This is a genomic window from Bacillus sp. FSL H7-0578 (genome assembly GCF_038630855.1).
In the GTDB taxonomy this organism is placed as follows: domain Bacteria; phylum Bacillota; class Bacilli; order Bacillales; family Bacillaceae; genus Bacillus; species Bacillus safensis.
Genome location: NZ_CP152045.1, coordinates 3,224,880 through 3,455,565, shown reverse-complemented (window position 1 = coordinate 3,455,565; position 230,686 = coordinate 3,224,880). Strand labels below are relative to the sequence as shown.

The window sequence follows — 230,686 nt, the reverse complement described above, 5'->3', positions numbered from 1 at the left end:
GCCAGTCCATGAAAAAATCGTCATGGATTTACGTCTGCCTCGCGTTCTCATAGGTTTCATCGTCGGGGCCTGTCTCGCAGCATCAGGGGCCATTTTACAAGGAGTCGTCCGAAATCCACTCGCTGACCCCGGGATCATCGGTGTGACTGCCGGTGGTGGGTTAGCTGCTGTACTCAGCATGATTGTGTTTCCTCAATTCACATATCTGCTTCCAGCGGCTGCATTCCTGGGCGCTTTATTAGCGGCACTTGTTGTGTATATTTTGTCGTTCGATCAAGGGGTTTCGCCACTGAAATTGATTCTGGCGGGTGTGGCAGTCAATGCCCTGCTTGGTGCGGTCATGAATGGATTTATGGTGCTTTATAGTGAGCGTGTGCAGGCTGTTCTGCCTTTTTTATCAGGAGGATTAAATGGACGGAGCTGGCATCACCTGAGCTTTGTGTCACCCTATGCGATTGCTGGATTGTGTCTTTGTTTTTTTGCGATCAAGCCGGCAAATCTTCTTTTGCTTGGTGATGATTCAGCACAGCTGCTCGGCCTTAGAGTCGAGCGAACCCGATTTTTCTTAATTGCACTGGCGGCGCTTTTGGCGGGTGCAGCTGTAAGCGTGAGCGGTTTAATTGGATTTGTCGGTCTTGTCGTCCCTCATTTTATCCGCCTTTTAATTGGAGATGACTACCGGTACCTGCTGCCGATCTCAATGCTTGGCGGCGGCGTACTTGTGGTTTTTGCTGATACAGCAGCACGGGTATGGTTTACACCGGTTGAACTGCCTGTTGGTATTCTGCTTGCCTGTATTGGTGCACCTTTCTTCCTCTATTTATTAAAAAAGAAAGGGAGGGGTTAAGTTGGATGTGATTGCGATGGATGACGTGAGCCTCAGTCAAGGAGGCTTTCGATTGTCGTCTATTTCAGCAGCTGTGCCTAAAGGAAGTGTAACAGGAATTATTGGACCGAATGGGTCAGGGAAGTCGACGTTTATTAAAGCGGCCGCACGCCTTACGTCGATTGAAAGCGGCATGATTTATATTCACGATATCCCGCAAAAAGAAATGACAGCACAGGAGATTGCACAAGAAATCGCCGTTCTGATGCAGACGAGAACGGCCATCCCATCAATGACAGTACGTGAGCTGGTTGCACTTGGACGCAGTCCGCATCGTTCGATCTGGAAAAAGAGCTCGAAGACAGATCAGGAAGCGATAGAGTGGGCGCTTGATGTGACAAATAGCCGCGTGAATGAAAACAGGATGCTGCATACATTGTCAGGCGGAGAAAGGCAGAAGGCGTATATTGCCATGGCACTGGCTCAGAAGACAGAGACGATTATTTTGGATGAGCCTACCACTTACTTAGATATTGCACATCAGCTTGATTTACTAGAGCTGCTCAAACAGCTGAATGAAACGCATGGGATCACCATTTTAATGGTTCTTCATGACCTGCAGCAGGCAGCAAAATATTGTGATCGCCTGATTGCAATGAAGCGTGGTCAGGTTTACCAAATAGGGACACCAAAGGAAGTATTAACAGAAAACTTTTTCAAAGAGGTCTTTGGGATTCAGGCAGAGGTTCACCTAGATGGAGAGCATCCGCTCATTATCCCAATCGCTTCGATCCAACAACAAAAGGGAGATGAATCAAACATGATCATTGTAAACAACCAGGTTAGAGTAGAAAAAGGCAGTGCAGACCACCTCGTCAAGCGTTTTAACAAGCAGGGACAAGTAGAATTCATGGAAGGATTTTTAGGTATGGAAGTCTGGGTCACACAGCAGACAACCGATTACGATGAAGTGACCATTCATACCCGCTGGAATCGAAAAGAAGACTTTGTGAACTGGACAAAGTCTCAGGCATTTGGAGATGCACACGCTCATGGAAAAGCGAAACCTGAAGGTCTATTAAAAAACAAAATTACGTACTATGAAGTCCAAGTGACAAGACCTGCTTTACAGAAAAAAGCTTAAAATAGAAACAAAGCGCTGCGGCTCACATGCAGCGCTATTTTTTTTGCGGTTGTTTATTTTCCGTCACATATTCTTGACAAAGTATTCAAACAACTGACACAATACTATCCAAATTTTAGGTAAAATTTACTTTATTTTTGAAGCGTATGGGTGTAAAGTACAGGTATAAATAACTAACCGAATGAAAATCAAGAGTAAAATTTCACCGAGTGAACCATTTCAAATGGACTTTTATTTGTGAAACATTGAACAAATGGTGAATATTTTGTGAAGTGGTGAGCATGAATCGTTCGGCATGTGAAAGTAAGGGAGGATGTAAGGCTGTGAGTGAGCTGTTTTTAGCAAGATTTCAATTTGCTTCAACGACATTATTTCATTTTATTTTTGTTCCTATGTCAATAGGTTTGGTGTTTATCGTCGCATTGATGCAGACCCTTTATGTCGTCAAGAAAAAAGACATCTATAAAAAGATGGCGAAGTTTTGGGGTCACCTGTTCTTACTTAACTTTGCAGTAGGTGTGGTAACAGGGATTCTGCAGGAATTCCAGTTTGGGATGAACTGGTCAGATTATTCAAGGTTTGTCGGTGATGTCTTTGGTGCACCGCTTGCCATTGAAGCACTTTTGGCCTTTTTCCTTGAATCTACATTTATTGGACTTTGGATATTCGGCTGGGATCGTCTGCCGAAGAAGATTCATTTATTGTGCATTTGGCTTGTTTCCCTTGGTACGATCTTTTCGGCATTTTGGATTTTACTCGCTAACTCATTTATGCAGGAGCCAGTTGGATTTGCCATTAAAAATGGCCGTGCAGAAATGAATGATTTTGGCGCTCTTGTGACGAACCCGCAGCTTTGGGTTGAGTTTCCGCACGTTCTATTTGGTGCACTGGCAACAGGAGCTTTCTTTATTGCAGGAGTTAGTGCCTATAAAATGATCAAAAAACAAGAAATCGCCTTTTTCAAAAAGTCATTCCAGATTGCGATGGTCCTCGCTTTAATTTCTGGTTTAGGTGTGGCGTTCTCTGGACATGATCAAGCGAAGCACTTAATGAAATCACAGCCAATGAAGATGGCAGCAAGTGAAGCCCTTTGGAAGGATAGTGGAGATCCAGCAGCTTGGACACTATTTGCCAACATTGACACAAATAAAAAAGAAAACTCTGCGGAGATCAATATTCCGTTTGCTTTAAGTTATTTGGCGTATCAGAAGTTCAGTGGAGATGTTCCAGGCATGCTGACACTTCAAAAAGAATATGAAGCCAAGTTTGGTCCTGGAGACTACATTCCGCCAGTGAAAACAACATTCTGGAGCTTTAGAATCATGGTCGGTGCTGGCATGCTGATGATTTTTGCTAGTATGATTGGCTTATATTTGAGCTTTAGAAAGAAACTAGAAACGAACAAATGGTTTTTACGCTTCATGGTAGGGATGATCGCGTTTCCGTTTATTGCGAACTCAGCCGGCTGGATCATGACTGAAATTGGGCGTCAGCCGTGGACTGTCTTTGGTATGATGACGACAGCTCAATCGATTTCACCGAACGTATCGTATGGCATGCTGTTATTCTCAGTCATTAGCTTTACGGTGATGTATCTGATTCTTGCCATTTTGCTTGCCTACTTATTCATTCGAGAAATTAAAAAAGGTGCACATTCTGAAGAGGATACAGATCAAAAGGATGAAACGGACCTGTCTACAGATCCATTTGATGGAGGCGCATATCATGGCATATCTTAACGAGATTTGGTTTATTCTTGTCGCAGTATTGTTTGTTGGATTTTTCTTCTTAGAAGGATTTGATTTTGGTGTCGGGATGTCCATGCAGCTGCTTGGAAAGGACGCGCACGAGCGCCGAATTTTAATCAATACGATTGGTCCTTTCTGGGATGCGAATGAGGTCTGGCTGATTACAGCTGGCGGCGCTATTTTCGCTGCATTTCCTCACTGGTATGCCACGATGTTCAGCGGATACTATATTCCGTTTGCGGTTCTCCTCTTAGCGCTCATTGGGCGCGGAGTCGCCTTTGAATTCCGAGGGAAGGTTGAGAAAGCCTCTTGGATTAAGGCGTGGGACTGGGTGATCTTCTTTGGCAGTCTGCTTCCGCCGTTTTTGCTCGGTGTGTTATTCACGAGTATTTTACGCGGGATGCCAATTGATCAAGACATGAACATGTACGCTGGTTTTACGGACTTTGTTAATCTTTACTCAGTGATCGGCGGGTTAGCTGTGACGGTTCTTTGTCTGCTGCATGGCTTGATTTTCGTCACACTTCGTACAGAGGGTGACTTAAGAGATCGTGCAAGAAAACTGGGCCAGCGTGTCCTGCTCATTGCCCTCCCTGTTCTTGTTATATTTGTCGGTGTGTCCATCATTGAAACAGACATTTATACCGTACGCCCGATCATCACCATTCCGTTAACTGTGCTGATTGTGGTTTGTTATGTAGCTGCCCTTGTTTTGATGAGAAAAGAACGTGATGGCTGGACATTCTTATTCACAGGCGCAGGCATCATGGTGACGGTGTCCATGCTGTTCACTGCATTGTTCCCGCGCGTCATGATTAGTTCAATCAGTCATTCATTTGATCTCACAATTCAAAACGCTGCATCTGGATCTTATTCACTGACGGTCATGACGATTGTTGCTGTTTCTTTGCTGCCCTTTGTGCTTGGGTATCAAATTTGGAGCTATTACGTCTTCCGTAAACGTGTAAGCGGTAAGGAGCCAATGACCTACTAATGGATAAACGTTTGCTTCAATTAAAAGGAATGAGAGGGCTTCTTGCCCTCTTAGGTATTGTGTCACTCATCCAAGGAGCAAGTATTATTTTCCAAGCACAGTGGCTGGCACATGCCATTACAACGCTGTTTGACGGGAAAAGCCTCTCGCAGGCAACGCCTTATGTCATGCTGTTTCTTGCTGCCTTTGTTGTGCGGCACGGTCTCACCTTGATTCGGGAGAAGGTCATGTTTACCTACTCTTCCCGAATTGGAGCAGACGTCAGAAAGCAGCTGTTAGACCAACTCTTTCGATTAGGGCCTGCCTTCGCAAAGAAAAAAGGGACAGGAAAGCTTGTCACATTAGCAATGGAAGGAATTGCTCAATACCGTCAGTATTTACAGCTGTTTTTGCCGAAAATGGTGAACATGGCAGTGATTCCGGCGATGGTCCTTATCTATGTGTGGACATTAGATGAAACATCAGCCGTCATTTTAATTGTGACGCTGCCAATTTTAATTATTTTTATGATTTTGCTAGGCCTTGTTGCTCAGCGTAAAGCGGCCAAACAATGGAGATCGTATGAGAAATTATCCAATCATTTTACTGACTCTCTCCGGGGCCTTGAGACGCTTCGTTACTTAGGTATCAGCAAAAAACACTCCCGTCATATTGCGGAGGTGTCAAAGCGATATCGAAAAGCGACCATGAGTACACTGAAGGTCGCCTTTCTGTCATCGTTTGCCCTCGATTTCTTTTCCATGCTATCAATTGCAACCGTCGCTGTTTTTCTTGGCTTACGTTTAATTGAAGGAGAGCTTCTGTTATTGCCGGCTTTGACGGCGCTTATGCTGGCGCCGGAGTATTTTCTGCCGGTACGTGAAGTGGGAAATGATTATCATGCGACGTTAAATGGAAAAGAAGCGAATGAAGCCATGCAGGTCATTTTAGAAGAAAAAGGCTTCCGCGCTCAGGAGACAAAATCTGTGCAGCTGAATAAGTGGGATGAACAATCTGTGCTCACGCTGCAGGATGTTTGTGTTCAGCATGACGAACATGCCCCTTATTCCATTCAGGATGTAGATCTCACTGTCAAAGGGAAGAAAAAAATCGGCATCATTGGTGCCAGTGGTTCAGGGAAATCGACGTTAACCGATGTCCTCGGCGGCTTTGTTGAGCCGTCTTCGGGTCAAATCACGCTAAACGGCCAGCCGCTTGGTCATTTACAGATGAAGGAATGGCAAAAGGAAGTTGTCTATATGCCGCAGCACCCCTATTTATTTCACATGACATTAAGAGAAAACATTCGTTTTTATGAACCAAATGCAACAGAGGAAGAAGTGGAAAGAGCGGTGCATGAAGCTGGCTTATCTCAGCTGGTTACGCAGCTGCCAAACGGATTGGACGAAGTCATTGGAGAACAGGGAAGAGAGCTAAGCGGAGGACAGGCGCAAAGAATTGCGCTTGCTCGAACTGTGCTGGGCCAGCGGTCCATTATGCTGTTAGATGAACCAACGGCGCATCTCGATATTGAAACAGAGTATGAACTGAAGAAAACAATGCTTCCACTGTTTGAACATAAACTTGTGTTCTTAGCGACACACAGACTCCATTGGATGCCGGACATGGATGAAATCATTGTCATGGATCAAGGAACCGTCGCAGAAATGGGGACACATGAATCATTAATGCAAAGAAAAGGCGTGTATTATCAATTGGTACAGGAGCAAATGGGGGCGGTCACACATGGTCAGTAAAGGCTGGTTTATACCTTATATCAAGGAGAATCAAAAGCTGTTTGCCTTGGTTTTATTTTTAGGAGCCATTGCGGTATTCTCTGCTTCTATGCTGATGTACACGTCGGGATTTCTCATTTCAAAGGCTGCGACAAGACCTGAGAATATACTCATGGTCTACGTCCCAATTGTGGCTGTACGTACCTTTGGTATTTCGCGCTCTGCTGCCCGCTACGCAGAAAGGCTGGCAAGCCATCAGCTCATTTTGACAATGATTGAAAAAATGCGTGTACGCCTCTATGACATGGCTGAACGAAGTGCCAAACAGACTAAGCTTGGGACAGGTGAAATGCTTGGTCTCTTGTCAGATGATGTGGAGAGATTGCAGGATGCCTATTTAAAAACCATCTTTCCATCCATCGGTGCACTGCTTTTATATGCCGCATCCATTGGAGCACTTGGCCTTTTCTCATGGCCTTTTGCTGGACTGATGCTGCTTTATATGGCACTTCTCGTATTCGTTTTCCCATACGTCACAGTGCTTGTGAACCGGGCAAGACAAATTCAAATGAAAAAAGGCAGAAATGAACTGTACAGCCATTTAACAGATGCAGTCATGGGCGTTAGTGACTGGCTGTTCAGCGGCAGGCAGAAAGATTTTGTGGATGGATATGAACAAAAAGAAGCGCAGCTGTTAGCGCTTGAAGCAGCGAAACACCGATTTATCCGCGTGCGTCAATTTTTGGCACAGCTCTTGATTGGAGGGGCTGTCGTGCTTGTTGTGTATTGGAGCGGCTCGGTCGTTCAGTCAGGATCCATGTCACACACACTGATTGCAGCCTTTGTACTTGTGCTGTTTCCATTAACAGAAGCCTTTCTTCCGCTGTCAGATGCGGCAGGTGATATTCCCGTCTATCAGCATGCTGTCAGCAGATTACATCATTATGAAAAGCAGTCATATGAAGGAGAAGCTGAGAGCAAGGCAGTGGATCAATCAGCCCTTTCTCACGATGAAGCTGTCTGTTTTGATCAAGTGTCCTTTCGGTATGACACGCATCAATATGTCCTTCAAGACCTGTCCTTTTCTCTGAAGCAAGGGGAATCACTCGCGCTTTTAGGAAAAAGCGGTGCAGGAAAATCGACCATTTTGAAATTGTTAGAAGGGGCAGTTGTTCCAAATCAAGGGACTGTCAGCATTCAAGGAAAACCGGTTCAAAGCATTCAAGAGAAGGTGTCTGCCTATGTATCTGTGCTGAATCAACAGCCATATTTATTCGATACGTCTGTTTTAAACAATATTCGTTTAGGATCTCCAGAGGCAACAGAAGAGCAGGTAAAAGAAGCAGCTAGACAAGTGCAGCTGCATGATGACATCGAGTCTTTGCCAGAAGGTTATCACACAGGTGTTCAGGAGACAGGGGTTCGATTTTCAGGTGGAGAAAGACAGCGTATGGCGTTAGCTCGAATTTTGCTTCAGGACACGCCGGTTGTTGTATTAGATGAACCCACCGTCGGGCTTGATCCACGGAAAGAGCGTGAATTGCTTGAAACCATCTTCCGTGTGTTAAAAGGGAAAACAGTTATTTGGATCACCCATCATCTGACTGGCTGTGAGGCGTGTGACCGCATCATGTTTATTGAAGACGGACGCATTGAGATGCAGGGTCAGCATCAGGAGTTACTAAAAGAAAACAAGCGTTATCAAAAGCTGTATGAAATGGATCGCCCGTTTTCTACAATATAAATGGATGAAATGACAAAAACGTTCGGACAGGAAATCTCTGCCCGAACGTTTTGTGGTTTAAGGGTTTACTTTACCAACACCTGCATTTGATATCACTTCTGATTTCACATTGTTCACGTTAAGCAAAGAGTAGTTATAAGGAGGGTTATACGTACCTGTTGAAGACGTTGGCAGACTGCCTGTGCTGTTAATATACGAGTTGTTGATGACATGCCATGTACCAACTTGACGGCTGTCCCAGCTTCCAATGGCATTTGTGGTGTTTTCAAATACGTTGTGTTCAATTCTCATTTTCGCGCCCATACGTGAGTTAATCGCTGTTGTGAGGATGTTTTTATAATAGTTGTTATAGACATGTCCTTCCCCGAAGCGCATAGACGGTACACGAGAGTTTAGGTTTTCAAAGCGGTTGTTGTGGAACGTAATTTTTCGATTGTAGTTATCGTTATCGGAGCTGCCCATGAGCATTGTTTTCCAGCTGTCATGTACATAGTTCCACGAGAAGGTAATGTAGTCAGAGTCATTTTTTACATCAAATAAACCATCGTAATCATCCTTCCCGGAATTCAATGTGTTGTACAATTCATTATGATCGACCCATATGTTTTTAGAACCGCCTTCGATCCCGATGGCATCCTTGTCACCGATTTTGCTGTGGTGGATTTTCAAGTTGCGGATGATGATGTTATTGGCACGCCATACTTTAATGCCAATTCCATTCAATTCGCCGTTCGTCCCTTTACCGACGATCGAGACATTATTTGTATCTTTCACATCGATTTTATTGGCTGATGTATTAGAAGGGGTAATGGTCCCGTCTACAACAATTTTTAATTTTTCGTTTGTTCCTTTATTTTTGAGGGCAGCCAATAGTTCATTTCCAGTTTTGACTGTGACGGTTTTACCGCCTTCACCGCCTGTTGTGCCGCCATTTAATGTGGAGAAGCCTTGTTGATTAAAGTTGGCCATAATAGAAGGGCTTTCTGGATATTTGGCTGCTGCCTTTGCCTCCCCGTTTGGTGCAAATAATGAAGTGACGAGACCAACAGCTAATACACCGGCTAACATTGGAATTTTTCTTTTCAAACTCAACATCTCCATTCTATTTTATTTTAATGAAAACGTTTCCAAAATAAGCTGTGATTCAACCACTCCTCCTTCCTTCACAAGCATTGCTTCTTTCGGAATGTAGGATGAGCATAGCATGCAAAAAGGTATCATCGGCTAAGGATAGGCGCAGCGTATTCCATGATTTTCTAGGAAGCTAAGCCAATGATTATTTCATTTTCATCTTCATGAGATAAGGACCATTGTCGATAGGTATGAGGATGACATCTTGATTATGGAGAGGAGGCTCTCCGTTTGGTAGAAAATCAAGATGATTATAAACGCATCATTTTGTTAGAGAAGAAGGAATGCCATAATCATTACATAAGAAAAAATTGGATATAAAACAAGAATCATAGAAGGAATGCTAAAAAATAAGGTCTAATTTAAACGATATTGTCATCCGTGTCGTCTTATGAGTAAGAGAAGAAAAGGAAGGAGGGGCGTGCTTGGAGCAGACAGAAGAGACATTATTGATTCAGCGGGCAAAACAGGGAGATGATGCCGCGTTTACAGCCCTTTATCGGCATCATTATTCCTTTCTTTACCGATATATGTTGAAGCTGACCCTTCAACAAGAGCTGGCAGAGGAAATCATGCAAGAAACGATGCTGAAAGCGTATATGAAACTTTCTTCATTTAGAGGAGATGCCTTATTTTCAACCTGGCTTATTTCGATTGCATCTAGGCAATTTTTAGATCACCAGAAGAAAAGAAAACGTGAACAAATGAGAGAAGGAAAAGCAAATCAGGAAGCCATACGCCGCTTTAAATGGGACGTTCAGCAAAAGGGGAACACATGGCATGACATGTGGGATGCTTTAAATGAATTAAAGGCTGAGGAGAGAGCACCGATTATTCTGCACTATTATTATGGATTTACCTACCCAGAAATGGCTTCAATGCTTGGAATGAGAGAAGGCACTGTGAAATCGAGGGTTCATCATGGATTAAAGAAAATTCGAAAGGAGTGGGATTTATGAAGGAAGATCGTTTGACCGAACGTTTAAAAGAAGAGCTGCAGCAGCTAGACGAACAAATTGAAGTGGAAAAGCCAAGTGAGCAGGCTGTCATGATGATGCTGAAACAGGCGAAGGAAAAAGAGAAAAGGCGTTTTAAACAAGAAGTGCTGGCATACGTTTTGATCAGTTTGACCATTCTAGCACTCTTTGCAGCTGCCATTACCCATTTGCCTATCATCTTCATTCTTCTCCAAATAGTGAGCGTCCCCATCTGCTTTGTTGTTGGCTACAAGGAATATCAACATATCAAAGGAGGGTCCTCCGTATGAGTCAGTCGGAAATGATCATCTTATTGTGCGTCTTGCCGTTATTGTTTGCACAGGGCTTTCTTTTATTTATAGATGCAAAGAAAAGAGGGCGTTACAAGTGGTTTTGGGGCATTGTCGGTCTCATTAACTTTCCATCGTCTTCTATTTTATATTGGCTTTGTGTCGTGTTACCTGATCGAAAAAGAGGCGGGAAGCCGCCCCGAAAAGATTGAGTGCATCCGATCAAACTTTTGACCCTTTTTTCAATGGAAAACCAGCTAGAAATTCATCATGATTCATGTATTTGTCAAAGAAAACGGGACGAGAAATATCCGCTCGTTCGTTTCTAGCACATTAGTCATTCCTTGAGCGCTTATTTTTAAAAACAATCGCTGCGGCTGCTTGATCTATCTCAATTCGGCATCATTTTCATCTGTTATCAATATTGATCAGATTTTACAATTGGTGTTAAATTAATCTCAATATGCGTTAGAAAATCTAACAATTAAATGTGTGGAGATATCTACAAGGAGGCAGATGCGACATGTTGACCTTAGATCGAGCAGCACAAACAGCACAAAGCTACATCCACCGTGTGTTAGAAGAGGTGGAAAAACGAAATCCCGGCGAGGAGGAGTTCCAGCAAGCCGTAAAAGAAATTCTGGAATCACTCGTCCCAGTTTTTGCGAAGCATCCAGAGTATGAAAAACAAGGCATTTTAGAACGGCTCATTGAGCCTGAGCGGCTTGTGGTATTTCGAGTGCCATGGGTAGACGATGAGGGCAAAGTACAAGTCAATCGAGGGTTTAGGGTTCAATTCAATAGTGCCATCGGTCCTTATAAAGGAGGCATTCGTTTCCATCCAACCGTCAATGCAAGCATTATCAAGTTTTTAGGGTTTGAACAAATCTTTAAAAACGCACTGACTGGTATGCCGATTGGCGGAGGGAAAGGCGGATCGGATTTTGATCCTAAAGGGAAGTCTGATGGAGAAATCATGCGTTTCGTTCAAAGCTTTATGAGTGAACTCGGCCGATATATTGGACCTGATCAAGATGTGCCAGCAGGTGATATTGGTGTAGGAGCACGCGAGATTGGCTATATGTTCGGACAGTACAAGAAAATGCGCGGTGCTTATGAAGCGGGTGTACTCACGGGGAAAAGCCCTGGATTCGGAGGCAGCTTAGCGAGAAAAGAGGCGACAGGCTACGGACTGGTGTACTTTATGGAGGAAATGCTGAAAGCACATGGGCTCCAATTTGAAGGACGTTCTGTTGTTGTGTCGGGCTCAGGAAATGTGTCTATCTATGCAATGGAAAAGGTAATCGAATTAGGCGGTAAGGTTGTGGCTTGCAGTGATTCAAGCGGAGCGATTTATGATCCTCAAGGGATTTCACTTGAGACGATCAAACAGCTCAAGGAAGTCGAGAATCAGCGGATTGGGGCATACATAGACATTCACCCGCATGCTGAATTAATTGAAGATTGCGAACAAATTTGGTCCGTTCCTTGTGATATTGCGCTGCCATGTGCAACACAAAATGAAATATCGGAGGCGCATGCACAGCAGCTTGTGGCAAATGGTGTCATCGCTGTAGGAGAAGGAGCCAATATGCCATCCACTCTTAAGGCGATCAAAGTATTTGAAGAGAATCGTATTTTGTTTGCGCCGGCAAAAGCGGCGAATGCTGGCGGTGTAGGTGTATCAGCATTGGAAATGGCACAAAACAGTGCAAGAATATCTTGGACATTTGAAGAAGTAGATGCTCAGCTGAAACAAATGATGCAGTCTATTTATCGTCAGTGTACAGAGACAGCAGACGAATATGGACACTCAGGAAACATCATGGTTGGAGCAAATATTGCAGGATTTCGTAAGGTGGCAGATGCCATGATCGCACAAGGCGTGATTTAACTCCTGCTCTCCCGCACCTGTTTATTTCATGACAAGATGGGGAATCGTCCTTTAAGAATGACAATAAGGAGGCGCGGGAGAAATGAAAAAATGGCTGAAACAAATTGTCAAATGGGCACCTGTGATTTATCCAGTGGTGAGAAAAATATATAAAGAGCGAAAAGCATCTAAACGTCGTAACGTATCAGCCGGATAATCCGGCTTTTTTTTTATGCAAACATACAGAGCCTGTGTTGTAAGAAAAAAATAATAGAATCGAATGATCTATTTTCTCCCTCTCTCCGTTAAGTACATAACAAACGGAAAGAGGAGGAAATAAAAGATGAACATGAAGAAAGCAATGTTAACCATTCCACTGAGCGCAGCGTTATTATTCCCAGCGGCTCATATCGCAAGTGCACACGAAGGACATATGCATGGGGAGGCGAAGAAGACGTCTTCGTCACAAGAGGTGTCAAATAAAGCCGCAGATCTTCGAGCAGCACTAGATCAGCTGTTTTCAGAGCATGCCTATTTAGCAGTGATCACAATGCAAAAAGGAATTGACGGCAGTAAAGACTTCGATCAAGCAGCGGCGGCTTTAAATGACAACACGAATGACTTATCAGATGCAATTGCCTCTGTATATGGAAAAAAAGCAGGCAAACAATTCAAGGACATTTGGTCAAGTCATATCGGCTACTTTGTTGACTATGTACAAGCCGCAGCGAAAAAAGATAATGCAGGTAAAAAGAAAGCGATGAAGCAGCTTGATCAATATCGAATGAAACAAGCCGATATGCTCGATCAAGCAACAGACGGCAGACTGAAAGCAAGTGAGCTTGAAGAAGGCTTGAAGATGCATGTGAATGAACTGCTTAAAGCGTTTGACAGCTATACTGAAAAGGATTTTGATACGACCTATGAAACGGTTAGAAAATCCATTCATCATATGTTTGAGGTAGGAAAAGGCGTGTCATGGGCCATCACAGATCAATTTCCTGGGAAATTTGATCAAAAGTCAGTGGATACACCAGCAGCGGATCTTCGTGAAGATTTAAACTACTTGTTCTCAGAGCATTTGGCACTCGCGGTAGTTGCCATGCAAAAAGGAAATGATGGCAGTAAGGACTTTAAACAGGCAGCAGCGGCTTTAAATGAAAACACAAATGATTTATCTGCTGCGATTGCATCTGTTTATGGTAAGGATGCAGGCAAACAATTCAAAGACATTTGGTCAAGCCATATCGGCTATTTAGTTGATTATGTCAAAGCGGATGCATCAGGGAATCAACAAGCAAAAGAAAAGGCTGTCAAAGATTTAGATGCGTATCGAATGAAGCAAGCGAAATTCCTAGATCAAGCGACAGATGGACGTTTAAAGGCAGCTGATTTAGAGGCTGGTTTGAAAACACATATTGATGAGCTGATCAAAACATATACGTCTTACCATAATGGCGAATATGATCAGCTTTATCCGACAGTGAGAGAGGCTTATGGTCATATGTTCATGGTTGGTCAGGATGTCGCAGCAGCGATTGTTGATCAGCATCCTGAGCTGTTCAAATCCAATATGCCTAATGAAATGCCGAAAACAGGTATGGGAGGCACAGCCGGTCCTTTAGGCATGTCCTATGAAGCATTTGCGGGTATGATCGCAAGTTTAATTCTAGCAGGCAGTGCATTTTTCCTCATTCGCCGTAAGGCATCAAATTCTAACTCATAAAGACAGATGGGAACGTGCACAATCGTGCCGTTCCTTTCTTCAAAAGGAGGCCGGCTTAGATGAAGAATTGGCTGCTCAGTATTCTTTCGCTTCTCATCATCACAGGCTGTTCATCACCGTCAATGGATGAATCGTCATCCTCAAAAAACATATCCGCTTCTAAGGAAATGACTACACATCAAGCTGAGAAACAGAACCACTCACACGATACATTAAAAGACGAGCCGTCTGGCATTGTACCAGCTGAAATCGCCATTCCCGCTATTGATGTCAAAGCAAAAGTGGAGAAAACATCTTTATCAAATGATGGCAGTATGGGTGTTCCTCAGGATACAGACAACACCGCTTGGTTTGAAGATGGTCCAAAGCCGGGAGATAAAGGGAATGCCGTCATGAATGGCCATGTAGATAATAAATGGGGGCCATCGGTTTTTTATCGATTAAAGGAGCTAAAAAAGGGAGACAAGGTGGTCGTCACGTCCTCATCAGGAAAAAAGCGAAGCTTTGAAGTCATAAAAGTAAGAAGCTATCCGCGTGAAGAGAAGCCCAATGCGTTTTTTGGATACGCCTTTACACGGAATCTCAATTTAATCACTTGTACAGGGACCTTTGATCATGCAGCAGGTACGCATGAAAAAAGATTGGTTGTCTTTACCGAGCTGATCTCTTCATAAAGAAGGCGGATACACGAAGGTGTACGCCTTTTTTTCGTGGTTTTCGCAAGTATCTTTCAAAAAGATTCATAGGACATTAGATATGGTTAGTTGTATAAATAGGGGCATTTGTCATATAAATGAGTTGGCAATTTTTATTTCTTTTCAGTAGAATATGAGTAATGAAGAGAACTGCAAGCGGATACAACCTGTCCAGACAAGGCAGATTCTCCATCCCTACATAAGGAGGCCGATCTGATGCTGAGTAAAAGACTGGCGCACATCTTAAGTCAGCTCATGGCAGCTGAGACCCCGCTCACCAGCGCTGCACTTTCTGCCAGTTTACAAGTGACAAGCCGCACCATTCGTACAGACATAAAGGAACTGAACGACCGCCTTGCCCCTTACCTAGCGGCTGTAACAGCTGTTAGAGGAGCTGGTTATGAGCTGCTGATCAACGATGAGAATGCCTTTCGCCGTTTTATGAAGGAGGAGGTCGAGCAGGAAGAGCCGCTTGCTGTGCTGCCAGAGGAGCGTGTTCGGTTTATTTTAAAAAGGCTTCTTTTGGCAGAATCCTATGTGAAGCTGGAGGATTTACAGGAGCAGCTGTTTATTAGTAAATCAACGATGAGCAACGATGTGAAATCGGTCAAACGTAAGCTGGAGCCCTTTGATCTGAAGCTGGAAGCGAAGCCTAGCAAAGGCTGCCGAATCAAGGGATCAGAGATGAAAATCCGTTATTGTATGTCAGAATATTTATTCAATGAACGTCGTTCTTATCAAACGATGCTGAACACAGCTGTTACTATTTTGCCAAAGCATGAACTCGAATTGATTCAGAAAACAATGATCAATTATATCAATGAGGAAGGTATGAATCTATCAGACATTTGCATGAATAATTTAATCGTTCATGTCGCCATTGCCTGCAAACGAATTAGACACGGAAACTATGTATCTGTTCTTCCAGAGGAAATCAGCGAAATTCCGCGGGCAAAGGAATATAAGGTCGCTAAAAAAATGGTGGAGCGTCTTGAAGGGTTGCTGGATGTCTCATTTCCACAAGAGGAAATTGTCTATATCACCATTCATTTGCTAGGAACAGCCAAAATGGTACAGTCCTTTTCCTCGAACGGTCAAAAACAAATTGTAGATGATGAAACGAGCCGGCTTGTACAGCTCATGCTGAAGGCCATTGATCAAAAACTGCAGCTTGATTTAGCCGGTGATACGGAACTAATGATTGGACTCAGTCTGCACTTAAAGCCTGCCATCAACCGATGTAAATATGGAATGAACTTAAGAAATCCGATGCTTGATGAAATAAAAGCGGGGTATCCCCTTGCTTTTGAAGCGGGGATTATCGCCAGCAGGGTCCTTGAAGAAGAGGAAGAGCTGAGTATTCATGAGAACGAAATCGGATATATGGCGCTTCACTTTGGTGCGGCTTTAGAGCGGAGGAAAATGGAGATCCCGCCGAAGCGGTGTCTTATTGTCTGTGCGTCTGGTGCAGGGAGTGCAAGGCTGCTGCAGGATCGTTTGCGGTCACAATTTGGATCAAAGCTGACCATTTTAGGAACAGCAGAGCTATATTCGCTGCCGCATGTCTCTTTGCATGCCCTGGATTTGATTATTACAACGATCCCAATTCATATGGATTTACCGGTTCCAGTCATTCAAGTGAACACCATATTGGGAGGCAGTGATTTTTTAAAAATTGAAGAAGCTCTGACGAGTGAAACAAGGGTGACATTGGCCTCTCAATATATGAAAAAGGAATTGGTTTTTACAAAACGCGCCTTTCAAACAAAGGAAGAGGTCATCACCTTTTTAACGCAAAAAGTCATCGATATGGGCTTAGCGCCAGCTGAACTCACACCATCTGTCATGGAAAGAGAAGAGGCTGCCCCAACCTCTTTCGGACATTATACAGCGATTCCGCACCCGATGACGCCGCTGACAGATGAGACGTTTTGGGCGATATGTACATTAGAAAAACCAATCATTTGGGGAGAGAAAAAGGTTCAATTTGTCTGCCTGCTTTGTGTCGAAAAAGAGAATGCCAAAGATTTAAAAGGCATGTACCGCCTGCTGGGAGAGCTTGTGCATAATGTGAAATTCATTCAGCATCTGATCGCCTGTGATACATTTGAAGACATGCTTGATATCATGTATAAAAAGGTTCCTTCGTACAAGAACTAACTGTGTGATATTAACTTTTTCCGCTTCCTAAAGGAAAAAGTATGGGTGTTTATGAAAGCGGTTTCATAATATGATGAAAGTGTAAAGAATAGCTTCACACTTTGAAAAGGGGGCGTTTACACATGAACATCTTATTGGTTTGCGCAGCAGGTATGTCCACAAGCTTACTTGTCACAAAAATGGAGAAAAGCGCACAAGAACAAGGAAAAGAATATCGTATTTGGGCAGTATCAGGAGATTCTGCGAAAAATCATATTGATCAAGCCGATGTGCTTTTATTAGGACCTCAGGTTCGATATTTATTACCACAAATGAAAAAGCTCGGAGAAGAAAAAGGAATCCCAGTAGACGTGATTAATACTGTGCATTATGGCGTTTGTAATGGCGCTGAGGTTTTAAAATCTGCTGAACAGTTAGTGAACGGATAAAGGGGGCGGAGGGGATGAATGGATTCAACCGATTTCTAGAAGAGAAGGTCATGCCGTTTGCAGGGAAGATTGCCGCTCAAAGACATTTACAAGCATTGCGTGACGGAATTGTTTTAACGATGCCTCTCATTATTGTCGGTTCACTGTTTCTCATTTTAGCCAACCTTCCGATTCCAGGATACAGCGATTTTATGGCAAGTATCTTCGGAGCAGAATGGGCCACGAAACTATCCTATCCTGTTAATGCAACCTTTGACATTATGGCACTTGTTGCGACCTTCGGGATTGCTTACAGGCTTGCTGAAAAGTATGCCGTTGATGCGCTATCATCTGGTGCGATCGCTGTTGCGGCTTTCCTTTTGGCTACACCATATCAAGTACCTTTCACACCTGAAGGCTCAACAGAAGCTATCCTAGTAGGCGGGGGAATTCCTGTCACACTGATGGGCAGTAAAGGTTTATTCGTTGCCATGATTATTGCCATGCTTTCAACCGAAATTTACCGCTTCATTGTACAGCGGAACATTGTTATCAAAATGCCTGATGGTGTACCGCCAGCAGTCAGTAAATCGTTTATTGCACTTATTCCAGGTTTTGTGGTCATCACCCTGATCTGGGTCGCTAGACTTGTGATTGAGATGACACCTTTTGAGAGTATTCATAATATCATCACGGTCTTAATTGGCACACCGCTATCGATTCTTGGTGGCAGCTTAGGCGGCAGTATTGTTGCGATGGGTGTGCAAATGCTCCTCTGGGCATGTGGTATTCACGGAGCAACCATTGTCGGCGGCGTCATGGGGCCAATTTGGCTCGGTGCAATGGATGAGAACCGTCTTGCATTCCAAGCAGGAGAAGTACTGCCGAATATTTTCACAGCGCAGTTCTTTGAAATCTTCATCAACGTCGGCGGAAGCGGAGCAACGCTTGCTTTGGTGCTGACCATGATCTTACGTGCCAGAAGTAAACAAATGAAACAGCTTGGCCGCCTTGCCATTGGGCCAGCCATCTTTAACATCAACGAACCAATCATTTTTGGAATGCCGATTGTCATGAACCCAATGCTCCTCATTCCGTTTATCCTTACGCCAATCATGATGATCATCACCACATATATCGGAATGAGTACAGGGCTTGTGGCAAAACCAGCCGGGATCGCTGTCCCATGGACCATGCCGCCAATCATTTCAGGCTATCTCGCCACAGGAGGCAAAATCTCTGGTGCTGTCATGCAGCTGATTAACCTTGCGCTGTCATTTGCTCTATACTACCCATTCTTTAGAATGTGGGATAAGCAGAAATTGAAAGAAGAAAGTGAGCTAGAAACAAAAGCATCAACTGATGAAAATGTCGTCAGCATGTAATAGAGGGAACAAGGGGGATGCAGCCGATGGAAATGGAACAAATTGTGTTTCAACTCATCCTGCACGGCGGAAATGGCAGAAGCTCCGCGATGGAGGCCATTACATGTGCAAAACAAGGAAACTTTGATGAGGCGAAGCAAAAATTGCAGGACGCACAAGACGCGTTAAATGAGGCGCATCACGCACAGACAGAGCTGATCCAAGGAGAAATCAGGGGCGAAAAGACGGAAATTAGTCTCTTAATGATTCATGCGCAGGATCATCTCATGAACGCAATGACCGTCAAGGAGCTCGCAGCAGAAATCATCGAGCTCCATGAAAAAATGAAGCAACTCGGAGGTGTCAATTCATGAAAGAAGGAATCAAAATTGTCACAATAGGCGGTGGATCGAGCTATACGCCTGAGCTCGTCGAAGGGTTTATTAAACGATATCAAGAATTGCCTGTAAAAGAATTATGGCTTGTGGATATTGAAGCGGGTCAGGAAAAGTTAAACATCGTAGGCGCTCTGGCGAAACGTATGGTTGAAAAAGCAGGTCTGCCGATTGAGGTACACCTGACTCTTGATCGCCGGGAGGCCTTGAAGGACGCAGATTTTGTGACGACACAATTTCGTGTAGGACTGCTGGAAGCACGGGCAAAGGATGAGAGAATACCGCTTAAATACGGCGTCATCGGTCAGGAAACGAACGGACCAGGCGGTTTATTTAAAGGCCTTCGGACCATCCCAGTCATTCTAGACATTGTGAAGGATATGGAAGAGCTTTGCCCAGACGCATGGCTTGTGAACTTTACAAATCCAGCCGGCATGGTCACAGAAGCTGTTTTACGCTACACGAATCTAAAAAAAGTGGTCGGTCTATGCAATGTGCCGATTGGGATCAAAATGGGGATTGCCAAAGCGCTTGATGTGGACGTTGAACGCATCGAGGTACAGTTTGCCGGTCTCAATCACATGGTCTATGGATTAGACGTATATTTAGACGGGGTCAGCATTATGGATCAAGTGCTTGATGAACTAGGAAATCCAAACAGCCAGTGGTCCATGAAAAACATTGAAGCGAAAAACTGGGAGCCTTCTTTTGTGAAAGGATTAGGGGTCATCCCATGTCCGTATCACCGCTATTACTATAAAACGAAAGATATGCTGGAAGAAGAGCAAAAGGCGGCTCAAGAGAAAGGAACACGAGCAGAGGTTGTGCAGCAGGTCGAGCAGGAATTATTTGAGCTTTATAAAGATCCTGATTTGTCGATTAAACCACCACAGCTCGAAAAAAGAGGCGGGGCCTATTACAGCGATGCGGCCTGTAACTTAATCAGCTCCATCTATAATGATAAGCACGACATTCAACCAGTCAATACAGTGAACAGAGGGGCGATTGCCAGCATTCCGGCTGAATCAGCGGTTGAAGTAAACTGTATCATTACGAAGGACGGACCAAAACCAATCGCGATAGGTGATCTGCCTGTAGCTGTAAGAGGACTCGTTCAACAAATCAAATCATTCGAGCGTGTGGCAGCAGAAGCGGCTGTGACTGGAGATTACGAGACGGCTCTTGTGGCGATGACCATCAACCCGCTCGTCCCATCTGACGACATTGCAAAGCAAATTTTAGACGAAATGCTCGAAGCGCATCGTGAGCATTTACCGCAATTCTTCAAATCAGTCAATGCTTAACACATAATGGCCCCTTTAATGGGGTCATTTTTTTGATTGCCCCATATGGAAACTGGAGAAAGAAGTGTATGATTAGAAAAAACAGCATGTATGGCTTCAAAGAAAGGACTGTTGGAATATGGTTGCAATTGGTTTAATGTTTTACGGATTTGTCGTACAGCCTGTCATGAGTTATGGTACAGTGATCTTGTTTTTGTATGGCCTTATTGCTTCATTTGTTGGCCTCATTCGGCATAAGGAATATGTGTGGACCTATGTTCTCCGCCTGCTCGTTTGTTTTACCATTCCCGTGACCAATCTGTTGATGTATTTTGCAACGATTGGAGGAGATGCAAGAAAATTTGATTTCCAGCCAATGCCGCTTGTTTATTATCTTGTCTTTATCCTAGAAATCATGATCATCTTTTTGCCAGAGATCTTTTTACTGATCGAAAAAAAGCGGAGCATCAAAAGGAAACAGTGGATATACGCAGGGGCGATTGTTGGGGTATCGGTCTTGTTTTGGTGCACGATTTGATGGGAAGAGACGGGTCAACTAAGTCTATTTCGCTTTTGTTTCTGTAACTTCTTTCGTCGGACCTTTACAAAAGAGATGGAAAGGGCAAGGATAGAGATTCCAAGAGCCTTAAATAAAAACCGGGTGAGGAAAGGTGAATCGTCGAAACCAGTGGCGACGATCATCGATCCGATGCAGATTCCAAAGAATGCTAGTAGATAAGTAAAAAACATACCATCACTCCCCTTATTCATGTGTATTTCCCATTATAAGGGATAAAAGAGAGGTAAATAAACAAAAAAGAACCCTTCATGATTGAAAGGTTCTTTTTATATGCTATGCTTGCTTGACGACTGAGTCAACTTCAACTGTCCAGCCAAAGATGTCTGGCTGTGTCCCTTTTTGGATGCCAGTAATGGCTTCGTACAATTTCTTCGATACTTCGCCTGTTTGACCATTTTGGATCACATATGGCTGATCATGATAAATTAATTCCCCGACAGGAGAGATCACGGCTGCCGTTCCAGTTCCGAAAATTTCTTCAAGCTCGCCAGATTGATGTGCTTCAATTAACTCATCAATTGAAATTTTGCGCTCTGTTACTGGAATTCCCCAATGCTTTAACAGTTCAAGCACAGAGTTGCGTGTGATGCCTTCTAAAATGCTGCCGTTCAATTCAGGCGTCACGATTTCGCCATTGATTTTAAAGAAGATATTCATGCTGCCGACTTCTTCAATGTATTTTTTCTCGACCCCATCAAGCCAAAGAACCTGTGAAAATCCTTTCGTTTCAGCAACCTGCTGTGCTTTAAGGCTTGAGGCATAGTTTCCAGCTGTTTTGGCATTTCCTGTTCCACCCTTAACGGCACGGACAAACTCATTTTCAACTGCAATTTTAACCGGATGAATGCCTTCTTTATAGTATGATCCCACAGGAGATAAGATAATGAGCAGCTTATACGTGCTAGACGGTGCAACGCCTAAATACGGCTCAGTGGAAATAATGAATGGACGAATATACAAGGAAGTTCCCTCTGCATCAGGTACCCAATCCTTATCAATACGAATGAGTTCATTTAAGCCCTCTAATACTGTTTCTGTATCAATTTGCGGAATACACAGGCGGTCATTGGATCTGTTTAAGCGTTCCATGTTTTTTTCCGGACGGAATAAGAGAATTTTTTGATCCTCAGAAACATAAGCTTTCAAGCCTTCAAAAACAGATTGACCATAATGGTAGACCATCGACGCTGGGTCCATTGGAATGGCTTGATAAGGGATAATTCTTGGATCGTACCAGCCTTTATCAACTGAATAATCCATCACAAACATGTGATCTGTGAAGATTTTTCCGAATTCAAGTTGATCAGATTGAGGTTTTGGTTTTTTTGTTGAACTAAGTTCAACGCGGATGGGTTGTTTTGGCATTGTAAATCTCCTTGCTGTTTGATTATTTGAAAATTCTAATAATATGAAATAATTATGATTCTATTCTATACCTTCACAAAATATTAGCAATAGGTTTTCTGTAATTCAGACAAGAAAAATCTGTTAAAGCGCTTTCCTTCTCTCTGCTGTCAGTTTGGCTCATGTCACCCCTTTTAAAAAAAGAAATAAAATCCAAATGCGTTATTAACTGATTAATCTGACAATTTAAAAACGAATGGTTTTCCTGTAAGATATTCTTTCAACCATACACCTTTTGACTAGTACATTGCAAGGGACATCGTCATATTTTAATCCTCTTTTTTTTAACCGATAAAGGAAGGAGAGAAGGGAAAGGAGCAAACAACAAGATGAAACGAGCGTTACCAGGCATTTTACTCATTTTATTCATGACCGTCATCAGCTTTGGCTGTCAAGCGATGACAGATGAGGCTGGCGCTAAGCAAAGCACAGCCTATTACGTAGCGGTAAACGGAAGCGACAAAAACCCGGGAACAAAGCAAAAACCTTTCCGTACGCTGAAAAAAGCGGCAAGTATGGCGAAGGCTGGGGCAACCATTTACATGAGAGGCGGTACATACAAAGAAAAATTGATTGTCCGCCATTCAGGAACAAAGAAAGCACCCGTTGTCTTTCAAGCTTACGGAAAAGAAAAACCTGTGATTAGCGGGGCTTCCCTTAAAGGAAATCAAGCCGATGGAGGTCTTGTCACGATCGATCAAAAGAGCTACATCACCCTCAAAGGCCTGACTGTAGGACACCTTAAGACGAATAAAGAAGATTTGACACCAGTTGGTATTTTCATCAAAGGGAGCGGCAAAGGCGTCAAACTGCTTAATAACCGAGTGTATGATATTCAGACGAAACATGAAAATGGAAATGCACATGGAATTGCTGTCTATGGGACAAAAGCTCCAGCAGCGATTGAAGACATTGAAATCAAAGGAAATACCGTTGAAAAATTAAAGCTGGGCTTCAGTGAAGCGCTTGTGCTAAATGGGAACGTGAAAAAGTTCCGTGTGACACATAATACGGTCCGGCACACTGATAATATTGGCATTGATTTAATTGGATTTGAGAACGTGGCACCCTCTAAAAAGTATGATCAAGTCAGAAACGGTGTCGTCTCAAGAAACAAAGTATATGAGATTACGAGTGCAGGGAACCCAGCCTATGGCAGCGACATTTCTGCTGGCGGAATTTATGTCGATGGCGGAAAAGACATTGTGATCGATCATAACATCTCACATCACAATGACTTAGGGATTGAAGTCACAAGCGAACATAAAGGAAAAATGGCGGACCGCATCCGCATCGAACACAATCAAGTGTATTTGAACCGCTATACAGGCATTTCTATTGGCGGCTATGATAAGAAGCGGGGCGGTACAACCAATACGACGATTTCACATAATACTTTGTACAAAAATGACACAGCCGGCCTAGAAGGCGGTCAATTGCTGATGCAGTATCAAGCAGTGAACAATCGAATCACGAATAATATTATGACCGCTAGTGCCTCGCATTATTTAGTCGTGAATCTTTATCCAGTGAACCAAAAGAATACCTTCCAGAAGAACGTTTATGATGACCGCAAAGGTGCAAAAGCATCACAGTGGGTATGGCACGGGAAATGGCTGGAAGGCTACAAAACGTATCTCTCTAAAAGCGGTCAAGATAAAGGATCAGCACATCTGAACCCGCAATTTGTGAATGAGAAAAAATATGATTTCCGTCTGAAGAAATCATCACCTGCGAAGAAAATCATCGGAAGCTGATGATATTTTAGAAATTTTCAAAAAAGTCATTGACATTGATGTGACATCACATTAAAGTAAAGAAGACATTTCAACGAAAACAAATTTCATAACGGATCTCTTATCAAGAGAGGCAGAGGGACTGGCCCTATGACGCCCGGCAACCGTTTCTATTTTAGAAATTGGTGCTAATTCCTGCAAAGCTGTTACAGCTTTGACAGATAAGAGAGGAAGACTTCCCGATACATGTTTCATGCAACGGTGATCAAGCCTCTCTTTCCAAGAGAGGCTTTTTTTCGTCTCTTTTTTCAAATCAAATGCCTGTTTTACAGGCGTATTTCCACTTTTTTACCTAGTTTTCCGATGTGAAAAATCAAAACAACTTGAGGAGGAACAGCAATGAAGCGTAAGCATTTTACATCATGTCTTGTCTTATTAACGGCATTAACCATCCTATTAACAGGCTGCGGCACTGGATCAAGTGCAGGCTCAAAGGCAAATACGAAAGAAAAAGTCTCTTTTGACAATGTACCGAAGCGATTTGCAAAGGGACAGGGAGCAAAAATTAAAGTCATCCGCAAAATTGGAGGAGACGATCATACAGCTCAATTTTTAGCTGGAACCAAGGCAGAAGGTGAAGCACTCGGCTTTACGGTAGATGTCTACACCGCAAATGGAGATACAGCGAAGTTCCATGATGCCATCTCTCAGGCGCTTGAAGAAAATTATGACGGTTTTATCATCTCTCACGGGGACGACGAGGCGACAGTCGCTGATGTGAAAAAGATCACAGCGAAAGGCATTCCAGTTGTAGCATTTGATTCGAATCCTAAGCTGAAGGACATCAAAGGGGTCACAGTGACGTCTCAAGATGATGAGCAATTAGCGAAAAAATCATTAGATGCGCTCGTGTCTGATTTTAAAGGAAAAGCAAATATTGCGTACCTCTGGGTAGATGGATTCCCGCCAATGGTGAGACGAAATAAGGTCTATCAAGAAACGCTTAAACAACATTCAGGAATCAAGGAGCTTGACCGCTTTGGTATTGCCTCCTCTGATACGTCTGTTCAAACGCAAAATGCAGTAGCAGCCATGCTGAATAAGTATCCAAAGGGCAAGCTGGACGCTATTTTTGCCACATGGGATGCCTTTGCCATTGGGGCAGCAAGAGCGTTAAAGGAAGCAGGAAGAACAGAAGTGAAGATTTATGGGATTGATGTATCAAATGCGGATCTTCAAGAAATGACGGCGAAGGACAGTCCGTGGAAGTATACAGCAGCGGTTGATCCGAAGCTCATCGGCGCAGTCGACGTGAGGATTCTTGCGAAGAAAATAGCTGGTGAGAAAACACCGTCTTCCTATGACCTTGAGGCCTCTCTCATCTCGCAAAAGCAGCTTCAACAAGCAGGAAAAGCTATTAACATGGTCAATCTTGCAGACGAGGTGAAGGGATTCGGTTCATCGACTGCTTTTGAGGAAGATTGGATGAAGACCTTGAAGAAGCATTATACAAAATAAGCGACGTGCACTCTCTTTCCATAGAGGGTGTTTCGTTTTTCAGATGATATCAAGAGAAGGAGGACACCTATGACAGCGCCGCTTGTTCGTATGAAGAATATTTCAATTGAATTCCCAGGGGTCAAAGCGTTAGATCAAGTGAATTTCACATTAAAAAAAGGGACGGTCCATGCACTGATTGGAGCAAATGGTGCTGGGAAGTCAACGTTAATGAAGGTTCTTTCTGGCGCTCATTCCCACTTCGACGGGACCATCTACATCAATGGCCAGGCGGCATCCATTCAAACCCCAAAGGATGCATCCTCATATGGTGTGCAGACGGTCCACCAAGAAGTGGATACGGCGCTTGTTCCCTACTTAAGTGTTGGTGAGAATATGATGATGCATGAGATTGAGAAAAAAACATTTGTCAGCTGGAAAGAGCTGCATCGCAAGGCGGCTCAACTATTAAAAGAAATGGACATCGACATCTCCACAAAACGACTTGTCAGCGATCTGACCCTTGCCGAAAAACAGTTGGTGCTCATTGCCAAGGCTGTTTCCATTAAATGCAGCATTTTAATCTTAGATGAACCAACGGCTCCGCTTAGTCATGCAGAAACAAGTAAATTATTCTCAATGATTGATCGGTTGAAACAGAATGGGACGGGGATCGTGTTTATTTCTCACCGCATGCCTGAAATTTTCACCATCTGTGATGAATTGACTATGATGCGAAATGGAACGGATGTCGCAGCTCACCTTGTCAAAGACACAAATCCGCAGCAGGTCATTGAAGAAATGCTAGGCGCACCATTAGAGGAGCAATTCCCGTCTCGCAGGCCACTGAAAGATGCACCTATTGTGCTTGAAGTGAAAGAGCTAAACGATCAACATAAATTAAACAACATTCACTTTTATGTCAAAAAAGGAGAAATTCTCGGGATCGCAGGACTTGTCGGTGCTGGTAAAACAGAATTGTGCAAAGCCCTTTTCGGTGCCTCAGAAAAAAAGACGGGGACCGTGCAGCTTCATGGTCAAACCATCCGCATCACATCGCCTCATCAAGCGGTGAGAGCTGGAATGGCTCTTGTGCCGGAAGAGCGGAGAAAAGAAGGGATTCTGACCGAAGAGAGCGTGGGGTGGAACTTAACGGCTGCAAGTCTTCACTCATTTTCACGGATATTCAGCTTCTTACATCGTTCGAAGGAAAAGCAGGGAGCAGGCGACATCGTCAAACGGCTTGGTGTCAAAACGCCGTCGCTTGAAGCGAAGGTGAAGCACCTATCTGGTGGAAATCAGCAGAAGGTTGCTATCGGAAAATGGCTGCTGGCTGAGGCAGATGTGTATCTCTTTGATGAACCAACCAAAGGTGTAGACGTTGGAGCGAAAAAAGATATTTTCACTTTGATTGCAGAGCTTGCCGCCCGCGGAAAATCTGTGATTTATGCGTCGAGTGAGCTGTCAGAGATTGCAGGTATCGCTGACCGAGTATACGTGTTATATGATGGCAGCATTACCCGGGAAATGACCGCACCGACGACTGAAGAGGAGCTTTTATATCATTCAACAGGAGGACAATCATGAGCGAACAACAAATTTCAGCCCCTGTGCAGCAAATTAAAAAACAGCGGCCATCCTTTCATCTGTTTGATTTCTTTTATCGATATGGCACAATCTTAACCATTGTCGTGTTGATTGTAATATTTGCGGCAGCGAATCCAGCGTTTTTGCAATCAGGAAATATCATCAATATTCTACGGTCTATCTCAATTGTGACCATCATTGCGGTGGGCTTAACCATCTCATTGGCAGTAAACGGCTTTGATTTATCAGTTGGATCAGTCGCTACGCTATCAAATGCGATTGTCATTTCTATGTTCGTATGGTTCTCGCAAAACCCACTGATTGCAATCCTCTCTGCACTAGCGGCTTCTATCATTGTTGGTTTGCTAAATGCATGGATGATCGTCAAAATGAAAATTCCAGATATGCTCATGACATTAGCCATGATGTTTATCATTCAAGGGCTGGCTCAAACGTATACGAAAGGGGCGACCATTTCTGAAAATATGGTGCTTCCCGATGGCACGTTCTCAACGGGAACGATTCCTGCCTTTTTCAGCAAAATTGGACAGGTGCCATATATCATTCTTATTATGGCTGCCATTGTACTCTTTGCGCATGTTTTCATGACCTACACAAAGCACGGCCGATTCATGTACATCATCGGTGGGAATAAGGAAGCGGCTCGTTTGTCTGGCATACATGTGAACAAATACAAAATTGCGGCCTATCTGCTTTCTGCGTTATTTGCAGCGATCGGCGGTATCGTGCTGGCATCAAGGGTCATGACAGCAGAAATTAATGCGGGTGCACCATATTTAATGGATGGAGTAGCGGCTGCTTTTATCGGCTTTTCCGTCATGGGAGCAGGTAAGCCAAACGCATTTGGCACTTTTATCGGGGCTGTACTCATCGGTATTTTACAAAATGGGCTTGTGATGATGTCTGTCCCTTATTATGCAATGGATATTGTGAAAGGCTCTGTGCTGGCCCTTGCACTGGCGCTGACATATTACAAACAACGAGGCTAACTGCGTATTTTTTAAAACCATTCGAGTCCTCTCTCCGTCTAGTAAACGGAAAGCGGTGCAGCTGCCGTTTCCCAAAAGGAGATGACAAAAAGAAAATGAATATGTCAGCAACTCATGTAGAAGATTTGAAAAATGTCATGGAAGACTGGAAAAATGAACTATTAGTATATAAATTTGCGTTAGATGAAATGGATACAAAGTTTTCAATTATCAGCCAGGAGTATAATTTAATCCATGGACACAACCCAATAGAGCATACAAAATCACGAATTAAATCCTTTGAAAGCATAGTGAATAAACTAGCAAGAAAAGGATGCGACATCACGACACAATGTGCCAAGGAGCATATCCATGATATCGCAGGTGTCCGCATCATCTGTTCTTTTATTCAAGATATCTATAACATTATGGATGTATTGAGGCAAAGAGAGGATTTAAAGATCCTTGAAGTGAAGGACTACATTCAACATCCAAAACCAAATGGCTACAGAAGCCTTCATTTAATTGTTGAGATACCTGTCTACTTAACAAATCGTGTGGAGCATGTGAAGGTTGAGATTCAGGTGCGGACCATTGCGATGGATTTTTGGGCGAGTCTAGAGCATAAAATCTATTATAAACTGCAAAACGATGTTCCTCATCAGCTGACTGATGAACTGAAGGAAGCCGCAGATATTGCCCATTACTTAGATGAAAAAATGCAGAATATTAAACGAGAAATTGATTAGCACATCAAAAAGCAGCTGTTTTGATCACAGCTGCTTTTTTTCATATTATGGATTGGTTCCACGGTCTCTCTTTTGAATAATATCTTGAGATTGTGCAGATTGGCTGTCTTTTTGAATGGAAGTACCAACAGAAACACCTGTTATCAAGAGGGTTAAAATCGCACTTGTGATGAGCCATTTCTTCATCATACATCACTCCATTTTCTTAACAAGTTTTCAAGGACAACGCCTTGTTTTTAAAATAAGAGGATTCTTCATGAAGCCCAAGATCTGTTAAGTAAGCTGCTGCATCCTGACAAACAGCTTCAAGGTCAACAAGGAAATTCATTGTTTCTAATTGATCGCAATAAGCCTTGATTTGCTCAATCATGTTGTCTGGCTGAATCATAAGTGTTTCTAAAATGGATAATTTAAGTGAAATGTTTCGTTGTTTTAAATTTTCTGCTTTTTGAAGTGAAAGCTGTACATAATAGTGGAACAAACCTGGCTTTTTCAGCTTAAAAAGTGCTTTTGTATAGGCGTACATGGCAAGTAAATAGCCGCCTGGAGAAGAAGTTTCGAATGATTCTATCATTAAAGCCTTTTCTAGGAGCGGCACAGCTTCACTGTATTCATTTCTTAGACTTTTAATAAAGGCTGCATTGCAATAGGCATGTCCAAGTAAATCTGGATCTTCCATCTGTTCTAGTGAATGAATCACTTCTTCGAACAGCGATTCTGCCTCATCATATTTCGACTGATCCGCATAATTCAAAGCAAGCATCATTTGACAGCTGATTGATTTTTTCACATAACATGGATCTGCGTCGTAAATAGATGAAGCCATCTTTAAGTGGTGGATGGAGAGAAGCGTGGACCTAATATTATAGTAAAGACACCCAGTTTTATAATGAAATTCGGCTTTTTCAATGTCATCGTGCACGAGATCTAATTTATCCTCGGCCAATTTTAAATGGTGAAATGCCGTATCCTGATTGCCTCTGCGCATTTCATACATCCCTTTAAAGAAATAGAAATAATAGCTGAGCATATCATCCGTACGGATGGCATTTTCATCAACAAAAAGACTATGATCTAATGAAGCTGTATCTTCTATTAGATCTTTAAAACGGTACTCTAGCAGTTGATAGTAAAGTAAGACGTCTTGATTTTCTTCCATTCGATCAAACGCTTGAAGAATGTCTTCTTTTAACTGAATGGCACCTTGTATCTCTCTTTTTTTCATCATGACATACCAATCATTGAGCATATTCGCTACATCAACGGACGACAAAACACCTGCTTCTGCCAATTCTTATCCTCCTTTCTTCATCTATCAATATCCGTTCTTCTGAATCAACTTCCCATATTCCAGTATCTTCTTATATTTTAAGCTCTCTCGTACAGTTTGTAAAACATGTTTTTTGATGTAAATTCAACCAATAGTGAAAGAAATAGAGAGACATCGCTCTTTTGTATACGCTTACATTTTTTTAGGTAAAAAGAGGGTTTTGGGAAAAATATATTACAATATCAATATAGAGAGGAAGCAAGTTGTTGAGTTTGCTTTCGTATGCAAGGAAGAAACATCATTTATCAAGGCGCTGCCTCGTTTTTTTGTGAGATTATCTCACATCATAATTGTGGATGACTCTTCTTTTAGAATAAAATGAGTTATTCGCAAAAAAGTAAAATTTAAAGAGACTATTGATCTAGAATTGTATGGATCTTTGGTATTGATAAAAAATATCACACACTATAGCTTTAGCGTGGTATAGTATTATTGTTATTGCGAATATTTAGACAAAACTGACAATGGGGGTCGTGTTTTATGAAGAAATCGATGTTATTGATCATGGGACTAATTGTTGTGCTTGTCATGGCAGCCTGTGGATCAAAATCGGACAGTGGTTCGGGAGAAGGCAAAGGCACATATAAAATCGGGATAGATACAACTTATCCGCCATTTGAATTTGAAAAGGGCGGTAATTATGAAGGGATAGACGTTGATTTAATTAATGCAATCGCGAAAGACCAAGGTTTCAAAGTGAAGCTTGAAGCCATGGACTTCTCAGGTATCATTCCAGCGATGCAGGCAGGACAGCTTGATGTTGGAATGGGCGGGATGAGTATTACAGATGAGCGTAAGAAGAAAGTAGATTTCTCAGATCCTTACTTCGACGCTGGACTGACAGTTGTTGTGAAAAAGGACAGCAGCATCAAATCTATTAATGATTTAAAGGGGAAAAAGCTAGCTGTTAAAAACGGAACGACTGGTGCCAAGTTCGCAGCTGATAACGCTGATAAATATGGGTATGAAGTCGTTCAATTTAATGACAGCCCATCTATGTTCCAGGAAGTATCAAACGGAAATGCAGATGCCTTAATTGAGGATTATCCTGTCATTACGTATGCGATCGCACAACAAGATTTAAAATTGAAAACAGTTGGAGACCGCTTGAATGGAGACCAGTATGGTATCTCTGTCATGAAGGGGAAAAACCAAGACCTATTGAAGAAGATCAATAAAGGCCTTGAGAACCTAAAGAAAAACGGTGAATATGACAAAATTATTGATAAATATTTGAAGTCATAACACAAGCGAGGCGCGCTCCGAGCGCGCTTTCTTTATGTGTCAGCCGTATGTGAATTAGGGAGGGAGAAACATGGATACTATTATTAATGCATTTCCGTATTTAATGGATGGTTTGCAAACCACTTTATATATCTTTGTTGTTGCCATCATTTTAGGGTTTATCATCGGTTTAATTGTGGCATTATTCCGTCTGTCACCATTTAAAATCTTAAATTTCATCGCACTCGTCTTTGTGAATGCCATTCGAGGCACACCATTTATCGTACAGCTATTCTTCATTTATTTTGGTTTGAATACACTTGAATTCATTTCGCTTGATCGAGTGCCCGCAGGGATTATTACAGTAGCGATTAATGCAGGGGCTTATTTCTCAGAAATTATTCGTGCAGGGATTCAGTCTATTGATAAAGGACAAACAGAAGCTGCGCGCTCTTTAGGCTTTACAGGGGGGCAAAACATGCGCTTTATCGTCCTACCGCAGGCATTCCGCCGCATGCTCCCAGCGATTACAAACCAGGCCATCATCAGCTTGAAGGATACATCTCTCTTATCTATTATCGGAATTGCCGATATTATGCAGCGAGGACAAGTTCAAGCATCGGCTACATTTGATCCTTTGAATGTCTGGCTCATTGTCGGTGTCATTTATTTCGTGATCATTTATTTACTTTCTCTACTGGCTAGCTACGCAGAAAGGAGATTTGATATCAAATGAGTATGATTACGGTGAAAAACTTAAAGAAATCCTTTGGCGATCACGAAGTGTTAAAGGATATTAATGCAGTCATCGAGGAAAAGGAAGTCGTGTGTGTCATAGGTCCTTCTGGATCAGGGAAAAGCACGTTTCTAAGATGCCTCAATAAATTAGAAGATATCACGGCTGGAGAAGTCGTTGTCCACGGGCACACGATTACAGACCCAAAGGTGAATATCAATAAAGTAAGGCAAGAAGTAGGCATGGTGTTTCAGCACTTTAATTTATTCCCTCATAAAACCGTTTTAGAAAATATTACGATTGCACCGATAAAAGTAAAAGGCATCGAGAAGAAGGCAGCAGTCGAAAAAGCGTTAGACTTGCTTGAAAAAGTCGGCTTAAAAGACAAAGCTCAAAGCTATCCTAACCAATTATCTGGTGGACAAAAGCAGCGTGTAGCCATTGCAAGAGCGTTGGCAATGGATCCGAAAGTACTATTATTCGATGAGCCGACATCAGCTCTTGATCCTGAGGTCGTAGGGGATGTATTAGCTGTAATGAAACAATTAGCTGTCGAAGGTATGACAATGATTGTGGTCACACATGAAATGGGCTTTGCAAGAGAGGTAGGAGACCGTGTCATCTTTATGGATGGCGGCTATATTGTCGAGGAAGACAAACCAGAAGCTCTTTTTGGGAACCCGCAGCATGAGCGTACAAAATCATTTCTTAGTAAAGTGTTATAAAAAAGAGTAAGGGCATGTATATGCCCTTACTCTTTTCTTTATGAATAAATGGGAGAGATTTAGCGGCCCCATTTCCTAGGAAATATTAGCGCTGGAAGAATTCGATCCATTCTTGGTCTGGTCCTCTGAAAAAGAAGTAGCAATATCCATTTGGTAATGTCGTAATTTCTTCATCAATTAATTCAATTTGCAGCTTTTGAATACGATTGAATTCAGCATGAATATTGTCTGTTGTGAAAGCGAGATGATGGACCTTCCCTTCAGATGGCAGGTCACTGCTGTAGCCTTGGATGAGCTCAATTTCCGTTTCGGTTTCATCTTTAAAACCGAGAAAGGCAAGCTCAATCACTCCATTTGTATGAGTGATGCGGTCCTTTAATTTCATGCCCACCACTTTTTCATAAAAATCAATCGACTGATCAATATTCGAAACCATAATACCTGTATGATCTAAGCGTAATGTCGTCAAACGAAGTGCCTCCTCTATGTCATGTTGATAATTTTCTCCTCATCTTATCATAATAGAAGTAACGTATACATTCATATGGTAGGATAGAGAGAGTCAATTTAGGATAAGGATGACACAAATGAAAAAAATCTCATTAAAACAAACATTTGCGGAACAAGTGAAAAAGGGATATCCGCTCATTTCCAAAGATGCAGTATCGCATGTGAACGGTGTACGGGAAGGCGAGCTCATTGAATGGGTGGATGAGCGGGGCACTTTTTTAGGAAAAGGGTATTATGGTGTACAAAATAAAGGTATCGGCTGGGTCCTAACCTTTGATGCGAACGAAAAAATAGATCAAGCTTTTTTTGTCTCTAGGCTTGAGCAGGCAGCGAAAAGCAGAACGCATTTATTTCGTGATGCACAGACGACTGCTTTCCGTGTGTTGAACGGAGAGGGTGATGGAATTGGCGGCGTCACGATTGATTATTATGACGGATTCTACCTCATCCAATGGTATAGCGAAGGAGTCTATACATTAAAGGAATATGTATTGGCTGCACTTGAGCACGTATATCCAGACTATAAAGGCATTTATGAAAAGAAACGATTTGATACATCTGGACAGTATATAGAAGATGATGATTTTGTGAAGGGAGAGAAAGGTGAATTTCCTCTCGTCGTGAAAGAAAACGGCATGAACGTGGCGGTTTACTTAAATGATGGCGCGATGACGGGTATCTTCCTTGATCAGCGTCATGTGAGAAAAGCGATCCGAGATCGTTATGCAAAAGGAAAGACTGTGCTCAATACATTTTCTTACACAGGTGCTTTCTCAGTGGCAGCTGCGCTTGGCGGAGCGAGCCGTACGACAAGTGTGGATGTTGCAAACCGCAGCTTGAAAAAAACATCTGAGCAGTTTGAAGTCAATGGTATTGATGTGGACGGGCAGGATATCAAAGTCATGGATGTCTTTAAATATTTTCCGTTTGCAGCGAAAAAAGGCTGGACCTATGATCTCGTCATCTTAGACCCGCCTTCCTTTGCACGAACGAAAAAGCACACATTCAGTGCGGCGAAGGATTATAAGAAGCTATTAAAAGAAGCCATCCAAATTACAGCTGAGAACGGCGTCATTGTGGCATCAACGAATAGCAGTGCATTTGGCATGAAGAAATTTAAAGGGTTTATTGCGCAGGCTTTTAAAGAAGCAGGGCAAACCTATCGGATACTTGAAGAATATACCCTTCCTGAGGATTTCCGTACAACGAAGAATTATCCTGAAGGGAACTATTTAAAGGTTGTCTTCATACAAGCATAAGAAAAAGCCATTTTCCAATAAGGGAAATGGCTTTTTTTATAAGGCAAACGACATAAGGATAGGCGCTGCACATAATGTAATAATGGCTGAAATAATCATCGATACACTTGAGATCGTTCCTGAGACGGAGCTCATTTCAAAAGCCTTCGATGTTCCTGCCCCGTGTGCACCCGTTCCAAGCAGGACGCCCATGGCAATGTCATTATCGATGCGGAAGTAACGGATCACCATTGGACCGATAATCGATCCAAACAGTGCGGTTAAAATGACAAACACGGCCGTAACGGACGGCATGCCGCCGATCATCTCTGACACACTCATCGCTACAGGTGTTGTAACCGATCTTGGGACAAGGCTCTCAATAAGGCCTGTGTCCAGATGAAACAACTTGGCGATAAAAGCCGTTGATAAGATCGCAATGACAGAGCCGCAAGCCACATTCAAAATAATTTCCACTGCATGCTTCTTCAGGATATGAAAATACTTATATAAAGGAATGGCAAAAGCAACAGTCGCAGGCTGCAGCATATTCGTGAGCCATTTCCCTCCTTGATTGTAAGCATCGTAAGGAATGTTGACGATTAACAGCAAGACGACAAGGACAAGCGGAGTGACAAGTAATGGTGAGACATAGACCTTCGGATGCCGTTTGTACACCGCTTTTGATCCGAGATATAAAAGAACTGTTAAAATCAGAAATAGTCCGCCAACTAACATAGTTTTTTCCGCTCCTTTCGTTTTGCAATCATTTGCGTCATGATACCAGTTGAGAGCATGACCACAAACGTACTAATTAAGACGACAAGGACAATACTTGTGCCAGATTGAGAAAGCAGTTTTCCATAATCAATGACACCAACTGCTGATGGAATAAAGAAAAGCAGCAGTTCTCCGAGCAGCCATACGGCGCCAAGTTCTATCCATTTTAATTGAATGATCTTAAAATGAAGTAATAAGAAAATGACAAGAATGCCTAAGATCGTGCCCGGAATTCTTAAATGCAAAAAGGCCGCCAGCACATTCATGAATTTCGCAAAAATAAACAAGACCATAATCTGAAGGGCAGCAATCAGCGGCGTTTTGAGCAATTTCACTTTCTGTTCACTCCTTTTTCTATATATATTGTTCAGTGTTTCACAAAAACATGACAACGTTCCAATTGATGAGCTTACTTTAAAGTGTACAGCACGTTCAGTTATAGGTAAAATACATATATCGAATAGTAATTATTCCTTTTGTCTATAGGAAGGATGAAGCATGTGGACATCAGACATTTAACATATTTTTTAGAAGTGGCAAGGTTAAAGAGCTTCACGAAAGCATCGCAGTCTCTTTACGTATCGCAGCCGACCATTTCTAAGATGGTCAAAAACCTGGAGGATGAGCTGGGGGTGCAGTTGTTTTACCGGAATGGCCGGCAGGTTGAAATGACAGATGCTGGCCAAACCATGTATACACAGGCGAGTGAAATTACACAGTCATTTCAGAATTTAACGAGCGAATTAAATGATTTAATGAATGTGAAAAAAGGGCATATTCGGATCGGACTGCCGCCGATGATTGGGTCAAGTTTCTTCCCGAATGTCATGGGGGAATTCCGCCAGCAATATCCAGATGTCACATTTCAATTGGTCGAGCACGGCTCCATTAAAGTAGAGGAAGGGGTCGAGGATGGGTCGCTTGATATTGGTGTCATTGTTCTGCCTGCAAATGATAAAATTTTTCATACGTACACCATTATTAAAGAGAACATGAAGCTCGTGACGCATCCATCCCATCCGATGGCTGGTCGTGAGGAAGTACATTTAGCTGATTTAAGGGAAGAGTCTTTTATTTTCTTTAGAGAAGATTTTGTTCTGCACAGCCGGATTTTGAATGAATGTATGAATGCGGGATTTCGGCCAAATGTCATTTATGAAACGTCTCAGTGGGATTTCATTAGTGAAATGGTAGCTGAAAACTTAGGGATTGGACTTCTGCCAGAACGAATCTGCCGTGATCTTGATCCCGAAAAGGTAAAGGTCATTTCCCTAAACCCGTCGATCCCGTGGCATTTAGGTGTCATTTGGCGAAAGGACCGCTATTTGTCGTTTGCGGCAAGAGAATGGTTAAAGCATACGAAATCCTACGTGTGGGATGCAGAGTAAAAGGGAGGACGATACGGATGAAAACAAGCTGCGCGTCTCATTTATTGGAGAAGGTTCGAGAAAAAAATCCACTCGTTCATAATATCACCAATCAAGTTGTGACGAATTTTACAGCGAATGGACTGCTTGCTTTAGGTGCTTCGCCAGTCATGGCAAACGCCAAAGAAGAAGTGGCTGAAATGGCGCAATTAGCGGATGCACTAGTGCTGAATATTGGCACATTGACTAAGGAAACGGTTGAAGCGATGATACTCGCTGGACAAGCCGCCAATGAAAAAGGTGTACCTGTTTTGTTAGATCCTGTCGGCGTCGGTGCGACAACGCTTCGAACGAATGCTGCTAAACAGCTGTTAGAGAAAGTGAAAATCACCGTTGTCAGAGGAAACGCTGCCGAAGTGGCTCATTTACTTGGAGTGGATGGCTGGGAGTCAAAAGGCGTTGATGCGAAAGCGGCGAATGGAGATGTATCGGCATTAGCCAAACAAGCGTCTATTGCACTTCAGACAATAGTGGTGATCACAGGAAAAGTCGATGTGGTGTCAGATGGAGATGAGGTGCTGTCCATTCATAATGGACATGAATGGCTCACGAAGGTGACGGGAACTGGCTGTTTGCTGACGTCTGTCATCGGAGCATTTTGTGCAGCGGGTGAACAGCCGCTTCATGCGTCGGCAGCTGCATTGATGTTTTATGGTGTCGCCGCTGAAAGGGCAGCTCTGCACGCAATGGATAAAGGACCGGGAACCTTTCAAATGGAATTGTTAAACGCACTATCACACACAACCGGAGATGATGTGCTGACGTTAGGGAAAATAGGAGGAATTTCACATGACAAAGGCTGATCAACAGCAAATCAAACAGCAATTATCGGTTTATTTTATTTTGGGCACAGCGAATACAACGAGGCAGCCGCTTGATATTGTGAAAGAGGCCATTCAAGGCGGAATCACCATGTTTCAATTTCGTGAAAAGGGTGAAAAAGCCTTGCAGGGTGAAGAGAAGAAACAATTGGCTCGCCAAATTCAAGCGCTTTGCCAAGAAGCAAATGTTCCTTTTATTGTGAATGATGATGTACAGCTAGCGATTGATCTAGATGCAGATGGCGTTCATGTTGGACAGGAAGACACAAATGCAAAAGACGTCAGAGAAAGGATCGGGAATAAAATATTAGGCGTATCGACGCATAACCTAGATGAAGTAAAACAAGCCATGAAGGACGGAGCAGATTATGTCGGGATGGGCCCAGTCTATCCAACGGAAACGAAAAAGGATACACGCAGTGTCCAAGGTGTGTCTTTGATCACTGAAGTCCGCCGTCATGGCCTTCAAATTCCGATTGTAGGTATCGGAGGGATCACATACGACAACGCAGCACCAGTGATACAAGCTGGGGCAGACGGTATAAGCATCATTAGTGCTATTAGCCAGAGCGCCGATCCTAAAAAAGCAGCAGAAGAGCTGAAATCACTTGTTGCAGCAGAAAAAGCATCTCTTTAATCTGAAGGAGACATGGATTAAATCAATTCATGTCTTTTCTTATGCCGGGTAAATTAGACAGGAGCTATACAATTGTGTACAATCATATAGTTCGATTATTTTCGAAATGACAGGTAAATAAAGGAGAATGAACATGGAAGTGCTCGATACGTATTTTCGCCGATACGATGAAGCAGGAAAAGGGCAGGAGCAGATGGATGAATTGCTGGCATTGTTTTCTGACGATGTCATGATTGTCTTAAATGGCGCCCAAAAGCCTGGGATCCAAGCGTTCACACAATTTTTGAAAACATTTTTCCACGTACATGATGACATTAAGCATATGTGGGATGGGTGGAATAAAAGAGAAGATGGAAAGTATGAAACAAACTGGGCCGTTTGCGGAAAGCTTTCAGATGGCCGTGTCTATACAGCAGAAGGAATTGATATCGCAGAGCTGGACGACCAAGGGAAGATCGTTTATTTAGAAAACGTTCCGAAAAACCCAGAGTTATTCCAGCGCTATTAAAAAGCCGGCTGAGCAGCCGGCTTTTCCTTATGAATCAGTATCCATATGCATGCCTGTATGTGCCTTTACTTGAATTTCCGTAAAGGTGTCTTCATCTGCTTTTTCAGAAGAGAATATCGTGCCTAAGTATGCGGCAAGGAATCCGAGTGGAATCGAGATAATCCCAGGGTTCGACAGCGGGATGAGCGGCTCTCCTGTGAAGATGGCTGCTCCTGACGGGTCCCAGACGCTTGGGCTGAGCGAGACGATGACCAGTGCGCTCAGAAGGCCTGTTAAGCTTCCTGCGATGGCACCTGTAGAGTTAAATCGTTTCCAAAAAACAGTGAAGATAATCAAAGGCAAATTCGCACTTGCCGCCACTGCGAAGGCAAGAGACACAAGAAAAGCGACGTTTAAGGACTGGGCAAATAATGCAAGAACGATAGAGAGGATCGCCACGCCGATGGAAGCAAAGCGTGCCGCCTTCACCTGCTCCCGCTCACTCGCTTTTCCTTTGCGGATAATTTGACTATAAAAATCATGCGCAAAGGCAGACGCGGCGGATAGGACGAGACCCGTTACCACCGCCAAAATAGTCGCAAAGGCAATAGCGGAAACAAAGGCAAATAACAAATCTCCTCCAAGAGCTTGGGCGAGCAGTGGAGCGGCCATATTTCCTGCTGCATCTGCAGCCGTGATCGCTTCTGTTCCCACAAAGGCAGCCGCACCGAAGCCAAGGAAAACCGTCATTAAATAAAAGATCCCGATGATCCACGTAGCGGATAGAACAGATTTACGCGCAGAAATGGCATCTTTGACCGTATAAAACCGGATCAAAATGTGCGGCAAACCTGCTGTCCCAAGCACTAAGGCAAGGTTCAAAGATAGTGTCTCTAAAGGCACATCATATTTATTTCCCGGGTGAAGAAATGCCCCACCGAGCGGGGTCGCTGTTTTCATCTGTTCAAACATCTTCAGCAGACTAAAATCAAACTTTGCAAACACAAGCAGAGAAATAATGAGCGTCCCAAGCATGAGAAGCACAGCCTTTGTGATCTGTACCCAGCTGGTCGCAATCATGCCGCCAAACACGACATAAATGGTCATCAGGACACCCACGATCAGTACCGCAATCCAGTAATCAATGCCAAGAAGCAGTTTGATTAATGCACCTGCCCCAACAAGCTGTGCAATCATATAAAAAGTAGAGACTGTAATGGTATTAAAGGCGGCAACCCCTCGAATGGCAGGGCGCTTAAACCGTGCAGCGATCATATCGGCCATCGTATATTTCCCCAGATTTCTAAGCGGTTCAGCCACAACGTAAAGAACGACAAGGTACGCTACTAGAAAACCAATGCTATAGAAAAAGCCGTCAAATCCGTTTAACGCGATCATTCCGGCAATCCCTAAAAATGATGCAGCAGACATATAGTCTCCAGCAATGGCAAGGCCGTTTTGAAACCCAGTTAGACCTCCGCCTGCTGTGTAAAAATCACTCGCATTGCTAGTTTTTTTCGCAGCAAAATATGTGATGACCAATGTGAGCCCTACGATCGCAACGAACAAAATAAAAGCGGTCATGCTCATTCGTCATCACCTCTTGATTCAGTTTTTAAAGCGCTTACAATATTGTCGAACTTAGCTGCTTTTTTCGCATAAAGTCCACATAAAACCCAGGTCATGACAAATTGTGTGAGGGCGAATAACCAAGCCCATGAGATCGCGCCAATTGCCGGCGTGTTCAAAAAGGTGAAGTAGGATGTAGCAACCGGAAGTGAAAAGTAAAAGAGAAAAAAGAAAATCGTCATCGGTACGATAAATCTGCGTTTTTCCTCAAGAAGTTTTCGGAAATCCTCTGAAGCGGCAACCTTCTTATAATGAACTTTTTTGTCTGCCATTGTTTCCTCCTTTGTACGAATTAGGGACAAGGTACTCCAATGCATATGAGACGATCTGGCTGTTTATGACAGTATATCATAAAAAAGGCACCCGAAAAGGGTGCTGAGCCTGATCAAAACATGACTTTATCTTGAGGTATTGTGTTAAGTCGAGAAGGGGCAAAAATTCTATTAGACGAAATAGCATCTTTGGAAGAGTGAAATCTAGAAAGGTGACTGACCGTCTTGTAGATGCAAGACGGCATTTTTTGGTAATATATAATAAAATTGTTTAGGTAATTAATGGGTTGATCCTGTTGTTGTAGGGGGAAGGCAATGGTTAAGACAATCTCAAGAAATGACCCGTGTTTCTGTGGTAGCGGGAAGAAATATAAAAAGTGTCATAGTGACATTCATCCTGAATCAAGAGCTGCTCGGCTTATCCAGACATACAGAAAGTACGAACGAAAAATAGAAGATTATCAAAAATCAACAGGTAATATTCCTCCATGTCAAAAGGGGTGTTATAACTGCTGCTATGAGGATTTTTCTATAACTGAAATTGAGAAATTGAGTTTGAATTTATTATGCGTGAGTTGAAGACTTGAAGCAAAGATCGAGTAGAAAAAATATATGATACTGTTTTAGATCAGTGTGAAACAATTAAAAATGAACGACCTGACACCTGGAGAAAATTTAGAGGTATATGTCTCGAAAGACGTTGGCACAATACTTGTTGAACAATTGAAATAGCTTTATAAAAAGGGTTGTTTTACGAGGAGAAGAATGAGAGGGCTCACCGATCGTCTGCACGCTGCAACACTTTCTATACGCTTACCACTATTAATGCAGAACCAAAATATTTTCAGGAATTTCAAAAATTTTGTGTTGAAGTCTTATATTAAAAGTAAGCAGGCTCTTACTGGAGCCTGCTTTTTTTATTTATTGTTGCTTAACAGTAATTTTTAAGGTATTTTTACAGTATATGCTAAGTCGACAAACATAATATTTACGCCTACATCAACTTTCTTATATTTGTTTTTAACTGCCCATGCAACCGCACCAGAAGTTCCAGCAGTAATAGCCGCGGCGGCTCCGGCACCCCATGGTCCAGCAGCAGCAATTTTGCTTGTGTACCAACCGATATATCCGGCTGCAAATCCACCTGCTACTATGGCGTTCATGCTTCTAACTTTCGGTCCTAATTTGAGGTGTAGACCTACAAAACCATAAGCCTGCATGTCACCTTTTTTCTCATTCTCTTCAAAGCTAAATTCTTCTGATTTCATAGAAGTCATTAGTTGACTGTCGTGTTCTGAAATTCCCATTTCCATAAGGGTTTCTTTATCAGCTGTAAAATGAGTATTTCCATCCTTATCTAATTCGAAGTAATTAGATAGTTTCTCTGCTAATTCCAATTGTTTTTTATCTACACTGACTGGAGGGGTCTCATTATTACCTTGACTGGCATGACTAATCATTGGAGAAGAGAAACCAAATGTAATAGTAAGCACACATAACATTACTAGAAATTTTTTAAACATACGTACCACTCCTATTTGTTTTTTGGGGTAACGCATACATGATATTTCCTTCTATTGGGGTGGAATACTTAGAGGTTAAGGAGAGTAATAAAATGTATTTATTCTTATTCACTTTGATTTATTGTGTAATCACACACATTTTTAATTTGTCCTATGAGTTTTCTTTTGGGGTGTATTTTATAGGTCTAGGTTTGATCAAAGGACTTTCCAGCGGGGAAATTAAAGACATCTTTAATTTCAAAAAGACAAGGGACGTGTTCAAAGAAAACAGATTTATAGATTCTTTGATGGAATTGTTTTCTTTGATAATAGTGTTTATTAATGCATACATAATTGATTATGAACCATTCTCTCCCTTTGAGTTTGTTTATACTTTTTTCTTGATTGTAATTCTATACAGATTCCTATTTTGGGGAATCATAAGAGAGTCAAAAAAATGGTTGCATAATGAGGCATAGGAGTCATGGACTTATAAGAATCACTCACTTTCTTTGATATATTTTCATGCTACCATTTATTTCTTGATAATTGGTAATTTGATGGAAAGTTTCTTTTTGGGTTGCGGTGACCGCAATATAGGTTCTTTTATTTGGGAGGAGAATTTATGATGACTGTAATACCAGTATTGATGATGTTAATTGGTGCCTCTTATTTCGCTGTTTATATGATAAAACGTAAGAATAATAAAGAAAAAGAGATGGGTTAAAAAGTTGTTTTTGCCGTTGTTTTCTTTTTACTGAGTGTCCCATTCATCAATATGGTCATCACTGGATAATAAAGAACAGGCTAAAGAGCCTGTTTTTTTGTTTCTTAAAAAACATAGCGCCTATTTCAAACCACCAAGAGCGTTCATATTCGTTTCTAAGCACCTTTATTTATGCTCGGGTATTTCCATAGTGTGATGCTTCAAGAACGCTTATATGGGATTTAAATGCGTTAACTGCTGCGATAGCATCTAAAGATTGATATGTCTTGTGTCCTACTTGCTTACAAAGTGTTTGCGTCATGCCGAAAATTTTACATATTAATGTAAAAATAGGATTTTATTAGGAATTATTGTGCTAACATTTATTAAAAATTGGTTTTCTAGGGGGGATTGTAGATGGCGTCTATACCGTCTCCAGTTGTAGCGATCAAGATAAATGAATGGTATAAGCATATAAAAAGATTCAATGTTAAAGAGGCCCAGATGCTAAGGGAAGAGATTAGAAAAGATATAGATGTCATGGAAGAAGATGAACAGGCGGTTCTTTATTTTCAGCTGATGGAGTTCCGTCACCAATTGATGACAGACTATGTGCAGCCTTCTAAAGAACCACTTGAAAAATCTGATTACTTGAAAGCTGTAGAAGGACAAGGAAAGAAGATGTCAGCCATTCTTGAATACTATTTTAATTTTTTTCAAGGAATGTATGAATTCAAAAATGGTAAGTTTATTAGAGCTATTGTGTTCTATAAGCGCGCGGAAAAGCGCCTGGAGCAAGTAGGGGATGAGTTAGAAAGAGCGGAATTTTACTACAAATTATCAGAAGTGTTTTATCACATGAAACAGACACACGTGTCTATGTATTACGTTGGTCTTTCTTATGATACCTATAAGGCACATAAGAGCAATTCACTTTATATGATTCGAGAAATTAATTGTCTAACTGTTATGGCAGGTAATTTCATTGATTTTGAATGCAGAGAAAAGGCGCTTCCTCATTTATTGTCAGCTTTAGAAAGATCTAAGGCAATTTCTAATAAGCCAATGATTGTGAAGTCATTATTTAATATTGGTTGTTGTTATAAAGGATTAGGTGATTTTAATAGGGCACTAGCTTATTTTAATCAGGTTATTCTTGAAGGAGAGCCTATTCATGCTACAGAGTTGCTTTTGGTTTATTATGAATTATCTTTATTTCATTTGAGTCAAAAGGAATTTATTGAGGGAGAAAGATTTTTCAAAAGAGGCTTGGAAGAAGCGAAGAATAGAAAAAATGATCTGTTTTTATCGTTGCTGATGGTATTGGAAAATTTATTTTTAAAAACAGCAAACCTAAGTGAGGTCTTGAGCTCGTTGGAAAAATTAGAGAACGAGAGGGGTTATCCATACATAGAAGACCTAGCGCTCGAAGCGGCTCGGTACTATAATGAGAATGGGCGTATGGATGAATCTGTAAAAATGTACGAAAAAGTGATGTACGCCCGAAAACAAATCCAAAGGGGCGACTGTTCATATGAATTTTAAAACGGTTCTTACTGGTTTTTTGAGTGCTTCAGCATTGCTAGGTGTGATCTCATTATCATCTGTCGATTTTGATGTGAATTCAAGAAATGCTACTTCTCCAGAATCAACTGATCTGACAGTAAGAAATGCTACAGGCAGTAGCGTTACTACTCAAGATTTCCCTCTTATAACTTTATCTCAACATGATAACGATTTTGCTGTGAGGAATGGAACCCGTTCTAGTGTAAATCCGGATATTCGTTTTGGAACACGTGATTCTAGATTATCTACTTGATGAATCAAACAGACCTTTAGGGTCTGTCAGGCTGTCGAGAAAATCTCGACAGCTTTATTTTCCCGGAAAGGTTATCGGTTCTACAAATCAGATCCGAAAGCATGTGCTCCGTGTCCTTTTCTTGAAAGCTGCACAAGATCTTAAAAGCACCAAAAGACCCATTCTCACCTAACATCATGACGTGGAAAATAAAAAAGAATGTAGAAAAACATGAGTTTCTCTACATTCTGGGCACCCGAAAAGGGTGCTTTCTATCGATAATTTGCAAGAAATGTTTGTCTCGCTTTTTCATATGTTTCCGCATCAAAATGATCTCCGCATTTATGAATACACCAAGGCTCTTCTTGTCTTGCAATCCCAACTTCATAGCCCTTCTGAGTGAATTCAAAGGACTGCGAAACATCATAAAAATGAAAGCCATCAAAGAGATCCTCACGCCACTTCACATCATACTGCGTCGCCATGAAAAGACCATCAATGGCCGCAGCTTTGATATAATCTTGCGCTTCGGGCTGCTGACGGCCTCTTTCAAACGAAAGCAGCTGATAGGTGTCGTGACGATATTCAATGACTTTTCCCCTGCAATCAGAACTCTCCCACCAAATTCCATTGTCAGGCACGCTTTCTGCTCCAATCACTCCAACCATGCCAAGTGATGGATTTTGTAAAAAAAGCGGGATGAGTTCAAGCAGCATATGCTGTTTGACAATCAAGGTATCCTGATGAAGATAAATTTTAAACTGAGCTGGATGAGTGATGGCTTCATTGTATGCAGAGGTCATACTTGATGCATGTCTGATTGGTAAGACCTCCACATGGTATCCATGAGGAGCCGGAAGTGAAGCGAGCTGCCGGAAGCAAGCCTGAAACATCGATTCATCATTCACACATAAAACAAACAGGATGGTGGGATTACTCATTGAATGGAACCGCCTCGACCACATATTGATAGGCTGTAGCAGACTTGTGGAAATCAGAACGAATGCCGTGTTTCATGAGTAATTCATGTAGATCATTCAACACGCTTGCATAGGAAGGATGCTGTACGCGAATGGCCTCGAATTCGCGAATGCGAAAACCCGCTGAATGAAAGAGTGCATGAATTTCGTGAAGGGTGAAGAAACGTAAATGTGTTTGATCCATTAACCCTGCATCTGTATAAGTAAATCTGCCGGCTAGTAATTCTAAAACCGTTGAAATGTGGCCGATATTTGGAATAGATGACAGGATGGCACCCTCTTTTTTAAGGAAGGGTTTCACCTTTTTTAAAACGGCCCAAGGGTCCAATAAATGCTCGAGGACGTCTCCGAAAATCATGCAGTCAAATTGTTCATGTTGATAAGGGAGAGCCAGTTGTTCAATATTTCCGCAGAGAACATGATCCAGCTCTTGTTCCGCCTCTTTTGCTGCATCTTCAAATGACTCAATGCCATAAATGGTCCGGCCCTTTTGTTTCAGGACTTTTCCAAGCTTGCCTGTGCCGCATCCGATATCCAACAAAGACGTCCATTCCGCGCGGATACGGCTGACGATGACCGGGTTTACCCCATGATAATACTGATCCTTTTTTTGGTGATAATACGAAAGGGAATCTGAACTCACGCTCTACCCACCTTTCTGCTTTCTCGTTGTTTTCATGCTTAATATATGGGTGGACAGCTTGGTTTTATAACGAGAGAAGGACAATTTTCATGAATGGCGGCTAAAAAGGAATCATATAAAGAACAGGAAACGGACTGTCCTCCTAATATAGAAAGACAGAACCCCATTGAGTGGAAGGGATTGGTATGGAGAGGTGTTCAATTATTGTAGCGTATCGTCATGAAAGGATTTTCAAAAGGTCAATTGACAGGTCAGAACTTATAGCCAAAGCAGTCTGAAAGACAAAGGATAACGGCGTTGATTTACGGTTTGTTTATCATCTTCTGATCACCGTTGGATGTTAAAAAAGCTTGTATTTCTTCGATGCCTAGTCCAATTTTTTTCGCTTCCTGAATCAAATAAACCCACTCTTCGTCAACTCTTCTTTTCACTTGCGTATCCATAATATCCTCCAGTTCAATAAGACATATTCACTGCAACCAATGACTTGAACAAACCGTCTAGTAACTGTACGTGTGGTTGAAAACAGCGCAAAATAAATTTTGTCGAAAAATGATGACATTTAACCTATTTTGTAAAATCTATCACCTACCACGTCCCTAAAAAAATGACTAAAAAACCCATAAATATTGAAATCTTACTTCTAATAATAAACAATTGTAAAGTCAGTTGAAAGATTATAAATTAAAATAATGATAAAGACCTAAAACATTTGACTCATATAAACCAATTGCGTTGACATTTGCCATCGAGTAGAACAAATTTCATCTTTTCAGGACATACATATTGTTCGTTTGGGAAGTTCTTCTCAAGATGGTATTCTAAAAGAAACAGAAACCACCAAGAAGGAATGAAGAAAGACATGTATAGCCTTTTTCAAAAGTATCAAGAAGTTGTCATGTATCTTGTGATGGGTGTGTGTACAACCATTGTCAATATCGTCAGCTTCTATTTATTCGTTGAGATGTTTTCCATGGATTACAAAACAGCTACGGTTGTTTCATGGGTATTTGCTGTTCTCTTTGCTTATATCACCAATAAGAAGTATGTCTTCAAGCAAAAGGCTCGTGACACAAAAAGCCTCATGCGTGAGCTTTCTTCATTTTTTAGTGTCCGTCTCATGTCTCTAGGTGTAGATCTGGGGCTGATGATTTTATTTGTGAGCCAAATGGCGCTCAATGAAACCGTCGCAAAAATTCTCGTCAACTTTGTGATTGTGGTGGTCAATTATGTCGCCAGTAAGTGGTTCGTCTTCAAGAAAACAAAAGAAGATGCGATTTAACACATAAAAAAGATAGGTGATGTGAAATGAGCAGCAGGCCAGACGACTTATATGATGCCATATATCAACAAACAGAAAAGCAGCATGAACAAGTGCTGAGGCTAGTCAAAGAAATGACCGCACATCCAGAAGCGTTTTCGGAACAAGAAAAGGAAAAGATCAACCGAATGGACATTGCGCTTCAAACGGCAACGGACATTTTAGAAAACTTAATGACCCCTGATACGCAAATGACGATTGTTTTAAAACAAGGAAGAATTCATGTTGATCTGTCAAAATCGTAAAAGAAGCAGCCAATGATGAAGCGGCTGCTTTTTATTATGCATCGCTTGTTTCCCGCAGTTGCTTTGGAGACATGCCGATTTTCTTTCGAAAGACTTTATTCAAGTAATTCGCATTTCGGTAGCCGCACTGTATGGCGATTTCTTCAATTGAGTATTTCGTTGTTTTTAATAATGTTTCCGCCTTCTCTAACCGGATATTGGTTAAGTAGTGAATAGGTGTGAAGCCAGTAGCCTTTTTGAATTCCCTCGTAAAATGACTTTTGGATAAACGTGCCGCAGCTGCCATATCGTCTGGGCCAATTTCCTCGTGAAAATGATGGCTGGCAAATAAGGCCGCTTGGACGATGGGCTCAGGCCATTTTTCCATTTGTCCCTCAAGCTTTGGCAAATATGAATACAGTTCCATGACAAATTGATAAGCAAGGCTAGACCCCTCAAATGGATTGGTAATCCGTCTTTCACTGGCTTCATCATAAATTTTCTTCAGCAGGCGGATCGGCTTGGAATGAGGATGAAAACGCATGACCTGCTTTCCTTGATCTATAAATTGGTCAAAGCAAAGATCACAGGCTTCCCCATAAAGCGTCAAATAGAGAAATTCCCAATGCTCACTGTCCTCTGGAAAATAATATTGATAGGCACTTGGACTTTTCACAAGAAAGGCCTGCCCCGGCAAGACTTTGAACCGCTTCTGTCCGATTTCAATCATGCCGTGTCCAGACAGTGTGAGCTGAAAGATGCACTTGCCCTGATCCTTCCGCTCCACGCCATTCCAGCTGTATAACGAAGATGATTGAACCTCCCAGCCAACAGACCATATTTGTGCCGGCAATGTAACATCAGAATGGTGAAAACGAAATGCAAATGCTTCCTTCTTCAAATTGGAAAACCTCCTTCACAGCAAAAAACAACCTTTTTCTATTTTGAATCATGTTACACCTCATATCACATCGTACCATTCACAGCAAAAAAAGGGTATTTTTTAACGATTTTTTTACCATTGAACTTACGCAGTTCAGGCAACTAAAATAAGAGTATCAGATGAGAAGAGGGGAATGGATATGATCGATATGTTACGCACGGCATTTCACCAGCAATTTGGGGATAAAGAAGAAGAACTTCGCTATTTTTTTGCCCCGGGAAGAGTGAACTTGATTGGTGAACATACAGATTACAATGGAGGTCATGTATTCCCTTGTGCGCTCACTCTCGGTACATATGCAGCATGTGCAAAGCGGTCAGATGGCCGCGTGAGAATGTATTCTTTGAACTTTGATGGCGATGGTGTGAAAGAATTCGACCTTTTTGAAATCGCTTACTTGGAGTCGGACGGCTGGGCAAATTATCCGAAGGGCGTGTTCCATCAGTTTATCGAAGCAGGAATGAAGATAGAAGAAGGCTTTGACATAGTATACGGCGGCAATATTCCCAATGGTGCAGGCTTGTCTTCCTCTGCCTCCATCGAGCTTGTCACCGCTGTCTTTATCAATGAATGGCATTCATTCGGCGTTACAAATGCCCGTCTTGCCCTCCTTTCGCAGCGTGCAGAAAATGAATTTATTGGCGTCAATTGCGGCATCATGGATCAGTTTTCAATCGCTCTTGGAAAAGAAGATCACGCCATCTTGCTCAATTGCGATACCCTTGATTTTGAATACAGTCCGTTTCGGCAAGAGGGGCTGGCGCTTGTCATTGCCAATACAAACAAAAAGCGGACACTGGCAGACTCCAAATACAATGAACGCCGGTCAGAGTGTCAATCAGCTTTAAACGATTTACGAGAAGAAATCGACCTTGCCCACTTATGTGAGCTCACGGCAGATGAATTTGCCGAACATGCCCATTTGATTCAGGATGAAACATGCCGCAAACGTGCAAGACACGTGGTGACAGAAAACGAGCGGACCATAAAAGCAGTCAAATTTCTGAAAGATGATAAAATGGAAGAAATAGGTGCGCTTATGAAGGCTTCTCATCTCTCTTTAAAGAATGATTATGAAGTGACTGGATTTGAACTAGATACACTGGCAGAAGCCGCTTGGCTCCATCCTGGAACGATAGGCTCTCGTATGACGGGCGCGGGTTTCGGCGGCTGTACGATCAGTATTGTGAAAGAAAAGCAGCTGGCATCATTTATAAAAGAAACGGGTGCGATTTATCAAGAGAAGACGGGCATTCAAGCCTCTTTTTACACAGCTGGAATTGGAGGCGGCGCAAGAGAACTCACGAAGGAGGAAGTGTAATGACAATTTTAGTGTGCGGGGGAGCAGGGTACATTGGCAGCCATGCGGTAGCGGCTCTTTTAGCGAAAGGTCAACAAGTGGTGGTAGTGGATAATTTGCAGACAGGGCACAAAGAAGCTGTTTTGGAGGGAGCTGTTTTAGAAGAGGGAGATTTACGAGATCAAGATTTTTTAAGACAGGTTTTCAAAACGCATCAAATAGAAGCGGTGATGCACTTTGCCGCAGATTCACTTGTCGGCGAGAGTGTAACAGACCCGCTAAAGTACTATGACAACAACGTTGGAGGAGCAATAGCCTTACTTCAGGTGATGAATGAATTTGATGTGAAACACATCGTTTTCTCTTCAACCGCTGCCACATATGGTGAACCAAAGCGAGTGCCGATCGTTGAAACGGATGAGACGAATCCAACCAATCCTTATGGAGAAACGAAACTAGCGATTGAAAAAATGCTGAAGTGGTCTGAGCAGGCATATGGAATAGAATACGTCGTGCTTCGCTACTTTAATGTAGCTGGCGCTCATACAGAAGGACTTGTCGGAGAGGATCATCAGCCTGAGACACATCTCATTCCGATTATTCTGCAAGTGGCTTTAGGAAAACGAGATCAGATCATGATTTACGGTGATGATTATGAGACAGAGGATGGCACGTGTATTAGGGATTACATTCATGTCATGGATTTAGTAGACGCGCACATCTTAGCTGTTGATCGTCTGCGCGCTGGAAAAGGAAGTGCAACATACAACTTAGGGAATGGCACTGGTTTCTCCGTGAAGCAGGTAGTAGATGCTGTTAGAAACGTTACGGGGCATGCGATCCCAGCACAGGTCGCTGACAGACGCGCGGGAGATCCAGCAAAGCTGATTGCTTCTTCTGAAAAAGCGCTGCAAGAATTAGGGTGGACACCTCAATATGCTGACCTTCACACCATCATTCAAAGTGCGTGGGATTGGTTTCAGAAGCATCCAGACGGCTACCAAAGTAAATAACGCATAACAGGCAGGCAAGAGAGGGGACAGAGAGAATGGCGGTTGATATTTTTGGAAAACTGGAACAGCTGATTCAATACGGGATCAATCAAGAGCTGATCACACGACTAGATATCGATTATACGAGAAATCGGCTGCTTGAGGTGCTTGGGCTGGATGAAGCTGAGCCAAGAACAGTCTCAGGGGAGGCGGAGCTTGAAGACATCTTAATGCCGATGCTGGATTGGGCAGTTGAGACTGGCCTTATCCCTGAGGGGACGGATACGTATCGCGATTTACTAGATGCGAAAATCATGGGATGCTTGGTGGCGCCTCCAAGTGTCATCTGCGCAAAGTTTGAAGAGAAGCGCCAGCATGAAGGGCCAGAGGCTGCTACAAGCTGGTTCTATGAAATGCAGCAGCACGCACACTATATTCATACAGGCAGAATCGCCAAAAATGTGCAGTGGTTTACACCAACAGATGATGGCGTGCTGGAGATCACAATCAATCTATCAAAACCGGAAAAGGACCCAAAAGCAATCGCTGAAGTCAAAAAGCTTAGTCAAAAACAATATCCTCTTTGTCTCCTTTGTAAAGAAAACGTTGGGTTTGGGGGGCGCATCAACCATCCAGCGAGACAGAATCACCGGATCATTCCTGTGACACTCACAGATGAATCTTGGTTTCTACAATTTTCACCTTATGTGTATTACAACGAGCACTGCATTGTGTTCAAAGGCGAACATGAGCCGATGAGCATCACCAAAAAGACCTTTGAACGATTGCTTTCTTTCATATATATATACCCGCACTATTTCATCGGATCGAACGCCGACCTTCCGATTGTCGGGGGCAGTATATTAAGTCATGACCATTTTCAGGGCGGTGCGCATGAATTTCCGATGGCGAAAGCGGAGGTGGAAGAGGTCTTTTCTCTGAATGCCTTTCCGAATGTGAGGGCTGGCATTGTGAAATGGCCGATGTCTGTCATCCGCCTTCGAAGCAGCGACCGGCAGAAGCTTGCAGACGCAGCAGACTTTATCTTAAACGAGTGGAAAATGTATTCAGATGAAGAAGTGGAGCTGCTAGCTCATACAGGAGAGACGCCGCATAATACCATTACACCAATTGCACGCCGCCATGGAGATGACTATGAATTAGATCTAGTGCTGCGCAATAATCGTACAAACAAGCGGCACCCGGATGGAATTTTCCACCCGCACGAAGAAGTCCATCATATTAAAAAAGAGAATATCGGATTAATTGAAGTGATGGGTCTTGCAGTTCTTCCTGGTAGATTAGCAGAGGAATTAAGTCAATTAAAAGAAGCGCTGTTATCCAAAAACCCCCTTGAAGAAATCAAAGCCCGCCCTGCTATCAAGAAACACGAAACATGGGCAAAGCGTCTGCTTGAAGAGAATACCTTTACAGAGGACAACACAGAAGCCATTTTACAAAAAGAAGTCGGTATGATTTTTTCTCGTATTCTCTCACAGGCGGGTGTGTTTAAAAGAACCGAGCAAGGGAAAACAGCTTTTAAACGTTTCATTCATACACTCATATAGGCAGGTGATTAGATGATTGAACAAGTAAGAACATTAATGGAAGAAAAACAGCTCGACGGTGTCTTGATTCAAAAGCGTAATAACTTCTCCTGGCTGACAGGAGGGAGAAGAAATCACATCGTGTTAAATACACCAGAGGGCGTGTGCAAGCTGCTTGTGTTAAAAGACGACATCGTCCTCATAGTGAATCAAATGGAAGAAAAGCGGATCATTGAAGAAGAGATGGCGTATATCGATCACCCCTTTCAAGTGGTGACGATGGATTGGTTTGAGGATGATACGGCACACATTCAAACACTCACAAAAGACAAACGGATCGGGTCAGACATTCAAATGGATGGATTCGAATGGATCGAGCCGGATTTGTCGCAAGTGCGATCCATTCTTTCCGTATCACAGCTCCGCCAATATGAAACGCTTTGTCATGAAACAGCGGTCATTGTAGAGAGTGTTTGTAAAGAAATCGTTCCAGGACAGACGGAGCACGAAATCGCTTCGCTTGCGGCTCAAAAAGCGATCGCGCAGGGAATGACGATTGAAGTGCTGCTTGTAGCAACAGATGACCGGATTCATCAATACCGTCATCCAATTCCGACAGACAAAAAACTTCAAAAGCATGCGCTTGTTGTTCTTTGCGCTGAACGGCATGGACTCGTGGCGAATGTCACAAGGTCTGTTTACTTCGGTCAGCTTCCAAAGGAGCTTGAAGAGAACAAAGAGCGGCTTGCAAGAATTGACACGGTCATGAATGCTGCCACGCGCCCTGGTAAGACATTGGGAGATGTATTGAAAGCAGGTATTGCTCAGTATGAAAAAGAGGGCTTCCCTGATAGCTGGAAAAAGCTTCATCAAGGGGGAAAAACGGGCTTTGTATCTAGAGAAATCATTGCAGTACCCTCATCGAAGGAAGAAATTCAGCTGCATCAAGTCTTTACTTGGAATCCTTCATTGCCTGGATTGAAATCAGAGGATACGATGGTCGTAGAGAAAGAGGGGAACCGCTTTTTAACCTATACAGGCAAGTGGACATACATTGATGTTGAACATGAAGGGGACATCTATAGACGCCCTGATATTTTAGTGAGAGAGGAATAAATGCAGAGTGCCGGCGCTGAGCCGGTTTTTTGCTGGAAGTCATTTAGCGGGATTCCACATATTCATCATAATTGCCAATTCTTAACGCGCATAGTCAGAGGATCGATACTTTCTTTTCTTGTTAACTTGCGTTAAAATAAGTAAGGTTTTTGTTAAATGTGGGGATACCTATTTTGAAATTGTTTACCTAGATAAAATTTCATTAAGTTAAATTGAAATTTGACCAAACTTTTTTATTGTGGTAAACCTAAATTTGACAAAGTTCTTGATTGTTTGTCCTTTGCCTTCAACTCTCAACTTTTCAAAATCCTAGAAATTTATTGTGTGTGCAATAATATAAATTTATGTCGAATTTATGACATTTTAAAAGAAATCTGTTGAAAAATAAATGAACTTTTGAAAAAAGGGAAGCTAACTCTAACAGATTTTGATAGCATTACAAAGGGAAGAAAAGTTTTCGAAGGCAGATGGCTTTTCACAATTATTCAGCAATTTATACATTATTTAAGGAAGGATGGTGATCTTCTTGTTCAGAGCCATTAAACCTATGCTTTTATTAGCGATGCTCGTGAGTGTTTTTGTATTAGGAGGTTGCAGCAATATCGCTGTTTTAGATCCTAAAGGACCAGTCGCAGCACAACAAAAAGACTTAATCCTTTTATCTATCGGATTCATGCTCTTTATCGTTGGTGCGGTATTTGTACTGTTTACCATCATTTTGGTTAAATACCGTGAGCGTAAGGACGTTGGAAACGCCTCTTATAACCCAGAAATACACGGGAATACGCTTCTAGAAGTTGTCTGGACAGTGATCCCAATATTAATCGTTGCTGCTCTTTCGATTCCAACTGTAAAAACAATTTACTCTTTGGAAGAGGCACCTCAAGCAACAAGCCATAAAGATCCACTTGTCGTTTATGCGACAGCTGTTGATTGGAAATGGATCTTTAGCTATCCAGAGGAAAATATTGAGACAGTGAACTACTTAAACATTCCAAAAGATCAGCCGGTTTTATTCAAAATCACTTCCGCTGATACAATGGCATCACTATGGATTCCTCAGCTAGGCGGGGAGAAGTATGCGATGGCTGGAATGGAAATGGAACAATATCTTCAAGCTGATGAAGTAGGCACATACCAAGGAAGAAACGCCAACTTCACAGGCGAGGGCTTTGCTCAGCAAAAATTCAAAGTCAATGCGATGACGCAGTCTGACTATGATAAATGGGTAAACAAAACGAAGAAAGAAGCACCGAAGTTAACGAAGAAAACGTATGACTACTTGATGCTTCCTGATGCTGCAGATGTGCAGACATTCTCATCAACACATTTATCCTTTGCGAAGCATGGAGAGGATTCTGAATACGCACTCCAAGCACGCAAACGTTTAGGTTATCAAGCAGTTTCTCCGCATTCCAAGACAGATCCTTTCGAGAATGTGAAGAACTATAAAAGAAAATTAGAAACAGAATAAACTGACTAAGGAAAGGAGGAGGCCGTTATGCATTTAAAATGGGATGAGTTTTTTGTAACTGGAGACCCATTAATTCTTGGTGCGCAAATTTCTATCGCTCTTACCTCCATTGCCATCGTGTTTGTTTTAACCTACTTTAAAAAGTGGAAATGGCTCTGGAAAGAATGGCTGACATCAGTTGATCATAAAAAGCTTGGAATCATGTATATCCTTGCTGCTGTGATTATGTTCTTCCGCGGTGGGGTAGACGGACTGATGATGCGCGCGCAGCTGGCGCTTCCTAATAATACGTTTTTAGATTCAAACCACTATAATGAAATCTTTACAACGCATGGTACGATCATGATTCTATTCATGGCGATGCCATTTTTAATTGGTTTAATCAACGTCGTTGTTCCTCTTCAAATTGGTGCACGTGACGTTGCATTCCCTTATTTGAACAACCTTAGCTTCTGGACATTTATGGTCGGAGCAATGCTGTTCAACATTTCCTTCGTTATTGGAGGATCACCAAGTGCAGGCTGGACGAGTTACATGCCGCTCGCCGGAAATGATTTCTCACCAGGACCTGGACAGAACTACTACTTGCTCGGGCTCCAAATTGCAGGTATTGGTACACTTATGACAGGTATTAACTTCATGGTGACCATCTTAAAAATGCGTACAAAAGGTATGACACTTATGCGTATGCCAATGTTTACATGGACAACATTGATTACGTCTGTCATCATCGTGTTTGCATTCCCTGTACTAACAGTTGCTTTAGCACTTATGACATTTGATCGTTTATTCGGTTCTGCATTCTTTACACTCGAAGCAGGCGGTATGCCGATGCTTTGGGCGAACCTTTTCTGGATTTGGGGACATCCTGAGGTATATATTGTTATCCTGCCGGCTTTCGGTATTTTCTCAGAAATTTTTGCGACGTTCTCAAGAAAGCAGTTGTTTGGTTACAAAGCGATGGTTGTATCAATTGTGGCAATCTCTGTTCTTAGTTTCCTTGTGTGGGTTCACCACTTCTTTACAATGGGGAACAGTGCAGCGGTTAACTCATTCTTCTCGATTACAACAATGGCGATTTCTGTACCAACAGGTGTGAAAATCTTTAACTGGCTCTTTACGATGTATCGAGGCCGTATCAGCTTTACATCACCAATGCTTTGGGCACTTGGTTTCATCCCGAACTTCGTAATCGGTGGTGTAACTGGGGTTATGCTTGCGATGGCAGCTGCGGATTACCAGTACCATAACACGTACTTCCTTGTATCCCACTTCCACTATGTATTAATCGCAGGTACTGTATTTGCTTGTTTTGCTGGTCTTGTTTTCTGGTATCCAAAAATGTTTGGTTACAAGTTAAACGAAAGAATCGGCAAATGGTTCTTCTGGGTATTCATGATCGGATTTAACATCTGTTTCTTCCCGCAGTACTTCCTAGGACTACAAGGAATGCCAAGACGTATCTATACGTATGGACCAGAAGATGGCTGGACTGCACTAAACTTTATTTCAACAATTGGTGCATTTATGATGGGTATCGGATTCATCATCCTTTGCTACAACATTTACTACAGCTGGAGACATTCAAAACGTGAAGTGTCTGGAGACAGCTGGGGAGAAGGACGTACACTTGACTGGGCGACATCTTCTGCAATTCCGCCGCATTATAACTTTGCAGCACTTCCAGAAGTGACAACACCAGATGCATTCCATCATTGGAAGCAAAACAATGTGGACGTTCATCCTGAAAAAGAATTCAAGAAAATTCACATGCCGCACAATTCAGGCAGACCGCTGATCATGTCTGCATTCTTTGGACTTGGTGCATTCGGTCTTGTATTTGAATGGTACTGGATTGGCGTTATTGGCTTAATCGGTGTATTCGCAACGATGATTTTACGTTCATTTGAATATGACGATGGCTACTATATTCCTGTTGAAGAAGTCATTGAAACAGAGAAAAAGAATAAGGAGGCGCAGAAGTAATGGGACATAATGATAGCAGCTATGCAAATGCACCGCTTGAATATCGCTCTGAAACCGGACGTTTAAACATCCTTGGTTTCTGGATATTCCTTGGCGCGGAAATCGTGTTATTCTCAACACTTTTTGCGACCTACTTTGTTCTACATGGCAGAACAGCTGGCGGCGTTTTACCAGCTGAGCTGTTTGATATGAAGCTTGTATTGATCATGACATTCCTGCTATTGGTTAGTTCATTTACATGTGGGATTGCTGTTCATGAAATGCGTCGTGGAAGTACAAAAGGGGTTGTCATATGGACGATTCTCACACTGCTTCTAGGTGCAGGCTTCGTTGGATTTGAGCTTTTCGAGTTCTTCCATTATGTACATGAAGGTGCGAGCATCCATACAAGTGCGTATTGGTCTGCATTCTTTGTACTTTTAGGAACTCACGGATTACACGTATCGATCGGTATCTTCTGGATTACCGGGATCTTGTTCCAAATTAAAAAGCGTGGATTAACTCCACAAACAGCAGCGAAGATTTTCATCTCAAGTCTATACTGGCATTTCCTTGATGTTGTATGGATTTTCATCTTCACAGCTGTTTACTTGATCGGATTAGGGGGGCTTTTGTGATATGGCTGGAAAAACACATTCCTCAGCAGAGCACGAACACTTCCCTTGGAAACACGTAGTTGGCTTTATCCTATCCATTGTGCTGACAGTCTTAGCATTCTGGATTGCGATTGGAGCTGAAATTGGCAGTTCCGCAAAACTATGGATTATCTTTGGTTTTGCGTTCATTCAAGCATTCTTGCAGCTGTTCATGTTTATGCACATGACAGAGAGTGAAAACGGAACTGTTCAAGTCGGAAATACTTTGTTTGGTCTGTTCTGTGCGATTATCTTCGTCATCGGATCTGTTTGGATCTTTGCGGCTCACTACAGCCACGGAGAGAACAGTAAAGACGGTTATTCACCGTCTGCGCCAAAGCAGTCTGAGCATTCAGAGAAATAATAAAAAAACCACTCATCTCTTGAAGGTGAGTGGTTTTTATCATGATGGTGATAACGCTTCCAATAGTTGGGCGATATCTATCTGCTGCTGAATCTTTTGCGAATGAATGGAAGTCCGTAGATGAGGAACGCTGCAATGTGAGCCAAAATCACGTTAATGGCAAAGAATGCGATCATGAAGGTATGTCCTGCTGGAGATAAACTGCTTGTCATGTAAAGACCAAAGAAAATCCACATAATCATAATGGGTGGAATAGATGCTAATGCAATCTTTCTGTTTTCCAGCCATAAAAACAGGGGTGTAGCCGTTGCTATACATAGGTACGCAAAGAACATATCCATCGTATCCAACTCCTTTGTAAGTTGATGTTCAAATCAAATGAGAGGTCAGGATGCAATTGTGTCTGTTTTTAGGAGATATTGTGAACATTTTGTTACAAGTATTATACCACAATTGACTTTGAAGTAAACGTAATAATTGGAAAATGGGCCTTATTCCATACAAAATGGTTTTATTCCTCAGTGCAGCTTATCTCATCTGATGTTTACTTGTCATATCGCCACATAGGTCATTGAATTTTCCCCTTAAAATCTGTAAAATAAACTTTTTAAAGGACTTGAGATCGATTGAATGAAAAGTGTATAGAGGGATTTTTTCCTATTGTTAGGATGAAAAGTATTTCATTTTTTGAAAATTGAATGGAACCTTTCGGATGTATCTTCCGTCATATTTAGGGTGAGTTGATTTTGTGAAAATTTCAATCTAATATAAATAAGGGCTTTTATGTTTTGTAATAAGGGTGGTTAGTTCATGAACAAGCAGAATACATCTCCTTACTATCAAGGAGATTTGATTTTTATATTTTTAGCCTTCTTTGCCATCAGTGTCATTGCGATTTATGCTGCGGGTCAATTTGGGCAGTACGGATCTAATGCATGGACCAGACAGATTATTTACTACATGGTCGGAGTTATATGTATTGTTGCCATAAATTACTTTGATTTGGAGCAATTAGAGAAGCTAAGTCTCTATATTTTTATAGGCGGCATACTGCTGTTACTTTTTCTGAAGGTTGCTCCTGCACAAATCGGAGGTCATGATTTTGCTCCAATCAAAAATGGTGCAAAAAGCTGGTTTGTGTTACCTGGAATAGGGACATTTCAGCCTTCAGAGTTCATGAAAATTGGCTTGATTATGATGCTTGCATCTGTCATTGGAAAGTCTACTCCTAGAGGAAAGCGGACATTAGAGGATGATATTTTCCTTCTATTAAAAATTGCCGGGGTGGCAGCTGTACCAGTTGGACTGATCTTCTTGCAGGATGCAGGGACTGCGGCTGTTTGTATGTTTATTGTTGTGGTGATGGTGTTTTTATCAGGGATCAATTGGAAACTGATCTCTCTCATCGGTTCAGTGGTTGTGCTTTTAGTTGCTTCTGTTTTAGCTGTGATTATCTTATTCCCTGATTTTGCGAAAACAATAGGCATCCAGCAGTACCAGATCAACCGGATTACCGCTTGGCTGCCTGATAGTTCTTCAACAGCCAACCAAGCACAGACGCAGGATGCATCTGGATCTGATAAATATCAAGTAGAGCAGGCGATTATGGCCATTGGTGCAGGGCAAATTTTTGGGAATGGCATTAAAAACTTGAAGGTCTACGTTCCTGAAGCACAAACGGATATGATTTTCTCCATTATAGGTGAAGCCTTTGGCTTTATCGGCTGTGCGTTTGTTGTGATCATGTTCTTCTTCTTGATTTACCGGCTTGTTGTACTGATTGACCGTATCCATCCTTATAGCCGATTTGCGTCATTCTTCTGCGTAGGATATACAGCATTGATTGTAATCCATACGTTCCAGAACATTGGCATGAACATAGGCGTGATGCCTGTAACAGGGATTCCACTCTTATTTATCAGCTTTGGAGGAAGCTCTGTCTTGTCCGTTCTCATTGGATTCGGGATCGCCTATAACGCAAGCGTTCAATTAACGAAATATCAAAGTTATTTATTTAAATAAAACGGGTAAGGGCAGTCTAAGTATAGGCTGTCTTTTTTTATGCGAGTTTTCATTTTTGAAAAGCCCTATGTCTTTGCCTTATGATAGAAGAAGTGAAGGAGGTCTTCGAATTGAACAAAACGATAGAAACCATATTAAATCATCGATCCATCCGTTCGTTTACAGACGAACGTTTGTCAGAAGAAGAGGTGCTGACACTGATTAAAAGTGCACAGGCTGCTTCGACATCAAGCTATGTACAGGCGTATAGTATTATTGGGGTGACAGATCAGGAGAAGAAGGCCAAGCTTGCTGAACTGGCTGGGAATCAGCCTTACGTTGAGAAGAATGGGCATTTCTTTGTCTTCTGTGCAGACTTGAAACGCCATGATCATATTGCAAAAAGAGCAGGGAAGAATCATCAGGAGGCGTTTGAGAACACGGAAGCCTTTCTCATTAGCGTCATCGATGCGGCATTGGCTGCACAAAATGTCAGTGTTGCTGCAGAATCAATGGGACTTGGGATCTGCTATATTGGCGGACTGCGTAATCAGCTGAGAGAAGTCTCTGAAGTGCTTGAAACGCCATCTTATGTGCTGCCGTTATTCGGTCTGGCTGTTGGCCATCCAGCTAATCAGTCGTCACAAAAGGAACGGCTGCCTGTTGAACTCATCTATCATGAAAATTCATATCAGCAAGATGAAGCGCATGTGGATCGTTATTTAAAAGAATACGACGATCGTATTTCGGCATATTATGAAGAACGAACAAATGGCGATAGAAAAGATACTTGGTCTGAGCAGATGCTGAGAGGCTTTAGTCAGCCAAAGCGTGCCTTCCTTGGAGAATTTGTGAAAGAGAAGGGCTTTAATCGAAAATAAATAAGACATCCCCCTTTCCATTTAAGAGAGGGGGATTTCTGTAAGAGGTGCAGCATAATGAAATTAAGTATACTGGATCAATCTCCTTTGATAGGAGGCGCTACGCCTGCTGAAGCACTGAAGCAGACGGTTGAACTGGCGAAGCAAGCGGAGAAGTGGGGCTATCACCGTTTTTGGGTATCAGAGCATCATTTTTCAAACCGGCTTGCAGGATCGAGTCCAGAGGTGCTTCTCGGCCATTTATCAGCCGTTACGTCGCATATACGCATTGGTTCTGGCGGCGTTATGCTCCCGCACTACAGTGCCTATAAAGTAGCAGAGAACTTCAGGGTCCTCGAAGCGCTGGCTCCTGGCAGAATTGATCTTGGGATTGGACGTGCCCCTGGTGGTATGCCTATTTCCTCCATTGCCCTTCATCATGGTGAGCGAAAGCGTCTAGGCGACCAGTATCCTGAGCAGGTAGAGGAATTGAAGGTCTATTTACATGATCTAGCGGATGAATTTTACCCGCTGCCTCATTTGACTGCTTCTCCGAAGGTAGAGACCGCGCCAGAAGTATGGATGCTTGGTTCTTCTGGAGGGAGTGCAAGGCTTGCGGCGAAAGCAGGTGCAGGCTACACGTTTGCGCTTTTTATTAATGGTGAAGGCGGAGAAGACTCTGTGGAGCAATATATCAACCGATTTGAACCTTCAGTATTCGGTGAAAAGCCGCGTGTCAGTCTGGCAGTCTTTGTTTTATGTGCCGAAACAGAGGAGCAGGCAGAAAAACTGGCTGTCAGCTTAGATTTATCTTTACTTGCCAATGAACAAGGGCTGAATCTTGAAGGCTTTCCTTCATATGAAGAGGCACAGTCGTATTCCTACAGTCCATATGAACAAAAACGAGTGGCTGCTAATCGTCAAAGGATGGTCGTTGGAACGCCAGCATCTGTGAAAGAGCAGCTGACCGCACTCGCGAAGGCTTATCGGACAGATGAATTGATCGCTGTGACCATCACACATCACATGCAAGACCGGCTCACATCGTATCGTTTATTAAAAGAAGCCTTTGATGCATAACGTATGTATATTTATCGCCTGCGGAGCCAGTACAAGGGGAAAAGGAGTATCATGGTGAGGAAGAAGGCGGCTGACACGAGCAGGCTGAGCGGGTAGATACAGGAAGTATAAACAGACAGCTCGCATGCTTGATGAAAAGGACGAGGCTGCTTCGTGTGTAAAAAGGTTAGAAAATAAACCAAGGTGATCGTCAGAAAAAAAGCAGTAAAAAAAGAAACGATCCATAGCAATATCAACCATATATGATCGAAAAGCCTTGATGAGCTTATCCGCTCATACAAGGCTTTTCTTGTGATTCACATTTATTCAGGGTAAATTTCGAAAGCTTCCTTCGTTTGTACGGTATCTGATTTTCCTTTCAAGCTTCCATACGCAAGCATTGTATACTCACCAGCTTCAAGCTTCTGGCCTTGATTGATTGTGCCATTCCATTTTACGCGGTGTTCTCCTTTATCAACATGTTGATAAACACCAGCTTCACCTAAATACTCTCCATCGGTCGAGTAGACAAGGAATGCAAGGTTCTCAGCACCGCCAGGCAGGTAGCTGCTAATGACATAGCTTCCAGCACGATTGTCCGGCTCTACGGAAACAGAAGTGACGCGCGGATAATCAGGCTCTTTCACAATCAATAAAGTAGGGATTTCTGTGATCTTTCTGCCATTTTCGCGAAGGGTTATGCTGCCTTGGTACGTCCCTTTTTTGGTTTTTCCGTAATTCACCTGTATTGCGGAAGTAAAGGATCCAGTGGAATTCCCTTTGACGGTGATTTTTTTCGTTCCGTTTGTACTAATGCCGCTGCCATTGAATTTGTAATCAATGGTATACGTTTTCGGTGCTTTTGAAAGGTTTTCTACCTTAAATTTTTTCGTTTTGATTTGAACGCCTTTTTCCTTTAAGAAAGTGCCGTAAGAATAGCTCGCATCAGAAACGATAGAAGACGCCTGAAGTGATTCCATGATTCGAACGCTGCCTGTTCCTTGTGTGTTATGAGGGAATGGGCTGCCATTTGCGTCAAACAGTTTTTCTGCTGTATTCATCAGCAATGCTTTGATTTGTTCAGTTGAGTACGATGGTTTTGCTTGTTTGATGATCGCTGCAACTCCTGCCACATGCGGAGATGCCATACTTGTTCCTTGCTTAGACCCATATCCGTAAGGCTGAGAAGGATCATGCGTTGGGATCGTACTCACAATGCTGACGCCAGGTGCTGATAGATCAGGCTTAATCATCCACGTATCCACAACCGGTCCGCGGGATGAGAAGTCAGCGACTTGCTCACTAAGTTCCTTGACAAATTGAATGGAGAAAGCCGTTGTATCGTTTCCAGCCTCAATGGCTTTAATAAGCGCTGTTCCTTCAGCTTTTGACAGCTTAATCGTAGGAAGTGCGAGTCCTGGTACGTCGACTGGGATTTCTCCATCGGTATTGTTATACATCACAACGCCGATTGCACCAGCGGCTTTTGCATTGTCGACTTTATCCACAAAAGCAATGGCACCACGTTCAATTACGGCCACCTTTCCTTTCACATCGATGTCTTCAAACGCCTTTTCGTCACCGATTCCTGCTTGGACGAGTGTGACTTGTTTTTGGTCAAGCGCTTTTAAATCACTCTCTTGGTAGTAGCCCATGACTTTTGCAGTAGAATAGTTCGGGAATTTCACATTGTAAAGGCTGTACGGAAGCTGAGTTGCTCCGACAGAAATGGCCTCTCTTGACGTGCCGGGAGAACCGACTGTCCAGCTGTTCGGACCGCTGTTTCCATTCGAAGTAACAGCGACAACGCCTTCAGACATGGCCCAATCAAGTGCAATGCTCGTTGCATAATCAGGGTTATTGACACTGTTTCCAAGAGAGAGGTTCATGACATCTGCTCCGTCAGTAACAGCCCGGTCGATGCCTGCAAGAACGTTCTCAGTTGTTCCAGATCCACCTGGTCCAAGTACACGGTATGCAAGAAGCGTGGCATCCTTTGCGACCCCTTTAATTTGTCCATTTGCCGCAATCGTTCCTGCCACGTGTGTGCCGTGATCTGTGGATTCGCCTCTAGGATCTCCTTTAGGTGTCTCTTGCGGAGAATAATCATTATCAACAAAATCATAGCCTTTGTATAAACCGAAGTTTCCTTTTAAATCAGGGTGGGTATAGTCTACTCCAGTATCAATGACTGCGACTTTGACCCCTTTTCCAGAATAGCCGGCATCCCATGCTTTTGGTGCACCGATAAATGGAGCGCTTTTATCCATAAGCGGGGAGACATCTTCGTTTGGAAGCTGGATGCTTTCTTTTTTCACTTCATCGGTTTTATATGTAACATCCGGATAAACGGCTTTTACTCCATCCACTGCGAGCAGCTTCGGGATTTCGTTTGCAGGAAGTTTCATAGAGAAACCAGAGAAAACTTTTTCATATTCTTGACGAACACTCGCTTTATCTACCTCTTTGAGTGCTGCGTTCTTTACTTTTGTTCGAGATTTTTTGAGGGAGGCCTTTGTTTGTGATTCGCCTTCTTGCTCGGCTTCAACTAAGGATTTTTCCTTTAATTCAACAATGACAGTGGTTTGTTTTTTCGAGTTGACATTGATTTCACCGAAGATTTCTGCTTTTTCTAGTTCCATCTTTTTGTTAGATGGAGCAGCAGCAGCCTGTTGACCGGTAAAGAATGTGGATAAAATAAAAATAGTGGAGAACAAAAGAACAGAAGAACGAGATATTACCTTTTTCATTTATTTTCCCCTTTCTAGCTGTGTTTTTAGGGAGATAGCCTTTCTTTTTGTGGATAAATAGGAAAGATTCACTGCCCGTTATTAAGTATTCAATACGTTGAAAACAATTCCTTTACTAAAATGGTCTTATTTTACATAGTTATAAAGAACTATTTTGTTTATAAAGTCGCACTTATTCACAAATGTCTGTTGATAACTCAATTATTCAGATACATATATGGAAAATAAAAAATTTACATACACAAAATCTAGTAAGAGGGTGTTGATATGTGGATAAACCCTGTTGATAAGGTGTGCTTATCTTTGGGATAGCGTGTGCATAAAATTTTCATTGAAACATCCAGGCACATGATGATCTTCTGCACTTTTCAACAAAACTTCTGAAAACTAGTTGGTTTTTTCACCCAGATTGTGACAAACCTCTCTTTTTTCTCGGGATATGATAGGAGCAGTTGTTTTGCTAGAGCTGCTAGATTCTAAGAAAAGCGGAGGGATGTTCAGTGAAGAAATTAAAAAGCTGGTTGAGCGTATGGTTTGGTTTTATGATGAATGTGCTTGTGAACCCTGGTGTGATGATGAAACAGCAAGGGTTTCAGGCGGCCGCGGCGGATGCTGGATTCTTTGAAGTAGTGAAAGAGAGAGAGCTGGAGAAACTGGCAGAAGAACATAAGAAGAAACGCAGGATAGAGAAGCGGTTTACTCAAAGTCTGATGATGCTTGAAGAGAAGACGATGCGAGAGGCGCGTGCTGGTCCGCTCTTACCTTTACAGAAAAAGTGAAACAGGGTAAAATCCCACATAAGAAATGTTATCTGCTGGGAGAGGATACCCCTTGAAGATATATAAAATATTGAATAACAACGCAGTGATTGTGAAGGAGGGCGATCAGGAGAAAATTGTGATGGGACCCGGAATTGCTTTTCAGAAGGGGAAAAATGACGTCGTTCCTCTTCAAAAAATAGAGAAAATCTTTGTTGTGCGTGAAGAAAATGAGAAATTCAAACAAATTCTTGCCACATTGCCAGAAGCGCATATTGAGGTAGCAGAGCATATCATCAGTTATGCAGAGGGGAAACTCATGATGCCGCTCAGTGATCACATTCACATATCACTGACTGATCATTTGTCCTTCGCCATTGAACGCCTTCAAAAAGGCATTGTGTTATATAATAAATTGCTTGGTGAGATCAAAGTCTTATATAAGCAGGAATATGAGATTGGAAAGTATGCCATTCGTTATGTAAAGGAGCGGCTTGGGGTTGAACTGCCGGACGATGAGGCAGGATATGTGGCACTTCATATTCATACGGCCAAAATGAATACGGAGTCCATGAAAAAGACCGTGAAATATACAACGATGATTAAAGAAATGATCGAGCATATTGAAAGATATTTTCAGCATTCAATTGATGAGGATAGTATTTCCTATCAGCGGCTTGTGACACATTTGAGGTATGCATTAGGCAGGTTGGAATCAAATGAGGCATTTCAAATCATGGACGAAGACATGCTGATTTTTATCCAAACAAAATATGATACAGCGTACCGGTGTGCACTTGGACTTGCTGATTTGTTAAAAGATGAATATGGACTTCATCTCCCTGAATCGGAGATCGGCTACATCACGCTGCATGTCCAGCGTCTGCAGGAAGCCGAATTGGTTTAAAATGATGTGCCTGCATGCAGGCTTTTTTTATGCACACTACTCTTATTAGTGTACATGGGTCATTGGATTTGAAAAAAGAGGTTGACGCATGTCACAGTCTTATACTATGATGAAAGCGTAATCAAAATTTGATACCGCGGGATTGTGACTGTCAGGCAGGCAAGACCTAAAATTTGCGTAACGAGGGGACGTGTATGTCCTTTACTCGTTGGTGAATTTTAGGTCTTTTTTGCTTTAAAAAAGGAGGAAACTTCATGGATTATCAAAAAACAGCCAAAGAATTAACAAAACTGTTAGGCGGAAAAGAAAATGTCATCAGTGCTACGCATTGTGCAACAAGACTCAGATTGGTGGTGAAAAATGAGGATTTGATTGACAAAGAGGCCATTGAAGAACTTGAAGGTGTAAAAGGGGCTTTCTCAAGTTCAGGACAATTTCAAGTCATTTTTGGAACGGGATCTGTCAACAAAGTATATGAACCATTTGCTCGTGAGACTGGTCTTGAGACTGGCGACGAGAAACAAAAGCCTGTCAGCCATGATGAAGCAGTGAAACAAAAAATGAATCCACTTGCGCGTTTTGCAAAGACGTTATCGAATATTTTTGTACCAATCATTCCAGCAATTGTGGCAAGCGGTTTGTTAATGGGTCTCTTAGGTATGATGAAAGCCTTCAAATGGGCTGATCCAAGCTCTGCGATCTTCCAAATGCTTGATATGTTCTCAAGTGCAGCCTTTATCATTTTGCCGATTTTAATTGGGGTCAGTGCAGCGAAAGAGTTTGGCGGAAATCCGTATTTAGGGGCTGTCATTGGGGGAATTATGATTCACCCGAATCTGCTTAATCCGTGGGGATTGACGGAAGCAAAACCTGAATATATGCATTTATTCAATATTGATATTGCTCTTCTTGGTTACCAAGGGACGGTTATTCCAGTGTTATTGACCGTATATATCATGTGCCTTGTTGAGAAGAATTTAAGAAAAGTCGTTCCGAACAGTATTGATTTACTTGTGACCCCATTTGTGACGGTGATTGTCACTGGATTTGTGACATTTATTGCAGTTGGACCGCTTGGAAGAATGCTTGGTACAGGCATTTCGAATGCACTGACATTTATTTATGACCATGCAGGGTTCTTAGCAGGACTCATTTTCGGCGGTGCTTACTCTTTGATTGTGCTCACAGGGGTTCACCATAGCTTCCATGCGATTGAGGCAGGGTTGCTGAATGATATTGGGCGTAACTATTTGCTGCCAATCTGGGCAATGTCCAATGTCGCGCAAGGCGGGGCAGGATTGGCTGTTTTTTTCTTAGCCAAGCGTGCAAAAACAAAAGAAATTGCCCTTCCTGCTGCCTTCTCTGCTTTTTTAGGAATTACTGAGCCTGTTATATTCGGTGTAAACCTCCGCTATCGTCAACCATTTATTGCGGCGATGATTGGAGGAGCATTGGGCGGGGCATTTGTAGTTTTCACGAAGGTAGCAGCCAATGCTTATGGTTTAACAGGCATTCCGATGATTGCGATTGCAGCACCATTCGGTGTTCAGAATGTGGTCAATTATGTGATTGGTATGTTAATCGCTGTTGCTGTTTCATTTATTCTCACTATCATTTTTAAAATAAAAGAAGTCGAAAAATAATCAAGGAGTGGTCACAGTCATGACAACTACTGACGCAGCACTTCGTCAAAAGATAGCAGACCGTATTCGAAACTATGAGCATTTGGTCAAAAAGGATGTGTACCGGCAGCATTTTCATTTGATGCCGCCAGTCGGTCTTTTAAATGATCCGAATGGGCTGATTCAGTGGAAAGGAATTTACCACGTCTTTTATCAGTGGCAGCCATTCAAAACGGGGCATGGTGCAAAATTCTGGGGGCATTACACATCGACAGATCTAGTCAATTGGCAGCACGAAGAAGCCGCTCTTGCCCCAAGTGATTGGTTTGATCAAAACGGCTGTTATTCTGGCAGTGCATTTATAGACGATGGACAGATGCATGTGATGTACACTGGAAACGTTCGGGATGAACAAGGGAACCGTGAGACGTATCAATGTTTAGCTGTTTCGGAAGATGGTATTCACTTTCAGAAAAAAGGTGTCGTGGCAACACTGCCGGAAGGGTTCACTGCTCATTTTCGAGATCCAAAGGTATGGAAGCGAAATGGCCAGTGGTACATGGTCCTTGGTGCACAAAGCTTAGACCTGAAGGGACACCTTGTCTTATTTACCTCTGATACGTTAGATAATTGGACGTTTCAAGGCACGATTGCAGGCAGCGGAAAAAATGGTTTAGACAATTTCGGCTATATGTGGGAATGTCCAGACCTGTTTGAATTAGACGGCCGGGATGTATTGATTGTGTCACCGCAAGGGCTAGAGCCGAATGGCTTAAAATATCACAACACACATCAATCAGGCTATTTTGTTGGCACATTGGATGATCATTCCTATCAATATACACACGGAGCGTTTGAGGAGCTGGACCGCGGCTTTGACTTCTATGCGCAGCAAACCTTTCTAGACGAATCAGGCAGACGACTTTTAATCGGGTGGATGGGGGTGCCTGATCAAGGAGAAGAACATCATCCGACCATTTCTTATCAATGGATACACTGCCTCACGATCCCGAGAGAGCTCCGTTTAGATGAGGACGGACATCTGATTCAAAAACCAGTAAGTGAACTTCAATCCATGCGGACCAATGAACAAGAGCATGTTTTTCATATTAAACGTTCTGTTCATTCCATCCCTGTAGAGGATATTACGAGCGCAGAGGTATTCATTGATCAAATTGACACACAAAAAGGGTTTGAATGCTGTATCCGTGCAGCAGCACGCATCATCTATGATAAAGAGGAAGGAAAGCTGACATTAGAGCGGGATCGATTTGAAGATCGATCAAAGGAAGTTCGTGAAGCAGTCATAGAGGAATTACACGACCTTCATATCTTTATCGATTCATCGTCAATTGAGATTTTTGTAAACGGAGGCCGAGAAGTTTTTACTGCACGTTACTTTCCTTCCCCGGGAAATAAATCGATCTCCATCAGTGGCAGAAATGAAACAAAGCTGAAACTGAAGACTTGGCATTTACAAAGAGAAGCAGGTCTTTGATCTGCTAAACAAGTAGAGAAAACATCTACGTCTTCTACGCCTTGGTTAATTCTAAAGACAAAAAGAAGCCACTCCTAGTCATTGTAGTTTAAGAGAAGAATTAGAGGAAACAGGTTGTCATTACGAGAGAGTCATCAAGATGTTGGATCGAGTAGACAATAACAAGAAAATGTACCTAAGAAAATGCACCTGTATGAAAGAGAGACTATTAAGAATAGTCTCTCTTTTAATTTAAAAATTCACTCAAATTTAACATGTCAATTTATCAGTTATTAAAATTTCCTTAAAATTATATTTATGTTTACATGATCCATATTAACTATTAGTGTGGTAAATGTGGACCGCACTAAAAAAGGAATTGGAGGTAATAATATGAAAAAATGTAATGTTATTGTCACATCCTTGTTGTCAGCATCTGTATTATTCACTGGATTTGGATTGGAGGGAAATGCGCAAGCGAAAGATGTATTTCCTTCTATGAACGATGAAAGAGTCAAAGAAGAAATAGAAGAAATGAAGGCAGAGGGAATGACCTCTGAACAGATTAAAGAACTTCAAGAGATGAGCAAAAAGGAATATGATTCTGTATCTACGGAAGCAAAAGCAGAAGTTATATTCGAAGAGTCGCAGAAAGATATCGAACAATATATCAAAGATGGTGTGATTGACGAATATCTACCTAAGTACAATGAAGAAAAAGAAAAGATGGGCGTAAATGCCAAGAGCAAGAGCCTAGGAACTAAAGGCGATGTGTTGGTTAGCTATGATTTGAATTCAGGCAGTTCTGCAATTGGATTCGGACACGCTGCAATTGTTTCGAGGAAAAAAGCTAAGACTGTAGAGGCTTGGCATAAAAATTGGAGTCCTATTAAACAACATGGAGTCAGAAGATATAATAATAATTGGGGTTCTAGAAAGAAGGTTTATGGGCTATGGGTGAAGAAGTCTAATAATACCAAATATGTAAATGCTGCTAAATATGCTGAAAAGCAAGCCGATCAAAAGAAGCCATACAATTTGAACTTCTTTGACAAGAAAACTACAAAAAAATTCTATTGTTCTCAATTGGCTTGGAGAGCATGGAAGAATCAAGGACACGACATTGACAATATAAAAATTGATTCGGTTGTATCGCCAATGGAATTAGTTAACTCTAACAACACGAAGGTCTTTTATCATAAAAAGTAAGTTAATAAGCAGTCGGGGATTTCCCCGATTGCTTTGCTTGTTTAAAATTGAAGGGAGATGATTGAATGAAATACTTTAAGTTACTTTTATTAGCTTGCGCCATAGCACTTGTTTGTTCAGCATGTTCAAAAAAAGAGGAGGTTGCAGGGGACTCTCCTAAGGGAGAATTGAGCCATATGAAAGATAGTAAATTTGCTATCATATATTCGCAGGCAATGGACAGAGGATGCGAGATGGTCAACTACAACGATAAAGGAAAGAAATTGTCGAGTATGACAATGAAAGACTGCGTAGGATTTACTTCTTCTACTCAAAGCAATCATAATATCTACTTTTCATCTAATAGGTCTAATTACCATGTGTCTTTAAATAAGAAGACTGGCAAGGTAGAGCCTTTGAATACAAAATCACTTTCAAAATCTACAGATGACGAGGGTGCATTCTTTATTAACTACTCTAATGGGTATGTTTTACACGACATTAACGTTGGTTTTACAGAGGATGGCTTAGTAGGAGAATTAGTATACTGGAATGAAGATGACAACGATAAAAATCAAGTTGAATTAGAAGGAGAATTAACAACAGCTATATTTGAAGACAAAAAAATCTATGCCATTCTCAGTAATGATGAAAGTGTAACAGTGTCTTCAATAAATCCTAAAACCCATAAAGAAAAACGAAAAAAGTTAGACGTAGACTCAGTATTCTTCCCTGACAATAATGAGTCTTTGAAGTCATTAAACAACGAAGAGTTAATACTTGCCTTAAACGATGGCGTTGACAGTAAACAGGAGTCTATGTTGGTGGTACTCGACAAAAAAACTCTCGATAAGAAAAGAGAAATAGTAATGGATAAAGGATTCACTATCTACAAGACCAACGTAGATGATGATAAAGTCACGATAGTCTCCTATGAAGGAGAAGTTAAGATATTCAACAGAGACCTCAAAGAGATATCTTCTGAAAAAATTCCACTTAATTTTAAATCAGATGACGAACGTTTAGAAGAGGTTAAGATTTTAGACGACAAGATTTATGCATTGGTAAGAATGTTTGAGAGAGATAAGAATGGAGTTATTGGTAGAATTATTGAATATAATATTGAAAGCAAGGAATCTAAAGAGATATCACTAAAATCTGATAAAGATTGGGAAATGACAAGCATGGAAGTTATAAGATAGCTGTATAGGAGAGTGGGGTATATTAACTTACATTATCTTCAACCCATGGGTCTTGTGTTATTCACATTGCCGTTGTTGTATTTAGCTTGGGGGGTTATTGGCTATTTAATTTTTAAGAAGGTTTATGTGGTTCTAATGATCACATTTATCACATCAACCATTTTCATATTTTCCTATACTGGTTTTGACATGTCAAATATGTATTGGGTAGGGATTGTGACTTTTTTATGCATGTGTACCACTGTAATTACAAAAATTATTCGAGACGTGTATTATCGCTATAAAAGAGCATAGTAACCAGTCAAAGCTTGTGTTCACGAACATGAGCTTTATTTATTTTAACATTTATATTAATTATTCTTTACATATTTTCTAAAAATTCACTATACAACCTGTAATAATGAAAATAAAGGGAAAGTGATAGGGGGAGGTCTGTTTGGCAGAGAAAGTGGCAAGCCCACTTGTTGCTAAGATGATCGGTGATTGGAACGGCTTTATAAAGAAACAGGACATACTAAATGCAGAAAGTAAAAGAAAAGAGATTGTAATAGCCCGCAAAAATATGGAAGAAGACCAAAATGTCTTAATATACTTTAGCTTGATTGATCCCAGGTACAAAATGATGGTTCAGGAATAGAAAGAGGATAAACTCAATCGGAACTGTCGTTCATTTTTGCAAAAAATAAATGTTGCTTGTGAAAAAATGTTCGGTGTATGGGAGGCTTTTTTTCATTAAAGCACTTCATCATACTTACGCAAAAAATTGTAGAAAAACATGGCTTTCTTTACAATCTGAGCAGATCAATGATCTGCTTTTTTCTAGTGAGATCAGCCTGTAACTTAAAGCCTATAGCGTGTATATACAAGGTTGGCCTAAAGCGGTTTGATGACGTTTTACATATATGATAACAGGTGGAATTATGGTATCATTTTAAAATATATACAGCTGAGGCTGACGTTTATCCAAATGCGGTAGGACAAAAAAAGGGGTTGTTTACTTGAATTCAAAACAGCAGCCGACGACTAGAAAACGCTTGGAGACAATGGCAGATCATGTTGAAGATAAACGTGAAGAATATAAAGAATTGCTCATTCAAGTTCAATCTATTCTCGGTGAACCTTCTTTAGAGCAGGAAGAAGTGAAAGAGAAGCTGTCAGATACGTATAAACAAATGAAAGAATATGCTTTATTTGTTGAATCCATTGAAGCCTTTATTCGAAAAATGGCGAAAGAGTCCGATCAGCAAAAATAGGCATTCATGTATGGATAAAAGAGTGTACTCGGAAGCGGGTACGCTTTTTTAATTCAATAAGATTAATCAGAAATTTAAATGAAAGCGTTGACATTTATATTGTCATGATCAATAATAAATAAAAATTTCATCTGAGCATGTACAGGAGGAACGATATGAACTATACAACCAAGAAATGCCTGATCACCTTTATTATTGTCCTGTTTTCTATGAGTTTTCTTTTTCCTTCCGTTTCTTCTGCCCGAAATCATACGTCGTCTGCTGCGTCAACTGCTTCAGTCCCGTCTGGTCAATATTATCGTTCACAAGAGGTAGCTCTGCATTCTCACGTTCAAAAAGCTTCTCTTTATTACACAACAGATGGCAGCCAGCCGACAACTCATAGTCAGTTATACAAAAAGCCCATTCATATCGAAACTGATACGACTTTAAAAGTAAGCGCTTACAAAAATAGGCATCGACTTGCTACATCTACGTACAATTATCGTTTTGTCACACGAGAGGATATCGCATCATCCTTTTTATCTTTTGAATATCAAGGAATGCCTTATCGGTTGTACATTCCGAAAAATCATAAGAGGGGTAAAGCCTATCCTTTAGTCCTCTTCTTACATGGAGGCGGGGAGAGGGGGACAGACAATCAAAAGCAGTTACTTGCGAATGATGGTGCAGTTTTATGGGCTTCTCCTGAAGTTCAAAAGAAACATCCTTCGTATGTACTTGCACCTCAGGCGCGAAATGCTGTCGATGGAGGCTTTGCATTAACAAGAAATGTGCAAAATGAAATTGATCTGACGAATGTGTTTCAATTTTCACCAGATTTACACAAAGCTTATGATGTCCTTCAGCATGTGTTAACTTCTTATCAGATTGACCAGAAAAGAATTTATGCGACGGGTTTATCACAAGGTGGATTTGGCACGTACCAGTTGAACATCACATATCCTCGTTTGTTTGCAGCGATGATTCCTATTGCGGGGGGTGCAGATCCGAGCAAGGCGGGAATTTTAGCGAGCAAGCCAATATGGGCATTTCATGCAGAGGATGATTCCATTATCCCTATCAGCTATGCAAGAAATACAATTCAAGCTATTCAAAAAGCTGGCGGCCAGCCGCTTTATACGGAGTATGCAAGCAAGTATGGATATGACCATGCATCATGGACGCCTGCTTATGAGACGCCAGGCTTAACAGATTGGCTGTTTGCGCAGAGACGAAGCTTTCGATAAACAAAAACCGATTCACCTTCTAACAAGGCGAATCGGTTTTTTCTGTTTTATTTGTCAAAACGATGAGCAGAATGCTTTGTTGGTCCGATGTATTCGTTTAGCTGGAAAGAGCCTTTAATGGCAGCCGTGATGAATTCTTTTGCTGCATAAATGGCTTCTTTCACGTCTGATCCATTCGCTAGTTCAGCTGTGACTGCTGCTGAGAATGTGCAGCCTGCGCCGTGTGTGTATTCTGTGTCGATTTTATCTGTTTCAAGGCGTTCGAAGGTTTGTCCATCATAAAGCAAATCGATGGCTTTGTCTTCGCTGAGCTTACCGCCTCCAGTGATTACCACATACTTTGCACCAAGTTCGTGAATGCGTTTTGCCGCTTCTTCCATTTGTTCGATCGTTTTGATCTCGCCGATTCCGCTTAATTGACCTGCTTCGAAAAGATTAGGTGTGATAACGGTTGCCAGTGGCGTGAGCTTTTCACGCAATGCTTCCGCGTGCTCTGGGTAAAGGACTTCGTTCGCACCCTTACAAACCATGACAGGATCAATGACGACATTTTTTAGGTCATATGTTTTGATGGTGTCAGCTGCAAGCTCAATCACGTCGACGGTTGGAAGCATACCCGTTTTCAGTGCATCTACACCAATACCTTCTACAATGGTAGAGAGCTGCGCGCGAATTGTCGAAGTATCAATTGGAAACACCTGATGATCCCAATGATTATGAGGGTCCATTGCAACGACAACGGTTAAAGCTGTCATCCCGTAGACGTTTTTTTCTTGAAACGTTTTTAAATCTGCTTGGATACCTGCACCGCCGCTTGAATCCGAACCTGCGATGGTGAGTGCTTTATTCATAGACATAGTTGCTGAACCTCCAATGTGATGTGTAACAGTTACTGTTCTATCCCTTATTATAATCAGCTTTTCCATTTATCACAATGAAACGGCATAAAAAAGCGTTCCTCTCATCGGAACGCCTCCCTTTCTTACCTTTTACAAATCACCAATTTCCCTTTTTTCAGTTCATCTAAAAGGGTTAAGGCTAACTCTTGATCGGCCCCAGTTGACATCATTTTGGCCATCAGTTCATCATCCCGGGTGCGAATGACATTGGCGACTTGATCCAAAATCCCTTGATCGACCGCAGTCATGCTTTTGGCATCTGTATACTCTGTTACGGTATCAGAGCGTTCTGGGTCGTACGCAAAAACAAAAACAGCGTCTTTTGATGAACCCGATGAATGAATGTGGTCAATGGTCTGTTTTGCTTCTTTACTATTCTCCACCGTAATATATTCCATCATGATCACTCCTTTTCATCAAAAATTCCCATTTTCCCATCAAATCAAACCGCCTTTTATATCATGAGAAGAAAGTCAATTTATGTTTTAATGGAAAAAGACGAATCTATTAAAGGAGTAAGCTGCATATGAAGATTTCCTTATTAATTGTGACACATAACCGGCTCAGCGCACTGTGTGAGCTGCTTGAATCCATTACAAGACAAACCGTACAGCCTTTTGAAATTGTTGTCGTCAATGATGCAGGAGAGCGAGTCGACATCATTCAGGAACTTTACCCTGAGCTTCCGATCCGCTTGATTCATTTAGATGAGAATGTCCAGCATGTAAATGCCAGAAATGTGGGGGTGCGGGAGCTGACAGGAGACGTCATCATGCTGAGTGACGACGATGATTACTTCACACCTTGTCATATCGAACGCATGAGCAAGGCGCTGGAAGATGCCGATTTTGTCTTTTCTGATGCAGAAATTGTATCATTTGAAGAAAAAGGCGCGACCCGTTTCCCGCTGTCGAGGCGTTTGTTTGCTTATACAGCGGATATTGAGGATATGCGTGTCTTTTCTACATATGTTCCTTCGGGCAGTATGTACAAACGCTGTATACACGATGAGATTGGCTATTTTGATCCAGCGATGCATCATTATTGGGACTGGGACTTCTTTTTGCGTGTATCACAGCATGCCCGAGTCAAACGAGTGCCAGCGGCGAGCGTGATCTATGCGTTTTTTGACGGCGGTGGAAATCAGTCTAGTGATCTGGGTGAAACAAGGAAAAACTACTTAGATGATTTAAGTGAAAAGCATGAACTGGGCGATCTGCCGACAGCGAACTTTGCGATATTATTAGAAGAACCAGCGATGAAAAAAAGAGAATCAGAGAGTGAGATTGTGTGGGATGGAAAACCGATGATCTCCAGACTAGCGCAGCAAGTAGAAGGAGGAAAACCACAATGAAGCCATTTTTAAATGATAGCTGGTGGGCTGTGATGAAAAGTGAATTTGAACAGCCGTATTATCAGGAATTACGTGAATGGATGAAGGAAGAATATCGCACGCAGACCGTTTTTCCAAAACCAGATGACGTGTATCGTGCTCTTCATTTAACGTCATATGAAAAGGTCAAAGTGGTGATTTTAGGACAAGACCCTTATCATGGCCCAGGGCAGGCACATGGATTAAGCTTTTCTGTTCAGCCGGGCGTCAAACACCCGCCATCTTTAAGAAATATTTTTCAGGAGCTACAGGATGATCTTGGCTGTCCTGTTCCAAACCACGGCTCACTTGTCAGCTGGGCAGAGCAGGGTGTGCTGCTCTTAAACACTGTGCTGACCGTGAGAAGGGGCGAGGCGAATTCTCATAAAGGCAAGGGCTGGGAACGAGTCACAGACCGCGTGATTGATGTGCTGAATCAGCGTGAGCAGCCCGTCGTTTTTGTGTTATGGGGAAGACATGCTCAAAACAAGAAAGAACGCATTGATCAAAACAAGCATTACATCATTGAGTCACCTCATCCAAGTCCTTTTTCTGCAAGAAACGGCTTTTTTGGCAGCCGGCCGTTTTCAAAGGTAAACGCGTATTTAAAGCAAATGGGGATTGAAGAAATCAATTGGTGTATCAAGGATATTGAATGAAAATAGGACGAGGGGAGAGCCCCTTCGTCCTGTTTATTTTAAAAATTTGCGGACCAAGTCGAGTCCGTTTTTCGCATTTGGATAACGGAAGGAAAAATCGAAGCGATTGGTTTGCCGCAGGACGCTTTTTTCATGCGTAAAAGTAAAGAAGCTTTCCTTCCCGTGATATCGCCCCATGCCGCTTTCGCCGACGCCTCCGAATGGCAGGTAAGGGGTAGCGACATGCATAAGCGTGTCATTGATACATCCTCCGCCAAATGAGAGGTTGTCTAGAATATAGGATTCTGTTTCTTTATTTGTTGTAAATAAGTAAAGCGCAAGCGGCTTTGGCCTTGCTTTGATCATATGAACTGCCTCATGCAGAGAATCAAAGGTCATGACAGGCAGAATCGGTCCGAAAATTTCCTCCTGCATGACAGGATCTTCCCATGTGATGTGGTCTAAAATGGTCGGAGCGATTTTGAGCTCCTGTTCATTGCGCTGTCCACCTGTGACGATCGTTCCATTTGAGAGAAATTGTGTAAGCCTGTCAAAATGACGCTGGCTGACATTTTTTCCAAAGTGCGGATGCGTTTCGGGATGTTCACCATAAAAGTCACGGATACAGGCTGTCATTTCTCGCAAAAGTTCCTCTTTGATGGATTCATGAACGAGCAAATAGTCTGGTGCAATGCAGGTTTGCCCTGCATTGGTGAACTTCCCAAAGGTGATCCGCTTCGCTGCCAGCTTGATGTCGGCATCAGGCATGACGATGCTGGGACTTTTTCCGCCAAGCTCAAGTGTGACAGGGGTCAAATGCTTTGCGGCGGCTTCCATGACGACTTTGCCAACTGCCACACTTCCAGTAAAGAAGATATAATCAAAGGGCAGTTTCAGCAGTTCTGTACTGACTTCAACACCGCCCTCTACGACAGCCGCATGGTCTTCTTGAAATACACGTTTGATGATAGTGCTGATCACTTGTGAGACTGCCGGCGTCAGCTCAGACGGCTTTAAAATCACGGCATTTCCCGCAGAAATCGCACCGACTAATGGAGAAAGGGCCAATTGGAAAGGATAGTTCCAAGGAGCAATGATGAGCACAGTTCCATAAGGTTCCTTGATAATCATGCTTTTTGATCCGATATGAGTCAGCGGTGTTTTCACGCGAGTTGGCTTCGCCCATTTGTGAAGGTGCTTGATGGTATGATTGATTTCTTCATACACCATCCCAATCTCTGTTGTATAGGCTTCCTGTTCGGATTTATGTAAATCATGGGCTAAGGCCTGTAATATATCCTTTTCATGCTGTTTGATTGCTGCTTTTAAATCTTGAAGAATGCGGATGCGTTCTTGAACCGCCGGCTTCTGAAAGACTTTTTGTTTCTGAAATAGAGCAGTAAGCTTGTCCATTATTCAATCCCTTCATAGACGATTTTGTTTCTTTTATTATGTGTGAATGAAGATGAGGGGTCAAATAAGAGAGTCATGAGCGCACTGCTTTGAAAAAATGAACCCATTTGGTTTGTTCATTTGGTAAAATAATGTTGAAAAGAGATTTTTTTAGATTGGAGGGTCTACCCTTGAATATTCATATATCAAGCCTGCTTCAAAAAATGGAGGAAGCGGTTCAAAAAGCAAAACAAAGTGGAAATGATGAAGAGGTGAAACGTCAAGTAGCGGCCATTTCTTCACTATGTGATGTCATTCTCGACGCACCATCAAAGGTGCAAATGCCGCAGTCGCCGGCCATCTCACCACCTCCATCGATACATACACCATCAGCGCCACCTGTGACTACAGATCAAGCCATGCTTGAGAAACTCATGGGCACAAGTGGTGCGAAGAAATTTCAGCAAAATGATGAGGGTCAAAAAGAGAAGGACGGGAACGGCGACTCTATTTTTGATTTTTAATGGTCTTGTCACGACAAAGGGAAGGTGATCGGTTTGAAACTATTTTTGGGCGCCATTCAGTGGATGGCATTTTTTATCGCAGCTTCTATTGCCGTACCAATTGCGATTGCACAAGCATTTGAATTGAATCAAGTGCAATCGGCGGAGCTGATTCAAAGTACTTTCTTTTCACTTGGTCTTGTGGCAATGGTGCAGTGTTTATGCGGCCATATGCTGCCGATCAATGAAAGTCCAGCAGGGCTTTGGTGGGGTGTGTATACCCTTTATGCCGGCATGACAGGTACAATCTTTGCGACGTATCCTGAAACCCTGCAAGCATTACAAGGGGCTTTAATTTTTAGTGCTGTTTTCTTTTTTATTTTTAGTTTATTTAAAATCATCAATTGGCTCGCGTCTTTATTTACGCCAGTCGTCACAGGCATTTACCTGCTGCTGCTTGTTGTGCAGCTAAGTCAGCCAATCATGAAAGGGCTGATGGGCATCGGCTATCGGGGAAATCAGGTGGACGGGCTTGTCTTTTGCTTATCGATCTTGATTATTATCCTCACCTTCATGATCAGCCGCTCAAAATGGCATTACTTGAGGCAGTTTTCTGTGTTATTCGCACTTGCAGGCGGATGGCTGTTATTCGCTCTACTCGGATTGGCGAAGCCGGTTCGAATTCCAGAACAAATCATCGAGTTTCCGAAGCTGTTTCCATTCGGTATGCCGGTCTTTGACAGCGGATTGCTTGTCACGTCCTTTTTTATAACGATTTTACTCATTGTGAACATGCTGGCAAGTATTCGAATTGTGGAAAGTTCAGTGAAGGCATTTGGTGAACTGCGTGAGCGGAAAAGAGCACGACCTGCTGGTTTTGTCGCAGCATTTGGTCATTTATTAAGCGGGCTGATCGGGGCGATTGCGCCTGTACCTATTTCGGGGGCAGCAGGATTTATCCAGACAACCAAAATTCCTTCGAGAAAGCCTTTTTTCATAGGAAGTCTGCTTGTTGTTCTCATTAGTTTGTTTCCCCTGCTCATGAGCTTTTTCTCTGCATTGCCATCACCTGTGGGGCTTGCTGTAAACTTTGTGGTCTTCTCTTCTATGATTGGGATTGCGATGTCGGAGTTTGATCAGTATGAGAAAGAAGAAGTCCCGCGGATTCGCTTTGTTCTTGGGATTGCTGTTTTAGCAGGCGTAGGGGCGATGTTTGTGCCTCAGGGGGCCTTGAAAGGGATGCATCCTGTGCTCATTTCATTATTAAGCAACGGTCTTGTTCTAGGCACACTCATTGCGATCGTGGTCGACCAAGTCTTGTTACGAAAGAAAAAGAAATCCGACAATCTCGTGTCAACGTAAAGGGAAAGTTGAATGTCGCCCTTCACCCGCGCTATGATAAATATAATTGACGAGATAAGGAGAATGACGAATGAAACTATTTTTCATTTTAGGTGCTATTAACGCCATGCTTGCTGTTGGACTTGGAGCCTTCGGTGCGCACGGTCTAGAAGGGAAAATCCCTGAAAAATATATAGAAATATGGAATAAAGGTGTTCAATATCAGATGTTCCATGCCATTGGCTTATTTGTTGTCGCTTTTCTTGCAGATAAGCTGTCAGGTGTCTCCTTGGTTCCTGCCGCTGGCTGGGTGATGCTTGCAGGCATCCTTTTCTTCTCAGGAAGCCTTTATGTGCTGGCATTGACGCAGGTGAAGATTTTAGGAGCCATTACTCCTATTGGCGGAGTAGCATTTATCGCCTCTTGGATCATGCTTGTCATTGCAGCAGCAAAAAATTTATAAGCCAATAAACCGATGCTCTCATAGGGGCATCGGTTTTTTTCTTAACTCCAGTAAGGGGTATAGTTGGGCGGTGCTTGATAATATGGGACGTAGTGAGATGGAGGGACAGGATGTGTTTGAGACTCTTCCTCCCGGTGGCAAAATGGTCCGATAAACACACTTGGTTTCACAGGCTTTATCGCCTGCTTCCACTGTGTTTCGTTCATGCAATAAGTATGGGCCATGATGTGAGAAGGGGTGAGGGTGAGAAGGTCTGAGCCTAGGATCACTTCAGGTGTAGATGCGTTAAAAATGGCTAACAAATGAGTTCTGTCTTGGAGAGCGACTTCATAGTGCCACCAGCCTTGAGGCACGTTTGCCACCTGTCCAGGTGTGATGGTGTAGGTGTGCAGTTTTTTTGTAAATGGATTCAGCATCGATACGGCAGCAGAACCGGCTATACAATAAACAAGCTCTGCGGCATTTTGATGATAATGAGGCTCTACGACTTTGCTTTTACTCAAATATATATCCAGCAGGGACACTTGATCCAACGAGTTTAATTGTTTTTTTCCTAACACATTAATCAGGTTATGCTGATCGAATTTCACAAGGGGGCTTTGATTCAGATCGTATGAAAATTTGACATTTGGTGATGTATAATCCAGCTCAACAGTCATTGATGTCACCTCTAGGCTTTTGATAAAAACTACTAGGCATCTTATGAGCAGCGCCCTAGAGGTGTGACAAAAACCTAGACAAAAGAAAAAAGCAAGGGCACCTGAGCCTTGCTTTTGCCATGCTTGACGTTATCTCGGAGAATACGTAGACATGGAGTATGGATAGTCGTATTGAATTTCCCCATCAAACGTAATGTAATCAAGATAGATCGTTAATAGTAAGTATCGTGTTCCTGTCTTATTATCACTAATGATAATGTGGTCACGTCCTGCAGCTTCAATGACGCCTCTAAAAATCTTCGAATTCCATTCCTTGCTCGCCTCAAATGTCATATAAATCGTGGCTACCTTGCCGCGGTTCAATCGTAAAATATTTTCAATATAGGACTGCTCAATAGGCAGCTGCCCGGTGACATTCTGCTGATAAACCGGTCCAGAAGGAATTTGATATGGCTGACCGCCGCCCTGCGTTCCTTGGCCTCCTTGTGAAGTGCCGGTAGACGGCATTGGCGAAAACCCCTGCTGCATTTGACCCTGCGTTTGGGGAGGGACTGAATAACCCATCTGCTGCGCAGGATACGGATTTGCTCCATATTGTTGCTGGCGAAAATCTTGACCTTCGAAACCCGAACCTTGCCCAAATTGATTTTTCAATTTCATAACGTTCCTCCTCTTTCCTCATGGTGTTCTAAACAGAAGGCGCTAAAGCACCTGTTGTTTCCATAGCATTCTTTCTCTCTTTCACACTATGAGACAGGAGGGGAGAATATGTACATTGAACGAAAAAAAGGAACTGCTATGCAATTCCTCAGCGTGAAGACAATCCCTCGTATTCTATCGGTACTCGTCTTTTTTACATGATCCAGTTTATAGCGTGCTGAATATCAAATAAAAGTGTCATGATGAGAAAAAACGCGGCGAGCGGTGTAATCACAATGATGAAGGCTTGCCATAATCTGAGCTTCATCACAGCGACAATGCCTAAAACAGCCATTCCCAATATCCACGTCTTTGCATATGCTTCCGTAAGAGGTAAAAGATCGAGATAATACCATACTTCATAATGCTGATCTAAATATGGTGAGATTTTAACAAACGTATACGGACCAAGCATCCCAACAGTGAAAATCCAAGTAAGTGAAAATAAAGCAGAAGGGAAAAAGACCGTCAGTGTGCAGGCTTTGAGTATATCTCGATATGCCGTTTGACAGTCGAAAAAGAGACGGCCTAACCATTTAATCAGAAGGACACCGAAAAATAGAATCATATTGCCTGCCAAAATACCATATCCCGCTCCTTGTAACAGAATAAAAGGGAATGGAATATGATTGCCCATATACTCGCTAAAATACCCTTCGTAGATCCAGCCCGTACCGGCGATACTTGCAAGGAGCATCATCAGCCAAATGGGAATATTGGAATGTTGATATGAGCGAATAATCGTTTTTGTCGCGACGAAAATTTTAAAAAATCGAAAAAATCCTTTTACTTCCTCTTCTTGGGAGTGATCATTCTTCATAGCTTCCAATGTTCTTTACTCCTTTAATACACACAAATGATTACTTATATTACCAAAAATTTCGCATTTTTCAAAGATAGATCAATAAAAAAATACAATTTTATAAAAAATAGGTCACTCTACAGTCTCTTTAAGAGGAGACACATATGATAAACATAGTTTGAAAGAGACCGAGGTGAAAACTTTGACAAAAGTAACTGTCATTATGACGAGCTACAACAAGGCGGCTTACGTCGGCAGATCGATTGAAGCGGTCCTGCAGCAGACGCTGTCAGACTTTGAACTTTTTATCATGGATGATGGATCAAACGAAAAAACCCTTGCTGCTATTGAACCGTTTCGCAAAGATCCCCGCGTTCACTTTATCCAAAGCGGTGTCAAAACGCTGGAAGAGAGAACAGCGAAAACTCGCTACGCCGTGCTGATTAATCAAGCATTAGAACTGGCAAAGGGCGAGTATATTTCCTATGCCACAGATGACAATGTCTACGCCCCGGACCGTTTAGAGAAGCTCACTCATTATCTAGATGCCCATCCAGGTAAAGAGATTGTCTATTCTAGTTCTAAAGTGATCTATTTAAATAGCAAAAAAGAGCCAGTGAAGGAAACGATTCGGCCGGCGCAAACAGTGCAATGGAATGCCCCCTGTGCCATAGATCATTGCTCGGTCGTACATCGTGCATCCATTTTATCAAAAATTCATGCTGAATTTGGGTCTTACTGGGACGAGAGTCCGCATTTTTATCGGATAGGGGATGCCCGTTTCTTTTTTCGGTTAAATCATTTTTATCCGTTCTATCCCTTTGATGAAATATTAGATACAAATTACATCACAGAACAGTCCATTCATTATCAGCTGGCAGAAGAAGAGAAAAGTGCCTTTATTCAAGCACTTCCCGAGCAGTCTACCTGCTGGGAGCTTCGCAGTATATTAAAACAAAAACATGGGAGGTGACCTGAAGTGTCGCACTATATTCATCATTATTGGCAGGTGTACTTTGAGTATGTGAATCTGATGAAGGATTTGTCCTACAAGCAAATTCCTCTTGGGTTGATCAGTAATTTTTATCAATATATCAGTCCTGAAGTGAGGGAACGTATGGAAGATGAAGCATTCGGTCAAGAACTGACAACCGCTTGTCCATTACCGGAAGAGATTCAGCCATTTTTTGATCAGCATAAGCAGCAGATTAAGCGTATCGCTTATCGTCCGGCGAATGGAAAGGTATTGCTTCACTTTGAACACCTGCGTTTTACGGAACAAAATTACACGCGGTTCCATCCAAACCAAACGGTGGTGCTCGCTCGCTGGAAGAAGGCGGATTATTATGGATTACCCGTGATCAGTAAGCCGGAATTAGCCGGAGAGGTTAATAAAGAAGCCCACGCTGAATATATTGAAAAAGCAAATGCTCTCCTTAAACCTTACGCTCACCACCCTGTCTTTGGCAATGTCTTTTTTAGAGAAAAGCTGCGGAAGGACATTGTGCAATTTATTGATGTCATTGACCAAATAGAAATGCTATTTCAAATGCAGCCGATTGCAGCTGTCATTGTTGGAACGACGGAGGATGCTTATAGCCGCGTACTCGCTTTGCAAACAGTGAAACGCCAGCTTACGAGTATCTGTCTTCAGCACGGTGCGCTTATGGGAGACGAAGCCTTTTTACCGATTTTCACGACTTGCCATGGGGTGTTTGGAAAGTATGAAAAGGACTGGTATGTAGATAAAGGCTGTCAGCCGGAACAGGTGGAAATCACAGGTCATCCGAGGTTTGATTTGGTGAAGGAGCGAACGCCGCTTCAACAGGATCTCATTTTTCGTAAATTGAACTTCAGTCCGGCTAAAAAGACCGTGCTTGTGGCAACGCAGCCATTTTCTGAAGCCTTTTATGGCGATGTTCTTAAAACGATCGCCAAACGGAAAGACATTCAGCTGATCATGAAGCCGCATCCTTGGGAAATTGCTCGAAATCGATTAAATGACTATGTGACTATTGAACGAGCGGGAAATCATGTGAAATTGATTAAAAAAGAAATTGACCTGTATGACTTGCTGCCATATGTGGATATCGTGATTACGCTCACATCAACAGTTGGTCTTGAAGCCATGCTTTTTGAAAAGAGTGTGCTGATCGGGAAAATGACAGAAGGCAGAAGATACCCATATTACGAGTCGCTTGGCAGCTATCATATGGAAAACCCTGTTGAACTAGCTGAGAAAGCCATTCGTATTTTGTCGGATGAACAAGAGATGAAACTGGCAAAGCAGCAAGGAGCTCAGTTCATTAAACAACATTATCCGCATGCGCGATCTATCGATGTTCTGCTTTCTCTGCTCAAAACAAAAACCGGTGTGGATTTTCAGAGATGAAGATAGGGGTGTGCAAGCGATATGGGAAAAAAGAGAGCACAATTTCTTCCTTATGCTCTGCCTTTCATTCAGCAGGAAGAAATTGATGAAGTCATTGGAACATTAAAGTCCGGCTGGCTGTCAACTGGACCAAAAGTAAGACAGTTTGAAGAAGAATTTCAGCAGCTGACAGGTGCAAAACATGCGATCGCTGTCAATTCATGTACGGCTGCTTTATTTTTAGCGTTAAAGGCAAGAGGGATTAGGGCTGGGGATGAAGTGATTACAACCCCTCTGACATTCTGCGCAACAGCCAATACGATTATCCATACGGGGGCAGCGCCTGTATTTGTCGATATTGATCCAGCGACACTCAACCTGGATGCAGAGAAAATAGAAGCGGCCATTACACCACATACAAAAGCGATTGTTCCTGTTCACTTTGCCGGTCAATCGTGCGATATGGACCGGATTTTAGCCATTGCCAAAAAGTATGATCTATTTGTACTTGAAGATGCTGCCCACGCTCTTTACACAACGTATCACGGTCAGCCCGTTGGATCCATTGGTGATGCGACCGCTTTTAGCTTTTATGCAACGAAAAACCTAGCGACTGGTGAAGGCGGCATGCTGACAACAAATGATGATGCGCTTGCGGCTCGGATTAGAAGACTAGCGCTCCATGGGATGAGCAAGGGAGCGTGGAATCGTTATGGAGAAAAAGGAACGTGGTATTACGAGGTCGAGGAACCAGGCTATAAAATGAACATGTTTGACGTGCAGGCATCGTTAGGGCTTGTTCAACTAAGCCGACTAGATGACATGCAGGCGCGGAGAGAACAGATTGCAAAAGCATACAATCAGGCTTTTCAAAAAGAAGCGGGTCTGATCCTGCCGCCTGTGCATCAAGAAGGAAGACATGCATGGCATTTGTATGTACTGCAAGTGAATCCAAAAGAAGCATTTATCACGCGTGATGAACTGATTGATCAGCTGCAAAAGGAATATAAAATCGGCACGAGTGTTCACTTTATCCCTGTTCACTTGCATCCATACTATCAAGAAACATATCACTATTCACCGGAGGATTTTCCTGAGTCACTTGCATACTACAAGCAGACGCTCTCACTGCCGCTCTATCCAAGTATGACAGATGAAGATGTGCAGGATGTTATCACAGCGGTGTTGACTATTTTAAAAGAACAGAAGGCATTATCATGAAGGTCGTTCATGCTGTAGATGATCAGGTGCTGGCTGCTTGGCTGGAGAAATACGGTCAACAAGCGGAACAAATGAACGGCTTCAAGCAGTTTGCTCTTGTTAATGGCGCACAGCTAAAGGCAGTCCTGTTATATGAATGGTCAAAATGGGAAAGCGGCATTTTTCATCAGCATATTTTTCATGTGAAGTTTGTCGAAGCGGAGACAGCGTCTGCTTTTCAAGAATTGATGGAGCGTTTCATCAATTGGATGAGAACAGAAAAATGCGATTTTTTCTTTTTACGTCTTGAAGCGTCTGATCTTGAAAAAAACCGCATCGTCCAAAGGCTGTCACATGTGTACTATGTGGGCGGTCTCACTCGTCTTGAGGCGCCGCCTGTTCAAATGGAGATGCCATCTACAGGTGAAGATGTGGTCATCAGTCTGCCGGATGAAAAGGATTACGATGAGGCGGTGTCACTTGCTCATCAGGCTTTTGTGAAAAGCCGGTATGCACTTGATCCTTTTTTAGATCAGAATGCCGTCCAGCATTTTTTTCAGGAATGGATGAGAAACAATTTACTCGGACGTGCAGATATCAATCTCGCAGCAAAGTTGAACGATGAAGTCATTGGTTTGATTCAAGGGGTGACAAAGGGCGATGAACTGGTACTTGATTTATTGTCCATTAGAGCGGATGCACAAGGAAAAGGGATCGGAAAAAAGCTCGTGATGGCGATGATTAACGCCTCTCATGAGAGAGGGCATCGGTTTATGTCTGCCGGAACTCAGATGCATAACACAACCGCGATTCAGCTGTACGAAAAGCTGGGCTTTAGAACAAAAAATGCCTTCTTGTATTACCATGTGTGGCCGAAAAAAGGAGAGAGGTAAGATGGCGCATTTCTATATCGGAGATCGCAAAGTAGGGGATGGCGCGCCTGTCTTTATCATTGCAGAGGCGGGCATTAACCATGATGGAAAGCTGGATCAGGCGCTTGCTTTAATTGATGTGGCAAAGGAAGCAGGTGCCGATGCGGTGAAGTTTCAAATGTTTCAAGCTGATCGGATGTATCAAAAGGAACCGGGTTTGTACGAAACAGCCAAAGGGGAAGAGGTGTCTATTTTTTCTTTAGTGGAACAAATGGAGCTGCCGCCAGAATGGCTCCCGGTGTTATTGTCACGTTGCGCGGAAAAAGGGCTGATATTTTTAAGCACAGTGTGTGACGAAGAATCTGCGGATCTATTGAATCAAACCGATCCGCCGGCTTTCAAGCTGGCATCCTATGAAATCAATCATTTGCCTCTTATGCGTCACACGGCATCTTTTCAAAAGCCCATCATATTCTCAACAGCCGGGGCAACCATTTCGGATGTCCATGAAGCATATGAGGCGATTACAAGCGAGCACAATCAGCAGGTCGCTATCATGCATTGCGTAGCAAAGTATCCAGCACCTAGAGCTTACACGAATCTGCGCGTGCTTCAAACCTTAGCTGCTGCATTCCCCGAGGCAGTCATTGGCTTTTCTGATCATAGTGAGCATCCAACTGAAGCGCCTGTGGCCGCTGTGAAGCTTGGGGCAGCAATCATTGAAAAGCACTTTACAGTCGATAAAACGTTACCTGGGGCTGATCATTCCTTTGCTCTTGATCCTGAAGAATTGAAGGAAATGGTTCAGCATATTCGAGCGGCAGAAAAGCAGCGGAATCTAACAGAAGCTGACACTCTTTCAGTGCCAGAAGAGCTCCTTGGCAGTTCTTATAAAACGACAACAGCTATTGAAGGCAAGATTCGTGAATTTGCGTATCGAGGCATTTTTACGACAAAAGGCATTGCGAAAGGCGAGACATTGACCGCAGAAAATCTAGCCGTGTTACGTCCAGGACAAAAAAGCCAAGGTCTGCATCCGCGGTATATGGCGATTTTACTTGGCGCAAAGGCTGTCAGAGATATCCCAGCCCATACAGGGGTTTCGTGGAAAGATGTACTCATGCAGGAGACGCCAAATGATCAATGATGTCCTTTTTGTCATACAGGCGAGAATGGGCTCAACAAGGCTGCCAAAAAAGGTGATGAAACCGATCGGCGGTATGGCGCTGATCGACCTGATTGTTGAACGAGTAAAGCAATCAGATCATTACAATCACAAAACGCAGAACCTCATGATCGCCACAACAGTTGAGGCAGAAGATGATCTGCTGGCTCATTATTGTTTATCAAAGGGCTATAAAGTATTTCGTGGCAGTGAGGCGGATGTACTGCAGCGATTTGCGCAGATTGTCCGTCATTTTGAACCGCAAACCATTGTGCGTTTAACAGGAGATAACCCATTTATAGATCCAGTCCTTTTGTCGAAAATGCTTGAAAAACATAGACAAGAGAAGGCTGATTACACGTATACGGCTGGAACGCCACTCGGTATTTCCGGGGAAATGATCGACGCACAGATTTTAAGTGAAATCGACAATTTTCCCCTTACGCAGCCAGAGCGTGAGCATGTCACGCTCTATATCAGAAAGCATCCAGAGCAATTTCACCTGCAATTATTCACACCGCCCAAAGAACTTGCATATCCTGCTTATCGATTCACGATTGATACAGAAGAAGATTATGTGTTTGCGACCCGTTTACTAGAGAAAGCTGGCGGCTCCATTGCTGTGCCTACGGCTGAACTCATCACCATTTGCGAACAAGACCCTGATATTGTTCGGCTGAATCAATTTGTGAAACAGAAGGATGCTGAATGAACAAGAAAATCATGATTGTTGTGTATGGTGGGTTTTTAAGAGGGATGGGTCATGTCGTCAGAATGAAACGGCTGGCAAATCAACTGCTTCAAGAAGGAAACGACATATCTTTCTATACAAATGAACAGATCTGTGTAGAAATGCTCTCAGGTCCAGATTGGCACGTTCATTTGGTGCAGGAGTCGAAGGCATTCCTTCAGATGGAGCAGGACATAAAAGAGCTGAATCCAGATCTTCTGCTGATTGATGTACTTGATTGTGACCTCCAATTTCTTCAATTAGTCAAAGCATCCTCCAGCTCTGCCAGGCTGGTCTTATTCGAAGAAAAAAGAGCAGAAGCTTGTCAGCTTGCCGATGCTGTCGTGAACGGCATTTATGGCGGTCTGGACGAAAAGTACATGCAAGTAGATGGGACAGAATATTTTTATGGAACACCTTATTTATTGTTAGATCAAGAGATAAGCCGATTAAAAGACACATATGAGGTTCGAAAAGAATGCAAAAAGGTGGTCATCAGCCTTGGGGGCAGTGACCCGCGTGGATTGTTATTAAAGGCTGTATCAGCAATCCTCGAAGCGGACCACTTACACATTTTAGCGGTTACAGGAAAAGCCTCCCGCATTGAGGAACAAATAGAGGCTGAGCATATTCAATTCATTCGTCATACAGATCAATTACCTGCGCGTCTCTCGGAAGCTGATCTGGCAATAGTTGCTGGCGGGATGACATTATACGAGGCAGTTTGTATCGGAGTGCCCAGTATTGTCCTTTCACAAGTCGACCATCAAGCAGTGACAGCCGCTCGTTTTGCACAAAAGGGAGCGTGCCACCATCTTGGCTTAGGTGAACTTGTGGATGAAAAAGATATACGGTGTGCTGTGGAAAGACTGTCCAGCAGCTACTTTCTCCGCAGGAGCATCCATCTTAATGGACGGACACTCATTGATGGAAAAGGAATTGAACGAGTGAAAAACATTCTTATACACCTCATGAATCATCACCAAAAAGACTATAAGGATGTGTAGATGTGAAGGGAGTTATTTTAGCAGGAGGAAAGGGATCACGACTGGCGCCTTTAACGAAGATTTTCAATAAACATTTATTGCCGGTTGGTCCATATCCAATGATTTATTGGTCATTGTTCAAATTGAAGGAAGCAGGGATTTTAGATGTGATGGTCATATCACAAGAAGAACAAATCCCGTTGTTTCAAAAGCTGCTTGAAAGCGATCAGGAATTGGGGATGAACATCGTATATCAGGTACAGCCTGAAGCGTCTGGGATATCAGACGGTTTATCCTATGCAAAGCCCTTTGTCAAAGGGGAGAAGTTTGTGCTGATGCTTGGTGATAATGTATTTGAGGATTCGCTAAACCCTTTTGTTGAAGCTTTTCAGCAGCAAGATAGAGGAGCCAAGGTTCTGTTGAAAGAAGTGGCAGATCCAAAGCGATTTGGCATTGCAGAAATTGATGCCGCCCGTCAACAGATTTTATCAATAGAGGAAAAGCCGGAGCATCCGCGCTCATCCTACTGCGTCACGGGCATCTATTTTTATGATCAAGAAGTCTTTCAATATATTGAGAGAATCTCGCCGTCAGATCGAGGCGAATTAGAGATTACAGACGTGAACAATCTCTATATCTCAAATAGCCAGTTGACCTATGATATGTTAAAAGGGTGGTGGATTGATGCAGGAACACATGAATCTCTCCACGAAGCATCTGCGAAAATGTTTGAAACGATGAAGAAAAAAGAGGGATCCGAATGACGAAGTCTTATTTAATTACAGGCGGAGCGGGTTTTATCGGACTGAATTTTGTGAAGCTGCTGCTTCAGGATACAAATGTCAGGCTCACCGTTTTTGATAAATTAACATATGCCAGTCATCCAGACGAGATGGATGAATTATTAAAGTTGTCTCATTTTCGGTTTATTCAAGGGGATATTACCCTTCAGCATGAGCTAGATCAAGCATTTGACGAAGTCTATGATGCGATCATTCATTTTGCGGCAGAATCGCATGTTGATCGCAGCATTGAATCGGCAGAGCCTTTTATTCAAACAAATGTCCTTGGAACGTATCGTATGCTTGAAGCTGTTTTAAAAGGAAAGGCGAAAAAGCTCATTCATATTTCAACAGATGAAGTATATGGAGATTTGGAGCCAGATGATCCTGCTTTCACAGAACAAACACCACTCTCACCGAACAATCCTTATTCAGCAAGCAAGGCGAGTTCAGACCTGCTTGTAAAATCCTTTATCCACACTTACCAATTACCCGCGATGATTACACGATGCAGCAACAATTACGGACCGTATCAGCATGAGGAAAAATTAATACCGACCATTATTAGAAAAGCAGTCAATGGAGAGAAAATCCCGATTTATGGAGACGGCCGGCAAATTCGCGATTGGCTGTATGTAGAAGACCATGCGAGAGCTGTGAAGAAGGTGCTCGAAAACGGCACAGCCGGGCAGGTATACAATATTGGCGGCGGCAATGAGAAAACAAATCTTGATTTAACCAAAACGATTCTATCGCAGCTTGGAATCAGTCATGATCAAATTGCGTTTATTCAAGACCGAAAAGGACATGACAGACGGTATGCCATTGATGCAAGTAAGCTAAAAGGCGAGCTCGGCTGGACGCAGGAGACGTCATTTGAAGAAGGTATCGAAAAAACGATCAATTGGTATCGAACCAAATACGATCAGAGCGAAGAAGGGTGACGGATGAAAGTTTTAATCACCGGTGCAGGCGGCCAATTAGGGAAAGAATTGAGCAGACAGCTCAAAGAAAAAGACATGACCGTCATTGCCTTAACGAGGAACATGCTCAATATCACAGACCAGCAGGCAGTTAGACATGCGATGAGACACTATCAGCCTGATATTGTTGTCAGTGCAGCAGCCTATACATCTGTTGATCAATGTGAAACAGAAACCGAAAAGGCGTATCTTGTGAATGGCATTGGCGCCTACTATACAGCCCTGGAAGCAAAGCGCGCAGGCGCTGATGTGTTACATGTCAGTACAGATTATGTGTTTGACGGGCAGGCGGACACCCCTTACCAAATCGATGCACAGGCAGATCCTCAAACCATTTATGGAAAGAGTAAAAAGCTTGGTGAGGAATTGATTCAGCTTGTGTCAGATGAAGTGAAAATCATTCGTACCTCGTGGCTTTATGGACATGAGGGGCATAACTTTGTGAATACCATTCTTCGGCTCGCTGAAACGAAGGATCATTTGCGCATTGTGAACGATCAAATAGGGTCTCCTACTTATACAAAGGATGCAGCTGAGGCCTTGATTCATTTGTTTGATCAGAAGGCAGGCGTGTATCATGTCAGTAATCGAGAAAGCTGTTCCTGGTTTGATTTTGCGTCAGAAATTGTGATGAAAAGCGGCCTGTCCGCCACAATTGAGCCGATTTCCACGGAAGAGTACGGCTTCCAAACGCCTCGCCCAGCCTATTCTGTCTTAGATCTTCAAGCGATTGAAGCCACAGGCTGGCAGCCGAGGCATTGGAAGGATGCACTTTACGAATATTTGCAGAAAGAAGGGAGATGGCAACAGCATGATTGATGGTGTTCAAACGAAAAAACTTATGAAACATTGTGATGACCGCGGCTTTTTTGCAGAGCTCATTCGAGATGATGAACCGATGCTGAAACGCTTTGGGCAGGCGTCATGGTCGAAAAGCTTTCCAGGCGTGATCAAAGCCTTTCATTATCATGAAAAACAAGACGACGTTTGGTTCTTCCCCGCAGGTCATGCGCAGGTCGTGTTATATGATTTGCGTGACGACTCTCCCACAAAGGGGCAAACCGATGTGTATTATATGGGGGAAGACAATCCGATGCTGCTTCTTATCCCAAAGGGTGTCGCGCATGGCTATCGTGTACTAGGTGAGACGCCGCTGCAAATTGTGTATTTCACAACAGAATCGTATGACCCGAATAACCCAGATGAAAAGCGAATCGACTGGAATGACGAAACGATCGGGTTTAATTGGGAAACGACATTTAAATAGAGAACGGGGGGCCTTTCGCAGGAGAAAGGTCTTTTTTTGTTGAAATACATTCTATATGTGTCATTTTATGTATATGTACTAAGCTGATAAGAAAAGGGATGTGGATGAGTTTGTCTAAAAGAATTGCGTTTGTAACAGGAGCAAGTACAGGGATTGGAAAGGCCATCGCCGTAAAGCTTGCCGCTCAAGACAATGTAAAGATCATCATCAATTCTAGAAATCAATCCTCACTAGAAGAAGCGCAGCAGCACATTGGGCGTATGGCAGAAACAAAGGAGCCGGTGGCTCTTTTCTGTGGGGACATGTCAGATGAAGGAGTGAGGGCTGAGGCTTTTACGAAAATAGAAAAAGAGTTTGGCAGACTGGATGTGTTGATTAATAACATTCCAGGGGGGAAGCCGGATACCTTTGATTCGTGTGACAGCGAGCAGATGATGGCAGTATTTTCTCAAAAAGCCCTTGCGTACATTGATACGATGAAGCGTGCGGCAGCGATGATGAAACGACATGAGTATGGCCGGATCATTCAAATTGTCGGGAACCTATGGAAGGAACCTGGCGACCAAATGTTTACGAACAGTATGATGAATGCAGCGATTATCAATGCTAGTAAAAATGCTGCCACACAGCTTGCACCTTCAGGGATCACAGTGAATTGTTTAAACCCGGGATTTATTGCTACAGATCGGTATGAACAATTTATCGGAAACATGATGCGTAAACAGGCATTATCGCGGGAAGAAGCTGTACAGGCTGTAGCGTCAGGAATTCCAATGAAAAGAGTGGGGTCAGCGAGTGAAATGGCTTCATTGGCCGCTTTTATCGCATCAGAGGAAGCCTCCTATCTTACAGGCCAACAAATATCCGTCGATGGTGGTTCGATGAAAAGTATATAACATTAAAAAACCCGCTATATGCGGGTTTTTTGATTAAAGCGAATTGGAAGGATGCGAAGCCGGTCGATAAACAGGGCAAGCTGTTCAATTGGAGCAACCATTGAGATGCGGACATGACGGCTTCCATGTGCTCCAAACACACCCCCCGGCGTGACAACGACATCAGTATGTTCGAGTAAATAGTCAGCAAAAGCATGAGAATGGTCAAAATCATCAGGGATTGGAGCCCATAAATAAAAGGCGCCAGCTGGACGTTCGATGGACCATCCTAGCTGCTTTTCTGCCTGACTGATGAAAAAGTGAATTCGTTCAAGGTAGACCTCTTTTAATGATTGTATGTGACGGTCATCACTTTGCAAGGCGACGGTTGCAGCTTGTTGAAATCCTCCATACATACTGACAAACACATGATCTTGGAAGGCGTTAATGGCTTGGATGATGTCCTCATTACCTACAGCAAAAGCGACTCTCCATCCTGCCATATTAAATGTTTTGGATAGAGAATATAATTCCACTCCTACGCTTTTCCCAAGAGGAGCGTTCAGAAAGCTTACGGGTTTTTCTTCATAATGAAATGAACCATAGGCAAAATCATGAATGACATGCAGTCCGTGAGCTGATGCAAAATCAGCAGCCTCTTCAAAAAATGCATCATTTGCCACAGCACCTGTTGGGTTATTCGGATAATTTAAGAAAAGAACCTTTGCCTTTTTGAGTACCTCCGGATCAATTGAAGAGAGATTCGGCAAATAGCCATTTTTCGATTCAAGTTTGATGCAGTAGGGCTTTGCGTCTGCCATCAAGATCCCAGAATGATATTCTGGGTAGCCTGGATCGGGGACGAGGGCAACGTCCCCAGGGTCAAGCAGACACTGACTCATGACATAAAGGCCTGTTTTCCCTCCATTGAAAAGAGCAACCTCTTTCTGTGGGTCTATCTCAGGGCCGAACTCCTTTTTGTAGAAATCTGCAATGGCTTGCTTGAAAAAGTCGAAGCCTCTAAAAGGTGCATATTGCTGAAATTGCAAAGTGCCTGCTGCCTCTTGAAGGGCGCTTACGATATGTGCAGGAGTAGGAAGATCGGGATTTCCCTGACCAAGGTTTATGATGTTCGCTCCGTTTTGTGCTTTTTGCGCAATTTTCTCAAATACGGTTCCAAATTTCTGTTCTGGCAGCCGTTTAATCATGTTAGATGGTAAGATCTCCACCACGTTACCCTCTCTTTCTATCCCTTGACTAATTCATCCATTAAATGAAGGGCAGCTTGTTTCTGTAAGTTGCGGATGGATGCTGCAACATCCTGTGAGGATGACCCTTTTAACTCAAGCGACACGATGCCATTAAAGGCTTCAAATAAAGATAGATCGACAAAGGTGCCTTTGGACGGGCCAGATTCACTGACGATCACAGTATCTCCAACTAAAGCATCCTGCGGAATATGGATATGATCAATGGTGATGTGTGTGGCCTCTGCCGGTATGTGTCCGCTTTCTTTGAAATGCTGAGGGTATAAATGGCAGTCTGCTATATAATGCGTATGTCCAGAAAGCAGCTCTTTTGGCAGCTCCGCTTTTTTTCCATCGACTAATACATCGATCAGCAGCTTGGCCATATCCACCCCAAACACTTTTTTGATATTCGGAATCATATTCCAGCCAGCAAATCTAGCTGCGGATTCGATCAGTCCTGCTTCTCGATTTTTCATGAGCTTGATCTCTGTATGGGTCGCACAGTTTTCAAGGCCTAGCCCTTCATTTGCCTTCTTAGCTGCCTCAATAATGATTTGCTGGGCTTCATTGTCTAGGATCGAGGGAGTAATATGAGCCGTTTCTGTAAAACCGATTTGAGGGGTCTTGTCATGTATGACAAAAGGGATATATTCTCCCTCCACGACTAACCCTTCTACACTGACATAATCAGAATAGCCACCCTCCTGATACCAATCCTCGTAAGCACCCTCTAAATACGTTTCAGCGACAAATGGTGCTTCATATGTCACAGCGTTTGGGACGGGGATCGTTTGCAAGTAGGATTGTACGTTTAAAAAGAGATCATCACTGCCGGCTCTGTCATGAAAAAGGGTCACGCCAATGGAGCTTGCTAAATATGTAGGCTTTAAAATAAGCGGTGTCCCGATATGTTCAATAGCTTGCTGGAAATCAGCTAAAGTCGTGACAGGCTGAGTTTTCACCGCTTTGACACCAGCAGCGTTGAATGCAGCTCTCATTTGGCTTTTATCACGTGCCATTTCAGCTGCTTTTACCCCAGCGCCGCGCAGCCCCAGCCGTTCAGCGGCTTTTGCCATTGGTGCAATGAATAATTCATTATTGGTGGTGATGGCATCAGCTTTGAAAAAGGAAGCCACACGGACTAGGTCATCCACCACCTCTTCCTCTGATTTCAGATAATCATCATGTGCCCAGTAAATAGAATCAGGGTGTTCAAAAGAAGGGTGTGTCTCAAAATAATCACGATCTTTGATGACGGCAATGGAGTATTTTTCGATTAGTTCAGCGTGACCCTTTGTAATGGCAAAGGGTCTAGGGATATAAGAAACGATATGATAAGATGCCGCCACGCTTTCATAAAACATATGGGGCGGGCATCCTCCTAAGTCAGCAATGACAAGTACGGTTTTTTTACTCAATGAAAGCACTCCTTTTTATCTAGCGGTGTATCCGCCATCTGCTGTGACAACACTTCCAGTCATATAGCTGGATAGATCAGAGGCGAGAAACAGCATCACGCCCGCAATTTCTTCGGGTTTTCCGAGACGAAGCAAGGGATTCACCTTTGCTTTTTCCTTTTTAACAACCTCAAGACTTTCTGAATGATTGTCTAAAAAGGATTTTTCATTTAATGGCGTATCAATGATCCCTGGGGCGATACAATTCACCCTGATTTGATGAGCGGCATAGTCGATCGCCATCGATTTGGTGAGCTGGATGACACCGCCCTTTGTTGCGTTGTATGCAGGAATGTCAGGCCAGCCAACGAGACCTCCGACAGATCCAGTATTAATAATACTTCCGCTTTTCTTTTCAAGCATATGCGGCAATGTATGCTTACTCATAAGAAATACACCAGTCAGGTTGACCTGTAGAATGTGGTTCCAATCCTCCAGTGTCATCTCGTGAATAGGTGAGACAATTTCGATGCCTGCATTGTTAATCAAAACATCAATTGTCCCAAATTGGCTCAGCACGGATTGAACGGTTTTTTGACAGTCAGACTCATTCTTAATATCTGTTTTGAAAAACGCAGCATGTTCATGAGGCAATGATTCAATGAGTTGTTTACCGCTATCTTCATTGATATCAGCCACTGCTACTTTTGCTCCGTGCTCAAGGAAAAGCTTGACGGCGGCAAGCCCAATCCCAGACGCACCTCCTGTAATCAGGACGACTTTTCCGGCAATGTTCATTTCTTCACCTTAGACGCTTTTGGCTTTAAGCGGTTATAGCGTGGAGGGAAGAAGAGATTAATAGACTTTGATGCTTCTGGCTTTGGATTAATGGCGCCGTGATCTTCTTTTGGATCACAGAAGTAGGTCGTGCCAAATTCCATCTTTTCTGTAAAGCCTTCAATCGTCATATCGTACCCACCGCTAATGCAAATCCCGATTTGTTCATTACGGTGCTTATGAAAAGGCATTTCCCCGCCATTTCCCGGAATGTTGGCAATCATAAGCTCCATCCAGTCTTCCACAAAAAAAGTCACTTCCATGCCAGGAAGTAAATCACGCGTTTTGAAAATGTCTAAGAAATAAGTAGGAGGAGCCGTATATTCCTCGCCATCTTTCAATCTCTTAATATCAATGGCGATCACTTCTTCATCTGTCAGATTCGATGCGCCGTGAGGAACGAATGGTGGTGCAATATAGGCTGATTCTAATGGGGTGAGCAATTGGGTCGATTGGCCGACCGTCATTTGAAGCTCACCTTTTAATACGATGCCGATTTGTGCTTCTGGATGCTCGTGAGGTTCGATGATTGTGTGAGGAGGGACGTATGAAATTAACACTTCCGTATCGCCTCTGGCAGTAGAATATTGGATGACACCATTATCCCATTCTCGTTTTTTCGCTTGAGGAAAATATAATTCTTGCACCTTTTGTTCAGTTGTCATGTTACATCTCTCCTTTTCCGAATATAGACCAGCTCATAGGAATGCTTTTAAATGTTCGAATGAAGGTGAGGCCGTATGTAGCTCTAGCCACCTCATTGGTTAAAGCGAAATCAAATTCGCCGTCTCTGACTTTTTGTGCGGCTGTACTTGTAGAATTAACAAGCTCAAATTCAGCATTTTGATGAATAAAATATTGAATCAAATTCACAGGTGCAGGATGAGAAACAATTTTTAAATGGTGAAGCATTTGTTCTTGAAAGGGGAAATCTGGTCTGACAGCCAAACCATACATGGGCGTGTCACATCTGAATATTTGTAAAAGCTGCAGGTCAGGTCTCATGTAGAAGTGTTTGATTCCTTCGTATGCGTGTGGAACGAGAGTGTATTGGAGTGCGTTAGAGAGAGTATGTTCAATGCAAGTTTCGAATGTGTCGTAAAGGGATAGTTTCGTATGAGTGCCGAGTGTAGTGGTGGAATGAGAGATGAAATGTTTTGCTGCATATTCACTGCTTGTCCCCTTAGGGCCTAATGTATTGACTGTAAACATCTTAGGTGAAACGATGGGCTCTTCTTTGAAATGAAAAACATCATTCTTTAAGATCATGTTTACCTTACCATCCAATCTTTTTCAAATTTTTACTAGATTATAAAAAATAAAATTGGTAATTGTCAACAAAATTTATAAAAAATGTATTTTATGATGATATTAAAAATTGATCTAAAAAACTGCACATATCGAGATGTGCAGTGAAATGAGCTCACGTTTCAAATGTGTTTTTATGTTTCTGCTGTAAGGTTTTTTCACGTTTATAGCTGACGAAGCTGATGAGAAAACCAACAAGCGTAATGAGTGCACATACAAGCCCTACTGTATGATAGCCGAAATGGACATAAACAGGTCCCATCAGAGCTGATCCAAGCATTACGGCAAGATTAGAAGCAAGGCTGTAAAAAGCCATCACTTTGCCTCGGTGGGTTTGGGAGCAGTCGCTCAGGACGGTGCTCAAAAGCGTGACAGATAAACTTTGCATGGCACCCCAAATAAATAAAGCAAAAATGAGCAATGTCCATGAGAACGGTGCATAAGGAAGTAAGGCAAGAACTAGCGTAATGCCGCCCAGCACAAAGTAAAGTGAACGTGTTTTGCCAAACCAATCTGCTAATTTCCCGGTAAACATACTCATGGAAAAGCCAACACCATAAGCCATGATCAGAAGTCCAGCTGTTGATTGCCCTCCGGAAAACAGACTTTGCAAGTATGCTCCTAAAAATGAGTACATGCCATAAAATCCAAGCATGTTACAAAATGTCACGGTCAAATAGGCAGGGACTCGGTCGATTTTTAAAGCCCCCCATAAAGAGCCTGATTTCTCCCTAGTTTGAGGTGCCTTTGAAGCAGCTGTTGTGACTCGTTTTCGAGATTCAAGGATGACGAGCAGCAGAACAACGAGACTCATCATGGCGAAAATCCAAAATGTCCAGCGCCAGTTCAAACTTTGACCGATAAAGGCGCCAATGGGCACACCAAGGACAAGAGAAAGAGACCAGCTCGATACAATGAGTCCCATCACTTTGCCGCGATACTCGTATGGAACCCGGTCGCCCACAAGAGCATAGGCTGTTGGCACAAATACACCAGTCGCCAGCCCAGAAATAGCACGGCCTGCAAAAAACACGGCCAAATTTGGGGCAGCAGCACACATCACTGTTCCAATCAAAAAGAAAGACAGCCCAATAATCAAACACAGCTCTCTTGAATACCGGTCCCCTAAAGGAACGAGCAGCGGAGCTCCAACCAGCACAGCTAACCCATAAATGCTGATGGAAAGAGCGAGAATATCAAGAGAGTGCTGAAAGGAGTTTGATAAATCAGGCAGCAGTGGTGAAATCACCAGCTCTTCCGATCCCGCAGCAAAAACGCCAAGTGTGAGTGCGATGGCAAGTGTGATGGGAAATGTTTTAGAAGCCTGGCTGTCTAAAGATTCTTTCATCAAGTGATCCCTCCATACTTGCTTTTTCATTCAATTCCGTTAAAATAAATTCTACCATTATTTAGTTTTATTTTACATTTCATATCATAAGTATTATCATCAAATACTTTTCAAATGGAACGATTTTTGGATAGGAGAGGTACGAATGAAAATCACCGATGTAGATGTGCATATTTTAAATGAATTGAGAGAAGATGCCCGCTTATCCATGAGGGAATTGTCCAAACGAGTGAATTTATCAGCACCTGCGGTAGCAGAAAGAGTGCGTAAATTAGAGGATGCAGGGATTATCGAAGGATATTCTGTTCAGGTCAATTATAAAAAATTAGGGCTTCTGATTGACTGCCTGCTGGAAGTTACGGTGTTAAATGGGGAGTATCAGCGTTTTGTGGCTTTTATGAATGAGCATCCACGCGCCTTTTTTGCTTATCGAGTGGCAGGTCAGTCTTGCTTTTTCATTAAGCTGTCAGTTTCTTCTCTTGAAGAAATTGAAGCCTTTATTCAAGAAGTATCTGGATTTACAAAAACCGTCTCCCATATTGTCTTGTCAGAGCACTCTTTTTCCCATCCAATTCAGGAACGTGTGAAACCAATAGAAGAGCCAGAAATGACCGTGGTGAAATAAAAAAAGGACCTGACTCAGGTCCTTTTTGTTCGTCTATCTGACTGATAGCTCATAATTGTAATGATAAGACCAATAAATGTCACAGCTGCAGCAAATAACGGAACAAGCTGTAAATGTGTGATTTCGATAGCAAGACCGCCAAGCGCTGCACCGCCGGCATTCCCAATATTAAATGCAGAATGGCTGAGCGTCGATGCGAGTGTCGGTGCTTCATGTGCCATGTTCATCGTGCGGTATTGCAAGGTAGGAACAAGAATAAATGAAATGATTCCCCAAACAAAAATGGTCAGCACGGCAGGCACTTTGAATTCGGAAGTGACTGTAAACAATAACAGGACAGCAATGAGCAGGATCAGTGTCACCATAATACTTGGCATCAGCTTCCAGTCAGCAAGCTTTCCGCCAACTAAATTTCCGATAGTGACCCCAAGTCCAAATAGGACAAGGATGAGCGTCACCCCATTTTCCTGAAATCCAGTGACTTGCAGCAAGATTGGGCTGATATACGTAAAGGCTGTAAATACACCAGCAAAACCAAAGATGGTCATTGCAAAGGAAACGAGTACTTGTGGTTTTTTCAAAACGGATACTTCATTTCGAATATCGAGTACTTCTTCTTTCGACTGATTTGGGACTAAGCTGATGATACCAATTAAGGAAATGAGACCAATGACGGCAATGACTAGAAAAGACATACGCCAGCCGAATTGATTTCCGATAAAGGTACCGAACGGCACACCGAGTACATTGGCAACTGTCAGTCCTGTAAACATGAAGCTGATCGCGCTTGCGCTTTTCTCTTTAGGCACAAGCCGTGCAGCCATAATGGCTCCGACGCCAAAGAAGGTTCCATGAGCAAATGACGTTAAAATACGGGCGGCCATTAATAGACCATAAGAGGTCGAGACAGCGGCAGCAGCATTTCCTGCAACGAAAAGAATCATTAACAGAATGAGGAGACGTTTCCTCGACATTTTTCCAGTCGATAACGTTAAAATAGGTCCGCCAACTGCGACACCAAGTGCATATCCAGTAATCAGCTGTCCTGAAGCAGAAATTGATACATGAAGGTCGTTTGCGACATTTGGTAAAAGTCCCATGATGACAAATTCAGTCATGCCAATCGAAAACGCACCGAGCGTTAACGCAAAAATAGCGATGGGGAAGTTTTTCATGATGTGATCACCTTTCTAAACAAATACATAAAAAAGCTTCGGAGAGATCCGAAGCCTTAAGAGTTTATCATACATGGAAATAAGACGCCAGCTGCTCGTTTGCTAATCGGTTTCCAACAAAGAAGGAACCAAATTCGCCGTAGCGTGCACTGACTTCATCAAAGCGCATTTCATAAACCAATTTTTTAAATTGAAGCACATCATCAGAGAAAAGGGTAACGCCCCACTCATAATCATCAAAACCAACAGAACCTGTAATGATCTGTTTTACTTTCCCAGCATAGCTTCGGCCAATTAAGCCGTGGCTTCTCATAAGAGATTTACGCTCATCCATGGAAAGCATGTACCAGTTGTCATTGCCAGAACGTCTTTTATCCATTGGATAGAAGCACACGTATTGAGAAGAAGGAAGCTCTGGATATAAGCGAGCACGTACATGCGGGTTCTCATAAGGATCTCCGCCATCGCCGCCTCCTGCTAAGTAGTTGCTGAGCTCAACAACTGAAACATAAGAATAAGCTGGAATCGTAAACTCTGCTAGCCGTGTCTTGTTGAATTCGAGTTCAATTTCACCTAGTTCTTCCATTGTCGGACGTAAAATCATGAGCATAATATCTGCTTTTTGGCCGACAATACTATAGATTGTTTGGCTCCCAGCCTTATCATGCTCAGCTGTTTTCCATTTTTCCAATAGACCTGTGAATTCATGAATGATGGCTTGGCGCTCATCACTTGTCAGCAGCTTCCAAGCTGTCCAGTCAATTGTTCTAAAATCATGCAGTGCATACCAGCCATCTAGTGTTTGAGCTGCTTCATTTGTTGTATGTTGTTCGCTCATTTCTTTCACTCCTATTAACAGTTTTCCATCTGTTCCAACTATAACATAGTTTGTCCAAATGGAGATGTGATCAAAACTTGAACGAGGAAAACAGCTTTTATCAAAATTGATTAAATTAGTTTGAAAAATAAGAATTTAATTTGTAAGCGCTATAATATAAGTTGGTAGTTTGAATTTAGGTAGAAGAAGAGTATGCTTAAAAGAGAACGCTTTTTTTGTAAAATCAAGGAGGGTATTGAAGTGGCAGATATTTTTTCAACAGTTCAGGAAAAGGTTGCAGGTAAAGGAGTAAAGATCGTTTTTCCTGAGGGAATGGACGAACGCATTCTAACAGCCGTTCAAAAATTAGCAGATGGCAAAGTATTGCAGCCAATTGTGGTAGGAAAAAAACAAGAAGTTGAAGCTAAAGCAAAAGAATTAGGTCTTACACTTGATGGTGTTGACGTGTATGATCCTCATACATATGAAGGTTTTGAAGAGCTTGTACAAGCTTTCGTAGAAAGACGTAAAGGCAAAGCAACAGAAGAGCAAGCCAGAAAAGCATTACTAGATGAAAACTACTTCGGTACAATGCTTGTGTATAAAGGTCTTGCAGACGGACTTGTGAGCGGTGCGGCACACTCAACTGCTGACACAGTGCGTCCAGCACTTCAAATCATTAAAACAAAAGAAGGCGTAAAGAAAACATCTGGCGTCTTCATCATGGCTCGCGGCGAAGAGCAATATGTGTTTGCTGATTGCGCAATCAACATTGCACCAGACAGCCAAGATCTAGCTGAAATTGCGATCGAAAGTGCAAACACAGCAAAAATGTTTGATATCGAGCCACGTGTGGCAATGCTTAGCTTCTCTACAAAAGGCTCAGCAAAATCAGACGAAACAGAAAAAGTATCTGAAGCAGTTCGCATTGCAAAAGAAAAGGCACCTGAGCTTGTACTTGATGGAGAATTCCAATTCGATGCAGCTTTCGTTCCTTCAGTAGCAGCGAAAAAAGCGCCAGATTCCGTCATCAAAGGCGACGCCAGCGTATTTGTTTTCCCTAGCCTCGAAGCTGGAAACATTGGCTACAAAATTGCACAGCGCTTAGGTAACTTTGAAGCTGTAGGTCCTATCCTTCAAGGTTTAAACCAGCCAGTAAACGATCTATCAAGAGGCTGTAATGCCGAAGACGTTTACAACCTTGCGCTTATCACAGCAGCTCAAGCACTATAATGATCTCGACAAAGGCAGCCAGTACGATAGATTCGTGCTGGCTGTTTTTTTGATGACAAATGTGTACAATATAGGGGGGAAAAGAAAAAATTTTGATCGTAGATAAAGCCGATAGAATGGGCAGGTGCTATAATGGACGATTTAATACATAAGCTTCAGCATAAGGTCGCAGGATTAACCGAGGCACAAAGGAGAATTGCAGATTATATCGTGCAAAATCCAATGGAGGTTGCGTTTTTAACTGTAGATAAATTGGCGTCAAAAGTAGGGACGAGTACAGCGACCATCATGAGATTCTCTGCTGCTGTAGGGTATTCCGGTTTCTCCGAGCTTCAAAAAGAGCTTCAATCAAATATGAAGCATAAAGCTGCCCCTCAAACGAGACTTGAAGCGAACCTCAAGCATTCAAATAAAAGTAGGCTTTTGCATAATCATGTCGAGCTGCAATTTCAAAATATCCAGTACGCTTTAGACAATATCACAGAAGAAACCTTTCAGCATATTGTTGAAAAAATAGCCAGCTCTCGCCAGGTTCTGTGTACAAGTGTCCGAAGTGGAAGACCTGTCGGCGAGTATCTGTCACTCGGAATCAATCGGCTGTTGGGGAATTGTCAATATATTGATGCAGACAAAAGTGACTGGGTGGATGATCTCGTTCATTTTCAATCTGATGATTTCATTATAGCGGTCAGCTATCCCCGCTATGCAAAGCGTATGAAGGATTTGCTGGAGGCAGCGAAGTCATATGAGGTGGAAGTGCTTTTAATTACAGACAGCTACAGCTCTCCACTAACAAAGTATGCACAATATGTATTGCCATGTTCCTCAGCAAGTGTGAGCTCTCATAACTCTGTCGTATCTGCTATCTTTATCGTAGATTATATTTTAAGTGCCTTAGCCATTAATGATCCTGAAAGAACAAAACCACGTTTAGATCAAATCAATCATATGTTAACGAAAATGAGTTATCACACAACACATTAGTCGTGTGGTGACTCATTTTTTTAATTTGATTTTTTTGAAAGCGCTTTACTAAATAAAATCGAGATGGTATGATCGTATCACAAAAGTAATAAATATTACTTTAATTAGATTAAATGTAATGAATATAACTAAAAGGGGATGATGGAAACTATGAGTACTGTTCAATTCGTGTCAAATGATCTAATAGATCGGGCAAGAAAGCTTAACTCGACCTTGCTGTCAGACGTGATGGGATGCACCGGCGCGATGGATCAACAAATTAAACCTGTTGCAAGAGGCATGAATATAGTAGGGACAGCTTTTACCGTCAGCTTACGGCCAGGGGATAATTTATTTCTTCATCAAGCGATCTACTCTGCGAAAGAAGGAGATGTACTGATTGTTGATGGAAAAGACCATAAGGGTCATGCATATTTAGGGGAATTGATGGCAGGTGTAGCAAAGGCTGTAGGAATAGAAGGAATCGTGATTGACGGGCTTGTTCGCGATAAACTCGCTTTAGAGGAACTGGCTTTTCCGATCTACAGTAAGGGGTTTATGCCAAATGGACCTTTTAAAGATGGTCCTGGGGAATTGAATCAAATCATCTCGTGCGGCGGTGTCAAAGTAGCACCAGGTGACTTGGTCATTGCTGACGATGATGGAGTCGTCATCGTTCCAAAGGAAAAGGTGGAACACCTGCTGACACTAGCGGAAGAGAAACAAGCGTATGAAAATCAAAGATTAAAAACGATTCAACAGTATATGAACGATGGAAAGCAAGACATCAGCCTTTTAGCACCGGCATGGCTGGAAGGCAGATTGAAAAAATTTCAGGGATAGGGGAATCTAAGATGAAGATAGGCTTTATCGGATATGGAGAAGCAGCATATGAGCTGTCAACGGGATTGAAAACAGAAGGATTAGATCAATTTTATGCGTATGATGTACTATTACAAAACGAGAAATTGGCTGGCGCGTTGAAGGAAAAAGCATCGCAGACAGGAGTTCAATTAACCAGCAGTATTAGCGAAGTCGTTGAGAAATCTGATATTGTGATTGCTGCTGTGCCAGCGAATAAAACTTTAGAAGTGGCCCAATCCGTATCGGGAAGTTTGAAAGAGAATCAAGTATATGTGGATGTGTCGGCATCAACACCAGACATCAAAAAACAAGTGGCAAACGAAGTTGAAAAGCAAAAAGCTCTATTCGTAGATGCTGCCATGCTAGGGCCTCTTCCAGTCAACAAACACAAGGTTCCGATCACGGCAAGCGGCAGTGGAACTGACCAATTCATGAAAGTAATGAATGCTTATGGCATGAATATTAAAAAAATCAGTGACCAGCCAGGAGATGCTTCGGCCTTGAAACTGATCAGAAGCGTTTATATGAAGGGGATCGTTGGTCTCATGATTGAATTTTTGGAAATTTCAAAAAAATATAACGTGGAACATCAAGTGATTTCTTCACTAAGCGATACAATGGATAGCAAAAGTTTTGAAGAGACCATGAATCGTCTTGTGACAGGGAGTGCACTTCATGCGAAAAGACGAGCGATCGAGCTTCTTGGCTCTATTGACATGCTAGATGAAGCAGAGGTTGATGCCAGTATGTCTCGGGCAGCACAACAAAAGCTTGAGAGATTAGCAGACTTTCAATTCGTTGAACGGTTTAATGGGAAAAAGCCGGCCAGCTGGGAAGAAGTCATTGACGTGATGCAGCAGGGGAAATAAATTGTAAGCGTTTTATTAAACGAAGGGGAGGCGAAAAAACGATATGGGTTTTATTGCGTTGATTGTATTCATAGCTGTCATCATTATATGGAATGTCGTCGTGAAGCGGAATATGGGGGAAGCCATGCTATTAGGCTTTATTGCAACCACATTATTTGGCGGATTGGATGCATTAAGACTTTTCTGGGATGGATTAAAATTTGCATCCACATATGAGGTGCTCTATGCAGCTGTTGCATTTGTATTCATGGCCTATTTAATCGAAAAGCTGGAATTAATTCATGCACTCTTGCGAATCTTAAATTCGGTTGTAGGGAAACTTCCTGGTGGAGCGGCTTATATGAGTACGTTAGGTTCAGCAGTCTTAGGTGCTCTTTCAGGTTCAAATTCTGCAAACACAGCGGCCACTGGCTCTATCACAGCCTCTTGGATGATTAAATCAGGCTGGAGCCGAACCCATACAGCGACCATTTTAGCAGGGAATGGCGGACTTGGGGCGGCACTGCCTCCGAACTCTTCAATGTTTATCATGCTGGGGTTTGCACCAATTGCAGCCCTTGTATCTGAGGGGGATTTATATATTGCGCTTTTAATAGGAGGACTGTATCAAGTCGTATACCGATTTATTTTGGTGTATATCCTGGTGAAAAAGAATAAAATTCAGGCCATGCCGCCAGATGATATTCTTCCTTTTAGGGAAGCAGTGAAACAAGGGTGGAAGTCGATCTTTATTTTTTTCGGTGCCTTGATTCCTATCATTATCACAATTGGTCCGCTGGCAAACTACTTAAAAAGTAATCCAAACATCGGACCAGAGGCAATGGATCAAATTTCTTTAATTACATGGATTCCGATTCTCATGATGTTGATTAGTTTAACAATTGGAAGAAAAAAGGCGTCTGCACTAGATTGGTCTCAGTTTTTCAAGTCGGCCATTCCTAAGTTTACAACGATCGGTGCCTTGATGCTGTTTGCTGTTGCTGCTAGTCAGGTGCTTGCTGAATTAGGATTGGCAGAAGATTTGACGCAAATCACATCAGTACTTACCATTCCGAAATGGCTCATGGTGCTCATTGTGGGAATTCTTGTCACGCTAGTGGCTGGGCCATTATCTTCTACAGCCACATTAACAGCTGTTGGACTTGTCTCATTTTCAGCTTTAGTCTCAGTCGGAGTGGATCCAGTTGTGGCTGTTGTTGCCATTCTTGCTTTTTCATCAACAGAAGGCGCTTCCCCGCCGGCATCAGGATCGATTTTCATTGCTTCTGGTCTTGCAGGAGCCAGACCGGAGAAAACGTTTATACCGCTGATTCTCTACTATATGCTGCCGATCGTAGGAATTGGCTGGCTCATCGGAATGGGAATACTTCCAGTATAGAAAGGAGAAACACATGAGAGCATTGATGGAATTTTTATTTAAAGTGCTGCTTGTCCTGTTCTTAACGTCAGGAGCCCTGTTGGTATTCGGTCAAATACTAGGGATTCTTTTGCAAAAGGGAGACATGATCATTGCAAGTACGAACCTATTCAAAAACCCAACATTGGTGTTAAGTGCCTTTTTCAGTCTTGTTGGTTTCTCTCTCCATTATATTCCTGAAAAGAAAGACACCTCATTTAGCGATCATCCATCTGCATCAGCAGGTGAATCGCTCAAATAAGCAATAAGAAGCTGGATTCAGTAAATGAATCCAGCTTTTTTGCGCGCGAGAAATAGGTATTAAAACCCAATACGTACGATTCATTTTTTGGTAAATTTACTTTCAATCATATGCCTCTTGTGCTAGTAAATGGTAACATAACGGAGGACTATTTAAGGGATAGAGGTGTTTGACCATATCTGGAGCAATCATCGGTTATAAAGCAGCCTTGTATTCATTAAAGGCAGATATATCTATCAAAAAAGAACAAATCATCGAACTCAACATGTGCCGCAAAGAAATCAAAGAGGCAAAATCGGCTCTGTCAGATGCCAGCAAGAAAATCACTCATCCAGATCTGACATCACATACATGGTTTGGCCATTTGGCAGACACGTTTGATGACATTCGAGATGAAATGGCTTCCGCCAGTCAGGAAATAAAAGGTGTACAGCTAACCAATCTATTAAATCGAATCGATGAAAAAATCAATGATTTCACATCGGAGATCCATTCGTTAGAACATGAAATTCATTCGGTTGAAAGAAAAATAGAGAAAGAAAAGCAGAAACAACTGGAAGAAAAAAGAGGGTAGTCAAATGACGAGAGAAATTAAAATAGATGCCAGTCAGGTCAAACGAGTATTACAGCATGCAAAACAATCAGGCTCTCAAATGAATACAGCCCTTCCAACAACCATCAAAGGGAGAAATCAGCTCCTGACGGCAGACACAATAGAAGAGATCAATCAGCAGCTGAACGAATTAAGTACATCCTATATAGGCATTCTTCAGAAACAGCTTGTACAAACAGAACAAGCGGTGAACACCATGATTGAAACGGACAAGGCGCTTGCTTTCAGCAGTAAAAGAAAATAAAGGAGAACGCAATGAAAACCCTTGACGCCTTTGCGCAAATAAACGGAATAGATCAAACGCTGAATGCGTTAAAGCAGCAGTCGCAGCAAATCAGCTCCCTAGAAAAACAAATCAATCACATCATCTCACTCGATGGCGCACTAAAGGGAGAGGCGGGACAAGCCATCCGCGCCTTTTATACAGAATGCCATATTCCCTTCCTGCAATTCTTTCAGGTCGTCATTGAGGAATATAGCGCTGCATTAAAAAACACAAAGCAGGCTCTTCACGCATTAGAATCAAATGAGCACGGATTTATCTCACAAGCATTTATCGAACATGATCTTGATCAAGGCTTAAAAAAAGCTGAACGAACAATTTCTGAAATCGTATCAGAGGTAAACCACGCCATTGGCAGAGTTGGTCATATTGTTCATTTACCAAATGTAGATGAATCAGCTTTTCAGCAAAACTATCAAAAGGCATGGCTCGAGACCTCAAGAACCATTGGTCTGCTTCATGCATTTGACCGGGAGCAAACAAGTGCTTTACATGAAACCAAAAGCTCCCTTCAAACAATGAAGCAATACATCGATACCTTAAGTCCCATGTTCACCGGCCCAAAAATCGACATCACGAGCTATCAAAAGGGATCTATTTTCAAAGATGAAAAAGAAGAAAAAGTAAGCAGCACCATCAGTGGATTGAAGGATAAAATAGACAACCCAAAAGACAATCCAATGATGATCATGCTGAAGAAATTGAAAGAGAAACAACACGCGAATGTAGAGACGGTTGTTCGGGAAACGCCGTCTAGTAAAATCAATCAAACCACCTTGACCTTAAATGGTAAAGTATACAACATAAATGAGTACAAAGAGATCAACTTCGAACATGCCAAAACGGTTGACGTCATGCGAGACGGAATGCTGTATCGGTTACGAATATCAGAAAAAAACAAAGTGACGATTGAGAGCGTTAAACCGATGTCTGATGTAAAAACAGGCGATCAACCCCAAAATATCTTAAATACAGCGGTTGAATTTACAGGTATAAACGACGCGATTCGGGTTATTACAGGAAGAGATCCGATAACAGGTGATAAAGTCGCGGATATGGATCGTTTGGTATCAGGGGTGTACATGGTTCCAAGCACCAACATTGTTAAAGTGGGGAAATATGTTTTTAAGATTATTAAAGGGGAGAAAGTAGCTAAGAAAGTTGAGAAGAAAGTAAAGGGTATTGGAAGAGGAGAACAATTATTAGATAAAGTTAAAACATATGAGCAAGCTAGAAATAAGACAGTAGACATAGTTGGAGACCTAGGACCCAATTCACAACCATATACAGGTACGCTTAAGTCGAGTGCTGGATATGGTAAAGTCGTTGGTAGACAGTCCGCTGACGGAAAAGTAAGATGGAGATTAGATTATGACCCTAAAAAGGGACCACATATAAATATTGAAGATTTTCGTAATGGTAAAGGGGCGAATGCTCGAAAGATTGCTATTCCATTTGAGGGTAATGAAAGCACTTTTAAATCTTTATTAAAACATTTGAATAGATAAGGAGATTTTAGATGAGTTTATTAGATGAGTGTATTGAGGCACTAGGTGAGGATGTACATATTTTATATGAAGATAATAGAGAGCAAATATTAAATGATTTTGAAAATTCTTTTCCATTTACTGATTGGGGGCAAATTGAATGGAAGAAGATATCTTCTTATAAGCAAGTGGATACATTCGATGAAATACGATCCTTTTTGAATCAAAAACTGAATGAGTACAGTGATATTGTTTATGTAATTTGGGATGAAGGGACGTTACCAATTATTCAATCTACTTTAGATAAAGTATTTGAAGCTATAGATGATGTTACAGCTGTCAGTTTTGATACGTGGATTTTTTCACCATCTTCTGGATATGCGATTGAAGTTTTTCATGATGGTGAAGTAAAAATAGGGTTGAAATAGAATAGATGAACCCTCAAAGAGAATTAATTTGAGTCTCTTTGAGGGTTTTTAAATGTTTATTATTGTTAATAAAAAAGATATTCTTTCTTTTTCTACTTTATTTGATGCAATGTTAAATAATCTTTGAATGTAAGCTTGTGCTTTTTTGAAATGTTTCTGTGAAGGTCATTCTAAGTTTGATTGCTATATCTGGTTTTACTTTTCTCTTTGCTAATCAATCCGGCCCACAGACAATCATCACTATTTGACTTACTACAAGCATTTTAACTTACTCTGTGCTGAAGAACTTTCTGAAAAGTACCAAGTTTAGGGGTAAAGACAGAGAAGTAAAAAAAGGATGATCGTATTGAAAATAAAAAAAATAAACTGGATTTCACAAGAAGCTTCAGAAGCTGAAGTGATTGTAACAGATGGCGAACTGGAATTAATGTGTTTTGCTCAACCATTAAATTACCTTGAAGAAAGTGAACTATTGGAACCTATTTTTTGTTTAGATGTGTCAGACTTAGTGAAGGCAGAGTTGTCAGAGTTTAGAATTGAAAAATTAGATGATAATTTTAGTTATAGTTTCTTAGGAAAATTAATTGATAAGCGTGATGAAAAAGTGAGAGTGGGCGGATTTTTATTAGAATTGGATTACAATATACCAGGAGATATAAATGAAGGCGATTTTATAAGTTTTAATTGTCAACGATTAGATATTTATTAGTAGGAGATTGAAGTCTTAAGGAGCATTAAATGAACAAAAAACAACAACTAACGAAACAAATCCAAACCGTCATCAACATCCTAGAAAAAGAATATCCACAAGAAATCAATCAAGGTGTTCTCCAATTAATATACAAAAGATATAAAAATGCACAAAGGATCATTCAGAACAATGAAGATCTCCAAAAGATTTTGATTATTGGCGGGGTGAGAGCTTATTTGGATAGTTATAATGACTATCTAAACCCCTTTCTAGATGAATTACATAAAGCAGAGAGTTTGCTTAAAGAAATGCTGTCATAGATAGGACGGTTGTCTGTATTACTGGAATCAAGTCTTGTATCGGGCAGCAAAACAGAGAAAGGAATGCCTATGGAACATAAACAAAACAAAAAAACATCCAACTGGCTATTAAGTATCAGTATTCTGATTGTTATAGGAACAGCTTTGCTGAGAGGAGTTTCTTACTCAGATGCTGATTATCGCGGTTTCCCTATTGATTGGCTAGTTCTGCACGGACATCATACTTTTGAATTTCTATTGTGGGGTTTTATACTCGATGTGGTCATTTTCTATTTTCTTTTAAAAATGCTCCTTCGTTTGTATAAAAGGGTGATGAAAAAATCAGCAACTTAAAATAGAGGAGGCTCTTAAAAATGATCAATTTACCTGAAATCCCACATCTGCACGTGAACAAACCAGCAAGTGACATACAGATCAAAGAGGCAGAATGCCAGCTAAACATGCTGCTGCCCCATGTTTATAAGGAACTGCTGAAACAGACAAATGGATGTTCCGTTGGCGGTGAGGTGCTTCTATACGGCACTGAGGACATTGCGGAACGCAATGCAACATGGGAGGTTCGACAATATGCAAGCGGCTATGTGGCGATTGGCGACGATGGCGGCGGGCAAGTATTTCTCATGCGGCTGGCTGAAGAGGAGAAAAAGGTATGGATCGTGGATGCTGGTGTAATGGACCCTCAGCATGCAGAGCTCCTGACCGGCAACTTTCTGAAATGGGTGAGTGAGGGCTGTAACATAGAAGCGTAACCGAAAACCAAATCATCCAACTGAAACGCTCTGTGACGCCAAATGTTATGGAGCTTTTTTGCATTCTCCCCCCATTCATCCCATGGTATAATAAACACAGTTTATGAACGAGAGGATATGCAGGAGATGAAAAATGAACCTATTGAGTTACTGACACAGCCGAAATGGCGGATCATCGATCAGTCGAGGCTTGGTCTCTATGTGGACCCGAAGCAATCTTTTGCGATGGATGATACGCTTTGCGCGTCGGTGGGGAAGGGCCTCTCACCAGCGACAGCCCGTTCTTGGGTGCATCACAATACGATTGTGCTTGGGATTCAGGATACAAGACTTCCATTTCTCCAAGATGGCGTAAAGCTGCTTGAGGAAGAGGGATATCGTGTGATTGTGCGCAACTCAGGGGGTCTTGCTGTGGTGCTGGATGAAGGTGTACTGAATGTGTCTTTAATTTTTGCGGAACAAAAGAAGGGCATTGATATTGACCGCGGGTATGATGCGATGGTGGAATTGATCCGCCGGATGCTGTCGATGTATGATGTGGACATTGAAGCCTATGAAATAGTCGGCTCTTATTGTCCAGGCAGCTACGATTTAAGTATCAATGGAAAGAAATTTGCAGGCATTTCTCAGCGTAGATTACGCGGTGGGGTCGCTGTGCAAATTTATTTGTGTGCAGATGGAAGCGGGCGTGAACGTGCCGACTTGATCCGCCGTTTTTATGACGCCGCCTTAAAGGATAAACGGCAAGAAGTGAAGGCAGTATTTCCTGATATACAGCCGGATACGATGGCATCCTTATCAGAATTAATCGGTGAACCGATTGATTGTACACTTCTTATGCGTTTATTACTAGAGGAGCTTCAAAAGCTTAGTGATCAGCTGACAGCCTCGGGCCTGAACGCAGAAGAACAGCTGGAATTTGAGAAAAACATGACGCGGATGATTGAACGGAATGAAAAGGTATTTTCGTAAATATCAGTCCTTTTATCTTGAAAAGAGTAGAGGTGAAGTGATGGAAACAAAGCTTGAAAAAGCCATTGAACTTCGAAAAAGTGGACATCTTCAAGAATCAAATGAAATGCTGTCTCATCTTGCAGAGGAGTATCCAGACGATGCCTCTATTCATTATCAATGTGCCTGAAGTTATGACTTGTTAGGAGAGGAAAGGCAGGCTGTCTTTTTTATGAAAGGGCCATTGAGTTAGGATTGTCTTCAGAAGAACTAGAAGACGCTTTACTAGGGTTAGGAAGTACATACAGAACTTTAGGAGAATATGAATAGTCAAAACAGATATTCCTAAAAGGGATGGAAACTTATCCGGACAACAAAGCCATTCAAACGTTCTATGCCATACTTTGTATAATTTAAAGGAACATAGCAAAGCAATGGAAATATTACTGAACTGTTTAACTGAAACGACAATAGATCCTGCTATTTTAAGTTATCGAAAAGTGATTGATTTTTATTCAAATCAGTTAGATACATTGTGGAAATAATATATTGATTTGGTTACTTGAATAGATTTGGAGGGGCAATGTGATGAAAGAATCCCCTCCTTTGTTATGGAATTTTATATGTGATAGTCATTTGTGGCGTAAGAAAGAAGGTAAATTTGTTGTCAATATTCACCACGTATTACCCGCTGTTTATGCTTTGTGTTTTGTCTGTGTTGTATGTGATGTATCGTATTCAGCCGCTTGCCTCTACTGTTAAAAAAATCATCATTGTGCTCTGTGTGTTAACAAATGCCGCATATATTTGCTGGCGTCTCTTTTTTACACTGCCGCATGAAGGTACATTTAATATAATAATGGGCATCTTGCTTGTAGCCTGTGAATGTATTGGATTTTTACAGCTGCTTGTGTTTTATACACTTGTTTGGAAGCCTTCAAATCGAAAACAAGTCGTGATCAGTGATTTGGACAGACTGCCAACAGTTGATATTTTCATAGCTACATATAATGAACCGATTGAAGTGCTGAAACGCACTGTTGCAGGCTGTTTGAATCTGTCTTATCCAAAAGGCAGCGTCCACATTTATTTATGTGATGATGGCAAGAGGGAGTCTGTGGAGCAGCTTGCATCTGAGTTTGGCGTTCATTATCTGACAAGAACAGATAACAAGTTTGCTAAGGCGGGTAATTTAAACCATGCGATGTCTCAAACGAATGGGGAACTGATTCTCACACTTGATGCTGATATGGTCCCCCTTCCTGCCTTTTTAGAAAAGACAGTGCCTTACTTTCATGATGGAGCGACTGCGTTTGTTCAAGTTCCACAGGCGTTTTATAACGAAGATCCTTTCCAATATAATATGTTCTCGAAGGATCGAATTCCAAATGAACAGGACTTCTTCATGCAAACCCTCCAAGCTGGTAAGGATCGGTTCAATGCGGTGATGTATGTCGGGAGTAATACTGTATTTAGAAGAACGGCCTTAGAGGAAATTGGCGGATTTGCTACTGGAGTGATTACAGAAGACATGGCGACCGGAATGCTTCTCCAAGGGAAGTTCAAATCAGTGTCTGTCGGAGAAGTATTAGCCGTCGGTCTGGCACCTGAAAGCTGGCTTGATTTGTTAAAGCAGAGAGACCGGTGGTCGAGAGGGAACATTCAGTGCGCCCGTAAGTTTAATCCATTGAAGGTTCGCGGCTTAACGCTTATGCAGCGAGTTCTTTATTTAGATGGCATTGTGTATTGGTTTAACGGTTTGTTTAAAATGATTTACATTCTTACACCAATATTGTTTTTATTATTTGGTATTCAAAGTTTCTGGGCCGATTTCCAGTCCATTTTTATGTTTTGGCTGCCGGCGTTCTTTAGTTCGTATTTAGCGTTTAAACTGGTGTCGAATCAAAAACGAAGTATGTTTTGGAGTCATATTTACGAAAGCTCTATGGCATTCCACTTGGCTGGTGTAGCTTTAAGTGAGCTGTTTTTGAAGAAGAGGGTTGAATTCCTTGTCACGCCGAAGGGAATTCAAACGGACAAGAGACATTTCCATTTAAAAACGATGATTCCTCATTTGATCTTCTTGCTGCTCTCATTGCTTGTCCTTGTGAAAATAGGATACGATATGAAGGTAAGTGGGACGATGAATGCTGATCTCACGTTGATTAATATTTTTTGGGTGCTTTATAACGGTGCAGGTCTATTCATGGCACTGATTGTGGCGTTTGATCGTCCGCGTTATCGAAAATCAGAGCGGTTTGTCATAGAAAAAGAGGGACAGCTCTGTTCTGATCACAAAGATGAGCCGATTGCTTGTTTTCTACTAGATATGAGTGATTCAGGTGCGCGTCTATCCATACCACTTGATCAAGCTTCTTCTCTCTATCAAGGACAAACGCAATTGTTTTTTTCAGAGGATGAAAGTGTGGCGTGTGATGTGGTTTGGAGCCATCCAGATGGAGACAAGCTGATGGTTGGTGTTGCTTTTACTGATACAGAAAAATCAGAGTACCTATCATTGATCCGTTTCTTATTCACACGAGAGCATGTATCGATAACGGATCGTGAGAAAAAATCCTATGCTGTTCGGACATTTCTCCGCTTTATAAGAGAAACGGAGAAAGTACCAAGGGCCTTGCGGCGCAAATGGGTGAGAAGACCGTTGCAAGGCGTAGCAGGCACGCTGTCCTATGAGGGCCGGTTAGAAGAGAAGGTGCCGGTCAACATACATGATATAAGTTTATCTGGGTGCAAAATCGAATCTGAAGCTTCAATTGAATTACATGAGAAAGTGCTGATCACCATTGACACAGAATCTCTCACAGATCAGCCGGCGATTGCAGTCTGGACATCACAAAAACGCGGCCGCACAATGGCCGGACTCAAGTTTGTTCAGCCTGAAATCAAGCAGATAGAAGAAAGAGAGGGAGTGGTTTCTTGAAATCCAAAAACGGCGGTTACCTCTATTTACTATGGCTTCCTGTCATCATGGGAGCCGGCTACGGCATTTCGCTTTTAGTGCCATTTCTTCAGCCTGTCCTGACACTTGGCATTGCAGGTCTTTATATTTTTATGTTTGGTGATTTTCAGGTAAGGCAGGTCAGGTATATTTTTATGTTTGTGTTTTTGATCAATGTCCTTTTTAGTGTGATGCTATTTTTGGGCATTTAAAAAAGTGCTTCCCGAGACAGGGAGCACTTTTTGTTATTCTGCCATTTTTTCGAGGTTGCCGTTCCGGTCCATTTTAAAGGTTGGTGCGGCACTATCGTCCTCTTCAAACAAAACTAGTTTTCTTGCACGGTTCATGATTTTGACGAGTGTTTCATAATCTTCTTGAATCGTGAGCTGATCCTTTTCAAGCTTTTTCACTTCAGCTTCTAGCTGCGAAACTTTATGAGAAAGCTCATTGTTTTCTCGTTTTAAGCGGCTGTTTTCCATACGTAAGGCAGTGGATTGCTGACCATCGCCTTCATAACGGCGTAAGAAATCAATGATATCGTCGATGGTTAATTCTTGATGCTGCCTAAATGGATTTGCTTCCGGTTTTTTCTCTGCGGTATGTGGGGCAGGAGAAGCCTGTGACAATAAATGTGATAAACTAGCTAACTCTTCATTGTAGCTTTGATCCACAAACTGAAGCTGTTCAGCAGTTTCAGCTGCTGGTGCAAATGTTTCTTCCTTTGCTGGCTCTAGTTCCTGTGAGAATTCCTCTTGAGTAACCGTTTCTTCTACTTGCGGCTGATAAAGTAATCGTTTTTTCGCAGGCTGGCCATTGCCAAGTGCGCGCATCCGTTGTTTTCGCTGTTTTTTGGCAAGTGCTAGCGCTTTTTCATATTGATGCCTGACGACAGCATTCCATCTAAATCCGCATGCCGCTGAGGTGCGGTTCAGCTTGTCTCCAACTTCTTCAAACGCATTTAGCTGCGTGCTGCCCTCTCTGACGTGACGTAAGACGGTTTCTGCCAGGAGGAGATCATTTTCCTCTGACCAAGCATCTTGTCTTTGTTTTGACATGTGTTTAAACCCCCATATGATTTGATGGTATTAGATTAGCCAAGTTCAAGAAGGTTTATACAAGTTTGCTAAAAGGATAGTGGAAAATACTAGCTTTTATGTAAGCACGGGATTGGGGCGGCAAAGCGTCTTGCAAGTCCAGCCGCTTCGATGTACAATGTTGGGTGGTATATTATTCACGATTGGCTGTCCAACTGTTTCATATAGAATGAAGTATCATCATTGAAAGGAAGCGTAAGACCATGGCTAATGAGTTTCGCGTATGTGACGATTGTGATGCGACGAACCTAAAGACGTTATTGCCTCGACTCAAATCGGTTGACCCTGATGCAAAAATTGAGATCGGCTGTCAATCCTATTGTGGTCCAGGACGAAAAAAGGCTTTTGCGTTTGTGAACAATCGCCCATTATCCGCACCAACAGAAGATGAATTACTTGAAAAGGTTCAAAAAAAAGTCAAATAAATGTCACTGAATGTGTTCAGTCGACCTAAAAAGAGGTCCGTCCCTGTCAGGTCGGGCTTTTTACGTCCAAGCAACTTCTGAGAACACATTCACCAGCAAATTCAAGGATGTTTTCGGGAAAAGTTACCCGATATAATAGAAACACGTCTTAAAAAAAGAGGGACGAAACGATGGCGTATCCAAAAGGGAAATTATCTGAGGAAAAGGTATTTAAAGATCCTGTGCACCGTTATGTTCACGTAAGGGATGCATTAATATGGGATTTAATAGGAACAAGAGAGTTTCAGCGCCTGAGACGAATTAAACAGCTAGGAACTACTTATTTGACGTTTCATGGTGCAGAACACAGCCGATTCAATCATTCACTCGGTGTATACGAGATTGTGAGACGAATTGTGGATGATGTGTTTAAAGGGCGGCCTGAATGGGATGAAGGAGAGCGCGAGCTTGTACTTAGTGCTGCCTTGCTTCATGACCTCGGACATGGTCCATTTTCTCATTCCTTTGAAAAGGTCTTCCACTTAGACCATGAATCGTTTACAAGAGATATTATTTTAGGGCAGACGGAAGTCAATGAAGTGCTCCGCCGGGTGAGTGATGATTTCCCGAAGCATGTGGCTGAAGTCATTGCCAAAACGTATCAAAACAAACAGGTGGTCAGTTTGATCTCAAGTCAAATTGATGCCGACCGAATGGACTATTTGCAGCGTGATGCTTACTATACAGGCGTCAGCTACGGCCACTTTGATATGGAACGTATTTTACGTGTGATGCGCCCGAGAGAAGATCAGATTGTGATGAAGCAGAGCGGGATGCATGCGGTTGAAGATTATATTATGAGCCGCTATCAAATGTACTGGCAAGTCTATTTCCACCCAGTGACACGCAGTGCGGAGGTCATTTTAACGAAAATCCTTCATCGGGCAAAAGAGCTGCATGAAACGGGTTATATTTTTACACATGCCCCCGTTCACTTTTATTCAATCTTTGAGGGGAATGTCACCACAGAGGACTATATTAAGCTGGATGAATCCATTGTCTTATTTTATTTTCAGGCGTGGGAAGATGAAGAAGATCACGTGCTGGCTGATTTGTGCCGCCGTTTTATGAACCGCCGATTGTTCCAATATACAGAGTTTAATCCAAATGAAGAAATGACGAAATATTTCAAGCTGACTGCCTTGTTCAAGGAGGCAGGAATTGATCCTGACTATTATTTAGTGGTCGATTCTTCCTCTGACTTGCCCTATGACTTCTACAGACCAGGGGAGGAAGAAGAGAGGCTGCCCATCCACCTTTTGACGCAAAGCGGTCATATTAAAGAACTGTCGAGACAGTCAGATATTGTTGACGCCATTTCCGGTAAACGAAGAACCGATCATAAACTTTATTTCCCGATGGACTTAATTGTAGATATGTCGGAAAAAGCTGAAGAAAAAAAGGCGATCATGAAGCTGCTTGGTTTGGGATAAGGAAGTACTGAAAAAGGAGATGTCGGGAATTTGTTGAAAGAGCATGCAAAGTTGATGAAGGTATTCTCTGAATCAGGGGAAATCGTTGGACGGAAGAAGCTGCAAAAGATGATTTACATAGCAAAAAAGCTAGATTTGCCTTTTTACGAGAAATACGATTTTCATTTTTATGGCCCCTATTCAGAGGAGTTGACGCTCAGAATTGAAGAGCTGTGCAACCTTGGATTCTTGGACGAAATGAAGGAAAAAAAGGGCGGATACTATCAATATCGCTATTCGCTGACGGACAATGGGAAAGAGTTTCTCGATCAGTGTGAAGTGGACATGCCTGACCTCAAAGCGCTGACGCAGCAGATGAACGAGCAATCATCCCGTTTCCTAGAGCTTGTCTCAACGATTTTATATTTTGATGACCTGCCAGAAGATGAGGTAAAGGAAAAGGTCTTTACCATTAAAAGCAAGCAGCGCTATACGGACGAAGAATTTGAGGCGGCCCTTGCTTATATTGATCAGTTGAAGGAATTGAACTAGTTGAACAAAAGCCCGACTTTTAGGGCTTTTTTTGTTTGGTAAGACCCAGACCAAAAGCGCTATTTTTCGATGAAATGTGTGTCAAAATATCCGAAAAATTAGTGAAAATGACGTAATTCGACTTTTTTCCTGTGCATCTAATTCCCTGTTTTTGACTGAATAGAAGGAAAATGGTGAATTTTCAGTGAATATATAACCTTGTGAAAAACAAAGGAGGGATAGGAATGAAAAAGCGTTCAGTCTTTTTGTCATTTTTATTGGTAGGTAGTTTGTTACCGGGGGTAAGTTCAGCTTCAGCACCAGTAGCGAGTGCAGGTCATGGGCATGATCATGGTCATGCGCCGTTCGAAACCCATATTAGTGAGGGGCTGCCAAAAGCAAAAGATTTTAAAGATTTGAAGACAGCACCTCCAATTGAACGAGATGTGACAACAAAGGTATTAGATGAGTCTGGTAAGCAGGTAGGCTCGAGAACCTTTAAGGCCAATACAGGAGATTCAATTTCAACAAAAGCAAGTACAGGCAGTCAGAAGGTCACTGTCTATGCGGTCGCTGATGCGCAGTATCGTGCGAAATATAGTGACTGGCAAACACGGATTGTCAGCATCATCGAGCAAGCAGATGTCACGTTTAACCGTGATCATGATGTGGACTTTGTCGTACAAGCAGTAGGATCTTGGACGTCTTCGGGATCAAATGCAGAGCAAATTCTGTCTAACCTTGCGCGAAGCTTTGATGGCAGAGGATATGACTTTGTCACTGGATTTACAGCAAATCCAAACTTTGATGCTGGCGGAATTGCTTATGTCTACAATAGTGCACCAAGCGGAAGTGCATTCGCCGTTAACCTTGATCAAGGAACAGCGAACACTGCAAAAGCGGCTACGCATGAATACGGCCATAACTTTGGCTTACCGCATGACCCTCAAGGAAGCGGCATTGTCTGCTTAATGAACTATGATTATTCTTACACAGTCGACTTCTTCGATGCGGCTCATAAAAATCAAGTGAACCGTAATAAAGCGTGGTACAGATAAGAATGCAGACAAAAGGACAAACACATTGAGTGTTTGTCCTTTTTATATGCTTACAGATCGCTCATTCGCTTTCCTGCTACGGCATAGTGTTCCTTTTTCATTTCTTCAATAATAACAGAGACTTTTTCTGCCCCTGCGCCTGTTGTTTCAACAACGGCATCAGTGACTTTCTCCACAAGAGCTCTTTTCTGCTCATCTGTTCTTCCTTCAAGCATTTGAACGGTGACAATCGGCATGGCGAAAACCTCCTTTTTCCTTTAATGCTACGCTTCCCTTTAGTTTAAGGGACTTCTTATAGTATACTGAATGAAGTAAATCATTGTATAGAAAGAAAGAGGGATTCTTGCCTTTGAACCAATTTCTTGTTTATCCATTAGAACTTATTCCATATGTTGCCATTACGCTTGTTGTTGCATTTACGATGCACGAGCTGGGGCATGCATATGTTGCGTACCGATTCGGAGACCCGACGGCTAAGAATCAAGGGAGACTGACGCTCAATCCACTGAAGCATCTAGATGTATTCGGGACGATTTTGATCTTTGTGGCCGGGTTTGGCTGGGCGAGACCTGTACCGGTGAATCGTTACCATTTTAAAAAACCGCGCTTAGCAGGGATTTGTGTCTCCATTGCTGGGCCATTAAGTAACTTGGTGCTGGCGTTTTTGGGCTTTTTTGTGTATGTGCTTCTTCAGAAATTTGGCGGGGAGTGGATCATGCGCTTTGAGCCGGGAGTCGATAATTTCTTTTTAATCTTTATTAACTTAAACGTCATCTTGTTCCTATTTAACTTATTACCGCTTCCGCCGCTGGATGGGTATCGGATTATTGAGGACGTCGTCAGCCCTAGGGTTCGGGCGAAAATGACGCAATTTGAACAATATGGGATCATTATTTTTCTCATATTCGTGATCACACCGCTGGGACAGTTTGTGTTTGGTCCATTGATCGGAATGCGGGATCAAATCATACACTGGTTTAATCTTATTTTGAAGCCGCTGCTTTAGGAGGTTTAATGAATGGAAGGTAAAAAGAAGAAACCAATTGGTTTTAACATCATTAAAAAAACAGATGCAACCGACGGACATGGAGGCTTTGGGGCAGGTGCCCTCAGTCTTGATAATATCTCGCCAGTCATCATTGATGTAGAAGAAAAGGAAGCTGTCATTGATATTGGTGCTATGCATGCAAGAAGTGCCGTCGAAAAAGGAATTAAATTTTTGAAAACAAAAGAAGAAGTACCGAACGGAAAGCCGTATTGGCTCGTATGGGTGACGATTGACCGCAGAGAAGAAGGGCCTTATTATGCAGGTGTGACGGCTTGTGAAATGACCGTTGACCGTTCAATCCGCCGCGGGTATAAGTCACTTCCAGAGCATGTGAATTTAATGGATAAATCGATGAAGCGAAAAATTGTCGTTAGTCATATGGACGACGTATCCAAAAAGGTGCTGGCTGACTTCTTAAAGGGTCATAATCAAGCGCTATGGGACGCATCAACAGATGAATTAAAAGAAGGATTGGCTGTCCCTGAATAATTGTGAAATTTTTGTGAAGATTGGCGGATGTCTACCAATTCGATCCGTTTTTTGAGTAAACTGGTGTTAAAGCTAGGACATGGAGAATCCCGAGATGCAGGTCTCGGGGTTTTTCATGTCTTTTTTAACGTTTCAGCCACTTTTCCCACCATTTCTTTGGCTTTTGATCTTGAACTGGTTCCTGCTCAGAGGCCTTGTCCTCAGCACCATAGCAGACACCTGTCGGCTCCGTACCTTCTATAAAATAGGTGAATACCTTTGATTCACATCCTGGACCTGCGAGGTCGCCGGTTTTTGGATTGATATATACCCCTTTGACACCGTCAGGCGGCATGAAGGAGGAGGCTGGCTGCTTTGAGAGAGCTGATTCCATAAAGGAAGCCCATATTTTTTTCGCATAGGCCGTTTCTTCGACTGAGTCAATGGTGCGGCCTTTATCATAGCCTGTCCATACACCTGTGACGAGCTGGGGAGAGAAGCCGATCATCCAGCTGTCGGCGCCTGTAGTCCCAGACTTTCCTCCGTATGTTCGTGTAAGGTCCTTTATAATGGTGCGGCCAGTGACACTTGTATAGCCGTTTAATTGATCATTGAACATGCCTGACATCATGTCGGTGGTGACAAATGCTGCTTTTTCATCTAGGATTTGTTCTCGTTTTTGTTTCTCTTCAAAAAGCACATTGCCTTTTGCGTCGGTTACTTTCGTAATAAAGGTTGGTTTGACGCGTTTTCCGCCATTGACCAGCATGGCGTAAGCATTGGTCATTTCAATGGGTTTCACAGGAGACGTGCCCAGGGCAAGAGAGGGTACTTGATCTAGTTTCTCCTTGATTCCAAATGTTTTGCCAGCACGTACAAGCTGTTCCATTCCTAAAAATAGATGGGTCTTTACAGCGTAAATATTATCAGACAGCGCTAAAGCTTGAAGCATTGTAATGCCGTCATTGGCGTAATAGCCGTGATAATTGCTTGGTGAATAAGCGGCATCGCTGCCTTGATCATCCAGTTCAAACACCGTTTCCTCACTGCGCATGACGGTTGCGGGTGTAAACCCGTTTTGCAAGGCAATGTAATAAAGAAGGGGTTTCATGGTTGAACCGGGCTGTCTTTTTGCTTGTGTCACCCGATTGAATGGACTTTTCTCATAATCTCTCCCGCCTATGAGGGCAAGTACATGCCCTGTTTGAGGATGGATGGCGGCAAAGCCGATTTGGATTTCCGATTTGGAATTCATCTCGTTTTTTAGTGTCTTTTCTGCGATTTTCTGTAATTCTGGATTGAGGGTCGTTTGGACATGAAGCCCATAGGTTTCAATCTGTTCCTCTGTTAACCCCAAGCTTTGTTTCAACTCACGAATCACATCATCATAAAAATACGGGGCTTGCTTTGCTTGCAGCTGCTTCTTTTGCAAAGGGCGATAGGACAGCTTTTCTTTCGCAGCGTCATCGGCTGCTTTTTTCGTAATCATGCCATCCTCGTGCATTTGTCTCAGAATCATATTCTTTCTTGCGCTGGCTTTCTCCTCATTCACATAAGGGGAATAGAGAGAAGGCCCCTTTGGGATACCGGCAAGCAGGGCAGATTCAGCGAGGGTTAAGTTCTTTGCTTTTTTCCCGAAATACAGACGGGACGCTGCTTCCACACCGTACGCTCCGTGACCATAATAAATGGTGTTCAAGTATCCTTCTAAAATCTCATCTTTTGTATAGTTTTGTTCTAAACGAATCGTGTAAAAGGCTTCATTCCACTTCCGTTTCCACGTTTTATCATGATCTAAATAAAGGTTTCGTGCATATTGCTGGGTGATCGTGCTGGCACCTTGCACCTTAGCCATGGCACGAATATCGGCCACCGCAGCACCTGCCATCCGTTTCACATCAAAGCCATGATGCTCATAAAAGGTTTTATCTTCAACAGCGACAACTGCCTGTCTGATATGAGGAGACATCTCCTTTAATGGCACCCAATATCTCTTTTCTCCAAAGCTGGATTCTCCAAGCTTTGAGCCATCGGCTGCATAAATGGTCGTGGATTGGGGAACTTGAACAGAAGGGGCACCTTGCCATTTAGCTATTAATAGAATCGTCAAAAAGACGGTACCTGCAAATAGAAAAGCGAGCAAGCCGATAAAAAAACAGGCTCGAATCGTTTTCACGGTCATGCGGATTTTTTTATTACTCATGATTGTGTCCATGCAAAGCCCCCATTTTGACGGTTTTTTATCAGTATGGAACAAAGAAAACCTTTTTAAACAAGCGATTGCTGGAGCGCTTTAAAAAATGAAGAGAACTCATGCGGTTCTTTACAATTTGATATGAATCCACTATACTTTTTTCTTGGACAATCGATATAGTCAAAGCCGATAAAAGGCGCTAACAATAGATGTTTGTTTATTATTGGATGAGAGGAAGATGAACAATGAGCGAACTTTGGTATACAGAGAAGCAAACGAAGAATTTTGGTATTACATTGAAGGTGAACAAAACCCTTCACACAGAACAAACAGACTTTCAGCATTTAGAAATGGTGGAAACAGAAGAGTTTGGCAATATGCTGTTTTTAGACGGCATGGTGATGACGTCTGAGAAAGATGAGTTTGTATACCACGAAATGGTGGCACATGTTCCTCTTTTCACTCATCCAAACCCGGAAAATGTTCTTGTTGTAGGCGGAGGAGACGGCGGTGTCATTCGTGAGATCCTCAAACACCCAAGTGTGAAAAAAGCGACACTTGTTGATATTGACGGAAAGGTCATCGAATACTCGAAGAAATTCCTTCCTTCTATCGCTGGGAAACTAGACGATCCTCGTGTAGATGTGAAAGTAGGAGACGGTTTTATGCACATTGCTGAAGCTGACAACGAGTATGATGTGATTATGGTTGACTCTACTGAGCCGGTTGGACCAGCTGTGAACCTGTTCTCTAAAGGATTTTACGCAGGAATCGCAAAAGCACTCAAAGAAGACGGTATTTTCGTTGCACAAACGGACAACCCTTGGTTCACCCCTGAGCTGATTACAAATGTACAGCGTGATGTAAAAGAAATTTTCCCAATTACGAAGCTTTACACAGCGAATATTCCAACGTATCCAAGCGGTCTTTGGACATTCACCATCGGTTCTAAAAAATATGATCCACTTGCTGTAGAAGACAGCCGTTTCTTTGATATTGAGACGAAATATTACACAAAAGAATTGCACAAAGCGGCATTCGTTCTGCCGAAATTTGTGAGCGACTTAATCAAATAAATCAAACGAAATGGACATGCGCAAATGACGGTTTGCGCATTTTTTGAAGCGTAAAAGGAGGAATCTTGCATGAGATTCGATGAGGCTTATTCAGGAAAAGTGTTTATTGGAAGTCATCCGACATGGGAAGATGCAAAGGTCATTTTATACGGCATGCCGATGGACTGGACAGTCAGCTACCGCCCAGGTTCACGTTTCGGTCCGAACCGCATTCGTGAAGTATCGATCGGTTTAGAGGAATACAGCCCTTATTTAGATCGTGAACTGCACGAGGTGCCATTCTTTGATGCGGGCGACATCCCGCTTCCATTTGGCAATGCACAGAAAAGCTTAGATTTAATTGAAGAGTATGTCGACAGCATTTTGGAAAAAGGAAAGTTTCCATTAGGAATGGGCGGCGAGCATCTTGTGTCTTGGCCGGTTTTCCGTGCGATGTATAAGAAATACCCTGATTTGGCCATCATCCATATGGACGCACATACGGATCTTCGTGAGGAATATGAAGGTGAGCCGCTTTCACATTCAACACCGATTCGTAAAGTTGCAGGACTGATTGGAGCTGAAAATGTATTCTCTTTCGGCATCCGTTCTGGAATGAAAGAAGAATTTGAATGGGCAAAAGAAGCGGGTATGCACATTTCTAAATTTGAAGTGCTGGAGCCATTGAAGCAAGTATTGCCAAAGCTAAAAGGGCGTCCAGTGTACGTGACGATCGACATTGATGTACTTGATCCAGCTCATGCACCTGGTACAGGAACGGTAGATGCTGGCGGTATTACATCAAAAGAGCTGCTTGCATCCATTCATGCAATTGCAGGATCTGACGTCAAAGTCGTTGGGGCAGACCTAGTCGAGGTAGCACCTGTATATGATCACTCTGACCAAACAGCGAATACAGCGAGTAAGCTTTTACGAGAAATGCTGCTTGGTTTTGTGAAATAATCAGTTGATAGAGGGGCTTGTCATCTCATGTGGACAAGCTCTTTTTTTACATTGGTCAAAAAAAAGGAGGCAGCTCATGTTTTCGTCCATATTGATGGTGTTCCTCGCTTTATGTGTGTTAGGGGCAGGCTTTCTCACACTGAAACGAGAGCTCGCAGCTAATCCGCCTGTTTTTGCTTCGAAAAAGGAAGCAAAGGAAGAGATGCTGGGGCTGTTTCACGATCGAGGCTTTTTCTATCTGACGGCCATTGCGTTATTCATGCATGTGGTATTTAAAAAGGATCAAATCGCACCATTTGATTTTTTTCAGGCACTTTTGGCAAGTTCAGGCATACAGGCTCTTTTTTACTTAATGAAAAGAAAAGACTTAGGCGTAAAGGCTGGACTTGTCATATTGGTCAGTTGTATTTTTCTTTTTTTCTAAAGGGATGGCTGAAGATGAAAAACGAAGTTTAATCGCCATGAAGAAGAGAAATGATGGTATGATAGGCGATCGTGAATATGGTATACTATTTTAGTTAAACGGGTCTTAGCAAAGGAAGTGCAAAATGACACAAAACCAAATTTCAATTCATGTAAAGTCAGTGATGAAACCAGAGACGGAGCCGGCTGAAACGATCGAATTCCGCACGACTGGAACGTACCAAGAGAAGAATGACAAAACGTATCTCACTTACCATGAAGAACATGAAATGGGTCAAGTAAAAACCGTTGTGAAAATGAGTGAAAAAGAAATTTTTGTGATGAGATCAGGGGCTATTCAAATGAAGCAGCGCTTTCTCATTGGAGAAACAACCGTCACACATTACACGATGCCATTCGGTACACTTCAGCTAGATGTGCACACACATGGTATTGATCTCGATGTGGACAAGGGGCTGCTGCACATTACGTACGATATGCTGACAGGAGAAGATCAAAAGCATTTACATACATTATCGATTTCGTATAAGGAGGATTTACGTTCATGAATATCGCAGAACAGGTCAAAGATGCGTTAAAAGAAGAAATCATAGCGGCAGTCGTCAAAGCAGGACTTGCCGATGAAAGCCAGGTGCCAGATGTCCTTTTAGAAGTGCCGAAAGACAAAACTCACGGTGATTACTCGACCAACATGGCGATGCAGCTTGCCCGCATTGCGAAAAAAGCACCTCGTCAAATCGCAGAGGACATCGTCAATGCATTTGATAAAGGGAAAGCTTCCATTGAAAAACTGGATATCGCAGGTCCAGGGTTCATTAACTTTTATATGAACAATCAGTATTTAACAAAACTCATTCCAGCTGTTCTTGAGGCAAAAGGAGCTTATGGCGAAACGAATACAGGCGGCGGTCAAAAGGTGCAAGTCGAATTCGTCTCAGCCAACCCAACAGGTGACCTTCACCTTGGACATGCCCGCGGAGCAGCTGTAGGAGATTCCCTTTGCAACATCCTTGATAAAGCAGGGTTCGATGTGAGCCGTGAATACTATATCAACGATGCAGGGAATCAAATCAATAACCTCGCTTTATCTGTAGAAGTACGTTATTTTGAGGCACTCGGTCTTGAAAAAGAAATGCCTGAAGACGGCTACAGAGGAGAGGACATCAAAGGCATCGGACAAAAGCTTGCGGATGAATTTGGTGACCGTTTCGTGCATGAACCGGAAGAAGAGCGTATGAAGTTCTTCCGTGAATACGGCTTGAAATACGAATTAGAGAAATTACGTGTAGACCTTGAGAATTTCCGTGTGCCATTTGATGTATGGTATTCAGAAACCTCTTTATATGAAAATGGAAAAATCGAACCAGCGCTGGAGACACTTCGCGCTAAAGGCTATGTTTTTGAAGAAGACGGCGCAACGTGGCTGCGTTCAACTGATTTTGGCGATGACAAGGACCGTGTGCTGATTAAAAAGGACGGCAGCTTCACTTACCTGCTTCCAGACATCGCATATCATAAAGACAAATTGGACAGAGGCTTTGACCAGCTCATTAACATTTGGGGAGCGGACCATCACGGCTATATCCCTCGAATGAAAGCGGCGATTCAAGCACTTGGATATCCAGCTGACAAGCTTGAAGTCGAAATCATTCAGCTTGTTCACCTTTACAAAAACGGTGAAAAGATGAAGATGAGTAAGCGTACAGGAAAAGCCGTCACAATGCGTGACTTGATTGAAGAAGTCGGCTTAGATGCGACTCGTTATTTCTTTGCGATGAGAAGTGCGGCGACACATATGGACTTTGACCTAGACTTAGCGATTTCTACGTCTAACGAAAACCCTGTGTACTATGCACAATATGCGCATGCGAGAATTTGCAGCATGCTGCGTCAAGGTGAAGAAAAAGGCTATGAACCGAACCTTGAAAAAGCCGATTTCTCTCACATTCAATCGGAAAAAGAATACGATCTTCTGAAAATCATTGGCAGCTTCCCAGAAGTTGTAGCAGAAGCAGCTGAAAAGCGAATTCCGCACCGCGTGACGAACTATATTTATGACCTTGCATCAGCCCTTCACAGCTTCTACAATGCCGAGAAGGTCATTGACGCAGAAAACGAAACAAAAACAACAGCACGTCTTTCACTCATGAAAGCAACACAAATCACGCTTGCGAATGCATTAAAACTAATTGGTGTATCGGCTCCGGAAAAGATGTAATGAAATAAAAGAAAGCCCCACTCTATTGAATGAGTGGGGTTTTTTGGTATAAAAAACCCGCTATCCTTAAGAGATAGCGGGTTTTGAAAATTATCCAAGCGTATTAATTATGTTAGAAATAGAATCGAATAATTGGCTTAGAACATCAGAAAACATATTTTTGCCTCCTCTCTTTTCTTTTACATCTACTTAACGAAGGGGATGGAGGGTTGGATAGAAAAAAGCACCGCCTATTCGGGTGCTTTTTGCCTTTCGTTATGAATGAATGCGCAGCTTTACGTCTCCATTTGTACACGCTAGTTGAACGTTTCCACCAATCGGTAAAGTGAAGACTGGCTGTGTATGTCCGATATCGACATCATAAATCACAGGGATGTGTTTGAGCATTGGATGTTTATCTAAAATGAATCTTAAATGTTCCTCTGTCATCTTGGATTTTTTCTGAAAGCGTCCGATGATCAACCCTTTGATTGATTGTGCATGCTGCAGGAGGGAGGTAAGGTCTCTGGCGAACATTTCAGGGAACACCAGCTCATCATCTTCCACAAATAAGATCGCATCCTTTACATTCGGCATAAACGATGTCCCTTGCAGTAAGTTCAGTGTACAAAGGTTTCCGCCAAACAAGGTGCCTTCAGCTGTTCCTTCCTGATATATGTTCCATTTCGTCGGATGAAACTGCCTGTTCGCTTGATCGAGATACCACGCGTCATCACTCCATTTTGTCGAAGGAATCACATCAAACGGTTCGTTGCCGTTCATCAAGCAAGCTTGAAACATAGCGGTCTGCTCCTCCTGTCCCTGCTCCATTTGAAAGCTTGAGAAATGGGGGCCAGAATATGTCACAATATCACATTTCGCTGTAATGGCGTTTGCAAGTGCAGTGATATCACTATAGCCGCAAAGGACTTTAGGATGCTGTCGGATCAAATCGTAATCAATATAAGGCAAAAGCTCATTGCAGTTAAAGCCTCCGATGGCTGTCAAAATACCATCGACCTCATCATCTGTGAACGCCTCATGCAGATCAGACAAGCGGTGTTCAATAGACGATGAGGAATGAAGGTCACATTCAAAGACGTGCTGTCCAAAAGAGACAGTGAACCCTAAAGACTCCAGACGTTTTTTCGCTTGAGAAATTCCTTCTTTTGATAAAATGCTGGCACTTCGGCTTGGGGCAATGACCCGAATATGGCTGCCTTTTTTTAAAGGTGGGGGTGTATGCATAAACAAATCTTCCTTTCCATCACGTATTTCTCCATTATATCGGATCAAATAGCGTCAGTCTGTAAAGGCTAGGAGAAAGGAAGGGGTCGTGCGTTTCATACAAGCTGTACAAAGGGTATGGAAGAGAAAAAGACAGAATGAGGGCGGAGAATGTGAAAAAGAGAAGACTGGAATTTTTATTTTTATATTTTATGATATTCGGGGCATATGTGGTGTATTGGTGGACTGTGCCGGCGTGGAGCGTTCAGCTGTACGCAGCGATTTATATCGCCATTATTTTATTTAGTATCATCTCACTCATGCTGGAGAACCGTACATCACAGCACACGCTGTTATGGATATATGTGCTGATTTTTTTCCCGATCATTGGCTATATGTTCTATCTGTTCTCAGGGCAGCTCTATGTAAAGGGGCATTTATTCAAATCAAAGAGAATGTATAACCGCGAGAAATTACGCAGAATCTCTGAGCTTGAGAGTAAGCCGAATGAGTCACGTTTAACCGATAATCAGCGTGCTTTTTTTCATTACACAGAAAAAGCAACAGGCATGCATGTGAACACAAATAGTGATATGGAGATTTTAAAGAATGGGGAGGAGACGTTCCCCAGAATTTTTGAAGAGTTAAAAAAGGCAAAATCGTTCATTCATATTGAATATTACATGTTCAAATCCGATTTCCTCGGCCACCGGATGATGGAGATTTTGATTGAAAAAGTGAAAGAAGGGGTAGAGGTCCGTTTCATATATGATGCGGCAGGCAGCATCCGCTTCTCCCGAAAAGATATTAAACGCTTGAAGCAGGCAGGGGTCAAGGTCGCTCCTTTTTTACCTTTAAAATATGGATTCTTTAATCAAAAATTCAATTTTCGAAATCACCGGAAAATCGTCATTATTGATGGAGAGACAGGGTTTGTCGGCGGGTTAAATGTCGGCAAGGAATACGTAGGACGGGATGAAAAGATCGGCTTTTGGCGTGATACGCATGCCATGTTAAAGGGTGAGGCTGTTCAGACCCTTCACTCCGTTTTTATGCTGGACTGGGAGTATGTATCAGATGAAGTATTAATTGATGATCCGAGGTATCATACGCCGCATTCTGTGACAGGCGAGGATGTCATTCAGGTTGTACCAACTGGACCTGATATGAAAGAAAGTATGAGTGATTTATATGATGCCCTCATTTCTAATGCGAAACAATTTGTCTGGATTGCCACACCTTACTTTGTACCAAACGAATCGATTCGCACTGCGCTCAAAATCGCTGCCACAAGAGGGGTGGATGTGCGGGTGATGGTTCCAGAGATCAATGACGGATTTCTCACACAATACGCCACACGATCCTATTTTTCTGAGCTTCTAAAAGAGGGCATCAAGGTGTATCACTATCAGAAAGGATTCATGCATCAAAAGGTGATGATCGCAGATGGAGAACTCGCCTCTGTCGGTACCGCGAATGTCGATATGAGAAGCTTTCAGCTCAATTTTGAGGTCAATGTCTTTACAGCTGCGAAAAAGCCAATTGAGCAATTGATGGCCCACTATGAGGAAGATATGAAGGAATGTGAGCAAATGGGCCCTGTTCATTTTTATAAAAGAGGCTTAAAAGAGCGTTTGAAGGAATCATTTGCCCGGTTGTTTTCTGGCGTATTATGAGGATTTCCAGCCAAAGAAATCATTTCCTGATCTAGTATTTTGAAGAGGATTCCTCTATAATTGAAAATGATTATCAATTATAGAGGAAATGAGGTTCTTTTACATATGCTAAAACGCTTTTTCGCCTATTACAGGCCCTATCGCGGTCTGTTCTTTTTAGATTTCTTTTGCGCTGTCGCAGTTGGATTGATGGAACTTGGTTTCCCGCTGATCGTGAACTACTTCATTGATACATTATTACCGACAGGGAACTGGACGGTCATTGCCTGGACCGCACTTGCTCTGTTTATCATTTATGCACTCAGCTCGGTTATGCAGTTTATTGTGTCGTACTGGGGGCACATGCTTGGCATCAATATTGAAACAGATATGAGGAAGAAGCTGTTTGATCATTTTCAGCGTCTCTCATTTAAGTTCTTTGATAACAACAAAACGGGTAAGCTTATGTCTCGAATGACAAATGACCTCATGTACATTGGTGAGGTGGCTCATCACGGACCTGAGGATTTGTTTATTGCAATTATGACGATTCTTGGCGCCTTTGCTGTCATGCTGATGATTAACTGGCAGCTTGCTATCTTAACCTTCTTGATCATGCCTGTCATCATTTGGCTTGCCCTTCATTTTAATAAGAAGATGACACAGGCGATTACACAGCTGAACAATGACATTGGAGACTTTCATGCAAGGGTTGAAAACAATATTGGCGGCATTCGTCTTGTTCAAGCTTTTGCCAACGAACATTTCGAGAAAAAGCGTTTTGCAGAAAACAACAACCGCTTTCGGAAAGCGAAGCTTCTTTCATATAAAATCATGTCGGTGAACGGCTCAATCAGTTACATTCTTACACGTCTTGTGACACTGTTTGTCCTTCTGGCAGGGACATGGTTTGTTCTGCAGGGGCAATTAACGGCAGGTGGATTTATCGCATTTGTTCTCATTACAAATGTCTTATTCAGACCGATTGATAAAATCAACACAGTGATTGAAATGTATCCAAAAGGAATTGCGGGCTTTAAAAGCTATGTCGACTTACTTGAAACAGAGCCAGATGTAAAGGATACAGAGGGAGCTCGTGATGTATTCGGACTGAAAGGTGAAATTGAATATCGAAACGTGACATTCGGCTACGATGAGCACAGCCATGTGTTAAAGGACATCGATTTGAAGATCAAACAAGGAGAAACTGTTGCGTTTGTCGGGCCTTCAGGAGCCGGGAAATCGACGATTTGCAGTTTGCTGCCACGTTTTTATGATGTGGATGAAGGGGAGATTACAATTGATGGTGTAAGTACAAAATCGATGACCCTGTCTTCTTTAAGACAGCAGATCGGCATTGTGCAGCAGGATGTCTTTTTATTCTCAGGCACCATTCGAGAAAACATTGCGTACGGCAACCTAGAAGCCAGCGATGCAGAGATTTGGGAGGCTGTACGTCGTGCGCATTTAGAGGAACTCGTCCAGCGTTTCCCAGAAGGATTAAATACAGTCATAGGCGAGCGCGGCGTCAAACTGTCAGGCGGCCAAAAGCAGCGCCTGTCGATTGCGCGGATGTTCCTAAAAAATCCTTCGATTCTTATTTTAGATGAAGCCACATCAGCACTTGATACAGAAACAGAAAAAGCTATACAGGATGCACTGAGCGAACTGGCTGTCGGAAGGACAACACTCGTCATTGCCCACCGCCTGGCAACAATTAAACACGCCGATCGTATCATCGTCGTGACAGAGGAAGGCATCCAAGAACAAGGCCGCCACCAAGACCTTATTCAAATGGGAGGCGTGTACAGCAGACTGCATGAAGCGCAGTTTGGTCATTGAAGAGAAAGCCCTTTTGATAAAGGGCTTTTTTTGTTAGGATAGAAAAAACGTTTGTAGGAAGGATCTGATGGAATGAAGGGGCTTCGGCGATTACAAAAGGGCGATAAGATCGGTATTTTTTCACCTTCCAGTCCTGCATCAGCGACCTCGCCTCTTAGGTATGAGCGGGCGAAGAAGTGGCTTGAGCAAAAAGGATTCATTGTGGTACCAGGATCATTAACAGGGAAAGAGGATCACTACCGTTCAGGTACAATTCAAGAACGAGCAGATGAGCTGAATGAGCTGATGGCTAGAGAGGACTTGGCGTGCATCATGTCAATGATTGGCGGGACGAATTCAAATAGTTTGCTGCCTTATCTTGATTTTGACCTGCTGAAACAACATCCGAAAATCATGATTGGTTATTCAGATGCGACAGCGATTCTTTTAGCGGCCTACGAAAAAACGGGACTGCCTGTCTTCTACGGACCGGCGCTTGTTCCTTCTTTTGGCGAGTTTGAACCGTTTGTCACTTATACATATCAGTCGTTTGAGGGCATCCTGATGTCCCATCAAACCATTCCTTATCAGATTGAAAAACCGCCTTTTTGGACAGATGAACGAATCAATTGGGAAGAAAAGACGGGTGATAAAAAGCAGCGTCCAAATGATTGGCTGTGCGTCATAGAGGGACAAGCAGAAGGCAAATTGATCGGCGGGAACTTGAATGCGATGTACGGCATATGGGGAAGTGAGTTCATGCCAGCCATCCAAAACGGAGACATCCTTCTCATTGAAGATTGTATGAAAACCGCGTCGGTTGTTGAAAAGAACTTCTCTTTATTGAAAGTAAATGGCGTGTTTGAACGGGTTTCTGGGATTCTTTTAGGAAAACATGAGCTGTTTGATGATGAAGGGACGGGCAAAGAGCCTTATGAGATTTTACTTGAGGTACTCGGAGAGACAAAAAGACCACTCATCGCTGATTTTGACTGTGCTCATACGCACCCAATGCTTACGATGCCAATCGGGGCACAAGTGAAAATGGATGCATCCTCCAAACAAGTTTGGTTAACAAAAGAGTGGATATAGCAAAAGAGCAGCCCGCGGCTGCTCTTCTTTATGAAACCGTCTCTTTTTCAAATGGCTGTAGGAGGTCTTGTGCTTTTTTCCCCTCCACGACAATTAAGTAGTCAGATTCTAAATGAGTGAGCCTGAAGGTTTCAAGCTCTACGATGTTCTTAATGCTGCACATTGTCTTTTTAGAATACACATATAAACGATGCTGAGCCTGCTGGCACTTTTCATAAAGAGAAATAAGCTTATGTAAATTCAACGCTTTCGCAGCGATTCGGATTGAATAGATTTGAGACATCTTCATATCCTCCTGTTAATTACTTTCTCACAATAGCTTTGTTACCCCCATTTGCACAAAGGTAAACCTTTCTCTATGTTTTCCACTCAATGGTTCCCCCGCCCGTCCGCCGATTGCCCCTTATCGCTGACAGCTCTTCGACTAGACGGAGCAGAGCTTGATCCTTTAATTTTGCTTCAATCATGAAATCTACATCACGACCATACGGTTTTAATGCTTGAAAAAGCGGTAAGACAAAGTTCATATCTACTCCATCTGCATGACTGCGTATGGCTTTTTCTGATTTAGGTGAAGACAAATGGATTTTGGGCGGAATGCCAGTGTTTGTCCATGTGTCGAACATTCTTGGCAGGATGTCATCGAGTGCGGCATCATCATCTTTATTTGCCACATGATGATGGTAATCAAAAACAAACGGAATGTCATGCTTTTCACATACACCAAGCGTTTCCAACGACGTATATGTTTTGTCATCGTTCTCAAGTGTCATTCTCGCTTTGATATGAGCTGGAAGTTGTTTGATATTTTCATCAAAGCGTTGAAGAGCCGATTCTTTATCGCCGTACGCCCCGCCTACATGAATGTTCATGTAGCCTTCCTTATCGAGCTTCATCGCCTCAAGCATTTGATAATGGTACGTCATATCGATGACGGCATTTTCTGTAATCGAAGGTTTTGGGCTGGTAAACAAGGTGAATTGATTGGGGTGAAAGCTGACCCGTAAGCCGTGCCGCTTTACCAGCTTGCCGATCTCAAGAAATTCTTTGTGAAAAGGTGTCACAAAGTCCCAGCGCACCTCTGGATGGGTCGCGAGCGGGACGATCGAGCTTGAAAAACGGTAAAGCGGGATATCATGAGCAATGGCGAAATAAAGCGTTCTTAATGTATTCACGAGATTGGCTTTTGTTGTTCGCAATAAAGCCTCTTTTCTTTCTTCCTTAGCGAGCTTGCTGTATCTAGCAAAGGTCAGCGACTTGGCAGGAGAAGCTTCCCACAAGGTGACGGCATTGGATACATAACCAAATCGAAAACGCATAGGTCATCTCCTTTATAAAAAATACGAGAACATGGCGGCAACCCACTCAAGCGGCCGTGTGAAAAGCGGGCGCTTTGACAATGTTTCTTCTGTCAAGATCTCAGAAACCTCCATATGCTCCCGAATCTTTTCTTCTACGTGTGCAGTAAAAGCGGGATCATCAATGGCTACATCTACTTCTTCGTTTAAAAACAAGCTGCGTTTATCAAAATTCGCGGTACTGATCATACAGCGGCTGTAATCAATCAAAATGGCTTTCGAATGATAAAACCCTTTATAAAAACGATAAACAAGACATCCAGAGGCAATGAGGTCCTTCAAATAATGAAAGCCAGCCTCTTTGACAAGTGGATGATCCGCTTTCATTGGAATGATGATTTCAACTGTGACGCCCCGCTTTCGTGCATCAAGCAGCGCCTTCAGAAGAGGGGAAGATGGAATAAAATAAGGCGTACAGATGATGATTTGTTTCTTCGCCTGCTCAATATCTTGGAGAAATAAAGCTTCTAAAGAAAAGCCAGCAGTCGCGCGTGTTGTGCATTGTAATGTTCCCGGTTCCAATGCAGGGAAAACCTCATATTGCAGCTGATGAATACCAGACGACCGGTACAAATCATTCAGAAATACATGCTGGAGATCTGCGACAACCTGTCCAGTCATCCGCAAATGATAATCCTTCCAAATGCCAAACCGGCCTTTCTTTCCAACATATTCATCGCCTATATTAAATCCGCCAATATAGCCAATTTTCCCATCAATCACCGTGATTTTACGGTGATTTCTCATGTTTAAACGGTAAATCAAAAAAGGAAAACGAGGCTTATTTAAAAAGTAAAATTGAATGCCGCTTCTTTCTAGCATGTCAATCGCCTTTTGATCAAACGGATAGGAGCCTAATCGGTCGGTCAGCAAAAAGACGGAAACGCCTTGCTCCGCTTTGGCTTTCAATGCTTGTAAGACCCTTTGACCAATCTTGTCGTTCTTTACAATAAAGAACATCATATGAATAGAAGAAGAGGCCTGCTGTATATCGGTAATCAGCTGATCGAAAAATGGTTCGCCATCATGATAAAAGGCAGCATCGCCGCTTGTTTGGTCAAAAGACCGTTCAAATGCGTGAGTAGAAAAATATTTCCTTCCCATATAAAGGTCTAACATCACGAGCAAAACGATGGCAATGAGTACGAGTAGGATGATCAATGCGATCATGAAACTTCCTCCTTTTTTGCATATTTCAATAGTGTACCCAAACGTGTAAAAAATATTGACTGAATACTCATTCATTATTTATGATAGAGGTACAACATGGAAACGGAACAAAGAGGGTTTTGGGGAATGAAAGGGGGAGCAAGATGAATAGCCTTTTAATCATCAACTTGATCGCATTTGCGGCGGTGACCGCTTACGCTCTGTATTTGTTTGTTTATCTCATTCGAACACGAGCGGCGTATATTCGTCTTGGTAAAAAAGAAGAGTTTCAACAAGACATGAAGAAACGCTTAGAGCGTGTTTGGGTCAACGTATTTGGGCAAAAGAAGCTGTTAAAGGACAAGAAGAGCGGCATCATTCATGTGCTGTTTTTCTACGGATTTATCCTCGTACAGTTCGGAGCCCTTGATTTTATTCTGAAGGGGCTTATTCCAGACAGCGGGCTTCCTTTAGGTCCGGTGTACGGGGTCTTTACGTTTTTCCAAGAGGTGGTCACACTTCTCATTTTAGTGGCCGTTGTATGGGCTTTCCATAGAAGATACGTGGAAAAGCTTGTCCGTTTAAAACGAGGCTTCAAATCGGGACTAGTGCTTTTATTTATTGGCGGCTTAATGCTGACAGTCTTACTTGGGAATGGCATGAACATCATCTGGCATGGACACTCTCTATCACCAACTGAGCCAATCGCTTCTGGTATTGCCTTCTTGCTGGGCGGAATTTCACCTCTTGCGGCTGCGATTGTTTTTTATGCCGCATGGTGGGTGCATCTTCTTATTTTGCTGACATTCTTAGTATACGTTCCTCAGTCAAAGCACGCCCATCTGATTGCAGGGCCTGTGAACGTATTTGTCAGCAGATTAGACCCGCCAGGCAAGCTGCAAAAAATTGATTTTGAAGATGAGTCACAAGAGACCTTCGGTGTAGGAAAAATTGAAGACTTCCGTCAGTCTCAGTTGATCGATCTTTATGCCTGTGTGGAATGCGGGCGCTGCACGAATATGTGCCCGGCAACAGGGACAGGGAAGATGCTGTCTCCGATGGATTTGATATTAAGGTTAAGAGATCATTTAACCAATAAAGGGGCCGCTATTACATCAAAGACACCTTGGGTCCCGCAGCTTGCCTTCAAACAGACAACAGGAAACCAGCTGGCACTGCAGGCGAGAGGAGCAGGTGCGGAAGAGTCGGCTGCCAGCTCGATATATCATCCTTCTCTTATTGGAGAGGTCATTACAGAAGAAGAAATCTGGGCATGTACGACGTGCCGAAACTGTGAAGACCAATGCCCTGTCATGAATGAACACGTTGATAAGATTATTGATATGCGCAGATATCTTGTCTTGACTGAAGGGAAAATGGACGCAGATGCACAGCGTGCCATGACAAGCATTGAGCGCCAAGGGAACCCGTGGGGATTGAACCGGAAAGAAAGAGAAAATTGGCGTGAACTGAGAGAAGATGTGCATGTGCCGACAGTGAAAGAGCTGAAAAAAGCAGAGCAAACCTTTGATTATTTATTCTGGGTTGGTTCAATGGGGGCATATGACAATCGAAGCCAAAAGATTGCACTTGCCTTTGCAAAGCTCCTCAATGAAGCGGGAGTATCCTTTGCCATCCTAGGCAATAAAGAGAAAAACTCAGGCGATACGCCAAGAAGACTCGGCAACGAATTTTTATTCCAAGAGCTTGCTGCAAAAAACATTGAAGAATTCCAGAAAAACGGCGTCACAAAGATCGTCACGATTGATCCACACGCCTATAACTTATTTAAAAATGAATACCCAGACTTCGGACTTGAGGCAGAAGTATACCATCATACAGAATTACTGGCAGAGTTAGTGAAAGAAGGGAAAATAACACCTGTACATGAAGTGAACGAAGTGATTACCTTCCACGACTCTTGCTACCTAGGCAGATATAACGAAGTGTACGACCCGCCAAGAGACATTTTAAAAGCCATTCCAGGTGTGACGCTGAAAGAAATGGAGCGCAACCGTGAAACTGGTATGTGCTGCGGAGCAGGCGGGGGCTTAATGTGGATGGAAGAAGAGACGGGTACCCGGATTAACACTGCACGAACGGAGCAGGCGTTACAGGTCCAGCCGTCCATCATCAGCTCAGGGTGTCCTTATTGCTTAACGATGCTGGGAGATGGGACGAAGGCGAAGGAAGTAGAGGAGCAGGTAGGCACATTTGATGTCGCCGAACTTCTTGAAAAATCAGTGTTTGGTGAGCCTGGAAAGCAGGTGTCGTAAACATGAATGGCCGATGAATAGGATGTTCATCGGCTTATCCATGGCGCTGTTTCATCAGCTGCCTAAATCATATGTAAGCGGTAACAAACGGGGAGGGGCATATATGAGTACGACGGTCATTGTATCTGGAGCAAGAACACCATTTGGGAAACTAGGCGGCGCTCTCAGTGGTTTGACTGCCGCAGAACTAGGCGGTATAGCGATCAAGGCTGCACTGGAAAGAGTTTCGGGTTCTCATGAAATAGATGAAGTCATCATGGGAAGTGTTTTACAAGGAGGACAAGGGCAGATTCCTTCAAGGCAAGCAGCAAGATATGCTGATCTTCCTTGGTCTGTTCCAACACAAACCATCAATAAAGTCTGTGCTTCAGGCATGCGCAGTGTGACCGCAGCAGATCAAATCATTCGAGCCGGAGATGCTGAGGTCATCGCAGCGGGCGGTATGGAATCCATGTCTCACGCTCCTTATCTGCTAAAAAAAGCGCGATGGGGCTACAAAATGGGTGATGGTGCAGTACAAGATGCGATGATTTTAGATGGATTGACCTGTTCGTTTACAGGCGTTCATATGGGTGAGTATGGAAGTATGGCTGCAAAGGAGCTCGGCATCACGCGCGAAGAGCAGGATCTGTGGGCACTCAGAAGTCATGAACGGGCCATCGAAGCGCAAAAAAACGGCTTTTTTCAACATGAAATCGCCCCCGTCACCGTCAAAATAAAAACGGGAGAACGGCTGATTACAGAAGATGAATCTCCGCGGCGTGATACGTCATATGAACGGCTGTCAAAGCTCATGCCTGTTTTTGATCAGAAGGGCACCATCACCGCTGGAAATGCACCAGGTGTCAATGATGGTGCAAGTGCGCTTCTTTTAATGAAAGACACGTATGCTGCACGGCATGACGTAAAGCCAATGGCAGTCGTTCTCGGTCATGCTCAGGTTGCTGTAGAGGCAAAGGATTTTCCGAAAACACCAGCCTTTGCCATCGAGAAGCTTTTAAAGAAAACAGGAAAGCGCCTAGAGGATATTGATTTGTTTGAAATCAATGAGGCCTTTTCAGCTGTGGCTTTGGCATGTGAAAAAATAACCGGGATCGACCGGCGGAAAATGAATATCAACGGAGGGGCTGTCGCACTCGGTCATCCGATTGGGGCAAGCGGAACACGCGTGATATTGACATTGATTCATGCATTAAGACAAAGAGGCGGAGGCATTGGCATTGCGGCGATTTGCAGCGGAGGCGGTCAAGGAGACGCCATCATGATAAAGGTAGATGAAAAGGGAGGCGTTTATTGATGAGTATAGAAGAGACCGTTATGGTCGTTGGGGCTGGTCAAATGGGATCAGGCATTGCCCAAGTGTTTGCTCAGTCAGGCTATACAGTCCTGCTCCATGATGTATCAGAAAAGCAGATTCATCGAGCGATCTCCTCCATGACCAAACAACTGACGAAGCGGGCAGAAAAAGGAAAGCTGGCACATCAGGCAGTCCGAGATATTACGCAGCGGCTTGCCGTTTCCACAGATTTAAAAGACATGCAACAGGCTCATTTAGTCATAGAAGCCGCATCAGAACAAATGAGTGTGAAAAAACAAATCTTTGAAACACTTGATCAATTTGCAGAGGCTGAGGCCATATTTGCGTCAAACACGTCGTCCTTGTCGATCACAGAATTAGCAGCTGTGACGAGCAGACCGGAGAAAGTGATTGGCATGCATTTTATGAATCCGGTTCCTGTCATGAAACTGGTTGAAGTCATTCGAGCGCTGCAAACGAGTGATGACACATATCAAGTTGTTTATGAAACAGCGAAGACATTAAACAAAACCCCAATTGAAGTGGAAGACTTCCCAGGGTTTGTATCAAACCGCATATTGATGCCAATGATCAATGAAGCCATTTACACCCTGTATGAAGGCGTAGCAGATGCAGAAAGCATTGATGGCGTGATGACACTTGGGATGAATCATCCAATGGGGCCGCTTCGTCTAGCTGATTTCATCGGACTGGATACATGTTTATTTATTATGAATACCCTTCACGAGGGACTTGGAGACAGCAAATATCGACCTTGTCCTCTTTTGAAAAAATACGTGAATGCAGGCTGGCTGGGCAAAAAGACAAAGAGAGGTTTTTACACATACCACGACCACTCATAGGGGGAGTCAAGATGGATGTTTTGCTTACGGATCAACAGCGTCTCTGGAGAGAACAGACAGCAGAATTTGCACGCCAGCATATATTCCCTGAAGTAGAAGCCATGGAACAAGGCCGGTTTCCAAACACCCTTTTAAGTGAAATGGGGCGGCAAGGCTATCTAGGGATTCCAATACCAGCTTCGTATCAAGGCTTAGGAGCAGATTTTACAACGTATATCATTGCAATCCATGAATTATCGAAAGTGAGTGCGACCATCGGTGTCATTGTGTCCGTTCATACATCTGTTGTGACGATGCCTATTTTGACTTTTGGAACGAAGGAACAAAAAGAAACTTATGTCCCGCCGCTTGCATCCGGGAAGAAGCTGGGCGCCTTTTGTCTGACTGAACCAAAGGCTGGATCAGATGCCTCCAGTATTCAGTTAAGAGCAGAGCGGATGGGCGGCGATTATGTATTAAATGGGACGAAAATCTTTATCACAAGCGGCGGAGAAGCAGAACTGTATCTTGTCTTTGCGGTGACCGATCCGGCTTCTGCGAGAAAAAATATATCGGCGTTCATTGTCGAGAAAGATACGCCGGGATTTACGATTGGAAAAGATGAGAAAAAGATGGGACTGCACGGTTCAAAAACAGTCACGCTTCATTTTGATGGCGTGCGGATTCCAAAAGATCAGCTGCTCGGTGCAGAAGGAGAGGGCTTTCAAATTGCCATGTCCAGCTTAAATGCAGGGAGAATCGGAATTGCGGCTCAAAGCCTTGGCATTGCAGAAGCCGCATTAACCGAGGCAGTGGTCTATTTAAAGCAGCATCCAGCAGGTCTTGAAACAACCATTCGGCTGGGCGATTTGGCGGCGAAGCTTGAGGCGGCAAAACTGCTCGTCTATCAAGCGGCTTCTTTCAAAGAGGCAAATCGACCGGTCACAAAGGAAGCATCAATGGCAAAGCTATTTGCGTCAAAAACGGCGGTGGAGATCAGTACAGAAGCGATCCATTTGCTAGGCATGGATGGTTATACGAATCGCTATCAAGCAGAACGTTACTTTCGTGATGCGAAAATTTGTGAAATCTATGAAGGAACAAGTGAAATTCAAAGGCTGGTCATCTGTAAACAGCTAATATGAAACGAGGTGGCTCACGATGCAGTTCCAATTAAGTGATGAACATGAAATGATTCAAAAAATGGTGAGAGACTTTGCGAAAAATGAAGTGGAGCCAACAGCAGCAGAACGAGACGAAACAGAGACATATGATCCATCTATTTTCCGCAAAATGGCGGAGCTCGGTTTAACGGGTATTCCTTGGCCGGAAGACGTGGGCGGAATTGGCAGTGACTATTTAGCCTACGTCATAGCAGTTGAGGAGCTTTCAAGAGTGTGCGCCTCTACAGGTGTCACCCTGTCCGCTCATACATCTCTTGCTTCATGGCCAATCTATACATTCGGAACAGATGAACAAAAGGAGACCTATTTAAAGCCGCTTGCAGAAGGGCAGAAGATAGGAGCATACGCGCTCACCGAGAGCGGTTCTGGTTCAGATGCCGGCGGAATGAAGACAACGGCCGTAAAGGCAGGCAGTGAATACGTCCTGAACGGGGCGAAAATTTTTATTACAAATGGAGGCATTGCAGATTATTATATTGTGTTTGCCGTCACAGACCAAGAAGCTTCGTCTCGAAATACAACTGCTTTTATTGTAGAAAAAGAGACACCTGGTTTTTCTGTTGGCAAAAAGGAAAGCAAACTGGGCATACGTTCATCGCCAACAACTGAAATTCGATTTGAAGATTGCCGAATTCATGAAAGGAACCGGCTCGGTCTAGAAGGAGAAGGGTTCAAAATAGCCATGATGACACTCGATGGCGGTAGAAACGGCATTGCTGCACAGGCGGTTGGGATTGCGCAAGGTGCTCTTGATGCGGCGGTTGATTATGCCAAGGAGCGTAAACAATTTGGCAAACCAATCATTCAGCAGCAAGGGATCGCCTTTAAACTGGCTGATATGGCCACAGCGATTGAAGCATCAAGGCTGCTTACTTACCAGGCGGCATGGCTCGAAACGAAAGGCCTCCCGTATGGAAAGGAATCAGCCATGTCCAAGCTCTTTGCCGGTGATACAGCGATGAAGGTGACGACAGAAGCGGTTCAAATCTTCGGCGGGTACGGCTACACAAAGGATTACCCAGTCGAACGATACATGCGAGATGCGAAAATCACTCAAATTTATGAAGGAACTCAGGAAATCCAGCGCCTGGTCATCTCAAGGAAATTGCTAGATATGTAGAAGCAAAAAAGACCACCCGACGTGAGGTGGTTTTTTGGGTGTGATTCATTAAGTTTAATTACTAGCATACTCCAAGGTCTTTTTTGTCTTAGGATTATGTCAGAAACAGGGAACGAGCTTTAACGTATGAGTGACTGGTAACTGATAAAGTGGTGAGTATTGATACATATGAATTGTCAATATGACTACTAAAGTATTAGACTTCATTCATCTTATAGCTATTACCTATATACAAGGTAATAGTCAGGTTTTCCTGAATTTAAGATCATTTCCAGTTTCGATCCATATTATATTGGCATTATGTTAAAATTGAGGAAATATAAATATGGGAGGTTATTATGACCACAACTACTACCATCTTAGCAATTGTAACTTTAGTGATATGGATCATGGTTTCCGCAGAACTTTCAAAGTCTTCAAAGAAAGATCACAATGAAAAAGAAAATAGCCGTAGAAAATTAATTGTTTTAATGTTTGCAGGTATTATATTGACCATAGCAATAGTCATTTCATTACTTCAGAAACTCTAGTTTTCACCATCTAATTTTTTGAAATATTATATAGTATAAGTAAAAATTGAGATAGTCATCTCTTAAAATGCTTGAGAAATATATAACAAATTCATCTCATTCATAAATGTGTGCAGAAAGTGTTTTAAATTAAATGGATTTCTAAAATGATGAATATGATTCTACCTACATAAATGAACAAAGTTTTTTTGCCTGATTATCTGTAATTAAAGAAAATACAAAAATGACTATAAAGATGTTTAATGCGAAAGTAGCTAGTATGATTTGTCATACGTTCAAAAATAAAGATTTGAATAAAAGGTATCTATTTTGATATCAAAGCGAAGTCGAGGCAGCTCAATAGGAGTGTCTCGATTTTTTGGAATTGAGGAAATTGATTCATTTTAACTAGGTAATTTAATCCACTTTATTCTTTTTTGACACCAATAAAAAAGGACTTACGTTGTGTTTTAGAGGATAGTATGTTTATCACATTTTCTAATATGTTACAATTTTTCAAAAGCTATGTTAGGAACTGATATGTTTCCAAAAATTAATCGATTCCAAATACATGATACGGTTTTTTTCTCCATAAGGACAATGTGTATGATTGTACATCATTTCATTTCTCTTGAATCCGAAATAAAATCAACTCTCTTTTACATCCATGACATGATCTTCAGCAATTTTTTTGAAATTTGGCTCTGCCTTTAACGAAGGTGAGTTCCGATTGTTAAAGAATATCTCAGTAATAATCGCAGAACCACAAGCAGAAATCTATCATCTCTTAAAAAAATATAAGTGATATTCCTTAAGTAAGTCATCATGAAAGTTTACCCGTCTCTAAGATTAGCACTGAAGATATGAAATGTGTGACAGTGATTATCAGAAATTCTGACTAGATTATATGGAATCAGAGCATTTTATGCTATTACATAAGTGCCCTGTAAAAATGGAAAATGTACGTAAATTCTGATAAAAGCTGATTATAAATACCTTGAATAAATATTACAAATTTTCCAAATAAATATTGAAATGTAATTTAATTCTTGCTAGACTAAAGAAGTAGTAAATAATCGAAGGAGGTCATATTATGACGAAAGCAACAGATTCTAAGTTTTATGCTTTATTATCGCTATCACTTCTTGCGGTAACATTAGTAGCTTTAGTGATTGGTAATGGTTCTTTGATTGCAGCAAATCTTGGTGTTAGTACTGCAACTGCGGCAACAGTAGTTAATTTCTTAGATACTTGGTCCTCAGTAGCGACAGTCATTACAATCGTTGGTGTTTTCACTGGCGTAGGAACAATTAGTTCAGGTGTAGCTGCTACTATTTTAGCTATCCTTAAGAAGCAAGGAAAGGCGAAAGCTGCTGCTTTTTAATCTCAAAAAAAAAATCATCTCAATCTTTATTGAGATGATTTTTTTTCCAAAAGTCAGGTGAAATGGCGTTCAATAGACAATGATTTAAAGCTAATTTAACGTTTTATGCCCATTGTGGATTGTAATAAAACATTAATTAGGAGGTAATTTTATGATGAAAGTAAAAAAACTTGGTTTAATCTCACTATTGTTATTTGCAGGTACAATGGCATCTTTAGTCGTTAGTAATGGTTCTTCGGTAGCGACAGTCATTACGAGCGTTGGCGTTTTCTTTGGGGTTGGGGTCATTAGTTCAGGTGTAGCTGCTGCTATTTTGGCTGTACTTAAAAAACAAGGAAAAGCCAAGGCTGCTGCTTTTTAAAATGACTTATGCATAAAATAAATAAGCTATTTAAAATATATGATCAAAGTATAATGGGGTATCTCAATTATATTGGGATGATTCTTTTTTCTTTCATTGTTATGGTAGCCTTGATTTTCTATCGGAATGAGATTCCCAGCACTTACCTAAACAGCTTTATTTTTATTTCAATATATATTGTAGCTACAGCTAATATTAATCGTTGTATATTACCGTATAGAAGACAGCAACCAGGCTTGGTTTTTATCTCTAAACAATTGTTGTTGAAACATTTATTCTTTACGATAAAAAAAGGATATTCAGTTCAATTACTTTTTGCTTGTTTCATCGCTTTAACCTTTTTGCTAGTAGAAAAACAATATGTCATTATGATACTAGCTCTTGTGGTCGTAATGCTTTCTTTTGCATCTCAATTATTGTCTGGTCTATTCAATATCATAAATAGAATACTCCTTTTGTTACAATTTTGGTATATCATAACGTCCGTATTTGAAGTAGTGATGATACTGCAAATAGTACAGGCTCTTCTTATTTACATTTACATAAGTAATTCTCATAGGATACCTTTGACAACTGGACTTACCTTTCTAAAAAGTGCGAATAAGCAACATAGGTATGGAAATATTCTGTATTTATTTTTGTCTTATATCACTAGTAATAAGATATTAATGATCTTAATAGGCGTATTAGTATCAGTGCTTACTTATTTCGCTCAATCCTTCTTAACGAAACTAGAAAATCTGCCTGCACTCATTTTGGTCTATATAAACTTTATCACGATCTTAGAAATCCTAATAGGTTCGAAAAAGGAAGAGATTGTGCTTGATAAAGCAAGAGTCGAGACCCTGCAAGCTTCATTGATTGTGAGTCCGTACGAGAGATTTAAATCCAGTACGATTTATTTACTATGTCTTGTACTGATTTTTGTCAGTGTGTGTGGAATTGTCGGAGTAATGATAAACACATCCGATTTCTCAATTATTCTAAAAAATACGTTATCGCTTCCTTTAATCATCTTTATTGGGGTCGTATATTTCAGAAAAACAGAACTATTAATCAATGATTATGAACATAAGTTACTGAAGCTATCCTTGCCGATTTTATTACTCATATGTATTACAATTTTCACAATCACTTCATGAAAAGAGGAGGAAAATGATACATAAAAGATTGAAATATTTTTTGTGGTACTACTCTATCTACTGTATTTTGCTGATAGGTACAGGGATTTATCTTGGGAATATAGTCAACAAAGATTTATTTGAAGCAGCACCGCCAAGTTCGGGCCAGGAATTTATGTCTGTAGTCCTGACACATAACTTAACGAACTTTGCCATGTACTTACTGGGGTTCTTGTTGTCGCCTATATTTCAAATAATGGATTTTGGAGGTTCATCCTTCGTCATTACGATGGGTTTTCGAACGCTAGGAGCACAAGAAGCTTTAGGTAAACTAATTCCTCATGGGCTATTAGAATTTCCGAATATGTTGTTTTATCAAGGAATAAGCCAGTATGTGCTTTTCACACTAATTTATACGAAATCAATTAAAGCTGCTTTAGGTGTCATGAAAAAAATGATTCCTTATTATCTGTTATCGTTAGTCATCCTAATAATAGCTGCTTTTATTGAAGGGTATGATTCTTTATTATTTTCTATCATTAACAATCATAGATGGTTTTATTGAAGACTCTATATGAAAGAGAAGGGGATTCAAGTGGGATTAGAATTTGTAGAATGTACGAAGAAGTTCAAAGACAATATCATACTAGATAAAGTGAATTTTTCAGTTCCATCAGGTCTCTTTCATTTAGTGGGGCGAAATGGTGCAGGTAAAAGCACTCTCCTTAAAATGATAGCTGGTCTAGATAAGAGATACTCTGGAGATATTGAGATAAACAAAGAATCGACTCTTTATTTAAATGTTGATCCAATTGGCATTCACCCATTTACAATTAGAGAAAACCTAGAGATTCTGTGGAATACGTTTCATATTGTACCGACTGAAGAACAATTGGGTATTGTGAATGATTTTTTTGATGGTAACCTAGATGGTTCGTATAGCAGAGCATCTACAGGTATGAAAGCGAAGGTAGGATTATCTTTATTGTTCGTAAAAGATTGGAAAACCATTCTAATTGATGAAACCATGTCATCACTAGATTCAGAGAGTATAGATATGCTATCTGAGAGGCTAGTGAATCTTTCTATTGAAAAGATTTCCACCATCATTTATGTTTCCCATAGCATGGTGAATAAGCGCTTAAACGATCATTCAAGCATTATGAGTATAGGAGATGGGAGGCTATTATGGAACAACGTCCAAGAATGACATCACTGATATCAATGGTCATTTTTATTCTGGCCAATTATTATTTCGTTACTTTTACTATTGAATTGAATGGCTACATTTCGAAACTAGATGATTTAAGAGCTTTGTTAGAGGATATGTCCTATGAAACGATGCTGAATCTAATTGTTGTCATTACAACAATTCTCACCACCATCAGTCTCTTAGTACAATATCTCATCGCTAAATTCCTATTAATGCTCTTTGCTCCCGAGGTTAAGAGTCATTTGTTTTATGCTCTGATTCCTAAAATTATCATTATGTTTATTAATGTAATATGTATGGGGATCTTGCAAATACATAGCTTATGGCTGTACATCTTCATGGCACTTATAGGAGCAATGTTGATCTTGTTCTTTTTTCAATATAAAAAAGAGAACTGGAAAGCATCGATTCTCTTTGCGGCACCATTTATTATAGATGCTTTAATTTCCCTAGGAAAAGAAATAGTCGCTGTACTGTAATGAATAATAATTAGAGGATGAACTGAATACAAGCTGCCATTATAGGTACACGTAAACTTAATCCGTTGACGTGTACCTTTTTATAAGTTTTATAAAGAATGGACAATCACTTTGTTCAAACGATAGCTAAATTTTATTCATTCAACAGTGCAGCCTCTAATTTTCCAATTTTTTCGTTTAGAATGAATAGAACAGCAAACAAAAGCATGCCGTATACAAGAAACAGTCCAATTTCACGCAGGGGAAGACCAAAAGGCGCTACTCGTGAGAAAAAATCAAAAATTAACATCAATAAAGGTGGCATAAACTCCCCTAATTTGTTTATAATGAGAGGTATGGTTTGTCGTAAGAATAAGGTATAAATACTTATTATTTCACTGATAAATGGATACATACATGTAATAGAAAGGGAGTGTCTGACCTTGAGTTTGAAAGAATACTCACAGGAACAGCTCAAACAAATGTCTTTAGTTGAACTTGCTTATGAAATTTTCAGAGACAGCAAAACACCAATTACGTTTTCCGAGTTAATAGATGAAATTATCCGTTTGCAAGGAATACAAAAATCCGATCTTGATGATCGACTTGCTCAATTTTATACAGACTTAAATATAGATGGCCGCTTTATTTCGTTAGGTGATCAGAGATGGGGACTTCGCAGCTGGTATCCAGTTGATCAAATCGAAGAAGAAGTTCAGCCAGCTGTGAAAACAAAAGCGAAAAAGAAAAAATCAAAAGCAGCTGTCGTTGAAGACGACTTCGATGAGATCGAAGAGGAAGAAGAAATCGACGAGCTTGAAGAAGACCTTGACCTTGTTGAAGACGACGATGATCTCGACCTAGACGATGATGAAGAAATTGAAGAAGATCTTGAAGACTTCGACGAAGATGACGATGAAGATGATGACGGCTTAACGGAGATTGATGAAGACGATTTAGACGATGATGAGGAAGACAAATAACCCTCTCAAACCGGTCTTCAAAACAGGACAAAACCGTCTTGACTTTCGAGAGCGAACTATGTAGTATGTATTTTGGGCTCTCTAAAAAAGAGTACGTAAAGATACGTTCATTTACGCTCCCTTTCATTTATTTGAAAGGGAGCTTTCTTATTTTTCAAGAGATTTAGGGATACACTCTAAAAAGGATGAAGCTGTGCATGTCTAGACATGCAAGGGTAAAAAAGAGAGGAGCATACGAAATGACAAAGTATATTTTTGTAACAGGAGGAGTTGTTTCCTCACTTGGAAAAGGAATCACGGCTGCATCGTTAGGCCGCCTTCTGAAAAATAGAGGGATGGATGTCACCATTCAAAAATTCGATCCATACATCAACGTAGACCCAGGGACAATGAGTCCATACCAGCACGGTGAAGTTTTTGTCACAGATGATGGTGCTGAAACAGACCTTGACTTAGGTCACTACGAGCGTTTCATTGATATTAACTTAAATAAGTACAGCAACGTCACAACTGGTAAAATCTACTCTACTGTTCTGAAGAAAGAGCGCCGCGGTGACTACTTAGGTGGAACAGTACAGGTCATTCCCCACATTACAAATGAAATCAAAGACCGTGTGTACCGTGCCGGAAAAGAAACGGGTGCAGATGTGGTCATTACAGAAATCGGCGGAACAGTAGGAGATATCGAATCCCTTCCATTCCTTGAAGCCATTCGTCAAATGAAGAGTGACATCGGCCGTGAAAACGTGATGTACATTCATTGTACCCTTGTTCCTTACATCCGTGCAGCAGGTGAATTGAAAACAAAACCAACACAGCATAGTGTGAAAGAACTTCGCAGTCTTGGTATTCAGCCAAATGTCATTGTGGTCAGAACGGAAATGCCATTGGCACAAGATATGAAGGACAAAATTGCGCTATTTTGTGATATTGATACAAAAGCTGTTATTGAATGTCAGGATGCAGACACGCTATATTCCATTCCGCTTGATTTACAAAAACAAGGGCTGGACAAGCTAGTATGTGAACATATGAAACTTGACTGCCAAGATGCGGACATGACGGAGTGGACAGCGCTTGTTGATAAAGTGCAAAACCTTTCGAAACAAGTCACAATTGGTCTTGTAGGGAAGTATGTTGAGCTGCAAGATGCTTATATTTCTGTCGTTGAATCACTTCGTCATGCTGGTTATGCGTTTGATGCAGATGTTCAAATTAAATGGATCAATGCAGAAGAAGTGACAGCAGAGAATATCGCTGATTTCGTACAAGATGTGGACGGCATTATTGTTCCTGGAGGCTTCGGAGACCGCGGAGTAGAAGGGAAAATCATTGCTACACAATATGCCCGTGAAAACAAAGTGCCATTCTTCGGAATCTGCTTAGGAATGCAAGTGGCATCTATCGAATACGCGAGAAACGTATTAGGCCTTGAGGGAGCTCATTCAGCGGAAATTGATCCTGAAACAGCATTCCCAATCATTGACCTTCTTCCAGAACAGAAGGATGTAGATGATCTAGGCGGAACACTTCGTCTCGGTCTATACCCTTGTAAATTAAATGAAGACTCGAAAGCATTTGCTGCATACAATGACGAAGTGGTCTACGAACGCCACCGCCATCGCTACGAGTTTAATAACGAATACAGACAGCAAATGGAAGCAGCAGGCTTTGTCTTCTCTGGTACAAGCCCAGATGGACGTCTTGTTGAAATTATCGAGCTGAAGGATCACCCTTGGTTCCTTGCTTCTCAGTTCCACCCAGAATTCGTTTCAAGACCGACAAGACCACAGCCATTATTTAGAGATTTCGTTGGTGCTTCACTTCAAGCATCTGAATCAAAATAAAACAAAAAACTGCCGGGAATATCACTTCTCGGCAGTTTTTTTATTCATATTCCTCGACGATTTCCTTCACAGTAAACGATAGAGCGTGGTAGACGTATAAGCAGGTCATTAAAGCAGGATAACCAAACCTTGTCCCATCTTCAGCGGGCACAAGCGGTTTCTTGAGCTGGAAATCAATGTGGACATCACAATGCTCTTCAATCGTAGACGGCTCCTTTTGTGCCGGCCCTACACCAACAACGGGCGTACCTTGTTCGTGCAGTTCTTTTGCAAGAGATTGAATTTCTTGATCTTCTGGGTCTGAATAAAATAGCAGCACCCTGTCACTTGGATGAAGTAAGCTGCGCTCCTTTTGATCGAGCGGCAGCACCTTTGCACCTGGAAACGGCTCCTTGCTTTCAGATGCTTCTAGGGCGACAGCAGCCAGTTCATTCTTTCCGTGAAAATAAACGGCATGTCCACTGACAACAGCCTGTGCAAGAAGGCGTGCACCGTCCTCAATCGCTTCAGCCTGTTTTTCTCCAATACGTGAAAAAATACCTGATAACTGGGTCGTAAAAATTTTTAACAAGACTCATTTCCTCCTTCGGTCAGATCATTTTATAATAGAATATAAAGAGAATATTAGGAAAAATGCTCAGAAAATGTCGTAAAGTAAACTATTATAATTAAAGGAAATGTGAAAATCAAACAGAATTATTTAACAACAGCTCTTTTTATGGCGAAAAATGAAAGCAATGGGGTGTAACAGATGAATGAGAAAATTTTAATTGTCGATGATCAGTACGGTATTAGAATATTATTGAATGAAGTGTTTCATAAAGAAGGCTATCAAACCTTCCAAGCTGCCAATGGACTACAGGCATTAGATATTGTGAAAAACCATAGACCGAACCTTGTCCTGCTTGATATGAAAATCCCCGGAATGGATGGTATCGAAATTTTAAAACGGATGAAATTAATTGATGAAGACATCCGTGTCATTATTATGACAGCCTATGGCGAATTAGATATGATCCAAGAATCCAAAGAACTCGGTGCATTGACGCACTTCGCTAAACCTTTTGATATTGATGAAATCCGAGATGCTGTCAAAGAATACCTGCCGCTTGAAACAAATGGCTAGATGGAAATGATTGAATCGAGTCATTCTGTTGCCGATTTGTCGAATAATTGGTATCCTAGAAAGGAAGAAGAAAGCGATCTGACTTTGAAAGTTTACATATGGCGAGAAATTCTGGTCATGCTAGGGTGGAGAGCTTTTTTTAGCAAGCAAATTAGCTACATAGGGAGGATTTTTCATCATGCCTTTAGTTTCAATGACAGAAATGTTGAAAGACGCAAAGGAAAAAGGTTACGCTGTTGGACAGTTTAACTTAAATAACTTAGAATTCACGCAAGCGATTTTACAAGCTGCTGAAGAAGAGAAATCTCCTGTTATCTTAGGAGTATCTGAAGGAGCAGGACGCTACATGGGCGGCTTCAAAACAGTTGTCGCAATGGTTAAAGCGTTAATCGAAGAATATAATGTAACAGTTCCTGTTGCGATTCATTTAGATCACGGTTCAAGCTTTGAATCTTGTGCAAAAGCGATTCATGCAGGATTTACTTCTGTCATGATCGATGCTTCTCACCACCCATTCGATGAGAATGTGGAAACAACTGCGAAAGTCGTTGAACTTGCACATTTCCATGGTGTGTCTGTAGAAGCTGAACTTGGAACTGTTGGTGGGCAAGAAGATGACGTCATCGCTGAAGGCGTTATTTATGCTGATCCAAAAGAGTGCCAAGAGCTTGTAGAACGCACTGGTATTGACTGCCTTGCACCTGCATTAGGTTCAGTACATGGTCCGTACAAAGGTGAACCAAACCTTGGTTTCGCTGAAATGGAAGAAATCGGTAAAACAACTGGTCTTCCACTTGTTCTTCACGGCGGAACAGGTATCCCAACTGCTGACATCAAGCGTGCAATTTCACTTGGTACAGCAAAAATCAATGTAAACACTGAAAACCAAATTGCTTCTGCGAAAGCAGTACGCGAAACACTTGCTGCAAAAACAGAAGAGTATGATCCACGTAAATATCTTGGACCAGCTCGTGACGCAATTAAAGCGACTGTTATCGGCAAAATGCGCGAATTTGGTTCTTCTAACCAAGCATAATTTGATGAGAACCGAAAGCCGCCTGAGTCACAGGCGGTTTTCTCCATATCTTGAGAAAGCGCAATCAAATTTACATTTCAGACAATTTATTGATAGGAGAGTGGCACAGTTATGTTATTTTTCGTAGATACAGCGAATATTGAGGACATCAAAGAGGCGCACGAGCTTGGCATTTTAGCAGGCGTCACAACAAACCCTAGTTTAGTAGCGAAAGAAAAGGACGTATCATTCCACGACCGCCTTCGCGAAATCACTGACGTGGTATCAGGTTCTGTCAGTGCAGAAGTGATTTCCCTAAAAGCAGAGGAAATGATTGAAGAAGGAAAAGAGCTTGCTGCCATCGCACCAAATATTACGGTCAAAATTCCAATGACTACAGATGGCCTTAAAGCTGTCAAAGCATTAACAGACCTTGGAATTAAAACAAACGTCACATTGATTTTTAGTGCAAACCAGGCACTTCTTGCAGCTAGAGCTGGTGCGACGTATGTTTCTCCATTCCTTGGCCGCTTAGATGACATTGGCCAAAATGGTCTTGATCTCATCAGTGAAGTGAAAACTATTTTTGATGTTCATGGATTAGATACACAAATCATTGCTGCATCTATTCGTCATCCGCAGCATGTGACAGAAGCTGCGCTTAGAGGTGCTCATATCGGCACAATGCCGCTGAAAGTCATCAAGCAGCTGACGAAACATCCATTAACGGATGCAGGCATTGAGCAATTTTTAGCAGACTGGAATAAATAAATGATTGTGGCAGGCGGGATCGTCTCTCGTTTGCCCCAGTTTTCCTTATAAACGCTAAGAAATGTTTTGTGCAAAGAAGAGAACATCACAGCCTCGCAAAGCTTCGATTATTTTTCTTCCGACAAATTTCGTTTAACCTGTATTCTTTCTCTTGATATTGGCTAAATTTTGGACAAGACCTTTTAAAGCGCGACATCCACAAACAGTATAACTCCAACAGTGATCTTCTTTAAGAAGGGAGACAAATATGGAAAAGTTAAACATTGCCGGCGGTGATCCCTTGCGCGGGACCGTACATATTAGTGGTGCGAAAAATAGTGCTGTGGCACTGATTCCTGCCACGATTCTCGCTGATTCTCCAGTAACCATTGAAGGCCTTCCGCATATATCAGATATCGACACATTACGGGATCTGTTAGAAGAAATTGGCGGAAAGGTCACTTTTGAAAAAGGTGAAATGGTTGTTAATCCTGTTTCCATGATCAGTATGCCGCTTCCTAATGGAAAAGTGAAGAAACTGCGTGCATCCTATTATTTAATGGGCGCCATGCTGGGCAGATTTAAGCAGGCTGTCATCGGACTGCCAGGAGGATGCCACTTAGGGCCTAGGCCGATCGATCAGCATATCAAAGGCTTTGAAGCACTTGGAGCCGAGGTGACAAACGAGCAGGGTGCAATTTATTTGCGTGCTGAAAAATTAGTCGGAGCCCGGATTTATCTTGATGTTGTCAGTGTAGGTGCGACGATCAACATCATGCTGGCAGCCGTACTGGCTGAAGGAAAAACCGTGATTGAAAATGCTGCAAAGGAACCCGAAATTATTGATGTAGCGACACTGCTTGCAAGCATGGGGGCCAAAATCAAAGGTGCGGGTACCGATGTCATTCGAATCGAAGGTGTAGAATCTCTTCATGGCTGTAAGCATTCAATCATCCCTGACCGCATCGAAGCAGGAACATTTTTAATAGCTGGTGCAGCGATGGGGGATGAAGTTGTACTTGATAATGTGATCCCAACTCATTTAGAATCAATTACGGCGAAACTTAGAGAAATGGGGTTCACCATTGAAACGAGCAACGATCAGATGCTGATCGTTGGCAGAAACGAAGGACTCAAGCCTGTCGATATCAAAACCCTTGTGTATCCGGGCTTTCCGACTGACCTTCAGCAGCCGATGACGGCGCTGTTAACAAAAGCGAAAGGCACGAGTGTGGTCACAGATACGATCTACTCAGCACGCTTTAAGCACATTGACGAATTGCGCCGAATGGGTGCAAACATGAAGGTCGAAGGAAGATCTGCTATTATTACCGGACAAACGCAGCTCCAAGGAGCAAAGGTCAAAGCAAGTGATCTGCGTGCAGGCGCTTGTCTTGTTGTCGCAGGGTTAATGGCAGACGGTGTGACCGAAATCACAGGGCTTGAACATATAGACAGAGGATATAGTTTGCTTGAGAAGAAGCTTGAAGGCTTGGGTGCAACCATCTGGCGTGAAAAGCTGAATGACCAAGAAATAGAAGAACTTCAAAATTCATAAGGCTTTGACTGTGAGAGGAGATTTGGGCAAAAATGGAAAGAAGTTTATCGATGGAACTAGTACGGGTGACAGAAGCAGCAGCATTAAAATCTGCCCGTTGGATGGGAAGAGGATTAAAAGACGAAGCGGATGATGCTGCAACAAGTGCAATGCGTGATGTATTTGACACCATTCCGATGAAGGGGACAGTGGTCATTGGCGAAGGAGAAATGGACGAAGCACCAATGCTTTATATTGGGGAAAAGCTTGGGAACGGATATGGACCTCGCGTGGATGTCGCTGTTGATCCATTAGAAGGAACAAACATTGTGGCAAGCGGCGGCTGGAATGCCTTAGCTGTCATTGCAGTTGCAGATCATGGCAATCTGCTGAATGCACCTGATATGTACATGGATAAGATCGCAGTAGGTCCAGAAGCGGTAGGCTGCATCGACATTGAAGCGCCTGTCATTGATAATCTTCGCGCTGTTGCAAAAGCAAAAAACAAAGATATTGAAGATGTGGTTGCAACGATTTTAAACAGAGATCGACATGAGAAAATTATTGCTGAACTGAGAGAAGCAGGAGCAAGAATTAAACTGATCGACGATGGTGACGTTGCAGGAGCCATTAATACAGCATTTGATCACACAGGTGTTGATATTCTATTTGGTTCAGGCGGAGCGCCTGAGGGTGTCCTTTCTGCTGTTGCGTTAAAGGCACTTGGTGGCGAAATTCATGGTAAGCTTCTTCCTCAAAGTGAAGAAGAACTCAGACGCTGTGAGAAAATGGGGCTGGATGTTGGGAAAGTCCTCAGAATGGAAGATCTCGTAAAAGGAGATGACGCCATTTTTGCAGCGACAGGTGTAACGGACGGCGAATTACTTAAAGGTGTTCAATTCAAAGGCTCTGTTGGAACAACACATAGTGTTGTCATGCGTGCGAAATCAGGTACGGTTCGTTTCGTAGACGGCAGACACAGCTTAAAGAAAAAACCGAATCTTGTCATTCGTCCGTAATCTGAAAGCGGGTATTCATTACCCGCTTTTCATATAGGTGTCAAATGTATATCATTTTCTTTTAAAAGTTGAATATTCTCTGCAAATGAGGTAAAACTAAAGAGTGCTGCGAAATTTTCTGCGAATTTACTTCTTTTAAGCTTCAACAAGTTTAAATACTGCCGCATCATGACGATATACTCATTATCCTTCTCTATGTTGACAAAGCTCTATTTCACATTGTTCCTATCTTTCACGATAAAACGAGTGGGAGCGTTACCATCAGAGCGAGGTCATTCCAACAACAACGGAATTAAAAGCTAATCAAATACAATGGTCATGCATTTGTAAAGAAATACATTGACTAGAAAAGTGTGGTGTCCATATTGAAAGATGTTTCGATTTCATCTTTGGAAAATATGAAATTAAAAGAGCTGTATGAGTTAGCAAAGCGATACAAAATCTCTTATTACAGCAAACTAACAAAAAAGGAATTAATTTTTGCCATCTTAAAGGCGAACGCTGAGCAAGAGGATCTCTTATTTATGGAAGGGGTTCTTGAAATTATTCAGTCTGAGGGATTTGGTTTCTTAAGACCGATTAACTACTCCCCAAGTTCTGAAGACATTTATATTTCAGCTTCACAAATCAGACGCTTTGATTTACGAAATGGAGATAAAGTGTCTGGAAAGGTACGACCTCCAAAAGAAAATGAACGCTACTATGGCCTCCTTCATGTAGAAGCGGTAAATGGGGACGACCCAGAATCAGCAAAGGAACGTGTTCACTTTCCTGCACTCACACCGCTATTTCCTGACCGCCAAATGATTCTTGAAACACAGCCTAATCACCTGTCTACTAGAATTATGGACATGATGGCGCCAGTTGGATTTGGACAGCGTGGTTTAATCGTTGCACCGCCTAAGGCTGGAAAAACCATTTTGCTTAAAGAAATTGCCAACAGCATTTCTGAAAATCACCCAGAGGCAGAGCTGATTGTCCTTTTGATTGACGAACGCCCAGAAGAAGTAACAGATATCGAACGTTCTGTTGCAGGGGATGTTGTTAGTTCAACCTTTGACGAAGTACCGGAAAACCACATTAAAGTAGCAGAGCTTGTCTTAGAGCGTGCTATGCGTCTTGTTGAACATAAGAAAGATGTCATCATCTTAATGGACAGCATCACAAGGCTTGCTCGTGCATACAACCTTGTGATTCCGCCAAGCGGCCGAACGCTTTCAGGCGGTATTGATCCTGCGGCTTTCCATCGTCCAAAACGATTCTTTGGTGCTGCGCGTAACATTGAAGAAGGCGGAAGCTTGACGATTTTAGCCACTGCACTTGTTGATACAGGATCACGTATGGATGACGTGATTTATGAAGAGTTTAAAGGAACTGGGAACATGGAGCTTCATTTGGACCGTTCTTTGGCCGAAAGAAGAATTTTCCCTGCGATCGACATTCGCCGTTCTGGTACGAGAAAAGAAGAACTGCTTGTGCCAAAAGAGCATCTTGATCGTTTATGGGCGATGAGAAAATCGATGTCAGATACACCTGACTTCGCTGAGAAGTTCATGCGCAAAATGAGAAAAACAAAGACAAACCAAGAATTTTTCGATATTTTAACGCAAGAATGGAAACAAGCCAATATGTCTGCATCAAGAAGATAGCTTCCCTGAAAAAATACATTTGCAATCATAGACTCACACTGTTATAATTTTATCATGTGCGTTTCAGAATTTATTTCTGAGATATTAACTCTGTTTCCGAATTGGATTCAGGGCGGAAGGAGATGACAGTAGATGAAAACAGGAATTCATCCTAACTACAAAAAAGCTACAGTCAAATGCGCTTGTGGAAATGAGTTTGAAACTGGATCAGTAAAAGAAGAGGTACGCATCGAGATTTGCTCTGAGTGCCATCCTTTCTATACAGGCCGTCAAAAATTCGCTTCTGCTGATGGACGTGTTGACCGCTTTAACAAAAAATACGGTCTTAAGTAATAATAGATACAATAAACAGGCAGGAATCCGTTCTTGCCTGTTTTTTTACGTGGATTGATGGAACTTTAAAACGGGGGAGAAGACCTTATGTATGTGATGAAACAAAGCGGTTGGCTTGAAGTCATCTGCGGCAGTATGTTTTCTGGAAAGTCGGAAGAATTGATTCGGAGAGCCAAAAGGGCCACCTTTGCCAAACAAGAAGTAAAAATATTCAAACCAGCAATTGATAACCGATATAGTACAAGCTCAGTTGTGTCACATAACGGTTCATCATTAGATGGGATTGCAGTAGCCTCACCAAAAGACATAATAACGCACATATCAGAAAGAACCGATGTCATTGGCATTGATGAGGTGCAATTTTTTGATGAGACAATCATTGACATTGTCACTCAATTGGCTGACCAAGGCTACCGAGTCATTGTTGCAGGCCTGGATCAAGACTTCAGAGGAGAGCCATTTGGTGTTGTTCCGCATTTAATGGCATGTGCAGAGCTTGTAACAAAACTTCAAGCAGTTTGTTCGGTATGCGGCTCCCCAGCGAGTAGAACACAACGCTTGATCGACGGTAAACCCGCATCCTATGATGATCCTATTATTTTAGTAGGTGCGCAGGAATCATACGAAGCACGATGCAGACATCACCATGAAGTACCAAGACTTGATGTTGGTACAACACTTGACAAATAAAAAATAGCAAATGCCGCTGTGTTTCGTTTTTCGAGATTTTGGCTGAACACCCATCATTTGTACTTAAATAAATTAAATAACACTACGATTAAATTATCTAATTTTCAACGCTTGCGTTTTGTCATAAGCAGGCATAAAATGACTAACTGTAGTGTAAAGCATTTAAACGAAAAGTTCGATTTCTTGTCATAATTTTTTTGATTAAGGATTTTTCTCCTTAATCGTTCTTTGGATTAATAGTTCACTTTATTTATATTTTAGAAAGAGGGTAGTTTTTGATGAACAACGTGAAGAAAACAAAAGAAGGGTACCTCGAAACCACTTTGACAGGTAAAGATGTATTATCGATTCCAACGTTGAACAAAGGCGTTGCTTTCTCTGAAGAAGAAAGACAAGAGCTTGGACTAGAAGGCTTACTACCTCCAACGGTTCTAACTTTAGAACAGCAAGCAGAAAGAGCGTACAAGCAGTTTCTAGCTCAGCCGGATCGTCTTCGTCAAAACGTATACTTAAGTGATTTGCAAAACCGTAACGAAGTATTGTTCTACAAGCTTCTAACAGAAAAGCTTCGTGAAATGCTTCCAGTTGTGTACACACCAACTGTTGGTGAAGCGATTCAAGAATACAGCCATGAATACAGAAGACCTCATGGTGTCTATCTTTCAATCGACGATATTGACGGAATCGAGAAAGCATTTGAAAACTTGCACGCAACTGCTGGAGATATTGACCTCATCGTTGCAACTGACTCTGAGAGTATTCTTGGAATTGGTGACTGGGGTGTTGGTGGTATCAATATCGCAATCGGTAAATTAGCTGTTTACACGGCTGCAGCAGGTATTGATCCTAGCCGCGTGATTCCAGTTGTATTAGATGTTGGAACAAACAATGAAAAATTATTGAATGATCCATTATACATCGGGAACCATCACAAACGTGTACAAGGTGAAAAATACGAAGAATTCATTGATGCTTATGTGAAAGCAGCACTTAAATTCTTCCCGAAAGCATTGCTTCACTGGGAAGACCTTGGAAACAAAAATGCGCGTAACATCATGAAAAAATACAACGATAACATCTTAACGTTCAACGATGATATTCAAGGTACTGGTGCCATTACTTTAGCGGGTGTTCTTGCAGCTGTCAAGAAAACTGGTACTGAATTGAAAGATCACCGTGTTGTCATCTTCGGAGCTGGATCAGCTGGTATCGGAATTGCAGATCAAATGCGTGACACAATGGTTCTTGAAGGTCTAACAGAAGAAGAAGCAAACAATGCATTCTGGACATTAGACTACAGAGGATTGCTAACAGATCAATTTGAAGATGAAGTGCTTGATTTCCAAAAACCATACCTTCGTACTTCTGATGAAGTAGAAGGCTGGGCACGCGATGAAAAAGGACAAATCTCATTTGCTGAAACTGTTCGCAGGGTGAAGCCGACGATCCTTATCGGTACATCAGGTCAAGGCGGCGCATTCACTGAAGAAATCATTAAAGAAATGGCGGCTCATACAGAGCGTCCAGTGATCATGCCAATGTCTAACCCAACACCGCTTGCTGAAGCTGTGCCAGAGGATCTATTCAAATGGACTGACGGCCGTGCGCTTGTTGCAACAGGAAGCCCGTTCGAAAACGTTGAGTATAACGGAATTGAACATGAAATCGGACAATCAAACAATGCGTTCGTTTTCCCTGGACTTGGTCTTGGTTCAATCGTAACAGAATCAAAAATCATCACAAAAGGCATGTTCGTTGCTTCTGCGAATGCAATTGCTGAAATGGTTGATCATGAGAAACCAGGTGCTGGTCTTCTTCCAAGTATTGATAAATTGCAAGAAGTGTCAATTCATGTGGCTGTTGAAGTAGCGAAAGCAGCAATTAAAGATGGTGTCGCTAGAAGAACACCTGATAACATCGAACAAGCTGTGAAAGACGCAATGTGGATTCCTGAATATAAAAAAATTGTAAGAGCATAATAAAATGTGTAACGCGGCATTGCTTCGGGTAATTTAAGCAATGCCGCAATAAAAAAAGAAACACGTAAAGGATTTAAGGAGGAAGAGTAAGGTGGACTTTTTAAATATTTTGATCCTCCTAGCACCGATTTTTTTCGTTATCGCGCTGGGTTGGTTCGCAGGGAACTTCGGCAGCTATGACGCTAAATCTGCAAAAGGTGTAAGTACACTTGTTACAAAGTATGCTTTACCAGCGCACTTTATCGCCAGTATTCTGTCAACACCAAAAGATAAATTCTATAGTCAAATTCCATTTTTCGTTGCATTGATTTTCGGAATCGTTGGTTTTTATATCATTATCCTTTTAGTTACAAAATTTGCTTTTAAATATGATTTAACAGATTCTTCTGTTTTCTCATTAAACTCAGCACAACCGACCTTTGCATTTATGGGGATTCCGGTCTTGGGCAGTTTATTTGGGGCTCAAGAAGTCGCAATTCCGATTGCGATTACCGGAATAGTTGTAAATGCATTGCTTGATCCAATTGCTATTATTGTGTCAACTGTCGGTGAAAAAACAAAAGGAAAAGCCAAAGAAGGCGAAAGTTTCCTAAAAATGACGACAAAAGCAATTTTGCACGGTTTATCAGAGCCGCTTGCACTTGCGCCGTTAGCCAGTATCATTCTTGTTCTTTTAGGATTTAAACTTCCTGCAATCGGACATGAAATGTTAGAGGAAATTGGCAGCGTTACATCAGGGGTTGCGCTATTTGCAGTCGGTGTCACTGTTGGTATCCGAAAAATTAAATTAAGCTTGCCAGCCTTCAGTATTGCATTGCTAAAAGTAGCTGTACAACCATTACTTATGTATTTTATTGCCGTTCTTATGGGTCTTTCGGCTGATGAAATTACAAAAGCTGTATTGCTTGTTGCCTTCCCAGGTTCAGCTGTTGCAGCGATGATCGCAACACGATTTGAAAAACAAGAGGCGGAAACTGCATCCGCATTTGTGATCAGTGCCATCATGTCACTCATCACATTACCGATCATTATTGCACTTACCGTATAATATAGTAGAAAGGCTGCCTATCGAGGCAGCCTTTCTTAGCGAAATGAATGAAACAGAGGGAAGAGTACACGCTTTTTTTTGATGTCGGGGTGTGCGATTTCCTTTTTTTCTTCTACTTGTGACGGTTGTTTCAAGGCTGCGGCGAGGCGGTCAAATTTTGTGGATAAGTCTTCAATTTCTCTGCGGTGCTGAAGCAGCTGATATGATACACCTTCATCTGCCTTTTTAGCCAATTTCCGTTCAAGCTCTTGCAGGCGGTCTTCTACATCAGTGACGTGTAATTGCTGCTGAATGAGCGCTTTCACTTGTTTTTCTAATGCTTCAATCCGCTGTATAGAGACATCAGCTTCGGCAGCAGGTGCTGATTGACGAACGGTTTCCTTATGGATTGGCAGTTGAATATCTTGGAGGATCACACCTTCACTCATTTGGTGTTTGACCTCTTTGAGCAGCTGTACAATATCTTCATGAAACTCATAATGTCCAAGTTCATTTCGGGCGACAGGGATGTTGAGCTGTTTGACCCAACGCTGAATCGTCTTTGAAGAAACACCAATTTCCTTTGCAACCTCATTTGTATTCAAACCAAATGCCCTCCCTTTTTTCAATTACAAGTACCATTCTCTTTTAAGAGTTCCTGTTCCTTCACGTTAGACAAAACAAGTAACCAATCGCCAAAGATCGTGTTTTCTAGCGAAAAATTGCAGGAATTCAATTGTTTTGGAAATTTTTTTGACTGTCATACCCCGCTATACTATAATTAGACTGTTACGCACAAAACAGAGGTGAAGACCATGTTAGACCGTTTAAAATCAATTGAAGAACGCTATGAAAAGCTAAATGAATATTTAAGTGACCCTGAAGTGGTGAACGACCCTAAGAAGCTTCGTGAATATTCGAAAGAACAATCCGATATTCAAGAAACTGTTGAGGTATATAGACAATATCGTGCGGCATACGACCAGCTGAATGATGCGAAAGCAATGCTCGAAGAGAAGCTGGATGCCGAGATGCGCGACATGGTCAAAGAAGAAATTTCAGAGCTCACAGAAGAAACGGAACGTTTAGAAGACGAGCTGAAAATCTTGCTGATCCCGAAAGATCCGAATGACGATAAGAACGTTATTGTGGAGGTTCGTGGTGCAGCGGGTGGAGAAGAGGCTGCTCTTTTTGCAGGAAACCTTTACCGTATGTACAGCCGTTATGCTGAAATGCAAGGCTGGAAAACGGAAGTCATGGAAGCAAGTGTTACTGGCACAGGCGGTTATAAAGAAATCATCTTTATGATCAGCGGGAAAGGCGCATACTCCAAACTAAAGTTTGAAAATGGTGCACACCGCGTGCAGCGTGTTCCAGAAACAGAATCAGGCGGACGGATCCATACATCTACTGCGACAGTCGCTGTATTACCTGAAGCTGAGGAAGTTGAAATTGATATCCATGAAAAAGATATCCGTGTGGATACATTTGCATCAAGCGGACCTGGCGGACAAAGTGTCAATACGACCATGTCTGCTGTTCGATTAACTCACCTTCCAACAGGTGTTGTTGTGTCCTGTCAGGATGAGAAATCACAAATTAAAAACAAAGAAAAAGCCATGAAAGTACTTCGTGCGAGAATTTATGATAAATTCCAGCGTGAAGCACAGGCTGAATATGATCAAACACGTAAATCTGCGGTTGGAACAGGGGATCGTTCAGAGCGTATCCGTACGTACAACTTCCCGCAAAACCGTGTAACAGACCACCGCATCGGATTGACGATTCAAAAGCTTGATCAAATTTTAGAAGGAAAACTTGACGAGGTCATTGATGCACTAATTATGGAAGACCAAGCAAGAAAGCTTCAAGATGCAAAATAAAGAGCGAACAATCTTCGAAGCCCTTAAATGGGCTTCTTCTTTGTTAACGGAAGCTGGCAGAGACCAAAATGCAGCAGAACTCCTGTTGATGCATGTGCTCGGCTGGAGCAGAAGTGAGCTTCTTGCACGATTTCATGATGCGCTGCCTGAGGAGCAAGATCAACTGTTCAGCAAATTTGTGACACAGCATAAGGCGGGTGTTCCTGTTCAGCATTTAACGGGTGTTGAATTCTTTTACGGACGTCCTTTCGAGGTGAACAAGCATGTTCTTATTCCTCGTCCTGAAACGGAAGAAGTTGTTCTGGCGGCGCTCAATTTGGTAGGTGACGTTTTCCCGCCCGATCAGCCGCTCAAAGCAGTTGACGTTGGCACAGGAAGCGGAGCCATTGCGATTACGCTGGCTCTTGAAAAAAAATCACTATCTGTCACAGCGACTGATATCTCACAAGAAGCGCTTGCGGTAGCAAAACGGAATCAACAAGCGCTCGGTGCAGACGTTCATTTTTTACATGGAGATTTGCTTGAACCGGTTATAGCTCAAGGCATTAAAGTAGATGTATTTATTTCCAATCCACCTTATATTGCGGCGGAAGAAATGGATAGTCTGTCTGAGGTTGTGACGAAGCATGAGCCGGTGAATGCGCTGACGGACGGACGTGATGGCTTGTGGTTTTATCAGCGTCTCGTTCATGATCTTCCCAGCGTGCTGAGTGATCAGGCAGTTGTTGTCTTTGAAATTGGACATACGCAAGGTCAAGATGTCACAGTGCTACTTGAGCAGGCATTTCCTAAATCGGATGTCTGTATCGTCAAAGATATTAACGGAAAAGATCGAGCTGTTTGCGCACACATTCAAAACGGAAAGTCCGGCTGAAGAAAGCCGGACTATTTTATTATGTAAAGATGAAACTTATGGTAAAAGAGAAACGTATATATAGAAGAATGAACATTCTGATCATGATTTTTTACATAAATTTGTTTTGAAGGAGCGAATGGTGTGAACAAAAGGTATGCGATGGTGTTGGTCATCGTCAGTGTACTATTGATTGTGAGTGCTTGTGGTAAACCGAGCTTTAAAAAAGAGGCAGCAGCATTTGGAGAAAGCTATAAAAAAGCACAATACACAGTGAATCGAACGGATGACCTATCTGACATGAAAGAGAAGCTGAAGGTTTATTTAACCGAACATGAATATCAAGAATATACACAAGACAGCATGTTCCCGAGCATATTAGAAGCGGCGAAGGATCAAGATTGTCAAATTAAGCTGAAAAAAATCATGTTTACGCCTTCAGATGAAAGCGATGACAGAATTGAATTTAACTATGAAATGGTGATCCAATTTATCGATCAAAAAGGAAAAGTCAAAAAAGAAATCGAGAAAAAAGGAGCCATGACTGTCATCAAAACAGAATCTGGTTTAAAAATCAGCCGAGATTGGGATGGGAGACTATACCCTTCTGACTATCAATCCTCACTCAAAAGTCGTTCTTAATGAGAACGGCTTTTTTGTTTTGACTCATAATCTATTAAAAAATTCATATTGACTGTTTATGAAATGAGTTTCCTGGACACAATGTTTATAGCGAAGAGAAAAAGTGGGGGGAACACACAATGTTGAAAAGTAAAACGATGATTTGTCTTTATATGTTTCTATTATTATGCGGTGCTTTTGCAAACCTTGGCAAGGAGGAGACAGCGGCTGCTTCTGCAAATCAGCCTGTTGTCATACCAGATGAAGCGATTCGATTACGCATTTTAGCAAATAGTGATCGTTCAGCGGATCAGGATGTGAAAAGAAGTATTCGTGACGAGGTCAATGCGAGTATGACGGAGTGGGTGAAAGACCTCACATCTATTGAAGAAGCAAGACGTGTCATTCGATCAAAGCTGCCAGAAATCAATCGTATTGCTAAAGCGAAATTGAAGGAACAGCACATAGATCAATCCGTATCGGTCAGTTTTCAAAAAGCTTCATTTCCAACAAAGCTCTATGGAAATTTCGTCTACCCTGCTGGGAAATATGAAGCCATTTTAATTACGCTTGGAGAAGGAGACGGTGCCAACTGGTGGTGTGTGTTATTTCCGCCGCTCTGCTTTATCGATTTTTCAAACGGAGAAGCCATCGCCTCACCAGAAGGGGATGATGATAAACAAGTGACAGCGCAGCAAACGAAAGAGTCTGTTAATGAAGTGGTGAAAGAAGAGGAAGAAGAGACAGGTGAAGTGAAGTTCTTTTTGTTCGAATGGGTCTCTAGTCTTTTCTCTTAAAAAAGGTATAAAACGGTTTTTGCCTCATAGAGTTGAAGTAAGAGATCAAAAAGAGGTGAAAGCATGTATTATCAATTAAGAATAGCCACAGAAGAAGATGTCCCGGCGATCAATGCTTTTCTTGAAAAGGGACAAGCAAAAGGCGGAGTAACACTTGCGGAGCGAACGGCATTTGTAGTGATGGAAGATGCGGATGGTCAGCTGGCAGGCTGCTTAGGTCTTGAACAGTTCAATGAACAAGAGGGATTGCTGCGGTCTCTTGTCATATCAGATAAGCTCGGTCAGGGACACATTGTCTCTTTGTTCCAAAGTGTTCAAACGCTCGGTGAAAAAATGGGTGTGGATACTTTTTATGTCGTCGCAAACCATTCCTCTTCCCATGATTTTTTGGCATTAATGGGCTTTACGCCTTTAAAGGAAATTCCAGAAAGCATATGTAACTCTGCACATGCAAAAGAGACATTGGGGAAAGAACAGGCTGTGGTCCTGCAAAAAAAAGGCAGTTAATCACAAAATGATGGACTTATACACATACTTATCCACTACAAAACAAGCGTTATCCACAAATTGTGGACAACGCTTGTTTTATTGATCATCATCTTTTATACTTTCAAAAGGATAATTGAGATATATCAACAGTTTTATCTTTTTTAAAAGGAGTTTGTATGATGTTAAATACAAAAAGGTGGTCTGTGGATTTAGAAAAGGATTTATCCACATACTATCCACAAATTAAACAGGCGGCCGATCTGCTGCAGCAAAATGAAGTGGTTGCTTTCCCGACAGAGACCGTTTACGGACTCGGGGCAAATGCGAAAGAGACAGAAGCCGTTATGAAAATTTATGAAGCGAAAGGGCGTCCGAGTGATAATCCGTTGATTGTTCACATTGCGGAGGTTCAGCAGCTTCACGAATTTGCACAAATAGAAAGCGAAAAAGCGAAGGCGCTGATGGATGCCTTTTGGCCGGGCGCCTTAACCATTGTTCTTCCGTGTAAGCCGGGCACTTTATCAAAGCAGGTTACAGCAGGTTTATCCACAGTAGGTGTGAGAATGCCTGATCATCCCATTGCGCTTGAGCTCATCCGAGCAGCTGGTCTGCCAATTGCTGCACCAAGTGCCAATCGTTCGGGGAAACCTTCACCAACACAAGCTGACCATGTAGCGAGTGATCTCCAAGGGAGAATCGCTGGGATTGTGGATGGCGGTTCAACTGGAATTGGCGTTGAGTCAACGGTTGTATCCTGTATCGGTGAGACCCCAGTGATTTTAAGACCAGGCGGAATTACAAAAGAAGCATTAGAAGAGGTCGTGGGGACGGTGAGTGTGGACCCAGGGCTGACAAAAAAGGACGAAGCGCCTGTATCGCCGGGAATGAAATACACACATTATGCACCTGAAGCCAAGATGTATATCTTTCATGGAAGTGATGAAGACATGCAGCGTCACATACAGAAATACAAAGCTGAAGGGCTAAAAGTCGGAGTGCTGACAACAGAAGAAAAGAAATCGCTGTTTGCAGCAGATGTTGTGTACAGCTGTGGATGGAGAGAAAAACCTGAAACGGTTGCTGCAAACCTTTATCGTGTACTGAGACAATTTGATGAAACGGATGTAGACTTGATTATTTCAGAAGCCTTTTCAGAAGAGGGGGTTGGTTCTGCCATTATGAACCGTCTGCAAAAAGCCGCAGGAGGGCGTACACTCCCTTCGTTCCAATAGTTCTAACCTTTCTTGGACAAACATAGGTTAAAGAAGAATGTGTGTCCAAGGGGGATTTACATGAACGAACTAGCTGGCGAATTGCTGACACTCAGCATCATGGCTTTTGCACTTGGGATGGATGCTTTTTCGGTTGGACTTGGTATGGGAATGATTCAGCTGAGGTTCCGCCAGATCATTTATATTGGACTTGTTATTGGGATATTTCATATGTTTATGCCGCTTTTTGGCATGCTGACAGGTCAGCTCTTATCTGGATGGCTCGGTCTTCTTGCCACCTATATTGGCGGGGCGCTGCTTTTGGTGCTGGGACTGCAAATGATTGTTGCTTCTATCCGCAAAGAGGATAAGCCCTTTATCGCACCTGTTGGGGCTGGTCTCGTTCTTTTTGCGACAAGTGTAAGCCTAGACAGCTTCTCCGTTGGTTTAAGCCTCGGGATTTATGGTTCCCAGGTGTGGATGACTATATTATTGTTTGGTTTTTTTAGTATGCTCCTCACATGGCTCGGATTATTACTCGGTAAACAGGTTCGGTCATGGGTGGGTTCATATAGCGGCGCGCTTGGCGGAATCATTTTACTAGCCTTTGGTATCAAATTATTATTTCCGCTCTAGCCAGTCTCCTTACATAACATGTAGAATGAAATGCTATATAATAGAAGAAAAGGAGGGCGAAAGATGAAAATCTTATTTGTTTGTACGGGAAATACATGCAGAAGTCCAATGGCTCAAGCCCTTTTTGCTTCCATTGCAGATGAAAAAGGTTTAGAGGTCACTGTAAAATCAGCGGGCATTTTTGCCTCCGATGAAGGGAAGGCTTCTCCTCAAGCGATCGAAGCATTATTTGAGAAAAGCATTCCACTGAATCACTCATCATCAAAATTGACAGAGGATCTTCTGCGCGAAGCTCATTACGTCTTCACGATGACGATGCAGCATAAACAGTTGATTGCAGAGCAATATGCGCATGCAAAAGGCAAGGTCTTCACTTTAAAGGAATTTGCGACAGGAACAGAAGGCGATGTATCCGATCCGTTTGGAGGAAGTCTTTCTGTTTATCAGGAAACTCGAGATGAACTAGAAGCCTTGCTGTATCAGCTCGCTGAGAAGCTGAAAAAAGATCATCATAATAGATAACTTGTAAAACCGTTGCCTCAACGGTTTTTCTGCTATTGTTTGCAAATCACTAGGCAGAGGTTAAAATATAACTGTAAATAAAGAATGAATGTAAGACATAACAGATCAACTCACCCTTAGGAGGAATTGCCCGATGAAAGTAGCCATTGCATCCGATCACGGCGGAACGAATATTCGTGAAGAAATCAAACAACTGATGGATGAATTGAAGATTGAATACATTGATATGGGGTGTGAATGCGGATCAGGTTCTGTAGACTACCCAGATTATGCTTTCCCTGTAGCCAATATGGTGGCAAACGGAGAAGTCGACCGCGGCATTTTAATTTGTGGGACAGGCATCGGCATGAGCATCTCAGCAAATAAAGTAAAAGGAATTCGCTGTGCATTGGCTCATGATACATTTAGTGCGAAAGCAACGAGAGAACATAATGATACGAACGTTCTTGCAATGGGAGAGCGAGTGATTGGACCAGGATTAGCACGTGAGATTGCGCACATTTGGCTGACGACAGAGTTTACAGCAGGACGCCATGCTGTGCGGATTGGCAAAATTGCTGATTACGAAGAAAAGCACCTATAAGGAGCGCTTAACATGAACATTGGTCAAGATTGGCTTGAAATGTTAAAAGAGTTTCATCAAACAGTTGAATTGCGTGCCGGGCAAATCTTAGTCATTGGCTGCAGTACGTCAGAAGTGGCTGGTGAGCATATTGGTACTGCAGGAAGTGAGCAAATTGCTGCCTCTATCTATCAAGAATTGGATCAGTTAAGACGAGAGACCGGCATCGAGCTCGCCTTTCAATGCTGTGAACATCTAAATCGTGCCCTTGTTGTTGAAGAAGAAGTGGCTTTCCGTTTTAACCTGGAGATCGTAGCTGCAGTACCTGTCCGTAAAGCGGGTGGTTCGATGGCGGCTCATGCGTATCAGCAAATGGAACATCCTGTATTGGTCGAATGCATTGAGGCACATGCTGGAATTGATATCGGCGATACGTTAATTGGGATGCACTTAAAGAGAGTCGCAGTACCTGTCCGCCTCAGTCGTCATCGATTAGGACATGCACATGTGACTTTTGCGAAAACGCGTCCGAAGCTGATTGGCGGAGAACGAGCCGTTTATACAAGATCATAGCTTCGATATATTTCTAATATAATGTTGAATGATGAAGACGCTTTACCACTTGAATATTCGGGTTTTCATAAAAAAGAAGTCGATTTTCCAAAAAAAACTTTTACATTTTACTCAAAAACCGTGTACAATGAGATGGTGAAAACATCGAATGGAAATAGATTGGAGAGGATTTCGCTGATGAAACATTTACCTGAGCAAGACGCACAAGTATTCAAAGCAATTCAACTAGAGCGGAAACGCCAGCAGGACAAAATCGAATTAATTGCATCAGAAAACTTCGTAAGCGAAGCAGTCATGGAAGCACAGGGCTCTGTATTAACAAACAAATACGCTGAGGGCTATCCTGGTAAACGCTATTATGGCGGCTGTGAACATGTAGACGTTGTGGAAGATATCGCACGTGACCGCGCAAAAGAAATTTTTGGCGCTGAGTATGTGAACGTACAGCCTCACTCAGGTGCTCAAGCGAACATGGCCGTATACTTTACAATTCTTGAGCATGGCGATACAGTACTTGGCATGAACTTATCACATGGCGGGCATTTAACACATGGAAGCCCTGTAAACTTTAGTGGTGTACAGTACAACTTTGTAGAATACGGTGTAGATAAAGAAACTCAGCATATCGACTATCAAGATGTACTTGAAAAAGCACGTGAACATAAGCCGAAACTCATCGTTGCGGGTGCAAGTGCATACCCACGTCAAATTGATTTCAAAAAGTTCCGTGAGATTGCTGATGAAGTCGGTGCTTACTTTATGGTCGACATGGCTCACATTGCTGGTCTTGTTGCAGCAGGTCTTCATCCAAATCCAGTTCCTTACGCAGATTTTGTGACAACAACAACTCACAAAACATTACGCGGACCTCGCGGCGGAATGATCCTATGCCGTGAAGAGTTTGGTAAAAAGATCGACAAATCGATCTTCCCTGGTATTCAAGGTGGACCACTGATGCATGTCATCTCTGCAAAAGCTGTTTCTTTCGGTGAAGTATTGAACGGAGATTTCAAAACATATGCACAAAACGTCATTAATAATGCAAAACAACTAGCTGAAACACTTTTATCTGAAGATATTCAGCTTGTATCTGGCGGAACAGATAACCATCTTGTTCTCATCGACTTGCGTTCTCTTGGCATCACAGGAAAAATTGCAGAAAACGTTCTTGATGAAATCGGTATTACAGTGAACAAAAATGCAATTCCTTATGATCCAGAGAAACCATTTGTCACAAGCGGTGTACGTGTAGGTACAGCAGCAGTAACAAGCCGCGGGTTTAATCAAGAAGCGATGAAAGAAGTCGGTTCCATTATTGCACTTGCGCTAAAACATCATGAAGATGAAGCGAAATTAGAAGAGGCGAAAAAGCGTGTATCTGATCTTACGGCCCGTTTCCCTCTATATAACGAATTAGATTATTAAAAAACAGACCCATTTGCCTATTTTTGGCATGTGGGTTTTTTTTGTAGGATTTGCGAATCATATTGAAAGATGATGTCTTTTTATGTAGAATTGTAGGAAGTGTGCAAAGTTCACCGGAAGATGACAGAAAAGGAGTTGTAGCAAGCAATGGCAAAGGTTTATGTATTTGATCACCCGCTTATTCAGCACAAACTTACATATATTCGTGACGTTCATACAGGAACTAAAGAATTTAGAGAGCTAGTGGATGAAGTCGCAACATTAATGGCATTTGAAATCACAAGAGACTTACCGCTTGAAGAGGTAGATGTAGAAACACCTGTACAAGTAGCGAAATCAAACGTGATCTCAGGGAAGAAACTCGGGGTTGTGCCAATTTTAAGAGCAGGTCTTGGAATGGTAGACGGGATTTTGAAACTCATTCCAGCTGCTAAAGTGGGACATGTCGGTTTATACCGCGATCCGAAAACATTAAAGCCTGTTGAATATTATGTGAAGCTTCCATCAGATGTGGAAGAACGTGAATTTATCGTAGTAGACCCAATGCTTGCAACTGGCGGTTCAGCAGTCGAAGCGTTAAACAGCTTGAAAAAACGTGGTGCGAAAAACATTCGCTTTATGTGTCTGATTGCTGCCCCTGAAGGTGTAGAAGAAATGCAAAAGCATCATCCAGATGTTGATATCTACATTGCAGCATTAGATGAGAAACTAAACGAAAAAGGTTACATCATCCCAGGTCTTGGTGATGCTGGTGACCGTATGTACGGAACGAAATAAGAAAGTCTTAATAAAAGCCCACATGCAAACGTGCATGTGGGCTTTTTGAAATATATGACAAACGGTTGATACCGTTCTTAGAAAAATCAATGTATACTGAACATTGGCTGTTTTTTTCAATGATTGTCACATCTCTCCTAAAGTTTGATGAAATTGTGAACATTTTGTGTGCTCTATCACTATAGAAAAGTTTTTTAACTTTCAACCGATTGACACATCACAGACGCTATTGTATGCTAAACGAGGGTATTATGGTAAGGTTTTCATAGCCTATAGCACTCTACTAATCCTCATTGTGAACCCTTTAATAATCAGGGTTTGTATCAACGAATGAAGCAGCATCCCATAGATCTAAAGATTTCAAGTCTGATTGTGCAATTAGACCGATGGGTGATTGATTTTTTTCGAATAGGACGGCTTATCATAAGCGTCTTCTACGCAGTTTTCATCACCATTTATCACCTTTTTTACAATACTTTTCATCGGGAGTCAGATGAATGAACGATCCAAACGCGATTTTCCGCAGACAGAGTAAATACATGTTCTATCTATTGGCAATTTTTGTGTTTGGCTATGCCATGCCTGGTTTTAAACCACTGTTTCTTGGTTTCATTATCGGCACAATTTTTGCTTTCTTTAATTTATTCCTACTTATACGGAGAATGCACGCTTTTGATCGAGCGGTTAAAAAAGGAAAATCCATTCGTTCAATGGGAAGTACAGCCAGGTGGGCCAACGCGATTCTCGCAGTAGCGATTGCTTGGCGTTACCCTAATGAAGTTCATCTGGCAGGTGTTGTTATAGGATTAATGACAATATATCCTGTCATTATGATAGATTCCTTCATTCAACTTAAACGTTCTACTATGGAAGAGAGGTGAATACTCTTTGGGTCACAGTTCAAAAACTACAGAATTTTTAGGGTTAACGTTCAACTTATCCAATGTTCTCATGATTACGATTGCTAGTATCATCGTTCTTCTCATAGCGGTGCTGACTACTCGTGTTCTGTCTATTCGTCCGACTAAGGCGCAGAACTTCATGGAATGGATCGTTGATTTTGTTCGAAATATCATAGGTAGTTCGATGGACATGAAAACAGGAGCCCCATTTCTAGCGCTTGGCGTTACATTACTCATGTACATATTTGTTTCAAACATGCTTGGACTGCCGTTCTCGATTACGGTCGATCACAACTTGTGGTGGAAATCACCAACTGCTGATCCTGCAATCACAATGACACTAGCAATTATGGTCATGGGACTTACACACTTCTACGGTGTCAAGGCAAAAGGAGTCAAGGAATATACGAAAGACTTCTTCAAGCCAATCCCATATTTAGTGCCGCTGAAAATCATTGAAGAATTTGCAAACACGCTAACACTTGGTTTGCGTCTTTACGGAAATATTTTCGCTGGAGAGATTCTTCTTGGGTTACTTGCAGGACTTGCGACCAATTTCTACACGCAAAACATTGCGCTTGGTATCGTTGGTACATTATGTGCCATCGTGCCGATGATTGTATGGCAGGCATTCAGTTTGTTTGTCGGAACAATCCAGGCATTTATCTTCACCATGCTGACAATGGTGTACATTTCCCATAAAGTCAGCGACGAACACTAAAAAATTGAGAGTCCAAAAAGGACGTTATTTTAAAGGAGGAGCTTTTTAATGAATTTAATAGCAGCAGCAATTGCAATCGGTTTAGGAGCACTAGGAGCAGGTATTGGTAACGGTCTAATCGTATCTAAAACAGTTGAAGGAATCGCTCGTCAGCCAGAAGCTGGTAGAGAACTAAGAACACTTATGTTCATCGGGGTCGCTTTAGTTGAGGCACTTCCAATTATCGCTGTCGTTATCGCATTCTTGGCATTCTTTGGTTAATATGTGAGAAGCGTTCTAATATGAATTTTAATGGCGAAGATCAGATTAGTTCGAAACTTCGCCATTCCTTTATGTTTTGTTTCTTAACATATTATTTAAAGAAGGGAGTTGCCGTACTAAATGTCTCAGTTACCAGTGGTTTTAGGAGCAGGGGGCTTAAGCTTCAACGCCGGTGATATGTTATTCCAGCTTATCGCTATGCTCATCTTGCTTGCACTTTTAAAGAAATTTGCGCTTAAACCTTTATTAGGTATTATGAAGCAGCGTGAAGATTATATAGGAAATGAAATCTCAAGTGCTGAAGAAAAGCACGTTCAAGCTGAAAAGCTTCTTGAAGAACAACGTGTCTTATTGAAAGAAGCACGCGAAGAATCACATACACTCATCGAAAATGCGAAAAAGATTGGTGAGAAACAAAAAGAAGAGATCATTCAAGCAGCACGTCAAGAATCAGAGCGCTTGAAAGAGTCTGCTAGAACTGAAATCGTGAAAGAAAAAGAACAAGCTGTGGCTGCACTGCGTGAGCAGGTTGCATCACTATCTGTGCTGATTGCATCTAAAGTGATTGAAAAAGAACTTGATGAGCAGGCACAAGAGAAATTGATTCAAGAGTACCTTAAAGAGGCAGGCGAAAGCCGATGAGCGTAACTATTGTCTCTAAGCGTTACGCTTCTGCTCTTTTTGACATCGTTCTTGCTTCTTCGGCAGTAGACGAAACTGAAAAAGAGCTGAATGAGATCAAAAAAGTTCTAAAGGCTGATCAAGAACTCAATGACTTCCTTGTTCATCCAAAGATTACTGCAGACAAAAAGAAACAGTTGATTGCAGAAGCTTTCAAAGGTGTTTCTACTTATGTATTGCACACAATGTATTTACTGATTGACCGCGGACGCACGAATATTTTCTCTGAAATGACGTCGGAGTTTGTGAAACTTGCAAACCGCACGAAACAAATAGACGATGCGGTCGTGTATTCAGTGAAACCGCTGAGCGGTGCTGAAATTCAATCTTTATCTGAAGTATTTGCCAAAAAAGCCGGAGTCACATCACTGCGTGTTGAAAATGTGATTGACAAGGATCTAATAGGCGGAGTGAAAATCCGTATCGGAAACCGCATTTATGACGGCAGTGTCAGCGGAAAGCTTTCCCGCATTGAACGTCAGCTTGCAGGCGAAAATCGTTAGAAGGGGTGAAACCTTAGTGAGTATCAAAGCTGAAGAGATTAGCGCGCTGATAAAGCAGCAAATCCAAAACTATCAATCAGAAATTGAAGTAAAAGATGTCGGTACAGTCATTCAAGTAGGGGACGGTATCGCGCGTGTACATGGCCTTGACAACATTATGGCAGGAGAGCTGGTTGAGTTCTCTAACGGTGTAATGGGTATGGCTCAAAACCTTGAGGAGTCTAACGTAGGTATCGTTATTTTAGGACCTTACAAAGATATCCGCGAAGGTGACGATGTAAAACGTACAGGTCGTATCATGGAGGTTCCAGTAGGTGAAGAGTTAATCGGACGTATTGTGAACCCGCTTGGTCAGCCTGTTGATGGACTAGGTCCAATCTTAACAAGCAAAACACGTCCAATCGAAAGTGAAGCACCTGGCGTTATGGATCGTAAATCTGTACATGAGCCGCTTCAAACAGGAATTAAAGCAATTGATGCCTTGATTCCAATCGGCCGCGGACAGCGTGAATTGATCATTGGTGACCGTCAAACAGGTAAAACATCTGTTGCAATCGATACGATTCTAAACCAAAAAGATCAAGACATGATCTGTATTTATGTAGCGATCGGACAAAAAGAATCAACGGTTCGTGGTGTTGTTGAAACACTTCGTAAGCATGGTGCGCTTGACTACACAATCGTTGTCACAGCTTCTGCATCACAGCCGGCTCCACTTCTTTACCTTGCTCCTTATGCAGGTGTAACGATGGGTGAGGAATTCATGTATAACGGCAAGCACGTACTTGTTGTCTATGATGACCTTTCTAAACAAGCGGCAGCTTACCGTGAGCTTTCACTATTGCTTCGTCGTCCTCCAGGTCGTGAGGCATTCCCTGGTGATGTTTTCTATCTTCACTCTCGTTTATTAGAACGTGCAGCGAAGCTTAGTGACGCAAAGGGTGGCGGTTCTATCACAGCATTGCCTTTCGTAGAAACGCAGGCTGGCGATATCTCTGCATATATCCCAACAAACGTTATTTCAATCACAGATGGACAGATCTTCTTACAATCTGACCTCTTCTTCTCAGGCGTACGTCCAGCAGTAAACGCAGGATTGTCTGTATCCCGTGTAGGTGGTTCTGCACAAATCAAAGCGATGAAAAAGGTAGCAGGTACACTTCGTCTGGATCTTGCTTCTTATCGTGAGCTTGAAGCATTCGCTCAATTTGGATCTGATCTAGACCAAGCCACTCAAGCGAAATTAAACCGTGGTGCAAGAACAGTTGAAGTCTTAAAACAAGACTTGAACAAACCGCTTAAAGTTGAAAAACAAGTAGCGATTCTTTACGCACTAACAAGAGGATACTTAGACGATGTTGCCATTGCTGATGTTAAACGTTTTGAAGCTGAGTTATTCTTGTACATTGAAGAAAACCATAAAGGCTTGTTTGACACGATCTCTCAAACAGGAAATATGCCTGCTGATGAAGAGTGGAAGACAGCAATCGAAGGCTTTAAACGTACGTTTGCACCAAGCAACTAATTAGTAATCTTTCCGAGAGAAAAAGATTCTCTTTTTCTCTCTTTTCACGTAAATGAACACGGATTCCTGAAAAAAGGTGGTGAAATCTTTGGCCTCATTACGCGATATAAAGTCAAGGATCACGTCAACGAAAAAATCGAGTCAGATCACAAAAGCGATGCAAATGGTATCAGCTGCGAAACTGAATCGTGCTGAAAACAATGCGAAGTCTTTTGTTCCTTACATGGAGAAAATCCAGGAAGTGGTTGCTGCAATCGCAACTGGAACAAGTGCTAAGCACCCAATGCTTCTTTCAAGACCTGTCAAGAAAACAGGGTATCTCGTTATTACATCTGATCGAGGGCTTGCAGGACCTTTTAACAGCTCGATTTTGCGTGCCGCTTACCAAACCATTCAATCTCGTCATCAATCCGCTGATGAATATGCGGTGATTGTCATTGGTAAAATCGGACGCGACTTCTTCAAAAAGCGTGGTATTCCAGTTATTTCTGAAGTAACAGGGCTTGGAGACGAAGTAGCGTTTGCTGATATTAAAGAATTAGCAAGCAGTACAGTTCAAATGTTCTCTGATGAAGCGTTTGACGAACTTTATATGTTCTACAACCACTTTGTCAGTGCGATTTCACAAGAAGTAACAGAGAAGAAATTATTGCCGCTAACGGACCTTTCGGCCGCAGCGACACCAAATAAACGTTCCGCATCTTATGAGTTTGAGCCTTCTGAAGAAGAAATTCTTGAAGTTCTCCTTCCTCAATATGCAGAGAGTTTGATTTTCGGTGCGCTTCTTGACAGCAAAGCAAGTGAACATGCTGCAAGAATGACAGCAATGAAGAGTGCAACAGACAACGCAAAAGAATTGATCGACAGCCTGACACTCTCTTACAACCGTGCTCGTCAAGCAGCGATTACACAAGAGATTACAGAAATTGTCGGCGGAGCAGCTGCCTTAGAATAGAAATAATTGTCAGGAGGGAATGCAATGAAAACAGGACGCATCAGTCAGATCATGGGACCAGTCGTAGACGTTCGTTTTGAAGACGGTCACTTGCCTGAGATTTATAATGCGATCAAAGTTTCGCATAAAGCGGAAAGCGAAAGTGAAGTTGATATCGACTTAACTTTAGAAGTAGCACTACATTTAGGTGACGATACAGTGAGAACCATCGCAATGGCATCAACAGACGGTGTGAAGCGCGGTATGGAAGCTGTAGACCTTGGAAAACCAATTTCAGTACCAGTTGGTAACGTAACACTTGGACGTGTTTTCAACGTACTGGGGGATAACATTGACTTAGATGAGCCACTTGGTGTGGAAGCTCAAAGAGATCCAATCCACAGACAAGCGCCTTCTTTTGATCAACTTTCTACAGAAGTTGAAATTCTTGAAACAGGTATCAAAGTTGTTGACCTGCTTGCTCCTTACATCAAAGGTGGAAAGATCGGTCTATTCGGTGGAGCTGGTGTAGGTAAAACCGTTCTAATTCAAGAATTGATCAACAACATCGCACAAGAACACGGCGGTATCTCTGTATTCGCTGGTGTTGGAGAGCGTACACGTGAAGGAAACGACCTTTACTACGAAATGAAAGATTCTGGCGTTATCGAGAAAACAGCCATGGTCTTCGGCCAAATGAACGAGCCGCCAGGTGCACGTATGCGTGTTGCCCTAACTGGTTTGACAATGGCAGAGCATTTCCGTGATGAACAAGGTCAAGACGTATTGTTCTTCATCGATAATATCTATCGCTTTACACAAGCAGGTTCTGAAGTATCAGCCCTTCTTGGACGTATGCCTTCAGCGGTAGGTTATCAGCCGACACTTGCAACAGAGATGGGTCAGCTGCAAGAGCGTATCACGTCTACAAACGTAGGATCGGTTACATCGATTCAAGCGATCTATGTACCTGCGGATGACTATACGGATCCAGCTCCAGCAACGACATTCGCTCACCTTGATGCAACGACAAACCTTGAGCGTAAGCTGACTGAAATGGGTATTTATCCAGCGGTTGATCCTCTTGCTTCAACATCTCGTGCACTTGCACCTGAGATCGTTGGCGAAGAGCATTATGCGATTGCGCGTGAAGTGCAGCAAACATTACAGCGTTATAAAGAGCTGCAGGATATTATTGCCATTTTAGGTATGGATGAATTATCTGAGGACGATAAGCTTGTGGTTCACAGAGCACGTCGTGTTCAATTCTTCCTATCTCAAAACTTCCACGTAGCAGAGCAGTTCACTGGCCAAAAGGGTTCTTATGTGCCATTGAAAGAAACTGTTAAAGGCTTCAAGGAAATCTTATCTGGTAAATACGATCACCTTCCAGAAGATGCATTCCGCTTAGTTGGACGCATTGAAGAAGTGGTTGAAAAAGCCAAAGAGATGGGTGTAGAGGCCTAATCTGGTCCTTAGGAGGGTAAAAGCATGAAGACCGTTCAAGTCAATATCGTTACTCCCGACGGCCCAGTGTATCAAGCGGATGTGGAAATGGTCAGTGTAAGAGCAGAAAGCGGTGAGCTTGGTATTTTAGCTGGCCACGTTCCAATGGTTGCTCCGCTAAAAATCGGTGCAGTTCGCTTAAAACATAGTGGATCAACTGAATTGGTTGCAGTAAGTGGCGGATTTGTTGAAGTCCGCCCTGAACAAGTAACAATTCTGGCTCAGGCCGCTGAAACATCAGACAAAGTTGATGTCGATCGTGCTAAATCAGCGAAACAGCGTGCTGAAGAGCATTTGAACCACCCGAATGAAAGTGATGTACGCCGGGCGGAACTCGCATTAAAACGGGCGTTAAACCGTTTAAATGTAGCAGGGAAATAAAACAGAAAATCCTTCTTATCACAGTGATAAGAAGGATTTTTTTTAGGATGACATGAGAGATTGATACATCGACACATAAGGATGAGATGCTTGCTTTTCTAGATATAAGTGCTCGCAAAATTGCGTACTACAATGCCATGTTTTATTGTTTCTGCGTAAGCCAAGCGTATATTTGTGCGGAGAATCCATATAAGGCCGCACCACCCAGTCAGCATCTGAATGATGACGGATGACAACCTCTCCTATATACACACTCATCATCGCTTCTAATGCATCTATTGGCATTTTCCACTCAGCGAACAGCTGCTTGGTCAATGCATCAAAGTATAGTGATTCTAACTGATACAAGCTTTCCTCAGAGTAATCCAAAGAAATGTTATGAAAATGACACAATTGCGCTAATTCTTCTAGCTGTGTCTGTCTATAATCAAAGTAGAAAGCAATGGCCTCCCATTCATGATCAAATGAGGGAACCAATTCTCCGTACAAATCAACAAAGTCAGGAAAAGAATCTTTCAATGTGTTCAGCTCCTTCCACACGCAGTATATCATCTCCTTGGCATCAGGATAAGAGGGGATTTACACTAAATGTAGCTCTTTTTTCCAAATGATTCATCTTTCCGATTTTCGAGGATATAATGAAAGGGAGTTTTCCTTTACAGAAATAAATAAAAGGAGGATTCAACTGTATGGAAGACGTAGGACAACAAGCAATCGTGGGCATTGTGATCCACCTATTTTTTATCGCGGTTACATGGTGGGCACTGCTTGCTGTAAATATTGATCCACTCATTAAAAAAGGGAAAATCGTTCAAGCAAGGCTGCTGATGATGCTCATTACCATTGCTATCGCATCTGCAGTCAGCAATTTCTTCCTTGATTACTTAAATTTTTCGAGACAAATTCCTTATATGTTCTAACATAAAAGGTTTGGTCACGGCCTTCTGCGGGAACGTAAAAAGAAGGGTCAAAAGGCTCGCCTTTTGTTGACTTTTCCACGTATGCATTGATCTCCTTGCGGCAACACTTGTAGCAAGGGGGAATGACAAGTGAGAAAGTATTTGAAAGGTTGGCCATTATTTGCGTTTATTCTTTTTTTAGTTCTGATGATTCAAGGTGTTCGTGCGGAAGAATCTTCTCCGCTCGCTCAAATAGCAGAAGGTCTAAAAAACCAGCAAATCGAAGTCGATGGGTGGACCCTTCATGCCAAAACAAATGTAGATATTTCATCCGAACAATTTTCAAAAAAAGTGAAACGTTTGAAAGACGAACTACGACAGTATGAGTGGACCGAAAAAAAAGAACAACATGTCACCAAAGTCACAGGAATTTACAAAGATGAAAAAAATGATACAGAATCGAAAATTTTACTCGTGAAGACCGACACAAAATCCAATCAAAAGTCGTATTTATTATATGAGCAAAAAGGTGCTCGCCCACTGAATACCTGGGAGCATACATATGATCAGTTCGTACGTCATGCAAAAAGCATATTACAAGAGAAAATTGTAATTTTTACTTGTCTCGATGGTCATGTAAATGGTATGATGGATGTTGTTTTGCAAAAAAAAGCTGAAATGTTAGCAAATGAATTTCAAGCAAAACCAGTTGAGTATCTCGTTGAGTCTAATTTTGTGTCGCTTTCCGCTTACACAGATAAGTGGGAACAGTTCATTATGACTTCAAATGATAAAATGAATGTTCAAATTGCCATCAGAAGTTCGGAAATGAACGAAAATCATACGATTACGGTTGGCACACCAATCGTAACGACTGAATATTAATATAGAGAATTTGGGACGCGGAGGGGAAGACCTTGGAAAAAATCATCGTCCGCGGCGGTCAAAAGTTAAACGGCACAGTTAAAGTAGAAGGCGCAAAAAATGCCGTTTTACCAGTAATCGCTGCATCTTTGTTAGCAAGTACAGAAAAAAGCGTAATTTGTGATGTACCTACGCTCTCCGATGTATATACAATCAATGAAGTGTTACGTCATTTAGGAGCAGAAGTACATTTTGAAAATAACGAAGTATCAGTTGATGCATCTCATGCACTAGAAACTGAGGCTCCGTTTGAGTATGTCCGTAAAATGCGAGCATCCGTGCTTGTCATGGGACCACTTTTAGCAAGAACAGGTCATGCAAGAGTTGCATTACCTGGAGGCTGTGCGATTGGTTCAAGACCAATTGATCAGCATTTAAAAGGCTTTGAAGCAATGGGAGCTAAAATTCAAGTAGGTAATGGTTTCATCGAGGCTGAAGTAAAAGGCCGTTTAAAAGGTGCAAAAATCTATTTGGATTTCCCAAGTGTAGGGGCAACTGAAAACATCATCATGGCAGCAGCATTAGCTGAAGGAACAACGATTTTAGAAAACGTAGCAAAAGAACCTGAAATTGTTGATTTAGCAAACTACATCAATGCCATGGGCGGTAAGGTTCGCGGTGCTGGTACTGGTACAATCAAAATCGAAGGTGTGGAATCACTTCACGGTGCAAAACACAACATCATCCCTGACAGAATTGAAGCAGGTACTTTCATGGTGGCAGCAGCCATTACAGAAGGAAATGTTCTTGTAAAAGGCGCAGTGCCAGAGCACATGACATCACTTGTGGCAAAAATGGAAGAAATGGGTATTCAGATCATTGAAGAAGAAGAAGGTTTAAGAGTCATTGGACCATCTGAGCTCAAGCCAATCGATCTAAAAACAATGCCGCATCCTGGGTTCCCAACGGATATGCAATCTCAGATGATGGCGCTATTGCTTCGTGCGAACGGAACAAGCATGATCACAGAAACGGTGTTTGAAAACCGCTTTATGCATGCTGAAGAATTCCGCCGCATGAATGGCGATATTAAAATTGAGGGTCGCTCTGTCATTATCAATGGGCCGGTTCAACTTCAAGGTGCTGAAGTGGCAGCGACTGATTTAAGAGCAGGAGCAGCACTTGTACTTGCTGGATTAGTGGCAGAAGGTCATACACGTGTCACTGAGTTGAAGCATATTGACCGTGGTTATGTGAACTTCCACCAAAAGCTTGCAGCAATCGGTGCAGATATTGAAAGAGTAAACGATGAATCAGCAGATGTGACACAAGAACAAGTTGTATCAGATCTGAACGCTTAATCATGAAAGAAATCAGTGTGTCCATTGGGGCATGCTGATTTTTTTTTAGAATCATAGAATGCCTCATTTCACGAAGCTTATCATTAGTGTATCCAACCATCTTAAATTTTATTCATACAGACGAACAGTAAAATCCATTCTAAGAACAGGCCCATACCTTCATAAAAGACTTGTCCACTAAATGAAAGAAGCTGTCATATTAGCTTGTCCCTGCCCATAGGATAAAAGAGATTCAATGACAAATGGGGGCAGCCAAATATGAAACCAATGATATGGACAATCGCAGGAATATGCATCATCATTTTAATGATTCCAACATTACTTGTGTTGCCGACGTTCCAAGGGAAGCCGGCGGCCAGCCAGCACGTAGCAGCAGAACCATCAGTTAAAAAAGAAGTGAAGGGTTCAGTCAAATTGAAGCAATCACCCGTCGCTATCCCCGTCTATCGCTCAGCTCATCAGCAGGTAGAAAACATCCCCTTAGAAGAGTATGTGATCGGTGTCGTAGCATCTGAAATGCCAGCTGATTTTGAAATGGAAGCACTCAAGGCACAGGCGCTCGCAGCAAGAACGTATATCGTCAGACAAATGATCAGTGATAAGACTGTCAAATCACCTAAGGGCTCTCTTGTAGATGATACCCAAATGTTCCAAGTTTACAAAAACAAACAGGAACTCAAGAAAATTTGGGGGAAAGCGTACAATTGGAAATTAAAAAAGGTCACGGAAGCTGTCGCCAGCACACAAGGAAAAGTGCTGACTTATGACGAGAAACCAATTGATGCTTCATTCTTTTCAACAAGTAACGGAAAAACGGAAAATGCCGAAGCCTATTGGAAAAACGAAATCCCTTATTTGAAAAGTGTCTCAAGTAAATGGGACGAAAAATCGCCAAAATTTCAAAATAAGAAAACCATCTCGGTCAGTGAATTTCAGCAAAAATTAGGTGTGACGCTCACTCAGCAGGCTCAGGTCGGACAGATTGTAGAACGGACACCAGGAAATCAGGTAGCGAAAGCCGTGATCAACGGTAAAACAATGTCAGGCCGAGACATTCGAGAATCACTAGGCCTTCATTCAGCGGACTTCACATGGGAACGCCAGGGCCAGCAGATTGTCATTACAACAAAAGGATATGGTCATGGTGTAGGCATGAGTCAATATGGTGCGCATTATATGGCGCAGGCAGGCAAAAAAGTAGATGCCATCGTGAAGCATTATTATAAAGGAATTCAAATCGAATCAGCCGATCGTTTTCTCAACACGTATATGGCTAAAAAATAAAGCAAAGGTGCCTCAGAAATGAGGCATTTTTTTGTGTGTTCAAAGAGATTTGAACAGAATGTGTCAAATCGCGACTTAAGACGCAGATCAGGAAATCTTAAACATTTATGTCCTGACAAGAACTGATGGCCGATACAAAGTCCCTCGAAAGACAGAGAAAACGAGAGAATAATGGGTGTGTTAGGTGAAAATATCTAGACATCTGACAGAATTTTAGTGATTTTGATGAAAGAGAAAAAGGGACCGAGTCCTATACCATTCCAAGACAGAATAATTTACGATTAAGATGTTTCAATCAAATACATAAGGAGGAAGAAAAAGTATGTTGAAAAAAGTAATCACACTCGTAACCTTAACTGTATTGACATTATCTATGTCAATCTCTTCACCAGTATTTGCAGAAGCATCTACAGTCAAAAAACATAACAAAGATGTAAGAGTGACAATCTTACTTGATGCAAGCGGAAGCATGGCAAGAAAAGTAGAGGGAGAGCGCAAATTTGATCTCGCTAAACAAGAGGTATTTAAATTTGCTCAGTCACTTCCAAAAGACGCTAAAATTCGTATGAGCTTGTTTGGTTCTGAAGGAAACAACAAAAATTCAGGTAAAGCTCAATCATGTGAAGTCATTAGAGGCGTTTACGGCGTACAGCCTTATGAAAAGGACAGCTTCGAAAACTCTTTAAACGGACTTGGGCCAACTGGCTGGACACCGATTGCACGTGCACTTGAAAATGCAAAGCAAGCGGATGAGCAGCTTACTGCAGGAACAAAGCATATTGTGTACTTAATCACTGATGGTGAGGAAACTTGTGGCGGAGATCCAGTAAAAGTAGCAAAAGAATTGCATAACTCAAAAGGATCAACTGTTGTAAATGTGATCGGATTAGACTTTAACGATGGCTATGAAGGTCAATTGAAGCAAGTAGCCAAAGCTGGTAAAGGCCATTACTACCAAGCAAGCACTGGTAAAGAAATGGGTTCTATCTTTTCAGCAGAATCATTAAAACTACACGAATAACTTGCTGAACAAAAGGGAAACGATTGATTCATGCTTTCGTTTCTCTTTTTCTGTACAAAAGTAAAAAAGGGAGGTTTTTATTGATGAAAAAAAACATCGTATTAACCATTTTGGCTAGTCTTGTCCTGCTTCTTTCTTCACCAGCTCATGCTGTAACAAAACAGGAGCCGCCTGCGCATGTGGTGATATTACTCGATTTAAGCGGGAGCATGGCACAATCAGTTGAAGGTGAAAAGAAAATTGAAATCGCCAAACGGTCTATTCAAAGCTTTGCAAGCATTTTATCAGAAGATACACAAGTTCTGCTTCGTGTGTTTGGTCATGAAGGAACCAATAAAAATGCAGGGAAAGCTGTTTCTTGTTCAAGTTCTGAAGCTGTTTACGGATTTGGATCATATGAGCCATCAACCTTTCAGCAAGCACTGAATGTGTATAAGCCAACTGGCTGGACACCACTTGCAAAAGCATTAACGGATACGAAACAAGATTTTGAAGATCACCAAGCTGAAGGGAAAAATATTGTCTATGTTGTCAGTGATGGTGAAGAAACTTGTGGTGGAAGCCCTTCACAAGCAGCAAAGGAATTACATGAAGACGGAATAGATACAATCGTCAATATCATTGGCTTCGATGTGAATGAAAAGGAAGCAAAAAGTCTTAAATCTGTTGCAAAAGCGGGTGGAGGACAATATCAACCGGCTGCAAATGCCGAAGAATTGAACCATATTCTTCAACAGGAAGCGAGCGCTTTTGGTCGGTAGAGAGTGAATGGCAGCTGGGGAAAACAACCCCAGCTGTTTTTAAGTTGACGATTAATTCAAAGTCGTTTCTAATTCATCAATTCGTTTCTCCACATAATGCTGATCCTTTCTTGCATGGAAGGTTTCGGCTTTTTCTAATATGGCAGCCGTATTATACTCGGGAATCTGTGAGTAGCTCTCATACACACCTTTAGGAATTAAAACGTTCCCTTCCGGCCAATAAACTGCGATATTGCCGCGTCTCAACTCTCCGAATTGAGCCACTCCTTGATAGGATCCATATTGATTAAAGAGAACAACTGGATCACCTTCTTGGACGTAAAGCTCTTTTGCATCTTCTTCATTCATTAGGATAGAATGACGTTTTCCACCATTAAAGGCATCCTTTTCACTGTAGATCATGGAGTTGAATTGCTTTCCTCTTCTTGTCGTGATATTGAAATGTCCTTCGGTTTTTCGATATTGAGGCAGCTGGGCAGGAAGAAGATGTCCCTTGCCGTCTGGTGTTGGACACACGCCATCTTCACAAAGCCATGCGCCTCCCCATTGAAAAACGTCTCCCTTGTGACGTAAATGCTGGATGCCATCATAGTTTCGGTTGGCGACCGCAATCTCACGACGAATGTCTTCAGCTGTTTCAAAATGTATCAGCTCGGCATCTTCTGGCCGGACTCTTTTCGCAAGATCAACATAAATGTCCCATTCTGCTCTGGCTTCCTCAATACGAGGTCCTTCAATTTCTGGACTGAAATATACCATGCGTTCCGTACTGGTTGATGTGCCGCCGCCTGGTTGTTCATACCTTGTCATAGCAGGCAGCACAATCACCGCCTCTTCAGCGTCTACCAGCGTAGAGGTATTCAAAATGATATCTTGGTGAACACGGAGTTCAAGTTCAGATAATGCTTTTTCGATCGCTTCCGGATTTGGCATCGTTTCTAAAAAGTTTCCGCCACTCGTAAACAGCACTTTGAGTTTTTGTGGATGGTCTTTTGGGAGAGCCATCTTCTCAAAGGATTGCCCAATGGTGTCACCATGCCATTTAGGAATGTCAAACCCCCATATACGTTCGATTCTTTCAATATTCTCGTCATCAAAATCACTACCCGGCAAAACGAATGGATCAGCACCCATTTCACCAGAACCTTGGACGCCGCTATGCCCCCGAATTGGCATTACACCACAATGTTTTCTGCCGATAAATCCGCGCAGCATGGCAAGGTTGGCAACCTGTGATATATTATCAGTTGCAAAGCGGTGCTGAGTAAGGCCCATACTCCAAATAAAAACGCCTGAATTAGCATTGGCAAGCAGTGTCGCAAATTCCTTCATTCTTTCTTTTGATAAACCTGATGATGCTTCTAGGTCTTCCCACTTCAATTGTGCGACATGCTGCTTTAAATCCTGTATGCCTGTTGTATGTTTTTGAATAAATTCGTGATCAAGAGCCGAATGGGGAGCATGCTGCTCCATGTCAAACCAATGCTTGATGACGCCGTTCATGAACGCAATATCTCCGCCTATATTGACTTGGTAAAAATCATCTGCAATTTTTGTACCGAATAAAGCACTCTCTGGAATAGAAGGAACCCAATACTTTTCCATAGCAGGCTCTTTATACGGATTGATGACGATAATTTTTGTTCCCTTCTTTTTAGCAGCGTACATATATTTAGTGGAAACAGGCTGATTGTTTGCTGCGACAGATCCCCAAAAAATTAATACATCCGTTCCAATCCAATCACTGTAATTACAGCTGGAAGCACCGATGCCAAGGGACCGTTTAAGAGCGGTTTTACTTGGTGAATGGCAAATGCGAGAAGCATTATCAATATGATTCGTCCCTATAAATCGAGCAGCCTTTGCAGCCGTATAATAAACTTCATTTGTAATTCCTCTGGCGGTTAAATAGAAAGCAAGCTGCCGTTTATCAATTGATTGGATTTTAGCTGCGATTTGATCTAGTGCATCATCCCAAGAAATACGTGTAAAGGCATTGTCACCTTTTTTTCGAATCAATGGATAAGGAATCCGCCCAAGCTTGCGAAGAGAGGTGCTGTCCATTTGCTTTAGCTGATGAATATCTTCAAACCATTTTGGATCAATAGCTGGCATTGTGTTAAGACGAAGCACATTTAGTCTTGTGGTGCATATATGAGGTCCTGCGAGCGTTTGATCATACAGTCCTGAGACGCCAAGGGCACAGCCGTCACAAACACCCTGCGTTAAAATACGGTACGCGTAGGGAAGGTTATCTTTGTTCTCCCAAGCCACTTTCATCGTATCTCGAATGTGTTTCGGTTTCACTTTGCCAAGCCCCATTGGTACAAAAGACGCCCATAGCTTTGGTGAGGGTTTTTTATTGAGTTTAACAGGCCCCTTATGTTTTGTTTTCCCCATGAGATCATCACCCTCCTAATACTTTGTAAAGCGTTTTCATATCTAAAAATTACCTTTAGATTGTGATTCTGTCAAATTCAAATTAAGATCGGGCTGAGACAGAGGAAGCAGCAGATAGGTTTTTTTCTTTTAGCTGCTGAATATCCTTTCGAATCAGAAGTGATATGATAAAAGCAATGAAAAATAAGCCAGAGAACACCATAAGGCTTTGTGTGTAATTACCTGTTATATCTCGGATGAAGGATGAAAATAGTGGTCCTGCTAATCCCGCAGCGGCCCAAGCAGTCAAAATATAACCATGTATGGCACCAAGCTGCTTTGTACCAAACAAATCCCCAATATAGGCTGGAATTGAAGCAAATCCTCCTCCATAGCACGTATAAATGATCGCCATGACGATTGAAAAGATGAACGGTTCTTTTAAATAGGGGAGTAAAGGAAAAGCAATGAGCTGGATACTGAAAAAAATCGTATACGTATTCGGTCTTCCTATATAATCTGAAAACGATGCCCAGCCAATGCGTCCTAAACCATTAAAAGCACCTAAAATGCCCACAAGAGTAGCTGCAGCACCTGCAGTGAACCCAACACTTTCTTGAGCAAGAGGTGACGCTACTGAAATAATAGCGATTCCGCATGTGATATTAATAAAAAGCATAAGCCACAAATAATAAAAACGTCTTGTTTTGATCGCTTCATTTGCTGTAAGCTGTGATAAATCTTGAGGGATTTTTCTTTTCTTTGTTTTGAATACATCAAATTGTTTGACGTCATCAGGTGTTGGTGGTGATAAATAAAGAGATGAGATCACCATGATGATAAAATAGGAGATTCCAAGAATATAAAAAGTATTTGCGATATTCACTTTTTCAATGAGATATTGAATAATTGGGCTGCAAATAAGAGAAGCAAACCCAAACCCCATAATGGCTAAGCCGGTTGCAAGACCTCTTCGATCCGGAAACCATTTGACTAGAGTTGATACAGGTGCAATATAGCCTACCCCTAACCCTATTCCAGCGAGTACACCATAAAATAAATAGAGGAGAGGCAGTGATGACATGTGGACAGCGAATCCTGACCCAGTCATTCCGATGCCGAAGAAAATAGCTGAGAAGAGCCCCGATGCCCTTGGACCATACCTTTCAACGAAATGTCCCATAAAAGCAGCAGATAAACCTAAAAATAAAATAGCAATACTGAAGGTGAGACTTATTTCTGTTAATGACCACTGAAAGGCTTCATGTAAAGGATTCGTAAAAACACTCCAAGCATAAACAGACCCAATAGATAAATGAATTCCTACAGCACTTGCTGCGATGAGCCAGCGATTTTTCGATTTGTTCATTTTGTTCCCCCCATATAAAGCAGTCAAGAAGTTTGATAAGATAGAAATATGTTACATTTTTATGACTTTTTAAAATAATATCACAATTTGATTGGATCATATAACTAAATTTGCATTGAAAGGAAGATCATACAATGAATCCTTCTGTTAAAAAGAAACGAGTCATACACCAATACAATGAAGGCCAGTTTACCTGCAAAACTGATGAAATTGTAGAAGAATATCCTTTAACTGTGATGGTAAATGGAGAAGAATTTGTGACCCTTGTTTGTTCACCAGAGCACTTGAAAGAATTGGTTATCGGCTTTTTGGCTTCAGAAGGGGTCATTCGATTTGAAAAAGAGATTAAAAGGTTTACAATAGATGAAAGTATGGGTTTTGCCTATGTTGATTTAGTTCACTCAAGTGGATTTGATTCATCAGATTTTACAAAACGAGTGATTGGTTCATGCTGCGGGAAAGGGAGACACTTTTATTTCCTTCAAGATGTGAAGACGGCAAAAACAGCCATTGATCGAATCAGTATTTCTGCTGAAACCTGTATGCATCTCATGAAGTGTTTGCAAGAAGAAAGCCAATTATTTCAACATACTGGCGGAGTGCATAATGCTGGACTGTGTGACACAGAGAAGCTATTCATCACTAGAACTGATATAGGAAGACATAATGCTTTAGATAAAATTTATGGATACTGTTTACTTCAGCGAATTCCACTTAGAGATAAAATCCTTGTTTTTAGCGGCCGGATATCGTCAGAAGTTCTATTGAAGGCAGCAAAACTAGGAGTGTCTATCGTCATTTCAAAATCAGCACCTACTGAGCTGGCGCTTAAAATGGCAGAAGAATTAAATATTACGACAGTTGGATTCGTCAGAGGAAAATCCTTTAACATTTACACGCATCCTCATCGTATTACAGAATAGGAGGCAAAGTATGGTCAGTATTTTAGATAAAAGACATCGACCATTGCGCGATTTAAGAATATCAGTAACTGATCGCTGTAACTTTAGATGTACGTACTGTATGCCTGCTGAAATTTTTGGGCCGGATTATCCTTTCTTGAAAAAAGAAGAACTGCTTAGTTTCGAAGAAATTGAACGACTTGCTACCCTTTTTGTAAAGAACCTAGGTGTGGTAAAAATACGCATCACGGGCGGAGAACCGTTAATGCGGAAGGATCTGCCTGTCTTAATAGAAAAGCTCACAAACATTCCAGGGATTGAAGACATTGCGATTACAACCAACGGAACACTTTTACCTTTATATGCTGATCAGTTGAAGAGAGCTGGTCTCAATAGAGTCACCATTAGTTTAGATTCATTAAATCCCGACCGTTTTAAGCAAATGAACGGAAGGCATATTTCTATCCAAAAAGTGTTTGATGGTATTGAGGCTGCAAAAAAGGCTGGACTTGCTATCAAGATTAATATGGTTGTTCAAAAAGGTGTGAATGATCAGGATGTCTTACCAATGGCAGCTTACTTCAAAAAAGAAGGACACGTTCTCAGATTTATTGAATTTATGGATGTCGGTAATACGAATAAATGGAATCTAGAACATGTCATGACAAAGAAAGAAATAATTGAATTAATTGATTCAACATATCCTATCAAACCAGAACCTCCTCAATATACAGGTGAAGTAGCCAAACGATTTTTTTACAAAGATGGTTCAGGAGAGATAGGTATTATTTCTTCCGTTTCAGATGCTTTTTGTGGCACATGTAACAGAGCAAGGCTGTCTGCACGGGGGGAATTGTTTACATGTCTGTTTGCTTCATCGGGTTTTGATCTGAAACAGATGATTCGTACGACAAAAAATAATGAAGAATTAACGAACAGGTTAAAGGAATTATGGTCGAACAGACATGACCAATATTCGGCCGAGAGAGAGCAGAAAAAAGATCAGAAAAAGGTTGAGATGTCATACATCGGTGGGTAATGACAATAAAGTATCATGATCTTGTATTTTTGAAAAGAAGAAAAAATGTCATAATCGTTGTTGAAAATCCTTTCTTGAAAACAGGTCTTTTTATCTTATGAACTCAGTCACTATAAAAAACCAGCAGATTCTCTGCTGGTTTTTAAATTGCTATTTTGCACTTCAAAAAGATTGAGATAAGATTGGAAAATAGATTTTCTCTCATTGTGTGCGGCTTTACTTTTACGAGTGCTGTGATAAGATCAAATCATTCTTTACCAGCTCGATTTTTTCACTCCAGGGATATGACCCTTATAGGCAAGCTCACGAAAAGCAATCCTAGACATTTTGAATTTTCGTAAATAACCTCTGGGACGGCCCGTTAATTCACAGCGGTTTTTTAAGCGGGTAGGGGAAGAGTCTCTAGGTAATTTTCGTAAAGCTTCATAGTCACCTTTTTCTTTTAACTCTTTCCTTAATTCTGCATATTTCAATACAAGCTGCTGTCGTTTTTTTTCTTTAGCAATCTTAGATTTCTTTGCCAATTAAAACCCTCCTGGCTTAATTTTGTATTTTCCATTGAAAGGGGTCCTCAAATGTAGTCCAATCTTGATTAAATTCCTCAGGTGTGAGCAAGCATTGATCAAGAGTACGAATGATTTCTGCTTTAGGCAAATCTACACCGATAAACACAAGTTTTGTATGGCGATCACCAAACTCTGCGTCCCACTCATCTAGAAGCTCTGGTTCCTGATTTAATATCCGTGCTTTTTCTTGTTCAGGCAAAGCAGCAATCCAGTATGCAATTGGTTCAATCGCAACAGATTTCCCAGCTTGTGAAATTAAAATGGTTAAATCATGATGTGTGGCAAGCCAAGTAAAACCTTTCGCACGAACGATCTGCTCAGGCATTTGATCTAACCAAGCATTCAGTCTGCCGGTATGAAAAGGGAGTCTTCTTTCGTAAACAAAAGATGAAATTTTGTATTCCTCTGTTTCCGGTGTATGCTGACCATGTCCTGCGTTGATTTCTTTGATCCACCCAGCAGAGGCACTTGATTTTTCAAAGTCGAATAAACCAGTATTCAAAATGTCATCTGGCTGTACTATACCTTTTGAGGTTTTGATGATAGATGCTTCTGGTTGTAGTTTGTTCAGCACATGCTCAAGTCGATCTAATTCAGAGGGAGATACTAGATCACATTTATTGATAATAAGCACGTCACAAAATTCAATTTGATCAATGAGTAAATCGGAAATTTCTCGCTCGTCGTCATCGGAAACCGCTTCTTTACGATCTAATAAACTCTCTCCTGACTGGAAATCAGTCCAGAAACGATTTGCATCTACTACTGTGACCATCGTATCTAGACGGCAAAAGCGGGTCAAATCTATACCCATTTCTTCATCAATATAAGAAAACGTTTGAGCGACGGGAATTGGTTCACTAATTCCGGTTGATTCAATGACAATATAATCAATATTACCCGCTTTACAAAGGCGTTCTACTTCAATTAACAAGTCTTCTCTCAAAGTGCAGCAAATACAGCCGTTAGATAATTCAACGAGTTTCTCATCTGATCGAGAAAGCTCGCCGCCTTGTTTGACTAGTTCTGCATCAATATTAATTTCGCTCATGTCATTGACGATCACAGCCACTTTTAATCCTTTGCGATTTTGAAGAACATGATTTAATATCGTTGTTTTTCCTGCTCCTAAAAAGCCGCTTAATACTGTAACAGGTATACGCTTATTCATTTGTTTTTGTCCTTTTGAAAACGATCATTTTGTTTTCCGCCTCACTTAAAAAGTAATCATTACGATTTATAATCTAAAAAATTTATTTTGTTTCTCTATGAAGGGTATATTTCTTTAATCGAGGAGAATATTTTTTTAACTCCAATCGGTCAGGATTCGTTCTTTTATTTTTTGTTGTGATGTAGTTTCTGTCACCTGTTTCAGTACAGGCCAACGTAATATTCACGCGCATAAGTAATAGGATCCTCCTTTAATTCGTAATAGTTACGATTTGTATTTTAAAATGATCAAGACTGAATGTCAAGCATAGGAGAATGATCCAAGTCAAATGATAAAAACAAAAGGGGTATCGAATGACTATTGATACCCCTCTCCATTAATAAAAGTCACCGAGTTCTTGTTCGTAATCACCTTCATACTGCTGGACATCATAAGGAATTTCTTGGAGGAAGGCTAACCCGCCTAGTATAAGTATCAAAACGATAGCAATGAATGAAAGAATAACTGCGGCAATACTTGAAATGGCAAACAGTGTTTGCATTTTCATCATCTTAGCGTACTGTTCTAATAATTCTTCGTAAGAAGTATCTGGAGCCTGAATCAAGTGTTCAGCTGCTTTTACAGATTTTTGTACATGAATTCCCATCATAATGAGGAAGACGCCAAGGGCTGCAGGAAGAACAAGCCAAAAACCAATAAGAATAGCCAGACCGCCTGAAATATAGAGAAAGATACTACCAACCTTTCCCCACTTTACGATTGAATGAAGAGATTGAATGATTTTCTCAGTTTGTTGCAATGGTGTTCACTCCTTTATGTATTCACTCTTTATCATACTTGAGTAAGTAGTGCTTAGGAAGAGTGAATGTTGATTGATTCAATTGTTTCTCTCTTCACTTCACTTTTTTTACAGCTGTTACATGCGTCATAAAAAAGCGTCTCTTTTTCAGGGAGACGCTCGTTTTATAATTCTTTTCCTAGGATATCTAAATCGTATCTGCTGCCGTCCATTTCTGCGATGCGTGGCAGGTGGCCCCATGTCTCAAAGCCGTGCTTTTTAAATAGTCGAATGCTGGCTTCGTTGTGCCCGAAAATAAAGGCAAGTAACGTTCGAATGCCTAATGAGGGTGCTAAATCAATGGCTTCTTGCAAGAAAAGTGATCCTAAGCCTTTTCCTCGATAGTCTTGGTTTAAATAGATACTCATTTCAACGGTCCCGTTGTATGCAGGCCTTCCGTAAAACGTTTCAAAGCTCAGCCAGCCGTAGATATTTCCATCCTCATCTGTTTTCACATAGAGAGGTCTTTTCTCGGAATGATTCAAAAACCATTGCCGGCGGTCCTCGACAGAAACTGGTTCTGTATCAGCGGTCACTTCTCTTGAAGCAATGGTTGAATTGTAGATATCAACGATCGCTTTGAGGTCATCTTCTGTTGCTATACGGTTGAAAGTTTTCACAATTAAGTCCCCCATCTTTTTTTCATTTATCATACATATTATTGATGCGATTGCGCAAAATAAAAAGAAAAATGATTTCGTGTGTATATATTTTTTGAAAAGTGTTCAGAATGTTGCTGAGGTGATGAAAAATGAGAGAGGAAGAAAAGAAACGTACTTCCAAAATCACAAAAGTTCAGCAATTTTTCCGTAAGCGCTGGGTATTCCCTGCTATTTACTTGGTCAGCGCAGCGGTCGTGTTAACAGCCGTTCTTTGGTATCAAGCTGTATCAAAAGATGTAAAAGACCAACTATCTGATGGAAATCAAACAGGGCAAGAACAGCGCGATGATGCCGTTGAAGTTGGAAAGCCAATTGAAAATGTCGCAATGCCGGTCCAGAATTCTGATAATGTTTCTGTCGTGAAAAAGTTCTATGAAGCAGATGCTGACCAAAAAGAAAAAGAAGCAGCACTTGTAAACTATAATAACACCTATACCTTGAGCAAAGGTATTGATCTTGCAGATAAAGATGGCAAAGTGTTTGATGTCACAGCTGCTCTTAGTGGAACAGTGGTTCAAGCGAAAAAAGATCCAGTCCTCGGTCACGTTGTTGAAATTGAACATGAAGATGGATTATCGACTGTTTATCAATCGTTGTCACAAGTGAGTGTCAAAGAAGGCGATGAAGTCAAGCAGAGTGATGTCATTGGTGCTTCTGGTAAAAATCTATATGGTGCTGAAAGCGGCAACCATGTACATTTTGAAATTCGTATGGAAGGTTTAGCGCTTAATCCGCTTAGCTTCATTGACAAGCCTGTTTCTACAATTGAAAAAGCAGCGCAAGAAGTGACGGAACAAGCAAAAGAACCTGCTCAGCCAAAGACTGAGGAAAAAACGAAGGAACCTGCTGCTGAAGATAAAGCCAAAGAGCCAGCTGGAGAAAAATCTGAAGAAAAGTCTGATGAGAAGGGGAAATCCTCTGATCAAGAAAAGTCTTCTGATTCCTCTAAAGACAGCAGTCAGTCAGAAGAAACAAAACAATCTTAATGTTTTTCAAGGTCCTCTGTGTATATAAATATGCAGAGGTTTTTTCTGCTTAAAAAGATCCTCCGCCACTCGGCGGAGGATACACTATAGGGCGGCAGGTCCTTCTTCACCTGTCCGAATGTTGATTGTATTCGCTATTTCATATATAAAAATTTTCCCATCCCCTGGTTCGCCTGTCCGAAGTACCTTTTGAGCTGTTTCAACGACCTGTTCGACAGGTACTTTGCTTAGGACGATTTCGATCTTTAATCGTTCGTACACGTTGCTTTCTTTTTTGACGCCGCGGTATAGCTCTGTATGTCCCTTTTGTAAGCCGCAGCCGTGTACATTTGAAAAGGTAATCGAGGTGACACCAATCTTTCCAAGCTCCACCTTTAATGTTTCAAAATTAGCTGGACGTGTGACAATCTCCACTTTATACATTTTGCTCATAGAGACACCCCTTTTTCTTTAATCTTGATAAGCTTTTTCACCGTGCATGGTTAAATCAAGACCCACTGATTCTTCTTCTTCGGTTGCACGAATTTTGAAGAAGACATTGACCACTTTGATGATTACGTATGTCACAACGGCAACAAAAGCGTACGTGGCAACAATCGCGACCACTTGCTTCCAAAGTAAGCTGGGATCTCCGTAAAATAAGCCATTGGCTCCGCCGTCATTGACAGAAGTTGTGGCGAAAAGTCCTGTTGCAATTCCTCCCCAAGTACCGCCAATTCCGTGAAGGCCGAATGCATCTAGTGCGTCATCATAGCCAAATTTGGCTTTGAGTGAAAAGACTCCCCAGAAACAGACGATCCCGCCAATGATTCCTATTATAATAGAAGCAAACGGTGTAACAAAGCCTGCGGCAGGTGTAATGGCGACAAGACCTGCGATGGCTCCAGAGATTGCGCCGAGCATGGTCGGTTTTTTGTTGATCATCCACTCTACTAACAGCCAGCCGATGATTCCTGCAGCAGCAGCTGTATTGGTGTTAATAAAGGCAAACATGGCCACGCTGTCTAATGTAAGAGCACTACCCACGTTAAAACCAAACCAGCCAAACCAGATGACTGCTCCGCCAAGAAGGGTGTAGATCAAGTTATGCGGAGAAGAGCTTGCCGCTTCTTTACGCTTCCCGAGCACAATCGCCACGACAAGACCCGCAACACCGGATGAGATGTGAACCACGTTTCCGCCTGCGAAGTCAAGTGCACCCATCTCGCCAATCCAACCGCCGCCCCATACCCAGTGTGCGACTGGAGCGTATACAAATGTGACCCAAAGGAGTGTAAATACAACGACTGCTGAGTAGCGGATCCGTTCAGCAAAGGCCCCTGAGATGATGGCTGTTGTTAAGACGGCAAAGGTCATTTGGAACATCATGAACAATGAATGTGGAATGGTCTCACTATAGGAACCAGGCTCAAAACCTACGCCTTTCAGGCCCACCCAGTCTAATCCTCCGATCCATGCATTGCCTGGTGCAAAAGCTAAGGAATAACCGAATACGATCCATACGATTGAAACGATCGCTAGTGATGTTAAGCTGTGCATGGTTGTGCTTAACACGTTTTTACTTCTCACGAGTCCTCCGTAGAATAAAGCTAAACCCGGTGTCATTAACCACACGAGTAGTGCGCAGAAGAACATAAATACTGTATCACCCATTTGCATGCTGCATTCCCCCGAATCATTCAGAATTATTGTTTTCTTAATTCTTCATTATAGAGAGAAAAGTCATATATAACATATACATGTAAGTTTATCTGACATGGTTTTTTGGTTAAGTTCAATATAAATGGATGAAAAGTTCGTAAAAAATGAGCAAAAACGTAAGTTAAGCACTAAAAATGAAGGGCGTTTGACCTATAAAATGGAGCTGAGAAACAGTTTTGTACGTTCCTCCCTAGGAGAATCAAACAATTCCGAAGGGACGCCTTCTTCGACGATGCGGCCTTCGTGCATGTAGACGACACGATCGGCAACTTCTTTCGCAAAGCCCATTTCATGTGTGACAATGACCATGGTCATGCCTTCTTTTGCGAGGCTTTTCATCGTTTGCAGCACCTCGCCTACAAGCTCTGGATCAAGGGCAGATGTAGGTTCGTCAAATAACATGACATCAGGCTTCATGGCGAGAGATCTGGCTATGGCTACACGCTGTTTTTGGCCGCCTGATAGTTTAGAAGGATATACGTTGGCTTTATCCGCAAGTCCGACTTTTTCTAGCAAGGCGCTGGCTTCAGCGATGGCTTGCGCTTTCTTTGTTTTTTTCACCATAACAGGCGCTTCGATGATATTTTCAAGCACAGTTTTGTGCGGGAAAAGATTAAAATGCTGAAACACCATTCCTATTTTTTGTCTCATTTCGTTTAATTGATCGCGCTTTGGATGAACAGGACTGCCATCAATGATAATATCTCCATTATTTTTTATTTCTAGAAAGTTCATACAGCGGAGCAAGGTGCTTTTTCCAGAACCGCTTGCGCCAATTAAGACGACCACATCATTTTCATAAACAGTGAGATCGATATCTTTTAAAACATGAAGCTCTCCAAAGTATTTATTGAGTTTTTCAACACGAATGATTTCCTTTGATTCTGTCATGCTTCTCCTCCTATTGGTCACTGGCTGATAGTTTCTTCTCAAAGGTTTGGACAGCGAATGTTAACAGCAGGACAAGAACTAAGTAATAGACGGCGACAACAAGTAAATACGTCATATTATCAAAACTGTTGGAGCCTTGCGTGGTGGCGACGTTAAATAGTTCATTGACACTGATAAAGGCGGCGAGTGATGAATCTTTTAAGCCGATAATGAACTGGTTGCCAAGAGGGGGGAGGGCACGCCGCATCGCTTGCGGGAGAATGATGCGCCTCATTGTTAAAAAACGACCCATGCCAAGAGAGCGTCCTGCCTCTTTTTGCCCCTGATCGATGGATTGGATAGCACCTCTAAATATTTCGGCTATATAGGCCCCATTATGAAAGGCGAGCGCAATGGAAGCAGCCCAGAAGTCGGGTATATTCAATTCTGTGAGGCCGAAGTATAGGATGAAAATTTGAACAATAAGTGGTGTTCCGCGTACAAGAAAGATATAGGCATTGGCGATATAACCGAAAACGGCTATGCGGGATATTTTCAATAAAGCAAAGAAAAGCCCGATGAACATACCGATGAAGATGCTGATCACCGTCAGCTGTAAGGTGATCAGCATTCCTTCTAAGAAAATACCTCTAGAATCAATCAGCGTCTGAAAAAAGTGTGATAGGGTAGGCAAAACAATCATCTCCATTTGAAGAAAGTGCGCCTATAAAAAGGGCGCACAATCGTGGTTTTAATCTTGTTTGACCGTGATGTCTTCATCAAAGTACTTTTCACTAATTTGTTTTAATGTTCCGTCTTTTTTTAGTGCGTCAATCGCATCGTTGATCTCTTTTATGAGCTGTTCATTTTCTTTTGATACAGCAATTGCCTGCTCACTTTGTCCGAGTCTTTCCTGTGCTGTGATGTTCAATTTTTTCTTCATCGCTTCTGCACCTGTGGCGAAATCTGTTACGACTGCATCGTGTTTTCCGTTGGCCAGTGCTTCTAAGGCGACGACATCACTATCATAATATTTTGGTTCTTGCCCGCTATGTTCCTTAGCAATATCAGCGTAGGACGATCCTTTGGATACAGCAATTTCTTTGTCTTTTAAGTCATCAGCATGCTGAATGTCTGCTCCAGGTCTTGTGAAAATTTGCGGACCAGAGTAGTAATAGGGCTTAGAAAAAAGGACGTGTTTTTTTCGTTCCTCATTGATGGTATGACTTGCAACTGCCGCATCAAATTTACCTGCTTTCACGCCTTCGACGATGCCTGCGAATTTATATTTTTTCTGTATAGGTTCGAGACCTAGTTTGTCACTAATCGCATTGCCTACATCGATATCAAAGCCGGACATCTGATTTCCATCCATGTAACTAAACGGATGAAATTCACCTGATGCTGCAAAAATAAATTTTCCATCCTCCAAAATTGGCGACCCTTTCGCTGTAGAATTACGTTTATCTCCGTTCCCATTTGTTTCATTTGAACCACACGAAGACAGAAGTAATACTGCAACCGAGAAAAGGGCTGGGACCCAAAACCGTCTTTTTTTAATAATAAGCTTCTCCTCCTTTTCAGCCGTTCTCCATATAAGGAGAAAGTAGGCTTTTCAATATGTGTAGCATCTTACCATTTGTTCCTCATATTCTCAATTTTATATGTGTTATTCCAACAATCGTCCTTTTTAGAATGTATGTCTTGCTTTTCTAAGAGAGAACTTGAATTGATTAGGGTAAAAAAGGGAAATGAATCTCATAATAACGAAAGGGTTGCAAAAAGGAGGTCAGTGTATGAACAAGTGGAGAGACAATCGAAAAGTTTTTTTAACCGCTATTGCCTTTGGAACGATGTTGAATCCGCTGAATTCATCAATGATTTCTTTGGCCTTGCATCAAATTCAGCATGAATTCGGTTTGTCGTTTACGACCGTATCTTGGCTTATTTCTTCTTTTTATTTAGCAAGTGCAGTAACACAGCCAGTGAGCGGCCGGATTGGGGATCATGTGATGAGCCGGAGAACCTTATTTTTATTCGGTCTCGTTCTTGTCGCAGTCTCAGCCATTTGCGCGCCGTTTGCCCCAACGTTTGCGGTGCTGATTGTGATCCGTTTGTTACAGGCGATTGGAAGCAGTGCCATTTATCCTTCTGGAGTCGGACTCATTCGGGATCATATTCAAGAAAGACAGGCTTCGGCGTTAGCGGTATTATCCATTTTTGCTTCAGCGATGACGGCGCTTGGACCGACGCTTGGCGGATTTCTGATGACCATTGGCGGCTGGCCGGCTATCTTTTTAGTGAATCTGCCGTTTATTTTGATCAGTTTCTTTCTCGGTCTATTGTTGTTTCCGAAGGAGCAGAAAAAGAGAAAGCTGCGCATAGGCGAAACTGTGCGAACACTCGATTTGCCAGGGATGCTTCTTTTTACCGCCTGCATTGTTCTCCTGCTTTCATTTTTATTATCACTGGGTGATGGTATTCAATATGTTCAAGGCATTCTTTGTCTCCTGAGTGCAGGCGCTTTTATCTGGTGGGAGTATCAGGTGGATGAACCGTTTATTCAAATACGGATGTTCAGAGAAGAGCAGCGGCTGTCACTTGTGTATGTGCAATTTATCATTTTAAATATCTTTTTCTATTGTCTCTTTTTTGGTTTGCCGAGTTATTTTCAGGATGAGTTAGGCTGGCGTGTGGAGATGACGGGTCTTTTTATGCTGTGTATGTCAGGGGTGAGCATTATTGTGTCGCCGCTGACAGGAAAGTGGGTGGATCGCGGGGATGAACGCCATCCAGTTTTAGCGAGTGCTGTATTGATGCTGGCTGGAGCGTCTGCCATGACTTTCTTTTTTATTCCTGCGCCATTATGGGGAAAAGGATTGGTTCTGGCGCTGCTTGGGCTCAGTTACGGGATTGGGAATGTCGCGCTTCAAGCTGCGATGCTCAAGGCAAGTCCTCAGCAAATGATTGGCACATCCTCTGGACTTTTTCAAACATGCCGCTACCTTGGTTCTATTCTGTCGTCTGCTGTGCTTGGTATGCTGTTTGGGGATGAAATTGCTGGTGCTCATTTTGCGCAATTAGGCTGGACGTTGATCATCATTTCTCTTATTGGCATTGGCGTCAGTCTTTATTTTTCAAATATGGTTAGAGGGAGACAGCCAATAAAAAAAGCGGCGCGATAAGTGAGAGAAGAATCTTCATCACGTTATCGCAAGGCCGCTTAAGAGTTGGATAGGTCTGAGCCCTGATCCTTTGTCTTCCTTCTGAAAATTTTCCCTACAATTGTCTCGTAAAATGTCACGATGCGATCAATTGGAGAGTCAAAGAACTTCCATAATTTATTCATGATAAAGACAACCACAATCGATACGACCAAGCTGCCTAAAACATCAAATGGATAATGATGACCGACCCAGATGCGGGAGAATCCTGTAAGTAATCCAAAGACGAGCAATATGTTGCCGAGCTTTTTATTACGGGATCGAATGGCTAGTGAAAGAGCCAATGCACCTGTTGTATGGTCACTTGGGAAGGAAGCGTCTGCTGAATGCGGGATGAGTGTGTCGACTTTATGCGCCACAAACGGCCGCTCTTCATAATGAAACAATGTAATGGCAAAGTTGACGATAAGTGCTGCAATGCCTGTTACACCGGAAAAGAAGACATGCTTCTTAAATTTGTGATTCCCTAAAAACCAGCAAATCAATAAGACAAGGGCGTACACAAGAATGGCCTTTTTCGTAATAAAGATCATGGCCTGATCTAAAAACTCAGAATGGTGAGCCATCCCGTGGATGACTTTAAACAATTCGTAATTCAAAACATCACCTATACTTTCGCTTAATGCTAACTATTTTTCAACAAAGCTTGTATGCTCTATTTGGAATATCCTATATATTAGCATGTTTCCGGCGAAGTTTAAAATAGTACCCTTTTATTCTGAAAGGGAGACCTTTTGTGCTTTTGATTCCTGGGGTTTTCGTTCGCTCCAATAAAAGACGCCCATACTCAGTAAGACCACAATGCCTGCAATGAGGTACACATTTGAAAAGTCTGTGAAACTGACAAGGAGTCCAAAGACAAATGAGCCAGCAGCAATACCTGTATCATACAGAGTAAAGAAAGTAGCCGTCGCATACCCCGTACGGTGAGCTGGTGAGTGCTGAATTGCAAGTGTTTGTAAACATGGCACGAGCGAACCGTAGCCAAGTCCAATCACAGCGCCTGATAGAAGAAGCATTGTAGCTGAATGTGTCGCTGTCAGCATCCATAAACCAATGGCAAAAAGGGCAATCGAAGGATAGATCACAACGTGAGCTCCAACCCGGTCAAAAAGTCTGCCTGTAAATGGACGTGATCCAAGCATTGCAGCCGCAAACACAATGAAGAAATAACTGCTTGCACCCATCAAATGGAGTGAATTGGCATAAACTGAAATAAATGAAATAATCGGCGAATAACAGAAGGAAATAATAATGCCGACGGCCGCTGTTTTTAATGCGCCTTTTTCAAACAGGTGAGAAAACGTGAATCGGAAGACGATGCTTCCACCGTTTTCAGGCTCTGGCTGTCTAATCAGCATCGTAAAAGCAGCTCCGATCGTCACGATAATGGAAAAGAGAAGAAATAAGGAATGAAATCCTATTTTTCCTACTTGATTCAGTGCGATAAACGGACCGATGACAACAGCGAGGTTCATGGACATCACAAAGTATCCGAGTCCTTCCCCGCGTTTATGTTTCGGGATCATATCAGCCGCAATGGCACTGGCAACTGTCGTCAAAATACTAAAAAAGATCCCTTGTACGAAACGCAGCACAAGGAGCGTTTGGAATTGATCAATCGGAATGTATAAATAAGTGAGTAAGGCAAAGGCTGTAGAAGAGAAAATCGCCATCCGTTTTTTGCCGAATTTTTCAATAATGGCGCCAGAAAACGGTCTTGTCACAATAGCAGATAATAAGAAGACCGTCACAAGGAGACCGCCCTGTGATTCTGTTCCATTTAGTTCATCCATTGTGTAAATGGGCAGTAATGTCAAAAGGGCATAAAAAGAGGTGAACGTAAATAAATTCACCAGGACAATCATGATAAAATCTTTTGTCCATATGCGTTCGTTCATGATGTATGTCACTTCCTATTCAGTAGATAATTTGTGTAAAAGTGTATGGAGGAGTTGTTTTTCTTCGTAGGTAAAATCTGAAAGACATTCTTCTTCAAATTGTTCCATCGTGCGTTTGATTTCTTCAAATCGGGCTTTTGCATCATCTGTCATCACGATCAGATTCTCACGTTTGTCTTTGCCTTGTACACGTTTCACCCAGCCGTTTGCTTCTAAGCGGGTGACGGTTCTGGTAATGGTCGGTGCTTCGACGTTTAAATATGTCCAGATGTCTTTTTGGGTTTTTGGGCCGAATGTATCCAAACAAAAAAGCACAGTCCACTGGGACATGTACAAGTCATAAGCAGCAAGCGCTTCGTTCGCCTTTTTAGACAGCAGCCGCGCGCCTTGATGTATTTGATGTAAACACTCTCTATTTAACGTATCCATATGCTCACCTTTTTTAAATATTTAGCTAGGTAAATAAATTCACCTTTTCTATTTTACGTGCTGAATCCTTTCTTGTAAAGTGGAAATTTTCGCGCCCCGAAATGATTTTTTGTTTTGCCTTTTCTGATAAATCCCTTGTCCCATCTTCATTTTTAGCATATTCCCTATTCAATGCTAATACACTGTTACAAACCTGACAAAGAGAGTGTTTGAGGTGAGGGATCGTGTTTGGCATTTACTACCTAATGGATGAGAAATTACGACGAACAAGCGCCGCTGAAAATGGATAATCTTCATACGGATCTCATTTCACACTTCTCACATCCATTTTAGGGAGGTCGAGTGGTGTGCACGATTACATCAAAGAGCGAACAATCAAGATAGGAAAGTATATCGTGGAGACAAAGAAAACCGTTCGTGTTATTGCGAAAGAATTTGGAGTCTCTAAAAGTACTGTACACAAGGATCTAACAGAAAGGCTGCCAGAAATTAATCCAGATCTGGCTAATGAAGTAAAGGAGATACTGGATTATCATAAATCAATCCGCCACTTGCGAGGAGGAGAAGCCACCAAGTTAAAGTATAAAAAAGAAGAAATTTTAGAAGGCGAACCTGTGAAACAGTAAGCTTAGTTCTTTGTTCATAAACATAATATATATATCTTCCTCATATCGGTAGTTTCTAACCACAAATTTTGTAAAGACTTTTGTAAAGAAATATCTTTTTTTCTGCAAATTATGATAGAATATATAATTAGGGCAGAATGTGGTATTTGCTATGGAAACAGATTTTCAAGGAGGATATATATAGATGTTTGCTAGGGATATTGGAATTGATCTTGGTACTGCCAATGTACTGATTCATGTCAAAGGAAAAGGAATTGTGTTAAATGAACCATCTGTGGTAGCTCTTGACAAAAACAGCGGGAAAGTTTTGGCTGTTGGAGAAGAGGCTAGACGTATGGTTGGACGTACACCTGGGAATATTGTTGCGATTCGTCCATTAAAAGACGGCGTAATCGCTGATTTTGAAGTAACTGAAGCGATGCTCAAGCATTTTATTAACAAATTAAATGTGAAAGGGCTGTTCTCTAAGCCGCGTATGCTCATCTGCTGCCCGACAAATATTACATCTGTTGAGCAGAAGGCGATCAAAGAAGCTGCTGAAAAAAGCGGTGGTAAGCATGTATTTCTTGAAGAAGAGCCAAAAGTAGCAGCGATTGGTGCTGGTATGGATATTTTTCAGCCAAGTGGAAACATGGTCGTAGATATTGGAGGCGGAACGACAGATATCGCTGTCATCTCAATGGGTGACATTGTAACCGCCTCTTCTATTAAAATGGCTGGAGACAAATTTGATCTGGAAATTCTAAACTACATTAAAAAAGAGTACAAGCTGTTGATCGGTGAGCGCACGGCTGAGGATATTAAGATCCAAGTTGCAACGGTATTCCCAGACGCACGTCACGAAGAGATTTCGATTCGTGGACGAGACATGGTGACAGGATTACCAAGAACGATTACCGTCACAAGCAAAGAAGTAGAAGAAGCATTGCGTGAATCCGTATCTGCGATTGTTCAGGCTGCGAAGCAAGTTCTTGAAAGAACACCGCCTGAATTATCAGCTGATATTATCGATCGCGGCGTCATCATTACAGGTGGCGGAGCTCTTCTAAACGGGCTTGATCAATTGCTTGCAGAAGAGCTGAAAGTACCAGTTTTCGTTGCTGAAAATCCAATGGACTGTGTAGCAGTTGGTACTGGCGTGATGCTTGATAATATGGACAAGCTGCCAAAGCGTAAACTCAGCTAATGATTTCCCTCATTCTTTTTAGAAAGAATGGGGGATTTTTATTAAAGAACCCTGCTAATCAGCCGATATATTTCATAGAAGATTGTGTTTAGGTCATGTGAAAGAATTTGAATGAGGTGAGCACGTGTTAAAAGGACTATACACCGTAACATCTGCCATGATCGCTCAAGAGCGGCGGACAGAAATGCTTTCAAATAATATCGCAAATGCGAATACCCCAGGCTATAAAGCGGATGAAGGGGCAATGCGTGCATTTCCAGAAATGCTGCTGAGCCGAATGGAATCAGGACGTTTCCAAACATCCTCAGGCAAAGGCTTTAGTGTTCCACTGCAATCGCCGATTGGTGGAATCAATACTGGGACATATATGCAGGAATTAATCCCTCAATTTACACAGGGAACTTTAAAAACAACAGATCAAACAACAGATGTAGCACTAGTTGAAAATAATGTGCCGATCAATCCGGAGACCAATCAGAAATCAGCGCTATTTTATGCGGTCAACACACCAGAAGGCGTTCGTTATACGAAAAGCAGCTCCATTACATTGAACGCACAAAAGCAGCTGACGATTAATGGACGCGCTCTTCTTTCCGTGACGGGTCAGCCGATTACGGTTCAGAGTGAGAACTTCAAAGTGAATGCAGATGGTACTGTGTCTGAAAATGGCCAAAATCTTGGTCAAATCGATGTACGTGTTGCGATGGATACAAGAAACCTAGGGCGTGAAGGAAATGATTTATACCGTACAGCTGATAACCAGCCCCTGCCAAGTGCAGTCAATAACGGTCAAATGTCCTATACGTTAAGCCAAGGCGTATCAGAGCTGTCGAACGTGGATGTGACGAAATCATATACAGATATGACAACGGCCTACCGAGCATTTGAAACAAATCAAAAAGTGGTTCAGGCGTATGATAAAAGCTTAGAAAAAGCAGTGAATGAAATTGGCAGAGTGTACTAATCAAGAAATGAAAAAGAAAGGAGGGAAATTATGCTTAGAACGATGATAAATGCAGCTGTATCGATGAATGAAGTGCAAAAGCAGCTTGACATCATCAGCAACAACATCGCGAACAGTGAAACAACAGGATACCGTGCGAAAAACACCCGCTTCTCAGAGCTGATCAGACAGCAGTTTAATCAGGTAGATGAAAAAAATGAGCAGGTGGCAAACAGTCGTCTGACACCTGCTGGGTTAAGGCTTGGTACGGGGACAATGGTCAATGCGTCCATTAACTCGCTGCAAGGCTCGATTAAAGAAACAGGACGTGATCTTGATGTTGCCTTCGGAGCGCCGTCGCAGTATTTACAGGTCAACGCCGGCGGTAATATCCGTTATACAAGAGATGGCTCACTTTACTTACAGCCGGGCAATAACCGTAACCAAGTGCAGCTTGTCACGAGCGAAGGCTATCCGATTCTTGATGAAAACGGAAATGCAATCGTCTTAAATGCGAATTTCCGTGATATTTCAATCGATAAAAATGGACGGCTTACGGCGATTTCAAGAGATAATCAACCGAATCAGCAAGTGAATCTAGGCGTTGTACAAGTCAATAATTCTTCAGCACTTGCCTCTGAAGGAGATAATTTGTTCTCAGTCGATGGAACCTATCAAGGTGCATTAACAGCACTAAATGGAGCAAACCGAGAGGCGATTCAGCTTCAGCAAGGTGCACTGGAAACATCAAATGTGGACATGTCGAAAGAATTAACAGACCTCATGACAACACAGCGTTCCTATCAGATGAATTCAAGAACAATTACGATGGGCGATCAAATGCTGGGATTAATTAATACAATTCGATAATCAGCAGGCTGGTATCAGCCTCTCATGATAAAAAAGGCGGCTCGCTCAAAGTCGCCCTTTTTTTTATAAAAATCTGAGACATCAGCAAGAAGATCCTCAAGATCAATCCACGCTTCTTTTCGTTCAAGACATGTGACGAGCGTGGCGATCTGCTCATCTGCCTTTGGCGTTTGGCTGTAGAGAAGAGATAAGATTTGAAACTTCATTCTTAATATATCAAACTGGGAAGCAACAGATTCTTTCAGACCTTTTTGAATATACTTCATCCCTTCATCGGTTAAATTTTCTTTAAAACAGGAACGCACAGTTTCGTATAGGCATGATACATAGGAGTGTGCTGACTTTCGGTACGCTGGAAGACGAAGCGCTTTTTTGAAGTATTCCAGCGCTTCCTTATGACGGTTTTGTCTTGACTGAATAAAGCCAGCATCATAATAAACGATACCGAGCAGCTCTTGATCATCAATCTTTTTCACGTAATCAATAATTTCAATGAAAATATCTTCCGCTTCCTTATATTTTTTTTGGTCGCTATAGTTGAGAGCGAGCACAATTTTACACCGATAGATGCTATGGATATCACCGTGCTTTGCAAAAATATCCATGGCTTTTTGAACATGACGAATCGATAACAACGAGTAACGGTTGTTGTAATAAACACCGCTTGTACGGAAATGGAACTCTGCTTCCTCCAGCTCATCGTTAAGTAATGGCAGTCGTTCCTCAGCCTTTTCGAGATAATGAATCGCATCATTTTGATCACTTTTTAAAGATTCATATAATCCGAGAAAGAAATAAAAATAATATTGCAGTTCTTCGTTCATTTCATCTTTGTGGGGCAGCAGTTCATGTTTGAGTTTTTCTAAGTCCTCTGTCTGATTCATCCAGAGCTGGTGACGGAAAAGCATCAACTGATAATGGAAATAGAGTTCTTGTTTTTTTGATAATTTCCGTTTATATTTTAGCAGTGTTTTTTTGATTTCTTCAGCCTTCGAAAAATGTCGATGCTTTAGCATTGTATACCAGGAATGGAGAAGTTTTTTTACGGATTTATCGCTCATAAAATTCATTTTTACCCTCTTATTCAATCAATGATGTAATATATATTACCATATTTGTGAAAAAACATTGAGTGTAGTGTGGATTATATTTGATGACAATTGGTAATGATAGATACTATTTTTTACCATATGCATAAGGCGAATATTGAAAAATGCCAGCATTCATAATATACTTCTATAGGAATCAAATGAAGATCAGCGATATAGAAAAGAAGGAGAGATCAAGATATGCTTGATGCTCAGCAAATTCAAGACATTATTCCACACCGTTATCCATTCTTATTGGTCGACCGTATTTTAGAGGTTGATGGTGACAAAAGAGCGGTTGGAATCAAAAATGTAACAGTAAATGAAGAATTTTTTAACGGTCATTTCCCAGGATACCCAGTCATGCCGGGTGTGCTTATTGTAGAAGCGCTTGCTCAGGTTTTTGGGGTCATCATTTTAGGTAAAGAAGAGAACCAAGGGAGAATTGGTTTGTTTGCTGGAATTGACAGTTGCCGATTCAAAAGACAGGTCAAGCCTGGCGATCAGCTTCGTTTAGAGGTTGAAGTGACGCGCCTCCGCGGTCCTGTTGCAAAAGGAAAAGCCGTAGCCACTGTAGATGGCGAAGTGGCATGTGAAGCAGAACTTACATTTTCTATTGGTCCTAAAGTATCATGATTTGTTTGGCGATTCATCAAGGGTGAATCGCTTTTTTAGATGAAAATAACCAGTCTGAACGGATAAGGACTTGCATTTTTGACAAAAAAACGTCATATTAGACAAAAAAAGATGAAGGTGATAAAGGATGCTGAAAGAATTTAGAGAATTTGCAGTCAAGGGAAATGTCATTGACTTGGCTGTAGGTGTCATCATTGGGGGAGCATTTGGCAAAATTGTCACTTCTCTTGTGAATGATTTAATCATGCCGCTTGTCGGTATTATTATTGGAGGGCATGATTTTAGCGGTTTATCCATTAAAATCGGAGCTGCTCAAATTTTATATGGGAACTTCATTCAAACAGTGGTTGATTTCTTAATTATCTCGTTTTCCATTTTTATCTTTATTCGTTATTTGAATAAGTTAAAACGGAAAAAGGTTGAGGAAGAAGAGGTTGTGGAAACGCCGGATCAAACGGAAGTTTTGCTAACTGAAATCAGAGATTTATTGAAAAATCAAAGCCAGTCTAAAGATGTGCAATAGAAAAAGAGCGGCTGATCCCGCTCTTTTTTATGTGTTTTGTTTAAAAGCATCCAGTAGTTTTTCTCCTGACAACCCCTCTTTGACGAGGTCTTTTAATACTTCTTCAGTTTCTGTTCTGTAACGATTTGTAATCATTTTACCATCGAGTAACACAGAAATGTTTTCTTCTAAGGCAACGATGTTTTTGACTTGGACAGATAGATGAACAGGGCGGTTGTTTTCTTTAGTGATCGTTACAAGAATCTTCACTTCTGTGTGCTGCTGAAAGAGTACCTCAAACACCTGTCTATGTTTCTTTGGAATGAGTGCCTCGATCATCCAGTGATTTTCACCGTCTTCTTTATTAATGATTAAACCGTCACGAAGGGGAATACTGGACATTTTATCTTGCTGTGGATCAAGTTCAATTTTTAAATCAATCAGCCTAAAGGTTTTCATATTTATCACCTCACAAGCGTTCGTTATTCGTAAGTATTATTATAGCATACAACATCTGTATAAATGAAACCGCTGCCTGCTTAGAACTAGCTGCACATGAGTGAAAGGAGATGTTTTATGGAGTCCTATCAATTGAGAAACATTCATATTGGCGACGACAAGGCAAAGAGTGATATACGTGTTTATTCGTGGGGAGACATTCTTTCATTTTGTGATGTGTATATGGAAGAAGGAGAGTCACTCACGTTTCAATATGTCACCGAGGATCAAATGGACTGTTTTGAGTTTCAGCTGTCGGTTCATGATGGCCGGCTTTGTTTTTATTGGTTTGCGTGGGACGGATCTGATTATATTCACATGCCTTCTAGTAATTGGATTCATTCAGATATTTTTTATCAATTTATGAAAAATAAGTATTTCATCAAACAAAACAAGATGATGTTTTATACGCAAGCGGTAAAAAACAGAAATGAATGAGGATATAGAGAATTTGAAGGCCTATTTTGCTATTTTCCTGTTTTGTCACATACGGCCTTTCTCCGTAGACTAGGGGTAGCTGAAAGGAAAGGAGGCAAGTCCCGAATCAAAAGGTAACGTCTATCATCTGACAGCCCCCCTCTAGCTAAAGCTGATAGATGCTGCCTTGTTCATATGAACACTGCGTAATATAGAACCAATGCTTCTTTGTATAGGTCATGTGTCCCCTTGTGAATCCCCTTTGTGTGTATCCGGTCATATTTGCGTGGCCGGATACCCTTTTATTCACTGTTTAACCGATCAGCTCTTGCAAATAGTGGATACTCATTTCATAATGATGATGGATTTTGTTAATGGTATGTCGGTTGAAAATAAAGACATAAAGGAGAGAACGATGACAAACATTCAATTAATCGCAACGGATTTAGATGGAACTTTATTGAACAGTGAACACAAAGTGAGTCAGGAAAACGAGCAGGCATTAAAGGAAGCAGCTGCGAATGGAATTGAGGTTGTCGTGTCAACAGGGAGAGCGTATTTTGATGTAAGGTCTATTTTTGACCAGCTTGGTATGAATACATGGGTGATTAGTGCCAATGGAGCTGTAATTCATGATCCAACTGGACAAGTGTACCATTCAGCTGCTTTACAAGAAGAAAAGGCTAAACACATACTGTCATGGCTTGAAGAACGTGATTATTATTATGAAGTCTTTACAAACGAAGCCATTTTCACGCCAAATCGCGGAAGAGAGCTTCTTGCGATTGAAATGGACCGTTTAAAAAGTGCAAATCCAGAAACGGATCAAAATGTCTTAAAACAAGCGGCAGAAGTTCAATACAGCCAGTCGGGTTTTTCTTATATTGATACATATAAAGAATTGTTTCGTGAGGATCGAAAGCTTTCATTTTACAATATCTTAGGTTTTTCTTTTTTTCAAGACAGATTGCAAGCGGGATGGGATATGTTTGGTGATGATTCAGATGTAACATTGGTCAGTTCGGCTGATCATAACTTTGAAATTGGTTCAAAGGACGCGTCTAAAGGGCAGGCATTAACAAGGCTAGCAGAAAGACTAGGTATTTCTTTAAGTAGGGCAGCGGCTGTAGGAGACAGTTTAAATGATGAATCAATGCTTCGAGCTGCTGGTGTTGGGGTTGCAATGGGGAATGCGAGACAGGATATAAAAGAAATCGCTGATCACGTGACGTTATCAAATGATGAACACGGAGTCGCGCATATGATCCGGCACCTTTTGAAATAGATGAATCAGATGTCTTGGTATAAATCACATAGGATGAAGCGCATTCTACAAAAGAGGAATTCAGAACCACTTCTATTTACACATGATGTGGAACATCATATAATTTAATTATGAATATAACCCGCTTGTAAGGAAAATAAGGAGAGTAAACGAATGGCGCTGGAATCTTATAAGTCCGAAAATCTGCATTTAATCAAGGAAGCCTTGGACTATACTCAGGTTGGCCTGACGGTGACGGACCCGTCTTTACCTGATAATCCTTTAATATATGTGAACAAGGGCTTTTTAGATATGACAGGCTATCAAGAAACCGAAGTATTGGGGAGGAATTGTCGTTTCCTTCAGGGAGAGGAAACTGAACAAATCGCTCTCAAGCAAATTAGAACAGCCATTGAGAACAAAGAGGCTGTCACGGTTCAGCTGAAAAATTATAAAAAATCTGGACAAATGTTTTGGAACGAGTTAAGTGTCGCTCCTCTTTGGATTGACGAAAAGGAAGGAAAACGTCTTTATTTCGTTGGTCTGCAAAAGGATGTCACGAAAGAGAAGGAACAGCAGGAGCTTCTTGAGCAATCAATTGATGAAGTACTGAATATTTCGGTCCCAATCGTTCCTGTGAAAGATGGTATCTCTGTGTTACCGATCATTGGTACGTTAACAGCGCCTAGATTTGATAAGATCATTTCAACGGTCTCCACCTATATCTCTCAATCCAAGGATGATTATTTTATTGTCGATCTGTCCGGATTATTAGAAGTGGATTCATTTGTGGCAGATGCGATCTTTAAGCTGAACGATTTGATTTTAATGACAGGTACTGAACTCATTGTGACAGGAATTAAACCGAATCTTGCAATGAAGATGGGAGAAATGAGAGAGGACTTCCGTGAATTAAATACGTATATGAATGTGAAATCTGCATTGAAAAAACTGAACATTTAGCGTACGTTATATGAAATGAAAAAGAGGACTTTTCTCAAGATTAATGAAAAGTCCTCTTTTTGCTGTGATTAAGATGATTGAGCGGCGGCACTTAAGGTAAATAAGTCTTCTAGTTCGTTTGTCGATAGCTCTGTAATCCAGCTCTCGCTTTGGATAATTTGATCATTTAATGTTTGTTTTGTTTCGAGCATTTGATCGATTTTTTCCTCGATTGTGCCCGTTGTGATCATCTTATGGACGTGAACAAATCGTTTTTGTCCAATCCGATAAGCTCGGTCTGTCGCTTGGTTTTCCACAGCAGGATTCCACCATCTATCGTAGTGAATGACATGGTTTGCGGCGGTTAGGTTGAGTCCTGTTCCCCCTGCCTTTAAAGAGAGAATTAAGATGTTGAATTCTTTCTTCTGGAAGCGGTCCACCATTTTGTCCCGCTCCTGTTTTGAGAGACTGCCATTTAAAAATTGGACTGGTTCTCCAAACATCTTTTCTGCCAGCTGCTTGATCATGTTGCCCATTTCAATATACTGCGTAAAGATGAGACAGCTTTCTCCTTGCTCATGTATCGCTTTTAACAGCTCTGCGAGTTTATCCATTTTTAACGAACGTTTCAGCAGTTTCACATCTGTTCCACTCTCTTTTAAATAGAGCGCAGGGTGATCACAAATCTGTTTGAGTCTGCCAAGCATACTTAAAATAATGGCTTTTCGCTGCATCCCTGTTAATGATGCCATATGTTCAAAGGTATCTTTCACGAGCTGTTCATATAAAGATGCCTGCTCAGCGGAGAGCGGAATGAATTCTTTTTCTTCGAGTTTCTCAGGCAGGTTTAGGGCAACCTCTTCATCTTGTTTTGTTCGTCTTAATAAAAATGGTTTGATCAGCTGCTGGAGCTGTTCAATCCTTTTTTCTTCACGGTCTTTTTCAATCGGAAGGACGAACTTTTTATGGAAGCTGGTCAGGCTGCCGAGATATCCTTTGTTGACGAAGTCGAATATGGACCAAAGCTCTGTCAAACGGTTTTCCATTGGTGTCCCGCTGAGGGCTATGTGATGCTGTCCTTTGAGCTGTCTAATCGCTCTCGATTGTTTCGTATGGGCGTTCTTGATGTTTTGGGCTTCGTCTAAGCAAATGGTATTCCACTTTGCTGCCGTTAATTCATCACGATCAGAATGTGAGAGTCCATAGGACGTCAGAACAATATCTGTTGACTCGTATGCTTTTGTGAAGTCCTCTCCCTGTGGACGCGATGGCCCATAATGCAGGGCAACATTCAAATGTGGTGCGAATGTTTCGAGCTCTCGCTGCCAGTTTCCTAAAACAGAGGTCGGCGCAATGATGAGAGACGGAGAGGCATTTTGCTTCTGTTCCTTCAAATACGTGAAATACGCGATCATTTGAATCGTTTTTCCAAGACCCATATCATCTGCTAAACAAGCCCCAAATCCATGAGATCTTAAAAATAAAAGCCAGTTCACGCCATGCTGCTGATACGGACGCAGTGTGCCTTTAAAGGACTCACTCATTTCGTAGGAAGGCAGCTCGTGTGTATCATTTAATTGGTGGACAAGCCCTCTTAATTGCGATGAAAGTTCAAATTGAATATGGGCAAATGCTGAACTGTCTAGAAGCTCTGGAATCGATTCAGAGGAAGCTTCTTGATCTGCCAGTTCGCGTGACAAAATATCAGACATGTGAAGTCCTTCATTTTCGGCACGCTCCATCCACTTTTTCATTTGCTGAATGAAGGTCGGGTCTATTTTGATCCATTGTCCTCGAATGTTGACAAGGCGTCGTTTGCTTTGGACAAGTTCGTTGAACTCATCTTCTGTCAGTTCAATGCCGTTTGTAGCAAAGCGCCAATTAAAGTCCATTAATGCGTCCATTCCGACATGTGATTCGCCTCGCGGTGTAGAAGAAATCCTTGCTTTTAACATCATCGTGCTGTCTTTGACAATTTGCCACCATGATGGGAGCAGAATCTCAATGCCCATATTGACAAGTGTTTCACTTGCTTCAGATAGGAAGAGCCATGCTTCTTCTTCTGACATAAGTGTGGTGCCAGATGTAAAAGAAAGCCAAGGGACGATTTGACTGAATCGTTCCAGCTCTCTTGAAATTTTATCTTGATACGGATGCCAAGACCTTTTCAATGAACGGATGCCTTCAAAAAAGTGAAGGTCGCTGTTTTTCTTATCCCGCAAAAACAATTCGATTTTCCAATCATCTCCGTCAAAATCCGGCTCGTTTAAGCGCAAGCCGACAGTGAACGGCGTCTCGTCATCAATCCAGCCAATCGTCTCCAAGAAATCCTGCTCATCTAGAAAATGTCCTTGGAAGGATGAGAGCGCAGGCGATTGTGCGGTCATGCGGTTCCATTTGTGCTGCAAGGCATCATCATATTGAATGTAATCCTGTACAGCAAGGGAGAACCAATCAGCCGTATAGCCATCTAATAGGCCTTCTTTATCTTTAAACCGAAGTTCGCCTTTTGTCCAAGCCTCATAATCGGGAACGAAATCTTCGTCCTCGATGAATTCGTAAATGGTGGAGGCTGTCTTCATCAGTGGTTCCGTTTCATCCGTTAATGTCACATGACTAAACGTATTAAATGAATTTTTTCCCAGCAATTCAACGGTCATCCAAGGGCTTAACAGGAAGGCAGGTGTGCCGATAAAGCTGACATCTTCTAAGAATGTTCCGTAGAAAGAAGATTCGTGCCATTGGAAAAGCTGCCTCTTCATTTCATTAAGCGGAACAGGGTGTCCGTCCTCTGCTTGCGCTGAAATGGTGAAAGAGAAATCTTCAGTTTGTTCTGCATGAATGACAATTTGTTTATGGCGTGTCATCAATCAATTTTCCTTTCTTCATTTCCTCTTGGAACGCACGCAGCCGTTTTGTGGAATCTTGCAGCTGCTTTACATACCTTTCCCAGATCGCGGTTTTTTTCGTTTTATGATAAAGCGTGCGCAGTTTCTTCAGCATTTTCACAGACTCTCGATAAGCACTTCGATTCTTTTGATCGAGGAGCAGTGAGATTTCACGGTGGTACGATGGAATGAGGGCTTCCGGTTCCTCTTTTGCAATCTGTTTGATCAAATCCTTCTCCAGTTCACTAATGGAGAAACCAACAAGGCTGTGAATCTCAATCCATTCCGCATAACGCTGCTGTGCATACAAGAGCTGACTGTATTCTGTAAACGCATAGGGCATACAGATTTGTAGGTAGCGTTCATATAAATGATGATCCTTCGTCTGCTTAAAGTATGCATCTAAATAAAAGAAGAAATCACTGACGGCTCCCCGCAGTTCTCTATAGGAAAGGTCGAGCTGGCAATATTCCTCTAATATATAGGTGATTTCATGATACCAGAGCTTGAGCCGCTTCCAGTCCTTTCGGTTTGTGAGATCCTTCAGCCAATTAAGCACATTTGGCAGCATATCCGCATTGAGCAGCTGTAATTGCTGAAAGAGGCTTTCGTCTTCTTTCAGTAAATAATCCATGTGCATCAGGCCGATGGTACGTTCAACCGTTTGTTCTTTCTTCTGTGCGTTCTTGAGTAATTCTGTTTCTTTTTTGACCCATTTCCCTCTATTTAATATGGTGCCCCAAATCTCCATAAAGACCGCTACTCGTTCATGCTGGAAAGGTCCATTGATTTGAAGAAGTGTGCGAACGGCAGTTGGTGTGTTTTCAAGAAACGGATCGAGGGAAAAGGAAAGGGCGTATGTCTTCAAATGATCCACTGAATCGAAAATGGTGTTCATGAGCTGTTCTACATATGGATTCATGGAATAAAAGTCCTTTTCGGCATCAAGCCGGCCGAGGTCGATGAGTTCATGAAGCCTCAGCCATACATCGATCGACGTATGAATCGCATACAAGCTCTTGAATTCAGGTGAAGCAGGTGCGTGTTTTTTTAGGATCGATAAATAGCCGTAATACAAATGCTGCGGTGTTTGCTGATGCTTCGGTGTCCGTTTCAGCCAGAGGTTAAATTCCTCTTGGAAAAAAGTCAGCCAGCTTTGGAGTGATTGTTCGTCTGGGCGCTTCACTTGGAAGTGCTGGCGAATCAGTTCTTTGCTGCGCTGTAATTCATCTTTTTCTGACCAATTTTCTGTAAATCCGGTCACACTCTCTACTTGAGCGTATAGCGAAAAGAAGACAGCAAGAATGTGTTTGCAAAGTCCATCTGCTGGACATGAGCAGCTGCTTCTCACAGGAAACAGCACATGAAGGTGGACCTTTGCTGCCACGACGTCATGTACATAAGCTGACCATTCAGTATCAGACTCTTGCTTGAGCCGATATACGCTGTCCTGTCTATAAGTAATCAATGCTTTTTTGATGAGTTGTTTGTTCTCATCTGTTGCAGGAAGAAGTTCTTTGATCTGTTCGGCAGTTTGTTTGATTTCTTCTTCGTTGATGTTGTGCTGAAGCATTTGATCCGCTCCTAACCAAGTAAAAGATTCCAATTCTTTTATTATAGCTCAATGGGGATTCATAAAAAAGTTTTTCATGAAAATGGTCATAAATTTCAAAAGCTGTCGAATGATGTAATAGAGTATTGCATAAACCAACCTTACAGCATATAATAATGAAATTAGTGGAATCGAAAGGATACAGACATGGATAATAAGGGTTTAAATCAAGAAGAATTTTTAAAGATTTTGATGTACGCTCATGATATTGGTGAAAATTCAAATGATGTCACAACAAAAGAAATGCTTGAAAATCTGATTGCTCATATTCGAAATGGTCTTGTTTCATAAAAGTGACCCCCTGCTAGTGATGGCAGGGGGTTTTTGTATGCTTTTAAGAATGGAATGAAAGCTCCCGGCATACGATGTCATTACAAGCATAAGGAGTATGGGGAGCTGATGGTGTCATGAATATTGCGATTGCAGGCTGTGGGTATGTGGGGCTTGTGACAGGTGTGTGTTTAGCGGAGGCAGGACATGATGTCGCGTGTATTGATATTGACCGCCGAAAGGTCATGCAGCTGAAACAAGGAAATCCCCCAATGTATGAGCCAGGGTTAAAAGAGCTATTGAAACGCAATCTTGAGCAGGGACGAATTCATTTTCACATAAATGGAGCGGAAGTCTACCCGCGGGCAGATGTGTTAATGATTGCAGTCGGCACCCCGCAGCAGGCAGATGGCCAAGCTGATTTACAGTATGTGTTTCAGGCTGCAAAAGAGATGGGGATAAAAGCAAAGTCAGGGGCGATCCTTGTGGTGAAAAGTACAGTGCCTGTCGGAACGGGGGATCAAATCGATCAGTTGATCCATCAAGAATTAGGACGGAAGGAGCCACTAGCGATTGCATCTAACCCAGAATTTTTACGGGAAGGCTCTGCCATTTCAGATACATTGAGGGCGGATCGGCTAGTGATTGGAGCTGAAACAAAAGCCGTATTAGACAAGTTAGAGGACATGTATGCTGATTTCCACCTTCCAATGGTCAAAACAGACCGTAAAAGTGCTGAAATGATCAAGTATGCATCAAATGCATTTCTTGCGACAAAAATCAGCTTTATGAATGAGATTGCCTCCATTTGTGAAAAAACAGGTGCTGATGTTGAATGGGTGTCGCAGGGAATGGGGCTTGATCAGCGGATCGGTTCGTCCTTTCTCAGAGCGGGCATTGGCTACGGTGGTTCTTGTTTTCCAAAGGATACAAATGCACTTGTCCAAATTGCAGGGCATGTGTCCCATGATTTTGAGCTGCTAAAGGCTGTCATCAAAGTAAATAATGAGCAGCGGGCAGGTTTTATCCGAAATATTCAGGAGCGGCTGGGGGCAGCTCTTGAAGGGAAGCGAATTGCGCTTCTTGGTCTGTCCTTTAAACCGAATACAGACGATATGAGGGAGGCGCCATCTATTCCGATCGCTCATGAGCTCCATCAATTAGGTGCGGAGCTTGTGGCATATGATCCTGTTGCTGCCAGGCATGCAGCTCGCGAGCTGCCGCATCAAGTCTTATTTGCTCAAACGATTGAAGAAGCGATCAAGGATGCTGATGCGGTCTGTCTATTAACAGAGTGGGCGGATATTCAGTCGTTTCCACTTGCTTCCTATAAGAAATGGATGAAGCGGCCGCTTATTTTCGATGGACGAAACTGTCATACACTTGAAGCGGCAGAACAGGCTGGGGTCGAGTATCATTCGATTGGGCGCAGATCAGTTTCTCCAATTTATATGTGAAAGAAAACCGATAACAGTGAATGTTATCGGTTTTTATGAATGCGGCAGAATGAATCCGCCATATAAGAAAGCAGCCACAATCAGAAAGGCAGGGTGCAGCTTGAATTTGGTCATCAAGAAAAAGGAGACCGCAGCAATGGCGAGCGATTGCGTCCAGCCGATGGCTTTCACTGCATCTCCGCCGATTTCCCATGTTAATAAAAGCATCATCATCGCAATGACAGGCTGAACGGATAAGGTCATGCCTTTAACGACGGGAGATTGACGAAAGCGGTCAATCAGCTTGAGCAATAAAATCAGCCCAACAGCGGACGGCAGTACAGTGGCAAGCAGTGCCACGATAAAGCCTGGCCAGCCCATGACGTCATAACCGACATATGCTGCAATCTTCGTAGCGATTGGCCCCGGCAGTGCATTGGCTAAAGCCAGCATATTGGAGAATCCTTCGTTCGTCATCCAATGAAAATGATTGACGATTTCTTCATAATTGAGCGGGATTGATGCAGGACCACCGCCATATCCTAATAGATTAGATAAAAAGAATGCCCAGAATAAAAAGAGAATCAGGATCATGAAGACACTCCTTTCTCTTTATTTGGCCGATTCCAATGATTTTTCAGTTTAAAATGAAAAGCGCCATAAAATAAAAAGATCATCACGATGATTCCTGGATGAATGGACAGCACTTGCAGTCCAATAAAGGCAAGAAGGAATAGAGCGATCCCGAAGATCATGCCGAATCCTTTCAGCGTTTTTTGTCCAAATTCATATGCCATGAGGCCTAACAGAACCGCAATGACAGGGGTCACAGCGCCAATCATATTTTGAATGATTTGTGAGGAGCTTAAGACGCTGACAAGTGTGACAAGGGCTACCATGGCGAGACAAGTAGGTAAAATATGAGCAGCTGTGGCAACAATTGCGCCAGATACACCCTTTAATCGATAGCCGAGGTATGCTGACATTTTTGTTGCGATCGGGCCTGGTAAGGCATTGGCGATGGCAAGTGTTTCTCCGAATTCGTCATCGTTGATCCATTGATATTTCACCACCGCTTCATGGCGAATAAGCGGTATGACGGAAGGGCCTCCGCCAAAACCGAGAATACCGGTTCGCACCATAGCGATAATGAGTTCGATATATGATTGCAAGTGGTTCAACTCCTGTCTACAATTTCATGCCCATGCGGCTTTTGTATCGTTTAATGAGCATTTGGCAGTCCACACTGACAACGCCTTCTAGCGGGTATAGCTTTTTTGTCAGGAAAGTCTCCATTTCCTGTTCATGTTGAAAAATGCCATGCATATGCAGCTTGCTTGGTCCTGTCATGTGGTAAAGGCTTGTGACAGCCGTTTCCTTTTCAAGCTGAAGGGCTACCGCTTCTAAAAATTTCGGCTCTACCTCTACATTAAAGAAGACAGAGACATGAATGCCGACCTTCGCGGGGTTAATTACAGCGGTGAATCGTTCAATGACCCCTGCTTCAACGAGCTGCTGAATGCGGGCTTGCACGGCAACACGTGACAGACCGACCTGTTTGCCGAGATCTGTATAAGACATGCGCCCGTCCTCGTGTAATAGGGATAAAATTTGTTTATTACTTTCGTCTAATGTTAGGTTTGGAATGCTATAGTCTTTTGACACCGTATAACCACCTTTCTTCTGTTGATATTCTATCATATTTTATTACGAATAGAATGGATGATTTGTTATTTACTATCGAAACGAAAACATCACGTGCAAGAAATCATCTTTGTGCATAAAAAAACACCCCGGAATCAACGGGGTGTCTTCATTTATTGATCTGGGCTGCTTTCTGCACTGGCAATTTGCTGTGCAAGGTCAGCTCGATCAATGTCTGCTTGGAAGAATTCCTGCGTATTTGGCAGGTGTAAATTCATATGGCGTTTTTGAGAAATGCGGATGGTGACTTGATCAACGGTGTAATCAAATACGTGTCCGCCAACACTTCGATCTTCATCAATAAAATGAAGATGATATCCACTCACCGCAATGCCGTGTGCGTACTGCGGTGTACGGAAGCCTGCGATCGTACCTTGAATGTCCTCAAAGTCGAAAATAGGCTGAGACTTGACTGCTTCTACCATCGGAACGTAAGGTTTTTCCTGTTTTTCAACCGTACGTGTTTGAACCTTTTTGAATGATCCATCAATGCGGACCGCATAAAAGATATTCTTACTTGGTAAAATGCGGTCGATTTCATCTTCAAGTTCTTTGGACGTCATAGGTGCATCAATTCGATGAACGATATCTGTTTCAAAGAATGCTAGAGAGCAGAATGGTGAATAATCTTGATTGGTGACCGGTGTCGCTGTTCCATCCGAGCGCAGCCGGTAGAATGCGCCGTCAAAGCCGATCAGTTCTCCATCTAATTGATTGAATGTACCGATGCCAAAATCACCGTGTTCAGGAATATGTGCGAGGGAGAAATCTCCATCATATACGGCTTCCAGCAGGGAGGTCATTGTCGATACTTGATAGACCTCTTGCTGTTTGTCATGCTGTCTTGTGTCATTCTGTTGATTCATTGGGTGCATCATACCCATAACCGTTCACTCCTTTAATGTAATGTATCGAAGTCTTATCTGACGTTCATTGCATGTTTTTTGCGAAAGACTTCTGGCCATTTTTGACTGGCGAGGTCAGGGTTGTCTTGATAGTCAATCGGAATATCAATAATCACGGGTCCTTCTATGTTTATACCCTTTTGAAGGACGGTTGAAAGCTCCTCAGGTGAGTTGACCCTTAGTCCAGTCGCTCCAAAGCTTTCTGCATATTTCACTAAATCGATCTGCCCGAATTCAACGCAGGATGTGCGGTCATATTTCATTTCCTGCTGGAACGCGACCATGTCGTATGTGCTGTCGTTCCAAACAAGGTGAACGAGGTTTGTTTTCTTCCGGACTGCTGTTTCTAACTCCATTGCGGAGAAGAGAAAACCGCCATCACCTGAGACCGAGATAATCTTTTCATCTGGATTCATTATAGAAGCTGCAATTGCCCATGGTAATGCGACGCCTAATGTTTGCATGCCGTTACTCACCAGGAATGAGTTCGGTTCATAGACGCGGAAGTGACGGGACATCCAAATCGCGTGAGATCCGATATCACACGTGACCTTCGTGTCATCAGGAATCAGACGTCTCAATGTATGAATGACATCCAGTGGGTGAGATCGATGACTTTCTCTTTCTGGTGTCTTTTCGATGTCGCTTAATAGCTCCTGTAATTCAGTGACTAATTCTATGTTCTCTTTGCTTAAAGAAAGGGGAACACTGTCATGCGCTAGATGTTTGACGGTTTCAGAAATATTGCCTACAAGCTCAAGCGCTGGCTCATAAAAATGGTCAATATCTGCCTGCATGTCATCAACATGGATGATCTGACGCTGCTGCGGCTGAAGATTCCAATGCTTCGGATCATATTCAATTGGATCAAAGCCAATGGTCAAAAGGACATCTGCATGTTCAATGAGAAGATCACCCGGCTGATTACGGAATAAGCCGATTCTGCCTACATATTGAGACTCGAGCTCTCTTGAGAGAACGCCGGCTCCTTGATACGTTTCAACAAATGGGATGCCAAGTGTTTTTAATAATGCTCTTGTGGCATTTGCAGCAGCTGGACGACTAGCTTTCATTCCCACAATCGCAATAGGTAAGTGTGCATTTTGAATTTTGGCGATAGCCGAACTGATGAGAGCATCTGGTGCAGGACCTAATTCTGGAGAAGGGTGAGCAGACACTGGTGTTTGTGTGGTGTGTTCTGTCACGACATCTTGTGGAAAGCTGATAAATGCTGCTCCAGCCTGCCCTTTTTGTGCCGCGCGAAAAGCATTTGTTAATGCTTCTGGTATATTGTTTACGTCTTGTACTTCAACGCTATATTTTGTGACTGGTTTGAATAATGCCGCATTGTCGAGTGATTGATGTGTTCGTTTCAGACGATCTGCACGAATGACGTTTCCAGCGATTGCGACAACAGGATCACCTTCTGTATTGGCTGTTAATAGACCTGTTGCTAAATTAGATGCACCAGGACCTGATGTGACGAGACAAACACCTGGTTTGCCAGTTAAACGTCCGACAGCAGCTGCCATAAAGGCTGCATTTTGTTCGTGTCTGCATAGGACAAGCTCTGGACCTCTGTCTTTTAATACATCAAATACAGCGTCAATTTTTGCACCTGGAATCGCAAAAACATGGGTCACACCTTGAGCAATCAGCGTATCAACAATCAACTCTGCTCCTCGTCTTGTTAGGGGTTGTGCTTGAGATTTCATTTACCCCGCACTCCTTTCGGCAAGTAAAATTTTTTATGAAAATATATTTTCATGATATGATTTACTATACATTTCATAAAATAAATTTTCCAATATATGTTTAACGTAGTTTTGATATGTTTCACGAATAAGTGTGTGAGGAGTGAAAGGATGGAACTGAGACATTTGCAGTATTTTGTCACAGTAGCGGAGGAGCTGCATTTTGGCAGAGCAGCCGCGCGGTTGAATATGACACAGCCTCCACTTAGTCAGCAAATTAAGCAGTTTGAGGAAGAATTGGGTTTTCCTTTATTTCACCGGTCGAAGAGGGTGGTGGAGCTAACAGCAGCTGGAAAGGTCTTTTTACATGAGGTTCGGGGAGTGCTGCAGCAGCTTGATAAAGCCGTTGATCATGCCCGTCATACAGCAAGAGGAGAGCTGGGGAAAATCATCATAGGTTTTGTTGGAACTGCGACATATGATATTCTGCCGCCCGTTGTACGTGAATTCAGGGAGCTGTATCCCTCTGTCAGTATTGAGCTGCAGCAGCTTTCCGTTCCGCAGCAGCTAGAGGCACTTTTAAATGGTGAGATTGATATCGGTTTTTTACACCCTACATCGCCGCATGAAGAATTAGTCAGTCGTTTGATGAAGCAAAGTGAATGTATTTTTGCGATTCCAAAAAATCATCGATTGGCTAAAAAAGAGACGGTCGCGATTGAAGATATCCGTCATGAACCGATTATTTCTTTATCACAGGAATCATGGCCGTCTCTTTATCAGCACTTTGTCCTGCTATGTGAAAAGTACGGATTTTCTCCAAATATCGTGCAGGAAGCAGCGGAATATCAAATGATCATTGGCCTTGTCACAGCAGGGATCGGTATTGCAGTGATTCCACAATCAGCCCGGCGTTTATTTAATCTGGATGTTGTATATCGCTCCATTGAGGATGAACAGCTTCTGGCGGAATGGACGATTTCCTATAGACGGGAAAACCATAATCCTGCTTTATTTCATCTGGTCCACCATATCCTGCATCGCACCGAGCTGGAATAAGAGGTGTAGGGAACGGGTTATGGTATGATGTCGTTACATGAAAAGGAGGCGTACCTGAATTGATTACATTGCTACTGGATCAGCTGTCACGAAAAGAGGCATATAAATTATTATCTGGATCTATCGTTCCAAGACCGATTGCATTTATTACAAGTCTATCTAAAGAAAATGTCGTCAATGCCGCACCATTTAGTTTCTTTAATGTCATCAGCGGACACCCGCCGCTCATTGCGGTTTCTATCGGACGACGTGATGGTCAGATGAAAGATACTGCGCAGCATATCATCGATAAGAAAGAGTTTGTCGTTCATGTGAGTGATGAAGACATGATAGAAGATATTAATGAAACAGCTGCTACTCTGCCTAGGGAAGAGAGTGAGCTGGATCGCACCGGACTTCACCAAGTAGAGAGTCATGTCATTTCGGTGCCGGGGATCAAGGAAGCACGCATTCGTTTTGAATGTCAGCTGGAAAAACATCTGACCTTTCAAAATGATGAAGGGGAGATCACAGTTGATCATATCATTGGCCGGGTTGTATGTGCACATTTAGATGAGGCTGTTTATGATGCAGAAAAAGGCTATGTTTCTACTAATGAACTGAAACCAGTCGCTCGCCTAGCAGGTAATGATTATGCCCATTTAGGCACGTCATTTGTGCTGAAAAGACCACAGTAATAGAAAAATACCCCCGAGGGATATCGGGGGTTTTCTGTTTATTTCTTCTGTTCTAGTTTGAGTGGAGCTGCGATGTTCTTTTGTACTTTTTTCCCTTTTAATACGTCGTTTGCAGCACCGACTGCCAGTTGACCGATCAGCTCTGGCTGCTGCGCAACCGTTGCAGAGAGCTTTCCTGCTTTGATCGAGCTGAGTGCATCTTCGTTGCCGTCAAAGCCAACGACAAGAATGTCTTTCCCAGAGCTTTGAATCGCTTCTAGTGCGCCGAGAGCCATTTCATCATTGTGGGCAAAAACGGCTTTGATGTCAGGGTTTCCTTGAAGAAGGTTTTCCATGACATTCAGTCCTTTTGTCCGGTCGAAGTCAGCAGCTTGTTTTGCAGTCACTTTTAGATCTTTATCCGCTATTTGATGGAATCCTTTTCCACGCTCACGTGTAGCGGAAGCGCCTGGTACGCCTTCTAATTCAGCGACTTTTGCTCCTTTGCCAACTTTGTCGATGATAAAGTTAGCTGCCATTTCTCCGCCTTTGACGTTATCTGAGGCGACAAGTGCTTCTACCTTTCCACTTTCGGCTGAGCGGTCTAATGTGATGACAGGTATATCTGAAGCGTTTGCTGATTCGACAGCGGTTGATATGGCAGATGAATCCGCTGGGTTGATGAGCAATGCGTCGACACCTTGCTGAATTAAATCTTCTACATCACTTGTTTGTTTAGCTGAATCATTTTGTGCATCTGCAATCACGACTTCAATGCCAAGCTTTTTTGCTTCTTTTGTCACACCGTTTTTCAGAGAAACGAAGAATGGGTTATTTAATGTCGAGATCGACAGACCGATTTTGACGTCTTTTTTCTTGCCATCCTTAGATGACTTGGCCCACTCCGGCGGTTCAAGCGAGCAGGCAGAAAGCAGAAACAAAGAGAGAGTCAGGATGAGAATAAGATATTTTTTCATAGCAGCTGCCTCCTTAAGCAGATTTCTTTCTGTCTAGCAGGACTGCAATCAAGATGACAATCCCTTTCACAACAGATTGATAGAATGATGAAACACCAAGTAAGTTCATACCATTGTTCAGGACACCTATAATGAGCACCCCGATGAGTGTGCCGACAATTCGTCCTCTTCCGCCGGACAGGCTTGTCCCGCCAAGTACGACGGCAGCAATGGCATCAAGCTCATAGGACGTACCAGCTGTTGGCTGCGCTGAATTTAGGCGAGACGTTAAGATCGCACCTGCTAAGGCAGACATGAAGCCTGCTAATGAATAGATCATAATTTTCACGCGCGGTACTTTGATTCCTGAGATGAGAGCCGCTTTTTCATTCCCGCCGATGGCATATGTTCTTCTGCCGAAAGGTGTTTTATGAAGCAGTACCCAAAGTACGATAAAGGTGAGAAGCATCGTGATCGCTGGAACAGGAATGCCTAAGAAATATCCGCGGCCGAATAACTGAAAGGCATAGTTAGAGCCAAGCCCAGTAATTGGGTTTCCGTCTGTATAAACGAGTGTCAAACCTCTGAAAATCGTCATCGTGGCAAGCGTTGCGATAAAAGGAGCCATTTTTCCTTTTGTAATTAAAAGACCGTTGATCATCCCAAGAACGGCACCGATGATACAGCCGACGATAATGGCTAAAATCGGGTCCATGCCAGAAACGATAAAGCCGGCAGTCAGGGCACTGGACAGTGCAAGAATGGCACCGACAGATAAATCAATGCCTCCAGTTAAAATAACAAACGTCATCCCAAAGGCAATGAGGGCATTAATGGAGATTTGTCTCAGTAAGTTTAAGATGTTTAATGGCTCTAAAAAGGCCGGGTTTAAAATAGAAACAATGGCGACAAGGATGATGAGTCCTAAGAATGGCCCAAGCTTTTGCATGATGTGATCAAATCGTCCATTTGAAGTAAGTGGTTTCATGTTACTTCCCTCCTGTAGCTAGTGTCATAATTCGTTCCTGCGTTGCTTCTGTTTTTTCTAATTCTCCGCTGATGGTTCCTTCATGAATGACGAGCACTCGATCGCTCATCCCGAGTATCTCTGGGAGTTCAGAGGAGACCATTAAAATGGCAACGCCTCGATCGGTCAATTCATTCATTAACTGATAGATTTCTCGTTTCGCTCCGACGTCGACACCTCGTGTCGGTTCATCTAAAATCAAGACCTTCGGCTGTATGCCGATCCATTTGGCAATGACGACTTTTTGCTGATTTCCACCAGACAGGCTTCGGGCAGAGATGTCAGAGGAAGCCGTTTTAATCGTCAGTCTTTTAATGAGCAGGTCGACAAAATCCTGTTCAGTTTTCTTATCAATCAATCCCTTTGGAGAGAAGCTTTTTAAGTTTGGCAGACCGATGTTTTCTCGGATGGATGCATCAAGCATGAGCCCTTCATCCTTGCGATCCTCTGTGATAAAGCCGATGCCGAGCTTGACGGCATCACTTGGTTTTTTAATAACAGCCCTTTTTCCATGAACCCAGATTTCTCCTTGGTCAAGAGGATCAAGGCCAAACAGTGACCGCATCATTTCGGTTCGGCCAGCACCCATTAAGCCTGCAACACCAACGATTTCTCCAGCCTTAACTGAGAAATTGATATCTTGAAATCGTCCTTTTCTCGACGCTTGTTTCACCTCAAGGACAATGTCTCCTGTAGAAGGCGTTCGCTCGGGATATCGATCTGTCAATTCACGGCCGACCATTTTCTTGACGACTTCATGGAAATTCGTTTCAGGTATGGCTTTCGTATCGACCGTTTTCCCATCACGCATGATCGTAATCCGGTCACAGATTGCAAAGATTTCCTCCATACGGTGAGAAATATAGACAATGGAAACGCCTTCTTTTTTGAGAGATTCAATGACCTGGAAGAGCTTCTCGATTTCCCGTTCCGTAAGAGCTGCTGTCGGCTCATCCATGATGATGACCTTTGCATCGGTCATTAATGCTTTTGCAATCTCAATCATCTGTTTTTGTCCAACAGAACAGCTGCCAGCCTCTTGTTCAAGTGAGAGATTCACAGATAAACGGTCCAGCTGCGTTTGGGCGAGGGTCTTC

The 230,686-nt window shown here is 42.1% G+C and carries 242 protein-coding genes, 1 pseudogene and 1 riboswitch (2 of these 244 only partly in view); of the genes and pseudogenes, 175 read left to right on the top strand and 68 right to left on the bottom strand.

From position 1 onward, the window contains the following. The 6 genes from MHB41_RS17795 to cydC all read left to right on the top strand — a co-directional run. Positions 1-847, top strand: the 3' portion of a protein-coding gene (locus tag MHB41_RS17795; protein WP_125586876.1) for an iron ABC transporter permease. The gene continues 167 nt to the left of window position 1, outside the view; only the last 847 of its 1,014 coding nucleotides appear in the window; its start codon lies off the left edge, out of view; it ends in the stop codon at positions 845-847. Position 848: 1 nt separating this feature from the next. Next, the gene (gene isdG, locus MHB41_RS17790; RefSeq protein ID WP_024427505.1) at positions 849-1,970 is read left to right on the top strand and encodes a heme oxygenase; all 1,122 of its coding nucleotides are present in this window, start codon (positions 849-851) and stop codon (positions 1,968-1,970) included. Between the two features lie 323 nt (positions 1,971-2,293). Then, on the top strand, positions 2,294-3,709 hold the full coding sequence (locus MHB41_RS17785; protein WP_041118224.1) for a cytochrome ubiquinol oxidase subunit I: 1,416 nt from the start codon (positions 2,294-2,296) through the stop codon (positions 3,707-3,709). Further along, positions 3,696-4,712 carry a cytochrome d ubiquinol oxidase subunit II gene (cydB, locus tag MHB41_RS17780; RefSeq protein WP_041108365.1) on the top strand — a complete coding sequence of 339 codons (1,017 nt, stop codon included), beginning with the start codon at positions 3,696-3,698 and terminating at the stop codon, positions 4,710-4,712. The genes MHB41_RS17785 and cydB overlap by 14 nt, the downstream gene beginning before the upstream one ends. Then, entirely contained in the window at positions 4,712-6,448 is a 1,737-nt protein-coding gene (gene cydD, locus MHB41_RS17775; protein WP_041118222.1) for a thiol reductant ABC exporter subunit CydD, read from the top strand. Before cydB ends, cydD begins: the two co-directional genes overlap by 1 nt. After that, positions 6,438-8,171 carry a thiol reductant ABC exporter subunit CydC gene (gene cydC, locus MHB41_RS17770; RefSeq protein WP_061110253.1) on the top strand — a complete coding sequence of 578 codons (1,734 nt, stop codon included), beginning with the start codon at positions 6,438-6,440 and terminating at the stop codon, positions 8,169-8,171. Before cydD ends, cydC begins: the two co-directional genes overlap by 11 nt. 57 nt (positions 8,172-8,228) lie before the next feature. On the opposite strand, the gene MHB41_RS17765 is transcribed toward cydC, so the two are convergent. Continuing rightward, the gene (locus MHB41_RS17765) at positions 8,229-9,266 is read right to left on the bottom strand and encodes a pectate lyase (RefSeq protein WP_034281462.1); all 1,038 of its coding nucleotides are present in this window, start codon (positions 9,264-9,266) and stop codon (positions 8,229-8,231) included. A 461-nt stretch (positions 9,267-9,727) separates the two neighbouring features. Here MHB41_RS17765 and sigY point away from each other — a divergent pair, with 461 nt between their 5' ends. The 13 genes from sigY (at position 9,728) to MHB41_RS17700 (ending at position 21,010) form a co-directional block, all read left to right on the top strand. Further along, positions 9,728-10,261, top strand: a complete 534-nt coding sequence (gene sigY / locus MHB41_RS17760; RefSeq protein WP_041118218.1) for an RNA polymerase sigma factor SigY — start codon at positions 9,728-9,730, stop codon at positions 10,259-10,261. Continuing rightward, entirely contained in the window at positions 10,258-10,569 is a 312-nt protein-coding gene (locus MHB41_RS17755; RefSeq protein ID WP_034281336.1) for a YxlC family protein, read from the top strand. The genes sigY and MHB41_RS17755 overlap by 4 nt, the downstream gene beginning before the upstream one ends. Next, entirely contained in the window at positions 10,566-10,781 is a 216-nt protein-coding gene (locus MHB41_RS17750; RefSeq protein WP_046312798.1) for a hypothetical protein, read from the top strand. The genes MHB41_RS17755 and MHB41_RS17750 overlap by 4 nt, the downstream gene beginning before the upstream one ends. Positions 10,782-11,092: 311 nt before the next feature. Beyond that, on the top strand, positions 11,093-12,463 hold the full coding sequence (gene gdhA, locus MHB41_RS17745; RefSeq protein ID WP_061110252.1) for an NADP-specific glutamate dehydrogenase: 1,371 nt from the start codon (positions 11,093-11,095) through the stop codon (positions 12,461-12,463). 82 nt (positions 12,464-12,545) lie between these two features. After that, positions 12,546-12,659 carry a hypothetical protein gene (locus MHB41_RS17740; RefSeq protein ID WP_223250414.1) on the top strand — a complete coding sequence of 38 codons (114 nt, stop codon included), beginning with the start codon at positions 12,546-12,548 and terminating at the stop codon, positions 12,657-12,659. A 126-nt stretch (positions 12,660-12,785) separates the two neighbouring features. Then, a complete protein-coding gene (locus MHB41_RS17735) occupies positions 12,786-14,168 on the top strand; it encodes a hypothetical protein (RefSeq protein ID WP_061110251.1) in 1,383 nt (460 codons plus the stop codon). A 59-nt stretch (positions 14,169-14,227) separates the two neighbouring features. Then, positions 14,228-14,842 carry a class F sortase gene (locus MHB41_RS17730; RefSeq protein ID WP_061110250.1) on the top strand — a complete coding sequence of 205 codons (615 nt, stop codon included), beginning with the start codon at positions 14,228-14,230 and terminating at the stop codon, positions 14,840-14,842. A 237-nt stretch (positions 14,843-15,079) separates the two neighbouring features. Continuing rightward, the gene (locus MHB41_RS17725; protein ID WP_211043697.1) at positions 15,080-17,023 is read left to right on the top strand and encodes a BglG family transcription antiterminator; all 1,944 of its coding nucleotides are present in this window, start codon (positions 15,080-15,082) and stop codon (positions 17,021-17,023) included. Positions 17,024-17,145: 122 nt separating this feature from the next. Next, positions 17,146-17,451: a PTS sugar transporter subunit IIB gene (locus MHB41_RS17720; protein WP_024423869.1), complete on the top strand. Its 306-nt coding sequence runs from the start codon at positions 17,146-17,148 to the stop codon at positions 17,449-17,451. A gap of 14 nt (positions 17,452-17,465) precedes the next feature. Further along, a complete protein-coding gene (celB, locus tag MHB41_RS17715; RefSeq protein WP_024423868.1) occupies positions 17,466-18,815 on the top strand; it encodes a PTS cellobiose transporter subunit IIC in 1,350 nt (449 codons plus the stop codon). A gap of 26 nt (positions 18,816-18,841) precedes the next feature. Next, positions 18,842-19,168 carry a PTS lactose/cellobiose transporter subunit IIA gene (locus MHB41_RS17710; RefSeq protein WP_025093804.1) on the top strand — a complete coding sequence of 109 codons (327 nt, stop codon included), beginning with the start codon at positions 18,842-18,844 and terminating at the stop codon, positions 19,166-19,168. Further along, positions 19,165-20,493, top strand: a complete 1,329-nt coding sequence (locus MHB41_RS17705) for a 6-phospho-beta-glucosidase (protein ID WP_041118210.1) — start codon at positions 19,165-19,167, stop codon at positions 20,491-20,493. Before MHB41_RS17710 ends, MHB41_RS17705 begins: the two co-directional genes overlap by 4 nt. 118 nt (positions 20,494-20,611) lie before the next feature. Further along, positions 20,612-21,010, top strand: a complete 399-nt coding sequence (locus MHB41_RS17700) for a hypothetical protein (RefSeq protein WP_211043693.1) — start codon at positions 20,612-20,614, stop codon at positions 21,008-21,010. A 315-nt stretch (positions 21,011-21,325) separates the two neighbouring features. Here MHB41_RS17700 and MHB41_RS17695 read toward each other — a convergent pair whose 3' ends face one another. Further along, positions 21,326-22,417, bottom strand: a complete 1,092-nt coding sequence (locus MHB41_RS17695) for a branched-chain amino acid aminotransferase (RefSeq protein WP_024426445.1) — start codon at positions 22,415-22,417, stop codon at positions 21,326-21,328. A 368-nt stretch (positions 22,418-22,785) separates the two neighbouring features. Between MHB41_RS17695 and MHB41_RS17690 the strand changes: the two genes are divergently transcribed. The 5 genes from MHB41_RS17690 to MHB41_RS17670 all read left to right on the top strand — a co-directional run bounded on the left by MHB41_RS17690 (position 22,786) and on the right by MHB41_RS17670 (position 29,014). Further along, positions 22,786-24,213, top strand: coding sequence for a right-handed parallel beta-helix repeat-containing protein (locus MHB41_RS17690; protein WP_120207945.1), 1,428 nt, complete (start codon positions 22,786-22,788; stop codon positions 24,211-24,213). Positions 24,214-24,310: 97 nt separating this feature from the next. Continuing rightward, a riboswitch (SAM riboswitch) is annotated at positions 24,311-24,420 on the top strand. A 171-nt stretch (positions 24,421-24,591) separates the two neighbouring features. Beyond that, positions 24,592-25,710, top strand: coding sequence for a sugar ABC transporter substrate-binding protein (locus tag MHB41_RS17685; protein WP_217008661.1), 1,119 nt, complete (start codon positions 24,592-24,594; stop codon positions 25,708-25,710). A gap of 69 nt (positions 25,711-25,779) precedes the next feature. Beyond that, positions 25,780-27,276 (top strand): sugar ABC transporter ATP-binding protein, encoded by a 1,497-nt coding sequence (locus MHB41_RS17680; protein WP_340899727.1) that lies wholly within the window; start codon positions 25,780-25,782, stop codon positions 27,274-27,276. Continuing rightward, positions 27,273-28,286 (top strand): ABC transporter permease, encoded by a 1,014-nt coding sequence (locus MHB41_RS17675; RefSeq protein ID WP_340899728.1) that lies wholly within the window; start codon positions 27,273-27,275, stop codon positions 28,284-28,286. Before MHB41_RS17680 ends, MHB41_RS17675 begins: the two co-directional genes overlap by 4 nt. 95 nt (positions 28,287-28,381) lie before the next feature. Beyond that, positions 28,382-29,014 carry a GTP pyrophosphokinase family protein gene (locus MHB41_RS17670; protein ID WP_025093809.1) on the top strand — a complete coding sequence of 211 codons (633 nt, stop codon included), beginning with the start codon at positions 28,382-28,384 and terminating at the stop codon, positions 29,012-29,014. A 45-nt stretch (positions 29,015-29,059) separates the two neighbouring features. On the opposite strand, the gene MHB41_RS17665 is transcribed toward MHB41_RS17670, so the two are convergent. Together MHB41_RS17665 and MHB41_RS17660 are read right to left on the bottom strand one after the other, a co-directional pair. Continuing rightward, the gene (locus MHB41_RS17665) at positions 29,060-29,200 is read right to left on the bottom strand and encodes a hypothetical protein (RefSeq protein ID WP_162860197.1); all 141 of its coding nucleotides are present in this window, start codon (positions 29,198-29,200) and stop codon (positions 29,060-29,062) included. Between the two features lie 19 nt (positions 29,201-29,219). After that, on the bottom strand, positions 29,220-30,305 hold the full coding sequence (locus MHB41_RS17660) for a Rap family tetratricopeptide repeat protein (protein WP_098677111.1): 1,086 nt from the start codon (positions 30,303-30,305) through the stop codon (positions 29,220-29,222). A gap of 519 nt (positions 30,306-30,824) precedes the next feature. Between MHB41_RS17660 and MHB41_RS17655 the strand changes: the two genes are divergently transcribed. From MHB41_RS17655 to MHB41_RS17645, 3 genes are all read left to right on the top strand, one after another. Continuing rightward, the gene (locus tag MHB41_RS17655; RefSeq protein WP_098677112.1) at positions 30,825-31,589 is read left to right on the top strand and encodes a transporter substrate-binding domain-containing protein; all 765 of its coding nucleotides are present in this window, start codon (positions 30,825-30,827) and stop codon (positions 31,587-31,589) included. Between the two features lie 70 nt (positions 31,590-31,659). Then, complete coding sequence (locus MHB41_RS17650) at positions 31,660-32,304, top strand: amino acid ABC transporter permease (RefSeq protein WP_024423856.1); 645 nt, start codon at positions 31,660-31,662, stop codon at positions 32,302-32,304. Continuing rightward, complete coding sequence (locus tag MHB41_RS17645) at positions 32,301-33,029, top strand: amino acid ABC transporter ATP-binding protein (protein ID WP_034281322.1); 729 nt, start codon at positions 32,301-32,303, stop codon at positions 33,027-33,029. Before MHB41_RS17650 ends, MHB41_RS17645 begins: the two co-directional genes overlap by 4 nt. 85 nt (positions 33,030-33,114) lie before the next feature. Here MHB41_RS17645 and MHB41_RS17640 read toward each other — a convergent pair whose 3' ends face one another. Continuing rightward, positions 33,115-33,498: a VOC family protein gene (locus tag MHB41_RS17640; protein WP_024423854.1), complete on the bottom strand. Its 384-nt coding sequence runs from the start codon at positions 33,496-33,498 to the stop codon at positions 33,115-33,117. Positions 33,499-33,616: 118 nt separating this feature from the next. On the opposite strand from MHB41_RS17640, the gene MHB41_RS17635 reads away from it, so the two are divergent. After that, positions 33,617-34,798, top strand: a complete 1,182-nt coding sequence (locus MHB41_RS17635) for a class I SAM-dependent rRNA methyltransferase (protein WP_217008664.1) — start codon at positions 33,617-33,619, stop codon at positions 34,796-34,798. Between the two features lie 36 nt (positions 34,799-34,834). Here MHB41_RS17635 and MHB41_RS17630 read toward each other — a convergent pair whose 3' ends face one another. Both MHB41_RS17630 and MHB41_RS17625 read right to left on the bottom strand, forming a co-directional pair. Beyond that, the gene (locus tag MHB41_RS17630) at positions 34,835-35,515 is read right to left on the bottom strand and encodes a CidB/LrgB family autolysis modulator (RefSeq protein ID WP_024423852.1); all 681 of its coding nucleotides are present in this window, start codon (positions 35,513-35,515) and stop codon (positions 34,835-34,837) included. Further along, positions 35,509-35,892, bottom strand: coding sequence for a CidA/LrgA family holin-like protein (locus MHB41_RS17625; protein ID WP_080701177.1), 384 nt, complete (start codon positions 35,890-35,892; stop codon positions 35,509-35,511). Before MHB41_RS17625 ends, MHB41_RS17630 begins: the two co-directional genes overlap by 7 nt. Before the next feature lie 165 nt (positions 35,893-36,057). Here MHB41_RS17625 and MHB41_RS17620 point away from each other — a divergent pair, with 165 nt between their 5' ends. The 4 genes from MHB41_RS17620 (at position 36,058) to MHB41_RS17605 (ending at position 38,950) form a co-directional block, all read left to right on the top strand. Continuing rightward, positions 36,058-36,945, top strand: coding sequence for a LysR family transcriptional regulator (locus MHB41_RS17620; protein ID WP_039182411.1), 888 nt, complete (start codon positions 36,058-36,060; stop codon positions 36,943-36,945). A gap of 17 nt (positions 36,946-36,962) precedes the next feature. Next, positions 36,963-37,787 (top strand): hydroxyethylthiazole kinase, encoded by an 825-nt coding sequence (thiM, locus tag MHB41_RS17615; protein WP_217008665.1) that lies wholly within the window; start codon positions 36,963-36,965, stop codon positions 37,785-37,787. After that, positions 37,774-38,442 (top strand): thiamine phosphate synthase, encoded by a 669-nt coding sequence (gene thiE, locus MHB41_RS17610; protein WP_041115395.1) that lies wholly within the window; start codon positions 37,774-37,776, stop codon positions 38,440-38,442. The genes thiM and thiE overlap by 14 nt, the downstream gene beginning before the upstream one ends. Positions 38,443-38,575: 133 nt before the next feature. Then, complete coding sequence (locus MHB41_RS17605) at positions 38,576-38,950, top strand: nuclear transport factor 2 family protein (protein WP_340899733.1); 375 nt, start codon at positions 38,576-38,578, stop codon at positions 38,948-38,950. 27 nt (positions 38,951-38,977) lie between these two features. On the opposite strand, the gene MHB41_RS17600 is transcribed toward MHB41_RS17605, so the two are convergent. The 3 genes from MHB41_RS17600 to MHB41_RS17590 form a co-directional block, all read right to left on the bottom strand. After that, positions 38,978-40,519 carry a cation acetate symporter gene (locus MHB41_RS17600; protein WP_034281316.1) on the bottom strand — a complete coding sequence of 514 codons (1,542 nt, stop codon included), beginning with the start codon at positions 40,517-40,519 and terminating at the stop codon, positions 38,978-38,980. Next, the gene (locus tag MHB41_RS17595) at positions 40,516-40,830 is read right to left on the bottom strand and encodes a DUF485 domain-containing protein (protein ID WP_061110238.1); all 315 of its coding nucleotides are present in this window, start codon (positions 40,828-40,830) and stop codon (positions 40,516-40,518) included. Before MHB41_RS17595 ends, MHB41_RS17600 begins: the two co-directional genes overlap by 4 nt. A gap of 944 nt (positions 40,831-41,774) precedes the next feature. Further along, positions 41,775-42,353 (bottom strand): hypothetical protein, encoded by a 579-nt coding sequence (locus tag MHB41_RS17590; RefSeq protein WP_131631247.1) that lies wholly within the window; start codon positions 42,351-42,353, stop codon positions 41,775-41,777. A 1,102-nt stretch (positions 42,354-43,455) separates the two neighbouring features. Here MHB41_RS17590 and MHB41_RS17585 point away from each other — a divergent pair. Beyond that, complete coding sequence (locus MHB41_RS17585) at positions 43,456-44,583, top strand: Rap family tetratricopeptide repeat protein (RefSeq protein WP_120207933.1); 1,128 nt, start codon at positions 43,456-43,458, stop codon at positions 44,581-44,583. Next, positions 44,573-44,857: a hypothetical protein gene (locus tag MHB41_RS17580; protein WP_041115399.1), complete on the top strand. Its 285-nt coding sequence runs from the start codon at positions 44,573-44,575 to the stop codon at positions 44,855-44,857. Before MHB41_RS17585 ends, MHB41_RS17580 begins: the two co-directional genes overlap by 11 nt. A gap of 251 nt (positions 44,858-45,108) precedes the next feature. On the opposite strand, the gene MHB41_RS17575 is transcribed toward MHB41_RS17580, so the two are convergent. The 3 genes from MHB41_RS17575 to MHB41_RS17565 form a co-directional block, all read right to left on the bottom strand. After that, entirely contained in the window at positions 45,109-45,777 is a 669-nt protein-coding gene (locus MHB41_RS17575) for a glycosyltransferase family protein (protein ID WP_065214926.1), read from the bottom strand. Continuing rightward, positions 45,770-46,459 (bottom strand): class I SAM-dependent methyltransferase, encoded by a 690-nt coding sequence (locus MHB41_RS17570; protein WP_065214925.1) that lies wholly within the window; start codon positions 46,457-46,459, stop codon positions 45,770-45,772. Before MHB41_RS17570 ends, MHB41_RS17575 begins: the two co-directional genes overlap by 8 nt. 302 nt (positions 46,460-46,761) lie before the next feature. Then, positions 46,762-46,902, bottom strand: coding sequence for an anti-repressor SinI family protein (locus tag MHB41_RS17565; RefSeq protein ID WP_008345506.1), 141 nt, complete (start codon positions 46,900-46,902; stop codon positions 46,762-46,764). Positions 46,903-47,357: 455 nt separating this feature from the next. On the opposite strand from MHB41_RS17565, the gene MHB41_RS17560 reads away from it, so the two are divergent. Continuing rightward, positions 47,358-47,741, top strand: coding sequence for a GtrA family protein (locus MHB41_RS17560; RefSeq protein ID WP_012011676.1), 384 nt, complete (start codon positions 47,358-47,360; stop codon positions 47,739-47,741). Between the two features lie 26 nt (positions 47,742-47,767). Then, positions 47,768-48,025 (top strand): hypothetical protein, encoded by a 258-nt coding sequence (locus MHB41_RS17555; RefSeq protein WP_034281308.1) that lies wholly within the window; start codon positions 47,768-47,770, stop codon positions 48,023-48,025. Between the two features lie 34 nt (positions 48,026-48,059). Here the strand turns inward: MHB41_RS17555 and MHB41_RS17550 are convergent, their stop codons facing one another. Next, complete coding sequence (locus MHB41_RS17550; protein WP_024423841.1) at positions 48,060-48,905, bottom strand: AraC family transcriptional regulator; 846 nt, start codon at positions 48,903-48,905, stop codon at positions 48,060-48,062. Between the two features lie 175 nt (positions 48,906-49,080). On the opposite strand from MHB41_RS17550, the gene MHB41_RS17545 reads away from it, so the two are divergent. From MHB41_RS17545 to qoxD, 8 genes are all read left to right on the top strand, one after another. Next, positions 49,081-50,268: a galactokinase gene (locus MHB41_RS17545; protein WP_340899741.1), complete on the top strand. Its 1,188-nt coding sequence runs from the start codon at positions 49,081-49,083 to the stop codon at positions 50,266-50,268. Continuing rightward, positions 50,268-51,260: a UDP-glucose 4-epimerase GalE gene (gene galE, locus MHB41_RS17540; RefSeq protein ID WP_340890955.1), complete on the top strand. Its 993-nt coding sequence runs from the start codon at positions 50,268-50,270 to the stop codon at positions 51,258-51,260. The genes MHB41_RS17545 and galE overlap by 1 nt, the downstream gene beginning before the upstream one ends. Positions 51,261-51,295: 35 nt before the next feature. Continuing rightward, on the top strand, positions 51,296-52,807 hold the full coding sequence (gene galT, locus MHB41_RS17535; RefSeq protein WP_340899743.1) for a UDP-glucose--hexose-1-phosphate uridylyltransferase: 1,512 nt from the start codon (positions 51,296-51,298) through the stop codon (positions 52,805-52,807). A 12-nt stretch (positions 52,808-52,819) separates the two neighbouring features. Then, the gene (locus tag MHB41_RS17530) at positions 52,820-53,902 is read left to right on the top strand and encodes an aminopeptidase P family N-terminal domain-containing protein (protein WP_340899744.1); all 1,083 of its coding nucleotides are present in this window, start codon (positions 52,820-52,822) and stop codon (positions 53,900-53,902) included. Between the two features lie 517 nt (positions 53,903-54,419). Next, complete coding sequence (gene qoxA / locus MHB41_RS17525) at positions 54,420-55,376, top strand: cytochrome aa3 quinol oxidase subunit II (RefSeq protein ID WP_087977856.1); 957 nt, start codon at positions 54,420-54,422, stop codon at positions 55,374-55,376. Between the two features lie 27 nt (positions 55,377-55,403). Then, a complete protein-coding gene (gene qoxB / locus MHB41_RS17520; RefSeq protein ID WP_024423835.1) occupies positions 55,404-57,362 on the top strand; it encodes a cytochrome aa3 quinol oxidase subunit I in 1,959 nt (652 codons plus the stop codon). Then, positions 57,362-57,979, top strand: a complete 618-nt coding sequence (gene qoxC / locus MHB41_RS17515; protein WP_041115415.1) for a cytochrome aa3 quinol oxidase subunit III — start codon at positions 57,362-57,364, stop codon at positions 57,977-57,979. Before qoxB ends, qoxC begins: the two co-directional genes overlap by 1 nt. A gap of 1 nt (position 57,980) precedes the next feature. Next, a complete protein-coding gene (gene qoxD, locus MHB41_RS17510; RefSeq protein ID WP_012011667.1) occupies positions 57,981-58,361 on the top strand; it encodes a cytochrome aa3 quinol oxidase subunit IV in 381 nt (126 codons plus the stop codon). 77 nt (positions 58,362-58,438) lie between these two features. On the opposite strand, the gene MHB41_RS17505 is transcribed toward qoxD, so the two are convergent. Continuing rightward, complete coding sequence (locus MHB41_RS17505; RefSeq protein ID WP_008345491.1) at positions 58,439-58,702, bottom strand: spore morphogenesis/germination protein YwcE; 264 nt, start codon at positions 58,700-58,702, stop codon at positions 58,439-58,441. 469 nt (positions 58,703-59,171) lie between these two features. On the opposite strand from MHB41_RS17505, the gene MHB41_RS17500 reads away from it, so the two are divergent. The 3 genes from MHB41_RS17500 to MHB41_RS17490 all read left to right on the top strand — a co-directional run bounded on the left by MHB41_RS17500 (position 59,172) and on the right by MHB41_RS17490 (position 62,302). After that, positions 59,172-60,383: an FtsW/RodA/SpoVE family cell cycle protein gene (locus tag MHB41_RS17500; RefSeq protein WP_041115417.1), complete on the top strand. Its 1,212-nt coding sequence runs from the start codon at positions 59,172-59,174 to the stop codon at positions 60,381-60,383. A 110-nt stretch (positions 60,384-60,493) separates the two neighbouring features. Continuing rightward, positions 60,494-61,243 (top strand): oxygen-insensitive NADPH nitroreductase, encoded by a 750-nt coding sequence (gene nfsA / locus MHB41_RS17495; RefSeq protein WP_034281301.1) that lies wholly within the window; start codon positions 60,494-60,496, stop codon positions 61,241-61,243. A 57-nt stretch (positions 61,244-61,300) separates the two neighbouring features. Beyond that, complete coding sequence (locus MHB41_RS17490; protein ID WP_144496439.1) at positions 61,301-62,302, top strand: LLM class flavin-dependent oxidoreductase; 1,002 nt, start codon at positions 61,301-61,303, stop codon at positions 62,300-62,302. A 302-nt stretch (positions 62,303-62,604) separates the two neighbouring features. Here MHB41_RS17490 and MHB41_RS17485 read toward each other — a convergent pair whose 3' ends face one another. After that, on the bottom strand, positions 62,605-65,031 hold the full coding sequence (locus tag MHB41_RS17485; protein WP_340899747.1) for a S8 family serine peptidase: 2,427 nt from the start codon (positions 65,029-65,031) through the stop codon (positions 62,605-62,607). Between the two features lie 500 nt (positions 65,032-65,531). Between MHB41_RS17485 and MHB41_RS17480 the strand changes: the two genes are divergently transcribed. The 10 genes from MHB41_RS17480 to MHB41_RS17435 all read left to right on the top strand — a co-directional run bounded on the left by MHB41_RS17480 (position 65,532) and on the right by MHB41_RS17435 (position 74,667). Beyond that, a complete protein-coding gene (locus MHB41_RS17480; protein WP_034281298.1) occupies positions 65,532-65,810 on the top strand; it encodes a hypothetical protein in 279 nt (92 codons plus the stop codon). A 52-nt stretch (positions 65,811-65,862) separates the two neighbouring features. Then, on the top strand, positions 65,863-66,696 hold the full coding sequence (locus MHB41_RS17475) for a PRD domain-containing protein (RefSeq protein WP_034281297.1): 834 nt from the start codon (positions 65,863-65,865) through the stop codon (positions 66,694-66,696). Between the two features lie 254 nt (positions 66,697-66,950). Further along, positions 66,951-68,339 (top strand): sucrose-specific PTS transporter subunit IIBC, encoded by a 1,389-nt coding sequence (locus MHB41_RS17470; protein ID WP_034281296.1) that lies wholly within the window; start codon positions 66,951-66,953, stop codon positions 68,337-68,339. A gap of 19 nt (positions 68,340-68,358) precedes the next feature. After that, positions 68,359-69,816 carry a sucrose-6-phosphate hydrolase gene (locus MHB41_RS17465; RefSeq protein ID WP_034281295.1) on the top strand — a complete coding sequence of 486 codons (1,458 nt, stop codon included), beginning with the start codon at positions 68,359-68,361 and terminating at the stop codon, positions 69,814-69,816. Between the two features lie 372 nt (positions 69,817-70,188). Continuing rightward, on the top strand, positions 70,189-71,004 hold the full coding sequence (locus MHB41_RS17460) for a YiiX/YebB-like N1pC/P60 family cysteine hydrolase (protein WP_217008672.1): 816 nt from the start codon (positions 70,189-70,191) through the stop codon (positions 71,002-71,004). A 65-nt stretch (positions 71,005-71,069) separates the two neighbouring features. Then, on the top strand, positions 71,070-72,185 hold the full coding sequence (locus tag MHB41_RS17455) for a hypothetical protein (RefSeq protein WP_034281293.1): 1,116 nt from the start codon (positions 71,070-71,072) through the stop codon (positions 72,183-72,185). Between the two features lie 45 nt (positions 72,186-72,230). Further along, the gene (locus MHB41_RS17450; protein WP_169737549.1) at positions 72,231-72,479 is read left to right on the top strand and encodes a DUF2651 family protein; all 249 of its coding nucleotides are present in this window, start codon (positions 72,231-72,233) and stop codon (positions 72,477-72,479) included. A 142-nt stretch (positions 72,480-72,621) separates the two neighbouring features. Beyond that, positions 72,622-72,822 carry a RapH N-terminal domain-containing protein gene (locus MHB41_RS17445; protein WP_034281292.1) on the top strand — a complete coding sequence of 67 codons (201 nt, stop codon included), beginning with the start codon at positions 72,622-72,624 and terminating at the stop codon, positions 72,820-72,822. 361 nt (positions 72,823-73,183) lie between these two features. After that, positions 73,184-73,438, top strand: a complete 255-nt coding sequence (locus MHB41_RS17440; protein WP_024423823.1) for a hypothetical protein — start codon at positions 73,184-73,186, stop codon at positions 73,436-73,438. Between the two features lie 155 nt (positions 73,439-73,593). Then, positions 73,594-74,667, top strand: coding sequence for a chitobiase/beta-hexosaminidase C-terminal domain-containing protein (locus MHB41_RS17435; protein WP_070326152.1), 1,074 nt, complete (start codon positions 73,594-73,596; stop codon positions 74,665-74,667). Positions 74,668-74,714: 47 nt separating this feature from the next. Here MHB41_RS17435 and MHB41_RS17430 read toward each other — a convergent pair whose 3' ends face one another. Then, positions 74,715-75,524 carry a bifunctional hydroxymethylpyrimidine kinase/phosphomethylpyrimidine kinase gene (locus MHB41_RS17430; protein ID WP_217008673.1) on the bottom strand — a complete coding sequence of 270 codons (810 nt, stop codon included), beginning with the start codon at positions 75,522-75,524 and terminating at the stop codon, positions 74,715-74,717. A gap of 125 nt (positions 75,525-75,649) precedes the next feature. Beyond that, positions 75,650-75,964 (bottom strand): general stress protein, encoded by a 315-nt coding sequence (locus MHB41_RS17425; RefSeq protein WP_024426410.1) that lies wholly within the window; start codon positions 75,962-75,964, stop codon positions 75,650-75,652. A gap of 128 nt (positions 75,965-76,092) precedes the next feature. Between MHB41_RS17425 and MHB41_RS17420 the strand changes: the two genes are divergently transcribed. Both MHB41_RS17420 and MHB41_RS17415 read left to right on the top strand, forming a co-directional pair. Then, positions 76,093-76,920 carry a glycosyltransferase family 2 protein gene (locus tag MHB41_RS17420; RefSeq protein WP_024423819.1) on the top strand — a complete coding sequence of 276 codons (828 nt, stop codon included), beginning with the start codon at positions 76,093-76,095 and terminating at the stop codon, positions 76,918-76,920. Further along, on the top strand, positions 76,917-77,597 hold the full coding sequence (locus MHB41_RS17415) for a uracil-DNA glycosylase (protein ID WP_217008674.1): 681 nt from the start codon (positions 76,917-76,919) through the stop codon (positions 77,595-77,597). Before MHB41_RS17420 ends, MHB41_RS17415 begins: the two co-directional genes overlap by 4 nt. A 33-nt stretch (positions 77,598-77,630) precedes the next feature. On the opposite strand, the gene MHB41_RS17410 is transcribed toward MHB41_RS17415, so the two are convergent. Beyond that, on the bottom strand, positions 77,631-78,989 hold the full coding sequence (locus MHB41_RS17410) for an aldehyde dehydrogenase (protein WP_041115436.1): 1,359 nt from the start codon (positions 78,987-78,989) through the stop codon (positions 77,631-77,633). A 170-nt stretch (positions 78,990-79,159) separates the two neighbouring features. Between MHB41_RS17410 and MHB41_RS17405 the strand changes: the two genes are divergently transcribed. From MHB41_RS17405 to MHB41_RS17395, 3 genes are all read left to right on the top strand, one after another. Then, positions 79,160-79,492: a YwdI family protein gene (locus MHB41_RS17405; RefSeq protein ID WP_217008675.1), complete on the top strand. Its 333-nt coding sequence runs from the start codon at positions 79,160-79,162 to the stop codon at positions 79,490-79,492. A gap of 33 nt (positions 79,493-79,525) precedes the next feature. After that, a complete protein-coding gene (locus MHB41_RS17400; RefSeq protein WP_034281286.1) occupies positions 79,526-80,833 on the top strand; it encodes a purine/pyrimidine permease in 1,308 nt (435 codons plus the stop codon). A 70-nt stretch (positions 80,834-80,903) separates the two neighbouring features. Then, on the top strand, positions 80,904-81,275 hold the full coding sequence (locus MHB41_RS17395; protein WP_025093833.1) for a DUF423 domain-containing protein: 372 nt from the start codon (positions 80,904-80,906) through the stop codon (positions 81,273-81,275). Positions 81,276-81,316: 41 nt separating this feature from the next. On the opposite strand, the gene MHB41_RS17390 is transcribed toward MHB41_RS17395, so the two are convergent. The 3 genes from MHB41_RS17390 to MHB41_RS17380 all read right to left on the bottom strand — a co-directional run bounded on the left by MHB41_RS17390 (position 81,317) and on the right by MHB41_RS17380 (position 83,453). Continuing rightward, the gene (locus MHB41_RS17390) at positions 81,317-81,934 is read right to left on the bottom strand and encodes a cupin domain-containing protein (RefSeq protein ID WP_024423814.1); all 618 of its coding nucleotides are present in this window, start codon (positions 81,932-81,934) and stop codon (positions 81,317-81,319) included. Positions 81,935-82,063: 129 nt separating this feature from the next. Then, positions 82,064-82,594, bottom strand: a complete 531-nt coding sequence (gene gerQ, locus MHB41_RS17385) for a spore coat protein GerQ (RefSeq protein ID WP_024426405.1) — start codon at positions 82,592-82,594, stop codon at positions 82,064-82,066. Between the two features lie 193 nt (positions 82,595-82,787). Next, positions 82,788-83,453, bottom strand: coding sequence for a YIP1 family protein (locus MHB41_RS17380; RefSeq protein ID WP_242026008.1), 666 nt, complete (start codon positions 83,451-83,453; stop codon positions 82,788-82,790). A gap of 184 nt (positions 83,454-83,637) precedes the next feature. On the opposite strand from MHB41_RS17380, the gene MHB41_RS17375 reads away from it, so the two are divergent. From MHB41_RS17375 to MHB41_RS17320, 12 genes are all read left to right on the top strand, one after another. Then, on the top strand, positions 83,638-84,408 hold the full coding sequence (locus tag MHB41_RS17375) for a glycosyltransferase family 2 protein (protein WP_041115894.1): 771 nt from the start codon (positions 83,638-83,640) through the stop codon (positions 84,406-84,408). A 6-nt stretch (positions 84,409-84,414) separates the two neighbouring features. Further along, positions 84,415-85,827 carry a CDP-glycerol glycerophosphotransferase family protein gene (locus MHB41_RS17370; protein WP_070326149.1) on the top strand — a complete coding sequence of 471 codons (1,413 nt, stop codon included), beginning with the start codon at positions 84,415-84,417 and terminating at the stop codon, positions 85,825-85,827. Positions 85,828-85,848: 21 nt separating this feature from the next. Next, positions 85,849-87,027, top strand: coding sequence for a DegT/DnrJ/EryC1/StrS family aminotransferase (locus tag MHB41_RS17365; protein WP_098677127.1), 1,179 nt, complete (start codon positions 85,849-85,851; stop codon positions 87,025-87,027). Next, complete coding sequence (locus MHB41_RS17360; protein ID WP_098677128.1) at positions 87,024-87,899, top strand: GNAT family N-acetyltransferase; 876 nt, start codon at positions 87,024-87,026, stop codon at positions 87,897-87,899. Before MHB41_RS17365 ends, MHB41_RS17360 begins: the two co-directional genes overlap by 4 nt. A gap of 1 nt (position 87,900) precedes the next feature. Continuing rightward, positions 87,901-89,025: an N-acetylneuraminate synthase family protein gene (locus tag MHB41_RS17355; protein ID WP_098677129.1), complete on the top strand. Its 1,125-nt coding sequence runs from the start codon at positions 87,901-87,903 to the stop codon at positions 89,023-89,025. Further along, positions 89,015-89,755, top strand: coding sequence for a glycosyltransferase family protein (locus tag MHB41_RS17350; protein WP_061110221.1), 741 nt, complete (start codon positions 89,015-89,017; stop codon positions 89,753-89,755). The genes MHB41_RS17355 and MHB41_RS17350 overlap by 11 nt, the downstream gene beginning before the upstream one ends. Continuing rightward, entirely contained in the window at positions 89,752-90,780 is a 1,029-nt protein-coding gene (locus MHB41_RS17345) for a glycosyltransferase (protein ID WP_061110220.1), read from the top strand. The genes MHB41_RS17350 and MHB41_RS17345 overlap by 4 nt, the downstream gene beginning before the upstream one ends. Positions 90,781-90,782: 2 nt before the next feature. Then, positions 90,783-91,523 (top strand): sugar phosphate nucleotidyltransferase, encoded by a 741-nt coding sequence (locus tag MHB41_RS17340; RefSeq protein ID WP_041115453.1) that lies wholly within the window; start codon positions 90,783-90,785, stop codon positions 91,521-91,523. Further along, positions 91,520-92,485: a dTDP-glucose 4,6-dehydratase gene (rfbB, locus tag MHB41_RS17335; protein WP_061110218.1), complete on the top strand. Its 966-nt coding sequence runs from the start codon at positions 91,520-91,522 to the stop codon at positions 92,483-92,485. The genes MHB41_RS17340 and rfbB overlap by 4 nt, the downstream gene beginning before the upstream one ends. 3 nt (positions 92,486-92,488) lie before the next feature. Next, a complete protein-coding gene (gene rfbD, locus MHB41_RS17330) occupies positions 92,489-93,343 on the top strand; it encodes a dTDP-4-dehydrorhamnose reductase (RefSeq protein ID WP_034281275.1) in 855 nt (284 codons plus the stop codon). Then, positions 93,336-93,791, top strand: coding sequence for a dTDP-4-dehydrorhamnose 3,5-epimerase family protein (locus tag MHB41_RS17325; RefSeq protein ID WP_098677130.1), 456 nt, complete (start codon positions 93,336-93,338; stop codon positions 93,789-93,791). Before rfbD ends, MHB41_RS17325 begins: the two co-directional genes overlap by 8 nt. Before the next feature lie 104 nt (positions 93,792-93,895). Beyond that, a complete protein-coding gene (locus MHB41_RS17320) occupies positions 93,896-94,687 on the top strand; it encodes an SDR family oxidoreductase (RefSeq protein WP_269199619.1) in 792 nt (263 codons plus the stop codon). Positions 94,688-94,701: 14 nt separating this feature from the next. On the opposite strand, the gene MHB41_RS17315 is transcribed toward MHB41_RS17320, so the two are convergent. The 6 genes from MHB41_RS17315 to MHB41_RS17290 all read right to left on the bottom strand — a co-directional run bounded on the left by MHB41_RS17315 (position 94,702) and on the right by MHB41_RS17290 (position 100,806). Beyond that, positions 94,702-95,895, bottom strand: a complete 1,194-nt coding sequence (locus MHB41_RS17315) for a pyridoxal phosphate-dependent aminotransferase (RefSeq protein ID WP_217008676.1) — start codon at positions 95,893-95,895, stop codon at positions 94,702-94,704. A gap of 17 nt (positions 95,896-95,912) precedes the next feature. Then, positions 95,913-97,334, bottom strand: a complete 1,422-nt coding sequence (locus MHB41_RS17310) for an ATP-grasp domain-containing protein (RefSeq protein ID WP_335350989.1) — start codon at positions 97,332-97,334, stop codon at positions 95,913-95,915. A gap of 15 nt (positions 97,335-97,349) precedes the next feature. Continuing rightward, the gene (locus MHB41_RS17305; protein ID WP_340899764.1) at positions 97,350-98,111 is read right to left on the bottom strand and encodes a glucose 1-dehydrogenase; all 762 of its coding nucleotides are present in this window, start codon (positions 98,109-98,111) and stop codon (positions 97,350-97,352) included. Further along, entirely contained in the window at positions 98,108-98,815 is a 708-nt protein-coding gene (locus tag MHB41_RS17300) for a cupin domain-containing protein (RefSeq protein ID WP_101676572.1), read from the bottom strand. Before MHB41_RS17300 ends, MHB41_RS17305 begins: the two co-directional genes overlap by 4 nt. Position 98,816: 1 nt before the next feature. Beyond that, on the bottom strand, positions 98,817-99,419 hold the full coding sequence (locus MHB41_RS17295; RefSeq protein ID WP_024423797.1) for a bacilysin biosynthesis protein BacA: 603 nt from the start codon (positions 99,417-99,419) through the stop codon (positions 98,817-98,819). 154 nt (positions 99,420-99,573) lie between these two features. Beyond that, positions 99,574-100,806, bottom strand: a complete 1,233-nt coding sequence (locus MHB41_RS17290) for an MFS transporter (RefSeq protein ID WP_340899767.1) — start codon at positions 100,804-100,806, stop codon at positions 99,574-99,576. 145 nt (positions 100,807-100,951) lie between these two features. Between MHB41_RS17290 and MHB41_RS17285 the strand changes: the two genes are divergently transcribed. Next, entirely contained in the window at positions 100,952-101,431 is a 480-nt protein-coding gene (locus MHB41_RS17285) for an Lrp/AsnC family transcriptional regulator (protein WP_034281269.1), read from the top strand. A 14-nt stretch (positions 101,432-101,445) separates the two neighbouring features. Here MHB41_RS17285 and MHB41_RS17280 read toward each other — a convergent pair whose 3' ends face one another. Both MHB41_RS17280 and hemQ read right to left on the bottom strand, forming a co-directional pair. Beyond that, positions 101,446-102,606, bottom strand: a complete 1,161-nt coding sequence (locus MHB41_RS17280; RefSeq protein WP_061110213.1) for an MFS transporter — start codon at positions 102,604-102,606, stop codon at positions 101,446-101,448. Between the two features lie 67 nt (positions 102,607-102,673). Continuing rightward, positions 102,674-103,444 (bottom strand): hydrogen peroxide-dependent heme synthase, encoded by a 771-nt coding sequence (gene hemQ / locus MHB41_RS17275; protein ID WP_034281267.1) that lies wholly within the window; start codon positions 103,442-103,444, stop codon positions 102,674-102,676. 240 nt (positions 103,445-103,684) lie between these two features. On the opposite strand from hemQ, the gene pta reads away from it, so the two are divergent. The 18 genes and pseudogenes from pta (at position 103,685) to MHB41_RS17185 (ending at position 117,703) form a co-directional block, all read left to right on the top strand. Then, the gene (gene pta, locus MHB41_RS17270) at positions 103,685-104,656 is read left to right on the top strand and encodes a phosphate acetyltransferase (protein ID WP_024423792.1); all 972 of its coding nucleotides are present in this window, start codon (positions 103,685-103,687) and stop codon (positions 104,654-104,656) included. Positions 104,657-104,788: 132 nt separating this feature from the next. Next, entirely contained in the window at positions 104,789-105,640 is an 852-nt protein-coding gene (locus tag MHB41_RS17265; protein WP_327828279.1) for a MurR/RpiR family transcriptional regulator, read from the top strand. 150 nt (positions 105,641-105,790) lie between these two features. Continuing rightward, positions 105,791-106,462 (top strand): RraA family protein, encoded by a 672-nt coding sequence (locus tag MHB41_RS17260; RefSeq protein WP_327828278.1) that lies wholly within the window; start codon positions 105,791-105,793, stop codon positions 106,460-106,462. Positions 106,463-106,473: 11 nt separating this feature from the next. Next, a complete protein-coding gene (locus tag MHB41_RS17255) occupies positions 106,474-107,352 on the top strand; it encodes a prephenate dehydrogenase/arogenate dehydrogenase family protein (protein WP_176967135.1) in 879 nt (292 codons plus the stop codon). Between the two features lie 43 nt (positions 107,353-107,395). After that, the gene (locus tag MHB41_RS17250) at positions 107,396-108,730 is read left to right on the top strand and encodes a TRAP transporter large permease subunit (RefSeq protein ID WP_048237701.1); all 1,335 of its coding nucleotides are present in this window, start codon (positions 107,396-107,398) and stop codon (positions 108,728-108,730) included. 13 nt (positions 108,731-108,743) lie between these two features. Beyond that, positions 108,744-109,010: a hypothetical protein gene (locus MHB41_RS17245; protein WP_041115477.1), complete on the top strand. Its 267-nt coding sequence runs from the start codon at positions 108,744-108,746 to the stop codon at positions 109,008-109,010. 175 nt (positions 109,011-109,185) lie between these two features. Beyond that, the gene (locus MHB41_RS17240) at positions 109,186-109,584 is read left to right on the top strand and encodes a DUF5082 family protein (RefSeq protein ID WP_120208044.1); all 399 of its coding nucleotides are present in this window, start codon (positions 109,186-109,188) and stop codon (positions 109,582-109,584) included. A 4-nt stretch (positions 109,585-109,588) separates the two neighbouring features. Next, a complete protein-coding gene (locus MHB41_RS17235; RefSeq protein ID WP_120207895.1) occupies positions 109,589-109,867 on the top strand; it encodes a YwqI/YxiC family protein in 279 nt (92 codons plus the stop codon). Between the two features lie 11 nt (positions 109,868-109,878). Further along, positions 109,879-111,414, top strand: coding sequence for a T7SS effector LXG polymorphic toxin (locus MHB41_RS17230; protein WP_327828274.1), 1,536 nt, complete (start codon positions 109,879-109,881; stop codon positions 111,412-111,414). Between the two features lie 11 nt (positions 111,415-111,425). Then, entirely contained in the window at positions 111,426-111,821 is a 396-nt protein-coding gene (locus MHB41_RS17225; protein WP_046312890.1) for a hypothetical protein, read from the top strand. A gap of 346 nt (positions 111,822-112,167) precedes the next feature. Next, complete coding sequence (locus tag MHB41_RS17220; protein WP_046313469.1) at positions 112,168-112,530, top strand: hypothetical protein; 363 nt, start codon at positions 112,168-112,170, stop codon at positions 112,528-112,530. A gap of 29 nt (positions 112,531-112,559) precedes the next feature. Next, entirely contained in the window at positions 112,560-112,832 is a 273-nt protein-coding gene (locus tag MHB41_RS17215; protein WP_024426384.1) for a hypothetical protein, read from the top strand. Positions 112,833-112,901: 69 nt separating this feature from the next. Further along, entirely contained in the window at positions 112,902-113,165 is a 264-nt protein-coding gene (locus tag MHB41_RS17210; RefSeq protein WP_139142191.1) for a hypothetical protein, read from the top strand. Positions 113,166-113,185: 20 nt separating this feature from the next. Next, positions 113,186-113,581: an SMI1/KNR4 family protein gene (locus MHB41_RS17205; RefSeq protein WP_070326134.1), complete on the top strand. Its 396-nt coding sequence runs from the start codon at positions 113,186-113,188 to the stop codon at positions 113,579-113,581. Between the two features lie 126 nt (positions 113,582-113,707). Then, complete coding sequence (locus MHB41_RS17200; RefSeq protein ID WP_340899780.1) at positions 113,708-114,553, top strand: lipoate--protein ligase family protein; 846 nt, start codon at positions 113,708-113,710, stop codon at positions 114,551-114,553. Between the two features lie 40 nt (positions 114,554-114,593). Continuing rightward, positions 114,594-115,077 (top strand): annotated as a pseudogene (locus MHB41_RS17195) (tetratricopeptide repeat protein). A gap of 119 nt (positions 115,078-115,196) precedes the next feature. Then, positions 115,197-117,473, top strand: a complete 2,277-nt coding sequence (locus tag MHB41_RS17190) for a glycosyltransferase (protein ID WP_340899782.1) — start codon at positions 115,197-115,199, stop codon at positions 117,471-117,473. Next, positions 117,470-117,703: a DUF5970 family protein gene (locus MHB41_RS17185; protein WP_024426379.1), complete on the top strand. Its 234-nt coding sequence runs from the start codon at positions 117,470-117,472 to the stop codon at positions 117,701-117,703. Before MHB41_RS17190 ends, MHB41_RS17185 begins: the two co-directional genes overlap by 4 nt. 33 nt (positions 117,704-117,736) lie before the next feature. Here MHB41_RS17185 and MHB41_RS17180 read toward each other — a convergent pair whose 3' ends face one another. After that, positions 117,737-118,546, bottom strand: a complete 810-nt coding sequence (locus MHB41_RS17180; protein ID WP_081124994.1) for an RsfA family transcriptional regulator — start codon at positions 118,544-118,546, stop codon at positions 117,737-117,739. Between the two features lie 242 nt (positions 118,547-118,788). On the opposite strand from MHB41_RS17180, the gene MHB41_RS17175 reads away from it, so the two are divergent. The 4 genes from MHB41_RS17175 (at position 118,789) to MHB41_RS17160 (ending at position 122,050) form a co-directional block, all read left to right on the top strand. Beyond that, the gene (locus MHB41_RS17175) at positions 118,789-119,010 is read left to right on the top strand and encodes a DUF1450 domain-containing protein (protein ID WP_003215259.1); all 222 of its coding nucleotides are present in this window, start codon (positions 118,789-118,791) and stop codon (positions 119,008-119,010) included. A gap of 170 nt (positions 119,011-119,180) precedes the next feature. Beyond that, a complete protein-coding gene (locus tag MHB41_RS17170; protein ID WP_007497716.1) occupies positions 119,181-120,482 on the top strand; it encodes an HD domain-containing protein in 1,302 nt (433 codons plus the stop codon). Between the two features lie 30 nt (positions 120,483-120,512). Further along, on the top strand, positions 120,513-121,013 hold the full coding sequence (locus MHB41_RS17165) for a YwgA family protein (RefSeq protein WP_034281252.1): 501 nt from the start codon (positions 120,513-120,515) through the stop codon (positions 121,011-121,013). Between the two features lie 224 nt (positions 121,014-121,237). Continuing rightward, the gene (locus tag MHB41_RS17160) at positions 121,238-122,050 is read left to right on the top strand and encodes a zinc-dependent metalloprotease (RefSeq protein WP_025093861.1); all 813 of its coding nucleotides are present in this window, start codon (positions 121,238-121,240) and stop codon (positions 122,048-122,050) included. 50 nt (positions 122,051-122,100) lie between these two features. Here the strand turns inward: MHB41_RS17160 and MHB41_RS17155 are convergent, their stop codons facing one another. Then, positions 122,101-122,286 carry a 2-hydroxymuconate tautomerase gene (locus MHB41_RS17155; RefSeq protein ID WP_003214939.1) on the bottom strand — a complete coding sequence of 62 codons (186 nt, stop codon included), beginning with the start codon at positions 122,284-122,286 and terminating at the stop codon, positions 122,101-122,103. Positions 122,287-122,399: 113 nt separating this feature from the next. On the opposite strand from MHB41_RS17155, the gene MHB41_RS17150 reads away from it, so the two are divergent. Together MHB41_RS17150 and MHB41_RS17145 are read left to right on the top strand one after the other, a co-directional pair. After that, entirely contained in the window at positions 122,400-123,056 is a 657-nt protein-coding gene (locus tag MHB41_RS17150; protein WP_340899784.1) for a site-2 protease family protein, read from the top strand. A gap of 12 nt (positions 123,057-123,068) precedes the next feature. Beyond that, positions 123,069-123,587 (top strand): YwhD family protein, encoded by a 519-nt coding sequence (locus tag MHB41_RS17145; protein WP_024423769.1) that lies wholly within the window; start codon positions 123,069-123,071, stop codon positions 123,585-123,587. Positions 123,588-123,711: 124 nt separating this feature from the next. On the opposite strand, the gene MHB41_RS17140 is transcribed toward MHB41_RS17145, so the two are convergent. Then, positions 123,712-125,781 carry a transglycosylase domain-containing protein gene (locus tag MHB41_RS17140; RefSeq protein ID WP_340899786.1) on the bottom strand — a complete coding sequence of 690 codons (2,070 nt, stop codon included), beginning with the start codon at positions 125,779-125,781 and terminating at the stop codon, positions 123,712-123,714. 224 nt (positions 125,782-126,005) lie between these two features. On the opposite strand from MHB41_RS17140, the gene speE reads away from it, so the two are divergent. The 5 genes from speE to argS all read left to right on the top strand — a co-directional run bounded on the left by speE (position 126,006) and on the right by argS (position 130,419). Next, positions 126,006-126,836: a spermidine synthase gene (speE, locus tag MHB41_RS17135; protein ID WP_025093862.1), complete on the top strand. Its 831-nt coding sequence runs from the start codon at positions 126,006-126,008 to the stop codon at positions 126,834-126,836. A gap of 69 nt (positions 126,837-126,905) precedes the next feature. Continuing rightward, positions 126,906-127,778, top strand: a complete 873-nt coding sequence (gene speB / locus MHB41_RS17130) for an agmatinase (RefSeq protein ID WP_025093863.1) — start codon at positions 126,906-126,908, stop codon at positions 127,776-127,778. A 76-nt stretch (positions 127,779-127,854) separates the two neighbouring features. Continuing rightward, positions 127,855-128,202: a hypothetical protein gene (locus MHB41_RS17125; RefSeq protein ID WP_340899788.1), complete on the top strand. Its 348-nt coding sequence runs from the start codon at positions 127,855-127,857 to the stop codon at positions 128,200-128,202. A 124-nt stretch (positions 128,203-128,326) separates the two neighbouring features. Further along, complete coding sequence (locus MHB41_RS17120; RefSeq protein WP_003215400.1) at positions 128,327-128,749, top strand: DUF1934 family protein; 423 nt, start codon at positions 128,327-128,329, stop codon at positions 128,747-128,749. Further along, a complete protein-coding gene (argS, locus tag MHB41_RS17115; RefSeq protein WP_340899790.1) occupies positions 128,746-130,419 on the top strand; it encodes an arginine--tRNA ligase in 1,674 nt (557 codons plus the stop codon). The genes MHB41_RS17120 and argS overlap by 4 nt, the downstream gene beginning before the upstream one ends. Positions 130,420-130,674: 255 nt before the next feature. Here the strand turns inward: argS and MHB41_RS17110 are convergent, their stop codons facing one another. Continuing rightward, complete coding sequence (locus tag MHB41_RS17110) at positions 130,675-131,646, bottom strand: S66 peptidase family protein (RefSeq protein ID WP_061110201.1); 972 nt, start codon at positions 131,644-131,646, stop codon at positions 130,675-130,677. A gap of 152 nt (positions 131,647-131,798) precedes the next feature. On the opposite strand from MHB41_RS17110, the gene cls (MHB41_RS17105) reads away from it, so the two are divergent. From cls (MHB41_RS17105) to MHB41_RS17095, 3 genes are all read left to right on the top strand, one after another. Then, positions 131,799-133,301, top strand: a complete 1,503-nt coding sequence (gene cls / locus MHB41_RS17105) for a cardiolipin synthase (protein ID WP_041115905.1) — start codon at positions 131,799-131,801, stop codon at positions 133,299-133,301. A 105-nt stretch (positions 133,302-133,406) separates the two neighbouring features. Then, positions 133,407-135,122: an ABC transporter ATP-binding protein gene (locus tag MHB41_RS17100; RefSeq protein WP_041088614.1), complete on the top strand. Its 1,716-nt coding sequence runs from the start codon at positions 133,407-133,409 to the stop codon at positions 135,120-135,122. A 72-nt stretch (positions 135,123-135,194) separates the two neighbouring features. Next, complete coding sequence (locus MHB41_RS17095; RefSeq protein WP_061110200.1) at positions 135,195-136,193, top strand: S66 peptidase family protein; 999 nt, start codon at positions 135,195-135,197, stop codon at positions 136,191-136,193. Positions 136,194-136,221: 28 nt separating this feature from the next. On the opposite strand, the gene MHB41_RS17090 is transcribed toward MHB41_RS17095, so the two are convergent. The 3 genes from MHB41_RS17090 to cls (MHB41_RS17080) form a co-directional block, all read right to left on the bottom strand. Beyond that, complete coding sequence (locus MHB41_RS17090; RefSeq protein WP_073207741.1) at positions 136,222-136,476, bottom strand: general stress protein; 255 nt, start codon at positions 136,474-136,476, stop codon at positions 136,222-136,224. A 73-nt stretch (positions 136,477-136,549) separates the two neighbouring features. Then, entirely contained in the window at positions 136,550-137,512 is a 963-nt protein-coding gene (gene uvsE / locus MHB41_RS17085) for a UV DNA damage repair endonuclease UvsE (protein WP_217008686.1), read from the bottom strand. Between the two features lie 12 nt (positions 137,513-137,524). Then, on the bottom strand, positions 137,525-138,721 hold the full coding sequence (gene cls / locus MHB41_RS17080) for a cardiolipin synthase (RefSeq protein WP_176967144.1): 1,197 nt from the start codon (positions 138,719-138,721) through the stop codon (positions 137,525-137,527). 143 nt (positions 138,722-138,864) lie between these two features. On the opposite strand from cls (MHB41_RS17080), the gene MHB41_RS17075 reads away from it, so the two are divergent. From MHB41_RS17075 to MHB41_RS17020, 12 genes are all read left to right on the top strand, one after another. After that, entirely contained in the window at positions 138,865-140,976 is a 2,112-nt protein-coding gene (locus tag MHB41_RS17075; protein WP_070326125.1) for a heterodisulfide reductase-related iron-sulfur binding cluster, read from the top strand. 103 nt (positions 140,977-141,079) lie between these two features. Beyond that, positions 141,080-142,273, top strand: a complete 1,194-nt coding sequence (locus MHB41_RS17070; RefSeq protein WP_217008687.1) for an acetyl-CoA C-acetyltransferase — start codon at positions 141,080-141,082, stop codon at positions 142,271-142,273. After that, positions 142,273-143,136 carry a 3-hydroxybutyryl-CoA dehydrogenase gene (locus MHB41_RS17065; RefSeq protein ID WP_217008688.1) on the top strand — a complete coding sequence of 288 codons (864 nt, stop codon included), beginning with the start codon at positions 142,273-142,275 and terminating at the stop codon, positions 143,134-143,136. Before MHB41_RS17070 ends, MHB41_RS17065 begins: the two co-directional genes overlap by 1 nt. 11 nt (positions 143,137-143,147) lie before the next feature. Beyond that, positions 143,148-144,260, top strand: coding sequence for an acyl-CoA dehydrogenase family protein (locus MHB41_RS17060; RefSeq protein WP_081124973.1), 1,113 nt, complete (start codon positions 143,148-143,150; stop codon positions 144,258-144,260). A gap of 16 nt (positions 144,261-144,276) precedes the next feature. Beyond that, positions 144,277-145,419 carry an acyl-CoA dehydrogenase gene (locus tag MHB41_RS17055; RefSeq protein ID WP_081124971.1) on the top strand — a complete coding sequence of 381 codons (1,143 nt, stop codon included), beginning with the start codon at positions 144,277-144,279 and terminating at the stop codon, positions 145,417-145,419. A gap of 338 nt (positions 145,420-145,757) precedes the next feature. Then, positions 145,758-145,949 carry a hypothetical protein gene (locus MHB41_RS17050; protein WP_025093874.1) on the top strand — a complete coding sequence of 64 codons (192 nt, stop codon included), beginning with the start codon at positions 145,758-145,760 and terminating at the stop codon, positions 145,947-145,949. Positions 145,950-147,021: 1,072 nt separating this feature from the next. After that, positions 147,022-147,312: an uberolysin/carnocyclin family circular bacteriocin gene (locus tag MHB41_RS17045; RefSeq protein WP_025093875.1), complete on the top strand. Its 291-nt coding sequence runs from the start codon at positions 147,022-147,024 to the stop codon at positions 147,310-147,312. A gap of 151 nt (positions 147,313-147,463) precedes the next feature. Continuing rightward, the gene (locus tag MHB41_RS17040; RefSeq protein WP_217008689.1) at positions 147,464-147,673 is read left to right on the top strand and encodes an uberolysin/carnocyclin family circular bacteriocin; all 210 of its coding nucleotides are present in this window, start codon (positions 147,464-147,466) and stop codon (positions 147,671-147,673) included. 695 nt (positions 147,674-148,368) lie between these two features. After that, entirely contained in the window at positions 148,369-148,815 is a 447-nt protein-coding gene (locus MHB41_RS17035) for a hypothetical protein (RefSeq protein ID WP_236626615.1), read from the top strand. A 13-nt stretch (positions 148,816-148,828) separates the two neighbouring features. Beyond that, a complete protein-coding gene (locus MHB41_RS17030) occupies positions 148,829-149,359 on the top strand; it encodes a stage II sporulation protein M (RefSeq protein ID WP_025093878.1) in 531 nt (176 codons plus the stop codon). Positions 149,360-149,389: 30 nt separating this feature from the next. Continuing rightward, positions 149,390-150,004, top strand: a complete 615-nt coding sequence (locus tag MHB41_RS17025; protein WP_025093879.1) for an ATP-binding cassette domain-containing protein — start codon at positions 149,390-149,392, stop codon at positions 150,002-150,004. Then, on the top strand, positions 149,983-150,486 hold the full coding sequence (locus MHB41_RS17020) for a hypothetical protein (RefSeq protein WP_217008691.1): 504 nt from the start codon (positions 149,983-149,985) through the stop codon (positions 150,484-150,486). The genes MHB41_RS17025 and MHB41_RS17020 overlap by 22 nt, the downstream gene beginning before the upstream one ends. A 133-nt stretch (positions 150,487-150,619) precedes the next feature. On the opposite strand, the gene MHB41_RS17015 is transcribed toward MHB41_RS17020, so the two are convergent. Further along, a complete protein-coding gene (locus MHB41_RS17015) occupies positions 150,620-150,790 on the bottom strand; it encodes a hypothetical protein (protein WP_217008692.1) in 171 nt (56 codons plus the stop codon). Between the two features lie 118 nt (positions 150,791-150,908). Here MHB41_RS17015 and rpoE point away from each other — a divergent pair, with 118 nt between their 5' ends. Both rpoE and pyrG read left to right on the top strand, forming a co-directional pair. After that, on the top strand, positions 150,909-151,448 hold the full coding sequence (gene rpoE / locus MHB41_RS17010; protein WP_034281231.1) for a DNA-directed RNA polymerase subunit delta: 540 nt from the start codon (positions 150,909-150,911) through the stop codon (positions 151,446-151,448). Positions 151,449-151,687: 239 nt separating this feature from the next. Beyond that, positions 151,688-153,295, top strand: a complete 1,608-nt coding sequence (gene pyrG / locus MHB41_RS17005) for a CTP synthase (glutamine hydrolyzing) (protein WP_034281230.1) — start codon at positions 151,688-151,690, stop codon at positions 153,293-153,295. Between the two features lie 40 nt (positions 153,296-153,335). Here pyrG and MHB41_RS17000 read toward each other — a convergent pair whose 3' ends face one another. Beyond that, positions 153,336-153,866: a DUF2529 domain-containing protein gene (locus tag MHB41_RS17000; protein ID WP_046312941.1), complete on the bottom strand. Its 531-nt coding sequence runs from the start codon at positions 153,864-153,866 to the stop codon at positions 153,336-153,338. A 180-nt stretch (positions 153,867-154,046) separates the two neighbouring features. Between MHB41_RS17000 and MHB41_RS16995 the strand changes: the two genes are divergently transcribed. The 10 genes from MHB41_RS16995 (at position 154,047) to MHB41_RS16950 (ending at position 164,441) form a co-directional block, all read left to right on the top strand. Next, positions 154,047-154,421 (top strand): response regulator, encoded by a 375-nt coding sequence (locus MHB41_RS16995; RefSeq protein ID WP_003214681.1) that lies wholly within the window; start codon positions 154,047-154,049, stop codon positions 154,419-154,421. Positions 154,422-154,599: 178 nt separating this feature from the next. Next, the gene (locus MHB41_RS16990; protein ID WP_024423748.1) at positions 154,600-155,457 is read left to right on the top strand and encodes a class II fructose-bisphosphate aldolase; all 858 of its coding nucleotides are present in this window, start codon (positions 154,600-154,602) and stop codon (positions 155,455-155,457) included. 111 nt (positions 155,458-155,568) lie between these two features. Further along, on the top strand, positions 155,569-156,207 hold the full coding sequence (gene fsa, locus MHB41_RS16985; RefSeq protein ID WP_024426351.1) for a fructose-6-phosphate aldolase: 639 nt from the start codon (positions 155,569-155,571) through the stop codon (positions 156,205-156,207). 247 nt (positions 156,208-156,454) lie between these two features. Beyond that, positions 156,455-157,744: a UDP-N-acetylglucosamine 1-carboxyvinyltransferase gene (locus tag MHB41_RS16980; protein WP_024423746.1), complete on the top strand. Its 1,290-nt coding sequence runs from the start codon at positions 156,455-156,457 to the stop codon at positions 157,742-157,744. 32 nt (positions 157,745-157,776) lie between these two features. Further along, the gene (glpX, locus tag MHB41_RS16975; RefSeq protein WP_012011567.1) at positions 157,777-158,742 is read left to right on the top strand and encodes a class II fructose-bisphosphatase; all 966 of its coding nucleotides are present in this window, start codon (positions 157,777-157,779) and stop codon (positions 158,740-158,742) included. A gap of 365 nt (positions 158,743-159,107) precedes the next feature. After that, positions 159,108-160,391: a transcription termination factor Rho gene (gene rho, locus MHB41_RS16970; protein WP_008354975.1), complete on the top strand. Its 1,284-nt coding sequence runs from the start codon at positions 159,108-159,110 to the stop codon at positions 160,389-160,391. A gap of 132 nt (positions 160,392-160,523) precedes the next feature. Continuing rightward, on the top strand, positions 160,524-160,724 hold the full coding sequence (rpmE, locus tag MHB41_RS16965) for a 50S ribosomal protein L31 (RefSeq protein ID WP_003215407.1): 201 nt from the start codon (positions 160,524-160,526) through the stop codon (positions 160,722-160,724). Positions 160,725-160,811: 87 nt separating this feature from the next. Then, positions 160,812-161,414 (top strand): thymidine kinase, encoded by a 603-nt coding sequence (locus MHB41_RS16960; RefSeq protein WP_024423745.1) that lies wholly within the window; start codon positions 160,812-160,814, stop codon positions 161,412-161,414. A gap of 278 nt (positions 161,415-161,692) precedes the next feature. Then, complete coding sequence (malS, locus tag MHB41_RS16955) at positions 161,693-163,393, top strand: oxaloacetate-decarboxylating malate dehydrogenase (protein ID WP_034281228.1); 1,701 nt, start codon at positions 161,693-161,695, stop codon at positions 163,391-163,393. A 91-nt stretch (positions 163,394-163,484) separates the two neighbouring features. Next, the gene (locus MHB41_RS16950; protein WP_024423743.1) at positions 163,485-164,441 is read left to right on the top strand and encodes an AEC family transporter; all 957 of its coding nucleotides are present in this window, start codon (positions 163,485-163,487) and stop codon (positions 164,439-164,441) included. A 35-nt stretch (positions 164,442-164,476) separates the two neighbouring features. Here MHB41_RS16950 and racA read toward each other — a convergent pair whose 3' ends face one another. Then, a complete protein-coding gene (gene racA, locus MHB41_RS16945) occupies positions 164,477-165,025 on the bottom strand; it encodes a chromosome-anchoring protein RacA (protein ID WP_024426348.1) in 549 nt (182 codons plus the stop codon). A 210-nt stretch (positions 165,026-165,235) separates the two neighbouring features. Between racA and prfA the strand changes: the two genes are divergently transcribed. From prfA to MHB41_RS16840, 21 genes are all read left to right on the top strand, one after another. Next, complete coding sequence (gene prfA / locus MHB41_RS16940) at positions 165,236-166,303, top strand: peptide chain release factor 1 (protein WP_024423741.1); 1,068 nt, start codon at positions 165,236-165,238, stop codon at positions 166,301-166,303. Then, positions 166,293-167,177 (top strand): peptide chain release factor N(5)-glutamine methyltransferase, encoded by an 885-nt coding sequence (prmC, locus tag MHB41_RS16935; RefSeq protein WP_340899806.1) that lies wholly within the window; start codon positions 166,293-166,295, stop codon positions 167,175-167,177. The genes prfA and prmC overlap by 11 nt, the downstream gene beginning before the upstream one ends. Before the next feature lie 141 nt (positions 167,178-167,318). Next, a complete protein-coding gene (locus tag MHB41_RS16930; protein ID WP_024423739.1) occupies positions 167,319-167,798 on the top strand; it encodes a hypothetical protein in 480 nt (159 codons plus the stop codon). A gap of 122 nt (positions 167,799-167,920) precedes the next feature. Then, positions 167,921-168,574, top strand: a complete 654-nt coding sequence (spoIIR, locus tag MHB41_RS16925; RefSeq protein ID WP_235183621.1) for a stage II sporulation protein R — start codon at positions 167,921-167,923, stop codon at positions 168,572-168,574. Between the two features lie 63 nt (positions 168,575-168,637). Next, positions 168,638-169,081, top strand: coding sequence for a general stress acyl- n-acyltransferase (locus tag MHB41_RS16920; RefSeq protein WP_197172995.1), 444 nt, complete (start codon positions 168,638-168,640; stop codon positions 169,079-169,081). Positions 169,082-169,242: 161 nt separating this feature from the next. Next, positions 169,243-170,295, top strand: coding sequence for an L-threonylcarbamoyladenylate synthase (locus tag MHB41_RS16915; RefSeq protein WP_082580653.1), 1,053 nt, complete (start codon positions 169,243-169,245; stop codon positions 170,293-170,295). 60 nt (positions 170,296-170,355) lie between these two features. After that, positions 170,356-170,910, top strand: a complete 555-nt coding sequence (locus MHB41_RS16910) for a manganese efflux pump (RefSeq protein ID WP_024423735.1) — start codon at positions 170,356-170,358, stop codon at positions 170,908-170,910. A 63-nt stretch (positions 170,911-170,973) separates the two neighbouring features. Continuing rightward, positions 170,974-171,432, top strand: a complete 459-nt coding sequence (locus MHB41_RS16905) for a low molecular weight protein arginine phosphatase (RefSeq protein WP_024423734.1) — start codon at positions 170,974-170,976, stop codon at positions 171,430-171,432. Between the two features lie 133 nt (positions 171,433-171,565). Next, positions 171,566-172,015 (top strand): ribose 5-phosphate isomerase B, encoded by a 450-nt coding sequence (gene rpiB / locus MHB41_RS16900; protein WP_003214714.1) that lies wholly within the window; start codon positions 171,566-171,568, stop codon positions 172,013-172,015. Between the two features lie 12 nt (positions 172,016-172,027). Beyond that, the gene (locus MHB41_RS16895; protein WP_024423733.1) at positions 172,028-172,567 is read left to right on the top strand and encodes a TIGR01440 family protein; all 540 of its coding nucleotides are present in this window, start codon (positions 172,028-172,030) and stop codon (positions 172,565-172,567) included. Between the two features lie 177 nt (positions 172,568-172,744). Then, positions 172,745-173,992, top strand: a complete 1,248-nt coding sequence (gene glyA, locus MHB41_RS16890) for a serine hydroxymethyltransferase (protein WP_340899812.1) — start codon at positions 172,745-172,747, stop codon at positions 173,990-173,992. 147 nt (positions 173,993-174,139) lie between these two features. Continuing rightward, complete coding sequence (gene upp, locus MHB41_RS16885; protein ID WP_003214553.1) at positions 174,140-174,769, top strand: uracil phosphoribosyltransferase; 630 nt, start codon at positions 174,140-174,142, stop codon at positions 174,767-174,769. Between the two features lie 497 nt (positions 174,770-175,266). Further along, positions 175,267-175,650, top strand: coding sequence for an ATP synthase subunit I (locus tag MHB41_RS16880; RefSeq protein WP_024423731.1), 384 nt, complete (start codon positions 175,267-175,269; stop codon positions 175,648-175,650). Positions 175,651-175,657: 7 nt separating this feature from the next. Then, the gene (gene atpB / locus MHB41_RS16875) at positions 175,658-176,392 is read left to right on the top strand and encodes a F0F1 ATP synthase subunit A (RefSeq protein WP_342502602.1); all 735 of its coding nucleotides are present in this window, start codon (positions 175,658-175,660) and stop codon (positions 176,390-176,392) included. 48 nt (positions 176,393-176,440) lie between these two features. Continuing rightward, the gene (gene atpE / locus MHB41_RS16870) at positions 176,441-176,653 is read left to right on the top strand and encodes a F0F1 ATP synthase subunit C (RefSeq protein WP_003214968.1); all 213 of its coding nucleotides are present in this window, start codon (positions 176,441-176,443) and stop codon (positions 176,651-176,653) included. Positions 176,654-176,773: 120 nt separating this feature from the next. Beyond that, positions 176,774-177,295, top strand: a complete 522-nt coding sequence (gene atpF, locus MHB41_RS16865) for a F0F1 ATP synthase subunit B (protein WP_034281220.1) — start codon at positions 176,774-176,776, stop codon at positions 177,293-177,295. Beyond that, the gene (locus MHB41_RS16860; protein WP_024426340.1) at positions 177,292-177,837 is read left to right on the top strand and encodes a F0F1 ATP synthase subunit delta; all 546 of its coding nucleotides are present in this window, start codon (positions 177,292-177,294) and stop codon (positions 177,835-177,837) included. Before atpF ends, MHB41_RS16860 begins: the two co-directional genes overlap by 4 nt. A gap of 16 nt (positions 177,838-177,853) precedes the next feature. Next, positions 177,854-179,362, top strand: coding sequence for a F0F1 ATP synthase subunit alpha (gene atpA / locus MHB41_RS16855; RefSeq protein WP_034281219.1), 1,509 nt, complete (start codon positions 177,854-177,856; stop codon positions 179,360-179,362). Between the two features lie 88 nt (positions 179,363-179,450). Next, a complete protein-coding gene (locus MHB41_RS16850; RefSeq protein WP_024423727.1) occupies positions 179,451-180,317 on the top strand; it encodes a F0F1 ATP synthase subunit gamma in 867 nt (288 codons plus the stop codon). A 24-nt stretch (positions 180,318-180,341) separates the two neighbouring features. Beyond that, on the top strand, positions 180,342-181,763 hold the full coding sequence (gene atpD / locus MHB41_RS16845; RefSeq protein ID WP_008354929.1) for a F0F1 ATP synthase subunit beta: 1,422 nt from the start codon (positions 180,342-180,344) through the stop codon (positions 181,761-181,763). Positions 181,764-181,787: 24 nt separating this feature from the next. Further along, positions 181,788-182,183, top strand: a complete 396-nt coding sequence (locus tag MHB41_RS16840; protein WP_003214592.1) for a F0F1 ATP synthase subunit epsilon — start codon at positions 181,788-181,790, stop codon at positions 182,181-182,183. 42 nt (positions 182,184-182,225) lie between these two features. Here the strand turns inward: MHB41_RS16840 and MHB41_RS16835 are convergent, their stop codons facing one another. Next, positions 182,226-182,702, bottom strand: a complete 477-nt coding sequence (locus tag MHB41_RS16835; protein ID WP_024426339.1) for a hypothetical protein — start codon at positions 182,700-182,702, stop codon at positions 182,226-182,228. Between the two features lie 170 nt (positions 182,703-182,872). Between MHB41_RS16835 and MHB41_RS16830 the strand changes: the two genes are divergently transcribed. The 6 genes from MHB41_RS16830 to MHB41_RS16805 all read left to right on the top strand — a co-directional run bounded on the left by MHB41_RS16830 (position 182,873) and on the right by MHB41_RS16805 (position 188,373). Next, entirely contained in the window at positions 182,873-183,103 is a 231-nt protein-coding gene (locus MHB41_RS16830) for a DUF1146 family protein (RefSeq protein WP_024423724.1), read from the top strand. Between the two features lie 129 nt (positions 183,104-183,232). Next, a complete protein-coding gene (locus MHB41_RS16825; RefSeq protein ID WP_267542722.1) occupies positions 183,233-183,967 on the top strand; it encodes a YwmB family TATA-box binding protein in 735 nt (244 codons plus the stop codon). A gap of 32 nt (positions 183,968-183,999) precedes the next feature. After that, on the top strand, positions 184,000-185,307 hold the full coding sequence (gene murA, locus MHB41_RS16820; protein ID WP_061110185.1) for a UDP-N-acetylglucosamine 1-carboxyvinyltransferase: 1,308 nt from the start codon (positions 184,000-184,002) through the stop codon (positions 185,305-185,307). 258 nt (positions 185,308-185,565) lie between these two features. After that, positions 185,566-186,591 carry a stage II sporulation protein D gene (gene spoIID / locus MHB41_RS16815; RefSeq protein WP_041115518.1) on the top strand — a complete coding sequence of 342 codons (1,026 nt, stop codon included), beginning with the start codon at positions 185,566-185,568 and terminating at the stop codon, positions 186,589-186,591. Between the two features lie 322 nt (positions 186,592-186,913). Beyond that, the gene (locus MHB41_RS16810; protein WP_080769523.1) at positions 186,914-187,612 is read left to right on the top strand and encodes a VWA domain-containing protein; all 699 of its coding nucleotides are present in this window, start codon (positions 186,914-186,916) and stop codon (positions 187,610-187,612) included. Positions 187,613-187,695: 83 nt separating this feature from the next. Beyond that, a complete protein-coding gene (locus tag MHB41_RS16805; protein WP_034281216.1) occupies positions 187,696-188,373 on the top strand; it encodes a VWA domain-containing protein in 678 nt (225 codons plus the stop codon). 51 nt (positions 188,374-188,424) lie between these two features. On the opposite strand, the gene MHB41_RS16800 is transcribed toward MHB41_RS16805, so the two are convergent. Both MHB41_RS16800 and MHB41_RS16795 read right to left on the bottom strand, forming a co-directional pair. Beyond that, positions 188,425-190,773: an FdhF/YdeP family oxidoreductase gene (locus tag MHB41_RS16800; protein ID WP_217008694.1), complete on the bottom strand. Its 2,349-nt coding sequence runs from the start codon at positions 190,771-190,773 to the stop codon at positions 188,425-188,427. Between the two features lie 82 nt (positions 190,774-190,855). Beyond that, positions 190,856-192,121 (bottom strand): OFA family MFS transporter, encoded by a 1,266-nt coding sequence (locus tag MHB41_RS16795; RefSeq protein WP_061110183.1) that lies wholly within the window; start codon positions 192,119-192,121, stop codon positions 190,856-190,858. A 134-nt stretch (positions 192,122-192,255) separates the two neighbouring features. Here MHB41_RS16795 and fdhD point away from each other — a divergent pair, with 134 nt between their 5' ends. Together fdhD and moaA are read left to right on the top strand one after the other, a co-directional pair. Further along, positions 192,256-193,044 carry a formate dehydrogenase accessory sulfurtransferase FdhD gene (gene fdhD, locus MHB41_RS16790; RefSeq protein WP_034281213.1) on the top strand — a complete coding sequence of 263 codons (789 nt, stop codon included), beginning with the start codon at positions 192,256-192,258 and terminating at the stop codon, positions 193,042-193,044. Between the two features lie 10 nt (positions 193,045-193,054). Continuing rightward, the gene (moaA, locus tag MHB41_RS16785) at positions 193,055-194,062 is read left to right on the top strand and encodes a GTP 3',8-cyclase MoaA (protein WP_061110182.1); all 1,008 of its coding nucleotides are present in this window, start codon (positions 193,055-193,057) and stop codon (positions 194,060-194,062) included. Positions 194,063-194,316: 254 nt separating this feature from the next. Here moaA and rpsN read toward each other — a convergent pair whose 3' ends face one another. From rpsN to MHB41_RS16760, 5 genes are all read right to left on the bottom strand, one after another. Further along, entirely contained in the window at positions 194,317-194,586 is a 270-nt protein-coding gene (gene rpsN, locus MHB41_RS16780) for a 30S ribosomal protein S14 (RefSeq protein ID WP_025093900.1), read from the bottom strand. Between the two features lie 16 nt (positions 194,587-194,602). Next, positions 194,603-195,799: a GTP-binding protein gene (locus MHB41_RS16775; RefSeq protein ID WP_061110181.1), complete on the bottom strand. Its 1,197-nt coding sequence runs from the start codon at positions 195,797-195,799 to the stop codon at positions 194,603-194,605. Between the two features lie 82 nt (positions 195,800-195,881). Beyond that, positions 195,882-196,031: a 50S ribosomal protein L33 gene (gene rpmG, locus MHB41_RS16770; RefSeq protein WP_024423713.1), complete on the bottom strand. Its 150-nt coding sequence runs from the start codon at positions 196,029-196,031 to the stop codon at positions 195,882-195,884. 144 nt (positions 196,032-196,175) lie between these two features. Further along, a complete protein-coding gene (locus tag MHB41_RS16765) occupies positions 196,176-196,598 on the bottom strand; it encodes a DUF5362 family protein (RefSeq protein WP_024426331.1) in 423 nt (140 codons plus the stop codon). A 164-nt stretch (positions 196,599-196,762) separates the two neighbouring features. After that, the gene (locus MHB41_RS16760; RefSeq protein WP_029706351.1) at positions 196,763-197,272 is read right to left on the bottom strand and encodes a GNAT family N-acetyltransferase; all 510 of its coding nucleotides are present in this window, start codon (positions 197,270-197,272) and stop codon (positions 196,763-196,765) included. A gap of 116 nt (positions 197,273-197,388) precedes the next feature. Between MHB41_RS16760 and MHB41_RS16755 the strand changes: the two genes are divergently transcribed. Beyond that, positions 197,389-198,285 (top strand): peptidoglycan DD-metalloendopeptidase family protein, encoded by an 897-nt coding sequence (locus MHB41_RS16755; RefSeq protein WP_217008695.1) that lies wholly within the window; start codon positions 197,389-197,391, stop codon positions 198,283-198,285. Positions 198,286-198,369: 84 nt separating this feature from the next. Here MHB41_RS16755 and MHB41_RS16750 read toward each other — a convergent pair whose 3' ends face one another. The 5 genes from MHB41_RS16750 to MHB41_RS16730 all read right to left on the bottom strand — a co-directional run bounded on the left by MHB41_RS16750 (position 198,370) and on the right by MHB41_RS16730 (position 202,453). Beyond that, entirely contained in the window at positions 198,370-198,717 is a 348-nt protein-coding gene (locus MHB41_RS16750; RefSeq protein ID WP_034281209.1) for a P-II family nitrogen regulator, read from the bottom strand. An 18-nt stretch (positions 198,718-198,735) separates the two neighbouring features. Beyond that, positions 198,736-199,944 (bottom strand): ammonium transporter, encoded by a 1,209-nt coding sequence (locus MHB41_RS16745; protein ID WP_024426325.1) that lies wholly within the window; start codon positions 199,942-199,944, stop codon positions 198,736-198,738. 192 nt (positions 199,945-200,136) lie between these two features. Next, positions 200,137-200,877 (bottom strand): amino acid ABC transporter ATP-binding protein, encoded by a 741-nt coding sequence (locus MHB41_RS16740; RefSeq protein WP_171464753.1) that lies wholly within the window; start codon positions 200,875-200,877, stop codon positions 200,137-200,139. 10 nt (positions 200,878-200,887) lie between these two features. Then, positions 200,888-201,565 carry an amino acid ABC transporter permease gene (locus MHB41_RS16735; protein WP_080652918.1) on the bottom strand — a complete coding sequence of 226 codons (678 nt, stop codon included), beginning with the start codon at positions 201,563-201,565 and terminating at the stop codon, positions 200,888-200,890. Between the two features lie 42 nt (positions 201,566-201,607). Continuing rightward, a complete protein-coding gene (locus tag MHB41_RS16730) occupies positions 201,608-202,453 on the bottom strand; it encodes a transporter substrate-binding domain-containing protein (protein WP_224426795.1) in 846 nt (281 codons plus the stop codon). Between the two features lie 199 nt (positions 202,454-202,652). Between MHB41_RS16730 and MHB41_RS16725 the strand changes: the two genes are divergently transcribed. Continuing rightward, positions 202,653-204,041 carry an MFS transporter gene (locus MHB41_RS16725; RefSeq protein ID WP_125585881.1) on the top strand — a complete coding sequence of 463 codons (1,389 nt, stop codon included), beginning with the start codon at positions 202,653-202,655 and terminating at the stop codon, positions 204,039-204,041. A gap of 38 nt (positions 204,042-204,079) precedes the next feature. Here the strand turns inward: MHB41_RS16725 and MHB41_RS16720 are convergent, their stop codons facing one another. From MHB41_RS16720 to MHB41_RS16710, 3 genes are all read right to left on the bottom strand, one after another. Next, positions 204,080-204,679 carry an undecaprenyl-diphosphatase gene (locus tag MHB41_RS16720; RefSeq protein ID WP_024423699.1) on the bottom strand — a complete coding sequence of 200 codons (600 nt, stop codon included), beginning with the start codon at positions 204,677-204,679 and terminating at the stop codon, positions 204,080-204,082. 114 nt (positions 204,680-204,793) lie between these two features. After that, a complete protein-coding gene (locus MHB41_RS16715) occupies positions 204,794-205,981 on the bottom strand; it encodes an MFS transporter (protein WP_024423698.1) in 1,188 nt (395 codons plus the stop codon). A 15-nt stretch (positions 205,982-205,996) separates the two neighbouring features. Next, positions 205,997-206,410, bottom strand: a complete 414-nt coding sequence (locus MHB41_RS16710; RefSeq protein ID WP_024423697.1) for a MarR family transcriptional regulator — start codon at positions 206,408-206,410, stop codon at positions 205,997-205,999. Positions 206,411-206,757: 347 nt separating this feature from the next. Here MHB41_RS16710 and spoIIID point away from each other — a divergent pair, with 347 nt between their 5' ends. The 4 genes from spoIIID (at position 206,758) to MHB41_RS16690 (ending at position 210,035) form a co-directional block, all read left to right on the top strand. Beyond that, complete coding sequence (gene spoIIID, locus MHB41_RS16705) at positions 206,758-207,036, top strand: sporulation transcriptional regulator SpoIIID (protein WP_008343327.1); 279 nt, start codon at positions 206,758-206,760, stop codon at positions 207,034-207,036. Positions 207,037-207,220: 184 nt separating this feature from the next. Next, the gene (gene mbl / locus MHB41_RS16700) at positions 207,221-208,222 is read left to right on the top strand and encodes a cell shape-determining protein Mbl (RefSeq protein WP_007497573.1); all 1,002 of its coding nucleotides are present in this window, start codon (positions 207,221-207,223) and stop codon (positions 208,220-208,222) included. A gap of 124 nt (positions 208,223-208,346) precedes the next feature. Beyond that, the gene (locus tag MHB41_RS16695; protein WP_340899831.1) at positions 208,347-209,186 is read left to right on the top strand and encodes a flagellar hook-basal body protein; all 840 of its coding nucleotides are present in this window, start codon (positions 208,347-208,349) and stop codon (positions 209,184-209,186) included. Positions 209,187-209,216: 30 nt separating this feature from the next. Further along, on the top strand, positions 209,217-210,035 hold the full coding sequence (locus MHB41_RS16690; protein WP_024426319.1) for a flagellar hook-basal body protein: 819 nt from the start codon (positions 209,217-209,219) through the stop codon (positions 210,033-210,035). Between the two features lie 14 nt (positions 210,036-210,049). Here MHB41_RS16690 and MHB41_RS16685 read toward each other — a convergent pair whose 3' ends face one another. Continuing rightward, on the bottom strand, positions 210,050-211,105 hold the full coding sequence (locus MHB41_RS16685) for a tetratricopeptide repeat protein (protein ID WP_065214867.1): 1,056 nt from the start codon (positions 211,103-211,105) through the stop codon (positions 210,050-210,052). A gap of 219 nt (positions 211,106-211,324) precedes the next feature. Between MHB41_RS16685 and fabZ the strand changes: the two genes are divergently transcribed. Beyond that, a complete protein-coding gene (gene fabZ / locus MHB41_RS16680) occupies positions 211,325-211,759 on the top strand; it encodes a 3-hydroxyacyl-ACP dehydratase FabZ (RefSeq protein WP_041108123.1) in 435 nt (144 codons plus the stop codon). 127 nt (positions 211,760-211,886) lie between these two features. Next, complete coding sequence (gene mscL / locus MHB41_RS16675) at positions 211,887-212,282, top strand: large conductance mechanosensitive channel protein MscL (protein ID WP_024423693.1); 396 nt, start codon at positions 211,887-211,889, stop codon at positions 212,280-212,282. 27 nt (positions 212,283-212,309) lie between these two features. Here the strand turns inward: mscL and MHB41_RS16670 are convergent, their stop codons facing one another. Then, complete coding sequence (locus MHB41_RS16670; RefSeq protein ID WP_024423692.1) at positions 212,310-212,720, bottom strand: YwpF-like family protein; 411 nt, start codon at positions 212,718-212,720, stop codon at positions 212,310-212,312. 117 nt (positions 212,721-212,837) lie between these two features. Here MHB41_RS16670 and MHB41_RS16665 point away from each other — a divergent pair, with 117 nt between their 5' ends. The 3 genes from MHB41_RS16665 to MHB41_RS16655 all read left to right on the top strand — a co-directional run bounded on the left by MHB41_RS16665 (position 212,838) and on the right by MHB41_RS16655 (position 215,403). Then, positions 212,838-213,197, top strand: a complete 360-nt coding sequence (locus MHB41_RS16665; RefSeq protein ID WP_056765590.1) for a hypothetical protein — start codon at positions 212,838-212,840, stop codon at positions 213,195-213,197. A gap of 403 nt (positions 213,198-213,600) precedes the next feature. Further along, positions 213,601-214,461 (top strand): Cof-type HAD-IIB family hydrolase, encoded by an 861-nt coding sequence (locus tag MHB41_RS16660; RefSeq protein ID WP_217008757.1) that lies wholly within the window; start codon positions 213,601-213,603, stop codon positions 214,459-214,461. A 153-nt stretch (positions 214,462-214,614) separates the two neighbouring features. After that, positions 214,615-215,403 carry a PAS domain-containing protein gene (locus MHB41_RS16655; RefSeq protein ID WP_340899842.1) on the top strand — a complete coding sequence of 263 codons (789 nt, stop codon included), beginning with the start codon at positions 214,615-214,617 and terminating at the stop codon, positions 215,401-215,403. Between the two features lie 68 nt (positions 215,404-215,471). On the opposite strand, the gene MHB41_RS16650 is transcribed toward MHB41_RS16655, so the two are convergent. Together MHB41_RS16650 and MHB41_RS16645 are read right to left on the bottom strand one after the other, a co-directional pair. Beyond that, on the bottom strand, positions 215,472-218,249 hold the full coding sequence (locus MHB41_RS16650; protein WP_217008696.1) for a DEAD/DEAH box helicase: 2,778 nt from the start codon (positions 218,247-218,249) through the stop codon (positions 215,472-215,474). After that, a complete protein-coding gene (locus MHB41_RS16645) occupies positions 218,236-219,843 on the bottom strand; it encodes an SWIM zinc finger family protein (RefSeq protein ID WP_070326105.1) in 1,608 nt (535 codons plus the stop codon). Before MHB41_RS16645 ends, MHB41_RS16650 begins: the two co-directional genes overlap by 14 nt. Before the next feature lie 186 nt (positions 219,844-220,029). Between MHB41_RS16645 and MHB41_RS16640 the strand changes: the two genes are divergently transcribed. Then, a complete protein-coding gene (locus MHB41_RS16640) occupies positions 220,030-220,173 on the top strand; it encodes a hypothetical protein (RefSeq protein WP_003214884.1) in 144 nt (47 codons plus the stop codon). Between the two features lie 116 nt (positions 220,174-220,289). Next, on the top strand, positions 220,290-221,609 hold the full coding sequence (locus MHB41_RS16635) for a UDP-glucose/GDP-mannose dehydrogenase family protein (protein ID WP_217008697.1): 1,320 nt from the start codon (positions 220,290-220,292) through the stop codon (positions 221,607-221,609). Between the two features lie 33 nt (positions 221,610-221,642). Here the strand turns inward: MHB41_RS16635 and MHB41_RS16630 are convergent, their stop codons facing one another. From MHB41_RS16630 to alsS, 5 genes are all read right to left on the bottom strand, one after another. Then, positions 221,643-222,179, bottom strand: a complete 537-nt coding sequence (locus MHB41_RS16630) for a chromate transporter (RefSeq protein ID WP_034281447.1) — start codon at positions 222,177-222,179, stop codon at positions 221,643-221,645. Next, the gene (locus tag MHB41_RS16625; RefSeq protein WP_034281186.1) at positions 222,179-222,760 is read right to left on the bottom strand and encodes a chromate transporter; all 582 of its coding nucleotides are present in this window, start codon (positions 222,758-222,760) and stop codon (positions 222,179-222,181) included. The genes MHB41_RS16630 and MHB41_RS16625 overlap by 1 nt, the downstream gene beginning before the upstream one ends. Positions 222,761-222,776: 16 nt before the next feature. Continuing rightward, the gene (locus tag MHB41_RS16620; RefSeq protein WP_217008698.1) at positions 222,777-223,253 is read right to left on the bottom strand and encodes an Lrp/AsnC family transcriptional regulator; all 477 of its coding nucleotides are present in this window, start codon (positions 223,251-223,253) and stop codon (positions 222,777-222,779) included. 152 nt (positions 223,254-223,405) lie between these two features. Next, the gene (budA, locus tag MHB41_RS16615) at positions 223,406-224,176 is read right to left on the bottom strand and encodes an acetolactate decarboxylase (protein ID WP_034281185.1); all 771 of its coding nucleotides are present in this window, start codon (positions 224,174-224,176) and stop codon (positions 223,406-223,408) included. 35 nt (positions 224,177-224,211) lie between these two features. Beyond that, positions 224,212-225,912, bottom strand: a complete 1,701-nt coding sequence (alsS, locus tag MHB41_RS16610) for an acetolactate synthase AlsS (RefSeq protein WP_217008699.1) — start codon at positions 225,910-225,912, stop codon at positions 224,212-224,214. A gap of 150 nt (positions 225,913-226,062) precedes the next feature. Here alsS and alsR point away from each other — a divergent pair, with 150 nt between their 5' ends. Together alsR and MHB41_RS16600 are read left to right on the top strand one after the other, a co-directional pair. Continuing rightward, a complete protein-coding gene (gene alsR, locus MHB41_RS16605) occupies positions 226,063-226,950 on the top strand; it encodes an acetoin biosynthesis transcriptional regulator AlsR (RefSeq protein WP_065214863.1) in 888 nt (295 codons plus the stop codon). Between the two features lie 59 nt (positions 226,951-227,009). Beyond that, positions 227,010-227,627 carry a flavin reductase family protein gene (locus MHB41_RS16600; RefSeq protein ID WP_034281182.1) on the top strand — a complete coding sequence of 206 codons (618 nt, stop codon included), beginning with the start codon at positions 227,010-227,012 and terminating at the stop codon, positions 227,625-227,627. 38 nt (positions 227,628-227,665) lie between these two features. Here the strand turns inward: MHB41_RS16600 and rbsB are convergent, their stop codons facing one another. The 3 genes in view from rbsB to MHB41_RS16585 are tightly spaced (at most 13 nt apart) and all read right to left on the bottom strand, a layout consistent with a single transcriptional unit that may run on beyond the window. After that, entirely contained in the window at positions 227,666-228,583 is a 918-nt protein-coding gene (gene rbsB / locus MHB41_RS16595) for a ribose ABC transporter substrate-binding protein RbsB (protein ID WP_268481130.1), read from the bottom strand. Between the two features lie 13 nt (positions 228,584-228,596). After that, positions 228,597-229,550: a ribose ABC transporter permease RbsC gene (gene rbsC / locus MHB41_RS16590; protein ID WP_024423678.1), complete on the bottom strand. Its 954-nt coding sequence runs from the start codon at positions 229,548-229,550 to the stop codon at positions 228,597-228,599. A gap of 1 nt (position 229,551) precedes the next feature. Further along, positions 229,552-230,686, bottom strand: the 3' portion of a protein-coding gene (locus tag MHB41_RS16585) for a sugar ABC transporter ATP-binding protein (protein ID WP_081124932.1). The gene runs 347 nt beyond the window's last position; only the last 1,135 of its 1,482 coding nucleotides appear in the window; its start codon lies off the right edge, out of view; the stop codon is at positions 229,552-229,554.

Excerpts from the sequence above, each read along its gene's own strand:
- MHB41_RS17655 (WP_098677112.1), top strand. The coding sequence starts at position 30,825 with ATGAAGAAATCGATGTTATTGATCATGGGACTAATTGTTGTGCTTGTC.
- MHB41_RS17635 (WP_217008664.1), top strand. The coding sequence starts at position 33,617 with ATGAAAAAAATCTCATTAAAACAAACATTTGCGGAACAAGTGAAAAAG.
- glpX (WP_012011567.1), top strand. The coding sequence starts at position 157,777 with ATGGAAAGAAGTTTATCGATGGAACTAGTACGGGTGACAGAAGCAGCA.
- MHB41_RS17230 (WP_327828274.1), top strand. The coding sequence starts at position 109,879 with ATGAAAACCCTTGACGCCTTTGCGCAAATAAACGGAATAGATCAAACG.
- MHB41_RS16880 (WP_024423731.1), top strand. The coding sequence starts at position 175,267 with ATGAACGATCCAAACGCGATTTTCCGCAGACAGAGTAAATACATGTTC.
- MHB41_RS17325 (WP_098677130.1), top strand. The coding sequence starts at position 93,336 with ATGATTGATGGTGTTCAAACGAAAAAACTTATGAAACATTGTGATGAC.
- mbl (WP_007497573.1), top strand. The coding sequence starts at position 207,221 with ATGTTTGCTAGGGATATTGGAATTGATCTTGGTACTGCCAATGTACTG.
- fsa (WP_024426351.1), top strand. The coding sequence starts at position 155,569 with ATGTTATTTTTCGTAGATACAGCGAATATTGAGGACATCAAAGAGGCG.
- MHB41_RS17580 (WP_041115399.1), top strand. The coding sequence starts at position 44,573 with ATGAATTTTAAAACGGTTCTTACTGGTTTTTTGAGTGCTTCAGCATTG.
- MHB41_RS16840 (WP_003214592.1), top strand. The coding sequence starts at position 181,788 with ATGAAGACCGTTCAAGTCAATATCGTTACTCCCGACGGCCCAGTGTAT.
- MHB41_RS17140 (WP_340899786.1), bottom strand. The coding sequence starts at position 125,781 with ATGGACACAATCATGAGTAATAAAAAAATCCGCATGACCGTGAAAACG.
- MHB41_RS16750 (WP_034281209.1), bottom strand. The coding sequence starts at position 198,717 with ATGAGCAAAATGTATAAAGTGGAGATTGTCACACGTCCAGCTAATTTT.
- rfbB (WP_061110218.1), top strand. The coding sequence starts at position 91,520 with ATGACGAAGTCTTATTTAATTACAGGCGGAGCGGGTTTTATCGGACTG.
- MHB41_RS17030 (WP_025093878.1), top strand. The coding sequence starts at position 148,829 with ATGATACATAAAAGATTGAAATATTTTTTGTGGTACTACTCTATCTAC.
- MHB41_RS17425 (WP_024426410.1), bottom strand. The coding sequence starts at position 75,964 with ATGGAATATATTACGGTGGAGAATAGTAAAGAAGCAAAACAGACCATT.
- rfbD (WP_034281275.1), top strand. The coding sequence starts at position 92,489 with ATGAAAGTTTTAATCACCGGTGCAGGCGGCCAATTAGGGAAAGAATTG.
- MHB41_RS17420 (WP_024423819.1), top strand. The coding sequence starts at position 76,093 with ATGAAGATTTCCTTATTAATTGTGACACATAACCGGCTCAGCGCACTG.
- mscL (WP_024423693.1), top strand. The coding sequence starts at position 211,887 with ATGCTGAAAGAATTTAGAGAATTTGCAGTCAAGGGAAATGTCATTGAC.
- qoxD (WP_012011667.1), top strand. The coding sequence starts at position 57,981 with ATGGCTGGAAAAACACATTCCTCAGCAGAGCACGAACACTTCCCTTGG.
- MHB41_RS17360 (WP_098677128.1), top strand. The coding sequence starts at position 87,024 with ATGAAGGTCGTTCATGCTGTAGATGATCAGGTGCTGGCTGCTTGGCTG.
- upp (WP_003214553.1), top strand. The coding sequence starts at position 174,140 with ATGGCAAAGGTTTATGTATTTGATCACCCGCTTATTCAGCACAAACTT.
- MHB41_RS17300 (WP_101676572.1), bottom strand. The coding sequence starts at position 98,815 with ATGACAACTGAACAAAAGGTGCAAGAATTATATTTTCCTCAAGCGAAA.
- MHB41_RS17350 (WP_061110221.1), top strand. The coding sequence starts at position 89,015 with ATGATCAATGATGTCCTTTTTGTCATACAGGCGAGAATGGGCTCAACA.
- rpmG (WP_024423713.1), bottom strand. The coding sequence starts at position 196,031 with ATGCGCGTGAATATTACGTTGGCCTGTACTGAAACAGGTGACAGAAAC.
- MHB41_RS17555 (WP_034281308.1), top strand. The coding sequence starts at position 47,768 with ATGAGCAGCAGGCCAGACGACTTATATGATGCCATATATCAACAAACA.
- MHB41_RS17600 (WP_034281316.1), bottom strand. The coding sequence starts at position 40,519 with ATGAGCATGACCGCTTTTATTTTGTTCGTTGCGATCGTAGGGCTCACA.
- MHB41_RS17490 (WP_144496439.1), top strand. The coding sequence starts at position 61,301 with ATGAAATTAAGTATACTGGATCAATCTCCTTTGATAGGAGGCGCTACG.
- MHB41_RS17205 (WP_070326134.1), top strand. The coding sequence starts at position 113,186 with ATGATCAATTTACCTGAAATCCCACATCTGCACGTGAACAAACCAGCA.
- MHB41_RS17755 (WP_034281336.1), top strand. The coding sequence starts at position 10,258 with ATGAAGGAAGATCGTTTGACCGAACGTTTAAAAGAAGAGCTGCAGCAG.
- MHB41_RS16735 (WP_080652918.1), bottom strand. The coding sequence starts at position 201,565 with ATGGAGATGATTGTTTTGCCTACCCTATCACACTTTTTTCAGACGCTG.
- MHB41_RS17305 (WP_340899764.1), bottom strand. The coding sequence starts at position 98,111 with ATGAACATTGCCGGAAAAGTCGTCCTGATTACAGGAGGTGCGTCTGGG.
- MHB41_RS17160 (WP_025093861.1), top strand. The coding sequence starts at position 121,238 with ATGAAAAAGCGTTCAGTCTTTTTGTCATTTTTATTGGTAGGTAGTTTG.
- MHB41_RS17125 (WP_340899788.1), top strand. The coding sequence starts at position 127,855 with ATGTTTTCGTCCATATTGATGGTGTTCCTCGCTTTATGTGTGTTAGGG.
- rpmE (WP_003215407.1), top strand. The coding sequence starts at position 160,524 with ATGAAAACAGGAATTCATCCTAACTACAAAAAAGCTACAGTCAAATGC.
- MHB41_RS17070 (WP_217008687.1), top strand. The coding sequence starts at position 141,080 with ATGAGTACGACGGTCATTGTATCTGGAGCAAGAACACCATTTGGGAAA.
- MHB41_RS17430 (WP_217008673.1), bottom strand. The coding sequence starts at position 75,524 with ATGTCTATGAATAAAGCACTCACCATCGCAGGTTCGGATTCAAGCGGC.
- MHB41_RS16690 (WP_024426319.1), top strand. The coding sequence starts at position 209,217 with ATGCTTAGAACGATGATAAATGCAGCTGTATCGATGAATGAAGTGCAA.
- MHB41_RS17060 (WP_081124973.1), top strand. The coding sequence starts at position 143,148 with ATGGATGTTTTGCTTACGGATCAACAGCGTCTCTGGAGAGAACAGACA.
- MHB41_RS17075 (WP_070326125.1), top strand. The coding sequence starts at position 138,865 with ATGAATAGCCTTTTAATCATCAACTTGATCGCATTTGCGGCGGTGACC.
- MHB41_RS17015 (WP_217008692.1), bottom strand. The coding sequence starts at position 150,790 with ATGCCACCTTTATTGATGTTAATTTTTGATTTTTTCTCACGAGTAGCG.
- MHB41_RS17225 (WP_046312890.1), top strand. The coding sequence starts at position 111,426 with ATGAGTTTATTAGATGAGTGTATTGAGGCACTAGGTGAGGATGTACAT.
- thiM (WP_217008665.1), top strand. The coding sequence starts at position 36,963 with ATGAAAACAAGCTGCGCGTCTCATTTATTGGAGAAGGTTCGAGAAAAA.
- MHB41_RS17670 (WP_025093809.1), top strand. The coding sequence starts at position 28,382 with ATGAATATGTCAGCAACTCATGTAGAAGATTTGAAAAATGTCATGGAA.
- prfA (WP_024423741.1), top strand. The coding sequence starts at position 165,236 with ATGTTAGACCGTTTAAAATCAATTGAAGAACGCTATGAAAAGCTAAAT.
- MHB41_RS17560 (WP_012011676.1), top strand. The coding sequence starts at position 47,358 with ATGTATCTTGTGATGGGTGTGTGTACAACCATTGTCAATATCGTCAGC.
- MHB41_RS16810 (WP_080769523.1), top strand. The coding sequence starts at position 186,914 with ATGTTGAAAAAAGTAATCACACTCGTAACCTTAACTGTATTGACATTA.
- galE (WP_340890955.1), top strand. The coding sequence starts at position 50,268 with ATGACAATTTTAGTGTGCGGGGGAGCAGGGTACATTGGCAGCCATGCG.
- MHB41_RS17345 (WP_061110220.1), top strand. The coding sequence starts at position 89,752 with ATGAACAAGAAAATCATGATTGTTGTGTATGGTGGGTTTTTAAGAGGG.
- MHB41_RS17750 (WP_046312798.1), top strand. The coding sequence starts at position 10,566 with ATGAGTCAGTCGGAAATGATCATCTTATTGTGCGTCTTGCCGTTATTG.
- qoxB (WP_024423835.1), top strand. The coding sequence starts at position 55,404 with ATGCATTTAAAATGGGATGAGTTTTTTGTAACTGGAGACCCATTAATT.
- MHB41_RS17265 (WP_327828279.1), top strand. The coding sequence starts at position 104,789 with ATGGACGATTTAATACATAAGCTTCAGCATAAGGTCGCAGGATTAACC.
- MHB41_RS17100 (WP_041088614.1), top strand. The coding sequence starts at position 133,407 with ATGCTAAAACGCTTTTTCGCCTATTACAGGCCCTATCGCGGTCTGTTC.
- MHB41_RS16710 (WP_024423697.1), bottom strand. The coding sequence starts at position 206,410 with ATGGATACGTTAAATAGAGAGTGTTTACATCAAATACATCAAGGCGCG.
- hemQ (WP_034281267.1), bottom strand. The coding sequence starts at position 103,444 with ATGAGCGAACAACATACAACAAATGAAGCAGCTCAAACACTAGATGGC.
- MHB41_RS17365 (WP_098677127.1), top strand. The coding sequence starts at position 85,849 with ATGGGAAAAAAGAGAGCACAATTTCTTCCTTATGCTCTGCCTTTCATT.
- MHB41_RS17500 (WP_041115417.1), top strand. The coding sequence starts at position 59,172 with ATGAACAAGCAGAATACATCTCCTTACTATCAAGGAGATTTGATTTTT.
- MHB41_RS17065 (WP_217008688.1), top strand. The coding sequence starts at position 142,273 with ATGAGTATAGAAGAGACCGTTATGGTCGTTGGGGCTGGTCAAATGGGA.
- MHB41_RS17735 (WP_061110251.1), top strand. The coding sequence starts at position 12,786 with ATGAACATGAAGAAAGCAATGTTAACCATTCCACTGAGCGCAGCGTTA.
- MHB41_RS17290 (WP_340899767.1), bottom strand. The coding sequence starts at position 100,806 with ATGAAAGAATCTTTAGACAGCCAGGCTTCTAAAACATTTCCCATCACA.
- MHB41_RS17410 (WP_041115436.1), bottom strand. The coding sequence starts at position 78,989 with ATGGACAAGCTTACTGCTCTATTTCAGAAACAAAAAGTCTTTCAGAAG.
- MHB41_RS16910 (WP_024423735.1), top strand. The coding sequence starts at position 170,356 with ATGAACGAACTAGCTGGCGAATTGCTGACACTCAGCATCATGGCTTTT.
- MHB41_RS17705 (WP_041118210.1), top strand. The coding sequence starts at position 19,165 with ATGAAAGAAGGAATCAAAATTGTCACAATAGGCGGTGGATCGAGCTAT.
- MHB41_RS16895 (WP_024423733.1), top strand. The coding sequence starts at position 172,028 with ATGAACATTGGTCAAGATTGGCTTGAAATGTTAAAAGAGTTTCATCAA.
- MHB41_RS17710 (WP_025093804.1), top strand. The coding sequence starts at position 18,842 with ATGGAAATGGAACAAATTGTGTTTCAACTCATCCTGCACGGCGGAAAT.
- MHB41_RS17255 (WP_176967135.1), top strand. The coding sequence starts at position 106,474 with ATGAAGATAGGCTTTATCGGATATGGAGAAGCAGCATATGAGCTGTCA.
- cydD (WP_041118222.1), top strand. The coding sequence starts at position 4,712 with ATGGATAAACGTTTGCTTCAATTAAAAGGAATGAGAGGGCTTCTTGCC.
- MHB41_RS16665 (WP_056765590.1), top strand. The coding sequence starts at position 212,838 with ATGGAGTCCTATCAATTGAGAAACATTCATATTGGCGACGACAAGGCA.
- MHB41_RS17280 (WP_061110213.1), bottom strand. The coding sequence starts at position 102,606 with ATGAAAAACTTCCCCATCGCTATTTTTGCGTTAACGCTCGGTGCGTTT.
- MHB41_RS17235 (WP_120207895.1), top strand. The coding sequence starts at position 109,589 with ATGACGAGAGAAATTAAAATAGATGCCAGTCAGGTCAAACGAGTATTA.
- MHB41_RS17090 (WP_073207741.1), bottom strand. The coding sequence starts at position 136,476 with ATGTCTCAAATCTATTCAATCCGAATCGCTGCGAAAGCGTTGAATTTA.
- atpE (WP_003214968.1), top strand. The coding sequence starts at position 176,441 with ATGAATTTAATAGCAGCAGCAATTGCAATCGGTTTAGGAGCACTAGGA.
- MHB41_RS17020 (WP_217008691.1), top strand. The coding sequence starts at position 149,983 with ATGGAACAACGTCCAAGAATGACATCACTGATATCAATGGTCATTTTT.
- rbsB (WP_268481130.1), bottom strand. The coding sequence starts at position 228,583 with ATGAAAAAATATCTTATTCTCATCCTGACTCTCTCTTTGTTTCTGCTT.
- gdhA (WP_061110252.1), top strand. The coding sequence starts at position 11,093 with ATGTTGACCTTAGATCGAGCAGCACAAACAGCACAAAGCTACATCCAC.
- MHB41_RS16920 (WP_197172995.1), top strand. The coding sequence starts at position 168,638 with ATGTATTATCAATTAAGAATAGCCACAGAAGAAGATGTCCCGGCGATC.
- MHB41_RS17455 (WP_034281293.1), top strand. The coding sequence starts at position 71,070 with ATGAAATACTTTAAGTTACTTTTATTAGCTTGCGCCATAGCACTTGTT.
- MHB41_RS16755 (WP_217008695.1), top strand. The coding sequence starts at position 197,389 with ATGAGAGAGGAAGAAAAGAAACGTACTTCCAAAATCACAAAAGTTCAG.
- MHB41_RS17095 (WP_061110200.1), top strand. The coding sequence starts at position 135,195 with ATGAAGGGGCTTCGGCGATTACAAAAGGGCGATAAGATCGGTATTTTT.
- MHB41_RS17390 (WP_024423814.1), bottom strand. The coding sequence starts at position 81,934 with ATGACTGTTGAGCTGGATTATACATCACCAAATGTCAAATTTTCATAC.
- MHB41_RS17250 (WP_048237701.1), top strand. The coding sequence starts at position 107,396 with ATGGGTTTTATTGCGTTGATTGTATTCATAGCTGTCATCATTATATGG.
- MHB41_RS16995 (WP_003214681.1), top strand. The coding sequence starts at position 154,047 with ATGAATGAGAAAATTTTAATTGTCGATGATCAGTACGGTATTAGAATA.
- budA (WP_034281185.1), bottom strand. The coding sequence starts at position 224,176 with ATGGGTATGATGCACCCAATGAATCAACAGAATGACACAAGACAGCAT.
- MHB41_RS17630 (WP_024423852.1), bottom strand. The coding sequence starts at position 35,515 with ATGTTAGTTGGCGGACTATTTCTGATTTTAACAGTTCTTTTATATCTC.
- MHB41_RS17435 (WP_070326152.1), top strand. The coding sequence starts at position 73,594 with ATGAACTATACAACCAAGAAATGCCTGATCACCTTTATTATTGTCCTG.
- MHB41_RS16775 (WP_061110181.1), bottom strand. The coding sequence starts at position 195,799 with ATGAATAAGCGTATACCTGTTACAGTATTAAGCGGCTTTTTAGGAGCA.
- MHB41_RS17210 (WP_139142191.1), top strand. The coding sequence starts at position 112,902 with ATGGAACATAAACAAAACAAAAAAACATCCAACTGGCTATTAAGTATC.
- MHB41_RS17295 (WP_024423797.1), bottom strand. The coding sequence starts at position 99,419 with ATGATCTTAAAGAATGATGTTTTTCATTTCAAAGAAGAGCCCATCGTT.
- MHB41_RS17605 (WP_340899733.1), top strand. The coding sequence starts at position 38,576 with ATGGAAGTGCTCGATACGTATTTTCGCCGATACGATGAAGCAGGAAAA.
- MHB41_RS17155 (WP_003214939.1), bottom strand. The coding sequence starts at position 122,286 with ATGCCGATTGTCACCGTTCAAATGCTTGAAGGAAGAACAGATGAGCAG.
- MHB41_RS17395 (WP_025093833.1), top strand. The coding sequence starts at position 80,904 with ATGAAACTATTTTTCATTTTAGGTGCTATTAACGCCATGCTTGCTGTT.
- galT (WP_340899743.1), top strand. The coding sequence starts at position 51,296 with ATGGCGGTTGATATTTTTGGAAAACTGGAACAGCTGATTCAATACGGG.
- MHB41_RS17045 (WP_025093875.1), top strand. The coding sequence starts at position 147,022 with ATGACGAAAGCAACAGATTCTAAGTTTTATGCTTTATTATCGCTATCA.
- MHB41_RS17260 (WP_327828278.1), top strand. The coding sequence starts at position 105,791 with ATGAGTACTGTTCAATTCGTGTCAAATGATCTAATAGATCGGGCAAGA.
- MHB41_RS17485 (WP_340899747.1), bottom strand. The coding sequence starts at position 65,031 with ATGAAAAAGGTAATATCTCGTTCTTCTGTTCTTTTGTTCTCCACTATT.
- MHB41_RS17120 (WP_003215400.1), top strand. The coding sequence starts at position 128,327 with ATGACACAAAACCAAATTTCAATTCATGTAAAGTCAGTGATGAAACCA.
- MHB41_RS17575 (WP_065214926.1), bottom strand. The coding sequence starts at position 45,777 with ATGAGTAATCCCACCATCCTGTTTGTTTTATGTGTGAATGATGAATCG.
- cls (WP_176967144.1), bottom strand. The coding sequence starts at position 138,721 with ATGATCGCATTGATCATCCTACTCGTACTCATTGCCATCGTTTTGCTC.
- MHB41_RS16740 (WP_171464753.1), bottom strand. The coding sequence starts at position 200,877 with ATGACAGAATCAAAGGAAATCATTCGTGTTGAAAAACTCAATAAATAC.
- MHB41_RS17690 (WP_120207945.1), top strand. The coding sequence starts at position 22,786 with ATGAAACGAGCGTTACCAGGCATTTTACTCATTTTATTCATGACCGTC.
- MHB41_RS16715 (WP_024423698.1), bottom strand. The coding sequence starts at position 205,981 with ATGAACGAACGCATATGGACAAAAGATTTTATCATGATTGTCCTGGTG.
- MHB41_RS17650 (WP_024423856.1), top strand. The coding sequence starts at position 31,660 with ATGGATACTATTATTAATGCATTTCCGTATTTAATGGATGGTTTGCAA.
- MHB41_RS16670 (WP_024423692.1), bottom strand. The coding sequence starts at position 212,720 with ATGAAAACCTTTAGGCTGATTGATTTAAAAATTGAACTTGATCCACAG.
- MHB41_RS17355 (WP_098677129.1), top strand. The coding sequence starts at position 87,901 with ATGGCGCATTTCTATATCGGAGATCGCAAAGTAGGGGATGGCGCGCCT.
- MHB41_RS16635 (WP_217008697.1), top strand. The coding sequence starts at position 220,290 with ATGAATATTGCGATTGCAGGCTGTGGGTATGTGGGGCTTGTGACAGGT.
- MHB41_RS17685 (WP_217008661.1), top strand. The coding sequence starts at position 24,592 with ATGAAGCGTAAGCATTTTACATCATGTCTTGTCTTATTAACGGCATTA.
- MHB41_RS17505 (WP_008345491.1), bottom strand. The coding sequence starts at position 58,702 with ATGGATATGTTCTTTGCGTACCTATGTATAGCAACGGCTACACCCCTG.
- MHB41_RS17725 (WP_211043697.1), top strand. The coding sequence starts at position 15,080 with ATGCTGAGTAAAAGACTGGCGCACATCTTAAGTCAGCTCATGGCAGCT.
- celB (WP_024423868.1), top strand. The coding sequence starts at position 17,466 with ATGAATGGATTCAACCGATTTCTAGAAGAGAAGGTCATGCCGTTTGCA.
- fdhD (WP_034281213.1), top strand. The coding sequence starts at position 192,256 with ATGAATCCTTCTGTTAAAAAGAAACGAGTCATACACCAATACAATGAA.
- MHB41_RS17765 (WP_034281462.1), bottom strand. The coding sequence starts at position 9,266 with ATGTTGAGTTTGAAAAGAAAAATTCCAATGTTAGCCGGTGTATTAGCT.
- atpF (WP_034281220.1), top strand. The coding sequence starts at position 176,774 with ATGTCTCAGTTACCAGTGGTTTTAGGAGCAGGGGGCTTAAGCTTCAAC.
- rbsC (WP_024423678.1), bottom strand. The coding sequence starts at position 229,550 with ATGAAACCACTTACTTCAAATGGACGATTTGATCACATCATGCAAAAG.
- fabZ (WP_041108123.1), top strand. The coding sequence starts at position 211,325 with ATGCTTGATGCTCAGCAAATTCAAGACATTATTCCACACCGTTATCCA.
- MHB41_RS17695 (WP_024426445.1), bottom strand. The coding sequence starts at position 22,417 with ATGCCAAAACAACCCATCCGCGTTGAACTTAGTTCAACAAAAAAACCA.
- MHB41_RS16745 (WP_024426325.1), bottom strand. The coding sequence starts at position 199,944 with ATGCAAATGGGTGATACAGTATTTATGTTCTTCTGCGCACTACTCGTG.
- MHB41_RS17595 (WP_061110238.1), bottom strand. The coding sequence starts at position 40,830 with ATGGCAGACAAAAAAGTTCATTATAAGAAGGTTGCCGCTTCAGAGGAT.
- rpiB (WP_003214714.1), top strand. The coding sequence starts at position 171,566 with ATGAAAGTAGCCATTGCATCCGATCACGGCGGAACGAATATTCGTGAA.
- uvsE (WP_217008686.1), bottom strand. The coding sequence starts at position 137,512 with ATGCGTTTTCGATTTGGTTATGTATCCAATGCCGTCACCTTGTGGGAA.
- MHB41_RS16930 (WP_024423739.1), top strand. The coding sequence starts at position 167,319 with ATGGTGTTGGTCATCGTCAGTGTACTATTGATTGTGAGTGCTTGTGGT.
- MHB41_RS16860 (WP_024426340.1), top strand. The coding sequence starts at position 177,292 with ATGAGCGTAACTATTGTCTCTAAGCGTTACGCTTCTGCTCTTTTTGAC.
- prmC (WP_340899806.1), top strand. The coding sequence starts at position 166,293 with ATGCAAAATAAAGAGCGAACAATCTTCGAAGCCCTTAAATGGGCTTCT.
- MHB41_RS17645 (WP_034281322.1), top strand. The coding sequence starts at position 32,301 with ATGAGTATGATTACGGTGAAAAACTTAAAGAAATCCTTTGGCGATCAC.
- alsS (WP_217008699.1), bottom strand. The coding sequence starts at position 225,912 with ATGAAATCTCAAGCACAACCCCTAACAAGACGAGGAGCAGAGTTGATT.
- MHB41_RS17530 (WP_340899744.1), top strand. The coding sequence starts at position 52,820 with ATGATTGAACAAGTAAGAACATTAATGGAAGAAAAACAGCTCGACGGT.
- MHB41_RS17585 (WP_120207933.1), top strand. The coding sequence starts at position 43,456 with ATGGCGTCTATACCGTCTCCAGTTGTAGCGATCAAGATAAATGAATGG.
- MHB41_RS16905 (WP_024423734.1), top strand. The coding sequence starts at position 170,974 with ATGAAAATCTTATTTGTTTGTACGGGAAATACATGCAGAAGTCCAATG.
- thiE (WP_041115395.1), top strand. The coding sequence starts at position 37,774 with ATGACAAAGGCTGATCAACAGCAAATCAAACAGCAATTATCGGTTTAT.
- MHB41_RS16725 (WP_125585881.1), top strand. The coding sequence starts at position 202,653 with ATGAACAAGTGGAGAGACAATCGAAAAGTTTTTTTAACCGCTATTGCC.
- MHB41_RS16640 (WP_003214884.1), top strand. The coding sequence starts at position 220,030 with ATGGATAATAAGGGTTTAAATCAAGAAGAATTTTTAAAGATTTTGATG.
- MHB41_RS16805 (WP_034281216.1), top strand. The coding sequence starts at position 187,696 with ATGAAAAAAAACATCGTATTAACCATTTTGGCTAGTCTTGTCCTGCTT.
- moaA (WP_061110182.1), top strand. The coding sequence starts at position 193,055 with ATGGTCAGTATTTTAGATAAAAGACATCGACCATTGCGCGATTTAAGA.
- speE (WP_025093862.1), top strand. The coding sequence starts at position 126,006 with ATGAGCGAACTTTGGTATACAGAGAAGCAAACGAAGAATTTTGGTATT.
- MHB41_RS17040 (WP_217008689.1), top strand. The coding sequence starts at position 147,464 with ATGATGAAAGTAAAAAAACTTGGTTTAATCTCACTATTGTTATTTGCA.
- MHB41_RS17285 (WP_034281269.1), top strand. The coding sequence starts at position 100,952 with ATGAAAATCACCGATGTAGATGTGCATATTTTAAATGAATTGAGAGAA.
- MHB41_RS17590 (WP_131631247.1), bottom strand. The coding sequence starts at position 42,353 with ATGTTTAAAAAATTTCTAGTAATGTTATGTGTGCTTACTATTACATTT.
- gerQ (WP_024426405.1), bottom strand. The coding sequence starts at position 82,594 with ATGAAATTGAAAAATCAATTTGGGCAAGGTTCGGGTTTCGAAGGTCAA.
- MHB41_RS17215 (WP_024426384.1), top strand. The coding sequence starts at position 112,560 with ATGAACAAAAAACAACAACTAACGAAACAAATCCAAACCGTCATCAAC.
- spoIID (WP_041115518.1), top strand. The coding sequence starts at position 185,566 with ATGAAACCAATGATATGGACAATCGCAGGAATATGCATCATCATTTTA.
- MHB41_RS16980 (WP_024423746.1), top strand. The coding sequence starts at position 156,455 with ATGGAAAAGTTAAACATTGCCGGCGGTGATCCCTTGCGCGGGACCGTA.
- MHB41_RS17470 (WP_034281296.1), top strand. The coding sequence starts at position 66,951 with ATGGATTATCAAAAAACAGCCAAAGAATTAACAAAACTGTTAGGCGGA.
- glyA (WP_340899812.1), top strand. The coding sequence starts at position 172,745 with ATGAAACATTTACCTGAGCAAGACGCACAAGTATTCAAAGCAATTCAA.
- MHB41_RS17200 (WP_340899780.1), top strand. The coding sequence starts at position 113,708 with ATGAAAAATGAACCTATTGAGTTACTGACACAGCCGAAATGGCGGATC.
- MHB41_RS16800 (WP_217008694.1), bottom strand. The coding sequence starts at position 190,773 with ATGGGGAAAACAAAACATAAGGGGCCTGTTAAACTCAATAAAAAACCC.
- atpD (WP_008354929.1), top strand. The coding sequence starts at position 180,342 with ATGAAAACAGGACGCATCAGTCAGATCATGGGACCAGTCGTAGACGTT.
- MHB41_RS16650 (WP_217008696.1), bottom strand. The coding sequence starts at position 218,249 with ATGACACGCCATAAACAAATTGTCATTCATGCAGAACAAACTGAAGAT.
- MHB41_RS16655 (WP_340899842.1), top strand. The coding sequence starts at position 214,615 with ATGGCGCTGGAATCTTATAAGTCCGAAAATCTGCATTTAATCAAGGAA.
- MHB41_RS17320 (WP_269199619.1), top strand. The coding sequence starts at position 93,896 with ATGAGTTTGTCTAAAAGAATTGCGTTTGTAACAGGAGCAAGTACAGGG.
- MHB41_RS17680 (WP_340899727.1), top strand. The coding sequence starts at position 25,780 with ATGACAGCGCCGCTTGTTCGTATGAAGAATATTTCAATTGAATTCCCA.
- MHB41_RS17170 (WP_007497716.1), top strand. The coding sequence starts at position 119,181 with ATGGCGTATCCAAAAGGGAAATTATCTGAGGAAAAGGTATTTAAAGAT.
- MHB41_RS16645 (WP_070326105.1), bottom strand. The coding sequence starts at position 219,843 with ATGCTTCAGCACAACATCAACGAAGAAGAAATCAAACAAACTGCCGAA.
- alsR (WP_065214863.1), top strand. The coding sequence starts at position 226,063 with ATGGAACTGAGACATTTGCAGTATTTTGTCACAGTAGCGGAGGAGCTG.
- MHB41_RS17145 (WP_024423769.1), top strand. The coding sequence starts at position 123,069 with ATGGAAGGTAAAAAGAAGAAACCAATTGGTTTTAACATCATTAAAAAA.
- MHB41_RS17720 (WP_024423869.1), top strand. The coding sequence starts at position 17,146 with ATGAACATCTTATTGGTTTGCGCAGCAGGTATGTCCACAAGCTTACTT.
- speB (WP_025093863.1), top strand. The coding sequence starts at position 126,906 with ATGAGATTCGATGAGGCTTATTCAGGAAAAGTGTTTATTGGAAGTCAT.
- MHB41_RS17245 (WP_041115477.1), top strand. The coding sequence starts at position 108,744 with ATGAGAGCATTGATGGAATTTTTATTTAAAGTGCTGCTTGTCCTGTTC.
- MHB41_RS17565 (WP_008345506.1), bottom strand. The coding sequence starts at position 46,902 with ATGGATACGCAAGTGAAAAGAAGAGTTGACGAAGAGTGGGTTTATTTG.
- MHB41_RS16830 (WP_024423724.1), top strand. The coding sequence starts at position 182,873 with ATGGAAGACGTAGGACAACAAGCAATCGTGGGCATTGTGATCCACCTA.
- MHB41_RS17450 (WP_169737549.1), top strand. The coding sequence starts at position 72,231 with ATGGGTCTTGTGTTATTCACATTGCCGTTGTTGTATTTAGCTTGGGGG.
- cydC (WP_061110253.1), top strand. The coding sequence starts at position 6,438 with ATGGTCAGTAAAGGCTGGTTTATACCTTATATCAAGGAGAATCAAAAG.
- MHB41_RS17460 (WP_217008672.1), top strand. The coding sequence starts at position 70,189 with ATGAAAAAATGTAATGTTATTGTCACATCCTTGTTGTCAGCATCTGTA.
- MHB41_RS16795 (WP_061110183.1), bottom strand. The coding sequence starts at position 192,121 with ATGAACAAATCGAAAAATCGCTGGCTCATCGCAGCAAGTGCTGTAGGA.
- MHB41_RS16760 (WP_029706351.1), bottom strand. The coding sequence starts at position 197,272 with ATGGGGGACTTAATTGTGAAAACTTTCAACCGTATAGCAACAGAAGAT.
- MHB41_RS16685 (WP_065214867.1), bottom strand. The coding sequence starts at position 211,105 with ATGAATTTTATGAGCGATAAATCCGTAAAAAAACTTCTCCATTCCTGG.
- cydB (WP_041108365.1), top strand. The coding sequence starts at position 3,696 with ATGGCATATCTTAACGAGATTTGGTTTATTCTTGTCGCAGTATTGTTT.
- argS (WP_340899790.1), top strand. The coding sequence starts at position 128,746 with ATGAATATCGCAGAACAGGTCAAAGATGCGTTAAAAGAAGAAATCATA.
- MHB41_RS17700 (WP_211043693.1), top strand. The coding sequence starts at position 20,612 with ATGGTTGCAATTGGTTTAATGTTTTACGGATTTGTCGTACAGCCTGTC.
- MHB41_RS17730 (WP_061110250.1), top strand. The coding sequence starts at position 14,228 with ATGAAGAATTGGCTGCTCAGTATTCTTTCGCTTCTCATCATCACAGGC.
- MHB41_RS17675 (WP_340899728.1), top strand. The coding sequence starts at position 27,273 with ATGAGCGAACAACAAATTTCAGCCCCTGTGCAGCAAATTAAAAAACAG.
- qoxC (WP_041115415.1), top strand. The coding sequence starts at position 57,362 with ATGGGACATAATGATAGCAGCTATGCAAATGCACCGCTTGAATATCGC.
- MHB41_RS17740 (WP_223250414.1), top strand. The coding sequence starts at position 12,546 with ATGAAAAAATGGCTGAAACAAATTGTCAAATGGGCACCTGTGATTTAT.
- MHB41_RS17050 (WP_025093874.1), top strand. The coding sequence starts at position 145,758 with ATGACCACAACTACTACCATCTTAGCAATTGTAACTTTAGTGATATGG.
- MHB41_RS17665 (WP_162860197.1), bottom strand. The coding sequence starts at position 29,200 with ATGAAGAAATGGCTCATCACAAGTGCGATTTTAACCCTCTTGATAACA.
- MHB41_RS17180 (WP_081124994.1), bottom strand. The coding sequence starts at position 118,546 with ATGTCAAAACAAAGACAAGATGCTTGGTCAGAGGAAAATGATCTCCTC.
- MHB41_RS17465 (WP_034281295.1), top strand. The coding sequence starts at position 68,359 with ATGACAACTACTGACGCAGCACTTCGTCAAAAGATAGCAGACCGTATT.
- MHB41_RS17415 (WP_217008674.1), top strand. The coding sequence starts at position 76,917 with ATGAAGCCATTTTTAAATGATAGCTGGTGGGCTGTGATGAAAAGTGAA.
- pyrG (WP_034281230.1), top strand. The coding sequence starts at position 151,688 with ATGACAAAGTATATTTTTGTAACAGGAGGAGTTGTTTCCTCACTTGGA.
- MHB41_RS16915 (WP_082580653.1), top strand. The coding sequence starts at position 169,243 with ATGTTAAATACAAAAAGGTGGTCTGTGGATTTAGAAAAGGATTTATCC.
- MHB41_RS17175 (WP_003215259.1), top strand. The coding sequence starts at position 118,789 with ATGGCTAATGAGTTTCGCGTATGTGACGATTGTGATGCGACGAACCTA.
- MHB41_RS17110 (WP_061110201.1), bottom strand. The coding sequence starts at position 131,646 with ATGCATACACCCCCACCTTTAAAAAAAGGCAGCCATATTCGGGTCATT.
- MHB41_RS17545 (WP_340899741.1), top strand. The coding sequence starts at position 49,081 with ATGGATATGATCGATATGTTACGCACGGCATTTCACCAGCAATTTGGG.
- MHB41_RS16990 (WP_024423748.1), top strand. The coding sequence starts at position 154,600 with ATGCCTTTAGTTTCAATGACAGAAATGTTGAAAGACGCAAAGGAAAAA.
- MHB41_RS17055 (WP_081124971.1), top strand. The coding sequence starts at position 144,277 with ATGCAGTTCCAATTAAGTGATGAACATGAAATGATTCAAAAAATGGTG.
- malS (WP_034281228.1), top strand. The coding sequence starts at position 161,693 with ATGAACAACGTGAAGAAAACAAAAGAAGGGTACCTCGAAACCACTTTG.
- MHB41_RS16960 (WP_024423745.1), top strand. The coding sequence starts at position 160,812 with ATGTATGTGATGAAACAAAGCGGTTGGCTTGAAGTCATCTGCGGCAGT.
- MHB41_RS17380 (WP_242026008.1), bottom strand. The coding sequence starts at position 83,453 with ATGAAGAATGATCACTCCCAAGAAGAGGAAGTAAAAGGATTTTTTCGA.